Annotated in this window: 190 protein-coding genes, 10 tRNA genes, 1 other RNA gene and 4 pseudogenes (1 of these 205 cut by a window edge); 69 read left to right on the top strand and 136 right to left on the bottom strand. The window is 38.7% G+C overall.

The features are described 5' to 3' along the window. Positions 1 to 457 carry the 3' end of a phosphotransferase RcsD gene (gene rcsD, locus AACV01_RS14350; RefSeq protein ID WP_237585035.1) on the top strand. 1,796 nt of this gene lie to the left of the window's left edge, so only the last 457 of its 2,253 coding nucleotides appear in the window; its start codon lies off the left edge, out of view; it ends in the stop codon at positions 455 to 457. Positions 458 to 474: 17 nt separating this feature from the next. Continuing rightward, positions 475 to 1,131, top strand: coding sequence for a response regulator transcription factor RcsB (gene rcsB, locus AACV01_RS14345; protein WP_004243646.1), 657 nt, complete (start codon positions 475 to 477; stop codon positions 1,129 to 1,131). A 247-nt stretch (positions 1,132 to 1,378) separates the two neighbouring features. Here the strand turns inward: rcsB and rcsC are convergent, their stop codons facing one another. Beyond that, complete coding sequence (gene rcsC, locus AACV01_RS14340; RefSeq protein WP_071587361.1) at positions 1,379 to 4,207, bottom strand: two-component system sensor histidine kinase RcsC; 2,829 nt, start codon at positions 4,205 to 4,207, stop codon at positions 1,379 to 1,381. Positions 4,208 to 4,407: 200 nt separating this feature from the next. Further along, a complete protein-coding gene (gene gyrA / locus AACV01_RS14335; RefSeq protein ID WP_004248375.1) occupies positions 4,408 to 7,041 on the bottom strand; it encodes a DNA topoisomerase (ATP-hydrolyzing) subunit A in 2,634 nt (877 codons plus the stop codon). 184 nt (positions 7,042 to 7,225) lie between these two features. On the opposite strand from gyrA, the gene ubiG reads away from it, so the two are divergent. The 6 genes from ubiG (at position 7,226) to tyrP (ending at position 13,804) form a co-directional block, all read left to right on the top strand. Continuing rightward, complete coding sequence (gene ubiG, locus AACV01_RS14330) at positions 7,226 to 7,963, top strand: bifunctional 2-polyprenyl-6-hydroxyphenol methylase/3-demethylubiquinol 3-O-methyltransferase UbiG (RefSeq protein ID WP_004243650.1); 738 nt, start codon at positions 7,226 to 7,228, stop codon at positions 7,961 to 7,963. A gap of 361 nt (positions 7,964 to 8,324) precedes the next feature. Next, positions 8,325 to 10,616 carry a class 1a ribonucleoside-diphosphate reductase subunit alpha gene (gene nrdA / locus AACV01_RS14325; protein WP_161683136.1) on the top strand — a complete coding sequence of 764 codons (2,292 nt, stop codon included), beginning with the start codon at positions 8,325 to 8,327 and terminating at the stop codon, positions 10,614 to 10,616. An 11-nt stretch (positions 10,617 to 10,627) separates the two neighbouring features. Then, the gene (gene nrdB, locus AACV01_RS14320; protein ID WP_004248376.1) at positions 10,628 to 11,758 is read left to right on the top strand and encodes a class Ia ribonucleoside-diphosphate reductase subunit beta; all 1,131 of its coding nucleotides are present in this window, start codon (positions 10,628 to 10,630) and stop codon (positions 11,756 to 11,758) included. Between the two features lie 24 nt (positions 11,759 to 11,782). Further along, positions 11,783 to 12,061, top strand: a complete 279-nt coding sequence (gene yfaE, locus AACV01_RS14315; RefSeq protein ID WP_004243655.1) for a class I ribonucleotide reductase maintenance protein YfaE — start codon at positions 11,783 to 11,785, stop codon at positions 12,059 to 12,061. A 107-nt stretch (positions 12,062 to 12,168) separates the two neighbouring features. Then, positions 12,169 to 12,402: a YgdI/YgdR family lipoprotein gene (locus AACV01_RS14310; RefSeq protein WP_004243656.1), complete on the top strand. Its 234-nt coding sequence runs from the start codon at positions 12,169 to 12,171 to the stop codon at positions 12,400 to 12,402. 190 nt (positions 12,403 to 12,592) lie between these two features. After that, on the top strand, positions 12,593 to 13,804 hold the full coding sequence (tyrP, locus tag AACV01_RS14305; protein WP_004248379.1) for a tyrosine transporter TyrP: 1,212 nt from the start codon (positions 12,593 to 12,595) through the stop codon (positions 13,802 to 13,804). Between the two features lie 104 nt (positions 13,805 to 13,908). Here the strand turns inward: tyrP and AACV01_RS14300 are convergent, their stop codons facing one another. Further along, positions 13,909 to 14,451 (bottom strand): YfaZ family outer membrane protein, encoded by a 543-nt coding sequence (locus AACV01_RS14300; RefSeq protein WP_004248380.1) that lies wholly within the window; start codon positions 14,449 to 14,451, stop codon positions 13,909 to 13,911. Positions 14,452 to 14,733: 282 nt separating this feature from the next. Between AACV01_RS14300 and AACV01_RS14295 the strand changes: the two genes are divergently transcribed. Next, positions 14,734 to 16,188 (top strand): catalase, encoded by a 1,455-nt coding sequence (locus tag AACV01_RS14295; protein ID WP_004248382.1) that lies wholly within the window; start codon positions 14,734 to 14,736, stop codon positions 16,186 to 16,188. Positions 16,189 to 16,283: 95 nt separating this feature from the next. Here the strand turns inward: AACV01_RS14295 and menE are convergent, their stop codons facing one another. From menE to AACV01_RS14265, 6 genes are all read right to left on the bottom strand, one after another. Then, a complete protein-coding gene (menE, locus tag AACV01_RS14290; protein WP_161683134.1) occupies positions 16,284 to 17,708 on the bottom strand; it encodes an o-succinylbenzoate--CoA ligase in 1,425 nt (474 codons plus the stop codon). Further along, positions 17,696 to 18,667 carry an o-succinylbenzoate synthase gene (gene menC / locus AACV01_RS14285; protein ID WP_036971108.1) on the bottom strand — a complete coding sequence of 324 codons (972 nt, stop codon included), beginning with the start codon at positions 18,665 to 18,667 and terminating at the stop codon, positions 17,696 to 17,698. Before menC ends, menE begins: the two co-directional genes overlap by 13 nt. Continuing rightward, positions 18,667 to 19,524: a 1,4-dihydroxy-2-naphthoyl-CoA synthase gene (gene menB, locus AACV01_RS14280; RefSeq protein WP_004243669.1), complete on the bottom strand. Its 858-nt coding sequence runs from the start codon at positions 19,522 to 19,524 to the stop codon at positions 18,667 to 18,669. The genes menC and menB overlap by 1 nt, the downstream gene beginning before the upstream one ends. Positions 19,525 to 19,536: 12 nt before the next feature. After that, positions 19,537 to 20,304 (bottom strand): 2-succinyl-6-hydroxy-2,4-cyclohexadiene-1-carboxylate synthase, encoded by a 768-nt coding sequence (menH, locus tag AACV01_RS14275; protein ID WP_049199307.1) that lies wholly within the window; start codon positions 20,302 to 20,304, stop codon positions 19,537 to 19,539. Next, complete coding sequence (gene menD, locus AACV01_RS14270; RefSeq protein WP_049199306.1) at positions 20,288 to 21,973, bottom strand: 2-succinyl-5-enolpyruvyl-6-hydroxy-3-cyclohexene-1-carboxylic-acid synthase; 1,686 nt, start codon at positions 21,971 to 21,973, stop codon at positions 20,288 to 20,290. The genes menH and menD overlap by 17 nt, the downstream gene beginning before the upstream one ends. Positions 21,974 to 22,314: 341 nt before the next feature. Then, positions 22,315 to 23,643, bottom strand: coding sequence for an isochorismate synthase (locus AACV01_RS14265; protein ID WP_110229089.1), 1,329 nt, complete (start codon positions 23,641 to 23,643; stop codon positions 22,315 to 22,317). A 211-nt stretch (positions 23,644 to 23,854) separates the two neighbouring features. Here AACV01_RS14265 and AACV01_RS14260 point away from each other — a divergent pair, with 211 nt between their 5' ends. Together AACV01_RS14260 and AACV01_RS14255 are read left to right on the top strand one after the other, a co-directional pair. Continuing rightward, complete coding sequence (locus AACV01_RS14260; protein ID WP_020945921.1) at positions 23,855 to 25,066, top strand: alpha-xenorhabdolysin family binary toxin subunit A; 1,212 nt, start codon at positions 23,855 to 23,857, stop codon at positions 25,064 to 25,066. Between the two features lie 14 nt (positions 25,067 to 25,080). Beyond that, positions 25,081 to 26,088, top strand: a complete 1,008-nt coding sequence (locus AACV01_RS14255; protein WP_161683132.1) for an alpha-xenorhabdolysin family binary toxin subunit B — start codon at positions 25,081 to 25,083, stop codon at positions 26,086 to 26,088. 364 nt (positions 26,089 to 26,452) lie between these two features. Here the strand turns inward: AACV01_RS14255 and nuoN are convergent, their stop codons facing one another. The 14 genes from nuoN to hexA form a co-directional block, all read right to left on the bottom strand. After that, entirely contained in the window at positions 26,453 to 27,922 is a 1,470-nt protein-coding gene (gene nuoN / locus AACV01_RS14250) for an NADH-quinone oxidoreductase subunit NuoN (protein WP_004243680.1), read from the bottom strand. Between the two features lie 6 nt (positions 27,923 to 27,928). Next, positions 27,929 to 29,458, bottom strand: a complete 1,530-nt coding sequence (gene nuoM, locus AACV01_RS14245) for an NADH-quinone oxidoreductase subunit M (protein WP_004243685.1) — start codon at positions 29,456 to 29,458, stop codon at positions 27,929 to 27,931. A gap of 19 nt (positions 29,459 to 29,477) precedes the next feature. Beyond that, a complete protein-coding gene (gene nuoL / locus AACV01_RS14240) occupies positions 29,478 to 31,313 on the bottom strand; it encodes an NADH-quinone oxidoreductase subunit L (protein ID WP_004248388.1) in 1,836 nt (611 codons plus the stop codon). Then, a complete protein-coding gene (gene nuoK / locus AACV01_RS14235; protein WP_004243687.1) occupies positions 31,310 to 31,612 on the bottom strand; it encodes an NADH-quinone oxidoreductase subunit NuoK in 303 nt (100 codons plus the stop codon). Before nuoK ends, nuoL begins: the two co-directional genes overlap by 4 nt. Then, a complete protein-coding gene (nuoJ, locus tag AACV01_RS14230; RefSeq protein WP_004243688.1) occupies positions 31,609 to 32,142 on the bottom strand; it encodes an NADH-quinone oxidoreductase subunit J in 534 nt (177 codons plus the stop codon). Before nuoJ ends, nuoK begins: the two co-directional genes overlap by 4 nt. Before the next feature lie 12 nt (positions 32,143 to 32,154). Further along, positions 32,155 to 32,697, bottom strand: coding sequence for an NADH-quinone oxidoreductase subunit NuoI (nuoI, locus tag AACV01_RS14225; RefSeq protein ID WP_004243689.1), 543 nt, complete (start codon positions 32,695 to 32,697; stop codon positions 32,155 to 32,157). Between the two features lie 14 nt (positions 32,698 to 32,711). Next, complete coding sequence (gene nuoH / locus AACV01_RS14220) at positions 32,712 to 33,689, bottom strand: NADH-quinone oxidoreductase subunit NuoH (protein ID WP_004243690.1); 978 nt, start codon at positions 33,687 to 33,689, stop codon at positions 32,712 to 32,714. Continuing rightward, the gene (nuoG, locus tag AACV01_RS14215; RefSeq protein WP_196296598.1) at positions 33,689 to 36,412 is read right to left on the bottom strand and encodes an NADH-quinone oxidoreductase subunit NuoG; all 2,724 of its coding nucleotides are present in this window, start codon (positions 36,410 to 36,412) and stop codon (positions 33,689 to 33,691) included. The genes nuoH and nuoG overlap by 1 nt, the downstream gene beginning before the upstream one ends. 61 nt (positions 36,413 to 36,473) lie before the next feature. Then, positions 36,474 to 37,838: an NADH-quinone oxidoreductase subunit NuoF gene (gene nuoF / locus AACV01_RS14210; protein ID WP_004243692.1), complete on the bottom strand. Its 1,365-nt coding sequence runs from the start codon at positions 37,836 to 37,838 to the stop codon at positions 36,474 to 36,476. After that, on the bottom strand, positions 37,835 to 38,380 hold the full coding sequence (gene nuoE, locus AACV01_RS14205; protein ID WP_004243693.1) for an NADH-quinone oxidoreductase subunit NuoE: 546 nt from the start codon (positions 38,378 to 38,380) through the stop codon (positions 37,835 to 37,837). The genes nuoF and nuoE overlap by 4 nt, the downstream gene beginning before the upstream one ends. A gap of 2 nt (positions 38,381 to 38,382) precedes the next feature. Beyond that, positions 38,383 to 40,179, bottom strand: coding sequence for an NADH-quinone oxidoreductase subunit C/D (nuoC, locus tag AACV01_RS14200; protein ID WP_161683131.1), 1,797 nt, complete (start codon positions 40,177 to 40,179; stop codon positions 38,383 to 38,385). A gap of 76 nt (positions 40,180 to 40,255) precedes the next feature. Beyond that, on the bottom strand, positions 40,256 to 40,930 hold the full coding sequence (locus AACV01_RS14195) for a NuoB/complex I 20 kDa subunit family protein (protein ID WP_004243697.1): 675 nt from the start codon (positions 40,928 to 40,930) through the stop codon (positions 40,256 to 40,258). Between the two features lie 17 nt (positions 40,931 to 40,947). Beyond that, positions 40,948 to 41,400, bottom strand: coding sequence for an NADH-quinone oxidoreductase subunit A (locus AACV01_RS14190; RefSeq protein WP_004243698.1), 453 nt, complete (start codon positions 41,398 to 41,400; stop codon positions 40,948 to 40,950). Positions 41,401 to 42,195: 795 nt separating this feature from the next. Beyond that, a complete protein-coding gene (gene hexA / locus AACV01_RS14185; protein WP_004243703.1) occupies positions 42,196 to 43,113 on the bottom strand; it encodes a transcriptional regulator HexA in 918 nt (305 codons plus the stop codon). Positions 43,114 to 43,955: 842 nt separating this feature from the next. Here hexA and AACV01_RS14180 point away from each other — a divergent pair. Both AACV01_RS14180 and yfbR read left to right on the top strand, forming a co-directional pair. Continuing rightward, positions 43,956 to 45,170, top strand: a complete 1,215-nt coding sequence (locus tag AACV01_RS14180; protein ID WP_004243704.1) for a pyridoxal phosphate-dependent aminotransferase — start codon at positions 43,956 to 43,958, stop codon at positions 45,168 to 45,170. A 133-nt stretch (positions 45,171 to 45,303) separates the two neighbouring features. Continuing rightward, positions 45,304 to 45,885, top strand: a complete 582-nt coding sequence (gene yfbR, locus AACV01_RS14175; RefSeq protein ID WP_012368103.1) for a 5'-deoxynucleotidase — start codon at positions 45,304 to 45,306, stop codon at positions 45,883 to 45,885. Between the two features lie 61 nt (positions 45,886 to 45,946). Here the strand turns inward: yfbR and AACV01_RS14170 are convergent, their stop codons facing one another. The 4 genes from AACV01_RS14170 to yfbV all read right to left on the bottom strand — a co-directional run bounded on the left by AACV01_RS14170 (position 45,947) and on the right by yfbV (position 49,673). Further along, positions 45,947 to 47,776 (bottom strand): SLC13 family permease, encoded by a 1,830-nt coding sequence (locus AACV01_RS14170; protein WP_036895279.1) that lies wholly within the window; start codon positions 47,774 to 47,776, stop codon positions 45,947 to 45,949. A 109-nt stretch (positions 47,777 to 47,885) separates the two neighbouring features. Continuing rightward, positions 47,886 to 48,548: a sugar phosphatase gene (locus tag AACV01_RS14165; RefSeq protein ID WP_012368105.1), complete on the bottom strand. Its 663-nt coding sequence runs from the start codon at positions 48,546 to 48,548 to the stop codon at positions 47,886 to 47,888. A 34-nt stretch (positions 48,549 to 48,582) separates the two neighbouring features. Continuing rightward, positions 48,583 to 49,077 carry a YfbU family protein gene (locus tag AACV01_RS14160; protein ID WP_023843594.1) on the bottom strand — a complete coding sequence of 165 codons (495 nt, stop codon included), beginning with the start codon at positions 49,075 to 49,077 and terminating at the stop codon, positions 48,583 to 48,585. A 140-nt stretch (positions 49,078 to 49,217) separates the two neighbouring features. After that, a complete protein-coding gene (yfbV, locus tag AACV01_RS14155; protein ID WP_004243712.1) occupies positions 49,218 to 49,673 on the bottom strand; it encodes a terminus macrodomain insulation protein YfbV in 456 nt (151 codons plus the stop codon). Positions 49,674 to 50,064: 391 nt separating this feature from the next. Here yfbV and ackA point away from each other — a divergent pair, with 391 nt between their 5' ends. From ackA to AACV01_RS14130, 5 genes are all read left to right on the top strand, one after another. Beyond that, complete coding sequence (ackA, locus tag AACV01_RS14150) at positions 50,065 to 51,267, top strand: acetate kinase (RefSeq protein WP_004243716.1); 1,203 nt, start codon at positions 50,065 to 50,067, stop codon at positions 51,265 to 51,267. 77 nt (positions 51,268 to 51,344) lie between these two features. Then, positions 51,345 to 53,489, top strand: a complete 2,145-nt coding sequence (pta, locus tag AACV01_RS14145) for a phosphate acetyltransferase (protein ID WP_036895280.1) — start codon at positions 51,345 to 51,347, stop codon at positions 53,487 to 53,489. A gap of 338 nt (positions 53,490 to 53,827) precedes the next feature. Next, on the top strand, positions 53,828 to 53,971 hold the full coding sequence (locus AACV01_RS14140) for a Hok/Gef family protein (protein ID WP_004247166.1): 144 nt from the start codon (positions 53,828 to 53,830) through the stop codon (positions 53,969 to 53,971). A 397-nt stretch (positions 53,972 to 54,368) separates the two neighbouring features. Beyond that, on the top strand, positions 54,369 to 54,512 hold the full coding sequence (locus tag AACV01_RS14135) for a Hok/Gef family protein (protein WP_004247166.1): 144 nt from the start codon (positions 54,369 to 54,371) through the stop codon (positions 54,510 to 54,512). 237 nt (positions 54,513 to 54,749) lie between these two features. Continuing rightward, complete coding sequence (locus tag AACV01_RS14130) at positions 54,750 to 57,149, top strand: membrane-bound PQQ-dependent dehydrogenase, glucose/quinate/shikimate family (protein ID WP_049256233.1); 2,400 nt, start codon at positions 54,750 to 54,752, stop codon at positions 57,147 to 57,149. A gap of 77 nt (positions 57,150 to 57,226) precedes the next feature. Here the strand turns inward: AACV01_RS14130 and alr are convergent, their stop codons facing one another. The 4 genes from alr to AACV01_RS14110 form a co-directional block, all read right to left on the bottom strand. Beyond that, positions 57,227 to 58,450 carry an alanine racemase gene (gene alr, locus AACV01_RS14125; RefSeq protein WP_161683129.1) on the bottom strand — a complete coding sequence of 408 codons (1,224 nt, stop codon included), beginning with the start codon at positions 58,448 to 58,450 and terminating at the stop codon, positions 57,227 to 57,229. Positions 58,451 to 58,706: 256 nt separating this feature from the next. Next, complete coding sequence (locus AACV01_RS14120; RefSeq protein ID WP_004243721.1) at positions 58,707 to 59,963, bottom strand: PTS ascorbate transporter subunit IIC; 1,257 nt, start codon at positions 59,961 to 59,963, stop codon at positions 58,707 to 58,709. 10 nt (positions 59,964 to 59,973) lie between these two features. Beyond that, a complete protein-coding gene (locus tag AACV01_RS14115) occupies positions 59,974 to 60,261 on the bottom strand; it encodes a PTS sugar transporter subunit IIB (protein ID WP_012368108.1) in 288 nt (95 codons plus the stop codon). Positions 60,262 to 60,290: 29 nt separating this feature from the next. Then, positions 60,291 to 60,734 (bottom strand): PTS sugar transporter subunit IIA, encoded by a 444-nt coding sequence (locus AACV01_RS14110; RefSeq protein WP_004243724.1) that lies wholly within the window; start codon positions 60,732 to 60,734, stop codon positions 60,291 to 60,293. A gap of 226 nt (positions 60,735 to 60,960) precedes the next feature. On the opposite strand from AACV01_RS14110, the gene AACV01_RS14105 reads away from it, so the two are divergent. Then, positions 60,961 to 62,007: a LacI family DNA-binding transcriptional regulator gene (locus AACV01_RS14105; protein WP_004243725.1), complete on the top strand. Its 1,047-nt coding sequence runs from the start codon at positions 60,961 to 60,963 to the stop codon at positions 62,005 to 62,007. Here AACV01_RS14105 and yfcD read toward each other — a convergent pair. Then, positions 62,004 to 62,546: an NUDIX hydrolase YfcD gene (gene yfcD, locus AACV01_RS14100; protein WP_004243726.1), complete on the bottom strand. Its 543-nt coding sequence runs from the start codon at positions 62,544 to 62,546 to the stop codon at positions 62,004 to 62,006. The genes AACV01_RS14105 and yfcD overlap by 4 nt on opposite strands. Positions 62,547 to 62,742: 196 nt before the next feature. On the opposite strand from yfcD, the gene AACV01_RS14095 reads away from it, so the two are divergent. Both AACV01_RS14095 and AACV01_RS14090 read left to right on the top strand, forming a co-directional pair. Beyond that, entirely contained in the window at positions 62,743 to 63,357 is a 615-nt protein-coding gene (locus tag AACV01_RS14095; protein ID WP_004250689.1) for a glutathione binding-like protein, read from the top strand. Between the two features lie 64 nt (positions 63,358 to 63,421). Beyond that, complete coding sequence (locus AACV01_RS14090; RefSeq protein WP_004250688.1) at positions 63,422 to 64,327, top strand: TIGR01777 family oxidoreductase; 906 nt, start codon at positions 63,422 to 63,424, stop codon at positions 64,325 to 64,327. A 19-nt stretch (positions 64,328 to 64,346) separates the two neighbouring features. On the opposite strand, the gene AACV01_RS14085 is transcribed toward AACV01_RS14090, so the two are convergent. From AACV01_RS14085 to AACV01_RS14035, 11 genes are all read right to left on the bottom strand, one after another. Continuing rightward, a complete protein-coding gene (locus tag AACV01_RS14085) occupies positions 64,347 to 64,928 on the bottom strand; it encodes a UbiX family flavin prenyltransferase (protein ID WP_017827869.1) in 582 nt (193 codons plus the stop codon). A 121-nt stretch (positions 64,929 to 65,049) separates the two neighbouring features. Beyond that, positions 65,050 to 66,567 carry an amidophosphoribosyltransferase gene (gene purF, locus AACV01_RS14080; RefSeq protein WP_004243730.1) on the bottom strand — a complete coding sequence of 506 codons (1,518 nt, stop codon included), beginning with the start codon at positions 66,565 to 66,567 and terminating at the stop codon, positions 65,050 to 65,052. Positions 66,568 to 66,597: 30 nt separating this feature from the next. After that, positions 66,598 to 67,089 (bottom strand): colicin V production protein, encoded by a 492-nt coding sequence (gene cvpA / locus AACV01_RS14075; RefSeq protein WP_004243731.1) that lies wholly within the window; start codon positions 67,087 to 67,089, stop codon positions 66,598 to 66,600. Between the two features lie 182 nt (positions 67,090 to 67,271). Continuing rightward, positions 67,272 to 67,910, bottom strand: coding sequence for a cell division protein DedD (gene dedD / locus AACV01_RS14070; protein ID WP_004243732.1), 639 nt, complete (start codon positions 67,908 to 67,910; stop codon positions 67,272 to 67,274). Beyond that, positions 67,900 to 69,198, bottom strand: coding sequence for a bifunctional tetrahydrofolate synthase/dihydrofolate synthase (folC, locus tag AACV01_RS14065; RefSeq protein WP_036918656.1), 1,299 nt, complete (start codon positions 69,196 to 69,198; stop codon positions 67,900 to 67,902). Before folC ends, dedD begins: the two co-directional genes overlap by 11 nt. After that, complete coding sequence (accD, locus tag AACV01_RS14060) at positions 69,191 to 70,153, bottom strand: acetyl-CoA carboxylase, carboxyltransferase subunit beta (RefSeq protein ID WP_004243734.1); 963 nt, start codon at positions 70,151 to 70,153, stop codon at positions 69,191 to 69,193. The genes folC and accD overlap by 8 nt, the downstream gene beginning before the upstream one ends. A 296-nt stretch (positions 70,154 to 70,449) precedes the next feature. Beyond that, a complete protein-coding gene (locus tag AACV01_RS14055; RefSeq protein WP_004243735.1) occupies positions 70,450 to 71,151 on the bottom strand; it encodes a DedA family protein in 702 nt (233 codons plus the stop codon). 39 nt (positions 71,152 to 71,190) lie between these two features. Then, positions 71,191 to 72,060 (bottom strand): tRNA pseudouridine(38-40) synthase TruA, encoded by an 870-nt coding sequence (truA, locus tag AACV01_RS14050; protein ID WP_004248399.1) that lies wholly within the window; start codon positions 72,058 to 72,060, stop codon positions 71,191 to 71,193. Then, entirely contained in the window at positions 72,060 to 73,070 is a 1,011-nt protein-coding gene (locus AACV01_RS14045; protein ID WP_063108425.1) for an aspartate-semialdehyde dehydrogenase, read from the bottom strand. Before AACV01_RS14045 ends, truA begins: the two co-directional genes overlap by 1 nt. Positions 73,071 to 73,114: 44 nt before the next feature. Continuing rightward, a complete protein-coding gene (gene pdxB, locus AACV01_RS14040; protein ID WP_161683127.1) occupies positions 73,115 to 74,242 on the bottom strand; it encodes a 4-phosphoerythronate dehydrogenase PdxB in 1,128 nt (375 codons plus the stop codon). A 148-nt stretch (positions 74,243 to 74,390) separates the two neighbouring features. Beyond that, positions 74,391 to 75,176, bottom strand: coding sequence for an AraC family transcriptional regulator (locus AACV01_RS14035; protein WP_004248400.1), 786 nt, complete (start codon positions 75,174 to 75,176; stop codon positions 74,391 to 74,393). A gap of 121 nt (positions 75,177 to 75,297) precedes the next feature. Here AACV01_RS14035 and AACV01_RS14030 point away from each other — a divergent pair, with 121 nt between their 5' ends. Next, positions 75,298 to 76,218 (top strand): DMT family transporter, encoded by a 921-nt coding sequence (locus AACV01_RS14030; protein WP_004243742.1) that lies wholly within the window; start codon positions 75,298 to 75,300, stop codon positions 76,216 to 76,218. 569 nt (positions 76,219 to 76,787) lie between these two features. On the opposite strand, the gene fabB is transcribed toward AACV01_RS14030, so the two are convergent. Continuing rightward, positions 76,788 to 77,999, bottom strand: a complete 1,212-nt coding sequence (fabB, locus tag AACV01_RS14025) for a beta-ketoacyl-ACP synthase I (protein ID WP_004243743.1) — start codon at positions 77,997 to 77,999, stop codon at positions 76,788 to 76,790. Positions 78,000 to 78,203: 204 nt separating this feature from the next. On the opposite strand from fabB, the gene mnmC reads away from it, so the two are divergent. Continuing rightward, positions 78,204 to 80,243 carry a bifunctional tRNA (5-methylaminomethyl-2-thiouridine)(34)-methyltransferase MnmD/FAD-dependent 5-carboxymethylaminomethyl-2-thiouridine(34) oxidoreductase MnmC gene (gene mnmC / locus AACV01_RS14020; protein WP_161683125.1) on the top strand — a complete coding sequence of 680 codons (2,040 nt, stop codon included), beginning with the start codon at positions 78,204 to 78,206 and terminating at the stop codon, positions 80,241 to 80,243. Between the two features lie 87 nt (positions 80,244 to 80,330). Here mnmC and AACV01_RS14015 read toward each other — a convergent pair whose 3' ends face one another. From AACV01_RS14015 to prmB, 7 genes are all read right to left on the bottom strand, one after another. Then, positions 80,331 to 80,879 (bottom strand): GNAT family N-acetyltransferase, encoded by a 549-nt coding sequence (locus AACV01_RS14015; protein ID WP_004248403.1) that lies wholly within the window; start codon positions 80,877 to 80,879, stop codon positions 80,331 to 80,333. A 101-nt stretch (positions 80,880 to 80,980) separates the two neighbouring features. Beyond that, on the bottom strand, positions 80,981 to 81,877 hold the full coding sequence (locus AACV01_RS14010; protein WP_004243747.1) for a hypothetical protein: 897 nt from the start codon (positions 81,875 to 81,877) through the stop codon (positions 80,981 to 80,983). Positions 81,878 to 82,198: 321 nt separating this feature from the next. Further along, entirely contained in the window at positions 82,199 to 82,471 is a 273-nt protein-coding gene (locus AACV01_RS14005; protein WP_004243748.1) for a YfcL family protein, read from the bottom strand. Positions 82,472 to 82,608: 137 nt separating this feature from the next. Further along, positions 82,609 to 83,163 carry an elongation factor P hydroxylase gene (locus AACV01_RS14000; RefSeq protein WP_004243749.1) on the bottom strand — a complete coding sequence of 185 codons (555 nt, stop codon included), beginning with the start codon at positions 83,161 to 83,163 and terminating at the stop codon, positions 82,609 to 82,611. 16 nt (positions 83,164 to 83,179) lie between these two features. Then, positions 83,180 to 83,980 (bottom strand): sulfite exporter TauE/SafE family protein, encoded by an 801-nt coding sequence (locus AACV01_RS13995; protein ID WP_004243750.1) that lies wholly within the window; start codon positions 83,978 to 83,980, stop codon positions 83,180 to 83,182. A gap of 172 nt (positions 83,981 to 84,152) precedes the next feature. Continuing rightward, on the bottom strand, positions 84,153 to 85,238 hold the full coding sequence (gene aroC, locus AACV01_RS13990; protein WP_004243753.1) for a chorismate synthase: 1,086 nt from the start codon (positions 85,236 to 85,238) through the stop codon (positions 84,153 to 84,155). 88 nt (positions 85,239 to 85,326) lie between these two features. Then, positions 85,327 to 86,205: a 50S ribosomal protein L3 N(5)-glutamine methyltransferase gene (gene prmB / locus AACV01_RS13985; RefSeq protein ID WP_046334445.1), complete on the bottom strand. Its 879-nt coding sequence runs from the start codon at positions 86,203 to 86,205 to the stop codon at positions 85,327 to 85,329. 448 nt (positions 86,206 to 86,653) lie between these two features. Between prmB and AACV01_RS13980 the strand changes: the two genes are divergently transcribed. Beyond that, positions 86,654 to 87,208 (top strand): Dps family protein, encoded by a 555-nt coding sequence (locus tag AACV01_RS13980; protein ID WP_004250672.1) that lies wholly within the window; start codon positions 86,654 to 86,656, stop codon positions 87,206 to 87,208. 152 nt (positions 87,209 to 87,360) lie between these two features. After that, positions 87,361 to 87,903 carry an endonuclease SmrB gene (gene smrB / locus AACV01_RS13975; RefSeq protein WP_004243759.1) on the top strand — a complete coding sequence of 181 codons (543 nt, stop codon included), beginning with the start codon at positions 87,361 to 87,363 and terminating at the stop codon, positions 87,901 to 87,903. 42 nt (positions 87,904 to 87,945) lie between these two features. Here the strand turns inward: smrB and sixA are convergent, their stop codons facing one another. The 4 genes from sixA to AACV01_RS13955 all read right to left on the bottom strand — a co-directional run bounded on the left by sixA (position 87,946) and on the right by AACV01_RS13955 (position 92,870). After that, the gene (sixA, locus tag AACV01_RS13970; protein WP_049203530.1) at positions 87,946 to 88,431 is read right to left on the bottom strand and encodes a phosphohistidine phosphatase SixA; all 486 of its coding nucleotides are present in this window, start codon (positions 88,429 to 88,431) and stop codon (positions 87,946 to 87,948) included. Positions 88,432 to 88,864: 433 nt separating this feature from the next. After that, positions 88,865 to 91,033 carry a fatty acid oxidation complex subunit alpha FadJ gene (fadJ, locus tag AACV01_RS13965; protein WP_161683123.1) on the bottom strand — a complete coding sequence of 723 codons (2,169 nt, stop codon included), beginning with the start codon at positions 91,031 to 91,033 and terminating at the stop codon, positions 88,865 to 88,867. Continuing rightward, positions 91,033 to 92,337 carry an acetyl-CoA C-acyltransferase FadI gene (gene fadI, locus AACV01_RS13960; protein WP_004243765.1) on the bottom strand — a complete coding sequence of 435 codons (1,305 nt, stop codon included), beginning with the start codon at positions 92,335 to 92,337 and terminating at the stop codon, positions 91,033 to 91,035. Before fadI ends, fadJ begins: the two co-directional genes overlap by 1 nt. A 236-nt stretch (positions 92,338 to 92,573) precedes the next feature. Beyond that, positions 92,574 to 92,870: a YfcZ/YiiS family protein gene (locus AACV01_RS13955; protein ID WP_004243769.1), complete on the bottom strand. Its 297-nt coding sequence runs from the start codon at positions 92,868 to 92,870 to the stop codon at positions 92,574 to 92,576. 345 nt (positions 92,871 to 93,215) lie between these two features. Between AACV01_RS13955 and fadL the strand changes: the two genes are divergently transcribed. Continuing rightward, positions 93,216 to 94,580, top strand: coding sequence for a long-chain fatty acid transporter FadL (fadL, locus tag AACV01_RS13950; protein WP_104836551.1), 1,365 nt, complete (start codon positions 93,216 to 93,218; stop codon positions 94,578 to 94,580). A 75-nt stretch (positions 94,581 to 94,655) separates the two neighbouring features. Here the strand turns inward: fadL and mlaA are convergent, their stop codons facing one another. Beyond that, positions 94,656 to 95,399 (bottom strand): phospholipid-binding lipoprotein MlaA, encoded by a 744-nt coding sequence (gene mlaA / locus AACV01_RS13945; protein ID WP_004248410.1) that lies wholly within the window; start codon positions 95,397 to 95,399, stop codon positions 94,656 to 94,658. 590 nt (positions 95,400 to 95,989) lie between these two features. Here mlaA and AACV01_RS13940 point away from each other — a divergent pair. From AACV01_RS13940 to phsC, 7 genes are all read left to right on the top strand, one after another. Then, positions 95,990 to 96,676 carry a fimbrial protein gene (locus AACV01_RS13940; protein ID WP_161683121.1) on the top strand — a complete coding sequence of 229 codons (687 nt, stop codon included), beginning with the start codon at positions 95,990 to 95,992 and terminating at the stop codon, positions 96,674 to 96,676. A 401-nt stretch (positions 96,677 to 97,077) separates the two neighbouring features. Further along, positions 97,078 to 97,773 carry a hypothetical protein gene (locus AACV01_RS13935; RefSeq protein WP_060554775.1) on the top strand — a complete coding sequence of 232 codons (696 nt, stop codon included), beginning with the start codon at positions 97,078 to 97,080 and terminating at the stop codon, positions 97,771 to 97,773. Positions 97,774 to 98,099: 326 nt separating this feature from the next. Further along, a tRNA-Arg gene (locus AACV01_RS13930) sits at positions 98,100 to 98,174 on the top strand. A gap of 228 nt (positions 98,175 to 98,402) precedes the next feature. Then, the gene (locus AACV01_RS13925; protein WP_161683119.1) at positions 98,403 to 99,206 is read left to right on the top strand and encodes a sulfite exporter TauE/SafE family protein; all 804 of its coding nucleotides are present in this window, start codon (positions 98,403 to 98,405) and stop codon (positions 99,204 to 99,206) included. A 782-nt stretch (positions 99,207 to 99,988) separates the two neighbouring features. Next, positions 99,989 to 102,268 (top strand): thiosulfate reductase PhsA, encoded by a 2,280-nt coding sequence (gene phsA, locus AACV01_RS13920; RefSeq protein WP_036907778.1) that lies wholly within the window; start codon positions 99,989 to 99,991, stop codon positions 102,266 to 102,268. Between the two features lie 14 nt (positions 102,269 to 102,282). Then, entirely contained in the window at positions 102,283 to 102,861 is a 579-nt protein-coding gene (locus AACV01_RS13915) for a 4Fe-4S dicluster domain-containing protein (protein WP_004243779.1), read from the top strand. Then, positions 102,858 to 103,625 carry a thiosulfate reductase cytochrome B subunit gene (gene phsC / locus AACV01_RS13910; protein WP_004248413.1) on the top strand — a complete coding sequence of 256 codons (768 nt, stop codon included), beginning with the start codon at positions 102,858 to 102,860 and terminating at the stop codon, positions 103,623 to 103,625. Before AACV01_RS13915 ends, phsC begins: the two co-directional genes overlap by 4 nt. A gap of 574 nt (positions 103,626 to 104,199) precedes the next feature. Here phsC and AACV01_RS13905 read toward each other — a convergent pair. The 8 genes from AACV01_RS13905 to AACV01_RS13870 form a co-directional block, all read right to left on the bottom strand. Further along, positions 104,200 to 104,502: a helix-turn-helix domain-containing protein gene (locus AACV01_RS13905; RefSeq protein ID WP_004243781.1), complete on the bottom strand. Its 303-nt coding sequence runs from the start codon at positions 104,500 to 104,502 to the stop codon at positions 104,200 to 104,202. Between the two features lie 1,982 nt (positions 104,503 to 106,484). Next, positions 106,485 to 106,560: transfer RNA gene (locus tag AACV01_RS13900), tRNA-Val, on the bottom strand. Between the two features lie 14 nt (positions 106,561 to 106,574). Further along, positions 106,575 to 106,650, bottom strand: a tRNA-Lys gene (locus AACV01_RS13895). A 40-nt stretch (positions 106,651 to 106,690) separates the two neighbouring features. Beyond that, positions 106,691 to 106,766 (bottom strand) — tRNA-Lys (locus AACV01_RS13890). A gap of 38 nt (positions 106,767 to 106,804) precedes the next feature. After that, positions 106,805 to 106,880 (bottom strand) — tRNA-Lys (locus AACV01_RS13885). Positions 106,881 to 106,921: 41 nt separating this feature from the next. Beyond that, positions 106,922 to 106,997, bottom strand: a tRNA-Val gene (locus tag AACV01_RS13880). A 43-nt stretch (positions 106,998 to 107,040) separates the two neighbouring features. Further along, a tRNA-Val gene (locus AACV01_RS13875) sits at positions 107,041 to 107,116 on the bottom strand. 39 nt (positions 107,117 to 107,155) lie between these two features. Further along, positions 107,156 to 107,231, bottom strand: a tRNA-Val gene (locus AACV01_RS13870). Positions 107,232 to 107,579: 348 nt separating this feature from the next. Here AACV01_RS13870 and gltX point away from each other — a divergent pair. The 3 genes from gltX to AACV01_RS13855 all read left to right on the top strand — a co-directional run bounded on the left by gltX (position 107,580) and on the right by AACV01_RS13855 (position 109,334). Next, positions 107,580 to 108,998 (top strand): glutamate--tRNA ligase, encoded by a 1,419-nt coding sequence (gene gltX, locus AACV01_RS13865; RefSeq protein ID WP_004243784.1) that lies wholly within the window; start codon positions 107,580 to 107,582, stop codon positions 108,996 to 108,998. Positions 108,999 to 109,156: 158 nt separating this feature from the next. Beyond that, positions 109,157 to 109,232: transfer RNA gene (locus tag AACV01_RS13860), tRNA-Ala, on the top strand. A 26-nt stretch (positions 109,233 to 109,258) separates the two neighbouring features. Beyond that, a tRNA-Ala gene (locus AACV01_RS13855) sits at positions 109,259 to 109,334 on the top strand. 94 nt (positions 109,335 to 109,428) lie between these two features. Here AACV01_RS13855 and AACV01_RS13850 read toward each other — a convergent pair. Next, positions 109,429 to 110,181 carry an SDR family NAD(P)-dependent oxidoreductase gene (locus AACV01_RS13850; RefSeq protein ID WP_004248416.1) on the bottom strand — a complete coding sequence of 251 codons (753 nt, stop codon included), beginning with the start codon at positions 110,179 to 110,181 and terminating at the stop codon, positions 109,429 to 109,431. Between the two features lie 156 nt (positions 110,182 to 110,337). Between AACV01_RS13850 and AACV01_RS13845 the strand changes: the two genes are divergently transcribed. Beyond that, the gene (locus AACV01_RS13845) at positions 110,338 to 110,778 is read left to right on the top strand and encodes a MarR family winged helix-turn-helix transcriptional regulator (RefSeq protein ID WP_004248417.1); all 441 of its coding nucleotides are present in this window, start codon (positions 110,338 to 110,340) and stop codon (positions 110,776 to 110,778) included. Here the strand turns inward: AACV01_RS13845 and AACV01_RS13840 are convergent. The 4 genes from AACV01_RS13840 to zipA all read right to left on the bottom strand — a co-directional run bounded on the left by AACV01_RS13840 (position 110,775) and on the right by zipA (position 115,830). Further along, positions 110,775 to 110,996, bottom strand: coding sequence for a DUF3820 family protein (locus tag AACV01_RS13840; RefSeq protein WP_004243788.1), 222 nt, complete (start codon positions 110,994 to 110,996; stop codon positions 110,775 to 110,777). The genes AACV01_RS13845 and AACV01_RS13840 overlap by 4 nt on opposite strands. Positions 110,997 to 111,159: 163 nt before the next feature. Beyond that, on the bottom strand, positions 111,160 to 112,344 hold the full coding sequence (locus tag AACV01_RS13835; protein WP_004250649.1) for a NupC/NupG family nucleoside CNT transporter: 1,185 nt from the start codon (positions 112,342 to 112,344) through the stop codon (positions 111,160 to 111,162). Between the two features lie 228 nt (positions 112,345 to 112,572). Next, positions 112,573 to 114,600 (bottom strand): NAD-dependent DNA ligase LigA, encoded by a 2,028-nt coding sequence (ligA, locus tag AACV01_RS13830; protein WP_046334448.1) that lies wholly within the window; start codon positions 114,598 to 114,600, stop codon positions 112,573 to 112,575. A gap of 174 nt (positions 114,601 to 114,774) precedes the next feature. Further along, positions 114,775 to 115,830, bottom strand: a complete 1,056-nt coding sequence (gene zipA / locus AACV01_RS13825) for a cell division protein ZipA (protein WP_004248420.1) — start codon at positions 115,828 to 115,830, stop codon at positions 114,775 to 114,777. A 222-nt stretch (positions 115,831 to 116,052) separates the two neighbouring features. Here zipA and cysZ point away from each other — a divergent pair, with 222 nt between their 5' ends. The 5 genes from cysZ to crr all read left to right on the top strand — a co-directional run bounded on the left by cysZ (position 116,053) and on the right by crr (position 120,943). Then, positions 116,053 to 116,823 (top strand): sulfate transporter CysZ, encoded by a 771-nt coding sequence (cysZ, locus tag AACV01_RS13820; protein ID WP_004248421.1) that lies wholly within the window; start codon positions 116,053 to 116,055, stop codon positions 116,821 to 116,823. A 148-nt stretch (positions 116,824 to 116,971) separates the two neighbouring features. Further along, on the top strand, positions 116,972 to 117,925 hold the full coding sequence (gene cysK, locus AACV01_RS13815; protein ID WP_004248422.1) for a cysteine synthase A: 954 nt from the start codon (positions 116,972 to 116,974) through the stop codon (positions 117,923 to 117,925). A gap of 330 nt (positions 117,926 to 118,255) precedes the next feature. Beyond that, on the top strand, positions 118,256 to 118,513 hold the full coding sequence (gene ptsH / locus AACV01_RS13810; protein WP_004243798.1) for a phosphocarrier protein Hpr: 258 nt from the start codon (positions 118,256 to 118,258) through the stop codon (positions 118,511 to 118,513). 143 nt (positions 118,514 to 118,656) lie between these two features. Beyond that, positions 118,657 to 120,384 carry a phosphoenolpyruvate-protein phosphotransferase PtsI gene (gene ptsI, locus AACV01_RS13805; protein WP_004243799.1) on the top strand — a complete coding sequence of 576 codons (1,728 nt, stop codon included), beginning with the start codon at positions 118,657 to 118,659 and terminating at the stop codon, positions 120,382 to 120,384. A 49-nt stretch (positions 120,385 to 120,433) separates the two neighbouring features. Continuing rightward, positions 120,434 to 120,943 carry a PTS glucose transporter subunit IIA gene (crr, locus tag AACV01_RS13800; RefSeq protein ID WP_004243800.1) on the top strand — a complete coding sequence of 170 codons (510 nt, stop codon included), beginning with the start codon at positions 120,434 to 120,436 and terminating at the stop codon, positions 120,941 to 120,943. Positions 120,944 to 121,033: 90 nt separating this feature from the next. On the opposite strand, the gene cysM is transcribed toward crr, so the two are convergent. From cysM to AACV01_RS13760, 8 genes are all read right to left on the bottom strand, one after another. Further along, positions 121,034 to 121,915 (bottom strand): cysteine synthase CysM, encoded by an 882-nt coding sequence (gene cysM / locus AACV01_RS13795; protein ID WP_004243801.1) that lies wholly within the window; start codon positions 121,913 to 121,915, stop codon positions 121,034 to 121,036. Positions 121,916 to 122,120: 205 nt separating this feature from the next. Continuing rightward, positions 122,121 to 123,209 carry a sulfate/thiosulfate ABC transporter ATP-binding protein CysA gene (gene cysA, locus AACV01_RS13790; RefSeq protein ID WP_036918699.1) on the bottom strand — a complete coding sequence of 363 codons (1,089 nt, stop codon included), beginning with the start codon at positions 123,207 to 123,209 and terminating at the stop codon, positions 122,121 to 122,123. A gap of 19 nt (positions 123,210 to 123,228) precedes the next feature. Next, positions 123,229 to 124,071 carry a sulfate/thiosulfate ABC transporter permease CysW gene (cysW, locus tag AACV01_RS13785; protein WP_161683117.1) on the bottom strand — a complete coding sequence of 281 codons (843 nt, stop codon included), beginning with the start codon at positions 124,069 to 124,071 and terminating at the stop codon, positions 123,229 to 123,231. After that, positions 124,071 to 124,904: a sulfate/thiosulfate ABC transporter permease CysT gene (gene cysT / locus AACV01_RS13780; RefSeq protein WP_046334452.1), complete on the bottom strand. Its 834-nt coding sequence runs from the start codon at positions 124,902 to 124,904 to the stop codon at positions 124,071 to 124,073. The genes cysW and cysT overlap by 1 nt, the downstream gene beginning before the upstream one ends. After that, a complete protein-coding gene (gene cysP, locus AACV01_RS13775) occupies positions 124,904 to 125,935 on the bottom strand; it encodes a thiosulfate ABC transporter substrate-binding protein CysP (protein ID WP_020945946.1) in 1,032 nt (343 codons plus the stop codon). Before cysP ends, cysT begins: the two co-directional genes overlap by 1 nt. A 251-nt stretch (positions 125,936 to 126,186) precedes the next feature. Then, positions 126,187 to 127,083: a Dyp-type peroxidase gene (locus AACV01_RS13770; protein WP_004243807.1), complete on the bottom strand. Its 897-nt coding sequence runs from the start codon at positions 127,081 to 127,083 to the stop codon at positions 126,187 to 126,189. A gap of 148 nt (positions 127,084 to 127,231) precedes the next feature. After that, positions 127,232 to 127,822 carry an RpoE-regulated lipoprotein gene (locus AACV01_RS13765; RefSeq protein ID WP_004243808.1) on the bottom strand — a complete coding sequence of 197 codons (591 nt, stop codon included), beginning with the start codon at positions 127,820 to 127,822 and terminating at the stop codon, positions 127,232 to 127,234. 294 nt (positions 127,823 to 128,116) lie between these two features. Next, a complete protein-coding gene (locus AACV01_RS13760) occupies positions 128,117 to 128,554 on the bottom strand; it encodes a GNAT family acetyltransferase (protein WP_004243811.1) in 438 nt (145 codons plus the stop codon). Positions 128,555 to 128,687: 133 nt separating this feature from the next. On the opposite strand from AACV01_RS13760, the gene hemF reads away from it, so the two are divergent. Together hemF and AACV01_RS17895 are read left to right on the top strand one after the other, a co-directional pair. After that, complete coding sequence (gene hemF / locus AACV01_RS13755; RefSeq protein ID WP_017827100.1) at positions 128,688 to 129,596, top strand: oxygen-dependent coproporphyrinogen oxidase; 909 nt, start codon at positions 128,688 to 128,690, stop codon at positions 129,594 to 129,596. A gap of 113 nt (positions 129,597 to 129,709) precedes the next feature. Beyond that, positions 129,710 to 129,855: pseudogene (locus tag AACV01_RS17895) on the top strand (IS3 family transposase); the annotation flags it as partial. A gap of 917 nt (positions 129,856 to 130,772) precedes the next feature. On the opposite strand, the pseudogene AACV01_RS13750 reads toward AACV01_RS17895, so the two are convergent. After that, positions 130,773 to 131,405: pseudogene (locus tag AACV01_RS13750) on the bottom strand (transposase); the annotation flags it as partial. Between the two features lie 244 nt (positions 131,406 to 131,649). Here AACV01_RS13750 and AACV01_RS13745 point away from each other — a divergent pair. Then, a complete protein-coding gene (locus AACV01_RS13745; protein ID WP_161683115.1) occupies positions 131,650 to 133,590 on the top strand; it encodes a Dam family site-specific DNA-(adenine-N6)-methyltransferase in 1,941 nt (646 codons plus the stop codon). Here AACV01_RS13745 and AACV01_RS13740 read toward each other — a convergent pair. From AACV01_RS13740 to trmJ, 24 genes and pseudogenes are all read right to left on the bottom strand, one after another. Further along, entirely contained in the window at positions 133,574 to 135,325 is a 1,752-nt protein-coding gene (locus AACV01_RS13740) for a restriction endonuclease FokI C-terminal domain-containing protein (protein WP_161683113.1), read from the bottom strand. The two genes, AACV01_RS13745 and AACV01_RS13740, sit on opposite strands and share 17 nt — an antisense overlap. A gap of 77 nt (positions 135,326 to 135,402) precedes the next feature. Further along, a pseudogene (locus AACV01_RS17890) lies at positions 135,403 to 136,032 on the bottom strand (integrase core domain-containing protein); the annotation flags it as partial. A 436-nt stretch (positions 136,033 to 136,468) separates the two neighbouring features. Then, positions 136,469 to 137,959: a ribosome biogenesis GTPase Der gene (gene der, locus AACV01_RS13735; RefSeq protein WP_161683111.1), complete on the bottom strand. Its 1,491-nt coding sequence runs from the start codon at positions 137,957 to 137,959 to the stop codon at positions 136,469 to 136,471. Between the two features lie 119 nt (positions 137,960 to 138,078). Beyond that, complete coding sequence (gene bamB, locus AACV01_RS13730; RefSeq protein ID WP_004243816.1) at positions 138,079 to 139,251, bottom strand: outer membrane protein assembly factor BamB; 1,173 nt, start codon at positions 139,249 to 139,251, stop codon at positions 138,079 to 138,081. A gap of 14 nt (positions 139,252 to 139,265) precedes the next feature. Then, positions 139,266 to 139,886 carry a YfgM family protein gene (locus tag AACV01_RS13725; RefSeq protein ID WP_004243818.1) on the bottom strand — a complete coding sequence of 207 codons (621 nt, stop codon included), beginning with the start codon at positions 139,884 to 139,886 and terminating at the stop codon, positions 139,266 to 139,268. A gap of 10 nt (positions 139,887 to 139,896) precedes the next feature. Next, a complete protein-coding gene (gene hisS, locus AACV01_RS13720; RefSeq protein WP_004243819.1) occupies positions 139,897 to 141,180 on the bottom strand; it encodes a histidine--tRNA ligase in 1,284 nt (427 codons plus the stop codon). Between the two features lie 122 nt (positions 141,181 to 141,302). Further along, entirely contained in the window at positions 141,303 to 142,424 is a 1,122-nt protein-coding gene (gene ispG, locus AACV01_RS13715; protein ID WP_004243820.1) for a flavodoxin-dependent (E)-4-hydroxy-3-methylbut-2-enyl-diphosphate synthase, read from the bottom strand. 47 nt (positions 142,425 to 142,471) lie between these two features. Next, positions 142,472 to 143,434, bottom strand: coding sequence for a cytoskeleton protein RodZ (rodZ, locus tag AACV01_RS13710; RefSeq protein ID WP_161683109.1), 963 nt, complete (start codon positions 143,432 to 143,434; stop codon positions 142,472 to 142,474). Between the two features lie 72 nt (positions 143,435 to 143,506). Then, a complete protein-coding gene (locus tag AACV01_RS13705) occupies positions 143,507 to 143,941 on the bottom strand; it encodes a hypothetical protein (RefSeq protein ID WP_004243824.1) in 435 nt (144 codons plus the stop codon). Between the two features lie 85 nt (positions 143,942 to 144,026). Beyond that, the gene (locus AACV01_RS13700) at positions 144,027 to 145,208 is read right to left on the bottom strand and encodes a bifunctional tRNA (adenosine(37)-C2)-methyltransferase TrmG/ribosomal RNA large subunit methyltransferase RlmN (protein ID WP_004243825.1); all 1,182 of its coding nucleotides are present in this window, start codon (positions 145,206 to 145,208) and stop codon (positions 144,027 to 144,029) included. Between the two features lie 141 nt (positions 145,209 to 145,349). Further along, on the bottom strand, positions 145,350 to 145,775 hold the full coding sequence (gene ndk, locus AACV01_RS13695) for a nucleoside-diphosphate kinase (protein ID WP_004243827.1): 426 nt from the start codon (positions 145,773 to 145,775) through the stop codon (positions 145,350 to 145,352). Positions 145,776 to 146,010: 235 nt separating this feature from the next. Further along, positions 146,011 to 148,332 (bottom strand): peptidoglycan glycosyltransferase PbpC, encoded by a 2,322-nt coding sequence (gene pbpC / locus AACV01_RS13690; RefSeq protein ID WP_161683107.1) that lies wholly within the window; start codon positions 148,330 to 148,332, stop codon positions 146,011 to 146,013. A 48-nt stretch (positions 148,333 to 148,380) separates the two neighbouring features. Then, a complete protein-coding gene (locus AACV01_RS13685; RefSeq protein WP_004248434.1) occupies positions 148,381 to 153,465 on the bottom strand; it encodes an alpha-2-macroglobulin family protein in 5,085 nt (1,694 codons plus the stop codon). Between the two features lie 268 nt (positions 153,466 to 153,733). Continuing rightward, positions 153,734 to 154,159: an enhanced serine sensitivity protein SseB C-terminal domain-containing protein gene (locus AACV01_RS13680; RefSeq protein WP_004248435.1), complete on the bottom strand. Its 426-nt coding sequence runs from the start codon at positions 154,157 to 154,159 to the stop codon at positions 153,734 to 153,736. Between the two features lie 27 nt (positions 154,160 to 154,186). Continuing rightward, positions 154,187 to 155,482 carry an aminopeptidase PepB gene (gene pepB / locus AACV01_RS13675; RefSeq protein WP_004243837.1) on the bottom strand — a complete coding sequence of 432 codons (1,296 nt, stop codon included), beginning with the start codon at positions 155,480 to 155,482 and terminating at the stop codon, positions 154,187 to 154,189. Positions 155,483 to 155,762: 280 nt separating this feature from the next. Further along, on the bottom strand, positions 155,763 to 155,957 hold the full coding sequence (iscX, locus tag AACV01_RS13670) for a Fe-S cluster assembly protein IscX (RefSeq protein WP_004243841.1): 195 nt from the start codon (positions 155,955 to 155,957) through the stop codon (positions 155,763 to 155,765). A 15-nt stretch (positions 155,958 to 155,972) separates the two neighbouring features. Further along, the gene (gene fdx / locus AACV01_RS13665; RefSeq protein ID WP_004243842.1) at positions 155,973 to 156,308 is read right to left on the bottom strand and encodes an ISC system 2Fe-2S type ferredoxin; all 336 of its coding nucleotides are present in this window, start codon (positions 156,306 to 156,308) and stop codon (positions 155,973 to 155,975) included. A 2-nt stretch (positions 156,309 to 156,310) separates the two neighbouring features. Then, the gene (hscA, locus tag AACV01_RS13660; RefSeq protein ID WP_004243843.1) at positions 156,311 to 158,161 is read right to left on the bottom strand and encodes a Fe-S protein assembly chaperone HscA; all 1,851 of its coding nucleotides are present in this window, start codon (positions 158,159 to 158,161) and stop codon (positions 156,311 to 156,313) included. 11 nt (positions 158,162 to 158,172) lie between these two features. Continuing rightward, the gene (gene hscB, locus AACV01_RS13655) at positions 158,173 to 158,694 is read right to left on the bottom strand and encodes a co-chaperone HscB (RefSeq protein ID WP_004243844.1); all 522 of its coding nucleotides are present in this window, start codon (positions 158,692 to 158,694) and stop codon (positions 158,173 to 158,175) included. Positions 158,695 to 158,742: 48 nt separating this feature from the next. Then, positions 158,743 to 159,066 carry an iron-sulfur cluster assembly protein IscA gene (iscA, locus tag AACV01_RS13650; RefSeq protein ID WP_004243846.1) on the bottom strand — a complete coding sequence of 108 codons (324 nt, stop codon included), beginning with the start codon at positions 159,064 to 159,066 and terminating at the stop codon, positions 158,743 to 158,745. A gap of 90 nt (positions 159,067 to 159,156) precedes the next feature. After that, positions 159,157 to 159,543 carry a Fe-S cluster assembly scaffold IscU gene (gene iscU / locus AACV01_RS13645; RefSeq protein WP_004243847.1) on the bottom strand — a complete coding sequence of 129 codons (387 nt, stop codon included), beginning with the start codon at positions 159,541 to 159,543 and terminating at the stop codon, positions 159,157 to 159,159. 24 nt (positions 159,544 to 159,567) lie between these two features. After that, a complete protein-coding gene (locus tag AACV01_RS13640; RefSeq protein ID WP_004243849.1) occupies positions 159,568 to 160,782 on the bottom strand; it encodes an IscS subfamily cysteine desulfurase in 1,215 nt (404 codons plus the stop codon). Between the two features lie 67 nt (positions 160,783 to 160,849). Then, complete coding sequence (gene iscR / locus AACV01_RS13635; RefSeq protein ID WP_004248437.1) at positions 160,850 to 161,344, bottom strand: Fe-S cluster assembly transcriptional regulator IscR; 495 nt, start codon at positions 161,342 to 161,344, stop codon at positions 160,850 to 160,852. Positions 161,345 to 161,473: 129 nt separating this feature from the next. Next, positions 161,474 to 162,202, bottom strand: coding sequence for a tRNA (cytosine(32)/uridine(32)-2'-O)-methyltransferase TrmJ (trmJ, locus tag AACV01_RS13630; RefSeq protein WP_004243854.1), 729 nt, complete (start codon positions 162,200 to 162,202; stop codon positions 161,474 to 161,476). 124 nt (positions 162,203 to 162,326) lie between these two features. On the opposite strand from trmJ, the gene suhB reads away from it, so the two are divergent. Next, entirely contained in the window at positions 162,327 to 163,130 is an 804-nt protein-coding gene (gene suhB / locus AACV01_RS13625; RefSeq protein WP_004243855.1) for an inositol-1-monophosphatase, read from the top strand. A 92-nt stretch (positions 163,131 to 163,222) separates the two neighbouring features. On the opposite strand, the gene AACV01_RS13620 is transcribed toward suhB, so the two are convergent. The 4 genes from AACV01_RS13620 to glyA form a co-directional block, all read right to left on the bottom strand. Further along, entirely contained in the window at positions 163,223 to 163,897 is a 675-nt protein-coding gene (locus tag AACV01_RS13620; RefSeq protein ID WP_049217622.1) for a CerR family C-terminal domain-containing protein, read from the bottom strand. 25 nt (positions 163,898 to 163,922) lie between these two features. Continuing rightward, positions 163,923 to 165,191 carry a M24 family metallopeptidase gene (locus tag AACV01_RS13615; protein WP_004248442.1) on the bottom strand — a complete coding sequence of 423 codons (1,269 nt, stop codon included), beginning with the start codon at positions 165,189 to 165,191 and terminating at the stop codon, positions 163,923 to 163,925. A gap of 175 nt (positions 165,192 to 165,366) precedes the next feature. Beyond that, positions 165,367 to 166,521 carry a 3-phenylpropionate MFS transporter gene (locus AACV01_RS13610; RefSeq protein WP_012368131.1) on the bottom strand — a complete coding sequence of 385 codons (1,155 nt, stop codon included), beginning with the start codon at positions 166,519 to 166,521 and terminating at the stop codon, positions 165,367 to 165,369. A 92-nt stretch (positions 166,522 to 166,613) separates the two neighbouring features. After that, positions 166,614 to 167,867, bottom strand: coding sequence for a serine hydroxymethyltransferase (glyA, locus tag AACV01_RS13605; protein ID WP_004243862.1), 1,254 nt, complete (start codon positions 167,865 to 167,867; stop codon positions 166,614 to 166,616). 365 nt (positions 167,868 to 168,232) lie between these two features. Between glyA and hmpA the strand changes: the two genes are divergently transcribed. Further along, on the top strand, positions 168,233 to 169,423 hold the full coding sequence (gene hmpA / locus AACV01_RS13600; protein WP_020945952.1) for an NO-inducible flavohemoprotein: 1,191 nt from the start codon (positions 168,233 to 168,235) through the stop codon (positions 169,421 to 169,423). A 95-nt stretch (positions 169,424 to 169,518) separates the two neighbouring features. Here the strand turns inward: hmpA and AACV01_RS13595 are convergent, their stop codons facing one another. The 7 genes from AACV01_RS13595 to purL all read right to left on the bottom strand — a co-directional run bounded on the left by AACV01_RS13595 (position 169,519) and on the right by purL (position 180,974). Next, positions 169,519 to 170,160 (bottom strand): hypothetical protein, encoded by a 642-nt coding sequence (locus AACV01_RS13595; RefSeq protein ID WP_017627963.1) that lies wholly within the window; start codon positions 170,158 to 170,160, stop codon positions 169,519 to 169,521. A 383-nt stretch (positions 170,161 to 170,543) separates the two neighbouring features. Continuing rightward, entirely contained in the window at positions 170,544 to 170,882 is a 339-nt protein-coding gene (glnB, locus tag AACV01_RS13590) for a nitrogen regulatory protein P-II (protein ID WP_004243865.1), read from the bottom strand. 15 nt (positions 170,883 to 170,897) lie between these two features. Next, positions 170,898 to 172,514, bottom strand: a complete 1,617-nt coding sequence (locus AACV01_RS13585) for an NAD+ synthase (protein WP_004248444.1) — start codon at positions 172,512 to 172,514, stop codon at positions 170,898 to 170,900. A 74-nt stretch (positions 172,515 to 172,588) separates the two neighbouring features. Continuing rightward, on the bottom strand, positions 172,589 to 173,926 hold the full coding sequence (gene glrR / locus AACV01_RS13580) for a two-component system response regulator GlrR (RefSeq protein ID WP_004243867.1): 1,338 nt from the start codon (positions 173,924 to 173,926) through the stop codon (positions 172,589 to 172,591). 11 nt (positions 173,927 to 173,937) lie between these two features. Further along, positions 173,938 to 174,924 carry a two-component system QseEF-associated lipoprotein QseG gene (gene qseG / locus AACV01_RS13575; protein WP_265823358.1) on the bottom strand — a complete coding sequence of 329 codons (987 nt, stop codon included), beginning with the start codon at positions 174,922 to 174,924 and terminating at the stop codon, positions 173,938 to 173,940. A 23-nt stretch (positions 174,925 to 174,947) separates the two neighbouring features. Beyond that, a complete protein-coding gene (locus tag AACV01_RS13570; RefSeq protein WP_004248446.1) occupies positions 174,948 to 176,396 on the bottom strand; it encodes a sensor histidine kinase in 1,449 nt (482 codons plus the stop codon). A 687-nt stretch (positions 176,397 to 177,083) separates the two neighbouring features. Further along, positions 177,084 to 180,974: a phosphoribosylformylglycinamidine synthase gene (gene purL / locus AACV01_RS13565; RefSeq protein WP_161683105.1), complete on the bottom strand. Its 3,891-nt coding sequence runs from the start codon at positions 180,972 to 180,974 to the stop codon at positions 177,084 to 177,086. A gap of 264 nt (positions 180,975 to 181,238) precedes the next feature. On the opposite strand from purL, the gene mltF reads away from it, so the two are divergent. The 6 genes from mltF (at position 181,239) to AACV01_RS13535 (ending at position 189,198) form a co-directional block, all read left to right on the top strand. Further along, entirely contained in the window at positions 181,239 to 182,708 is a 1,470-nt protein-coding gene (gene mltF, locus AACV01_RS13560) for a membrane-bound lytic murein transglycosylase MltF (protein WP_012368135.1), read from the top strand. Between the two features lie 831 nt (positions 182,709 to 183,539). Next, the gene (locus tag AACV01_RS13555; RefSeq protein WP_004243875.1) at positions 183,540 to 184,094 is read left to right on the top strand and encodes a fimbrial protein; all 555 of its coding nucleotides are present in this window, start codon (positions 183,540 to 183,542) and stop codon (positions 184,092 to 184,094) included. A gap of 174 nt (positions 184,095 to 184,268) precedes the next feature. Beyond that, complete coding sequence (locus AACV01_RS13550; protein WP_161683103.1) at positions 184,269 to 186,755, top strand: fimbria/pilus outer membrane usher protein; 2,487 nt, start codon at positions 184,269 to 184,271, stop codon at positions 186,753 to 186,755. A gap of 31 nt (positions 186,756 to 186,786) precedes the next feature. Next, the gene (locus AACV01_RS13545; RefSeq protein ID WP_004243877.1) at positions 186,787 to 187,551 is read left to right on the top strand and encodes a fimbrial biogenesis chaperone; all 765 of its coding nucleotides are present in this window, start codon (positions 186,787 to 186,789) and stop codon (positions 187,549 to 187,551) included. 25 nt (positions 187,552 to 187,576) lie between these two features. Beyond that, on the top strand, positions 187,577 to 188,650 hold the full coding sequence (locus AACV01_RS13540; protein WP_004248451.1) for a fimbrial protein: 1,074 nt from the start codon (positions 187,577 to 187,579) through the stop codon (positions 188,648 to 188,650). Beyond that, positions 188,650 to 189,198, top strand: a complete 549-nt coding sequence (locus tag AACV01_RS13535) for a fimbrial protein (RefSeq protein WP_004243880.1) — start codon at positions 188,650 to 188,652, stop codon at positions 189,196 to 189,198. The genes AACV01_RS13540 and AACV01_RS13535 overlap by 1 nt, the downstream gene beginning before the upstream one ends. Positions 189,199 to 189,217: 19 nt before the next feature. On the opposite strand, the gene tadA is transcribed toward AACV01_RS13535, so the two are convergent. Beyond that, positions 189,218 to 189,748, bottom strand: coding sequence for a tRNA adenosine(34) deaminase TadA (gene tadA, locus AACV01_RS13530; RefSeq protein ID WP_004248453.1), 531 nt, complete (start codon positions 189,746 to 189,748; stop codon positions 189,218 to 189,220). A 312-nt stretch (positions 189,749 to 190,060) separates the two neighbouring features. Here tadA and AACV01_RS13525 point away from each other — a divergent pair, with 312 nt between their 5' ends. Continuing rightward, positions 190,061 to 190,321: a YfhL family 4Fe-4S dicluster ferredoxin gene (locus AACV01_RS13525; protein ID WP_004243886.1), complete on the top strand. Its 261-nt coding sequence runs from the start codon at positions 190,061 to 190,063 to the stop codon at positions 190,319 to 190,321. 29 nt (positions 190,322 to 190,350) lie between these two features. Here the strand turns inward: AACV01_RS13525 and acpS are convergent, their stop codons facing one another. The 12 genes from acpS to trmN all read right to left on the bottom strand — a co-directional run bounded on the left by acpS (position 190,351) and on the right by trmN (position 200,965). Further along, positions 190,351 to 190,731 carry a holo-ACP synthase gene (acpS, locus tag AACV01_RS13520; protein WP_004243887.1) on the bottom strand — a complete coding sequence of 127 codons (381 nt, stop codon included), beginning with the start codon at positions 190,729 to 190,731 and terminating at the stop codon, positions 190,351 to 190,353. Further along, positions 190,731 to 191,462: a pyridoxine 5'-phosphate synthase gene (gene pdxJ, locus AACV01_RS13515; RefSeq protein WP_004243888.1), complete on the bottom strand. Its 732-nt coding sequence runs from the start codon at positions 191,460 to 191,462 to the stop codon at positions 190,731 to 190,733. Before pdxJ ends, acpS begins: the two co-directional genes overlap by 1 nt. A 69-nt stretch (positions 191,463 to 191,531) precedes the next feature. Then, positions 191,532 to 192,272, bottom strand: a complete 741-nt coding sequence (recO, locus tag AACV01_RS13510; protein ID WP_004248456.1) for a DNA repair protein RecO — start codon at positions 192,270 to 192,272, stop codon at positions 191,532 to 191,534. A 12-nt stretch (positions 192,273 to 192,284) separates the two neighbouring features. Next, positions 192,285 to 193,193: a GTPase Era gene (gene era / locus AACV01_RS13505; protein ID WP_004243892.1), complete on the bottom strand. Its 909-nt coding sequence runs from the start codon at positions 193,191 to 193,193 to the stop codon at positions 192,285 to 192,287. Next, entirely contained in the window at positions 193,190 to 193,870 is a 681-nt protein-coding gene (gene rnc / locus AACV01_RS13500; RefSeq protein ID WP_004248457.1) for a ribonuclease III, read from the bottom strand. The genes era and rnc overlap by 4 nt, the downstream gene beginning before the upstream one ends. Positions 193,871 to 194,065: 195 nt before the next feature. Then, positions 194,066 to 195,037, bottom strand: coding sequence for a signal peptidase I (gene lepB / locus AACV01_RS13495; RefSeq protein WP_004248458.1), 972 nt, complete (start codon positions 195,035 to 195,037; stop codon positions 194,066 to 194,068). 14 nt (positions 195,038 to 195,051) lie between these two features. Next, entirely contained in the window at positions 195,052 to 196,848 is a 1,797-nt protein-coding gene (gene lepA, locus AACV01_RS13490; RefSeq protein WP_004243894.1) for a translation elongation factor 4, read from the bottom strand. Between the two features lie 321 nt (positions 196,849 to 197,169). After that, positions 197,170 to 197,634 carry a SoxR-reducing system protein RseC gene (gene rseC, locus AACV01_RS13485; RefSeq protein WP_161683101.1) on the bottom strand — a complete coding sequence of 155 codons (465 nt, stop codon included), beginning with the start codon at positions 197,632 to 197,634 and terminating at the stop codon, positions 197,170 to 197,172. Positions 197,635 to 197,646: 12 nt separating this feature from the next. Then, positions 197,647 to 198,618 (bottom strand): sigma-E factor regulatory protein RseB, encoded by a 972-nt coding sequence (rseB, locus tag AACV01_RS13480; RefSeq protein WP_161683099.1) that lies wholly within the window; start codon positions 198,616 to 198,618, stop codon positions 197,647 to 197,649. A 48-nt stretch (positions 198,619 to 198,666) separates the two neighbouring features. Further along, the gene (gene rseA / locus AACV01_RS13475; protein ID WP_012368140.1) at positions 198,667 to 199,290 is read right to left on the bottom strand and encodes an anti-sigma-E factor RseA; all 624 of its coding nucleotides are present in this window, start codon (positions 199,288 to 199,290) and stop codon (positions 198,667 to 198,669) included. 37 nt (positions 199,291 to 199,327) lie between these two features. Continuing rightward, positions 199,328 to 199,906: an RNA polymerase sigma factor RpoE gene (gene rpoE, locus AACV01_RS13470; protein ID WP_004243899.1), complete on the bottom strand. Its 579-nt coding sequence runs from the start codon at positions 199,904 to 199,906 to the stop codon at positions 199,328 to 199,330. Positions 199,907 to 200,206: 300 nt separating this feature from the next. Further along, entirely contained in the window at positions 200,207 to 200,965 is a 759-nt protein-coding gene (trmN, locus tag AACV01_RS13465) for a tRNA(1)(Val) (adenine(37)-N(6))-methyltransferase TrmN (RefSeq protein ID WP_012368142.1), read from the bottom strand. A 268-nt stretch (positions 200,966 to 201,233) separates the two neighbouring features. Between trmN and srmB the strand changes: the two genes are divergently transcribed. Beyond that, the gene (gene srmB, locus AACV01_RS13460; RefSeq protein WP_004243902.1) at positions 201,234 to 202,589 is read left to right on the top strand and encodes an ATP-dependent RNA helicase SrmB; all 1,356 of its coding nucleotides are present in this window, start codon (positions 201,234 to 201,236) and stop codon (positions 202,587 to 202,589) included. Positions 202,590 to 202,739: 150 nt separating this feature from the next. Here the strand turns inward: srmB and grcA are convergent, their stop codons facing one another. Then, complete coding sequence (gene grcA / locus AACV01_RS13455) at positions 202,740 to 203,123, bottom strand: autonomous glycyl radical cofactor GrcA (protein ID WP_004248459.1); 384 nt, start codon at positions 203,121 to 203,123, stop codon at positions 202,740 to 202,742. Between the two features lie 334 nt (positions 203,124 to 203,457). Between grcA and ung the strand changes: the two genes are divergently transcribed. After that, on the top strand, positions 203,458 to 204,138 hold the full coding sequence (ung, locus tag AACV01_RS13450) for a uracil-DNA glycosylase (RefSeq protein WP_012368143.1): 681 nt from the start codon (positions 203,458 to 203,460) through the stop codon (positions 204,136 to 204,138). Between the two features lie 91 nt (positions 204,139 to 204,229). Here ung and grpE read toward each other — a convergent pair whose 3' ends face one another. Beyond that, positions 204,230 to 204,841 (bottom strand): nucleotide exchange factor GrpE, encoded by a 612-nt coding sequence (gene grpE, locus AACV01_RS13445; RefSeq protein ID WP_004243909.1) that lies wholly within the window; start codon positions 204,839 to 204,841, stop codon positions 204,230 to 204,232. A 101-nt stretch (positions 204,842 to 204,942) separates the two neighbouring features. Between grpE and nadK the strand changes: the two genes are divergently transcribed. From nadK to bamE, 3 genes are all read left to right on the top strand, one after another. Continuing rightward, on the top strand, positions 204,943 to 205,842 hold the full coding sequence (gene nadK / locus AACV01_RS13440) for an NAD(+) kinase (protein WP_004243910.1): 900 nt from the start codon (positions 204,943 to 204,945) through the stop codon (positions 205,840 to 205,842). An 85-nt stretch (positions 205,843 to 205,927) separates the two neighbouring features. Then, on the top strand, positions 205,928 to 207,589 hold the full coding sequence (gene recN, locus AACV01_RS13435) for a DNA repair protein RecN (protein ID WP_049211185.1): 1,662 nt from the start codon (positions 205,928 to 205,930) through the stop codon (positions 207,587 to 207,589). 113 nt (positions 207,590 to 207,702) lie between these two features. After that, positions 207,703 to 208,065 (top strand): outer membrane protein assembly factor BamE, encoded by a 363-nt coding sequence (gene bamE / locus AACV01_RS13430; RefSeq protein WP_004243912.1) that lies wholly within the window; start codon positions 207,703 to 207,705, stop codon positions 208,063 to 208,065. 132 nt (positions 208,066 to 208,197) lie between these two features. Here the strand turns inward: bamE and AACV01_RS13425 are convergent, their stop codons facing one another. Together AACV01_RS13425 and AACV01_RS13420 are read right to left on the bottom strand one after the other, a co-directional pair. Next, a complete protein-coding gene (locus AACV01_RS13425) occupies positions 208,198 to 208,491 on the bottom strand; it encodes an RnfH family protein (RefSeq protein ID WP_004243913.1) in 294 nt (97 codons plus the stop codon). Then, positions 208,484 to 208,918: a type II toxin-antitoxin system RatA family toxin gene (locus AACV01_RS13420; RefSeq protein ID WP_004243914.1), complete on the bottom strand. Its 435-nt coding sequence runs from the start codon at positions 208,916 to 208,918 to the stop codon at positions 208,484 to 208,486. Before AACV01_RS13420 ends, AACV01_RS13425 begins: the two co-directional genes overlap by 8 nt. 156 nt (positions 208,919 to 209,074) lie before the next feature. Between AACV01_RS13420 and smpB the strand changes: the two genes are divergently transcribed. The 4 genes from smpB to AACV01_RS13400 all read left to right on the top strand — a co-directional run bounded on the left by smpB (position 209,075) and on the right by AACV01_RS13400 (position 212,725). After that, positions 209,075 to 209,557: an SsrA-binding protein SmpB gene (smpB, locus tag AACV01_RS13415; protein ID WP_004243915.1), complete on the top strand. Its 483-nt coding sequence runs from the start codon at positions 209,075 to 209,077 to the stop codon at positions 209,555 to 209,557. Between the two features lie 59 nt (positions 209,558 to 209,616). Beyond that, positions 209,617 to 209,983: a transfer-messenger RNA gene (gene ssrA, locus AACV01_RS13410) on the top strand. Between the two features lie 170 nt (positions 209,984 to 210,153). Next, entirely contained in the window at positions 210,154 to 211,362 is a 1,209-nt protein-coding gene (locus AACV01_RS13405; RefSeq protein WP_161683095.1) for an integrase domain-containing protein, read from the top strand. A 253-nt stretch (positions 211,363 to 211,615) separates the two neighbouring features. Further along, positions 211,616 to 212,725 carry a hypothetical protein gene (locus AACV01_RS13400; RefSeq protein WP_161683093.1) on the top strand — a complete coding sequence of 370 codons (1,110 nt, stop codon included), beginning with the start codon at positions 211,616 to 211,618 and terminating at the stop codon, positions 212,723 to 212,725. 186 nt (positions 212,726 to 212,911) lie between these two features. Here AACV01_RS13400 and AACV01_RS13395 read toward each other — a convergent pair whose 3' ends face one another. Together AACV01_RS13395 and AACV01_RS13390 are read right to left on the bottom strand one after the other, a co-directional pair. Beyond that, complete coding sequence (locus AACV01_RS13395) at positions 212,912 to 213,427, bottom strand: hypothetical protein (protein ID WP_161683091.1); 516 nt, start codon at positions 213,425 to 213,427, stop codon at positions 212,912 to 212,914. A 6-nt stretch (positions 213,428 to 213,433) separates the two neighbouring features. Then, positions 213,434 to 214,542 (bottom strand): IS3 family transposase gene (locus AACV01_RS13390; RefSeq protein ID WP_442956618.1). Its coding sequence is split into 2 segments (ribosomal slippage): positions 213,434 to 214,290 and positions 214,290 to 214,542, totalling 1,110 coding nucleotides; the frame shifts between segments, so codons are not numbered across the junction. Positions 214,543 to 214,930: 388 nt separating this feature from the next. Here AACV01_RS13390 and AACV01_RS13385 point away from each other — a divergent pair. From AACV01_RS13385 to AACV01_RS13370, 4 genes are all read left to right on the top strand, one after another. Next, positions 214,931 to 218,425, top strand: a complete 3,495-nt coding sequence (locus AACV01_RS13385) for a hypothetical protein (RefSeq protein WP_161683087.1) — start codon at positions 214,931 to 214,933, stop codon at positions 218,423 to 218,425. After that, the gene (locus AACV01_RS13380; protein ID WP_161683085.1) at positions 218,406 to 218,861 is read left to right on the top strand and encodes a response regulator; all 456 of its coding nucleotides are present in this window, start codon (positions 218,406 to 218,408) and stop codon (positions 218,859 to 218,861) included. The genes AACV01_RS13385 and AACV01_RS13380 overlap by 20 nt, the downstream gene beginning before the upstream one ends. Position 218,862: 1 nt before the next feature. Beyond that, complete coding sequence (locus AACV01_RS13375) at positions 218,863 to 220,056, top strand: phosphorylase family protein (protein ID WP_161683083.1); 1,194 nt, start codon at positions 218,863 to 218,865, stop codon at positions 220,054 to 220,056. A 451-nt stretch (positions 220,057 to 220,507) separates the two neighbouring features. Continuing rightward, positions 220,508 to 221,682 (top strand): IS3 family transposase gene (locus tag AACV01_RS13370; RefSeq protein WP_161683081.1). Its coding sequence is split into 2 segments (ribosomal slippage): positions 220,508 to 220,754 and positions 220,754 to 221,682, totalling 1,176 coding nucleotides; the frame shifts between segments, so codons are not numbered across the junction. Positions 221,683 to 221,715: 33 nt separating this feature from the next. On the opposite strand, the gene AACV01_RS13365 is transcribed toward AACV01_RS13370, so the two are convergent. From AACV01_RS13365 to AACV01_RS13350, 4 genes and pseudogenes are all read right to left on the bottom strand, one after another. Further along, positions 221,716 to 224,994: a type I restriction endonuclease subunit R gene (locus AACV01_RS13365; RefSeq protein ID WP_161683079.1), complete on the bottom strand. Its 3,279-nt coding sequence runs from the start codon at positions 224,992 to 224,994 to the stop codon at positions 221,716 to 221,718. 249 nt (positions 224,995 to 225,243) lie between these two features. Next, positions 225,244 to 226,692, bottom strand: coding sequence for a restriction endonuclease subunit S (locus tag AACV01_RS13360; protein ID WP_161683077.1), 1,449 nt, complete (start codon positions 226,690 to 226,692; stop codon positions 225,244 to 225,246). Next, positions 226,682 to 228,285, bottom strand: a pseudogene (locus AACV01_RS13355) (N-6 DNA methylase). The gene AACV01_RS13360 and the pseudogene AACV01_RS13355 overlap by 11 nt, the downstream one beginning before the upstream one ends. A gap of 174 nt (positions 228,286 to 228,459) precedes the next feature. Continuing rightward, positions 228,460 to 228,903: a hypothetical protein gene (locus tag AACV01_RS13350; protein ID WP_237585033.1), complete on the bottom strand. Its 444-nt coding sequence runs from the start codon at positions 228,901 to 228,903 to the stop codon at positions 228,460 to 228,462. Positions 228,904 to 229,197: 294 nt separating this feature from the next. Here AACV01_RS13350 and AACV01_RS13345 point away from each other — a divergent pair, with 294 nt between their 5' ends. After that, positions 229,198 to 229,578 carry a hypothetical protein gene (locus AACV01_RS13345; RefSeq protein ID WP_152994956.1) on the top strand — a complete coding sequence of 127 codons (381 nt, stop codon included), beginning with the start codon at positions 229,198 to 229,200 and terminating at the stop codon, positions 229,576 to 229,578. A gap of 379 nt (positions 229,579 to 229,957) precedes the next feature. Beyond that, positions 229,958 to 230,653, top strand: a complete 696-nt coding sequence (locus AACV01_RS13340) for a fimbrial protein (protein ID WP_046335210.1) — start codon at positions 229,958 to 229,960, stop codon at positions 230,651 to 230,653. Positions 230,654 to 230,686 lie beyond the last annotated feature (33 nt).

Here is a 230,686-nt window from a genome sequence, read left to right as displayed (position 1 = left end):
TATTACCGGATTTGAAAAAATAGCAAGAAATTTAATAAAGTGTAACTATAACTTCGGTGATCCATTAATTGAGGCTATTACTTATTTGATTGAAGAAAATGAACAACTTTCTCTCGAAACAACTCAAACGAGTATTCGTAATGAGAATAATAACCTTGATCATCACGAAGTAATTCTTAATAATTATAGGAAGAAGTTGAATGATAGTGATTATAAGGAACTATTTATCAATACTGTTCCCATTGATGTTGAAAAACTACACTTAGAAGCAACTAATAAAGACTTTCATTCTCTAGCTCAGACAGCTCATCGTCTGAAAGGGGTTTTTGCTATGTTAGATTTAGAATATCTCAGAGAGAACTGCGAATATTTAGAAGATGACATAAAAAATCATAATGAATTAGAGATAAAAGAACGTATCAATCAACTGGATAAATGGATCCGACAGTTGCTGTAGCAAGGTAACAATTAAACATGAATAACCTTAATATTATTATTGCCGATGATCATCCAATTGTTTTATTCGGCATTCGTAAATCTTTAGAACAAATTGAATGGGTTAATGTTGTTGGTGAATTTGAAGATTCCACTTCACTTATCAATAACTTATCTAAATTAAATGCAGATGCTCTTATCACCGACCTATCTATGCCTGGTGATAAATATGGTGATGGTATTACGTTGATAAAGTACATCAAAAGACATTATCCTAATTTGTCTATTATTGTACTCACTATGAACAATAACCCAGCTATCTTAAGTGCTGTTCTTGACCTTGAAATCGAAGGTATTGTATTAAAACAAGGTGCACCTGCTGATCTACCTAAAGCACTTGCAGCATTGCAAAAAGGCAAGAAATTTATGCCTGAAAGCGTGGCTAAGCTGTTAGAAAAAGTGAATGCCAATGGTTATGGTGATAAACGCTTATCTCCCAAAGAAAGTGAAGTGTTGCGCTTATTTGCCGAAGGTTTCCTTGTCACTGAGATTGCTAAAAAACTCAATCGTAGTATCAAGACTATCAGTAGTCAGAAAAAATCAGCCATGATGAAGCTCGGTGTCGACAATGATATCGCTCTGCTTAACTACCTATCATCAGTCACTATTGATAAGGAAATTAACGGAGAAAGCTAACCCGTTAACTTTTCTTCTCTATGCTGTATAGATAAAATCAGGAAGCTCATACCCATTGTGGGAGCTTCTCTGCTTTTTTATTACTTTTTATCCGCCATCACATCGTTGGCAACAAAAAAATGTTTTCCTCTCTTCCCCTATCATCCTGAGCCGGCAACCTAGCAACAATATTTATCACTGTAATATCGAAATTTTTCAATCAAATCTACCATGAAAAAACCTCGCTTTTCCGAGATTAACCGCTGGATTATGCCACATAGGTGAGTAATACGTCTTTTAATACAGTAAGAGAGACTGGCTTGGAAACACAATCATTCATTCCCGCATCAATACAACGTTGTTTTTCTTCGGCAATCGCATTTGCTGTAACGCCAATAATAGGAATAGTGCTACTCAATTCACGCACTGTTGTCGCTAATTGATAGCCATTCATATTTGGCATATTGACATCGGTTAAAATAATATCGACATGATTTTCTTGCATAAAGGCTAAAGCATCACAGCCATCTTCTGCCGTTGCGGTATTAAAACCAATTTTTTTCAGTTGATCGGTCAACAATAAACGATTGATAGGGTGATCATCAACAATGAGCACCGTCAATAATTGTAGATCGTGATCTGTCATTAACGCGTTATTTTCTGAGTCATCAGACTCTAATTTTGTTTGTGGTAATTGTAGGATAATCTTAATTAATTCATTTAATTTATATGTACTACATAACCAATTATTCTCAGAGATTTTCTTTGCTGGCTCAAAATAGTGTTCATAAATACGGATAAATTGGCAAGAGTTATCTAAACATTCATCATGATCGGTGATAATAAAATCATTCTCAGAGACCTGAGTCACTTCCGTGAATAATTGACAATGTAAGCCCACATAACTTAAATATCGTTCAACAAAGCTTTCTAGATAAAGATTTTTAATACTGATAAAGCAGCGAATAGTACTCTCTTTATAGAGATTATATTTGGTTTGTCCATCACTCGAATTTAGTGCGCCATATAAAGGGATCCGCACAGTAAAACGGCTACCTACATTTTCTTGAGAAACAACACTGATATCACCATCCATCAAGTTAATCAGTTTTTCACAAATCGCTAATCCTAATCCTGTACCTTCTGAAGCACTTTCTGTATTTTGCGAGACCTGAAAGAAGGGTTCAAAAAGCTGATGAAGCATTTTTTCATTTATCCCTCTGCCGGTATCATGAATATCGAAATAGAGATAATATTCATCTCGATACAGGTGCAAAGTAATACATCCTGTCGTAGTAAATTTAATACTATTATTTAGTAGATTAGAGATAACTTGTTGGACACGAACCGGATCGTTATTAACGATTTTAGGTACATCCGGCTCAATAAAGCAGTAAATAGCTAAATCTTTTTTAGCAATTAACGGCAAATAGTTAGAGATAACAAAAGAGACAACTTGGCGACAATTGAATGGCTTAACGTCAATTTTTAATTGTTTCGATTCTATCTTCGAGAAATCGAGGATATCGCTGATAATTTTGAGTAGCAGCGATGAAGAGTTATCCATTGTTTTTAATAATCTGGCAGTCTCTTCATTTTGCGTCAATGATTGTAATAATTCTAAGTTACCAATAATGCCATACAGTGGTGTACGCAATTCATGGCTGACTGTCGCTAAGAACATTGATTTAGCTTGGTTTGCTTGTTCTGCGGCCGTTGCCATATTTTGTAGAGAGCGTTCCATTTTAACACGAGCGCTGATATCTACTAATACGCAAATCGCCACATCTTCATTCTGATAACGTGAATTCACAAAACTAATTTGCAAATGATTATGATTATTAGTGACTACATCCACTATATTGCTACTTTTTTCAGCAATAATAGAGAGAATATTTTGTTTATCACTATGACTTAATAAGCGAAAATAATTATGGGCGAGCTCATTACTTAAAATAATCATGCCATCGCGTATTCTTAAGATACTTATTCCTACTGGGGCTGACGCGACTATTTTATGATTAAACTGCTCATGCTCCTCTAAGCGTGAAGCATTATTTTCTGCAGGTGAAAATATTTTTCGCTCAAAAATCCAAACGAAAATAAAGATAACAATCGCCGAAATGATATTTAAAATAATGGCATTAAAAATAGTAAACTTAAATTCATTTAAAATTTGTTTTAATGGTAGTGAATAAACCACACTAAAAGAAGAAGGAAGTAGCTTACGTTTTGCAACTAAGTCACTAAAATCATCATCAAAGCCAAAGTAAGGAGCGCTAACATCCGGTACATCCCTTACACTGCGATAATTATTCTCTTCAGGATAACTTAAGACTGGATTATTTTTATTGTTTAAAAGATGAATAGAGATAACGCGATCTTTCGTAGGTGAAAAATACTCCAATCGGATCGCCCTTTCGATACCAATGAGTGCAATAAATTTCCCTGACGCATAAACTGGCGACATGACATAGAGGATACCGCTATCCCCCTTGGCATCAGGTACTATCCAGTATTGATTACTCTCTTTCCCTTGAGCTCGTTGATTAATGTAATTACGTGTATTTTCATAAACCATTTTTTTCAACAGTTCAGTATCAATAGGTGATGCACGCAATGGGAAATTAATCATACACATACTATGAGAGCCAACCATAAATACTTGGTTGATACCTTGTAAAGCAGGGGTATTATCTTTCCAGTAATATAGAATACTATTAAATGATCGAAAATAATTGTTTGTTTGCCCTTTGAATAATTCACAATCGGCACTTTCACTTAATTTATGAAGTGAAAAAGGCCCTTCATAAAAAAAAGAATTATTCATCTTAGGGTTTAAATTAAGTTGCTCTTGATGCCGCTCTGCTAAATATTGCAAATCGCGGATAGTACTCGAGGTTTGGCGAAAGAAGCCCAATAAATCGGTATAGTTATTACTATATTCTTGTCGGATATCTGATTTAGTATCATTAAAGATGTTGATGAGATAAAACATGGTTAATAATGCGCCCATTGCCCACAACATGATACCCAGTGCACGAAAAAGGTAGCGGGAAATTTTTAATGACGTTTTAAATGACGAAAGATATCGCAAATAACCACCCTAATCGGTAATACAGATAATCAACTTTCTCATTCTAACAGAAGTTACTCTAGGTCTGAATGAGATGATCTTTATCATCAGGATAATTTTTTCTGATGACTGATAAAATTTATTGACTAATAAATGCTTATAATATAAAAAAGCAGGCATTCCGCCTGCTTTTTTTTCTTTAAGTTACTGAAAAATAGCTATTATTCTTCTTCACTATCCGCATCATCTGTTGGTTCAGACTCTGGAACATCAGAGATATTGTCGCTGATCATTTCATCAACTTCATCATCATCTAACGCATCATCTTCATCTTCAACACGTTGTAAGCCAACGACTAGCTCGTCTTCTGTAGTACGGATCAAGGTAACACCTTGTGTATTACGTCCCACAATGCTGACTTCTGATACTCGGGTACGCACTAACGTTCCGGCATTGGTGATCATCATAATCTGGTCAGTTTCTTCAACTTGAATAGCGCCTACCACTTTACCATTACGCTCACTCACTTTAATCGAGATAACGCCTTGTGTTGCACGGTTTTTGGTTGGGTATTCACTTTGAACGGTACGTTTACCATAACCGTTTTCAGTCACTGTTAAGATATCACCTTCGCCACGAGGAATAATCAGTGAAACCACTTTATCATCATCAACCAGTTTCATACCACGAACACCTGTCGCAGTACGACCCATTGGGCGAACACACTCTTCTGCGAAACGAACCACTTTACCATCTGCTGAGAACAGCATGGCTTCATTACTACCGTCGGTTAAATCAACACCGATAAGCTCATCGCCATCATTTAAATTAACCGCGATAATACCAGCACTACGAGGACGACTGAAGTCTTGTAATGGTGTCTTTTTAACCGTACCGCTCGCCGTTGCCATAAAGACAAATTTACCTTCTTCATACTCTCTTACTGGAAGAATAGCGGTGATCCGCTCATCTTGCTCTAGAGGTAATAAATTGATAATTGGGCGACCACGAGCACCGCGGCTCGCTTCTGGTAACTGATAAACTTTCATCCAGTACAGGCGACCACGACTTGAGAAACACAAAATAGTATCGTGTGTATTAGCCACCAGTAGGCGATCGATAAAGTCTTCTTCTTTGATCCTTGCGGCTGACTTACCTTTTCCTCCACGACGTTGCGCTTCATAATCAGTCAATGGCTGATATTTAACGTAACCTTGGTGAGATAGTGTCACAACCACATTTTCTTCATTAATCAGATCTTCGATATTAATATCAGCGGTATTTTCAGTGATTTCAGTACGACGAGGATCGTTATATTGTGTTTTAATTGCTGTTAGCTCTTCACGAATAACGTCCATTAAACGCTCAGGGCTTCTCAAAATATGCAATAACTCAGCAATTTGTAGCAGTAATTCACGATATTCATCTAGCAGTTTTTCATGCTCAAGTCCGGTCAGTTTCTGCAACCGCAAATCTAAAATGGCTTGTGCTTGTTGTTCTGTTAGATAGTATTTACCGTCATGCACACCAAATTGTGGCTCTAACCACTCAGGGCGAGCAACATTGCTATCACCAGCACGCTCTAACATCGCAGACACGCTACCGAGATCCCAAGGTTGGGCAATTAATGCCGCTTTCGCTTCTGCTGGGGTTGGTGCTTGACGAATTAATTCAATCACAGGATCGATATTGGCCAAAGCGACCGCAAGTGCTTCTAAGATATGAGCACGATCACGCGCTTTACGTAATTCAAAAATGGTACGACGAGTCACCACTTCACGACGATGGCGAATAAAGGCTGCGATAATTTCTTTTAGGTTCAATAATTTTGGTTGGCCTTGATGAAGCGCAACCATATTAATACCAAAAGAGACTTGCATTTGAGTTTGTGAAAAGAGGTGATTTAATACTACTTCACCGACTGCATCACGTTTGATCTCAACAACAATACGCATACCGTCTTTATCAGACTCGTCACGTAATCCGCTGATACCTTCAATACGTTTATCTTTTACAAGCTCCGCAATTTTTTCAATTAAACGGGCTTTATTCACCTGATAAGGAATTTCTGTCACGATAATGGTTTCGCGACCCGTTTTCTCATCAGTTTCAATATCAGCCTGAGCACGGATATAAATCTTTCCACGCCCTGTACGATAAGCATCTAATATTCCTCTGCGACCATTAATAATCGCAGCAGTCGGAAAATCAGGCCCGGTAATATATTCCATTAATTCTTCTATGGTGATGTCTTCATTATCAACATAGGCAAGACAACCGTCGATAACTTCACCGAGGTTATGCGGAGGGATATTCGTTGCCATCCCAACGGCAATACCTGAAGAGCCATTAACTAACAAGTTTGGAATACGGGTTGGCATAACAGCCGGTATATTTTCTGTTCCATCATAGTTAGGAACAAAGTCGACCGTCTCTTTTTCCAAATCCGCCAGCAGTTCATGGGCGATCTTCGCCATACGAACTTCGGTATAACGCATAGCCGCCGCGGAGTCACCATCAACTGACCCGAAGTTACCCTGACCGTCAACCAACATGTAGCGCATAGAAAAAGGCTGTGCTAAACGAACAATCGTTTCATAGACAGCACTGTCACCGTGCGGGTGATATTTACCGATTACATCCCCAACAACACGGGCTGATTTTTTATAAGGTTTATTCCAATCGTTTCCCAGTACATTCATCGCAAATAGCACTCGGCGGTGTACTGGCTTCAGTCCGTCTCGAACATCGGGTAATGCGCGTCCTACAATAACGGACATCGCATAATCCAAATATGAGCTTTTCAGCTCTTCTTCGATATTAACTGGTGTGATTTCTCTGGCAATGTCGCTCATGGAGCCACTGTCCCTCATACTACGGATTCAAAGGTGTAGAACTATACCACAAATCGCCAATTTTAGGAAAACTGAAACAATGAAATTAATCACTCTTTCGCGATTCTCTTCGATTTAGCTTCGATTTCGCTCTCTAACATTGGTAGAATCATCGGTAATATGAAAATAGGAGTAATACTTTCTGATGAATGATAAAACAACCTCTTTGCATGCTAACGTAGATCAGCATGAAATCGACAAATTTGAGAGTGTCGCATCAAGATGGTGGGATCTTGAAGGTGAATTTAAACCCCTACATCGCATCAATCCACTAAGACTTAATTATATCCAAGAACGTGCTGATGGCTTATTTGGTAAAAAAGTACTCGATGTTGGATGTGGTGGCGGTATTTTATCTGAAAGTATGGCCCGTGTTGGTGCAGAAGTAACCGGACTCGATATGGGGAAAGAGCCATTAGAAGTCGCACGTCTCCACTCACTGGAAACCGGTATTCCTGTCACCTATATACAAGATACCGTTGAAAACCATGCCGCAGAATATCCACAACGCTATGATGTGGTCACTTGTATGGAAATGTTAGAACACGTTCCAGACCCTTCCTCCATTGTAAGATCATGTGCCAAACTGGTGAAACCAGGTGGACATGTATTCTTTTCTACCATCAACCGTAATAAAAAAGCGTGGTTTATGCTGGTGGTAGGCGCGGAGTATATTCTGAATATGGTTCCTAAAGGCACCCATGATGCGAATAAATTTATTCGTCCCTCAGAGTTATTAAGCTGGGTCGATGAAACCAATTTACGTAGCAAAAATATGATTGGGTTACATTACAATCCTATTACAGACAAATTCCGATTAGCGCCAAATGTTGATGTTAATTACATGGTGCACACTCAAGCGACCGATAATTCGGATTTGTGAAATAGAGAGATTGATTTGGTTTAATAAAACATCAAACGATCACATTTTTAAAAATTGACTTTGCCTCTTTTTAGCGTCGTTTTAAGTTTCTGACTGCCTGTATTTATGCAGGGTACAGGCAGTTGTTAAAAAAATTATCCCCTATTTATCCACAGAAACATTCAGATTTGTACACTTGATCAATCCCTCAATTACCATTATCTTGTTATCACCATTTGAACAAACCCCTATATATTGTGTTTCCTTAAATTTCACACCACAAGACTCCTTGGCAATGTTTGTCATCGGGAGCGCTTTTTTGCGGTATAAAATTTCAGGTTGCCCATTTATAGGTCATTAAAGCCAGAAAGGTGCATCGCTCATGAATCACAGCCTGCTCGTCACAAAACGTGATGGTCATAAAGAACGCATTGACTTAGACAAAATTCACCGTGTTATTACTTGGGCCGCTGAAGGTCTAGAAAATGTCTCTGTTTCTCAAGTTGAGTTACGTTCTCAGATTCAGTTTTATGATGGTATCAAAACTGCCGATATCCATGAAACACTGGTTAAAGCTGCTGCAGACTTAATATCTGGTGAAACACCTGATTATCAGTATCTTGCTGCTCGTCTTGCTGTCTTTAATTTACGTAAAAAAGCCTATGGTCAATTTGAGCCACCGGCATTGTATGATCACGTTAAACATTTAGTTGAACTCGGTAAATATGACCGTCATCTTCTTGAAGATTACACCAAAGAAGAGTTCGAACAGATGGATAAGTTTATTGTTCATCAACGTGATATGAATTTCTCTTATGCAGCAGTGAAACAGCTAGAAGGTAAATATTTTGTTCAAAACCGTATTACCGGTGATATTTACGAAAGTGCACAATTTCTCTATGTGTTAGTTGCCGCTTGCCTATTTTCGCGTTATCCAAAAGAGACGCGTATGGATTATATTGAGCGCTTTTATAACGCGGTATCCACATTTAAAATCTCACTCCCAACACCTATTATGGCGGGTGTAAGAACTCCGACACGTCAATTTAGCTCCTGTGTTCTGATTGAGTGTGATGATAGCCTTGATTCTATCAATGCGACCTCAAGTGCTATTGTTAAATATGTATCTCAACGTGCAGGTATTGGAATTAATGCCGGTCGTATTCGTGCATTAGGTAGTGCTATTCGTAATGGTGAAGCATTCCACACGGGTTGTATCCCATTCTATAAGCACTTCCAAACGGCGGTAAAATCTTGTTCACAAGGTGGGGTACGTGGTGGTGCAGCAACGCTATTTTATCCTTTATGGCATTTAGAAGTTGAAAGCCTACTGGTATTAAAAAATAACCGTGGTGTTGAAGATAACCGTGTACGCCATCTCGATTATGGTGTGCAGTTAAACAAATTAATGTATGAACGTTTAATCAAAGGTCAGGATATTACATTATTTAGCCCGTCTGATGTGCCGGGCCTCTATGATGCATTCTTTGCTGATCAAGACGAATTTGAACGTTTATATGTACAATATGAGAAAGATAAGAGTATTCGCCAAAAACAAGTTAAAGCGGTTGAATTATTCTCACTCATGATGCAAGAGCGTGCCTCTACAGGTCGTATCTATATTCAAAATGTTGACCACTGTAATACACACAGTCCGTTTGATCCGGCGATTGCACCTATCCGTCAATCAAACTTATGTTTAGAAATAGCACTACCAACCAAACCATTAAATGATATTAAAGATCCAAATGGTGAAATTGCCCTATGTACACTTTCGGCCTTTAATCTTGGGGCGATTGAAAATCTAGACGATTTAGAAGAGCTAGCACGTTTAGCCGTTCGCGCGTTAGATGCTTTGTTAGATTACCAAGATTATCCAATTTTAGCAGCTAAACAAGGTGCTATGGGTCGTCGTACACTGGGTATTGGTGTGATCAACTTTGCTTATTATCTGGCTAAACACGGTGTTCGCTACTCAGATGGCAGTGCAAACAACTTAACACACCGTACCTTTGAAGCTATTCAATACTATTTATTAAAAGCATCAAATGAATTAGCAAAAGAGCAAGGGGCATGCCCATGGTTTAATGAAACCACCTATGCAGAAGGTATCTTACCTATTGATACTTATAAAAAATCATTAGATGTACTGACTAATGAACCTCTGCATTATGACTGGGAAAGCTTACGCAAAGAGATCAAACAATACGGTTTACGTAACTCAACGCTCTCAGCATTGATGCCATCAGAAACATCATCACAAATATCAAATGCAACCAATGGTATCGAGCCACCTCGTGGTTATATCAGTATTAAAGCTTCTAAAGATGGCATCTTACGTCAAGTGGTTCCAGAATATGAGCGCCTAAAAGGGGCTTATGAATTACTGTGGCAAATGCCAAGTATCGAAGGTTATTTGCAGTTAGTCGGTATTATGCAAAAGTTTGTCGACCAAGCGATTTCTGCCAACACTAACTACGATCCTACTCGTTTCCCTAGTGGTAAGGTTCCTATGAACCAGCTGCTAAAAGATTTGCTGCTCGCCTATAAATATGGTGTGAAAACACTCTATTATCACAATACCCGTGATGGTGCAGAAGATGTACAAGGTGATCTGGAAGAATTCGTTGAAACGGCAGATTCAGATTGTGAAGGCGGCGCGTGTAAAATTTAATTGAGGAAGCTATGTCTTATACCACTTTTTCACAAGTTAGAAATGATCAGCTTCAGGAGCCCATGTTTTTTGGGCAACCTGTTAACGTAGCGCGTTATGATCAGCAAAAGTACCCTATTTTTGAAAAACTAATTGAAAAGCAACTCTCTTTCTTCTGGCGTCCAGAAGAAGTTGATGTTTCTCGTGATCGTATTGACTACAATGCGCTTCCCGATCACGAAAAACACATTTTTATTAGTAATTTAAAATATCAAACTCTGCTTGATTCGATCCAAGGTAGAAGCCCTAACGTGGCATTTTTACCTTTAATTTCAATTCCAGAATTAGAAACTTGGGTAGAAACATGGTCGTTTTCTGAAACCATTCATTCACGCTCTTATACCCATATTATTCGTAATATCGTCAACGATCCGTCGGTTGTTTTTGATGATATTGTTGAAAATGAAGAGATTTTAAAACGTGCTCGTGATATCTCATCTTATTATGATGAGTTAATCAATTTAACTAACCTTTACCATATGTTTGGTGAAGGTACGCATCAAATAAAAGGTAAAACTGTTGAAGTGACTTTACGTAAGCTCAAAAAACAGCTTTACCTATGCTTAATGAGTGTTAATGCTTTAGAAGCGATTCGTTTCTATGTCAGCTTTGCCTGTTCATTTGCCTTTGCTGAGCGCGAACTGATGGAAGGTAACGCTAAAATCATTAAATTGATTGCCCGTGATGAAGCATTACACTTAACAGGCACACAGCATATGCTCAATTTACTGCGTTCAGGTCAAGATGATCCTGAAATGGCCGAAATTGCCGCAGAATGCGAACAAGAATGTTATGACCTATTTGTTGAAGCAGCAGAGCAAGAAAAAGAGTGGGCAGAATACCTATTCTCAGAAGGCTCTATGATCGGTTTAAATAAAGAGATCCTTTGCCAATATGTTGAATATATTACTAATATTCGTATGCAGGCAGTAGGACTTAAATTACCGTTTAAAGCACGTTCAAACCCTATTCCATGGATTAATGCTTGGTTAGTATCTGATAATGTGCAAGTTGCACCACAAGAAGTTGAAGTAAGCTCATATCTAGTAGGTCAAATCGACTCACAAGTAGATACTGATGATTTAAGTAACTTCGAACTGTAAAACAGAGAACTAGCGCTATACATTATGGCATCTCATAAAGTGACCCTGCACCAGCAGGGTCTATCAACCGCATTAGAATTTAGCTCTGAAACGCATCCTTCCTTGTTGGAGACGTTAGAGCGCAGCAAAATTCAAATCGAATATCAATGCCGAGAAGGTTATTGTGGCTCTTGCCGATTACGCTTAGTAAAAGGCAAAGTATGTTATCGCAATGAGCCATTGGCATTTATTCAAGCTGATGAAATTTTACCTTGTAGCTGTCACCCTGTGAGTGATATCGAAATCGAGATCTGCACAAAATAAAACCATTGACTATAATGATCACTGTTTTCTTATATTGTTCTTTTTCTAACACAAATGCGTATTTTTAACTAAAGTTAAATAACAGAGTTATAAAAAGGATCGTTACTATGAAACTAAAAACTATTTTACCGATTTGTGCCGCCTCTTTCTCTTTACTGCTATTAGCAGGTTGTTCATCTCCACAAAAAATTGAAACCGTCGATGGGCAAACTATTTTGACCACAGATAAACCTCAAGAAGATGAGTCTACCGGATTAATTATTTATAAAGATGCTGAAACCGGTGCAATCAAACAAATTAATCGTGATCAAATAAGAAGAATGGTTGAGCTTGATGATTAATTAATCTTTTTTTGTCATTCAACAACCAAAGACATGTTAAATAGCGCCAACATTTTGTTGGCGTTTTTTTATATCCCCTTTATTTTGTAAACAAAACATTACACACATCGTAATTAAAATTTGACAGAAATTTACCATTCTTATACCCTACTTTTAACTAAGTAAAATAGTTTGGAAAAACGAGGACTTTGTGAAAAATCGCACTATAGGCAGTGTATTTATTGTTGCAGGAACAACAATTGGTGCAGGAATGTTGGCAATGCCACTTGCTGCTGTGGGTATTGGTTTTAGTACCATGGTGTTATTGCTGGTGGGCTTATGGCTATTAATGAGTTACACCGCGCTTTTATTAGTGGAAGTCTATCAATACAACGATCCCCATACAGGCCTTGGCTCTATTGCGAAACGTTATCTGGGTATTGGAGGACAAGTCGTTACAGGTTTAGCTTTGCTACTTCTTATGTATGCTTTAACAACGGCTTATATCAGTGGTGCGGGTGAACTATTAGCTTCGACTTTATCTTCTTGGATTGGTCATAAGATAACCATCACACAAGGTATCATTATCTTTACAGTTATTGGTGGTGCGGTAGTCGGTATTGGTACCACTTCTGTTGATATGATTAACCGCTTACTCTTTACAGCAAAAGTTATTTTCTTAATTTTTATGCTGGTAGTCATGTTACCCCATGTGGAAAAAGTCAACTTAACCTCTATGCCTATCGCTCAGGGGCTCGTTCTTTCTGCAATCCCGGTTATTTTTACCTCTTTTGGTTTCCACGGTAGTGTACCCAGTATTGTCAGCTACATGGATGGCAATATCAAAAAACTACGCCTAATATTTATCGTAGGTAGCGCAATCCCTCTTATTGCTTATATTTTATGGCAATTAGCAACATTAGGAGCTATTCCCACCACCACCTTTATGGGGATTTTAGCCCAAGAATCTGGCTTAAATGGCCTACTCACCGCCATCCGTGATGTGGTTGCTACACCGCGAGTCAATATTGCTGTCAACCTTTTCGCAGCCCTTGCACTCGCCACCTCTTTTTTAGGCGTAGCATTAGGGTTATTTGATTATCTAGCTGATTTGTTTAAACGCAGTAATCGCGCATCTGGTCGTTTTCAATCTGGTTTATTAACCTTTGTTCCCCCGCTATTCTGTGCGTTATTTTTCCCTAACTTTGTGCAAGCCTTAGCCTATGCAGCAATTGCTTTATCTATTCTCGCACTATTATTACCAGCACTACTGGTATGGAAAGTAAGACAGCAAAAGCAGACTACAGAGCATTATAAAGTTAAAGGCGGTAAGCCAGCCTTAGCCATTGTATTTATCTGCGGGTTAGTGGTGATTGGTATTCAAATAGCGATTACCTTTAATATATTGCCACAAGTGGGTTAATCACCATTAGCTGATAAAAATCAAATAAAAAGCAGGTGTTAATTGTAACACCTGCTAAAAATAAATAACTAAACGGGAAAAACCTAATGTTCCCGTTATTGATATTAGAAACTTAAACCAGCTCCTACATAGAAACCATCAGCAAGTTTATTGTTACTGTGATTATGCGCGTTTTCAATTTCAATCACCCGATAACCCGCATTAACATGAAGTGGTTTAAATACCGTGTATTTAGCACCAACATCAGCTTCATAATAGGATTTACTTCCTGATGTTAATCCTTCCGGCGAAGCGTAAGCTTCACCATAAACACTCAGTGAAGGTAAAACACGCCAATTAAGTCCAACACCACCAGCTAATGCCGCGCCGTCATCACCATTTTTGGGGGAGAGGTAAAGTGCTTTACCACCAACGCTTGCTGAGAATGGGCCAAGAGGTAACGCAAATTTTGCACCTAAACTACCTAATTGACCATCGTGATCACTACGTGCCCAGTTACCGTTAAAAGAAAGTCCAGAATCGGCATCACCTAAACCTGCTTGTACATCGGTATAATGTTTACCCGCTTGCACATTCATCGATATGGCATTGGCATTAGCAGAAATAAGTAATGCGCTCATTGCTCCTAATAATAAAAACTTTTTCATTATGATTACCCCAGTAAATAATTTTCCCAACTTATAATTATACAGCAAATTTATTAAACAATTTTACTGAGAATTGAAAGTCAATGTTTAGATTTTTCAATCTATGTAAATAAGTTACATCTATCAATACTATCGGTCTAATGGGTTTTATTAATAATTTTAATCTTGCTAAAGTGGAATTACAGTAAAAATTAACCATAATAAATATAAGGCTGTTCGCTTCGTTTTATTCACCCATGCTATTTTTTAATGTTCACTATTCCACAAATTGGAGAAGATGTGATGGAAAAGAAAAAGCTCACAACGGCGGCTGGTGCACCAGTTGTAGATAATAATAATGTAATAACAGCAGGACCTCGTGGTCCAATGTTACTACAAGATGTCTGGTTTTTAGAAAAACTCGCCCATTTTGATCGTGAAGTTATTCCTGAAAGACGTATGCACGCAAAAGGCTCTGGTGCCTTTGGTACATTTACGGTCACTCACGATATTACGAAATATACTCGAGCTAAAATTTTCTCTGAAGTGGGTAAAAAAACAGAAATGTTTGCTCGTTTTTCAACAGTGGCGGGTGAACGTGGTGCAGCTGATGCTGAGCGCGATATTCGTGGATTTGCCTTAAAATTTTATACAGAAGAAGGTAACTGGGATATGGTGGGTAATAATACTCCTGTATTCTATCTACGTGATCCCCTTAAATTCCCTGATCTTAACCATATCGTAAAACGTGACCCTCGCACTAATATGCGTAATATGGCTTATAAATGGGATTTCTTTTCTCATTTACCAGAATCTCTACACCAATTAACTATCGATATGAGCGATCGTGGTTTACCTTTAAGCTATCGCTTTGTGCATGGTTTTGGTAGCCATACTTATAGCTTTATCAATAAAGATAATGAACGTTTCTGGGTTAAATTCCATTTCCGTTGCCAACAAGGCATCAAGAACTTAATGGATGATGAAGCGGAAGCTCTAGTAGGTAAAGATAGAGAAAGCTCTCAGCGTGATCTTTTTGAAGCCATTGAACGTGGTGATTATCCGCGTTGGAAGTTACAAATTCAGATCATGCCAGAAAAAGAGGCATCAACTGTGCCTTATAACCCATTTGATTTAACCAAAGTTTGGCCACATGCTGATTATCCGCTCATGGATGTCGGTTACTTTGAGTTAAACCGTAATCCAGATAACTACTTCTCTGATGTTGAACAAGCTGCATTTAGCCCTGCGAATATTGTTCCAGGTATTAGTTTCTCACCAGATAAGATGTTACAAGGTCGTCTATTCTCTTATGGTGATGCGCATCGTTACCGTTTAGGCGTTAATCATCATCAAATCCCTGTTAATGCACCAAAATGCCCATTCCATAATTATCATCGTGATGGTGCTATGCGTGTTGACGGTAATAGTGGTAATGGTATTACTTATGAGCCAAATAGTGGCGGTGTGTTCCAAGAGCAACCTGACTTTAAAGAGCCACCACTTTCTATTGAAGGTGCAGCCGATCACTGGAACCATCGTGAAGATGAAGATTATTTCAGCCAACCTCGTGCACTGTATGAGCTATTAAGCGATGACGAGCATCAACGTATGTTTGCGCGTATTGCGGGCGAATTATCACAAGCAAGTAAAGAAACACAACAACGTCAAATCGACTTATTTACCAAAGTTCATCCTGAATATGGCGCTGGCGTTGAAAAAGCGATTAAAGTGTTAGAAGGGAAAGACGCTAAATAGCCTGATAACAAGAAGCCCTGTGAGCAACTCGGCAAAATAATAAGGCGCCTGTAGTTTGGGCGCCTTTCTTAAAGTCGTTCGATAAAATCGCAATATCAATTTACTTGTTGCCCTTTCACCCACTGTTGCACTTGTTTACGAGAGATTTTGATCCCCCCACTCTTTAGCTGTTCTGGTAATAGTAAACAAGCGATGGGACGTTGAAAGCCTGCTAAACGCGTATGATACCATTGTGGTAATTGATTAATTGTCTCAATATCAGTATCAACAACAGCAACGGGACGTTGACCAAATTCAATATCGTCAATCGGGACAATAAATGTTTGGCGAATATTCGGGTGACTATTTAGCACCTTTTCAATATCTTCTGGCTGTATACCTTCACCCGCACTAAAAAACAGATTATCTAATCGCCCTAAAATGCACCATTCCCCCTCTTTAAAACAACCTCTATCCCGTGTTGCATACCAATCATCCTGAGTGTGTGATAACGGCTTTAATTGACCATCAAACCAATATCCTAATGCAACACTATCAGATTTGATCTGGATTTCATTATCCACTAATCTGACCGCTTTACCCTTTAATGGCGTACCAACTCCCGCTTTACCATCTGCGCGTTTTGCACAAACAGTAGAGGCCATTTCAGTCATGCCATAACCACACCAACACTGAATACCTTTACTTTCCGCACATTGGGTTAATTCAGTTGGGATCATCGCTCCCCCTAATAAAACCGCTTTTAATGTGATGGGCTGCGAACTATCCTGTTGTGTATTTTGTAATAAACGCCAAAGTTGCGTTGGCACTAAAGAAGCATGAGTACAGCCTTGCAAAGCAGCAATAAAGGGGTGCATATTACGCACTACCAAGGTAGCGCCTCGTAATAACCAACGCCAAAGAATTCCTTGCCCAGATACATGAAAGAGAGGTAAAGACAATAACCAACTGTCGCTTTTTTCAAAGGGTATCAATTCAAGAACACCTTCTGCACTACAAAGATGAGCTTGAAAAGTATGTACTGCGGCTTTAGGTAAACCTGATGATCCAGAGGTTAAGATCAGTGTTGCCATACGAGAAGATGCCCATGCAACACCTGCCATGTTATTTTTATCTTGATGTGATTTATTATTGAATTCGACACCAGAAAGATCGAGTAACCTCGCATCTAACTCAAGTGTTGATCCACTTAAATCAGCATAAAAATCGATGTTTAAATGGGGTAATAAATCATCAAGTAGAGACTTAGGGAGCTGAGGATCTAACGGTAATACTTTTGCACCGCATTGAAAAACAGCAAGTAGCGTAAAAACAACATGGATATGATTTTTACCACGTAGCAACACGGTACTTTTAGTATTAACACCCTGTTTCGCTAAATGGTTCGCCAATTGATTAATATGACAACTTAATTGTTGCCATGTTATAGGTGAATCACCGGATATGATGGCCGTTTCATTTGGGTTAAGCTGCGCCCAGTGATGCCACGGCCATTGTGTAAAATTAACTACTGTTGCCATACTGTCTTAAGCTGTTCAAGCGTGATAAGCGGAATATCTACATCTGGCCAACAACGAATAAGTTGTTGTTTGATAAGATCAACGGTATCTAAACCGGGAATAGAATCTGGCGTTAACCACTGAGCTACTCTTGCCAGTTGTGTCAATCCAAAGCTACTTTCAATACTCGAGCTAATAATCGCCTCTAGACCTAAAGCATGCGCTTGTTCAACGATAGATTGGCAACGAGCCAGACTTCCTACTAGCGTAGGCTTGATAACAATCGCCGTAACACCCTCTTGAGCTTTCACTTCAAAACCTTCATCACGCACAGTCTCATCCCAAGCAATATTGATACCTGTTGCTTGTGAAAAGGCGAGTGACTCTTCTGGGGTTTTGCATGGCTCTTCTAAAAATGCAATGCGGTCGCGCCATTGTGGGTTCACGTACTTGGCAAAACCTTCTGCTTTAGCTGGCGTCCAACTGCGATTGGCATCAAGCCTTAGTTTTAAGTCGGGGATTGCCTCTAGTAATAAGTTGACGACAATACCATCTCGTACAGCTTCATACAGACCGACCTTAACTTTAGCAACTTTCTCCCCGCTCATTTCATTAAGACTTAAAATTAAGTCATCAGGATCACCGTTGCATAAAGGTGCGGCACGATAATTGGCTTCTTCTGGTAAAGTGTCTTCAAGCTCTGCTAATGCGCAACTAATACCAAAAGCGACACTTGGCAATTCACTGTCAGTAGGATTTTCACCTAGACACCAAGCTGCTAGCCAAGATTGTGCGGCATCTTGTGCTTGTTCTAACGTTTCATGGCTAAACTCAGGAAGAGGTGAAATTTCACCCCAACCTTGTTTGCCATTTTGCTCTAAACAGACAAGAAAACCATCACGCGTTTTTAATCTTTGGTAGCGCAGAACAACACCTGCCTCCATTGGCAGGCTGAATGAATAGAGTTTGGCGTTTCGCATTATGGGTTACGTTTAAATTTAGTGAAATCAGGATGACGTTTTTCATTAAAAGCATTACGTCCTTCTTGACCTTCATCTGTCATATAAAACAGCATGGTTGCATTACCAGCCAATTCTTGCAGACCCGCTTGACCATCACAGTCAGCATTTAATGCTGCTTTCAAGCAACGTAATGCCATTGGGCTATTTTCTAGCATTTCACGACACCAACGTACCGTTTCTTTTTCAAGAGAAGCATAAGGAACAACGGTATTTACCAGTCCCATATCTAATGCTTCTTGCGCATTATATTGGCGGCATAAGAACCAGATTTCGCGAGCTTTCTTCTGCCCGACAATACGTGCCATATAAGAAGCACCCCATCCACCATCAAATGAGCCTACTTTAGGACCAGTTTGACCAAAAATGGCATTGTCTGCAGCAATGGTTAAATCACACATCATATGTAAGACATGACCACCACCAATGGAGTAGCCAGCCACCATAGCAACAACGGGTTTAGGACAAGTACGAATTTGGCGTTGGAAATCTAATACGTTCAAGTGGTGAGTGCCACTTTCATCACGGTATCCACCGTAGTCACCACGGATCTTTTGGTCACCACCGGCACAAAACGCTTTTTCGCCTGCACCAGTAAGAATAATAGTACCAATTGAGTCATCGTAACGTGCATCGGCTAATGCTTGGATCATCTCTTTCACAGTCAAAGGACGGAAAGCATTACGCACTTGCGGGCGGTTAATCGTAATTTTGGCAATGCCATCGACAGATTTGTGGTAGAGGATATCTTCAAAACCTTCAGAACAATCCTGCCATTCAATCGGTGCATATAGCTTTTCTTCGCTCGGGTAAAGCATAATTAGGTTCCTTTAACCAAAGAGGGATAATACATGGTTTATCACCGCAGCATAAGCATCAGGCTGTGCCTGATGGGCATTATGACCAGCTTGCGGGATAGTCGTTAATGGCAGCGAATATTGCTGCGCTATTGATTGAAATTTTTTATCTTGCTCACCACACAACCAAATAAAGGGTAAAGTGAGTTGTTGTAATTCTGCAACTAACCAAGGCTGATGGCCTAAAGAGAGTGTTTCTAAACTTTCCGCAATACAAAAACCTGCATTACTACTGCGTTTTTCAACTAATAACTGACGCGTTTCATCGCTTAAATCAGCAAAGACAGGCTGTTGATACCATTGCGTTAATACATCATTAATAGGTTCATTGCGAAAACGCGCGGCCCAACGTTTATCATGTGCAATACGGTTTTGTCTTTCTATTGCATCATATAAACCTGGGTTTCCCCCTTCAACAATCAATCCCATTAATCCCGATGTTTCACCAAAACATGCGTGATACATCGCAATTCTGCCACCTAAAGAGTAACCAATCAGCCAGTAATGATTAATATCGTATTCTTTTAAAGTGTCATGGAGTAATGCACTCATCTCGACAAAATTATTTACCCCAATAGAGGCAGAGTTACCATGACGGGGCAAATCAATCACGAGTGAGGGATATTCATGGCAAGCCTTAATGACGGTCTCCCACTCATGACTGTCTCCTAATAGTCCATGCAACCAAACTAACCATGGCCCTTCGTTATGCGTGTTATATTGCCTACAAGCTAAAGTCATAAGCGGTTACCTGTTTTACCAACTGATTTAAGGTTTCAGCACCCTCAGTTTCATTGACAATCAATTCAATTAATGTTGTTTTGGCTTCCCCCTGCCAACATGCAGTCACTGTAGTAAACAGATCATCCCAACAGTTTGGTGCAACATAATCTAAACCAAACATGGCAGCAGCATGTTTAAAATTTAAAGCATGGGGCATACAGTAAAAACGCTCTCGCTCTGCTATAGGCGTCGGTAACATAGAGAATATCTGCCCACCATTGTTATTGACGATAATCACCACATTTGGGGCATAGACTTGTTGATGTAGTGCCAAACTATTTAAATCATATAATGCCGATAAATCACCCAAAATAGTTAACGTCGGTTTTTGAGTGGCTCGATGAACACCTGCTGAGGTGGAAAGTAATCCATCAATGCCACTAGCACCACGATTACTCATAACAGGATAGCCCTGTGGCAATTGTGCAAAAGCATCAATTAAGCGCACAATTAAACTATTGCCAACAAAAAGCTGGCCATTGTGAGGAAGTAGATGATCTAACTGATGAGCAACTTGTGCTTCACCAAAATAGTCTGTTACTTCAGTAACATGTTGATAAGTTTGTGTAGCAATATGACTTAATGACAACGCCCAAGGTAAATTATCAATAGCAGGATGTGCCGTTAACCATTGACTCGGGGATAAGGTAAACTTCTCCCCTTGATGATGCCCCGGATCTAAACGTCCCGGAATAGCATCAATCACCCAATACATTTGCGGTGAGCAATTCGCTTGCCATTGTAATAAGCGTTTGCCTGTTAAACTGGAGCCAAATTGGATCACTATTTCTGCTTGGTTTAATTCAGCCTTCACTTGTGGATTATTTAGCCATAAGTCAGCACAAGGTAGTGGTTGTCCAGTTTGTGATAACACATCACCTAACAGAGGCCATCCCAATTGTGAAGCCCATTTGGCAACGGCAATCCCCTCTTTCGCACTGATACGTCCAGCAATAACGACCCCTTTTTTCTGACGTAGTCGATCCCATTGAGGGTGTGTAGTCACAGAGGGAGAAAGCGTTTCTTGTAACCAAGGTTTATCACTTTGCCACCACTTTCCTAATGCTTGTGTCCATGGTGTGTCATGCTCTATATCATCACCATATAATGGCTCTGCAAAAGGGCAGTTTACATGCAAAGCACCATGCACAAGATTATTCATGGCATTATCTAATGTAGAAACCAGCCAACGAGCAGGAATATCTGCTGTAGGGCGTGGTAAAGAGAGTGTTTCTGAGGGATGGCTGGCAAAAATACCTTGTTGGCGTATAGCCTGATTGGCGCCACAATTAATCAGTTCAGGCGGTCTATCTGCCGTGAGAAAGATCACCCGTTCACCAGTAAGTCCCGCTTCAATTAAAGCGGGGTATAAGTTTGCCACTGCGGTACCTGAGGTGACAATCACTGCAACAGGCTGTTGAGTGGCTTTCGCCAAACCTAATGCTAAGTGACCTAAACCACGCTCATCGAAATGCGTATGACAAATAAGTTTATGATTGGCGGCTGCCGCAAGCGTTAAAGGCGTTGAACGTGATCCGGGTGCGATACAGATATGACGTAAACCATGACGAGTCAAAGTTTCCAGTATAACTTTAGCCCATTGGCGATTAAACGAACTATTAGACATTGATCATCCCAATAACGAAAACCTGCAATGACTATTATAATATCTGTTCCTAAATACTTTTCCTTAGCCTAGTTCAATGAACAGAAGTTTTCGTTAAATAAATCGTGAAAAAGAACTCTGATAAGAGTGTATTATTTAAGCTAAAGTACTTATCTTTTTAGGCTTAATTTTTATCGTTAACAAAAAGATAGCAATAACACTAGCTAGCACAAGAATAACATTAATTTATTAACAAGATGCAGTGACGAGTTGAAAGTAGCACTAAATGGCATCCTAATCAGTACTACTTATCAACACCCAGTTTATATATTATGAGAGCCATTGGATAAACTGCAAAGAATTCAACACTCTTTTTCTAATAAAGTGCGTAAACCTGCTGCTTTATTTTCAATTTCAGCCCACTCTTGCAAAGGATCAGATCCCGCAACCACCCCTGCGCCCGCATAAAGCGTTAATGCATCATCATGCAATTCACCGCAACGTAGGCTAACCGCAAATTCGGCATGAGGCAAAGACAAATAGCCCGCAGAGCCAGCATACCAACGGCGTTCAAAAGGTTCATGTTGACGAATAAAAGTGCGCGCAATAGAGCGCGGTAAGCCACAAACAGCCGCGGTAGGTTGTAAACGCTGTAAACAATCCACATCATCAGCATGGATAAGTTTACCGTGGATATAGCGACGCAGATGTTGCACTTTACGTAAGCGGATCACATCTGCTGACGATACATCAATCCCTTCTATCCCACCTTGTAATCGCTGACAAATATCATCAACTACCACCAGATTTTCATGTTGATTTTTTTTATCGTTCATTAGCCAATCAGCAAATGCTCTGGCCTGTTGTTCATTATCAGAACTTGCCACAGTGCCCGCTAACGCTTCGGTATAAAGCACAAATTCATCGCGTTTATACAATCTTTCTGGTGATGAGCCCATAAAAGCATCAGTAGGTGAAAAAGCCAGCATATAATGATAGCAATGATGATTAACATCTCGACTTGCTTTCATAAATTGAATAGCTTTTAACGGATTATCTAAGCTTAAGCAGGTTGCCCGTGCAGGTACTACTTTTTCAAATACGCCTTGATTGATTTCATCTAAAGCAATATTAAGATAGTCAGTCCATTGCTGTTGCGTTAACGAGTGCTCTACAGATGTTACTTTGACAGATAAAGGTGCAATATTCAGTGCATTTTTAAGTGAGCGAATAAAAGCAAGCGCACTTTGCTTATCTTCTTCTGCCAATAAATTAATATGGATCGACAGTTGTTGCTGACGTCTTATCTCGATACGAGGTAAAAAAAGGTAAGCATCATCCCCCTTTTCTTTATCAATACGCCCTGGAATAATGGTATCCCACGCGTTTAATCCCCAAATACGCACATCATCAGCATGCAATGAATGCCGATGTGTTGCTAAAAATCGATGAGCATCACGGATATGATTAAAGCACTTAACTTGTCCACAAGCGGCTACTTCTTCGCTTTCATCACGATGTTGCCAATAAAATTGCGGGTAATACGTTTGTGCTGCTAGCCATGAAAGTAAGGAAAATGACACCTCTGATGGCAAGATAACTTTCAAATGTAAAAGATCATCTTGTGCTGTCAGATTTATATTTTTAACTTTTTCGTACAGTGTCGAAAACACAGGATTAACCTTTTCCACTCTAAATACCTACTACTAATGAAAAGAAAGATTATACGTCTCTATAAGAATTATCAAAGTGCTGATTAATTATAACCTTTGTCATTTATCAAACTTTTGTTGTTTTCATGTTACAAAGGAGAAGCATTGACCAGATAATCGCAAATGGAAAACAGATCACTTCTAAATTATGCCTTAATCATAACAAATAATTATACATAAGAGAGGTTATATGGATACAACCACCCTTGATCATATAGATAAAGTGATTGAACAATACCAACTTCCCGAAGTCACTCTTAGCTTAATTCTAGGTAAAAATATCGATCATGGACGTAGTGCGGGTATTTTTACACCTTATGATCTTAATAAAATCAAATCTTATATTGATAAAGTATTAAAGTTACCTTATCAAAAAGACACTATTATTGAATTATTAGGCTATGAAGATATTAACATTTCCCAAATATCGGCTGAAACTATTCAAACCCTCTTCTTAAATATGAGAACACATGCCTTTGAATGGCAAAAAATTGAATACTCAGTAAAACAGCAAGCTATTGATTTAGAGATCACCGGTAGAGAAATCACGAGTACAGGTGAGCAACTATTGGCATTTATTAATAAAATGCCAATTATAAAAAAAATAAATAGGAAAATTGAAGATATCACACCAGAAGAACTCAGTTCAATAAAATATTCAACACAAGATAAAAAAGTGTCTAAGCAACTTGTTGCCATTTTAGAAAGCATGAAAAATGATATTAATGATCAATATAATAATACCTTAAAAATAAAAAACATGATTTATGATTTTAGAATAGAAATTGTGGGAGGTGAAAATAGTAAAGGTAATATATGTCATTCAATTTATTATGATATCATTAATAAAAAGAAATATATTAATGATTTTTTTGATAATAGTGATGACTCACTAAATGAACAGAGAATTTTATTAGAAAATGAAATTGAAATATTAAAAAAAGAGTATCAACACTTCGTGAAACTCGCCTTTACGGGGTTAGCATTCGGTATTATTGGTGTGATCATTACTGGAGGGATCTTTGGCGCAAAAGCTGAAAAAATCCGTAAAAAAAGAAATGAAACAATAGAGAAACTACATAATATCAATAAAGGAATAAAACAACAATCAACTATTTCTGAGTGTTTACAACGTTTTCAAGTCGATTTAGACGAAATAGAACAATATATTGAAGATGCTGATATGTCTGTGGAGCATCTTCTTTATATGTGGCAAACAATTTTAACTGAAATTAATGCTTCATTAATTAATTTTAAAAAAATTGATAATGCAATGGAGTTAATTAGATTTAGTATTTATTTAGAAAAAATCATTGCACCTTGGTATATGGTGGTCGGTTACTCAAAGGAAATGATGGCGGTATTTGATGAAGCTTTATCCTCTTTTTATTCATCTAAATAACAAAAGGAAATGTTATGAATAGCGTAACTTCACAATTACAGGAATTTGATTGCAATCAATTTTTCCATACTATTAAATCAATTAGAAAAATAACTTCTGAACTATTTGAACATGATAATATCTTAAATCATAATCTTATTACCATATCAATAAACAATAATAAAATTTACGATGAAATAATTATTTTCTCTATTCTGCTAAAAAGCCGGCTAAACCAGAAATTGTTAACAGGGATATTTAAAAATATTAATGAAATTAATCATGCAATGGCTGATAGAGAGTTAACACAGCAATTATCAGAAAAACTACTCCAAGAGAAAATGTTTATTGAGCAGTTATTTAAAGATGAATTAACTGAATCTATAGAAATTATAGAAAAGCACATCAGTTTTATTAATGATAAAAAACAGATCTTAACAACCACCACTATTATTAGTGAAATAGATAAATTAATTAGAAATAAAGAAGAAATATCTATTGAAATCAATGAGAAAATTGCCAAACAAAAGTTATCGATTAATGAAATTAAAGAACAACTCGATATAATTACTAAAAGTGAAGATATTATTTATAATAAAAATATCCTCGATTTTTTTACCTCTCACCTGCCAAGTAAACAGACAATTTCTAAACTGCAGTTGGCTTCTTCAGAAAAAGATATTCTCTCTGTTTTTATCGATCTGCTAAAGCAATTTTTTACCCATCTGGAGAAAGGGTTTTCTTACCAAAAACTGGTAGAGACACGTCATACTCTTATTGATAACTATTTGATACAGATAAAAAATCTAACCAAACTAGAACAGAAAAAACAAGCTCTCTTATTTACCCTAAGTCGTTATTATGCAGTCACAGAAATCAATCAATATATTGATATGTTAAATCAACAATTATCGCTATTAGAGCAGTATTGGCATACATTAATAGAGCAACTGATACAATTAAAACGCAATCTTTCTGAGGCAAAAACCGTGCTCTCACCTCATCTTGTATTCCTTAATCACTTTTCACACCATTATCAATAATATTTTCACTAGCCAGACATCATAACCCCCTTAAAACAGGGGGTATGATTGGTATAGTAGATATAGAGCCGTTCAATATAATCTGGTGCATTCACTCGGTATAAGCAACAACATCATAAATAAATTCAAAGTCCATAATGGTATCGACTTTATGAATAAGGTCATCTTCAGGAACAAGTTTATCAAGGGGGATTGTTGCGAACAAAAATTGCTGGGGGAAGGTATTCTTTTAACATATCGGTTAGCTCACTATTTGTACTAACCTGAGTAGATCAAACTTCTAACTAAAAGCGAGGACTTTTCCGTAGTTTGAAGAGCCTGATAAAATATCAGGCTCTTTATCATAACAACGGGCAGATAAAAATTAATTTATCGCAGGTGCAATGATTGCAAAACGTGTCAGCTCAATTAATGGTTGTGGCCATACACCTAATACAATCACGATAATGGCGCAAACTAAAGTAATTAATGTTGCCATATTTTGTGATGTGGTCGTAACCGCTGGTGCATTATCGTTATCTGGTTTACGTAAGAAAACGATAGCTGCAGCACGTAGATAGTAGAATAAACCTATCGCACTACCTAACACTACCATGCCTGTTAACCACCACAAACTTGAATCAATACCAGCAAGAATAACATACAGTTTACCAATAAAGCCTAATGTTATTGGTACCCCTGCCAGTGATAGCATCATTAATGACATCACGATGGCAGCAACAGGACGACGCCAGAAAAGCCCACGATAATCTTCAAGAGACTCTAATTCACCTTTATTGTACGGGCTAGAAGCCACAGCAATCGCACCAAATGCACCTAAACTTGCAAAGAGATAACCTGCTAAATAAATCTCAGCGGTTTCTTGTGCCAGTATAGGGCTATATTGCAAGACAATTAATGCAACCAGTAAATAACCAAGGTGAGAGACAGAAGAGTAACCGAGTAAACGTTTTACGTTCTTCTGAGTCAGCGCCATGATATTACCAAACAGGATAGAGGCAATAGCCATAAAGCCTAAGATCATGCGTAATGTTTCGCTATCCGCCGCCGGTGCTTCAAGGAATAAGCGCATCACTACCGCAAATATACCAATCTTGCTCGCTGTCGCTAAAAATGCACCTGTTGGTGCTGGTGCACCTTGGTATACATCCGGTGTCCATAATTGGAATGGGAATAAAGAGAGCTTAAAACCAATTCCCACTAACATCATGCCTAACCCAGCAAGTACTAATGGTTTATGAATATTGCTATCACTTAAACTTTGCCCCATCGCCGTAAAAGAGAGATTTCCTGCTTCAGCATAAAGTAGTGCCATACCAAATAACAAGAAAGAAGAGGCCGCCGCAGAAAGCAGCATATATTTAATGCTCGCTTCCAGTGAAGGACGTTGTTGGAAAGCATAACCAATCAAACCAAATAACGGCAATGTTAGTAACTCAATACCAATAAACATTGACGCCAAGTGGTGCGCAGAAGAGAGTAAAATACCGCCAATGACAGCAATCGCCACCAGCATATAAAACTCTTCTTTATTATCTTGATAACCTTCCAACCAAGGATAAGCAAAAGCAACCGTGCCTAAACCAGCAATAATAGTTAATGCCGTGAAAAAGCTGGAATAACCATCTACATGGTAGAGGGTGGTCACATCAACTACGCCTAATGCATTAACGTAGTAAAGTGATCCGAGAGCGATGATAAAACCAGTTGCTGTCAAGGTGGCAATAGTAAAGTGATCGCGTCGCCACGCAATGGACAGCATCACAACCACCACCGTCAAGATGACGACTAACAGCGGTAGCATTGCGATCAATTGTTCAGGAGTTATTGTCATGGCGAATTACAGCCTTACTGTTGAAAGAGAAGCGGAATACCAAGTCTGGAGATTTTCCATTGCTGATATCGAAGTATCTAATACTGGTTGTGGGAAGAAGCCCAAAATAACCAATAAAACCACCAAGATAAACAGGATCAAAAATTCTCTCAGATTTAACCCTTTATAGGTTCTTTCTGCTGTTTTCGGTGAACCATAGTAAGCCTGTTGCATCATCCACAAAGCGTAGACAGAAGCAAAAACTAACCCAAAGACCGAAATAATAGTGATCAGCTTAAAGTGGCCATAAGTACCAAATAGGATCATAAACTCACCAACAAAGTTACCTGTTCCTGGCATACCTAAAGAGGCAACAGCAAAGAACAGTGAAAATGCTGGTAAGAAACGGATGCTTTTCCACAATCCACCCATTTGATTCATATCACGCGTACCTAAACGCTCATACAGCATGCCACACATGATAAACAGACCGGCAGCAGACAAACCATTGGTGATCATTTGAATAATCGCACCTTGGTAAGCCAAAACAGAGCCAGCATAAATCGCAATCACGATAAAGCCCATGTGAGAAATACTACTGTAAGCGGCCAGACGTTTAATATCCGTTTGACGGAATGCTAACAGTGCAGCGTAGAATACGGTGATTAAGCCTAACCACATCGCAACAGGTGCCAGTAATGCAGACGCTTCTGGGAATAACGGTAAGTTAAAACGTAATAAACCGTAAGCGGCTGTTTTTAGCAAAATACCTGATAAGTCAACAGAGCCCGCCGTTGGTGCTTCTGCATGTGCATCAGCTAGCCAGCCATGAACGGGGACAATTGGCATTTTTACTGCGAATGCAGCAAAGAAGCCAAGCATCAGAATAAATTGCAGTTCACTACCTAATAAGGTGTGCGCTTGTAGTAAGGTGTCATAATTAAACGTCCAAATACCTGTTTTGCTGTAAAAAGCGACAGCTAAACCGATAATGGCCAGCAACATTAACAGGCCACTCGCCTGTGTATAAATAAAGAACTTAGTTGCTGCACTAACATGTTTCTCATCGCTACTTCCTTTATGTCCCCAAAGAGAGATAAGGAAATACATTGGGATCAACATCATTTCCCAAAAGAAGAAGAATAAGAACAAGTCAGTCGCTAAGAATACCCCCATAACACCTGCTAAGATCCACAGCAGGTTGAAATGGAAAGCCCCTTGTGATGGTTGATTTTCGCTCCATGAAGAGAGCACCGCTAAAATACCTAAAATAGCAGTTAATACCACCATCAATAATGACATGCCATCAAGTGCAAACTGAATATTAATCCCCAAAGCAGGGATCCACGGTACAAAGTAAAACTCTGTCCAGCGAGGTGCACCATCAACACTAATCAGTTGATAGTCACCTTGCAACCACAGTTGCACAGAAATAACGAGTGTTAATCCCATCGTCAGCAACGCAACCCAGCGAGGAACTTGCGAGCCGATTCGTTCAGCCTGCCAACTTAGCAGGCCACCGATGAAGGGAATAAGTATTAGCCAGGGTAATAACATGGCGCAATGTGTCCCTTAATTAAACCAGAAGCAGCAGAGCGATAACCAGCACTGCACCTAAACCGAGAGAAGCCGCATACCAACGCGCTAATCCGTTTTCACTGAAACTCAAGCCTTTATTGGCGCCTTTAAAGAGACAGCCAAAGAGATTAAAGAATTGGTTAACAGGATCATTTTGGATAAGCCATGCCGCACCTTTATAAGGTTTGACAAACAGCACCTCATACAGTGCATCAAATCCCCATGCGTGGAACCACCATGTTGAGAAGAAACGCCCTGTTTTGGTATTTGCCACCTGAGAAACAAGTTGACGCTGTTTCAGGTATAACCATGCTGCAATGGCAACGCCTACAATCGCTACCACACCAGAAAGGATTTCTAATACATACTTACCTTCATGAGTAACGGTGCTTTCTGGGAAAACATCGCCTAACGGTTGGGTAATTAACGCCCCAATAAAGGTTGATAACAACGCTAATACCGCTAATGGGAAAGTATGAGTGAAGCCTTTAACTTGGTGTGCTTCGGTTTTGGTTTCACCATGGAATACGATGAAAATTAAACGGAAGGTATAAAGTGACGTAAAGAATGCGCCAATTAAACCTGCTAACATTAAATTGAAATGTCCGTTTGCGTACGCACCCCATAAGATTTCATCTTTACTGAAGAACCCTGCTGTTAACAGTGGTAATGCCGCTAAGGCACCTCCGCCAATTAAAAAGCATGCATAAACAAATGGGATCTTCTTACGTAACCCGCCCATCTTAAAGATATTCTGTTCATGATGGCAGGCAATAATCACTGAACCTGCAGATAAGAACAGTAATGCTTTAAAGAACGCGTGAGTCATTAAGTGGAAAATTGCGCCATCCCATGCTTGAGCACCCAACGCCAAGAACATATAACCAATTTGGCTCATGGTTGAGTAAGCAAGAATACGCTTGATATCGGTTTGTACTAAAGCTGCAAAACCCGCTAATACTAATGTCACTGCACCGACGATACCGACTAATTCTAAGATATCAGGTGCCATTAAGAATAGCGCATTACTACGAGCAACTAAGTACACACCAGCGGTAACCATGGTGGCGGCGTGGATCAACGCAGAAACAGGTGTTGGACCGGCCATCGCATCCGCTAACCAAGTTTGTAATGGTAGTTGTGCTGATTTACCTACCGCACCCCCTAAGACCATTAACATTGCCCAGTTAATGATGCTTGATCCTGCGGTCAGTTGTTCAGGAGCCAGTACCGCCATTTCGCGGAAACTTAGCGTACCTAATTGATCAAACAGGATAAACATACCGATAGCTAAGAAGACATCACCAATACGGGTAACAATAAATGCTTTCATTGCTGCCGCGCCATTAGCTGGGTTGTTATAGTAGAAACCAATTAATAAGTAACTACATAAACCAACCCCTTCCCAACCCATATACATCAGCATCATATTATCAGCCAATACTAAAACAACCATACTCGCGATAAATAAGTTGGTATAAGCAAAGAAGCGAGAATATCCTTCTTCACCACGCATATACCAAGATGCATACATATGAATAAGAAAACCAACGCCAGTGATAACACCTAGCATGGTTAATGATAGGCCATCAAGCACCAACGTAAATGGGATAGTAAAGTTCCCCGCTGACATCCAAGTCCAGAGTGTTAAGACTTCTGTTTCTTGTCCGTGAGCAAAGAAATCTATCCCTACCCAAAGTGTCACTAAAGCTGATAAACCAACAGCGCCCGTGCCAATCCATGCTGATACATTTTCAGACCAACGACCACCTGAGAATGCGAGCAGTAAAAATCCCAGCAGTGGTAGCACAAAGGTTAAATAGAGTATATTCATCCACGCATCTCACTGACTGTATCAATATTGAGGTTTTGGCGATGACGATGAAGTTGTAATAACAATGCCAAGCCAATACTTGCCTCTGCCGCTGCCAAACTGATTGCCAGAATATACATAATCTGACCATCTGTTTGACCCCAATAGCTACCACCAACCACAAAGGCTAGCGCAGCTGAATTAATCATAATTTCGAGTCCGATCAACATAAATAACAGGTTGCGGCGAAGTACTAAGCAAGTAAAACCTAACACAAATAGTACCGCAGCCAAGATCAAACCATGTTGAAGAGGTATCATTTTGGCTCCCCTACTTTTTCGTTTTCGACGAGATCGTCATGGCTCTGATCACGACCGATGTGATAAGCAACAATTAATCCTGACAATAAGAGAACGGATGCTAACTCAACAGCCAGAATATAAGGCCCAAATAAGCTAATACCGACTTCTTTCGCCCCAATAATCTCGCCACTAATCTCACCATGAGTGACACTACTAATTGCATAAACCAATACAATTAACAGTACCAGAGACAAAATCGCCGGCCCTATCCAAAATCTAGGCTGTAACCATTTTCTCTCTTGCTCAACGACCGATTTTCCTAAGTTAAGCATCATCACAACGAATACGAATAGCACCATAATCGCGCCGGCGTAAACGATGATCTCTAAAGCACCTGCAAAATAGGCACCTAACGAGAAGAACACCACTGAAAGGCCAATTAATGAAACAATCAGATACAGCAGTGCGTGTACCGGATTGGTATGCGTTATTACTCTCAAAGTGGCAAGGATTGAAATCAGTCCTGCAATATAAAATGCAAATTCCATGAATATCGCTCCTTACGGTAACAGGCTTTTGACATCGATAGGTTTCGCTTCATCATCTGCTTCACCTTTATCTTTGCCATTAATCGCCATACCTGTTTTACGGTAAAAGTTATATTCAGGATATTTACCAGGCCCTGAAATTAATAAATCGTCTTTTTCATAAACCAGATCTTGACGCTTAAATTCACCCATTTCGAAATCAGGGGTTAATTGTAGAGCCGTTGTTGGACATGCTTCTTCACATAAGCCACAAAAGATACAACGCGAAAAGTTGATACGGAAAAACTCAGGATACCAACGACCATCTTCATGTTCTGCTTTTTGTAATGAGATACAACCAACAGGGCACACCGCTGCGCACAAGTTACAAGCAACACAACGCTCTTCACCATCAGGATCACGGGTCAATACAATACGTCCACGATAACGCGGTGCAACATTGACAGGTTCTTCCGGGTACATCTGCGTTTCGCGTTTGGCAAAGGCGTGTAAGCCAATCATCCAAATGCTGCGTACCTGGGTGCCGAAACCAGTCACTAACTCTTTTAAAGTCATGGTTCAATCACCCCTTATTGAGCGTTGTAGAGGATCACTGCAGCAGTGACCAACAGATTGATTAAAGTTAACGGTAAGCAGATCTTCCAACCAAAAGCCATCACTTGGTCATAACGCGGACGCGGTAATGATGCACGGATCAGAATAAACATCATCATGAAGAATCCTGTTTTCAGTGCAAACCAAACGAATGACGGTAAGAAAGGACCTTGCCAACCACCGAAGAATAACGTCACTATTAAGCCAGAAACGGCAACGATACCGATATATTCACCGACAAAGAACAGACCGAATTTCATACCGGAATATTCAATGTGATAACCATCCGCCAACTCTTGCTCTGCTTCAGGTTGGTCAAAAGGATGACGGTGACAAACGGCAACGCCAGCAATCGCAAAGGTAATAAAGCCAAAGAATTGTGGGATAATGTTCCACATATGGGCTTGCGAATTGACAATATCCGTTAAGTTAAACGAACCCGCTTGTGCCACAACACCTAAAATAGAAAGTCCTAAGAAAACCTCATAACTAACTGTTTGTGCTGAAGCACGCATTGCACCTAATAACGAATATTTATTGTTACTTGACCAGCCAGCAAATAAAACGGCATACACCGCTAAACCCGCTACCATCAAGAAAAATAAAATACCGATGTTTAAATCAGCCACAACCCAGGTTGAGCTAACTGGCACAATAGCAAATGACAATAATAAGGAAGAAAAGGCAATCACTGGTGCTATGGTAAAGATAAAGCGATCAGCAAATTTTGGGATCCAGTCCTCTTTAAAGAACATTTTGATCATATCCGCAATTAACTGTGCTGAACCTGCATAACCTACACGGTTAGGCCCATAACGGTTTTGGAATAACCCCAGTAGACGACGCTCCCCCATACTCATAAAAGCACCACAAGTGACAACCACCAGCAAGATCACCACGGCTTTTAAAACAGTGAGTAAAATCTCTGTAACTTCAGGAGATAACCAGCTCATTATGCAATACCCCGCAGTTGACGAACCGATACACCCACCAGTGATGGCGAAATGCCAGCCATCCCTAACGGAAGGCCAATTTGACCTCGGGTTAAGTGAGCACTGATTTTCACAGGTAAGGTGAATTCACGACCTTCGTAAGTAAACATCGCTTGTTGACCTTGAGATAATGCTAATGCGACGGCATCAGATTCACTCACGGTTAAATAAGCGTTGTCCATACGTTGTTGGATCACTTGTGAACGTTGCGATAACTCTTCGCTACCAAACAGACGATAGTAAGGAGCTACAACCCATTGATTTTCAACTAGGTTAAAGGCTGGTGGAATATCAGTGAAATAACCTAATGTGTTATCACTACATTCGATTAAGCGTACACCCGGATCACCAAAACGTAAGCTTCCCCCTACTTCAGACTGGAACTTATTCCATGCTTGTGGTGAGTTCCAACCCGGTGCCCATGCAAATGGAATTTGCTGGCGAGGAGCCGTTGGGCTGTTGTTTCCTTCCATAGAGAAAGCAAATGGGCTATCGATATCTTTAGGTTGACGCTGTTCATGTACTGAAACATTTGCCAACATGGAAGTACGACCACTATAACGATGCGGTTCACGGGCTAATTTTTGACCACGAATACGGAATGATGCATTAGGTGCCGCATTCACAATACCGGCAAATTGCGGTAGACGCGTTGCACATAGCTCAATCACATGATCTAACTGCGTCCAGTCAAGATTACCTTCATGCCATTGTGAATCAACAGCACTTAGCCAGCGCCAGCTCTCATGCATCACCACTTCTTTGTTATAGAAAGAAGGTTCAAACACTTGGAAGTAACGTTGCGCTCTGCCCTCTTGACTCACCATAGTGCCATCACTTTCAGCAAAGGAGGAAGCAGGTAACACAAGGTGTGCTTTTTCCATGATCTCAGTTTGCTGATGGTCAATCACAATTAGGTGATCCACTTTGGCAATCGCGTCATCAATGACGTCGGTGGCAAAATGGCGATACAAGTCGTTTTCCATCACAATAGCGCTATCTGCTTGACCACTACGCATCACTTTCAATGCGTCATCCAGTGGTTTCGCTTTCATCATCGCCAGCCCCATGCTATTGGCATCATCTGCCACATAAGAGAGACCAACTTCGCTCCCCTTGGCTTTTAAGGCAAAAGCGATATTAGCAGCCGCTTTGATAACTTCTTCGCTACCCGCATGACTACCACTAATGATTAACGGTTTTTTCGCTTGCGATAAGGCTTGAACAATCATGTCAATCTGTTTATTCAACGCTTCATCTAAGCCATCAACCGCAGGGGCTTCACCATTAATATGATGGGCAATGGCAAAACCTAAACGCGCTTGTTCAACCACCGGCGCACGATAACTCCAAGCGGCAACATCATCCAGACGAGTTTCATCAACATGAGTGACAAACAGTGGATATTTCGCCCGTTGACCGATATTCATGATGGCGGCAATTTGCCAATCAGCCACTTTTTGTGCGGCTGCCATCTCACGTGCTTTACCTTTTACGGCTTGACGTACTGACAGTGCCATACGAGCACCTGTCTGTGTTAAGTCTTCACCTAACACCAGTACTGCGTCATAGTCTTCAATCTCACGGAGAGATGGAGTATAAACGCCACCTTTTTGTAAAATATCCAGCATTAAGGTCAAGCGAGCCTGCTCGGCAGCCGAAATACCACTATAGAAATTTTCAGCACCAACCACTTCACGTAAAGCAAAGTTGCTTTCAATACTGGCTCGTGGTGAGCCGATACCGACAACACGTTGCCCTTTCTTCAGCATTTCTGCAGCGGCTTGCGTTGCTTGTGCTGCACTGATTTCAAGCCAGTTACTGCCTAAACGTTTTTTAGGTTGACGAGGTCTACTCGCTAAATTGACATAACCGTAGCCAAAACGACCACGATCACAAAGGAAGTAACGGTTTACTGTACCGTTATAACGGTTTTCAATACGACGCAATTCACCATAGCGCTCACCTGGGCTGATATTGCAACCCATGCTACAACCTTGGCAAATACTAGGGGCAAACTGCATATCCCACTTACGGTTATAACGTGATGAGTGAGTTTTGTCAGTAAAGACACCCGTTGGACAAATCTCAACTAAGTTACCGGAGAATTCGCTCTCTAATGTGCCATCTTCAACCCGTCCAAAGAACACGTTGTTATGTGCACCAAAGACCCCCAGATCAGTGCCATCAGCATAATCTTTGTAGTAACGAACACAGCGGTAACAAGCAATACAGCGGTTCATTTCATGAGAAATAAACGGCCCTAACTCTTGGTTTCTATGTGTACGCTTAGTAAAGCGATAGCGACGCATAGTATGACCTGTCATAACGGTCATATCTTGAAGGTGGCAGTTCCCCCCTTCTTCACAAACAGGACAATCGTGAGGATGGTTAGTCATATACCATTCAACAACGCTTTCGCGGAATTTTTTCGCTTCTTCGTCATCAATGGAGATAAACGTGCCATCAGCCGCAGGTGTCATACAAGACATTACCAAACGACCGCGGGTATCCTCAGCATTTTGATACTGCTTAACCGCACACTGGCGGCAAGCGCCAACGCTTCCCAGCGCTGGGTGCCAGCAAAAATAAGGAATATCTAAGCCTAAATTAAGACAGGCTTCTAACAGGTTATCAGCCCCGTTAACTTCATATTCTTTGCCGTCTACATGAATCGTAGCCATAGTCAGCATGCTTCCCAAAGGCCTGCATTGCAGGCGTTAAACCTAGAATGTATCGTGAAAACTACCAGCGGCTTTTCAGCAAGTTAGGCTGAATACCACGGATAAGATTGGCATTGGTATAGTCTTCTTGAATAATGCCAGCCTCAAATTCTTCACGGAAATATTTGATTGCGCTTTGTAAAGGCTCTACTGCCCCCGGTGCGTGAGCACAGAATGTGTGCCCTGGGCTTAAAGAGCGGCAGAGGTGCTCAAGAGTCTCAATATCACCAGGACGACCTTGACCTTTTTCTATCGCGCGTAAGATTTCGACACTCCATGGCAAGCCATCACGACAAGGTGTACACCAGCCACAAGATTCACGCGCAAAGAACTCTTCCAAGTTACGGGTTAATGAAACCATGTTAATTTCATTATCTACCGCCATCGCCAACGCAGTACCTAAACGGCTACCAGCTTTGGCGATCGTGCCAAAATCCATAGGGAGATCGAGATGATCTTCTGTTAAGAAATCCGTTCCTGCACCACCGGGTTGCCAAGCTTTTAATTTCAGCCCATCACGCATCCCCCCCGCATAATCTTCTAAGATTTCACGAGCTGTAGTACCAAAAGGTAATTCCCATAAGCCTGGATATTTCACGCGACCAGAGAATCCCATTAATTTGGTACCTGCATCTGGACTTTTACCGGCGCTTAAACCGATATACCAATCTTTGCCATGCTCAATAATCGCGGGTACGTTACACAGCGTTTCAACGTTATTCACGCAGGTAGGTTTTCCCCAAGCACCGGAGGTTGCTGGGAATGGCGGTTTCGAGCGAGGGTTAGCACGACGACCTTCCAGTGAGTTGATCAGTGCTGTTTCTTCACCACAGATATAACGACCTGCTCCTGTGTGAACAAATAGCTCAAAATCGATACCAGAGCCGAAGATATTTTTGCCTAAAAAACCCGCTGCTTTGGCTTCTTCAATAGCATGACGCAGGTGCTTAGCCGCTTCAATATATTCACCACGTAGGAAAATATAACCACGATAAGCTTTCAGTGCATGCGCACCGATAATCATCCCTTCGATTAACAGATGTGGCAGTTCTTCCATTAACAGGCGGTCTTTATAGGTTCCCGGCTCCATTTCATCTGCATTACAAAGGATGTAACGGATATTCATACTTTCATCTTTTGGCATCAGGCTCCATTTCAAGCCTGTTGAGAATCCAGCACCACCACGTCCTTTTAAGCCTGCATCTTTAACTTCAGAGGTCACCTCATCAGGTGCCATGCTTTTTAATGCTTTTTCTGCCGCTTTATAACCGTTTTTTGCACGGTATTCATCCAGCCATACTGGCTGACGATCATCACGTAAGCGCCACGTTAGCGGATGCGTTTCTGCGCTACGAATAATCGGTTTTGCTCCTGAAATTGCTGTCATGGATACTGCTCCAGTAACGTTTCAATCTCTTCAGGTTTAACAAAACTGTGAGTATCGTCATCTACCATCATAGTAGGACCTTTGTCACAGTTACCTAAACAACAGGTTGGCAGTAAGGTAAAACGACCATCTGGTGTTGTTTGGCCAGGAAGGATATTGAGGTGCTTCTCAATAGCTGCCTGAATGCCTTGATAACCTGTAATATGGCAAACCACACTGTCACAAAAACGAATAATGTGACGGCCGACGGGTTGGCGGAAAATTTGACTATAAAAGGTTGCTACCCCTTCTACATCGCTAGCCGGTATACCAAGCACATCGGCAATAGCATAGATAGCACCGTCTTCAACCCAACCTCGATTTTTTTGCACTATTTTCAGCGCTTCAATCGATGCAGCACGGGGATCTTCATAGTGATGTTTTTCTTGTTCAATTTCAGCACGCTCTTCTTGCGTTAAAACAAACGTGTTTTTCTTTGAATGAGTTACATCAACGATTTCAATCTTCGCGGCATCCTCTTTATGGTTTAATTCATTTTGCATGATTAACGATCCACATCCGACATTACAAAATCGATACTTCCCAGATAGACAATCAAGTCAGAAACCAGACTACCGCGGATAACCGCTGGGATTTGTTGCAGGTGAGCAAAACTTGGCGTACGAATACGCGTACGATAGCTCATCGTGCTGCCATCACTGGTTAAATAATAGCTGTTGATCCCTTTAGTGGCTTCCACCATCTGGAATGATTCATTCGCAGGCATAACAGGGCCCCATGAAACCTGTAAGAAGTGGTTAATCATGGTTTCAATATGCTGTAATGTGCGCTCTTTTGGTGGCGGAGTCGTCAGTGGATGGTCGGCTTTAAATGGCCCTGCTGGCATATTTTTATAACACTGCTCGAGAATACGTAAGCTTTGACGTAATTCTTCGACTTTCAGCATGACACGATCGTAACAGTCACCATTGCTTGCTACTGGAATTTCAAACTCAAAGTTTTCATACCCTGAGTATGGACGCCATTTACGCACGTCAAACTCAACCCCTGTAGCACGAAGCCCGGCACCCGTTACCCCCCAATCTAACGCTTCTTTAGCGTTATAAGAGGCAACACCAATGGTACGGCCTTTTAAAATGCTGTTTTGCAAGGCGGCTTTAACGTAAGAATCAAGACGTTTTGGCATCCAATCTAAGAATTCACGTAGTAAGCGCTCCCACCCTTTTGGTAAATCGTGGGCAACACCACCGATACGGAACCATGCCGGATGCATACGGAAACCGGTGATTGCTTCCACAATATCGTAAACTTTTTGACGATCAGTAAAGGCAAAGAATACCGGTGTCATCGCACCAACATCTTGGATAAAGGTACTGATATACAGTAAATGGCTATTAATACGAAATAGCTCAGACAGCATGACACGAATGACTTTAACGCGCTCAGGTACTTCAATACCGGCAAGCTTTTCCACCGCCAGTACATAAGGCATTTCGTTAACACAACCACCAAGGTATTCAATTCGGTCGGTATAAGGAATATAACTATGCCATGATTGACGCTCGCCCATTTTCTCTGCACCACGATGGTGATAACCAACATCAGGTACACAGTTGACGATTTCTTCGCCATCAAGTTGCAAAATAATACGGAATGCACCGTGAGAAGATGGGTGATTAGGACCGAGGTTTAAGAACATAAAGTCCTCATTCTCAGTACCGCGTTTCATTCCCCACTCTTCTGGTTTAAAGGTCAGTGATTCCATTTCCAGATCCTCTTTCTGCTTAGTCAGCACATAAGGATCAAATTCTGTCGCACGAGCGGGATAATCTTTACGCAGTGGATGACCTTCCCAATTCGGCAACATCATAATACGGCGTAGATTAGGGTGTCCGTTAAAGACGATCCCAAACATATCCCACACTTCACGCTCATACCAATTCGAGTTCGGAAAGATAGAAGTGAGAGTCGGTAGATTAAGATCTTTTTCACTTAATGCGACTTTCAGCATGATATCTTTATTACGATCGAGTGATATCAGATGATAGAAAACGGAAAAATCAGCTGCCGGCAAGCCTTGACGATGCGTGCGTACACGCTCATCAACGCCATGCAAGTCGTACAGCATGACATATGGTTTTGGTAAAGATTTGAGGTATTGCATAACCTCAATAAGTTGTTCCCGCTTAACCCATACCACTGGCATGCTGGTACGAGTCGGCTGGAATGTAAACGCATCTGGCCCAAATTTCTGACGCAGTTCGTTAACCACCTGATCATCAATATGATCGCTGGTTTCCCACGCTGGCCGTGCGCTATTTTGCGCTATCTGATCGGTCATTTCTATTCACCACAACTTTGATCAGGGTTACTATGATCGCAACACATTGCTCTGGTTACGTCTTAGGCAAAAGCCTTTAAATTTCGTCTGGAGTACGCAGATTTTTTACTGCGATCCGCTCACCGTGTTTTCTTTCTCGTTCTGACTGCATATTGGCACGGTAAACGCCTTGGTCGCCCACCACCCAAGATAATGGGCGACGTTCTTTACCAATGGACTCTTGTAATAACATCAATGCTTGCATATAAGCTTCTGGACGAGGTGGGCATCCTGGGATATACACATCAACAGGAATGAATTTATCAACACCTTGCACTACCGAATAGATGTCATACATACCACCAGAGTTAGCGCAAGCTCCCATGGAAATAACCCACTTAGGCTCTAGCATCTGATCGTATAAACGCTGAATAACGGGCGCCATCTTTGTAAAGCAGGTTCCTGCAACCACCATAAAGTCAGCTTGACGAGGGGAAGCACGTAATACTTCAGAACCAAAACGCGCTACGTCATGGACCGCAGTAAATGACGTCACCATTTCAACGTAACAACAGGAAAGACCAAAATTATATGGCCATAAAGAGTTTTTTCTGCCCCAGTTCACAACGTCATGTAACGCATGTTCCAGTTTTCCCATATACACGCTGCGATGAACGTGAGCATCTAACGGGTCACTGACAATTTCCTGTGATTGCAGGGGATAACGGTCATTCTCACCGTTCGGATCTATGCGGGTGAGCGTATAATCCATTTTTAATGCCTCGCTTATTACTGCTGCGGATGTTTGCCGCTGGTTAATCTGACATGGCTTTTACCCGCGGTTTCACGGCGAGAGCGAACTGGTGTCCAATTTAATGCACCAATACGAACCAAATAGAATAATCCAGCTAATAAAATTGCGATAAAGACAGCTGCTTCAATAAAGCCTAACCAGCCCACTTCACGTACGGAAACGGCCCAAGCATAAAGAAACAGTGCTTCAACATCGAAAATTACGAAAAACATGGCAACTAAATAGAATTTAGCTGACATGCGCAGACGAGCGCTGCCAACGGAATCAAGGCCAGATTCATAAGGAACATGTTTAGCCCTTGCTTGTGCACGACCGCCTAAATAGCGGGCACCCAGCAACATGAGCGAACATAACCCCAATGCGCCTATTAAGAAGACAGCAAATGCCCAATAGTGGGCGATAACTTCGGTGGTCGTAGACATACTCATTGCTTACTCATCAAAGGTGGTGTCAATTAACCAACTCTTATCCGGCGGTTTACACCACATTTATTAATACGAAAAAAAAGGTAAAACAACAGACTTGCTAATTAAATAAATGATAACAATCTATTTAAACCTTTCTTCTTTTAAGGAAAACATTGTGATAACTCACTCAGTTTTCCGTCGCTTCTTAACAAATTTAACACTCATTTTTAACACCCAATTACTGGTCAATGCTAAAACGTGTCAGTCAACCTACAAATTTTCTGCTAACACGCTTAGTCTAACCGATAATTCGATTTTACTACACCAGTATCTCAGGAAAAACCTGACTCTATATAGGCAAATGTGCCTTATTTTTTTGATCAAACTCACAAAATAGTCGAAAAAATACATAATCAGTTTAAATTTTATCCAAATTTTAACAAATTAACTTTCCAATAATGTGGAGAAGGTCAAATATCCGTTTTCATTTGACTATTTATTCCCTGAAAACCTAGACAAACCTTTTATTTGTTAACAATTTCTACAAGCGTGTAACCCATCACACCTGCATACAATTTTTTAACAAAGCGACTGAGCGGGAAAAGAGAGGTGGATCACACTGTGATATACATTAATCTCTATAAATATTAAACCAATGTGACTATTTAAAAATAAAGCATAAAAAAACGGAAACAAATGCGTTTATAGCACCTGTTTCCGTTGATTGTGATATATCACTTTATTGTTTCGTTTGACTATTTTTAACCGTTAATATGGGTTATCCAAATAATCATGATAACAATATCACTCTGCGCCTTACTCTAAATCTAAAGAATGCGCTTCTTCAACTGAAGTGACAGTATAAGGCGTTTTCTTATTTTCGATGGCATTGAATACCGTTAATACAGCTTCGTTTTGCTCATCAAAATTACGATATAACCAGTACTGAGTCTCAGGCAAACGAGGTAACCCTTCACTTTCGCCTAATATACGTAAATCAGCATTTTGCATTTCTAATGGACGAGCTGTGATCCCCACTTCGGCATTTACAGCAGCACGAACCGCAGATAAAGAAGCCGCTTCATACGCAATACGCCATTGAATACCTGCGTCATCTAGCGTATTTGTTGCCAACTGACGGAATGGGTTAGTTTCGTCCATGACCACTAAAGGAATAGGTTCATTCATTTGTAATTGGAAATCAGGGGCACAATGCCACAAAACAGGCGCTGTACGTAACGCTGTGCGTGGATGATGTCCAATGCGTGCAGTGGTTAATGCTAAGTCGATTTCGTGGTTATCAAGCATAGTCTCAATAAATTGAGAACGCTTAATACGCACATCAACCGCTAAACGTGGATATACTGATGCGATACGATTTAACAAAAATGGTAGTAGTGTATCGACGGAATCATCAGATGCACCAATACGTAACTCACCTTCAGCATCACTATATGTTAATGAAGCAGTTGCATCATCATTAGCACGGAGAATTTGACGTGCATAGCCTAATAATTGTAAGCCATGCTCTGTTAACAGTTTATTACGACCATGACGGGCAAAGAGTTCTCTGCCGACTAATTGCTCTAAACGTTGCATCTGCTGACTGACTGCAGATTGAGTTCGACATACAGCGGCCGCAGCGGCTGCAAAAGTATTCAAATCTGCTACAGCAACAAACGTTCTAAGCAGATCGAGGTCGAGATTCATTATCGGACGATTTGCATTAATCATTGTTTATTCTTCACTTATTTTTGATTTTTAAATTACATATACCTGGTGTTTTTTATCAAAAGTCTAAATTGGACTTCCGATTCAGACAGTACCTTACTCTGAAAAAGAGAGCAAAGACATACTGAATACTTTACATTTGTTTGTTGTCGTTTACACCTCCTAGTTCGCAAGCAACTGCATTTTTTTGTAACAAATTAAATTTTATTATCATTCTAAGGATCTACAAGAAAGAACTGTATACCATCATTACAAGTTAGATGTAGATCATACAATGCTCTCTAGGAATACATAAATTTTAACATTTTTAAAATAATTTAAATTACCTTAACTGTGTATGCTATTTTAAGTATCCACCCTTATAAAATATATTTAAGATTTCAATTTAATTTATATAAAAACTATTTGATTGATATGAATAAAAATAGATTTAACCATATTATTTGAAAATTTAATATATTAAGTAAGATAATACAAATCCGATAAAATTATTCAATAATTGATTATGCAACATCTTATCAACGTCCCTCTCACATCTGGTTATTGTTAAAAAACGCACTAAAAACCCTCTCTTCACCAGCATAATGTTTTTGATTTTTATTCAAGATAAGAATATACCACCAGATTAAGTGATACTTTCAGTCATCAAAATAAGTTCTTTAGAATAAACTGACCTTTTACACCAAAAATTATCTAGCATCTTCAAAAGTTTGTAGTGTAAGAGTAGAGTGATAGAACAGTTAATTTGCTGGGACAGCCTTTTCATTTATATCTTCCCGAGATGTGTATGAGAAATATAAATGTCGCTATGTAGATAAAGTCATACCCGATTAGGTAAACGTGCTATGAATCAAATAAAAAAATCAAGTAAACTCGACCATGTTTGTTATGACATTCGAGGACCGGTTTTGCAAGAAGCAAAACGTCTGGAAGAAGAAGGTAATAAAGTATTAAAACTCAATATTGGTAACCCAGCACCTTTCGGTTTTGAAGCGCCAGATGAAATCTTAGTAGATGTTATTCGTAACCTACCTAGCTCTCAAGGCTATAGCGACTCTAAAGGGCTTTTTTCAGCACGTAAAGCCATCATGCAACATTACCAAGCCCGTGATATGCGTGATGTAACTGTTGAAGATATCTATATTGGTAACGGTGTTTCAGAGCTTATCGTACAAGCTATGCAAGCATTATTAAATGATGGCGATGAAATGCTAGTTCCAGCGCCTGATTACCCATTATGGACCGCTGCGGTTTCTCTTTCTGGGGGTAATGCTGTTCATTACATGTGTGATGAGCAACAAGGTTGGTTTCCTGATTTAGATGATATCCGTCGTAAAATCTCCCCCAGAACGCGCGGTATTGTGATTATAAACCCTAACAATCCAACCGGCGCGGTATATAGCAAAGAGATTTTGCTGGAAATTGTTGAAATTGCCCGTCAACACAATTTGATTATTTTTGCTGACGAAATTTATGACAAAATTCTTTATGATGATGCCCAACATCACTCTATCGCCGCAATGGCACCTGATTTATTAACTGTTACCTTTAACGGTTTATCAAAAACCTATCGCGTCGCAGGATTCCGCCAAGGTTGGATGGTACTTAATGGCCCGAAAAAACAAGCAAAAGGCTATATTGAAGGCTTAAATATGCTGGCATCTATGCGCTTATGTGCCAACGTGCCGATGCAACACGCGATCCAAACGGCATTGGGTGGCTATCAAAGTATCAGTGAATTTATTCTACCCGGAGGCCGTTTATACGAGCAACGCAACCGCGCATGGGAGCTTATCAATCAAATTCCAGGGGTTTCTTGCGTTAAACCAATGGGAGCGCTGTATATGTTCCCTAAAATAGACTTAAATCGTTATAGTATTAAAGATGACCAAAAAATGATCCTCGATTTACTATTACAAGAAAAAGTCTTATTAGTGCAAGGTACTGCATTTAACTGGCCTCACCCTGATCATTTCCGTATTGTGACACTCCCTCGTGAGAATGATTTAGAGATGGCGATTCAAAAATTTGGTCGTTTTATTGTCGGCTACCATCAATAGTTATTATTAATAAAGATAAAACGCAATATCACTGAAGTTATATTGCGTTTTTTTATTTTCTTACTGATCACCGTTTACATCTAGTGTCTATCCACTCACAATAATCTCTTCAATCACGCTATTGGGAGATATTATGAGTTACTTTTTTGCCCACCTTTCTCGTTTAAAGCTAATTACACGCTGGCCTCTGATGCGTAATATTCGCCAAGAAAATGTCTCTGAGCATAGTTTACAAGTGGCTTTTGTTGCCCATGCATTAGCGGTGATTAAAAATCGTAAATTTGATGGCAATGTCAACGCCGAGCGTATTGCACTACAAGCAATGTACCATGATGCCAGTGAGGTTATCACCGGTGATATGCCAACTCCTATTAAATACCACAATCCACAAATTGCTCATGAATATAAAAAAATAGAAAAATATGCTCAGCAAAAATTGATTGAAATGTTACCCGAAGAGTTACAAGAAGATTTTCGCCCTCTTATCGATGAGCAATTACATAGTGAGGAAGAAACTTTTATTGTCAAACAAGCTGATAGTTTATGTGCCTATTTAAAATGCCTTGAAGAGTTAGCTGCGGGTAATAGCGAATTTAATTTGGCCAAAAATCGTTTAGAAAAAACGTTAGCAGAAAGACATAGCCCTGAGATGGACTATTTTATGCAAGTGTTTGTACCAGGCTTTAGTTTATCCCTAGATGAGATCAGTGAGTAAGTAGCAAAAACGCCGTTTATAATAAATGAAACTAAACGGCGTTTTTACAAAAGATAACCGATTAAAATGGGAATAATAGCGGTATTAAGAAAACGCTAATCAACATCACAATGATGGTAAAAGGCACCCCTATTTTAATAAAATCAGCAAATTTATAACCACCAGGCTCAAGGATCAGGGTATTAACCGGGGATGATACAGGTGTCATAAACGCCGCCGATGCAGCAACACCAATAACCATTGCAAAAGGTAACGGAGAGACATTCATTTGATGAGCCGCTGCTATTGCAATCGGTGCCATTAACACCGCCGTTGCCGTATTAGAGATAAATAAACCAATAGTGGCACAAAGTACAAATAAACAGACTAACATAACCTGTGGCCCAGCATTCCCTGCTACATCCATAAGTCCATTAACGATAAGCTCGATACCCCCAGTTTTTTGCAATGCAGCCGCAAAAGGCATCATCCCGACAATCAAGATAATACTTGGCCAATGAATAGAGCGATAAGCACTTTCCATATCTATACAGCGAAATTTTCCCATCAATAAGCAAGCAATTAACGCGGCAATAAAGTTAGGTACTTCATTGGTCACCATTAATGCAACCATTAATGCTAATGAAAAAAGTGCATGTGGTGCTTGCGATGAGGCCGGTGCAACAGTATCAATTTCAGCCGCTAAATTTAATACAATAAAATTACGCGGTTTTGTCGAAAGTATACGAATTAATTTCCAATCACCAATAACCAGTAACACATCTCCCAGACGTAATGGCTCATCAACAATTTTCCCCGGTAAAGCACTCCCTTCACGGCGAATAGCCACAACGTTTAGCCCATAACGTGTACGGAATTTGATTTCTCTTAATGATTTTCCTAATAATTCTGAGTCAGGGTTCATAGAGACTTCTGCTAATCCCACATCACGAGATTGCTCAGAAAAATACTCTCCACGTAACACCATCGGCTCTAACATTTGTTCACGACAGAACTCTCGTAAATCTACCTCACTTGCTGACATATCCACTAATAGGACATCTCGCTCTCTTAATTCAGTGCCTCCCGTCGCACTGACCATGACACGCCGAAAACGCCTCCAGCGTTCAATACCGACAACGTTTGCTCCATAGCGAGAGCGTAAATGTAATTCATCTAGAGAGTGACCTATCAGTGGTGAGCCTTTACGTATGGCTAAGCGACGAGCACGCCCTGCTAATTGGTAATCACGGATAAGATCACGAAAAGTACGACGATAAACCTCTTTTTGCTTACCCCCTTCACTTGAACCTAACCAACGACGTACCACCAGCATATATAATACACCCGCAATTAATACAGCGATCCCTATTGGGGTAATAGAGAAAAACTGAAAACTGGGTAGCCCTTCCCTAACTAATTCACTATTAACCACCATATTAGGCGGTGTCGCAACTAGGGTCATTAAACCACTAATTAACCCCGCAAAGCCAAGAGGCATCATTAATCGACTGGGAGAAGTTTTCATCCGTGCCGCCACACTGAGCACCACAGGAATAAAAATAGCCACCACCCCTGTCGAGCTCATAAAAGCCCCTAAACTTGCAACACAGATCATTAATAGCACCAGCATTTTTACTTCGCTACTACCCGCAACTCGTACTAGCCAATCTCCCATTTGATATGCCACACCTGTTCTTACTAATCCTTCCCCAATAACAAAAAGGGCCGCAATCAGTAATACGTTCGGATCGCTAAATCCTACCGTGGCTTCATTTAATGAGAGTGTGCCGCTAAGAACAAAAGCGACGATGACAAGTAAAGCGACCACATCCATGCGGATTTTGTTGGTCGTAAAAAGGACAATAGCTATCAATAGCAGGCTTAAAACCCATAATAATTCGCTATTCAAAATGGCCTCGATCAGCAATAAGTGAAAACAGATTAATACGTCAATTCACTGCATTGATAAGTAGACCATTTTTACCAATATAAATCTCGTTATATGATCAAATAAATGATTAACATTTATGCTTAATAACGACTTGCTGATTTTCTTTGTCAATTTGTAAATCATTTAATGAATCAATTATTAAATCAATTTCATTACGACGAGGAAGGGAAATCGGAGCATGTACGGCAATAACCTGACACCCGGCATCTAAACCAGAATAAATACCTGCAGCAGCATCTTCAAAAACCACACACTCTTCGGGAGCCAAGCCTAATTTTTTTGCCCCTAAAAGATAAGGCTCAGGGTTGGGTTTCCCTTGAGTGATACATTCTGCCGTCACCCAATGTTTAGGCTCAGGAATACCTGTAACTGACTGACGAGTAGAGGCAATTGGTACTGTGCCTGAGGTGACAATTGCCCAAGGGATCGCTAAGTCGTTTAAGCGATTAATGAGTTCGATAGCCCCCGGAAGAGGGGCTAATCCTTCTGTTTGTGTCGCTTCTAACTTTTCTAGCCAACGAAAAGTCTCTTCAATCTGTGCTTGCGTAGCATTAGGCATAAAATGGCGAATCGACTCAATGGCCGGCTTTCCATGGATATAGTTATTAATTTCTTGTGTTGATACCCCTACTCGCTCACCAAATAGTGCCCAACAGTATTCAACAACAGGCAATGAATCCACTAATGTACCATCTAAATCAAAAAGAAAGCCTTTACAGGTGATTGTCATATTTTATGCCTACCTTATCGTGATGCGTTAATAATTACGCATTCAGTATTTGTTGGATCTCAACACTGCTTAGGTGATATTGACGTGGACAAGCTAACCAAACAGCCAGCATTCTTTGGTATTTCTCCCACATAGGCGTTTGAGAGTTAAAACCATGACTACCACTATCAAAATGCGTATATCGCCCTTCAGTATTGACCATAAAGCGTACATAGCTAAGATAACGAGATTCTGTTGCTGCATCAAAGCCCATAAATGCCACTCGACGAGCATCCGGCATTTCTGGTGATTTTAAATTTTCTCGAGAAACTTGCAATGCATGGTACATTTCCATGATGTTAATAATGGTTCGGCAGGTCTCTTCTGACATCTCATCAAAATCGCGGTCTAATTCACGTAATTGTAATCCATAACCACGTTCAATAATTGTCTGATAGCGACGATAACGTTCAGCGTTATCAGGATCCATCATAGTCATCATTTTATATTGATTAGAGAGGATCAAGCGTTGTGCGTGTGTCATTTCCATCATTAATTCTCCAAAGAAATTATTGAAGAGAGCATGGCATTAATCAAAACACTTGAGTAGTGCTAACAACACGTTTTTTGATCTAAACAGGGGTAATTTTAATCCATTAAATAACCCATGAAGAAGGTAGAACAAATGTTCTACACATCATCAAGAAAAGAGCGATCAAGTTGCTTAAAAGCACGTTTAAGCAAATGCGCTAATGAGAGATAGGTTGGCGTCTTTTCTACTGGGGCTAATGCAATACCCGCTTGCTCAAATTTTTCACGAATTTCATAAAACCAATTGAGTAACACAGCGGGTAATGGCGTTGCAGCGCGTTTTCCTAACCACCATAATCCTTGCATTGGCAGGCTACAGGCAAAAAGTGCAGTAGTGATCGCCGGCCCCAAATCGCCACCTAATGCAATTTGCCAGGTTAATGTAAAAATAGCGATAGGAGGCATATAACGTATGCCAAAACGCGTTGCTTTTATCATTCTATTTTCAGGAAAAACTGGGGCTAATTGCTTCTCAACCGGCCAGGTTTTTAGATACTCGTTCCCTAGGCGTAACTTTTTAAAGAAACCTGGGGGAGTCACTGTCGGTTCGTTCATAATGACCTCAATCAATTTTTTCTATAACTTTTAAAAAACATCTATAAAGAATAAAAATCTTTTAGTAGAATTAAGTATATTTTGTCTTTGTTGCCTTTACTCTGTATCCTGTGCTCATTCTAAAGGTTTGTGGCAATAAAGCGCTATATTTTGTTTGCCGGCGTGATTTTCAACCCTTTTCGCCGATTTTCGGGCAAAAATTTTGGGGTGAATAAAAATCGTCCAATTGATGATTGGCAACTATAATTAGCATCAAGTTTTTTACCCTAAGCATGATGCGTATCATTAATGTCATCATAGTAATGCGATAGGCTTTTATGAGTGACGTTTTATTAACCATCGTCTTTATAATATAAAAGACACTACGACAACAAGATAAATAGGTAATTCCATGTCAAGTAAGCTGGTGCTGGTACTGAACTGCGGTAGTTCTTCTCTTAAGTTTGCAATTATTAACCCAGAAAATGGTGAAGAATTCCTTTCAGGCTTGGCTGAGTGCTTCAACCTTCCTGAAGCCCGCCTGAAGTGGAAAATGGATGGTCAGAAACATGAAGCGGCTTTAGGCGCTGGTGCTGCCCACAGCGAAGCATTAAACTTTATTGTTAATACTATTCTGGCTGAAAAACCAGAACTTTCACAACAAATCGCAGCAATTGGTCATCGTATTGTTCACGGTGGCGAGAAATTTACTAAATCTGTCGTCATTACTGACGAAGTCATCAAAGGTATTGAGGCGGCTATTCCATTTGCCCCATTACATAACCCAGCTCACCTTATTGGTATTGAAGAAGCGCGTAAAGCCTTCCCTCATTTAATTAATAAAATGGTGGCAGTATTTGACACTGCATTCCACCAAACAATGCCAGAAGAAGCTTATCTGTATGCTCTGCCATACAGCTTATATAAAGATCACAGCATCCGCCGTTACGGTGCTCACGGAACTAGCCATTTCTTTGTTTCCCGTGAAGCAGCTAAAATGTTAAATAAACCTGTTGATGAACTGAACGTAATCACTTGCCATTTAGGTAATGGTGGTTCTGTTTCTGCTATTGTTAACGGTAAATGTGTTGATACTTCTATGGGTTTAACACCATTAGAAGGTTTAGTCATGGGTACTCGTAGTGGTGATATCGATCCTGCTATCGTGTTCCATTTACATGACACTTTAGGTATGAGCGTTGAAGATATTAATAAACTGCTCACTAAAGAATCTGGTTTATTAGGTTTAACGGAAGTTACTAGTGACTGCCGTTATGTTGAAGATAACTACGAAACAAAAGCTGATGCTAAACGTGCAATGGACGTTTACTGCCATCGCTTAGCGAAATACATCGGTTCTTATTGTGCACTGATGGAAGGTCGTTTAGATGCCATTATCTTCACTGGTGGTATCGGTGAAAATGCAGCAATGGTTCGTGAATTATCACTGAAAAAACTCGCTCTATTAGGTTTTGAAGTTGATCATCAGCGTAACTTAGATGCACGTTTCGGTAAATCAGGCACCATCACTACCGATAACAGCCGTCTTGCTGTTGTTATCCCAACTAACGAAGAGTTAGTTATCGCTCAGGATGCTAGCCGCCTGACCGCTTAAGTTTTTTGATGTACTGCCAGTGTTATGCTGGCAGTACTGTTTCACATAACGAGCAACCGATATTTAAAGAGGTTTCCGTGTCCCGTACAATTATGCTAGTCCCAACTGATACACGCGTAGGTTTAACCAGCGTCAGCTTGGGTGTAATCCGTTCTATGGAACAAAAAGGCGTTCGCCTTAGTGTATTCAAACCTATCGCACAGCCTCGTGTTAAAGGCGCATTAGATCAAACCACTGCGATTATCCGCTCTCACTCCACAATTCAATCCGCAGAACCTTTAAATATGGATTACGTTGAGTCATTACTCAGCTCCAATAAAAAAGACGTTCTGATGGAAGAAATTGTTGCTAGATATCACGAAAATACTGCTGATGCAGAAGTTGTACTGATAGAAGGCTTAGTGCCAATGCGTAAGCACCCTTTTGCACAATCTTTAAACTATGAGATTGCCAAAACATTAGGTGCTGAAATTGTTTTCGTTACTGCATTAGGCAACAACACCGCTGAGCAGTTAAAAGAGCGCATTGAATTTGCTCGTGCTGAATTTGGTGGTGTAAAAAATCAAAATATCACAGGTGTGATTGTTAATAAATTAAATGCCCCTGTGGATGATCAAGGTCGTACTCGCCCTGATTTATCAGAAATTTTTGATGACTCAAGCAAAGCGATTATCTCTAATATCGATTTAAATACCATCGAAAAAAATAGCCCACTTCCTTTATTGGGTTGCATTCCATGGAACTTCGATTTAATCGCTACTCGTGCTACAGATATGGCAAAACACTTAAATGCGACTATCATCAATAAGGGTGATATTGAAACTCGTCGTATTAAGTCTGTGACTTTCTGTGCTCGTAGTATTCCACATATGTTAGAGCATTTCCGCCCAGGTTCATTGCTTGTCACTTCTGCCGATCGCCCAGATGTGTTAGTTTCAGCATGTCTTGCTGCAATGAATGGCGTTGAAATCGGTGCTATCTTACTCACAGGTGGTTACCAAATCGATGCACCAATTAAACAATTGTGTGAGCGTGCATTTGAGACTGGTCTACCTATCTTTATGGTTAATTCAAACACTTGGCAGACTTCATTAAATCTGCAAAGCTTTAGTTTAGAAGTGCCAGCAGATGACCATGAGCGTATCGAAAAAATTCAGAACTATGTTGCTCAACATATCAATAACCAATGGATTGATTCACTGACAGCAAACTCTGAACGTCCTAATCGTTTATCACCACCAGCATTCCGTTATCAATTAACGGAATTAGCTCGTAAGGCGAAAAAACGCATCGTATTACCTGAAGGTGATGAACCTCGTACCGTTAAAGCCGCGTCTATTTGTGCTGAACGTGGTATCGCAACCTGTGTACTGTTAGGTGATCCTGAAGAAATTCGTCGTGTTGCTGCGGCACAAGGTGTTGAATTAGGTACAGGTATTGAACTCGTCAATCCTAAAGAAGTACGTGAAATTTATGTACCTCGCTTAGTTGAACTGCGTAAAAACAAAGGTATGACAGAAGTTGTTGCTCGTGAACAGTTAGAAGATAACGTTGTTCTCGGTACCTTAATGTTAGAAAAAGGCGTCGTTGATGGTCTTGTTTCTGGCGCTGTTCATACAACCGCTAACACTATTCGCCCACCACTACAGTTAATTAAAACTGCACCCGGTAGCTCATTAGTGTCTTCTGTGTTCTTTATGCTATTACCAGAACAAGTCTATGTTTATGGTGACTGCGCAATTAACCCAGATCCAACCGCAGAACAACTGGCTGAAATCGCTATTCAATCTGCAGACTCAGCAAAAGCGTTTGGTATCGACCCACGCGTTGCGATGATCTCTTACTCTACAGGTAACTCAGGTGCTGGCAGTGACGTTGAAAAAGTGCGAGAAGCAACTCGTTTAGCACAAGAAAAACGTCCAGATCTGATTATTGATGGTCCTTTACAATACGATGCGGCTGTAATGGCTGACGTTGCTAAATCTAAAGCACCAAACTCACCTGTTGCGGGTAAAGCAACTGTGTTTATCTTCCCTGATCTAAACACCGGTAACACTACCTATAAAGCAGTACAACGTTCAGCAGACTTGGTTTCCATTGGACCAATGTTACAAGGTATGCGTAAACCTGTTAACGACCTTTCTCGTGGCGCGTTAGTCGATGATATCGTCTACACTGTTGCATTAACTGCAATTCAAGCAAGCCAACAAGAAAATGCCTAATTATTGAATTCACTTCAATAAATTATAAAAACGCCAGTTCATATCACTGGCGTTTTTTTATAATGCTTGATAAATCAAAAAACACATTATAAACCCCACCTATAAAACAAAATAACTCATTGATTTAATAAATCTTTTTAGCTTTATTTTGGCAAAATAAACAGAGACACACGGCTATTTTCTGTTAGTATACAGGCGGGTGCTTGGATCATTTTGGTTCAAGCATTTGCAAGGACCAAAAAGACGAAAGCCCCGAATTCTATTTACATAAAATTCGAGGCAGTCTCAAGTCCCAAACAACTTGATTCTGTCTCCTTTAACAAGGAGTGTCAAGAGAAATGACTAAGCTTGCCCTTATTGGGCTGATTACTGTATGTATTACAGTTTTGTGTTTTACCCTACTGAGACATGAAAGATTATGCTCTTTTAATATCAGTAGTGGTAACACCCTAGTTCAAGCGAATTTATCTTGCGATAAATAGCTTTGTGGGGGAATTTTCCCCCACAATTTCTCGACCAACGTTGTTGCGCCTTGTGTTCACAAGCACCCTACTTTAAGTATTCATATCACTTGCGTTCAATATATATCGCAGACGTTTTTAAATAGATCATAAATCAAAAAACGCACCATAAACCCCACTTATAAAATAAAACAACCCATTGATTTAATAAATCTTTTTAGCTTTATTTTGGCAAAATAAACAGAGACACACGGCTATTTTCTGTTAGTATACAGGCGGGTGCTTGGATCATTTTGGTTCAAGCATTTGCAAGGACCAAAAAGACGAAAGCCCCGAATTCTATTTACATAAAATTCGAGGCAGTCTCAAGTCCCAAACAACTTGATTCTGTCTCCTTTAACAAGGAGTGTCAAGAGAAATGACTAAGCTTGCCCTTATTGGGCTGATTACTGTATGTATTACAGTTTTGTGTTTTACCCTACTGAGACATGAAAGATTATGCTCTTTTAATATCAGTAGTGGTAACACCCTAGTTCAAGCGAATTTATCTTGCGATAAATAGCTTTGTGGGGGAATTTTCCCCCACAATTTCTCGCCCAACGTTGTTGCGACTTGTGTTCACAAGCACCCTACTTTAAATAATCATATCACTTACATTCAATACTAATGCTAGTGTTTTATATTAAAATTTCTCATAAATGCATATTAATGCAATGGTTGTTAGAGACAAATAGGTGAGCTAATAAATTATTGTCTATTCTATTTATAAGATGGTAAGAAAGAATAGGACGATAGCATTATGAAAATATCACATTTCTATCGATGGATAGTATTCATCATACTCACAATATTGGCACTTTACTTTACTGTACTCGGAGGGTATTTAGTTTCATTAGCAGGATCGCCTTTTTATCTCTTTACCGGTGTCATGCTTCTTATTATTGCAGCTTGCTTTCTAAGTCGAAAGAAAAGCACCCTATTACTCTTTAACTTTCTATTTTTAATAACGATTGTCTGGAGTATCTGGGAGTCAGGATTTGATTTTTGGGCACTCGCTCCTCGCTTAGATATTATTTTTATTCTAGGCTTACTCCTTATTCCTTTCACACTCAATAATAATGTTTACACTTGTCGTACCAATAAAATTGGCTTATTCACACTATTAGCCACAACACTTATCATTATATTAGGTAGTTCACTAACCGATCCTCATGCCATTAATGGTCAATTTACACAACAACAGCCCACCAACTCTATATCTCCTATCGGAGTAAATGATAATGACTGGCCCGCTTATGGCAGAACGCAAGCCGGAATACGCTATTCACCATTAACTCAAATCAACAGTGATAATGTTGATAAGTTAGTTGAGAAATGGACTTTTCATACCGGTGATGAAAAAAGAGCTAATGATGCCGTTGAGATAACCAACGAAGTTACGCCTATAAAAATTGAAGATAATCTCTTTCTATGTACACCTCACCAATATTTAATTAGCTTAGATCCCGCAACAGGTAAAGAGAAGTGGCGTTTTGATTCTAAATTGCAATATAACAAAAGCTTCCAGCATATGACTTGCCGAGGGGTTGCCTATTATAATCAAAATAATAGTGCCGAATTTGCCAAAAGCCTCGACGTTCGCCAACCAAGCATATCAGATGAATGTCCTGAAAAAGTCTTTCTTCCAGTCAATGATGGCCGCCTAATCGCAGTTAATGCGCAAACGGGTAATGCATGCCGTGATTTTGGTCAGAATGGAGAAATCAATCTGTTAGCTTCTATGCCTTATGCTTATTTGGGTGGATATAACCCAACATCTCCCCCAATCGTCACCGGTAATACTATTATTATAGGTGGCTCTGTTACTGATAACTTATCAACTCAAGAGCCTTCTGGTGTGATCCGTGGCTATGATGTTAATAGCGGAAAATTAATATGGGTATTTGATACTGGCGCAGAAGATCCCAATGCGATGCCAGGTAAAGAGACTCAATTTGTTCATAACTCTCCTAATGCATGGGCGCCTTTAGCTTATGATGCACAAACGGATGTGGTCTATATTCCGACAGGAGTAGGTACACCCGATATTTGGGGAGGCGATCGTCATCCATTAAAAGAGCGTTACGCTAATTCAGTTTTAGCACTAAAAGGGTCGACAGGTGAGCTATTGTGGCATTTCCAAACCACCCATCATGATTTATGGGATATGGATGTTCCTTCGCAACCATCACTGGTTGATATCAAAACTGATAAAAATGAAACAATACCTGCCATTTATATCGTCACGAAAACAGGGAATGTGTTTGTTCTTGATAGAAGAGACGGTACACCTATTGTTCCTGTGACAGAAAAACCGGTTCCTACTAGTGTCAAATATGGTCCACAAACACAAGGTGAGCATTACTCACCCACTCAGCCTTTTTCAGCACTTAATTTAGCACCCAAAAATAAGTTGCAAGGTTCAGATATGTGGGGCGGCACAATGGCAGACCAGCTGTTATGTCGTATCGCCTTCCATCAGTTAAATTATGAGGGAATTTATACTCCACCATCAGAAAACGGTACGCTTGTTTTTCCTGGTAACCTCGGTATTTTTGAATGGGGCGGTATTTCTGTTAATCAAGATAGACAAGTCGCGGTAATGAACTTTATTACCTTGCCTTTTATCTCAAAACTTTATTTAAAAGATCCTCAAGACAGTCAAGCAATTGACGCAGGCCACGGAGAGCAAGGTTTACAACCCATGACGGGAACACCTTATAGTGTTGATATTCATCCATTCTTATCACCACTAGGATTACCTTGTAAACAACCCCCTTGGGGATTTGTTGCTGGTGTTGATTTAACAAAAAATGAGCTTGTTTGGCAACAACGATTTGGCACCATTAGGGATAGTTTGCCTAATTTAGTGGAATTACCACCATTAAAAATTGGTGTTCCTGGGCTAGGAGGCGCTATCTCAACCGCAGGTAATGTGATGTTTGTTGCTGCTTCTCAGGATAATTATATTCGAGCATTTAATGTGACGAATGGCAAAATGTTATGGGAAGCACGATTACCCGCAGGTGGACAAGCAACGCCAATGACCTACTCTATTGGAGGCAAGCAATATGTGGTCATTATGGCCGGCGGACATGGTTCATTTGGTACTAAAATGGGCGATAGCTTAGTGGCCTATGGGTTACCTGATAATTTATAGCTTTAAGTTATCAACAATATCAGGCGATTGTTATTTTCAATCGCCTTTTTATTATTTGCTAACACTCACAACCTAGCTTAATCAACTAATACCCGTTGATTGGTTGCTCCCCATAAAATTGACATTTCGGTAAACAATGCACCACTGATATATTCAATTTCTTCTGCGGTAATTTCGCTATTACCTTGTTTGCCAAAAAATACAACTTCATCACCTGGTTTGATATTGTTAAGACTGGTAATATCAACCATAACGGTATTCATTGATGTTTTTCCTAAAACAGGTACGCGTTGCCCAGCAATTAATGCATGCCCCGCATTACTAAAAACGCGACGATAACCATCTGCATAACCTACAGGAATATTGGCTAGTACTGAGTCACGTTTTAATGTGTAAGTACGATCATAGCCAACCGTATTACCTTTAGGATAATAATTGATTGAAGCAATGTTGGATTTAAAGGTCATCACACGTTTATAGTCTGTACTTGCAATGGTATCACCATAAAAAATACCTCCCACACGTACCATATCCAGCCATGACTCAGGCACGGTAATTGTCGCAAAGGTATTTGCCATATGTAATGTGACATTGTTACGCTCTAATCCCATCACCTCCAACACTTTCTGAGATTGTTGCTTAAAACGAGCCAGATCTTCCCTTACTTTATTAGCATCTTCTTCGGGATAATGAGACATAATACCAACCACTTTTAGGTTAGCTAATTGAGAAATTTGTTTTGCTTTTTCAAGCCCAGATTTATTATCGACCTCTAAACCATTACGAGACATGCCACCTGAATTTAATGCTAAATGAATAGCAATGACTTTATTTTGTTGCTTGGCAATAGCATCTAATCTTTTTGCCATATCAAGATCACCAATTAACTCTTCTACGTTATAGTTGGTAGCCTGTGCCATTTCTTGTTCTGTTGCATTACGCACTCGCATTAAACGGCCTTTAAATCCTAAATCACGTACTTCTTTTAATTCTTGGTTATTTGTTACACCAATACATTGCACATTATTTTCTATCATAATTGGGGCAACTAACGATAAATCATGCCCATAAGCATCTCCTTTTAACACTGCACAAAGAGAGGATTGCTTACCTAATAATGATTGGACTTTTTTTACATTAAAGTCGAGTGCACTTCGTGAAATTTCAATCCATGAATTATTGACAATAGCAGGCTGAACTTGAGCCACTTGAGTTGCTGGTGGATTATAATTTACAGGCTGTTGGCAAGCAGTAATAACGAAAAGTGGTAATAACGCAAGATATCGAATAGCTAAAGACATCTTCTTTCTTCCTTAGTGATTATGATGTTAAACCTATTTTTATAATTAACTAGGCACAAAAATATACACATAGTGAATATTCACTTAGGATAATAGCATTATTATTCAGATAATAAATATAAAAATTCATCTCTGCATAAATGCCAATAAGAGAGAGGATTTAAATACACTATTTCTACCAAAAAAATGCCCGACGGGTTAAAAAGTCGAGCATTTATTAAAATTCCACTAATAAGTAATATCAACGTCGGTAATATTAACGAACAATAATCCCTAATAGAATACCAATCACACCGAAGTCTGCATCACTAAATGTGGTATTGGCAATACCAATATCACCAAGTACAGGTAATAAAAATACGGGTAAGAAAGTAATCAATAAACCTTGAGCAAAAGCACCTAAAATAGCACCACGACGTCCCCCTGTGGCGTTACCAAATACGCCTGCAGTTGCCCCCACAAAGAAATGAGGTACCACCCCGGGTATAATCACAGTCCAATCTAAAGCATAAAGAATAAACATGCCAATGACACCCGCTGCAAAACTACTCAGAAAACCGACTAAAACGGCATTAGGTGCATAAGGAAATACCACGGGACAATCAAGCGCAGGTTTTGCATTGGGGACTAACTTATCAGAAATGCCTTTAAATGCAGGAACAATCTCTGCAATCACCATACGCACACCTTGTAGGATAATATAAACACCTGCCGCAAAGGTGATGGATTGCATTAAGGAGAACATAAACCAGTTTTTACCACCACTAACTTCACGAACAAAAGTGTCACCGGCAAATAAACACGTAATAATAAAAATTATGCCCATGGTGAAAGCGATCGCAACTGGCGTATCACGCAAAAAGAGTAAACTCTTAGGTACATTCATCTCTTCCGTTGAATGCGCTTTATTGCCAAATTTACTACCAATAAAACCAGATACAACATAGGAAATAGTAGAGAAATGGCCTAATGCGACATCATCAGAGCCGGTGATCTTTTTCATATAAGGATGTGCAATGGCTGGGAAAAATACCATTGATACCCCAACAACTAATGAACCTACTGCAACTAATACCGCCCCTTCTAAACCCGCTGTTGCCAAAATCACCGCGACCATCATCGACATAAATAAAGTGTGGTGACCCGTTAAGAAAATATATTTCCACGGTGTTAAGCGTGCAATTAATATATTGATTAACATGGCAAAGAACATAATCAGTGCCATCTCTTTACCAAAGCTTTTTTGTGCAATAGAGACTATGGCTTCGTTATTAGGTACAACACCTTGAATGCCAAATGCATGTTGGAAAATCGTTGAGAAATCACCAAGCGAGTTAATGACTAAACCTGCCCCCGCACCTAAAATAACAAAACCCATAATGGTTTTAACGGTGCCCTTAATACATTCTGTCGCAGGTTTTTTCTGAGCAATTAAACCAATCAATGCGATTAAACCCACTAATATAGCAGGCTCTGAAAGCACATCGCTCATTAGAAAGCGGAAAAAGTCCATACTAGGCTCCTTATAGCGCGCCTAATTCACGTAATGCAGTCGAAAGTTTCTCTTTCATCGCAACTTTATCAATCATATTATCTAAAGAAACAATTTTGCCATTAACCGCTTGAGCATTAAGTTGTTCCGCAATATCACGAGTTCCCACATAAATATCACTCGGTGTCCCTTTTGCCGAACCTAAATCGACATGATCAACATCAGCATTGACGGCCAGATCTTTTAAAATACTTTTGATGCTCATTTCCATCATTAAGCTACTGCCTAAACCATTTCCACATACAACGGTAATTTTCATCATATTCCCCTTGGTTATTTAAAATTGAATTAATAGTGATTAATAACAGCCAATACTTCTGCCTTACTTTTTGCTTGCAACAAAGTGTCTATATCATCTTGGTTATCAAAAAGTTCAGCTAATTTCACAATGGCATTAATATGGCTATCGTTATCTGTTGCCGCTAAAACAATTAAAAGTTTCACCGGATCATTTTCATCAGCACCAAACTCCACCCCTTTTTCGATGATAGTTAATGCTAAAGAGAGCTGATTAACCCCTTCTTCAGGACGTGCATGAGGCATAGCAATACCTGGCCCTAATACATAATAAGGGCCTATTTGCTCGTGTGATTTATAAATCGCATCAACATAACGAGGCTCAATACAACCTTTGTCAATTAATGGCTGACAGGCGATTTTAATTGCTTCACGCCAATCTTTGACTTGTGGGATCACTTGTACCACATCCGGTGTTAATAATGTTTTAAGCATATTTATAACCTCAGTAAGGTGCTTTTTTGATCTCTGTATTAAGGATAATAATCACTAATGGTAGCGCTATCTAGATAGATTATGTGTAATTGTGATAGCGCTATCATTTTGATGAAATGTTAATTGCGAACAAGTGCAACAATTGACACTGTATTGTTTCTGCAGAGTGAGAAAATTTCAGGTAGGATCTGCGAATTAAAAATAAAGCCGAATAAATCTGATCACGATGATAAAAACACGTAAACGCCGAAATACAGGTCGCGTCACTTTACAAGAAGTTGCTAAACATGCCGGAGTCGGTTCAATGACCGTATCTCGCGCATTGCGTACGCCTGAATTAGTGTCGGATAAATTAAGAGAAAAAGTTAACCAAGCAGTGGCAGAGTTGGGATATATCCCCAATGCCTCAGCAGGGGCCTTAGCTTCCGCTCAAAGCCATATTATTGCTGTACTACTGCCCTCTTTTACTGATAAAGCTAGTGCTGATTTTATGCAATCATTGCAGCAGATCCTCAGCCGTCATCATTATCAAATATTAGTGGGATGTTATGAATATCAGCTCCATAAAGCAACTGATGTAATTAATATGCTATTACAGAGTAACCCTGCCGCATTAGTTGCCTTTGGCTCCCAATTAAGTGATGTACAGTTCTTACATATCAGTAATGCCAATGTGCCTGTTGTCAGTGTCGCGAGTCAATCTAATGAGCAATCAGCAATAAGTATTGATTGCGGTTATGAAAAAGCGGCATTTGATTTAACCCATTATTTAATTCAGCAAGGTAAACGTTGTGTCGGCTATGTTGGTGCGCTACAAGGACAACGTTTACACCACCAGCAAATTACCGGCTGGTCGCGTGCTTTATTAAAAAATTATTTAAATGCTGAGCAAAGTGTTACTACGCCCGACCCCGCTTCTATGGCATATGGTCGACAAGCATTAACAGAGATCTTATTACGTCAGCCCGAGCTAGATGCCGTTATTTGTAGCCATGAGAGTATTGCTTTGGGAATGATGTTTGAGTGCCAACGAAGATTAATTAAAATTCCCCAAGATCTCGCTATCGCCTGCTTAGAAGGCTCTGAAAATAGCGCCCAAATAGCACCTTCCCTGACATCTATACATTTTAATTACCATAAAATAGGTAAAGAGGCAGGTAAGCACCTAATTGCACTATTACAACATTTACGTGATGAGGTTGATAACGCTATGTTTGAAAATACCGTTATCAACTATGCTTATCGTTTAGAACTCGGACAAAGTACCCCTTAGTCAGTGGTTTCTTTTGTGTCCAAGCGAGTACTATTATTTCGCGTTAACCATAGAGAGAGTGCTTTAAGTGAATCAGGAGTAAATTCATCACAACGTTCCGTGATTTCTAAGGGAGTAAGCCAGCATACTTCCTCGATTTCTTCTGGCTGTAATGCAAATGGTCCATGTGATACACAACTAAATAAGCTTCCCCAAACGCGGCAACTCTCATCGTCATAATAGAATTGTCCATGTTCGGCAAAAGGAACCCCGGCAATACCTAGCTCTTCTTCTGCTTCACGACGTGCACTTTCGAGTGCATTTTCACCTTGTTGTACTACACCACCCGCGGTTGCATCTAACCAACCTGGATAGAAATCTTTTGTTTCAGTACGGCGTTGTGCCAAAATTTTTCCCATGCCATCGTGCACGACAATATAAGTTGCTCGGTGACGTAGGTTTTCTGCTCGCATTTGTTGACGTGTTGCTTGTGCAACAACTTCATTTTTTTCATCAACAATATCAACCCACTCGACCACTGCCGTATTTTCTTGTTCCATCCTCAACAAACCTTTTTTAATCGATGCTAAACGATCGTAATTTTTATCCTGAATATACCAAAATCACCATATTTCACCACTATAATAATCATAGGTAATTTGCTTTATTCATCTTGCGATTTTTTGCTTTTTATGATGTTACTAGGCAGACTGTAAAATATACGCTATTGAATATCACCTTATTGCGGAGGTTTTTATGATCGATCTTTATTATGCAAACACCCCGAATGGCCAAAAAATTACGCTTTTCCTCGAAGAAGTCGCCATGCCTTATACTTTGCATCATGTTGATATTGGCAAAGGTGATCAATTTAAACCCGAATTTTTAGCTATTTCACCCAATAATAAAATTCCTGCTATTGTCGATAATGCTCCCGCTGACGGTGGTGAGCCACTCTCTATTTTTGAATCAGGTGCTATTCTTATCTATTTAGCAGAAAAAAGTGGCAAATTACTTAGCCATGATCTGCGAGAAAAAATGACCCAACTGCAGTGGCTATTTTGGCAAGTGGGGGGATTTGGTCCTATGCTTGGACAAAATCATCACTTTACGCGTTACGCCCCTGAAAAAGTACCTTACGCAATTAATCGTTATACAAAAGAGACCGAGCGTTTATATCAGGTGTTAGAGAGCCGACTCGCTCAATCTCCTTATCTTGGTGGAAACGATTATAGCATTGCTGATATAGCCACCTATACTTGGGCTCGTTACCATGACACACACCATATTGATCTAGCAGATTATCCTGCGGTAGAAAAATGGCTAAATACAATAAGCCAACGTCCAGCAGCCAAAAAACTGTTTGGTTAGTGACTAATCTCACCTATCAGGATGATACAACCTTAATTAGGATAGAGTAATCAGGAGGATGGTGATGAATATACTTATCACAGGTGGAACCGGATTAATTGGCAGAGCACTTATCTGCCAACTCGCATTAGATAAACATAATATTACCGTACTTTCCCGTTCACCACAGAAAGTCTACTCTCATTTCTGTAATGAAATGGCGTGTTGGACGCATTTAGATGATAAAGAAAACTTAAACCAATTTGATGCAGTGATTAATCTTGCTGGAGAACCAATTGCAGACAAACGCTGGACACCGGAGCAAAAACAAACGTTAGTTAATAGTCGATGCAAATTAACCCAAAAGCTGGTGGATTTAATAAAAGCCAGCGACTCTCCCCCTAGTGTTTTAATTTCTGGCTCTGCGGTGGGTTTTTATGGTGATCAAGGTGAAAATAATGTCACTGAAGAGACGCCACCTAAGGATGAATTTACTCATCAACTCTGTGCCAAATGGGAAAATATTGCACTCGATGCACAAACGCCATTAACACGGGTGTGTTTGCTACGTACTGGTATTGTACTCTCTACAAAAGGAGGGGCATTACCTAAAATGAGCCCGCCTTTTAAATTAGGTTTAGGGGGAAAATTAGGTAATGGTAAGCAATATATGCCATGGATACATATTGATGATATGGTCAATGCCATCGTATTTTTACTTAATAATAACAATACCCAAGGCGCCTTTAATCTGACAGCCCCTCATCCAGTACAAAATAAGGCATTTACCACGACTTTAGCTCATGTACTGAAACGCCCTGCATTTATGACGGTTCCTGCCACAATATTAAAATTAATGATGGGAGAAAGTGCCACATTAGTTTTAGGTGGGCAACAAGCGTTTCCTAAGAAACTGCTCGATGCAGGATTCAGCTTTCGTTACCCACAACTGGAAGGCGCTTTAGAAGATATTATTCGCCATAAAAAATAGTCACTCGTCACACAGGGGATCAACGGGCAGGTTTATCCCCTTGCCAACGCTGAAAAAGATCATCCGGCAAGTCAATGTCAAATTGATCAAGCACTCGATTTACTGTCTGATTAACAATGTCATCGATCGTTTTAGGCTGAAAATAAAATGCAGGTACTGGTGGCATAATGATGGCACCAAGCTCAGCAGCTTGAGTCATTAAACGTAAGTGCCCTAAATGTAACGGTGTTTCGCGTACACATAGCACTAATTTACGTCCTTCTTTTAACACGACATCAGCGGCACGTGTCACTAACGTATCAGTATAGCTATGTACAATACCGGAGAGGCTTTTAATCGAACAAGGTAAAATAACCATACCATTGACCCGAAACGAGCCTGAAGAGATAGTCGCCCCTATATCTCGATCGTCATAAATAATATCAGCTAAAGCATGAATATCTTTGAGAGAATAATCCGTTTCTAATGAAATGGTACGACGCGCCGCTTGACTGATCACCAAGTGAGTTTCTACGGATGGCACGGATTTAAGTATTTCTAATAAACGAATACCATAAATTGCACCACTGGCACCTGTTAGCCCGACAATCAGCTTTTTCATTATAATCCTCAGAATATATATCTTTGTTAATCATTATGATGATTACCCCTCAAAAAACAAGCGCCGATGTAGTGTTACGCTAGCATCGACGCTTGATAAAGGTGGCTATTTTAACGGAAAATTAGCCTTCGTTATAGATTTCTAAGTTCTCAGCTTCATGTTGATCACGAATTTTATGTTCATCATCACGACGTAAATTTTCAAGGTAATCTAAATAGCCTTGATCAATATCTTTTGTGATATAGACACCATCAAATACAGAGCATTCGAATTGGTTGATATCTGGATTTTCTTCTTGAACAGCGGCAATTAAATCAGAGAGATCTTGAAAAATAAGTCCATCAGCACCAATCAGTTTACGTATTTCATCCACTTCACGCCCATGAGCAATTAATTCATTAGCATTAGGCATATCAATACCATAAACATTAGGGAAACGCACTTCTGGAGCGGCTGAGGCAAAATAAACTTTTTTAGCCCCCGCTTCTCTCGCTAACTCAACAATTTGCTCTGATGTTGTGCCACGTACGATAGAGTCATCGATAAGTAACACATTTTTATCGCGAAATTCTGCACGGTTGGCATTTAGTTTACGACGTACTGATTTGCGACGCTCTTGCTGGCCGGGCATAATAAAAGTACGTCCAACATAACGATTCTTCACAAAACCTTGTCGATAAGGTTTATTTAAGATGTGGGCAATTTCTAATGCAATATCACAAGAAGTTTCAGGAATAGGGATCACCACATCTATTTGTAAATCTTCCCACTCTTTAGCAATTTTAGCGCCGAGCTTTTGCCCCATACGTAGACGGGCGTTATATACGGAAATTTTATCAATAAAAGAGTCTGGACGCGCAAAATAAACATACTCAAATAGACAAGGTACTAATTGCGGATTTTCAGCACATTGACGAGTAAACAGTTGTCCTTGCTCTGTGATATAAACAGCCTCACCGGGTGCTACATCACGCAAGAATTCAAATCCTAGTGTATCTAGAGCGACACTTTCAGACGCAACCATATACTCACTGCGTCCATCTTCTAAAGTACGTTTGCCTAACACTAAAGGACGAATGCCATAAGGATCACGAAAAGCTAATAAGCCGTGGCCGATGATCAAAGCAACGCAAGCATAAGCGCCACGTAATTTTTTATGCATAGCCGCAACAGCGGTAAAAATATTATCTGGCTCTAGCGGAAAATGATCGAAGCGATCTAATTCATACGCTAGCACATTGAGTAAAATTTCGGAGTCTGAGGTGGTATTGATATGTCGACGAGCAGTTTCAAATAATTGACGACGCAACAAATGCGCATTAGTTAAATTACCATTATGTGCAAGTGTGATCCCAAAAGGTGAGTTAACATAAAAAGGTTGCGCTTCTGATGCACTCGAACTGCCCGCGGTTGGATAACGTACATGTCCTATTCCGATAGTTCCTTTTAAACGCAACATATGACGCGTTTCAAAGACATCTTTCACCAGCCCATTTGCTTTGCGTAGACGAAAACCGTTATTCTCATCAATTGTTGCAATGCCTGCTGCATCTTGACCTCGGTGTTGTAACACCGTTAACGCATCATAAATCGATTGGTTTACTGGATTAACTCCAGCGATACCGACAATACCGCACATGAAAAGATCCTCATCAGCCAGACGGAGAGGTTACATTTTCTCCGACACGAAACTTGACGCATTTTGTAGGTAGTCAAAAAACCACCTAATAATATGGTTGAATTGAGGAATAAGCTCAGAACGTTGCCAATCGGCACTGTCTGCCATAGGAGTAAAAGCACCCAAGACAAAAAGTAACGCTGATACAATCAGCACACCTCTTAAAGCCCCGAAACAGATCCCCAACACACGATCTGTACCTGATAACCCTGTGCGTTGAACAAGAGAGCTAATCACATAATTAATCACCGCACCGACAATTAGCGTTGCAATAAACAGTGTGACAATCGCAATCCCGTTACGAACCAGCTCATCTTCAAACCGAGTAAAATAGACGGCTAGATAAGGATAAAACTGACTTGCAACAAAAAAACCACAACCCCAGGTGATAAGTGATAATGCTTCACGAACAAAGCCACGGATCAGGCTAACTAATGCAGAAAAACCGATAATGGCAATAATGGCGTAATCTATCCAGACCATAAATCTCTATCCAATAACGATGCCCCGCATTAATACGGTAGCATTCTAACAGAAAACGAAAACGTTTGCGTAACCCTAATTTTCGATAATTTTAAAATAATTTACGGCGACATGAAAAATCATAATCGCCGCAATAAGTTAACACCTTGTTACTTCACCCATCTGATGTCTCATCAACATAGTTATGGTTTATAGGCTCTTACTTCACCTTGCAAGCCTGTTAGCTCTTTAAGGCGAGGTAACATCGCCTGTAACTCTGCTTTTGAGGCATTAGGCCCAATATAAATACGTGTCACTTTTCCTGAAACAGGGCGAGCAGGCACGGTATATACTGGATAACCGGAGAGATGCATTTTTGCAATAATTTCTTCAACCTTCGCCGCATTTTTCAAGGCACCTAACTGCACAACCCAAGCTTCACCTTTCGGCGCGGTTGTTTCTGATACCGCCGGTGGCGGGGTAGTTGGTGGCTCTACAGGCGGATTAACCACTTTAGGTGGCTCAACAACCGGTGTTGATGGCGCTACTTGAGGCTCTGATACTTCAGGAGTAGAAACTTGAGGCTGTTCAACCCCCGTCACCGCTTCAGAGATCATCGCCTCAGAAGCACCCTCTGATGGCGTTGACGGTGTCGTGGTTTGCTCAATCGGCGCTATTGATTCAATATCTTGCTCATCACCAGGTTTGGGGACTAAAGGAATAGAGGCAAATTGGTCTTCGTTATATTTCTTATCGCCGTCAAATAATGTAGGAAGAAAAATAACCCCTACCGCCACAAGAACAACGGCTCCGACTAAGCGATTTTGAAATTTACTTGCCACTCGCACTCTCCTTTTCCAATAGTTCCATTACATGAGCAACGGTATGGAATGATCCACATACAACCACAATATCATTTTTTTGCGCCTCAGATATTGCTTGTTGCCATGCTTGCTCGACACTATCAAATACTGCCGGATAGTCGAGGTGCTGAGCTAATACCTGGGCTGATGCGCCACGAAACTCATTCAATGGTGCAACATACCACTGATCAGCTTGAGGGGATAAACACGCTAATGTACCCGCAATATCTTTATCACCCAGCATACCAACAACAATGCGCACTTTGGTATCAGAATAACGCGGTAATTGCGCCAGTTTTTCGGCTAAATATCCAGCAGCATGCGGATTATGAGCAACATCAAAAATAACTAATGGATGCTGCGAAATTATCTGAAAACGTCCCGGCAACTGAGCTTTACTCATTCCCTCAACGATACTTTGATGGGTGATCCCTTGACTCACTTTATCATCGGTTTTCAATAAGCAGCGTATTACTGCCATTGCCGTACCTGCGTTGGCTAAGGGAATATTAGGGATGGGAAGTTTTTCAAACTGCTTATCTGCACTACGCCAATGCCAGTGATCACCATCAATAGAAAATGACCAATCAACACCACGACGAAATAATTTAGCCTGTTTCTGTTGCGCGACTTGTGCAATAGACAGTGGCATATCTGGCTCGCCTACAACAGCATAGTGATTTTTACGGAAGATACCGGCTTTTTCATGACCAATATGCTCTCTATCAGCCCCTAGCCAATCGGTATGATCAAGGGCAATACTGGTGATAGCTGCAATATCGGCATCAACAATATTGGTCGCGTCTAAACGCCCCCCTAACCCAACTTCAAGAATAACCACATCAAGCTGAGCTTGTTGAAATAGTTTCAATGCCGCGAGTGTGCCGTATTCAAAAAAAGTCAGCGAAATATCGCCTCTGGTTTGCTCTATCTCAGCAAATACTTGACAAAAATCAGCTGGTGAAAGCTCTTTACCTTGAATGCGAACACGCTCGGTATAACGGACAAGATGAGGTGAACTATAAACCCCCACTTTCAATCCTGAAGCCATCAAAATTGACTCGAGCATATGGCAAGTGGTTCCTTTACCATTAGTACCCGATACAGTGATAACTTTAGGGGCTGGACGTAATACATTCAGTAATTGACCTACCTTGCCCACGCGCTCAAGTCCCATATCAATAGCACTTGAGTGTAAGTGTTCAAGATAAGAAAGCCACACCGACAAAGGCGATGTGGCTTGAGGAGCAGTTATGATATTAGACATCTTCTTTTTTATTCGTTTCGATGTTAATTTCTGGCTCATTGTCAGAAGATTCGATGTCATCAGCGATCATTTCTTCGCCTAGCAGTTCATCTTCGTCTTTCGCTAAATCATACTGAGTCAGCTTAGCCAGTAATTCAGCTAGCTCATCACGCATTTCAGGACGGCGAACTATCATATCTATCGCCCCTTTTTCTAGCAGGAATTCACTACGTTGGAAACCCGCGGGTAATTTCTCACGTACAGTTTGTTCAATAACACGTGGACCAGCAAAACCAATCAAGGCTTTCGGCTCAGCAACATTAATATCACCTAACATTGCTAAACTTGCAGAAACCCCACCCATAGTAGGATCGGTCATCACTGAGATATAAGGTAAACCACGCTCTTGCATTTTAGCTAATGCGGCACTGGTTTTTGCCATTTGCATTAATGACATCAATGCTTCTTGCATACGTGCACCACCACTTGCAGAGAAGCAAATCAGTGGACAATTATCTTCTAATGCTTGTTCAACCGCACGAACAAAACGCGCACCCACAACAGACGCCATAGAGCCGCCCATAAATGCAAATTCAAAAGATGCGGCCACAACAGGCATTTCTTTTAACGTACCTTTCATCACCACTAGGGCATCTTTTTCATGGGTTTGTTTCTGAGCCGCAGCAATTCTGTCTTTATATTTTTTAGAGTCGCGGAATTTCAGAATATCTTTAGGCTCTAACTCACTGCCCAGCTCAGTCGTGCTTCCTGTATCAAGAAAAGTTTCTAAGCGACGGCGTGCTGAAATACGCATGTGATGATCACATTTGGGGCACACTTCTAAATTACGCTCTAATTCTGCGCGGTAAAGTACTTGCCCACAGCTATCACATTTTGTCCAAACCCCTTCTGGGATATTGGCTTTACGTGAACTCGTGATATTGCTTTTATTAAGAATTTTTTCAATCCAGCTCATTAACGGACCTTTTCGTCTGAATCTGACCTTCGCCAGTTTATACTCGTTATATTTTAAGTTGCAGCATGTTGACTGCGTTTAATTGCACAAGACACCTACTTTGTCGGTGTGCTTTTCGTGCTGCATTCACTTATCGCCTAGCTACAACCCTAATTATTTAGAGCAGATTATTGTGAACATGTTAACTCACAATATACTGGCTATGTGGTTAGCAAAGTTTATGATGATACCGCTTACTGAATTTCAGCGCATCTCTTTATTATTGCTATTCTACGGCAAAAGCTAATGATAACTGCTCAAACCTCTTGGTTATCACTCTCTTTTTTGGCCTTTGCACTCGCTCTACGATGGCGTATCACTTCGATAACACCAGGTAAAATAGAAATAACAATAATGGCAACAATTAGCAATTTTAAGTTCTTTTGAACAATATCTAAGTCACCAAAAAAGTATCCAGCATAAGTAAATAGCAGTACCCATGCAATAGCACCCGTTACATTATAAAAAGCAAAATGACGATATGACATTTTGCCCATTCCTGCAACGAATGGCGCGAAAGTTCGGACAATCGGCACAAATCTTGCCAAAATTATCGCTTTACCACCATGTTTTTCATAGAAAGCATGGGTTTTATCTAAGTATTCTCGTTTAAAGATACGTGAATTGGGGTTACTAAAGAGTTTTTCACCAAAAATGCGCCCAATAGAATAGTTAACCGCATCACCTAAAATCGCAGCGAAAAGCAGTAAGAGAACCATTAGGTGAACATTAACATCATTGGTATCTAACGCAGATAAAGCCCCCGCAACAAACAGTAACGAATCGCCCGGTAAGAATGGCGTGACAACAAGCCCCGTTTCACAAAAAATAATTAAAAATAGAATGGCATATACCCATGTACCATATTGAGCGACTAACTCGGCTAAATGGACATCAATGTGTAAAATAAAATCAATTAGAAATTTTATTAAATCAGCAAATTGCGTTAATAATTCCATAAATCCTCAGAAAACGGGGTAATTTTATGTTTAAAGTATTTAAAATGGGTTATCTGCTAAAAATAGCGGCCCCATTGCAGGTTTAGGAAGTTCGAAACGTTCAGGGTAATCAACCGAAACAAGATATAAACCATTTGCTTTTGCAGTTGCTGCTGCTTTAGTCCTATCTTTTAAGGCTAATAATTCAGCCATCCAAGTAATAGCCTGATTACCACAGCCAATTTCCAATAGACTCCCCACAATATTTCTTACCATATGATGGACAAAAGCATTGGCTTTTATATCTACCACCACATAATCACCATAGCGTGAAACATTCACATGCATCACATTACGCCAAGGTGTTCTAGATTGGCATTGTACGGCTCTAAACGAGGTAAAATCATTCTCGCCCAATAAACATTGGGCAGCTTGATGCATTCGTTGTGCATCTAGAGGGTAATGGAAATGCGTTACCCCTGAGGATAAAATTGCAGGACGATAGCGATGATTAAAAATCACATAACGATAACGTCTTGCGGTTGCGCTAAATCGAGCATGAAAATCATTCGCTACCGTTTTTACCCAACGAACGGCAATATCTTGTGGTAAATGGGTATTAACCCCCATCGTCCATGCCGCATCTTTACGATGAGCCGTTGTCTCAAAGTGCACAACCTGCCCGGTTGCATGAACTCCGGCATCAGTTCTGCCGGCACAAAAAACAGAGATAGGCTCATTTGCTACTTGAGATAACGCTTTTTCTAACCTTTCTTGGACACTACGAACCTCATTTTGACGTTGCCAGCCATAATAGTGGCTACCGTCATATTCAATGCCTAGCGCTATCTTTAATGGTGTGCTTTCTGTCGCAATCGCAGGCTCACTGATTGACTGCGCTATCACATCAGCACTCTCTTGGTCGTTCATCAGTAAAACTGCTCCTGCACTAATTTTTCAGCCACTTCTACAGCCATTAATGCTCCGCCAAAACGCACGTTATCTGCAACAGACCAAAATTGTAACGCTTCAGGCACACCATAATCATTACGTAAGCAACCTAAGTTCAAGCTAACATTACCGGAGGCATCGGTGACTTGAGTTGGAAAATCATTTTCATCACTAATATTGAGGGAGTCATGATCTTGCAATGTTTCCCGCGCTTCTTCACTTCCCATTGGGCGTGATGTTTCCAACTGTACAGATTGTGCATGACCATAGAAAACAGGCGCTTGTAATGTGGTCACTGAGATAGGTAGTCCATCGTCTTGCAAGATTTTACGGATCTGATCAACCATTTGGCGCTCTTCTTGAATAGAGCCTTCATTATCAACTAACAATGGTAAAATATTAAATGCCAGTTGTTTATTAAAGCGACCAAGCTCTGGAGGAACACCGTTCAGTAAACGCGCACTTTGCCCCGCTAATTCATCAACAGCTTGTTTACCAAAACGAGATACTGACATCAAATTTGTCACATTCAAGCGAGTTAAGCCTGCGGCTTCGGTTAATGGATAGATAGCGCGTAACAGTTGGCTTACCATGCTATCAGCAATAGCGATAATATTGCGGTTACGATACTCTGCCAGCATAGATGTATTCACCCCTGGTACAACTAAAGGTACATCCCACTCCATCGCAAATAAACCACTGCAATCAATAACAATACAACCTGAATCTGCTGCAAGTTGTGCGTATTGCGCACTAATCTCAACCGGCGCGGCAAAAAAAGCGAGTTGAATATCCGCCCATTCGATATTATGAATACCTTGTACTGCAACACTTTTACCCTTTACACGGATAGTTTTGCCAATACTGTCTTCACTGGCGATCGCCGTTAATTCGCCAATAGGAAAATCACGCTCTTGCAGAAGCTCTAAAATAGCTTCACCCACAGCACCTGTTGCGCCCACAAGCGCAATATTCCAACCCTCTCCCATAAAATATCCTCCAATACAGTAAAATGTTTAAATAATGTCACGTCTTATTTATGTGTTGCATTAAACCCAATAGCATTGAGTAAGCTCGCCGTTGTCGGGTTATCACATACCACCTGTAATGAAGACCATTCACGACGGACAGGATAAAACTTACGTAGCTTATCAAACTCCCCTTTGATACCAGCAACTTTGCGCAATGGTGCATCATCACGACGTACATCATAGACAAGATGAATAAGCTGTTTGAGTAATGTTTGAGTTAATTCACCTTGTACAGAAATTGTGGAGATCAACGGTTTTGGTAACAGTGTTGATAATTCAACGTGTTGAGGTTGACCAATAAAATCACAATAAGCTTCATAAACCTGCGTTGTTCCTCTCGCCTTCCCTTCTAAGGTATAGCCGGCAATATGTGGTGTTGCGATATCAACTTTATTTAATAACTCAAGAGAAAGATCGGGTTCTGGCTCCCAAACATCTAGAACAACGCGTAACTTTTTACCTTGGTTTAAGGCTGATAATAATGCAGCATTATCAATAACCTCGCCACGGCTTGCATTAATTAAAATACGACCTTCAGGTAAAATATCGAGGTTGCTCTCATTAATTAAATGGTAACTGTTATAACGACCCGATTTATTTAGCGGTGTATGGAAAGTCAGGATATCCGCCTGCTTTAATAGCGTTTCTAAAGAATGAAATTGTTCATCATCCCCTCTATCAGCTCTAGGCGGATCACAAAGTAGTACATTCACACCTAATGCGCGTAAGCGTTTTGCCAGTCTCCCTCCAACATTGCCAACGCCAACAATGCCAACGGTTTTATCTGTTAATTGAAATCCTTCTTGCTCAGCAAACACCATCAACGCAGAGAAGACATATTCAACAACAGCGATCGCATTACAACCTGGCGCAGATGAAAACGCTATTTTTTGTTGCTCTAGCCATGCTGTATCAACATGATCAAAACCTGCCGTTGCGGTGCCGACAAATTTTACCGATTTGCCCGCTAATAGTGATGCATTGACTTTAGTAATCGATCTCACCATCAATGCATCAGTATCATCAAGCTCTTCAATAGGTAAAGGGCGACCCGGTACAGCTTTTACTTCACCTAATTGGCAAAAAAGCTGCTGCGCATAAGGCATGTTTTCATCAACCAGAATTTTCACGGTGTTATCTCACTGATTTGTTTTTTATGTGTGTAAACAAAGGATCAAAAATAAAATTAAGCGGTCTATTTTGCCACTTATTCCAAGTAAAGCCTATTATTGACGATAAAAACTGACGCTATTTTAAGTAAATATATGAAAAGAAACCTTAACCATTGGGTAAGCGACGAAATCTTTCTGGTGTTGTTCCAGCAAATTGCTGAAACATGGCAATAAATGAGGAGGATGAGCTATATCCAACATCAAAGGCCACATCATTAACACTTTTTCCTTGTTCTAACAAAGAGATAGCATGTAAAAAACGTAATCGCTTACGCCATTCACTAAAAGACATGCCTAACTCTTGCTGACAACGACGTGATAAGGTTCTTTCTGAGGTATAACGTTTTTTTGCCCATAATTCTAATGAGGTATTATCAGCAGGATTTTGCTCTAATGCTGCCAAAACAGGTGCTAACAGCTTATCTTTTGAGGAAGGTAAATAGGTATGATGAATAGGAGATACTTTTAGTTGGTCTATTAACACTTGAGATAAACGTAGATCTTCTTTTGTTTGCGGTTTACAAACACCACGACGGAAGAAATCGGCAAAAATCGTCGAAAAAATAGGACTTAGTTGAATAAGACAGGGTTTATCCAATAAACCTTCACACCAACTGGGTGCAATATCTAGCACCTTAAAAGATAAGGTTTTTTTATTGTAGCTTGCGTGCCCTACTTTTTCAGGGATCCATACACTAAATTCAGGTGGCGCTAAAAAACGCTGCCCGCCAGCTTCTAGATCCATTACTCCAGAGATCACATAAAGCAATTGACCAAACTCATGTTGATGATAACGAAATTCAGTTTCTGCAAGCAATTGCTCATCACGAAAACGGACCGTATCTGGATCAGAGAGTAACCACTGCATCTCTTTTTGTTGTTCAATTGTCATCTTAATGTTGCTCTTTTATCGTTTTGTCTTTATTGGTCTATCGGTTGTCTGCTTTTCATTATATATATCTAATCAGACAGACTTACAATAGCCATCTGGTTTAAAAATAGATGTGAGAATAATGAAAAGTATAATCTTCCCGCTGTTAGCGGTACTTATTTGGTCAATTAATGCGGTTGTCAATAAAGCGGCAACATCTGTGATAGATCCAGCCGCTATCTCATTTTATCGCTGGTTCTTAGCATTTTTACTGATGACGCCGTTTCTGTTAGTCCCTGTTTGGCATCATCGTAAAACCGTAAAACAATATTGGTGGAAATTATTTATTCTCGGCGCATTAGGTATGGGGTTATATCAAAGTTTAGCTTACTATGCGGCTTATTATGTGACAGCAACCTTTATGGGAATATTGAATTCACTTATTCCATTATTAACCGTTATTATTAGTATTTTTGTACTGCGTGTCGTGCCTACTGTAGGGATTGCACTCGGAACTATTTTATCTATTAGTGGGCTTGTCTGGTTAGTCAGCCACGGTGATCCTTCACAACTCCTTTCTCAAGGTTTAGGACGTGGTGAATTAATGATGTTTATCGCATCAACTGCCTATGCATTTTACGGAGTACTTACCAAACGTTGGTCAATTCCTTTACCTAATTGGCAGTCTCTATATGTACAAATAGGTTTTGGTGTTTTATTACTAATACCTAATTTTCTTACCGCAGAAAGTATTGCATTAACAAAAGATAATGTTGGATTAGTTATTTTTGCAGGGGTTGGCGCCTCTATTTTAGCGCCTTATCTGTGGATCTTAGGTGTAATGAAATTAGGTGCAAATACAACCTCTATCTTTATGAATTTAATTCCTCTATTTACCGCAATGATCGCTGTAGCGGTGCTAGGTGAAGAGATGCACAGTTATCATTTTATTGGCGGAGGCGTTATTTTATTGGGAATATTCTTAGTACAAAAACTAAGAGCACCACTGAATTTCCGTCGTCAATCTGTCACAAAAAAAGCAGATTGTCAGCAGGAGATGTGAGTCAATGTCAGCTAGACTATAAATAAAAAAAATACCGGCTAAGCAATTAGCCGGTCACTTTGCTCCCCTAGTTTTTATAAATAAAAACCAAGGCAAGAAAATCAAAGTATAAAATATAAAGTAATACAAGTATCCGTTGCAAACATTACCAACTTTTATATTAAATATCTCCTGCTTATTTAATATAAAATAATCCAGATCAATTTTTCCCCTCACCTTTTTAATGCTATCGATATTTTCATTAAGTTAACTATTTATAAAATAAAGGATTTAATCTATAAAATTAGTTTTTAATTAAATGATTGATTTAAAACTATAGTGAAAACAACTAATTTTAAACAATTAGATAGTTATTTTATCTATTGGTTCTGTATGATAAAAAAATGACAATCAATAAGATTGTGCTTTAATAATATTTACAGCATTTTTTTAACATAGTTTTCTATAAAACCAAAAGGATCTTTATTTATTTTGCAGAACAAATTTATTTATACAAAAAATAAAAAAGCAGTCACTTATTATAAGTAACTGCCTTTATCATTTATACAAGGAAAACTAAGTATAACTAACTATTTCTTATACTTACTCATCACAAGTGAAGCATTAGTGCCACCGAAACCAAAGCTATTTGACATCACTGTATCTAGTTTTTGCTCTGTTGGTTTGGTAATGATATTCATACCATCCGCTTTATCATCAAGCTCTTCAATATTAATACTTGGTGCGATAAAACCATGCTCTAACATCAATAGACTGTAAATGGCTTCATGAACACCTGCAGCCCCTAATGAGTGACCTGTCATTGCCTTAGTTGCAGAAATAGCCGGTGTTTTAGTTCCAAAAACTTCAGCAATCGCTTCAAGCTCTTTTAAATCACCCACAGGCGTTGATGTGCCATGAGTATTGATATAATCGACATGATCAATACCTTGCATTGCCATTTGCATACAACGTACGGCACCTTCTCCCGATGGAGCAACCATGTCAGCACCATCAGATGTTGCACCATAGCCGACAATTTCAGCGTAGATATGCGCACCACGTGCTAATGCGTGCTCTAATTCTTCAACAACCACAATACCGCCACCACCAGCGATAACGAAACCATCACGGTTTTTATCATAGGTACGAGAAGCTTTGGCTGGTGTATCATTATATTTTGTTGAAAGTGCCCCCATAGCATCAAACTCACAGGTCATCTCCCAACTTAGCTCTTCACCACCACCGGCGAAAACCACATCTTGTTTACCTAATTGAATTAATTCAACCGCATGACCAATACAGTGTGCTGATGTTGAGCAAGCTGAACTAATTGAATAGTTAACACCTTTAATTTTAAACGGTGTAGCTAAACAAGCTGATACACCAGACGCCATTGCACGAGTTACCATATAAGGACCTACACCGCGTAGACCTTTAGCTCTCATGCCGTCCGAACCTTGTACTTGGTTACGAGGAGAACCACCACCGGAGCCGACAACTAAACCAGAACGAATGTTAGAAACTTGATCTTCTGTTAGACCTGAATCTTCAATCGCTTGTTGCATAGATAAATAGGCATAAACCGATGCATCACTCATAAAACGGCGGATTTTACGGTCAATAAGACCTTCAGTATCAAGCTTAACATTACCCCAAATGTGGCTACGTAGCCCCATCTCTTTAAATTCTTCTGAGAAAGTTATCCCGGAACGGCCTTCTTTTAAAGAGTCCAGCACTTCTTGCTGGTTATTACCAATGCTCGAAACAATACCCAGACCCGTGATCACTGCGCGCTTCATTTATACCTCTTTACAATAATAGTTGTAGCTGCGGGATTTCTGAATAGCACTTTAGCGTACACTTGTACGCTGAACAAGTCCGATCAGGATCTTTTTTACAAAAATGCAGATAATATGAAAAATCTCTGCGTACTCAAAAGGTGGAAGATGCTTAAGAACAGCGTTAAGATAGCCCATTATTTTTGGTAAAATACAGGTAGTTCCGTGAATAACACTGCTATAAATACCGCCTCTTTAAGTTGGAATGAACTTGGTACTCCGATTTCAAAACAGTTTGATGACATCTATTTTTCCAACCAAGATGGTCTTGAAGAAACTCGACATGTATTCCTACATGGAAATCATTTTCCATCTCGTTTTGGTACACATGTACGCTCTGAGTGTGTTATAGCAGAAACCGGATTTGGCACAGGATTAAACTTTTTAACACTGTGGCAAGCCTTCGAGCAATTTCGTCATCACTCACCTGATGCGTCATTAAAGCGTTTACATTATGTCAGTTTTGAAAAATTTCCTCTGACTAAAGCTGATTTGCAAACAGCCCATAGCCATTGGCCAGAACTAGCACAATATTCAACAGCGCTTTGTGCACAGTGGCCTTTACCTATTGCCGGTTGTCATCGTCTTATTCTTGCTAATGGCGCGATAACGCTTGATTTATGGTTCGGTGATATCAATACATTACTGCCACAAACTCGCCAAGCTTTACATAATAAAGTTGATGCGTGGTTTCTTGACGGCTTTGCACCAAGTAAAAACCCACAAATGTGGAGTGAAACATTATTTCAAGCAATGGCAGACTCGATGCGTGAAAATGGCACTTTTGCCACCTTTACCGCAGCTGGGATAGTAAAACGAGGATTGCAACATGTTGGTTTTGAAATAAAGAAAATAAAAGGCTTTGGTCAAAAAAGAGAAATGTTAACAGGGGTATTTCCCCATCCTCCTGCCAATGCATTTGTTCCCTACTATGCCAGACCTTGTGCTACACAAACAAAAGATATCGCCATTATCGGTGGGGGGATCGCCAGTGCATTAACTGCACTCGCCTGCTTAAAAAGAGGCGCCAAAGTCACGCTCTATTGTGAAGATACACATCCTGCAGCAAATGCCTCAGGCAATCGGCAAGGTGTGTTATATCCATTACTTAATGGTAAATCTGATGAGTTAGAACACTTTTTCACTAACGCTTTTTTATATGCCCGCCGTTATTATGATGAGTTAAACCATAAAGGCGTAAACTTTTCACATCAATGGTCTGGTGTTGCCCAAGTTATCTATAATGAAAAAGTACGCAAAAAAATAGCGCGAATAATCGAGCATTCCACACCTTTTTCTCAACTCGCTCATTATGTTCATCAAGATGAAATGAATTCACTTTGTGGATTAGCTATCAACCAAGATGGTCTTTTTTATCCTCAAGCAGGTTGGCTTTCTCCCACAGAGTTAACCACCAATGCATTAAAATACGCACAACAACAAGGTCTCAAGCTACTCTTTGAACATCAAGTCACTCAATTAACCTCACAACAACAACATTGGCTGTTAGAGGTGACTCACCAAGCAACAACGTATAAAACACAACATGATTGCGTTATTTTAGCTAATGGGCACCGTATTACTGATTTTATACAAAGTGAAAAACTGCCTATCAGTGCAGTAAGGGGTCAAGTTAGCCATATTTCAACGACACCTGATATCGCACAATTAAAAGCGGTGCTCTGCTATGATGGCTATTTTACGCCGGTTGATCCTCAAGATAATCTGCATTGTGTTGGGGCAAGCTTTCGTCGTGATCGACTAGATTTAAATGTTTCAATTGAAGAGCAACAAAATAATCAATGGCACCTCACGCACTGTTTAGCACAATCACCTTGGGCACAGCAGGTAGATTTTAGTGATAACGATGCGCGTGTCGGGATCCGCTGTACAATAAGAGATCACCTTCCTTTATTAGGTGAAGTACCCGATTTTGAAAAATTAGTTGTCGCCTATACGCATTTAGATCGATTTAAGCGTAGAAAGCAAACACCTATTTTGGCACCGAGTTATCATCAGCTTTATATTATTAGTGCATTAGGTTCACGTGGTTTATGCTCTGCACCTTTATCTGCTGAGATCTTAGCAAGCCAAATCTTTGATGAGCCATTTCCTGTAGAAGATAGTGTGTTAAATGCCTTACATCCAAATCGTTTCTGGGTAAGACCATTACTACGCGGAAAAGCTATTGAATTAAAATCATAGGATCAGTCACTGAAATTACGGTTGATATTTAAGTAACTATTGTTTATTGGTTACTTAAATATCTTTATAGTATTTAAATTATAGTATTTAAATTTCACACTTCATCGCACAACGCATTTCTCTCGCAAATCCCCCATGCTCTACTTCATTATCTAAAATTTGTTGTAAAGAATAGGGTATTTGATGCTCAAGTAAGATATGGAAACCTAAACGCTGATAATAGGGAGCATTCCAAGGGACATCGCGGAAAGTCGTTAACGTTACCGCATTAAATTGCTGTAATTTAGCTTCATTTTTTACAGTCTGGATCAGCAATTTACCAATCCCTTTATTTTGCCAATCTTTACTTACCGATAATTCATGAATAAATACACTTTCAGGTAATTGTTGCGTCATGATAAAACCAACGGGATGATTGTCATGATTAACAGCAACCCAGTGAGCATGTTGATGGATAAATTGAATATGCGCCTCAACACTTTGTACACCACTTTCGCTGATCCAACTTAATTCTTTTATGCTGCTAAATAACTCTCCTGCCGATTGTTCAATCTTCGGTAGTTGGTTGGCATCAGCCAATTGAGTTGGCCGAATAGTGATCTCGTGAGTGGCGATTTTATTTGATGCGTTGGTCATAAATAATCTCTTTTATAACTTGCTATTTGCTTATTAAGAGTATCAATTACCTATAAAAAAACCATCCATAAGGATGGCTTTTTATCCGTTCTACCAAAAATTTAATCTCTAGGTAAGATCCCATAAGATTGATATTGGCTCGCTTGGTGAATAAAAGAATTATAGTATTTATTATCTTCAACAGAGTTTTTTACTGCTCTTTCACTATCGGCTTTTGATAACTTATTTATTGCTTCATGTAATGGTGTTTTAAGCTGTTTATGGATATTAGGATCATTACTTTCTTTAATTTGATCAAGCAATGCAACCCAATTTTCTGCCTCTGCTTGAATATCAGGATCAGTAAATTGTGGTTGAGGTAAACTGTAGTCTAACGCTAGATTAACAGTATCGTTATACTCATCTTGAGGGGAAAGCGGTTTTAGATCTTGACCATAATCAGTCATAATATATTGAATTAATTCAGGTTTATCAAAACATTTGGTTTTGATATTCCCCATTTCGTTTTTATTATGGCTTTTAATTTCACTAGGGAAAGGTTCACCTAACGTATAAGTACATTTAAATACATTACCATCAATCAAGGTAGCATTCGTGCTTTGTAATGGCATTTCTAACTGATAGCCATTAATAACCACTTTATATTCTGTTGGTTTAAAGCGATCTCCCTTACCTTGTACAGCATAGACTTCAGATAAACGGTAATACATAAAATTATCAGGATTTAAAATTCCACCATTGTTGTTTTCATACACCATAAAAGTGGATTTATTACCTGCACTATCTTGTAAACTATGTTCGCCCGGTGAGAGTGTTAAATAACCACTTTTACCCGGCTCAACCTGATATGTTTTATCATCAACAACAAAGCTCATGCTTTTTTCACTGGGATTACTGTAATAAAACTTATCTTTTTTATTATCTAAATCAAGTTGATCACAGGCAGATAAAACCAATACCGTGCTAGCAATAAGGCTTATTTTAAAGAAATTTTTCATCGTATTGTTATCCTTATCATAAATATTTTATGCAAATCATTTGCATCCCGAGAAACATTCCTAAAAAACATTTAAAAGTAATTTGGCAGAAATGGCAAGGAGTAACAAAAGATAGCACTATTATGCTTTAATCAATGAAAGAGACATCGACTTTGAAAAATCAAATAAAAACAATTGATAAATAGTAAGGAGAATTTTTGTATAAAATCCTTTCTTTTTCAAGCTCAACTGTCTTAAACAAGGTTTTCGATGTGGTTAATCGTTAGCAATAAAAGAAAAACAACCGATAGTATCGGTTGTTCTCAATATAGGTTATTTATACTAATTAATCGAGTTAACTAAATCATGCCACGTCGATAAAACCAATATTTGATCAGGAGGAGAAAGCTCTCCTGCTTTGATAGCTTTTTGAATGCTCTCTTCTACACGGGATTTTAATGCTGATAATTGCGTATTGTTTTCTTGTTCAAGCTCCGCAATCGCTAAAGTGATGTGGCCTTGTAAATATCCACCAGCAAATAATTCATCATCCGTAGCATGTTCAACACGGCTATCAATTTTATCTAATAAGTACGTTTCATACTCAGAAAGCATTATTTATCCTCAATATATAATGTTGCTATCAGATTTAAGTCACTCGATGTTTCAATAGCAACCTTATTTACCTCAGGCTTTATTGGTTTACTAAAACCTGCGCAGTGGATAGACGAGGATAGTTTATCTCGTCATCCTTAATTAACGAGGGGATTTTCCTGATAAGGAAATTGCTCCGGCGTTAACTCAGGTGTATTGTAAAACAAATGTAACGCATTAATAAATAGCTGTGCACGTGGCGGGATATTTTTATCGCGCAAATAAGCTAATACTTGCTCTCTCACCTTGTTTCTAAACTGGTAACGGTCTGGCTCAAAATCCCCGTCTAAATTATCGCAACTCACGTTAAATGGATAATTGGCTGCTTGGCAGAATAACCAGTCAAGAGCTTGAGGCTTGATTTCAACTCGTTCAAACTGCTCTTGAGTCACTTGATCTCGCCCATCAGGACAATACCAATAACCATAATCAACCTGCTGACGACGCGCATCCCCAGCAATACACCAATGCGATATTTCATGTAATGCACTCGCGTAAAATCCATGTGCGAAAATGATTTGGTGATAAGGTATCTCTTCACTCTTAGGCAAATAAATTGGCTCGTTATCACCTTTAACTAAACGTGTTTGGTAACTATCGCTAAAACATTGATTAAAAATATCAATTAACTGCTGATAATGATGTGCTGACATTTAAAAATTATCTTTCCTAATTAAAAAGTGCAGAAAACCAAAGTGCAATAGTATCACCATGATTGTCATGAATGAGTTTGATGCTCATCAAAAAGGAGATAATGACCAGCATTGGTCTAATTAATTTTTGTCCTTTGGTTAACACCAACCCTGCACCTAAGCGAGCACCAATAAACTGCCCGCATAACATAACTAAACCTATGGTCCAAATTACCTGTCCACCAAGAATAAAAAATAGCAAAGAGCCAAAATTAGAGGTGAAATTGAGTAATTTAGCATGTGCCGTCGCCTTTGAGAGATTATAACCAAGTAACATGACATAACCTAAAGCGAAAAAAGATCCTGTTCCAGGACCAAAAACACCATCATAAAAGCCAATACCACCGCCAATAATAACCCCGAAAGTATAATAGCCAAGACGTTGCTTACTATCCTTAGCTCCGATAGATGGTGTTAATAAAAAATAGAGACCGATTGCGATAGTAAGAACAGGTAGCGCTTGTTTTAGTAATTCAGGATTAATAAATTGTACTAACATCGCACCAGAAACAGCACCAATAAAAGTCATAAAAATGGCAAAGCGCTGTGCTTTTAAATCAATGACGCGACGACGAATAAAATAGAGTGTGGCTGAAAAAGAACCGCCCACTGATTGAAGCTTATTTGTTGCCAACGCTTGTACGGGTGATATTCCCGCAGAGAGCAAGGCAGGAATAGTGATCAACCCACCACCGCCAGCAATAGAGTCAATAAAGCCTGCTAATACAGCAACAAAAAAGAGTAGAAGGTAGATGCCATCTGAAAATAGCCAATCCATTTATCTATCCGAATTATCAGAAATGAGGGGGCGTGTGTTACTGCTTTATTTGATTATTTTAAATAAAAACAGTAACACTATCTGAGCATAGAATAATAAGGCGCTCACACCTTTAAAATCTCATAGCAAACTTACTACAGATTATTCGCTGTATTATTGATGTAAGCTAAGATCACCATTGCATTAATGGAGGAATAACATCACCACATTGACCCCGTTGACGTAACGCATGATCAAGTAACACAATAGCCATCATAGCTTCTGCAATAGGAACAGCTCGGATACCGACACACGGATCATGTCGCCCTTTGGTGATCATATCGACTTCTTCACCCTGTCGATTAAGCGTCTTACCAGCAATAGTAATACTTGAAGTTGGCTTTAAAGCAATGTGTGCAATAATAGGTTGACCACTACTAATGCCACCTAATACCCCTCCCGCGTGATTACTGCTAAAACCTTCTTTGGTAATTTCATCGCGGTTTTCAGTCCCTTTTAAGGTCACCACATCAAAACCATCTCCGATTTCAACGCCTTTTACTGCGTTGATGCTCATTAACGCATGAGCCAAATCGGCATCAAGTCTATCAAAAACGGGTTCGCCTAATCCTGCAGGTACACCTTCTGCAACCACGGTAACTTTGGCACCTATAGAATTACCCTCTTTTTTTAGCGCTCGCATATATTCATCGAGGGCATCTAGGCGAGAAGGATCTGGGCAAAAGAATGGGTTGGTTTCTACAATTGACCAATCAACTAACTCACAACTAATCGGCCCTAATTGAGATAAGTAACCTTTTACTTCAATACCAAATTTTTGTTTAAGGTATTTTTTGGCAATAGCACCCGCTGCGACACGCATGGCGGTTTCTCGAGCAGAAGAGCGTCCCCCGCCACGATAATCACGTAAACCATATTTCTGTTCATAGGTGTAGTCTGCATGCCCTGGGCGGAATACATCTTTAATTTCGCTATAATCTTGAGAGCGCTGATCCGTATTTTCTATTAATAAACCAATACTGGTTCCCGTTGTTACACCATTAAAAACACCCGATAAAATACGCACTTGATCAGGCTCTCTACGTTGTGTGGTATAACGTGAAGTTCCCGGTTTACGTCTATCTAAATCAACTTGTAGATCCGCTTGCGTTAAAGGTAGTCCGGGAGGAACACCATCCACAATGCAACCTAACGCTGTGCCATGAGACTCACCAAAAGTGGTTACTCTAAATAATTGCCCGATACTGTTTCCCGCCATCCCTCAATTCCTATCTTATGACTGACTGTGTGATGTTATTAATATGTTATTTGCAACCATAACAATCTACCGTTTCATCACATTGACATCAACGTTTATCGCTAGCAAAGCTATCTGAAAATTCGACAAGTTGCTCACGCGTTAACATAAAGACGCCAATGCCTCCCTTTTCAAACTCAAGCCAAGTAAAAGGAACTTCAGGAAATTGTTCGATAAGATGCACCATGCTATTACCGACTTCACAGACAAGAATGCCTTTTTCGCTTAAATAATCAGGCGCTTTTAGTAAAATTTGTCTGGTGATATCTAAGCCATCCACACCAGAAGCCAATGCGAGTTCGGGTTCGATATGGTATTCATCAGGCAAGTCCCCCATATCTTCAGCATCAACGTAAGGTGGATTCGTCACGATAATATCGTATGGTGTAGGAACAATTGCCTCAAAGAGATCAGATTGCATTGGATAAACACGATGAATTAAACCATGATTTTCAATATTAAACTCGGCAACTTCTAATGCATCAGCTGAAATATCGACTGCATCGACTTCTGCTTCTTGAAATTCATGGGCGCAAGCAATAGCGATACATCCACTGCCAGTACATAAATCAAGGATACGGGTTGGCTCTTGCCCAATCAGTCCAGCAAAATGGTTATTAATCAATTCACCAATGGGAGAACGAGGGATCAAAACTCGTTCATCAACATAAAATTCATGTCCACAAAACCACGCTCGATGCGTTAAATAAGGCACAGGAATTTTTTGTTCAATACGAACCTCAATAAGTTGAATGATTTCCATTTTTTCAGAGGTTGTAAGTTTGGTTGATAAAAGAGCATCAGGAATATCTAAAGGAAGAGCCAGTGTAGGTAGAACAAGCTGTAACGCTTCATCCCATGCGTTATCCGTACCATGACCATAATAAATATCTGATGAATTAAACTGACTCATAGCCCAACGTAACATATCTAAGATCGTGCTTAAATCAGCTACGGCTTCTTCTTTTGCTGTGATATCCAAAACTGTTGTCCTCTGACGGATCTGACGAAATAGAAAGTCTGTAGTTTGCCATGAAGATCGTGATAAATCAGCGTTAGATAATAAAAAAAGACAATATTATTAAATTCATCTCGTTTTATCTTTATGACGAAACAAATTCAATATTAGCCAGATAAACCAAATCAATCACACAATAGCCATATAATCAACTAACAACAGACAAAAAACCAGAATAAATAATTATATTTATCACTTTAACTAGTAATTATAAGAAATCGATCCATACTTATTTACATGTGATTTATTATTGAACTGAACAGTCAGTAATATCAATAACATCTTGTTCTGCAATTGGTTGTTCTGTTTACGATGTTGTTCTCTCAATAATACTTTTTCGATTTATTAGGAGATGAAAATGAGCAGTAAAAAACTAACCCCTGCTGAAGTTAATGATGCACATAAACTCCAAACCCGTCCTCTATCTACCCCTACAGATTTAGCACCTAAAGCAACAAAAGAAGTTAGTGCAGCGATGAATGCTATTCTTGCGGATGTGTTTGCTTTATATCTAAAAACAAAGAACTTCCACTGGCATGTGAGCGGTCCTCATTTTCGTGACTATCATCTAATGTTAGATGAACAAGGTGATCAGCTCTTTGCCATGACAGATCCTATTGCCGAGCGTGTACGTAAAATTGGTGGCATGACATTACGCTCTATAGGGCAGATCTCAAAAATGCAACGTATTAAAGATAATGATGCTGAATTTGTTGAGCCTTTAGATATGTTAGCTGAGCTATGTCAAGATAATCAATTACTTGCAGCAGAACTGAGAAAAGCACATGTTGTCTGTGATGAAAATAACGATATCTCTACCGCAAGCTTAATTGAAAATTGGATCGATGAAACAGAGCGTCGTACTTGGTTCTTATTTGAAGCTTGTCGACGTGCAGAAACATCAGGGCACTAATTAATCTATTTGCTAGCTATGTGACTATTTTGGCAGGGATCCCCCCTGCCTTTTTTGTTTCATCTATTTAACAATAGTTTTTTATCTCCCCTTATATTTAAGGTACTATTATTCATAGATATAGATGATAGCAATGATGAAGAACGCTAAAAATGAACAAAAAATTCATATTACCTCCTTCAGAAATAGAATTATTTCAGGAGATGATAAAAGGCACCAAAAAGCTCCCACAAGATAAAATACGCCACCAAACACCGCGAAAAAAAGTGACTCATTATCCAACAGAGCGATTACAGCAAGAGCAAATAGATGCTTCTTACTATTTCTCCGATGAGTTTCAACCTAACTTGGCAACAGAAGGCCCGATGCGTTATTTAAGAGAAGGGGCAAATGCGTACGAGCTAAAAAAATTGCGTCGTGGTGATTATGTACCAGAGTTTTTTTTAGATTTACATGGATTAACACAATTAATCGCCAAACAAGAAATTGGTGCCTTAATCGCGGCCTGTAGAAGAGAGCATGTGTATTGTGCCTGTATTATGCATGGGCATGGTAAACATATTTTAAAACAGCAAACCCCTCTTTGGTTAGCTCAACACCCTGATATTATTGCTTTTCATCAAGCACCAAAAGAGTGGGGAGGTGATGCTGCACTATTGCTGTTAGTCGAAAATGATGATATTGCGCGTCGTTAACATCACCGAATAAATCAGAACAATATAAATAACATATAGACTTTATTCGGTAATTTGTTTTAAGTTTGCTGGGGAGACTTGCCACAGCAATTTCCCCGAGCCTGTTGATAAATCAAAATCAACACAAGCAATCGTTGAGGTAGAAAACATCGGAGCACTCACTGTTGGACAAAGCTCTGCCACGACATACCCCACTAAAGGTAGATGTGATATAACTAGAATATTGTGATATCCCACTTCCCCTAATGCCCTTAAATAATGTGCAATATGATCAGGATTACCCCCAGGAATAAGCCCTTCATCGGTTTCTATCTTAGCGGGTAATACTAAGCCTTGTTGCACAACATTAAGTGTTTGTTGTGCCCGCAAATAAGGACTAACTAAAACATAATCAATACTATGCTCTTGCTGTGTCATCCAATTCGCCATGGTTAATGATTCATATTCACCACGCTCTGTTAAAGATCGTAGTGCATCACTGGGCGCATCAAAAGTAGCCTCACCGTGGCGCATAATAAAAATTTGCATAATCAATATAAACCTATTTTGTTGTTATCATTTCTAAGGGGATCAATACATAAAGCAAGTAAGAATAACAAATATCTAGTTTTGACCAAAAACCCCCAACAAATAATACGCTATTTTATCCAGTAAATTTGCTCTATTTGGTATATTTTAACACCAAAAAATTATATTTAATCTCTTATTAAAACAAACTGTCTTTAGAATATCCCATTGGCGTTTATTATCCCCCAAAAACACTTTTCACTCAGCTATCATTAACATTTATGAGCCGATTTTTCATTAATGATAAAACCTTGTTTAATCAGAGCTTAATTTAGCGAAAAACGCCGTAAACCCTCGCCCAATGTGTGAACTGCACATCAATTATACAGATACAAAAAAAGGCGCATAAGCGCCTTAATCATCCTTTCTACTCATTGCATTATAGAATAGATAGCTAGCTATAGAATCGTTCATTTAACTTGGCCATTGCCGCTAATCGCTCACATGGCTGGAACTTTTCACCGTATTTTTCAGTTAATTGATTAAGCTTATCGACTATTTTTGTTGTTCCCATACTATCTATATACCGGAATGGTCCACCAAAGAAGGGAGGAAAACCAATACCGAAAACAGCACCAATATCACCATCCCTAGGTTGTTGAATAATGTTTTCATCTAAACAACGAACTGCTTCATTAAGCATAAGCAATAAACAACGTTCAGTTATTTCTGAAGCCGATAACTGATTTTTAGGTTTAACCTGTAATAAGCGATAAATCATCGGATCTGCACGCTTTTTATTTTTTCCTAAAGAGAAAGGTAAGGCATGCTGATTATAGAGATAAAAACCACGACCGTTTTTACGCCCTTTTCTGTCATCCGCAATAATCGCATCCACCGCGGGAGGAGATGCAAAACGCTCACCAAACTCATTAACTAAAATAGGCGTTATTTTAGTACCAATATCAATTCCCACTTCATCTAAAAGTTGAATGGGGCCGACTGGAAAGCCAAATTGAACTAATGCTTTGTCAATATTCTCTATCGTTTCCCCTTCAACCAAACAGGTTAAGGCTTCACTAATATAAGGGGCGAGAATTCGATTGACATAAAAACCGGGTTTATCTCCTACCACAATGGCAACTTTGCCTTGTTTTTTAGCAAAAGCAACGGTTGTGGCGATTGTCTTAGCATCCGTTTTTTCATGAGGGATCACTTCAACTAAGGGCATTTTTTCAACGGGACTAAAATAGTGCAGCCCAATTATTTTTTCTGGATATTGTGCTTTTTCAGCAATTTTATGGATAGGAAGAGAAGAAGTATTTGAAGCAAAGATGATCTTGCCTTCACCTAAGGCTTCAATATCAGCCACCATTTTTTGCTTTAAAGCCAAATCTTCAAAAACAGCTTCGACAATAAGGTCAGTTTGATGGAAACCGCTATAATCCAATGTCCCTGATAATAACCCCATTTGTCTTTGGCGTTCACGAGCAGGGAGCCGTTTTTTCTTGACCTTAGTTGATAACGCTTTCCAACTATAGTTAAGTGCCTGCGCAATACCTTTATCACTAATATCTTTAATTCTAACGGGTAAATTACCTTTTGTTGCTGTCACAAAAGCAATACCGCCCCCCATTAACCCCCCACCTAAAATACCTATATGGTGTAAGTTATCTGGCTTTGCAGATGATCCTGTTTCATTTTTCAATGCTGTTGAGGCAAAAAAGAGATGCCGTAATGCAGATGAAACCGGGGTCATGGCTAATTCACCAAACGCATTAGCTTCTTCTTTAAAACCTGTTTGAATATCTTTCTCTAAGCCTCGTTCAATAACGTGAAGAATACGCTCTGCCGCTGGGTAATGACCTTTGGTTTTAGCTAAAGTGCGCTTTTTAGCTTGATCAAAGAGGATATTTCTTCCTAATGTGGTATTTGCCCAAAAACGCTCCATAATAGTCTGTTTTTTAGCAGCTTTTTTAGCTGTTAAAATCCATTGGGCTGCAACATCTAATAAAATAGCTTGTGGTACAACGTCATCAACTAAGCCAAGCTTGAAAGCCCGTTTGGCATTAATTTGTCGTCCAGTTAAGATCATATCTAAAGCGATCGTAACCCCTATTAAACGTGGTAATCTTTGGGTTCCCCCCGAACCTGGTAGTAATCCTAATTGAACTTCCGGAAGGCCTAAACGTGTTTTACTGTTATCGGAGCAAATTCGCCCATGGCAGGCTAATGCTAGTTCTAATCCCCCACCTAAACAGGCGCCATTGATGGCTGCGACGACAGGCAAAGGATAATTTTCTAATTGAGTAAAAAGATCTTGTCCTGCTTTCGCTAATGCGGTGGCCTCTTCTTTGGTTTTGCAATCTGCAATCATTGATATATCAGCACCAGCAATAAAATTATCAGGTTTACCTGAGGTGATAATTAATCCTTTTACACCTGAATGTTGCTGAGCCTGTTTTAATACATTTTGAAACTGTTCAACAAAAGCAGCTTTCAGTGTATTGACCTTTTCATCTACAACATTAATGGTGATAATTCCGACCTTATCGGGACGCACTGAAAACTGGAATACCGGTGATTTCTCTGATGAGGTTTGTATCCTTTGTTGAGTCGCCATTATTCCACCTCCAAAATCATCGCTGCACCCAATCCACCCGCAGCACAAGCTGTTGTTAAACCAAAGCCACCACCTCGGCGTTTCAGTTCATGTAATGTTTGAGTCACCATTCTCGCCCCTGTTGCAGCAAAGGGGTGTCCATAAGCAATAGAGCCACCAAGAACATTGAATTTATCCATATCAACTTCGCCTATTGCTTTTGACAGTCCAAGTTGCTCTTGAGCAAATTTATCACTTGCAAATAAGGTTAAGTTACTCAACGTTTGAGCCGCGAAAGCTTCATGCATATCTATTAGTGTTAAATCACTCAAAGTAAGACCGGCTCTTGATAGTGCTAACGGAGTCGCATAAGAAGGCCCCAGCAACATATCTTTCCAGACATCAATGGCGGTAAAAGCATAACTACGTAGATAACCTAAAGGTTGATAGCCTAAACTTTTGGCAACGGACTCTTTCATCATTAGCACAGCAGCAGCACCATCCGTAAGGGGCGTACTATTAGCCGCTGTCACACTACCGTGGCGCCTATCAAAGGCAGGCTTCAGTTTTGCGTAAGAATCAAGTACAGAATTTTTGCGGATATTATTATCTTGATGAAAACCTGATTTATAGGGTGGGAAAAATGCCGTCATAACTTCGTCATTTAATTTTCCCATTTCCCACGCTTTGGCAGCTAATTGATGAGAGCGATGTGCTAATTCATCTTGCGCAACTCTTGAAATATGATAAGTCTTAGCCATCTGCTCAGCAGTATCCCCCATACGCAATCCTGTGGAATACTCAGCCACTGCGGGTGCAACGGGTAGCAGATCACCAAAACGTAGTTGACTTAAATAACTAAGCCGTTGCCCTAATGTTTTCGCTTTACTTAAACTGAGTAAAACATCGGCTAATTTTTTACTCACGCCAATCGGTAATACAGAAGATGAATCTGCGCCACCAGCAATACCCACTGAAACATGACCTGCCAACATACTTTCAGCCACATTAGCAATAGCCTGAAAACTCGTTGCACAAGCACGGGTTACACTATAAGCATCTGTTTTTACACTTAGCCCTGCGCCAAGTACAATTTCGCGGGCAATATTCGGTGCGGCAGGCATTTGTACTACTTGACCAAACACCAGTTGATCAATAATTTCAGGAGGAATTTCATTACGGATCACTAATTCTTGTACAACCGAGCGCCCCAGCTCAACCGCAGGGATCCCCCGATAAGCGGTTGCTTGTTTAGCAAATGGGAGACGCAATCCACTGACAATCGCAACACGATCTTTTATGGTACTGCTCGCTGATGACTTCATAACGACTCCTGACAAAATGAATTCCTAACACCAAAGAGGTCTGACCTGATTAATAGAGTTAACAAAATTTTCACTTATCAGAAACATCATTTTATAAGAAGTGGGAGTTAGCGCTCATTATTTCATTCAATTAGCTGTAACTCGAAGAAAACAATAAAAGGAAGGAATAAATAATGATAAAAAATAAAAAAGGCTACTGAATTTCAATAGCCTTGAAGAAGTTTAATTTCAAAGGATTAACGTAATCCTAATTGGAAGATCAGATTTTCTGCTTCACAAGAGAAAGTAAAATCAGCGGTTAATTGAACGCCACCTTCAACATCAGCAAATTGATGTTTAATTTGGCAAGGTTCAGATGCAGTGGCATTAGCTTTAGCTGTTAGCTCATTTAACATCGCTTCAGCTTGAGCCTTATCGGCAAAAACGTGCTGATAAGATGCGGTACAATTTTTGTTGTCGATAATAGTACCAACATCAACACAACAACAAGCAGCTGTTTCTTCTGCATTACAACGATTAATTGCGTCTGCCATTTTAGTCTCCCAACAAAAGAAGTGTTAATTATCTATCATAATAGCAAAAAAATAAAATAACCTGCGTTAGCTCAAATTAACCTACAATTTTACAAAAAAAATTGATTTCACTATTCATTTAATAAGCAAAACCATCTTTATTGGCATTTAATGTAAAATTAATGTTAACCAAATCCCAAATTTTAAATCAAAATGGAAATATATATAAAACAAACTTGCAACATCACCACTATTCATCTTTATACTTAAGCAACTGGTCTGATTTGTCATAACGACAACCGCACCTAAAATCCAGCGCTTCTAATCAGAAGTTACTTATTTAAAAAAATTATGAGGGTTTAGGTCATGAACCGTAAAAACCTGTTTACTCGCACAGCTCTCGCTGCCATTGTAGGAACACTTTCCTCTTATGCAAGCGCTGCCGGTTTTCAGTTAAATGAATATTCAACTTCAGCACTAGGTCGTGCTTTTTCAGGAGAAGGCGTTATTGCAGATGATGCGAGTGTAGGTAGTCGAAACCCTGCCGCATTGACCATGTTTGATCGTCCTGAGTTTTCCGTTGGTGCTATCCATATTAATCCCAGTGTTGATATTAAAGGTAAATCCCCTTTAGGTAATCATGCCAGCACTAATGCTGGCGATATCGCCCCAAGTGCTTTAGTTCCCAATATTCACTTTGTTGCGCCTATCAACGATAAATGGGCAATTGGTGCATCAGGTACCACTAACTTTGGTTTAGCTACCGACTTTAAAAAAGATTACCCAGCTGGTTTAATTGGCGGTAAAACTGATTTAAAAACCATGAACTTAAATTTAAGTGCAGGTTATCGAGTTAATAAACAATTTAGTGTCGGTTTAGGCTTAAATGCGCTCTATGCTGATGCTGAAATTACCCGCCATGTAGGTGAAGCAGGTAAGCTATTGGGTGGTACCTTATCTCAACATCCAGATCCTAACTATCAGGGATTAGGCCGTTATTTATCAAGCTTATCGCCAAGTGATCGCTTTGCACAATTAAAAGGGGATGCTTGGGGCTTTGGCTGGAACGCCGGTTTATTATATGAGTTTGATGAAGATAACCGTATCAGCTTCACTTATCGCTCTAAAGTAAAAGTGAAATTTAAAGATGGTGAGTACCAAAGTGATATCCGCTCATTACCCGCACTAGAAGGAATGGGAGTGATTGGTACTAATGGAGACACCATCAAAGGTAAACTTGATCTTAACCTACCGGAGATTTGGGAATTTGCCGCTTACCACCGTGTCGCCCCTAAATGGGCTGTCCATTATAATTTAGCTTATACCAGTTGGAGTGAGTTTAAAGAGTTAAGAGCAACACGTAAAAGTGATGGCCAGCAACTCTTCAACAAAGAAGAAGGCTTCCGTGATGCATGGCGTATTGCATTAGGAACCACTTATTACCATGATGATAATTGGACATTCCGCACCGGTATTGCCTTTGATGATAGTCCTGTTCCTGCTGATAAGCGCTCTATCTCGATCCCTGACCAAGATCGCTTCTGGTTAAGTGCGGGGGCAACCTACGCATTTAATAAAGATATGTCTGTGGATGTTGGTTTAGCCTATATGCACGGTAAGAAAGTGACAATTAAAGAGAAGCTATCTGAAAGCTTACCATTGCCGGCTTATGAATTTGAATCATCAGGTAAAGCATGGTTATACGGTATGAACTTTAACTATCGCTTCTAAGCTGATTTGCTACTTTAAATACAAAAAATGGTCTTAAAAAAGACCATTTTTTATTTAAACAACCAGATAAACAGATTAATCGATAGAATCTAAATCATCTTCAATCGCTTTTGCGTTTGGATTTTCACCTGTTTTCCCGCCATTAGCATCGAAATCATTTTTTTGGAAATAGGCTTCACGCATCATTAAATATGGATCAGATGAGTTTTGTAAAATTGCATCTGAATCTAATAATTGAGCTCGCGTTTCAATACCTTCAAGGGCCCATTTACCCGCAGACATCCAGAAAGTGAGGTAACTCAGTACTGGATAGGTGGCATCAGCCCAATCGCCCCCCTCTTCTCGTACTGTAAAGCTGCCATAGCCCGGTAATACCACATAAGGGCCATATCCCACACCATAATGCCCTAACGTACTACCAAACCTTACAGGAACTTCTTTTTCCATTGACTCTCTAGACATTCCTGCAACATCGATTAAACCACCAATACCAAATACGGTATTGATCCAAAAACGTCCGAAATGCTTAGCCCCTTTTTCAAAATCTCCACGTAAGATGCTATTTAGCATACTTGCTGGCTCTTCAAGGTTACCTAAGAAATTCGATAGTCCATTACGTGCTGGTGGTGGAACATAATCACGCCATACTACGGCTACAGGTCGTAATACGTAAGGATCTAAAACATAATAGTTAAAATTAAACATCTGGCGGTTAAACCCTTCCAAGGGATCAGAACGACTGTCACCATTGTTAGGTGTGCTTGCACATCCTGAAAGTAAAGCTACTAAAAGAGCAACACCGCACAGGCGATACTTCATAATGTTCTCCGCTAACTGTCCTATGATAATCAGAGCATAGGTCACTATTCATCATCTTTACATATAATACTGTCAATAGGCGATAAGTGATACTGTTATTCGTTTTTAATCTTATAAGAACATTCGGGATTTATTTTTACCCAATAGAGCTAACTATGCCCTATTAATAAAAATATTTTTGGTCACTTTTCGTACAGAGTCAGCTATAGTTACGCAATCAAAAGAGGAAGTAAATAGCAATAATCAAGCTAAGAATTCTCTTACCTTAAAGTGTCTATCTCTATAACAAATACACAATGTTATTTATTACTTTAATTCACTTTATATCAAAATATAAAAAACATAAAAATGCGTATACACACTTCTCTATTAAAATAAAACATAAAAATCATTTATCTAGATTTTAATAATTATGATAATCAAAATTAGAATTAATTAAAAAATAATTAATTAAAGATAATCATAAATAGATAAAAATAGAAATAATAGCTATAAAAATTAATTAGCTTATTAAATTATAGTTAAATAATGCTATCATGACTAGACTATCAATATTTAAATTATCATTTTCCATATTAGGATAGAATATAATGAAGAAAAAATTTCTCTATTTGGCCTTACTGACCATCGTATCATCATCAAGTTTTGCGGCGATACCTTCAGCTAAGTTACAAATTAATGGAGATATCAAGCCACCAACATGCGCCATCAATGGGGGTAATCAGGAGATCCTTTTTGATTATGGAAATATATCTCCATCAATTATTCCTGAAAATGCTAAATATGCTTTAGGCTCTCAACGTAGAGATATTAAAATAATCTGCGATGTAGATACTTTTTTAACATTTACAGTTTCAGATTTATTTACAGCAAATAAAGCCGGCACATGGAAAAGCGGTACTTTTGGGTTAGTGAATGCAAAAAATAATCAACAAGAAGTTGGGGGCTTTTTAATTAGGGCCTATAATATTGAAATTGATGGTAAAAAAACTTTCTTCGGAAGAGTAAAGGAACAAGAAAAATGGAAGTCTAACATTATCGTTAAAGATGCTATAATGGGTTGGACAAATGCAACACAATTTGTCATTCATAAAGATTATTTAGACCTAGCGTCAGGAAAAGTTTTTAGTACAACTTTAGAGACAGGAGGAACAGAAAGCAATCCAGATTATGGATATATCTTGTCTAAACAAGAACTTGCTAAAGAAGATATCGATATTTCTGAAGGTTTAGATTATATAGGTCAAGCTACTATTACATTTAATTTTGGCGTTTAACATTTAAACAAAATGAGTAATAAATATAACATTATAAGTAAGCCATTATTAATAATCTCTTTTTGATACCCCACTAAATATAAAATCAAAAAACGTTAAAAAATTTATTGCTCATTATTAAAATATACAGAAATAAAAACATCCCCATTAACGAAATGATTATACTTTTTATAACAATATTTTTAACAATCACTCTACGCTTTACTTAAAAGTAAACATTTTATGATTGCTTTAATTAGACACTATTTAATAAATATACTTCAATCGCATCATTATTTGATCAAATAGACTAAAATAAAAGAAAATATTTAATTTTAAAACTTAAATAATAATTTAAAAGGGATATCATGTAATCCTCTAACTTAATAATTCATTACTCACTCTCGGAAAGGAAGCGTAAAATGAAAAAGAATTTTCTCTATTTTACCTTATTTACGGCTATATCAACATCAGCGCTAGCTGTAACACCTTCAGCTCAATTACAGATCAATGGGGATATAAAACCGCCAACTTGTACAATCAATAGTTCTAACAATACAGAAGTTGTCTTTGACTATGGCCGCATATCACCAAGCTTGATACCACAATCTTCAAACTATCAATATGTGGATATGAAACCAGAAACAAGCATCAGTATTGAATGTGATGCTAAAACTTATTTGACTTTTATACCTACTGACACATATGGTGATGTAGATCTTGATTATAATACTAGTTATGATAGTGCTTGGTTTCGCTTAGTTGATAAAGCCAACCCAGATAAAGCTGTTGGGGCTTCATTTTTTAATTGGAAAGATGCAACTGTTGACGGAAAAACGGCTTTTATAAGCCGAGCAACACCTAAAACAGCTGAAGTAGGGGAATCTGTCTTAGTTAAAAATAATATTCATGGGTGGACATCAGAGCAACAAGAGGATGTATCAGCCGCATCTCTTAAATTGGTCTCAGGTGAAATTTTTACCACAAAATTTATGCCAGGGAAAACATCTCATACATTTATTCTTTCTCGTGATGAGTTGGCTAAAAAAGCGATAGATATTAGTAATGGACTCGATTTTATTGGTGAGGCCGTATTAACATTCTCTTTCGGTGTTTAAAAAGTTTAACAAAAGCACTCTCACTATATTAACAAGCTATTAGCTTGTATACATTAAACGGGTAGGAGCCTTCTTTATTTTATTTCCCTCCCGTTTATTGCTTTAATTTTTTATGACTCATTCAATTAACCTACTAATTTTATATTTATCATTTTTATTACGATCTACTGTGACAATATAAAAATATAGAAATAGCTATTAAGACAGTATTATCATTGAGTACAAAATAAACCTTGCTAACTCAATGACTAAATACCTTGATCCCTCCACCACAAAAACGGTACTATACGGACACTGAGAAACAGTTAAGCACCCTCTCGCAAAATGTTCCCTTAGTTAAATGGATATAACGAGCCCCTCCTAAGGGCTAGTTACAGGTTCGATTCCTGTAGGGAACGCCAGTTATAACAACCTATCATTTTACCCACTGTTTATTCTCGCTATAAAGAATAGGTTATTTATTAACAACACCCAATGAGAGTTTGGTGATTTAATAAAGCCTTATCAAAAATAATAACCTTTATTGTCGATAAATTGGCCTAAATTCCTATTTCACTGTCTGCACCACAGAAGTAAATCAAATCTATATTCGGTAGCTTATATCACCTGTTATGGACAGGAGAATTTAAATGATACTTTGGCTGATCTCTTTTGGCTTAATTTCAGGTATTACTACATGGTTATTTGGTTTTGGCGGTGGTTTTGTTACTGTGCCCCTACTCTATACTCTGATTCTTACACTTTGGGCTGGTGATAGTTTAGCGGGTGAACATGCTATGCAAATTGCTGTGGCTACCTCTGCGCTCATTATGCTGTTTTCCGCCATTATTACGACACTGAAACACCATAAGGCTAAAAAAATAGATTGGAAATTAATTATGATCTTATTTTGGGGGATTGCATTCGGTGGGATCTTCGGAGCCTTACTTGCCTCAATCGTCCAAGGTGAATGGATCCGATGGATTTTTATTGGCTATCTATTTATTACTATCTTAGATTGCTATTTTCGCCCCGGATTTATGGCACCACGCAAAGCAATACAAAAAGTAACCAACAAAAAAGAAGCGTTAACTGGCACTATTATTGGCATTATTGCAGCTTTTTTAGGTGTAGGTGGCAGTGTTATGACCGTACCTTTATTACGCCGTAGAGGTATGTCAATGACTCAATCGGCTGCCATGGCAAACACATTGACATTCCCTTTAGCATTAACGGCAACACTCACTTATATCTTATTGTCTTTCACTACCCCGTTAGAGGATAGCGCTGGATTTGTTGGCTATATTTGGATAAAAGCAGCCGTTATTCTAATCTGTAGTACATGGATAGGATTAAAAATAGCTGAACGTTTTTTATCACGTATACCGGATAAATGGCATGCGAGAGTTTATCCGCTGTTATTGATATTGGTGTTAGTCGTTATGCTGAACTAACCCGCTAACATACCTCTGAACAAGGCAATTCTTATCTATCTGTATTGCCTTTAATATTTCACACAAAAGTGAAATTGTTACATTTACTCGACTTAATAGTAGCGTATTTTGACACCCTAGATACAATCCAATAACCATTAATATAATTAATTAAAAATTATACATAATGAATAATATATTATAATTTATCTTATCTTTTTTATGATGGCATAATTATCTACCTCTTAGATAAATTAAATCTTAATTGACATTTAATTCTATCTTTTATAGATATTTCATTATTAAAATAAGACATTATAGCAAATATAATAAAATAACTTCTTTAGCTTAAGAAAATTAAAAAACTTGTTTAGTCTTTATTTCAATAACAATTTAATTACAATTAAACCTTTCACCGATATATATAAAAATATATATCGATTGGAAATTATATCAATATTTTTTCTTACCTTAATAATATATTATAGATACACTTTAAAAGAATAAATCATTCCTATAACCATATGAATATTAAAGGCATGGTTGTTTTTTTTATAAAACTCTTAATTCATTTCCTTTAACAATAACCAGCCCCTAACTAATGCCTTAGAAGAAAATAATTATCATTTTATTTTGTCTCTATTTGTTAAATTATTTTGTGATATTTATTAACTTCTTTGTTGCTATTATTTATTATTTCCAACTAACTCATCACTTATTAATGAATAAATTGAAGACACCATCAAATATTTATTTAACCAACTGTATATAATATTTAGCTATAAGAAGAAACTGGAGGTTATATGAGTATTAGTCGTCGTTCTTTTATTAAGGGGATGGGTATAGGATGTGTTGGTTGTACGGTGGGAAGTTTACCACCAGGGGCCCTCGCACTTAATCCAGTAACATCTCTTAAGGGTCAGTCTAAATTAACACCAAGTTTGTGTGAGATGTGTTCTTACCGTTGTCCTATAGAAGCTCAGGTTGTTAATAACAAAACTGTCTTTATCCAAGGTAACCGAAATTCACCACATCAAAAAACTCGAGTCTGTGCGAGAGGAGGCAGTGGTGTTAGCCTTATTTATGATCCGAAACGCATTGTAAAGCCCATGAAACGCAAAGGCCCTAGAGGTGCCGGAGAATGGGAAGTTATTAGCTGGGAACAGGCTTATACAGAAATTGCCGAAAAGATGGCAAGCATCAAACAACATTATGGTGCTGAAAGTATCTTTTTCTCATCAAAATCAGGCTCTCTCTCCTCTCATTTATTTCATTTAGCGGCGGCATTTGGGTCACCAAACACCTTTACGCATGCATCAACTTGTCCTGCGGGCAAAGCCATTGCTGCATCGGTAATGATGGGGGGTGATTTAAAAATGGATCTCGCAAATTCTAAATATATTCTTTCTTTTGGTCATAATCTTTATGAAGGAATTGAAGTTGCAGAAACCTATGAATTAATGACGGCACAAGAGCGTGGTGCAAAATTAGTCAGTTTTGATCCTCGATTGTCTGTTGTTTCCAGTAAAGCAAATGAGTGGTTTGCTATCCGACCAGGAGGCGACTTACCTGTTCTAATGGCCATGTGTCATATTATGGTAAAAGAAAATCTTTATGATAAAGATTTTATAGAAAAATTTACTGTCGGTTTCCCTCAATTAGTGGAAGTATTACAAGATACCACGCCTGAATGGGCACAAGCTCACTCTGATGTTCCCGCAAAAGATATTATTCGCATAACACGCGAAATTGCAGCTAAAGCTCCTCACGCATTAGTCATGCCAGGCCATCGCGCAACCTTTAATAAAGATGAAATTAATATGCGCAGAATGATCTTCACCTTCAACGCCCTACTGGGAAATATTGAACGTGAAGGTGGCATGTATCAAAAGAAAGCTGCTGCAAAATATAATAAATTAGCGGGTATCGACGTTGCCCCTGAATTAGCTAAACCAACCGTTAAAGGCATGCCTAAAATTACGGCAAAACGCGTCGATGCTACAGCGCCTCAATTTAAATATATCAATAAAGGCGGCGGTATTGTTCAATCTATCATTGACTCCACACTCCATGGTGTACCTTACCAAACCAAAGCTTGGATTATGTCACGCCATAATCCATTTCAAACAGTAAGTTGCCGACCTGATCTAGAAAAAACAGCCCAAAAACTCGACTTAATTGTCAGTTGTGATGTGTATTTAAGTGAAAGTGCATCTTATGCAGATTATCTGTTACCAGAAAGCACTTATTTAGAAAGAGATGAAGAGATTTCTGATGTCTCTGGTTTAAATCCTGCTTATGCATTAAGACAACAAGTTGTCGAACCTATTGGTGATACCAAACCAAGTTGGTTAATTTGGATGGAATTAGGAAAAAAACTGGGATTAGCGAGTTATTTTCCTTGGGAAAACATGGGAGTTCGTCAACTTTACCAAGTTAAAGGGGATGAAAATCTCTATAAAGAGATCCACCAAAAAGGCTATTTATCTTATGGTATTCCGCTACTTTTACGTGAACCATCCTATGTAAAAGCCTTTGTTGCACAATACCCAGATGCTATCAAACATGTTGATAGTAACAATATGATGGAAAAATCTCTTTCTTTTAAATCACCAAGTGGTCTTATTGAGATCTATTCGCAAGAGTTAGAAAGTCTATTAGAGAATTATGGTATTCCTCGTTTCCATAACTTCCCATTAAAACAAAAAGATGAACTCTATTTTATCCAAGGAAAAGTCGCAGTACATACCAATGGTGCGACTCAATATGTACCTTTATTAGCAGAGCTAATGTGGAAAAATCCTGTCTGGTTACATCCTGATACCGCAAAAAGTCATGGAATTAAGCATGGTGATGAGATCATTTTAGAAAATAGCGTAGGCAAAGAAAAAGCCCATGCCTTAATTACCACAGGTATTCGTCCTGACACTGTGTTTGTCTATATGGGTTCAGGCTCTAAGACCGGCGAAAAAACGCCAGCAACCACAAATGGGATCCACTGCAGTAGTTTATTACCTCATGAAATTAGCCCTGTTTCAGGCACTGATGTACATACTTCAGGCGTCAAAATTAGTCTGGCTTAAGGAAAAAAATAACGATGAATAGCAACTCTAAACAATTTGTCATGCTACACGATGAAAAACGTTGCATTGGCTGCCAAGCTTGTACCGTAGCATGTAAAGTCATCAATGATATTCCTGAAGGATACAGCCGACTACAAGTACAAATTCAAGGCCCTCATAATGATGAGGCAGGAGATCCACATTACCAATTTTTCCGAGTTTCCTGTCAACATTGTGAAGATGCGCCTTGCGTTTCTGTCTGCCCTACAGGTGCTTCATTTATTGATGAAAATGGCATTGTACAGGTTAAAAAAGAGCTCTGTATTGGCTGTGATTACTGTGTTGGTGCTTGTCCTTATCACGTTCGATATATCAATCCATTAACACACATTGCCGATAAATGTAATTTCTGTGCTGATACTCGACTAACAGAAGGTGAGTTACCCGCTTGTGTAACGGTATGTCCAACTGATGCATTGGCATTTGGTCGCATTGACTCACCCGAGATCCAAGCTTGGATCAAACAGAAATCCGTTTATCAATACCAATTAGATAATGTCGGAAAACCAAATTTATTCCGCCGTAAAGAGATCCATCAGGGAGATAAAGCATGACAAGTATCTGGGGAGCCGAACTCTATTATACGCCAGATTACTGGCCTGTATGGTTAATTGCAGCAGGTTTGATCATTGTCGCCATGATAGCCATATTGGTGCTACATGGTTTTTTACGTTATGCACTGGCACCTAAGCAAAGTGGTCACTATGAAGAAGAGCGTGTTTACTTATACTCTAAAGCCATTCGTTTTTGGCATTGGGGTAATGCCTTACTGTTCATTCTTCTATTAATCAGTGGATTGTTAGGCCATTTTTCTATCGGTAATGTTCCATCGATGGTACTACTACATAAAATCTGTGGTTTTATTCTCATCGCTTTTTGGATAGGTTTTGTTGTAATTAACCTAACCACAAATAATGGTGTACATTACAAAGTCAGACCACAAGGATTAATTGGACGCTGTATCAAGCAAGCTCGCTTTTATCTTTATGGTATTATGAAAGGTGAACCACATCCTTTTGCCGCGACTGCAACAGATAAATTTAACCCTCTCCAACAACTTGCTTACTTAGGTGTTATGTTTGGGTTAGTTCCACTACTTCTTATCACAGGCGTACTATGCTTATACCCTGAAGTCCTAGGTTATGGCTATTGGATGTTAAAAGTACACTTTATATTAGGCATCGTTGCACTCATGTTTATTTGTGCACACTTCTACTTATGTACTTTAGGCGATACCTTTACACAAACATTCCACAGCATGATTGATGGGCATCATCGACATCAAAAACATGGTGAAAGCACAACAACAAAAAATTGATTATCCCTTGTTGATAATTATTAATATCCTCATGCCTGCTTATCGAGCAGGCATTTTTACGTATTGGTATTTTTAGCTAAGATCACTGATACGTAAAAATACAGATTATTCTCCTATTCACTACGATTTTTTTATTTATTATTAACAGAACAAAATTGATATAGCTTAATTTTCTAAAAATGAATCTTTTTATGATGATATTCTACTAAATTAGTGTTTTTTTGAACTAGCCAGTTTTAATTTTATTTTTACTGAAATTTTTTATATATTAAAAAATATAATTAACCAATCTTTTATATAAAAAATTTTAGTCATAAATAACAGTAGAAATAGCAACAAAAAAGATATGTTATAGGTAACAGTCAATATTATTATACTAATGGAATAATTTAGATATTCTTATTACTGTTAAAAAATAAAAATGCCCATTAAGGGCATTTTATTTAGATTCAAGGCGTAAATTAATAATAAGATAATTCTTATTATTAAATAATTAGATTAACACTCTCATAAGAATCATCTTATTTATCTAATTATTTGTATACTAGCTAACTTTCTAATTAAAAGCTTGCAATCAGAAAATAGAAAGAGCCTTATTGTCGAAATGAGCTGGGATATGTTGTTCATTATTCTCAGGAACATCAACCATACCCCCCATAACATCTTCAAAGAAGTTACCTATATTAATGCCTAACACATCAAGGACTTTAACTAAGCAATCAATGTCGATACGATTAACTCCACGTTCGTAGCGAAATAATTGCTGTTCACTAATATCGATTTCTTTTGCTAACTGAAATACGGTATAACCTTGAGATTTTCTTAATGATTTTATTTTTTGTCCAACAGCGTAAGCAACTGGATACTTGTTACTCATAATATGTTCTCGCTTTTCACTTTGATTGATATCTAATTTATAATAGTGCGGGCCATCATTAATAATATATGAAAAAATATAATATCATGGGCACCTTTTTTAATTTTATTAAAATAATATTTTGACTTGATAAGAGTATTACAATTCATAACAACACTTATCATATGTAAATAATATACTACGCATTTAAACACTTTCAACCAGTCAAAAAATGACAATAATAACTTACACCTTTACTCTCACTAGTTATTAATACCTAGGAGAAGTCACAAATCCAATATTAATCAATAGGTTATAATATATTAAATATAAATATAGTCTTTTTTTATCTTTAGAATTACTCATGCATTAGATTTATATTCTATCAATGCAATAATTTACGAATAAATATATCAAATTGACAAAAAAATAATCAATAAATTTCAGTCTAATTTATTTAAATTTGTGAATTAACCTCGTTAATAGAACATTTTTTACATTTTTACAAAAAATATTGAGCAATCTCAATAAATTCTAATTAATACAAAATGACACAGATTAAAACTAATAGAAACAATTAGTTACATGATTTTCATAAAGTAATAGAACTCGATCTAATTTTAAACATTTGTTAATTAATTTATATAAGCATAAACACTTAGCGTTAGAGTACTTATTAAATTTAAATAAATTTCCAATTATTATTTACTATAATTTGAATTATAATTTCAGTTATGGATTATTATTTATTTATATTTTTTCTTGTTCTCTTATTAAAGAGAATCCAAATAGAAAAAGACCATAAAAAGAAGAACAAATGATAAAAACTATTTTATATCATATGGTTATAATATATTTCTTAATTTATAGAACATCTGATGTTCTACTAAAAATATGCCAGCATAGCTTTTTACCACCTTCCGCAAACCACATATTTAAACAAAAGAACTTCTTATCAGTTATTGTAACTTAGGGTAAATATTTGCTATATTAAGCTGTTAAATGACCATTTAACAATGATCTCATTTTGTTAAAAATTCAAAATTAGATAATCCTTTAATCCTAAGTGTAAATACTTATTTCTTATAAAACGTATTTTTGCCTCTCTGCAAACATTAATATTTTTATATAATTTATCTTTCTGCTATATACACAATTTTCTCTTTTTTCGTGTAAAAAAGGAATTTCCCCCTTTAAGACAACATCTAAACAAATGAAAATGTCGTTTATTGGCATAGATCATTTTCTTTTGAATTCATAAAGATAGCGATTTGATAAAAATCAATAATTAAAATAAACTTTTAAAATCAACAAATTAATATAAAAATTTTGTTCAAAAAATAGCACCAAAAAAACGATATTTCAGAAAAAACACATAATAATTTTTAATTAAAAAGATAATTTGGTTACTAACCACTTAAAAATATTAAGGGTGTTTACTGTAAAGGATAATTTTGAATTATTTTTATTTTAACCCATATAAAAACCATAATACGTATAATTAACTAACAATAAAAAAATACTTTTTTTTAAAATTAATTTAAAAATCTTATCTATATCAAGGCGATAAAAAACGAATATCCTTGACGTTGCTATTTTTAAACTATCTTATAAGCAATTAAATAACCTATGTACACTCAATAAAAGTATCATCTTAGCTATTTCTCTCAGTAATTTTGCTAATCCTTTAAAATAATCATTTCATCATCAATCTTTTTAACACTACTAGTAGGGTAAATAAGTCGGTAATCAACCCCTGATAGCACAAAAATAATTCAGACCGATAAATAGGAGAACAGAACAGGGATCACAGCTCGATATAAAACCACCAAGTAGACAGACAGACAGATAGATAGATAAGATAGATAGGTCGATGTAGTCTAGTAACAGACCTGAATACAAAATGAGTGCTATGGATAAGGATAAGGATAAGGATAAGGATAAGGATAAGGATAAGGATAAGGAATAATAAAGGAATTTTTATCGAATGATATAAAAAGAAGTGGTGGGCGGTATTGGGCTCGAACCAACGACCTCCTCCTTGTAAGGGAGATGCTCTACCAACTGAGCTAACCGCCCGCTTAATTATTAAATGGTGGGTCGTGGGCGACTCGAACGCCCGACCAATTGATTAAAAGTCAACTGCTCTACCGACTGAGCTAACGACCCATTTAATAATTTTACGTAAAACTTGAGGTAGTATTGTGAATGGTGGGTCGTGGGCGACTCGAACGCCCGACCAATTGATTAAAAGTCAACTGCTCTACCGACTGAGCTAACGACCCGTCACAATGTTCACTACTCTTTGTTGTATATTTAGGAATGGTGGGTCGTGGGCGACTCGAACGCCCGACCAATTGATTAAAAGTCAACTGCTCTACCGACTGAGCTAACGACCCATACCTAACTGTGTGATATTGCGTAAAATAACCGGATGAAGTGGTGGGCGGTATTGGGCTCGAACCAACGACCTCCTCCTTGTAAGGGAGATGCTCTACCAACTGAGCTAACCGCCCACTTCATAATGACTAAATTCTCATTACCACGCTTTAATGTAATTGGTGGGCGGTATTGGGCTCGAACCAACGACCTCCTCCTTGTAAGGGAGATGCTCTACCAACTGAGCTAACCGCCCAATTACATTAAATAATACAACTATCACAACGAATAATAATGGTGGGCGGTATTGGGCTCGAACCAACGACCTCCTCCTTGTAAGGGAGATGCTCTACCAACTGAGCTAACCGCCCGTCGTGATGGGGTGCATTATAGGGATACTGCGCTATGAGTCAACGATTTTTATCGGTTTTTTATCGTAAAAATGATCGTTCGTTTTATTTTTAGTCAAGATGCTTTTTTTAGCACCATAACTGACACAGCAATTAACCAAAATAATCCGTTGTTGTTACTTCGTCAAACAAAAAATAACCTATTTGAAATTTTTCTGCAGGTTAAAAGCTTAATGCCATTGAGGAATTAGCATCCAGTGATAAAATAAAGCAACAATTTCGTTTTTTTGATAATCACGGTTACTTATCTTCTATTTTTGGCTCCTTATATAAGAAAGAATATAAGTAAAACGTACTAAGGCAATCTCAATGAGTAAAATAAAAACCCGTTTTGCACCAAGTCCTACAGGCTATCTACATGTTGGTGGTGCTCGTACTGCACTGTATTCCTGGTTATTTAGCCGTCACAACAAGGGTGAGTTTGTACTGCGTATTGAAGACACCGATTTAGAACGTTCAACTCAACCTGCCATTGATGCAATTATGGACGGTATGAATTGGTTAAATCTAAACTGGGATGAAGGTCCTTACTATCAAACCAAACGCTTTGATCGTTATAATCAAGTTATCGATCAAATGTTAGCAGCTGGTACTGCTTATCGTTGTTATTGTTCTAAAGAACGTTTAGAGAAACTACGTGAAGATCAAATGGCGAAAGGTGAGAAACCTCGCTACGATGGTTGTTGCCGTCACGGTGATCACAACCATACCCCAGATGAACCTCATGTAGTTCGTTTTTTAAATCCTCAAGAAGGATCTGTGATTTTTGATGACAAAATTCGTGGCCCGATTGAGTTTAGTAACCAAGAGCTTGATGACTTAATTATCCGTCGTACTGATGGTTCACCTACCTATAATTTCTGTGTAGTGATTGATGACTGGGATATGGAAATTACACACGTTATTCGTGGTGAAGATCATATCAACAATACCCCACGTCAGATCAATATATTAAAAGCACTTGGTGCTCCAGTACCTGAATATGCACACGTATCCATGATCTTAGGTGATGATGGTAAAAAATTATCTAAACGCTATAACGCAGTAAGTGTAATGCAATATCGTGATGACGGTTATTTACCAGAAGCGTTATTAAACTACTTAGTACGTTTAGGTTGGTCTCATGGCGACCAAGAGATCTTTAGCATCGATGAAATGATTAAAGATTTCACTTTAGAAGCTATTAGTAAATCAGCAAGTGCGTTTAATACTGACAAATTACTTTGGTTAAACCATCACTATATTAATACCTTACCTGCTGAACAAGTAGCCGTACACCTAGATTGGCATATCAAACAACAAAATATTGATACTAGTAATGGCCCATCACTGGTTGAATTGATTAAATTACTCGGCGAGCGTTGCAAAACATTAAAAGAGATGGCGGAAAGTTGTCACTACTTTTATGTCGACTTTGATAGTTTCGAAGAAACCGCGGCGAAAAAACACTTACGTCCTGTCGCTCGTCAACCATTAGAAGTAGTTCGTGATAAATTATCAGCAATTACTGATTGGACAGCGGAAAATGTACATAAAGCAATCCAAGAAACCGCTGAAGAATTAGAAGTTGGTATGGGTAAAGTCGGTATGCCTCTACGTGTTGCTGTCACAGGTGCGGGCCAATCTCCTGCACTAGATGTTACTGTTCATGCTATTGGTAAAGCTCGTAGCATCGCTCGTATTAATAAAGCATTAGATTTTATTACTGACAGAGAAAATCAAGCTTAATTGAGCTGATTATCTTATTTCACAACGAAGAGTCGTCACTTATTTTTAAGCGGCGACTCTTTTTTTGTATTCTTTTTCATCAATCAATAAATAATGTGAGATTAAGTGATTGACAGCATTGTGCTTGTTGCCTATTATCAAGCCCGTTCCAGTATGTTGGGGCTATAGCTCAGCTGGGAGAGCGCTTGCATGGCATGCAAGAGGTCAGCGGTTCGATCCCGCTTAGCTCCACCAATATACTTTTGAACAATCCATTATGTGGGGTTATAGCTCAGTTGGGAGAGCGCTTGCATGGCATGCAAGAGGTCAGCGGTTCGATCCCGCTTAGCTCCACCAGAATCTTAAGATCCTGAAGAGAAATCTTCAGGATTTTTTATTTTCACCAATGTATTCACTTAATTAGTGATTCACACTACCCGCAAAGATAAAACTACTGCGCAGTATATCCCCCATCTACCGCATAAAAAGCGCCTGTTGAAAAACTACTCTCATCTGAAAGTAAAAAGGCCACCATATTAGCCACTTCTTTTCGCGTTGCCATTCGCTTCATGGGATGTGTTGATGCCATCCATTGACGGACTTCATTCGGTAACTGTTGCATTCGCGGTGTGTCTACATACCCAGGCCCTATTGCATTCACACGTATACCTTGCTGTGCAAATTCCAAGGCGGCTGAACGGGTGATCCCTAACACAGCATGTTTGGCTGCAGTATAAGCAGAAATTCCGGCAATACCGACAATACCATTTGTCGAAGATAAATTAACGATACTCCCTCCACCACTTCTTAGTAAGGCCGGAATACCATATTTCAATCCGTAAAATACGCCGTTAATATCGGTATCCATAACCGCTTTCCAATCATCAATATTATAATCAACAATCGATGTATTATGCGGACCTGTAATACCTGCATTATTCACTAATCCATGTAATGCGCCTGTTTGTGCTAATATTGTTTCAAACATGCTTTTAACTTGCTCAGGTGATGTCATATCTGCTTGTAATGCTATGACTTTTTCACCTGTAGGATCGATTGTGTAAGCGGTTTTTTTAACCTGTTCTAATTGTCGCCCACTTATAAAGACTGTTGCACCCGCTTGATATAATCGTTGGGCAACGCCTTCCCCTACTCCTGTTGCAGCCCCAGTCACTAACACCGTTTTGCCTTCAAAATAGCTCATATTCACCTCAGTTCACTTAGTTTAAGTAATTAACTTTAGTTAATCATGTTAAATAGGATATTTGATTAACTAAAGTTAATCAATATAAATTTTCTTCAGCTAAAATGAGCTGTTATTATTAACTTCAATTAATTTGATAGAAAAATGTAGGTACTAATGGAGCAACTTGAGCTAGAAAATGCCCTATCGCTTTTACAGTGTACTCTGGTTGCACAACGCACCCGTTATACACCAGAGCAAGTAACTTGGGGACAATATGATATTTTAGAATTATTGCGTTTACGCGGTGATTTAACGCCATCTCAACTTTGTGAAATTTTAGCTATCTCACGCCAAAATTTATCTAAGTTTATGCGAGGATTAAAATCATTAGGTTTTATTGCTCAGGATCGTTCTAAGAAAGATAAACGTGAATTAATTACGCATTTAACAGATGAAGGTAAAGCTTTTTTAGCAAGAGCCGCTTTAGGCCGAAAACAGAACGCACAGAAGCTACAAGCGCAATTAACACCTGCAGAACAAGCTATGTTTATTGAATTGAGTCATAAAGTTATTAACGCACTAATAGCGGATAAGTTACCTACAGAGCCTGATTAACGCGACTGCTTTAATGGTTTTAGTAACCCTTCTAAGCCATCAATTTTAATTGCTAGGGTCATTTCCATTAGTTGCCCTAGCTTTCCTTCAGGGAAGGTGCCTTTCTTGGCAAACCACAATAAATACTCTTCAGGTAAATCCACCAGCATTCGCCCTTTATATTTACCAAATGGCATTTGTGTGTTGGCTATATCAATAAGATGCTGTTTTTCTAGCATGATCTCTATCGCTTTATCGAGAAGGAATGATAAGGATTATAAGGTAATTTAACGATAAAAAAAGCAGTACCGACGGGTACTGCTTGATTTATGTTACATGATAACTAAGTTATCCATCTTACATTGTTATTTATTTCACATGCTATCTGTCTTATCTCAATGATTAAACAAACAGGCCTGTGATAGCAGCAGATAAGAAGCTAACTAGCGTAGAACCAAATAGTAATTTAAGACCAAAACGAGAAACCACATTACCTTGCATTTCGTTCAGACCTTTAATAGCCCCTGCAACAATACCGATAGAAGAGAAGTTAGCAAATGAGACTAAGAAGACAGATAAGATCCCAACAGAGCGTGGTGTTAATTCAGCAGCCAGATCTTGCAAGCTTCCCATCGCGACGAATTCATTAGAGACTAATTTAGTTGCCATCACACTACCTACACGTAATGCATCTTGCTCAGGTACACCAATCACCCATGCTAATGGATAGAACACATAACCTAAGCAATCTTGGAAACTAATACCGAAAATCATACTAAAGATAGCGTTTACCGCAGCAATTAATGCGATAAAACCAATCAACATTGCCGCAACGATTAAAGCAACTTTGAAACCAGCTAAGATATATTCACCTAACATTTCGAAGAAGCTTTGACCTTCATGCAGATTCCCCATCTGGATATCTTCTTCATTTTCAACAGAATATGGGTTAATCACTGATAGGATAACGAAAGTACTGAACATATTCAGAACCAGTGCAGCAACAACGTATTTAGGATCAAGCATAGTCATATAAGCACCAACAATTGACATTGATACCGTAGACATCGCTGTCGCCGCCATAGTGTACATACGGCGCTGAGACATTTTGCCCAATACATCTTTATAAGCGATAAAGTTCTCAGATTGGCCAAGTACTAAGGAGCTAACCGCATTAAACGATTCTAGTTTCCCCATACCGTTCACTTTGGACAGCACTGTACCGATAATGCGGATCACGAAAGGCAATACTTTGATATGTTGCAAAATACCAATTAATGCAGAAATAAAGATGATAGGACATAATACATTCAAGAAGAAGAATGCTAGACCACCTTTCATCATACCACCGAAGACAAACTCAGTACCTTGTGCGGCATAACCTAATAAGTGATCAAATAGCCCAGCGAAACCACGGACAAAGCCTTCACCAATATCAGAATTGAGGAAGAACCATGCCAATGCGATTTCAATAATTAATAACTGCACAATATAACGCAGACGGATCCCTTTGCGGTTATTACTTGCAATAAATGCTAATGCACCAATAACTGCGAGAGCCAAAACAAAGTGAATGATAGAAGACATGCATGCTCCAAAAATAAAAATAAATCTTGGAGAGCATTTTATGTAACGCGTAACATTACGATGTGATTATTGTCACAATACAGTGAAACCATATACACACTATTTATTAAATAAGATAGGTTGATCACACTTTAGGAGTAACTTAAGTAACACAAAATGTGAATTTAGCTTAAGTTAAAGATGCTACTGAGAACTGCTCTCAATAGCATCTAAGATTATTGTAAACGATTATTTAGATTGATCAAGCAAGCGGATCATTTCGTCTTCATCAATAACAGTAATACCTAATTCATTTGCTTTGGCTAATTTAGAACCCGCCGCTTCACCAGCAATGACCATATCTGTCTTTTTCGAAACGCTACCACTCACTTTTGCACCAAGTGCAACTAATCTATCTTTTGCTTCATCTCGCGTTAATTGAGAAAGAGAGCCTGTCAGCACGACTGTTTTACCAGCAAAAGGATTATCACCTGCTTCATGAGTAGCCACAACCGGTGCCGGCCAAGTAATGCCAATGTCATTAACAAGTTGATCAATCACATTTTTATTATGTTCTTCTTGGAAAAAATTAACCACATGCTTTGCAACAATATCACCCACATCAGGAACTGCCTTTAAGGCTTCAATATTTGCTTCACGTAATGCCTCTAATGAAACAAAATGAGCGGTTAATCCATTGGCCGTTGCTTCTCCTACTTCACGAATACCAAGGGCATAGATAAAACGGGCAAAAGTGGTTGATTTTGCTTTTTCTAATGCATTAAGCAGTTTTTTGGCTGATTTCTCCCCCATACGTTCTAAACCAGATAAGATCTTTTCATCTAAACGGAATAAATCAGCCGGTGTTTTGACATACTCTTTTTCAACCAATTGGTCGATAATTTTATCTCCCATGCCGTCAACATCCATCGCACGACGAGAAACGAAATGTTTAAGCGCCTCTTTACGTTGCGCTGCGCAAATTAATCCCCCCGTGCAGCGGGCAACAGCCTCACCTTCTATACGCTCAATATCAGATTGACAAATAGGGCATTGGGTTGGAAAAACAATTTCTTGTGCATTCTCAGGGCGTTTTTCTTCAATCACACTCACAACCTGAGGAATAACATCGCCTGCACGGCGAATAACCACCGTATCACCAATACGTAATCCTAAACGTTCAATTTCATCAGCATTATGAAGTGTGGCATTACTGACTATTACCCCTGCCACTTGTACGGGATCTAAACGAGCGACAGGTGTAATCGCCCCTGTACGCCCCACTTGAAATTCAACATCTTTAATCACCGTCATCTGCTCTTGGGCTTGGAATTTGTAAGCAATCGCCCAACGGGGAGCACGAGACACAAATCCCAACTCTTCTTGTAGAGCTATATCATCTACTTTGATAACCACACCATCAATATCAAAGCCTAGATTAGGGCGAATTTCTGCTACATGATGGTAAAAATCAAGTACAGCTTTAGTTCCTGTACATAATTTAATAGCATCACTAACAGGTAATCCCCATTTTTTAAATTGCTGTAAACGTGCATAATGGCTTGTCGGTAATTCACCGCCTTCAAGCACGCCAACACCATAACAGAAGAAAGTCAAAGGGCGCTTGGCTGTAATACGAGGATCTAACTGACGTAATGAACCCGCTGCTGCATTACGAGGATTAGCAAATACTTTTCCTCCCGTGCGTCGAGCTTCTTCATTTAAATGCTCAAACCCTTTTTCAGTCATAAAGACTTCTCCACGAATTTCAATTCGTGCGGGGATATTATCGCCATATAAACGCAAAGGAATGGCTTTAATGGTTCTGACATTCTCAGTAATATTTTCTCCAGTGGTACCATCACCACGGGTTGCAGCTTGTACTAAGCGGCCATTTTCATATAGTAGACTTACCGCAAGTCCATCTAATTTTAATTCACAACAAAAAGTGATCTCTTCATTATTTTTCAGACGGTCACGTAAACGTTTATCAAATGCTAAATAGGTTGTTTCATCAAAAGCATTATCTAAAGAGAGCATTGGAATTTCATGCCTAACTTGCTCAAAAGCCGTTAAAGGTAATGCCCCTACCCGTTGAGTAGGAGAATCTGGGGTAATGAGTTCAGGATGTTCGGCTTCTAATGCTTTTAGCTTATTCATTAAGCGATCGTATTCAGCATCAGGAATTTCAGGTGCGTCCATGACATGATAGAGATATTCATGGTGACGTAGTGTAACGCGAAGTTCATCAATTTGTTGTTGAATATTTTGATTCATGAGGTATCACCAAAGAAAGAAAAGCCCCCGCAAGCGGGGGCTGAGGTTGTTGGCAATGTGAGAAAAACCAAATTTCCCCACTTTGTATTATCAGCCGAAAATCAAGTCATTAATTTTCCTGATTTCTTTAAATCTATCCAACCTAGCACCGCAAGCGAGCTTTTGATAAAAAGACTATTGATGTAAATCTAGTGTTCTACGAATTCTAGATTTATAAAGTTCAATTTTTTGTGGTGTTAACAGTTTGCGCTCTTCATCAAGCACAACACCGCCCACATCAGAGGCAATACGCTGAGCTGCTTGCAACATCAATTTAAAGTTTTGATTAGCATCACCATAAGATGGCACCATCATAAACATGGATACGCCAGGCGTGGTTAATTCAGCCATCGTATCAATATTGAAAGTACCCGGTTTTACCATATTGGCAAGACTAAACAATACAGGGCCATTACCCGTCGGGTTAAGATGTCGATGGAAAATATTCATCGCACCAAACTGGAAACCCGCTTGAATAATGCTCTGCATTAACACCTCACCGTCAAGCATTTGACCATGATGAGCGCTGACATTTAATACTAATACCAGCTCTTCTTCTGCTTTTGGCTCTTCTGTTCCGGATAAAGCTTGCTCAGCTTGTTTCACATCAGATGAGGTTTCAGCATCCAATGGCCTATCTGTATCAGTGGTATGTATTTCATCACTAGCAACAGAGTTCGACGATACTGGCACTGGCTCTACATCGGCAAGTTTTGTCTCACTAATATCACCTTCTTTTACATCAGCATGGTTTACCTCTACTTCGGGTATCGGTTCTTTTTGCTGAGGCGCAGAGTCATTATTTTGTTCAATAACATCAAAAACACCAAGACTAGGCTCTCGTTGTAATGAAGTATCGTTAGAATGTCCCTGTGCTGGTGTTCCAGACATAAGTGGATCTTTATCTGCAACTGAGGATTGTGGCGCAAGTGTTGGCTCCGATTTAACCGGTGGCACACTTTGAGCCTCCTGCGTTGAAGTTAAAGACGACATCTGATGATTTGCCTCAGTATACTGGGGTTCATCATCGTTCTCATCTGACTGATAATTCTGTTTCTGACGTTTTACTGGGCGATTACGGAAAAGCTTAGAACGCTCTTTTCGACCAATCCATAAGCCGTGTAATAACAAAGCTATGATTAAAATCGCACCAACAACGATTAATATCAGACGCAAATTTTGCTGCATCATTTCTATCTCTGTTGTCTTGAGGTTTAATAGCCACAATGGCGAATATTACTTTTACTAAGAGTATTTGCCAATGCTTATAAGTGCAAGCCAATACTTAATTTTCTTGTCACAAAGATACACTCTTCAACACCTTATGCGCATTTTTTAGACAATTTATCACTAGTAAGGCTGATTATCTCTCTATATGATACTAGCTTGCCCTTATAGGAGAGAATAGGAAGTATGACAAATTTGACAGAATCGACCAAAAATTTAAATGGATTTCACTATTTTGCACTTGGGTGGCGATTAATTACTCGCCCGGGTCTAAAACGTTTTGTTATTTTACCCTTACTTGCCAATATTATTATTCTCGGTAGTGCCTTTTGGTGGTTATATGGCCAGATTGGTGAAATGGTCAATTGGATGATGGAAAAAGTCCCTGATTGGCTACAGTGGTTAAGCTATGTTATCTGGCCACTGTCAGTTATTTTTATTTTGCTGGTCTTTACCTATTTCTTTAGCACCATAGCCAATATTATCGCTTCGCCTTTTAATGGATTATTAGCTGAAAAATTAGAAGGTCAAATAACGGGTATTAATCCTCCGGATACCGGCTTATTAGGTATTACAAAAGATATTCCACGTATTTTAAAACGAGAAATCATCAAGGTCGTTTATTATTTGCCAAGAGCCATTGTATTGTTATTGCTCTATTTTGTTCCCGTTGTTGGACAAACTGTCGCCCCAATTCTTTGGTTTATATTTGGCGCTTGGATGATGGCAATCCAATATAACGACTTTCCATTCGATAACCATAAAGTCTCTTTCGCCAATATGAAATCAACGCTGAAAAAAGACAAATGGAACAATTTACAATTTGGTATGGTAATTAATATCTTCACTATGATCCCAATCTTAAACCTAGTCATTATGCCGGTTGCAATTTGTGGTGCCACTGCCATGTGGTGTGATCGATATCGTCATCAACATGTACAAGCAGGCCAGTGGTAATACCACTGGTTTCATTGTGATTAGAATCTTTTGGAATAAAAAGTAAAAAAAGTTATAAGGATATTCATAAAGCTTATTTCCATCTTTTGCTTGATGGCGTATGGTAATTTCATCTGACCTTATAAAAAATCATGTACCGAGGATAAAAATGAGCAAAATTTTCGAAGATAACTCGCAAACTATTGGCCATACCCCCCTAGTTCGTTTAAAACATTTCGGTAATGGCAATATCTTAGCTAAAGTAGAATCTCGTAATCCAAGCTTTAGTGTAAAATGCCGTATCGGTGCAAATATGATTTGGGATGCAGAAAAAAAAGGTATCCTGAAACCCGGCGTAGAGCTAGTTGAGCCAACCAGTGGTAATACTGGGATTGCCTTGGCTTATGTAGCTGCTGCTCGTGGCTATAAGCTGACACTGACTATGCCTGATACCATGAGTATTGAGCGCCGTAAATTATTAAAAGCATTAGGTGCTAACCTTGTGTTAACTGAAGGCGCTAAAGGTATGAAGGGAGCGATTGATAAAGCGAACGAAATTCGTGATAGCGATCCTAGCCGTTACCTTCTACTACAACAATTTAGTAATCCAGCAAACCCAGAAATTCATGAGAAAACCACAGGCCCTGAAATTTGGAATGACACTGATGGCAAAGTTGATGTAGTTATCGCAGGTGTCGGAACGGGTGGTACTATCACAGGTATTGGTCGCTATTTGAAAAATACCCAAGGTAAAGCTGTCACTATGGTTGCGGTAGAACCTAAAGATTCTCCTGTTATTAGCCAAGCATTAGCAGGTGAAGAAATTAAGCCTGGTCCACATAAAATCCAAGGTATTGGTGCAGGTTTTATCCCTGAAAACTTAGAGTTATCACTATTAGATCGCGTGATCCAAATTACTAACGAAGAAGCATTTGAAACAGCTCGTGACGTTATGACCAAAGAAGGTATTTTAGCGGGTATTTCATCCGGTGCGGCAATTGCGGCTGCAGTGAAATTAGCTAAAGAGCCAGAATTTGCTAATAAAGAAATCGTAGTGATTTTACCTTCTTCAGGTGAACGTTATCTCAGCACCCCACTTTTTGCTGATATCTCTGACAGCTAAATCGCGTCACCTAAAATGTAAAATATTTATTAAAAAAGCACCTTCAGGGTGCTTTTTTTGTGGTAGAGATCAAACTTTGTTATCCAGATAGGTGATTTATTCTGTCGAGTTTAGTATTTAATCAAGTAATTATTTCGAAGGTCGAAATTAATCAGAAAATAGGCAAGTGATAAAAACAGCACTGCTTTCAATTTCTGGGGACTATTTTTATCGGATAACGTAACATGGCTTATATTATCTGATATTGCTACGCAAAGCAGGACAATTTCATCTACACTTACTAAGTCCTGACTTAATGTGAATAATTGAGTTATAAAAGGAAAAAATCCTATGTACCAGCAAGAAGTTACTATTACAGCACCAAACGGCTTACATACTCGTCCTGCAGCACAGTTAGTAAAAGAGGCTAAAACTTTCTCTTCTGATATTAGTCTTATTTCTGGTGGTAAATCAGCCAGCGCGAAGAGCTTATTCAAATTACAAACTTTAGGATTAACCCAAGGTACTGTAGTCACTATTTCTGCTGAAGGCGAAGATGAAAAACAAGCAGTAGAACATTTAGTTAAGTTAATGGCTGAGTTAGAGTAATCCAGTTACCTTTCGCTATTCATTAACGTCCTATTTTCCCCTGAAAATCGCTCAGGGGAATTTATAACTCGATGATTTTAAAACAGCAGTGTCTCTTGATCCTATTTTTTTAAAATTATCACCAGCAAGTCGTAGGATAAATTATGATTTCAGGAATTTTAGCTTCACCGGGTATCGCATTTGGTCAAGCTCTTCTACTTAAAGAAGAACCTATTATTATTAGCCAACGTAAAATCCAAAGTGACGAAGTTGACACCCAAATCGAACGTTTTAAAGATGGTCGTAATAAATCAGCGCAACAACTAGAAATCATTAAAGCCCGTGCTGAAAAAAATCTTGGTGCCGATAAAGCTGAGATTTTTGAAGGCCATATTATGTTATTAGAAGATGAGGAACTCGAACAAGAGATCATATCCCTCATCAAAAGTGACAAGAAAACCGCAGAAGCAGCGGTTCAATCTGTTATTGAAGATCAGGCAACCGCATTAGAAGCCTTAGATGATGAGTACTTAAAAGAGCGTGCGGCTGATGTTCGTGATATTGGTAAGCGCTTAATGCGTAATATCTTAGAGATGCCAATTATCGATTTAAGTGCTATTTCTGAAAAAGTGATTTTAGTTGCTACAGATTTAACGCCATCAGAAACAGCGCAGCTTAGCTTAGACAATGTGTTAGGCTTTATCACTGACTTAGGGGGTAGAACATCACACACCTCTATCATGGCGCGCTCTTTAGAGATCCCAGCGATTGTTGGCACATCTAATGCAACAGAGACCATTAAAAAAGAAGATTATCTGGTTCTTGATGCGATTAACAATAAAATCATTATTAATCCTTCTGATGAAGAGCTCGAAGCATTAAAGGCTATCAAAGAAGAGTACCTACATGAAAAAGAAGAGCTGGCAAAACTAAAAGATTTACCAGCAATTACCCTTGATGGGCATCAAGTTGAAGTTTGCGCTAATATAGGTACTGTACGTGATGTCGCAGGTGCTGAGCGTAATGGTGCGGAAGGTGTTGGACTCTATCGTACTGAATTCCTATTTATGGATAGAGATTCCTTACCAACAGAAGAAGAGCAATTCCAAGCTTATAAAGCTGTGGCTGAAGCGGTAGGCAGTCCTGCGGTCATTATCCGTACTATGGATATTGGTGGCGATAAAGACTTACCTTACATGAATTTACCGAAAGAAGAGAATCCATTCTTAGGTTGGCGTGCAATTCGTATTTGTCTTGACCGCAAAGAGATCCTTCATCCACAATTACGTGCTATCTTAAGAGCATCTGCTTTTGGTAAACTACGTATTATGTTTCCAATGATTATCTCTGTTGAAGAGATCCGAGCATTGAAAGCGGAACTTGAAATACTGAAAAGCCAGCTTCGTGAAGAAAATAAGCCTTTTGATGAATCTATCGAAGTCGGTGTTATGGTTGAAACACCAGCAGCGGCTGTTATGGCTCGCCATATGGCAAAAGAAGTTGACTTTTTCAGTATTGGGACTAACGATCTAACACAATATACTCTGGCTGTAGACCGTGGAAATGAGCTGATATCTCATCTATATAATCCAATGTCACCTGCTGTACTTAATCTGATTAAACAGGTGATTGATGCATCACACGCTGAAGGTAAATGGACTGGAATGTGTGGTGAGCTTGCCGGGGATGAACGGGCAACAATGTTGCTTCTGGGCATGGGATTAGATGAGTTTAGTATGAGTGCTATATCAATTCCTCGCATCAAAAAAATTATTCGTAACGCCAATTTTGATGATGCAAAAGCACTGGCAGAGCAAGCACTTGCTCAGCCGACTGCAAAGGAATTAATGGACTTAGTAGAAACTTTTACTAAAGAAAAAACACTGTGCTAATAACGTTAGCCAGAGCCCGGTCCCAACTAAAATAATTAGGAGAAGATTCATGGGTCTGTTTGATAAATTAAAATCACTGGTTTCAGAGGAAAAGAAAGGCAGTGGCACGATTGATATTGTTGCACCACTTTCTGGTGAAATCGTCAATATCGAAGATGTTCCTGATGTTGTTTTCGCTGAAAAAATTGTAGGTGACGGTATTGCTATCAAACCTGCTGGTCATAAAATTGTTGCACCAGTTGATGGTACTATCGGTAAAATTTTCGAGACTAACCATGCTTTCTCTATTGAGTCTGACAACGGTATCGAATTATTTGTCCACTTCGGTATCGACACAGTTGAACTAAAAGGTGAAGGATTTAAACGTATCGCTGAAGAAGGTCAACAAGTTAAAGTCGGTGATACTGTTTTAGAATTTGATTTAGCGGTATTAGAAGAAAAAGCAAAATCGGTATTAACACCGGTTGTGATTTCTAATATGGATGAAATCCAAGGTTTAACTAAAATGACAGGCCCAGTAACTGTTGGTGAAACCGTTGTAATGCAGATCAAAAAATAATTTTTAATCTGTTCTCACTTTTAAACCGCCACATTTCCTCTGTGGCGGTTTTTATATGCAAGCGAATGAGCTTTAACGAGCGCAGAAAACTCAACCAAACACCCCAGTTGATAAATAGCGATCGCCTCTATCACAAATAATCGCCACAATCACAGCCCCTGGGTTCTCTTTAGCAACGCGTATTGCACCTGCTACGGCTCCCCCAGAACTAACGCCACAGAATATACCTTCTTTACTCGCTAATAGGCGCATAGTTTGTTCTGCTTCTGTTTGGGACATATCTATAACACTATCAACCAACTCTTTTCGAAAAATACCGGGTAAATAGGCTGGAGACCAACGACGAATACCCGGAATTTGACTTTTTTCTTCCGGTTGTAACCCGACAATTTTTACTGTGTCCGATTGCGTTTTTAGGTAACTCCCCACCCCAGTTATCGTACCTGTTGTCCCCATGCTAGAAACAAAATGGGTAATACGCCCTTGAGTCTGTTGCCAAATTTCAGGGCCAGTTGAAGTAAAATGCGCTCGAGGGTTATCGGGGTTATTAAACTGATCTAATACCTTCCCTTCACCTTTACGCTCCATTTCTTGCGCTAAATCTCTCGCCCCTTCCATACCAATTTCGCGGCTAACCAAAATAAGCTCGGCGCCATACGCTTGCATGGATGCTTGACGCTCTTTACTCATATTTTCCGGCATTAATAATTTTAGTCGATAACCTTTTACTGCCGCTATCATCGCTAAAGCAATCCCTGTATTACCACTGGTTGCCTCAATTAATGTATCGCCAGGTTTAATTTCACCGCGTAATTCAGCTTGCTCAATCATCGATAACGCGGCTCTATCTTTCACAGAACCCGCCGGATTATTGCCTTCAAGCTTAACCCATATTTCTGCATCTAATCCTTGTGAAAGTCGTTGTAATTTGACCAATGGTGTATTACCAATAAATTGTTCTAAGCCTGCCACAATAAATCCCTGATCATTTATTTGTTTGTATTAATGAAGAAATCATATTTAACTTATTAACGCAATAAAATTAACATTTTTTGATAGATTTTATTCTTTTTCGTGTTATAGCCTGTATAGTCAGTTTTACTCAATAGCCAAAATACCCATGCAAAAAAATCTGCATGGGCAATCATTAACTGTAATAAAAGAATAATGCTATTTTTTAAGCTGTGTATGCCAGTGAAACTGTTGTTAAGGGACGATCTTGTGCATATAACCGCGCTTTTGCACCGCCCATATAGTAAATATCACCTTTATGGGGTATTGATGTCATATCATTCCATACCGCGCTAATTGGCGTATTTCCCCACTCAATAGGCTGTAAAACCAATTGCCAATAGTGTCCTTTAGGAGTCACTTCTATTACTTTGACGGGAAGTTTACATAAGCTATCACTATGCGGGTTAAGTGAAATTTCCCAAGGGCGCAAAAAAACATCAACTTTGCCTTGATAGAGCGGCGTAACCGATAAAGGTAAGTGATAGCCAGCAATTTGTAATTGCGCACCATTAATTTCACCTTGGAGATGATTAACATCTCCGAGAAATTCTAAAACAAAGCGACTTTCAGGCGTGTGCCAAACTTGTTGCGGTGTACCCACTTGTTCGATTTTGCCATTTCCCATAATAACGATGCGATCAGCGACTTCCATTGCTTCTTGTTGATCATGGGTGACAAAAACACTGGTAAATTTAAGCTCACTATGTAACTCCCGTAACCAACTGCGTAATTCAGTTCTCACTTTGGCATCTAACGCACCGAAAGGCTCATCGAGTAATAAAATTTGTGGCTCTACAGCCAATGCTCTCGCTAAAGCTACGCGCTGTTTTTGCCCCCCTGAAAGTTGTGCGGGATAACGCTGTGCTAAATGAGGCAGTTGGATCATCTCTAATAATTGCGTGACTTTTTTATCAATCACGGCTTTGTTAGGACGTTCGCGACGTGGTAATACGCTTAAGCCAAAGGCAATATTTTCAAATACCGTCATATGGCGAAACAGCGCATAGTGTTGGAAAACAAACCCAACTTTGCGCTCGCGGGCATGTAAGCGACTGACATCTTGCCCTGCAAAACAGATTTTACCTTCCGTTTGATGCTCAAGTCCTGCAATGATACGTAATAGAGTAGTTTTACCTGAGCCTGATGGCCCCAATAGCGCCATCATCTCACCGGAATTGACCGTTAAATTCACGTCATGCAACACTTCAGTGCGATCAAAATATTTTGTGACATGATTAATTTCAATACTCATATTTTGCCCCTGTTTTGCGTTATTGCTGACGTTCTAAATGCCATTGCAACGCACTTTTAACCATTAATGTAATAATTGCCATCATGGCAAGTAATGCTGCTGCCGTAAAAGCCCCCACAGTGTTGTAGTCTTGGTACAAAAGTTCGACCTGTAAAGGCAGTGAATAGGTTTCTCCACGAATAGCCCCCGAGACAACAGAGACGGCACCAAATTCCCCTATAGCACGTGCATTTGTTAAAACCACACCGTAGAGCAATGCCCAACGAATATTAGGTAATGTCACTCGCCAAAACATTTTCCAACTACTGGCACCTAATAACACAGCAGCTTCATCCTCTTGGCTTCCTTGGCTCATCATCACTGGGACAAGCTCTCTCACGACAAAAGGACAAGTGACAAATACCGTCACTAATACCATACCGGGCCAAGAGAACATTAACTGAATATCGAATTGTTCCAACCACTGCCCTGCCCAACCATTGCTACCATAAAAAAGCAGATAGAGCAGTCCCGCAACGACAGGAGATACCGCAAATGGGATATCAATCAGCGTCATTAACCACTGACGCCCCGGAAAACGAAAACGCGTAACAAGCCATGCCATACTAATACCAAACAACATATTTATCGGTACAGTAATTAAAGCGATAAGTAGCGTAAGCCAAACAGCATGTAACATATCGCTATCTAGCAAGTTGTCGGTAAATATTTCTATGCCTTTTGAAAACGCAGTCATAAAGATCCACGCAATAGGCACCACTAAAAATAAAATGGATAACACAACGCCTGTAAGGATCAATCCCCATTTTACCCAATCAATTTGGCGACGATAAAGAGAGCGTTGTTGCGCTATATCCGACATTAATGCCCCCTTAATCGCTTGCCAAAGCGGCTTTGTAATCCATTAATTGAAAACAGTAAGACTAATGAAACCAATAAAATAACAGAAGCGACCGCGCTGGCTGCAGGATAATCAAACTCCTGTAATCGAATAAATATCATCAAAGAAACCACTTCGGTCTGCCATGCAATATTGCCAGCAATAAAAATAACAGCACCAAATTCCCCTAAACTACGCGTAAAAGAGAGCGCCGTACCGGCTAATAACGCCGGAGACAATTCAGGTAACACAACTTTACGGAACGTTTGCCAACGGTTTGCCCCTAATGTTTCAGCCGCCTCTTCATATTCAGGGCCTAACTCTTCTAAAACAGGTTGCACCGTTCTGACCACAAACGGCAAACTAGTAAAAGACATCGCCACAGCAATACCAATCCATGTATTGATCACCTTGATATCAAACTTATCTAACACCAAGCCATACCATCCTTGAGTAGAAAATAACGTTGCTAAGGTTAATCCCGCTACCGCTGTAGGTAAGGCAAAAGGTAAATCCATTAATCCATCAAGAAATTTTCTGCCGGGGAAACGATAGCGCGTAATGATCCACGCTAATAACATGCCAAAAATAGCATTAAAAATACTTGCAACACCGGCTGACAACAAAGTGACTTTATACGCTGCCACAATTTGAGGGTGGGTTATCACCGCCCAATATTGTGCCCAACTCATTTCAGATAATTGCACAACCAGCGCACTCATAGGTAGTAATAAGATCAAACAAGTATAAAAAAGCGTACTACCTAAACTAAGCCCAAATCCGGGTAATACTCGCTTGCTGGTTGTGGCAAACATTATTGGCGTCCTTCTAATAATAATTTATCTAGCGTGCCATCTGTAGCAAAATGCGTTTTCATCACTTGGTTCCAATCACCAAACACATCTTCAATGGTAAATAATGAAGTGGCTGGAAATTGATCTGCTTTTTTCGCCATCACCGCTTTATCATTTACGCGATAGTTAAATTGTGTGATGATCTCCTGCGCTCTCGGGCTATATAAATAATTTAGGTAAGCTTTGGCGAGAGTTTCTGTTTTATTGCGTTGCACATTTTTATCAATCCATGCCACAGGAAACTCCGCTAAAATATCTACAGAAGGGACAATAACTTGATAATCATCTTCACCATATTGCTGGCGAATATTATTTACTTCAGACTCAAAACTAATTAAAACATCACCAAGTCCACGTTCAATAAATGAGGTCGTTGCCCCCCGTCCCCCGGTATCAAATACCGCAACATTTTTGAGTAACTTTGTCATAGCATCTCGGGTTTGCGCTTCATTTCCATAAGCTTTTTCAAACGCTCCCCATGCGGCTAAATAGGTATAACGACCGTTACCTGATGTTTTTGGGTTAGGGAAAACCACTTTGACATCTTCACGGGTCAAATCTTGCCAAGAAGTGATATTTTTAGGATTTCCTTTACGAACCAAATAGGCCATTGTGGAATAATAAGGTGAGCTATTATTAGGTAGACGTTGTTGCCAATCAGCAGGAATAAGCTTGCCTTTATCATGCAAAATTTGTACATCCGTCACCTGGTTATAAGTGACAACATCCGCAGGTAAACCTTGTAATATGGCTAATGCTTGCTTAGAAGAGCCAGCATGGGACTGTTTGATAGTGACTTTGTCATCAGGATGTTGAGCATCCCATTGAGTTTTAAAATCACTATTAAGCTGTGTAAATAACTCGCGAGCAATATCGTAAGAGCTATTAAGTAATTGAGCTGCATTTGCATAACTACTCGCAACCAAAGACAATGCAACGGTTGCCTGTAATGCAAAAGTTCGGATTGTTTTGTTCTTCATTATAGTACCCATCAGCGTAAGTCTTATTCTAATGGTTACTCTATCGGCTTTATTTATAACAGTGTAGTTAGCTTTTGTTATTTGATATAACTAATAGCTATTATAAATGGATAAAGAGTGAGATTGCCCAAATAAATAAGCATCATAATGATTTAACTGAAAATAATTCAACATTGAGATATCGAGAAACGACCTCGTCAAAATAAAAACGCCAGCATAGTAAATGATACTGGCGTGGCAAAATAGTAGTGTAACGCTAAGACTTACAGAGCGGCTAATACTTCATAAGAAGGAGCGAAATAGTAGCTACCTGTCACAGGTTTACTCATACGCAGTAAATCATCGTATTTACCATCAACTTCACCAAACATACTGAGTAATTGCTGTTCAATATTATATAAACGACCACAGTAAGCTAAGAAATAGAGGCCATGTTTACCACTAGCAGTTCCATAAGGTAAGCTATGACGCAAAATCGCTAACTCTTCACCATTTTCTTCAATAGCAACACGGGATACATGAGAGGTAATATTGCGTTCTGATTCATCCAACTCAATGCTCTCTTTTTTAGTACGACCAATCATTTTTTCTTGATCTGATTCACTAAAACGCGCCCATTTTTTTAGGTTATGCTCATAGCGTTGAACTAAAACATAGCTACCACCAGCATCAATACCTTCATTAATTAAAGCAACACCATAGCGCTCGTCACCAACTGGATTTTCTGAGCCGTCAATAAAACCACTAAGATCACGCTCTTCTATCCAGCGGAAACCGTGGATCTCTTCTTCTATTTGGAGCACGTTACCAAAAGCAGCTATTGCAGCTTGCGCTAATGAGAAATTCACATCATGACGCATGGATTGGATATGGATAAGCATATCGCGCTGAGTCGCAGGAGCTAACCCTTTGCCTAATGGACGAAATGGCTTTAACTCTGGCGCACTATTATTATCTGATAATTTTTTCCAAAGATCTGAACCAAAAGCTACTACGGCACCTAATGAAGCATCAGGATACTGTTTTTGTAATTCGCTAAGGGATTGCATAAATTGTTGGCAGCCTTGACGTAGTTGATCAATTTCCCCCACCACCATTGCTTCAATAAATAGACCGAATTTACTATGTGCGACTAAAATACCGCTTTGTGCATGAGACATATTGCTTCCCTAATAAATAATAAAAAACATATAAATTAATGTGGTTTATTATATCCAACATTTATTTTTAGGCTTTGCTATTTAACAAATTTTTGTTAGCAGAAAAGGTAAATATAAAATTATTTTATTAATAACACTTAAAAATAACCTATTTTTGCCAAACAATTTGTGTTACCTGCCAATTTGCTAATGTTTCATCGGGTGGCATTAGACCATCAGGGCCATCCCATTGCCCAGCAAAAACATAGCTCACTGATTTTGCTTGTTCTGATTGGCATTGAATGGTTTTTTGTTTATCGACTTTCGGCCCGTTACTGCACATACCAAATGCTTTTTTATAAATATCTTTAAATGGTGTACCTATTGTCGTTCCCCACGCTGTTTTCGCATTAGGATCAGATACCGTGATTTTATCTACTGTGCCCTTTTCTTTGCCATAAAAAGCCACTTGCACTTTTTCATCTTCAAGTGCTTGCACAATAACTATAATATTGCCTTGTTGCATTTCCATTCCTTGTCGGTAATGGAAACGGCTACCCAACTCTTTTTCGATCGCTTGCTCCGTCACTGCCGTTGAAGCAGTGATATTACCTAATCCATTTGCAGAAACCGTTAACGTCTCATTTGAGAACCAATTCATTGGATTAAGTGCAGAAAAAGACATTCCCCCCATGGATGAACAGCCACTTAATAGCAAGACACTTGTGCTTAAGCACAAGGGTAACCAAAATTTAGGCATTATAAATACTCCATTTCACTTTTTCGTTATAAATTCAATTGATGCTAAGGCAACAAGTTTTTACTCGCATAAAACTAAAATAACTGAATACTTCAGACTAGTTACGACCATAACTCAGCCAAGTTTGTTCCCTTAAATCGACAATATCAGATTTTATCCAGTAAATAAGCAAGGTTAAGTTCTTTTTTATCGAGGCAACATCATGATAGGAAAGAAAGTACAAAAAAAGAAAATCCTCTCTATTAACCGATTAAAATTATCTTAACAGTCAATAAAAGAGGATTTAGCGAAGAATTAAAGATCGAAGTCCTGATCGATAATTAGGCGTTTAGTGTAAGCCGTATTCTCTTGATTTTGATCTTCATAGAGAAGCTTTTCAAACATACAAATAGTGGCATCGTTCTCTTCGGGGATCATTAAAGTAATTTGTGGACACCCTTTTGCAATGAGTTTTTTCTCTAGCCGAGAGATTAGTGCATTGGCAATTCCTCTACCGCGAAACTCAGGATGAACGCCCAAATAGTAAAGCGAGCCACGATGACCATCATAGCCTCCCATTACACTACCGACTATTTCGCCAGCAACCTCTGCGATTAAAAAGAGATCGGGGGAGTGGTTAATCTTTCGTTCAATATCAATTTCAGGATCATTTTCTGGTGAGATCAAGTCGCAACGTTCCCAAAGTGTAATGATTGCCTCAAAATCATCTTGACGGAATACACGTATTTCCATTGTTTTGCCTGTTATCTTTCACAAGTTACTAAATTTATTATCCCTTGTTTACTTTATCAATCAACTTCAAAATGAGAGCATAGGTCATATCGCGTTCCATTTTTAATAAATATGATAAAAACTGTAGGTTATTATGAGTTTACCTGATATTCATCGTGTGCAATCATTTTTTTTGTCGTTGCAAGATAGTATTTGCCATGCTATTGAAAATATAGACCAAAAAGCAACCTTTCAGCAAGATAATTGGCAAAGAGAAGCTGGCGGTGGTGGTCGTACTCGAGTGCTCACCCAAGGTGCTATTTTTGAACAAGCGGGTGTTAATTTTTCCCATGTTTATGGAGATGCCTTGCCTGCATCAGCCACGGCTCATCGCCCTGAATTAAGCGGTCGTCGTTTTCAAGCAATGGGCGTTTCATTAGTTATTCACCCTCTTAATCCCTATATTCCTACTTCACATGCAAATGTTCGTTTTTTTATTGCTGAAAAAGAGGGAGAAGCTCCTGTATGGTGGTTTGGTGGAGGCTTTGACTTAACGCCTTATTATGGATTTGAAGAAGATGTTATCCATTGGCATAAAGTGGCTAAATCTGTGTGTGATCCCTTTAGCCAAGATTATTATGCTCGATATAAAAAATGGTGTGATGACTATTTTTATTTAAAACATCGTAACGAACCGCGTGGTGTTGGTGGTCTATTTTTTGATGACTTAAATACTCCTGATTTCGATCACTGTTTTGAATTTGTACAACGTGTCGGGCAGGGCTACCTGGATGCCTACTTGCCGATTGTCGAAAAACGCAAATCTATACCCTGGGGAGAACGTGAACGCCAATTCCAACTTTATCGCCGTGGCCGTTATGTCGAGTTTAATTTGGTTTGGGATAGAGGCACGCTATTTGGTTTACAAAGTGGCGGACGTACTGAATCCATTTTAATGTCAATGCCACCATTAGTTCGCTTTGCATATGATTATCGCCCTGAACCTAATACTCCCGAAGCTAAGCTGTATACTGATTTTTTAATTCACAAAGAGTGGGTATAGCAGTTACTGATGTATTAAAACTAAAGCCATTTATTTATTATAATTGGCTTTAGTTAATACCGTGCTTGTCCTAAATAAAGTTGACACTTTTCTAATTCCAAATTGGATAAGTAATGAAACAAGTAAGTAAACGAACTCAAGGTTATTATTCCCTTGCCTTTAAATTAGTTATCATTGACCAATGTAGAAAAAGATGAACTTACTTATATATCAATATTGTACACAGAGACGTTCAACCGTTTTGGTTTGGCTTCGTAAACTGGTAGATTAGATTGACCGAAAAGCACACCAAATATTCTTATAAAGGTGCTACTATGAACCAAATCTCTAAGCAATAAACACCTGAACCATGTATTAAAAATGCAGGGAAAAGAGCTTGAAAAGATATAATTTAAGACTGATTTTTGAAACTGTTGTTAAAGTCATGGATAGAGATTTTGAAGTTCGTCGATCATAAAAGCGCAAAGCCGAGTTATTAGGAAAAAACGGTTGAAAAATTCACCGTAACCAAAGCTTGCCGTTTTATGAAAATTACTCGATAAGACTATTACAAACATAAAGATATGTCTGATAAAAGAAAAAATTAGGTACGATTGTTGTTTGTGTGGTGAAATTTGAACGGACAGTTCACCCTAGTCTGAAGTGAGAAAATTACACTTTATTTTGAAGCAAAAACAATTAATTATTGAGTTTTGACTGCTTACTTTCTTTATTGAAAAAGCATCAATTATTAGTGCCTAATCAACGGTTTTATCGTCGAGCAATGCTCAGCCACCATCGTTTTCATCACCCCCCTAATTTAATTAAATTAGGGTTTATTCTGACACAACCTGAACAACTATGACGGATATTACCTATTTTAAGGTTACTTACAAATGCTTATTCACGAAATAAGTAGGTTATTATCTTGATAACAACGAGAAAACAAAGATGATTAAAAAGACGACGTTAAAAAATACCATTATTCCATAAATCTGTCTGATAGAAATCTACAATATTGTTCACCGGAATACCAGGATATTATTCATAAATATATAATATTCTATGATATAATGGCTACTATTGCTATCAAAATACCTTAGCAAAAAGCATTGATGTAATATTAAAAATAGAGTATCTGTTGATGTCTATTCCCCATTAATTGGGATACTTCAAATTAGAGTTTTCTAACTGTTTTCGTTTACTGCAATATAAACTGTTATGCATAAAGTCTAGGGCCATTGAATGTTTGGTGTTTCTATCAACATATAATGGTCTTTCTCATATGTAGGTAGCACTTTTCTAACGCGGCGTTTCAAGTTTAATCCTAAGCGACAATAAACGCAATAAATTCGTTTATGATTAAAAGGATACCCTTAAAATCTTAACCAAAATAGCATTTTCAAAATCCTAATTGTGGCGATTTAGCTAAGGCTGATTACACTGCATCAATCACAGCACGATCTCTTTCACGTCAATTTAGCTGTCGACGATAAAATGTTGCCCGAAATAATAATGTTAATTTACAAGGTTTAATGACTGATAAACCAGCTTCTTTTAAATCCTCAGTACAGAATTTCTTCTCCGCCACTACCAACCCTTTTTGCGAAAAATTTCTTCATAGCATGATTTTCATGACTAACTGCTACAAACACTTTTTTAAGCTTGACATTTTCCTCTTCAAGCTCTTTTAATCAGTTAACATCATTAACTTCCAGGAATACCGTACTTTGATCTCTTGTTATAGTAAGTAGTGTTGCTAATCCCATTTTGCCGATAAATATTTTCTACTTTCATACCTGAATCATCGCGTCTTAAGATATTAACGATTTTAGTTTCGGTAAAACTAGTTTTTTCATCATAACCCCTGTAATTTTTAAGGCAGGAAGTCTAATGATACCTATCTCATTTAGTGAAAATAGACAATCCCTTACAACAGTTTAAAAAAAATAAATAAAGAATTAGAAGTTTAAGTTATTTGTGAGTTTTTATATTTCACTTTTAGGCATTTACTTGCGAAACTAAATTGATATTGCTAAACTAGTAAAATAAGGATGTTATCGGATGTTAAATAATGCGCTACATTGGTTCTAAAAAATTATTGTTACAACATATCAAAAATATGTTAGATAAACATACTAATGGTACAGAAAAAACCTTTTTGGATTTATTCGCCGGCACAAATAGTGTTGGATTATTTTTCAAACCTCACTACACCATTTATAGCAATGACCTATTGTATTTTAGTTACGTTAACGCGAAAGCTTTAATTGAAGCAAATATCCGCCCTAATTTTGAACAACTAAAAAAATTAGGAATTCATAATCCACTATCCTACTTAATGGATACTCCAGTAAATCATTTACCTAGCGAATACTACGAATTAAGCTACTCACCTACAGGCGATGCCATGTATCTTACGGTAGAAAATGCCAAAAGAGTCGATTTCATTCACAATACGTTAGACTGTTGGAAAAAAAATAATAACATTAACCAACACGAATATTTATATCTATTAAATTCACTTATTGAAGCTCTACCTTTCATTAGTAATATTACGGGCACTTATGGCGCTTATTTAAAACATTGGGATAAAAGAGCTTTAAATGAATTAAATTTGATCTTTCCATCAGTTATCGATAATGGCTGCCGTAACAAAGCATTTAATGAAAATGCTAATACACTCATTAGAAAAATAAGCGTTGATATTGCTTATATTGATACCCCTTACAATAATCGACAATATGCTTCCAATTACCATTTATTAGAAAATATCGCTAGACATACAAAACCTCCTTTAAAAGGTAAAACTAAGATTTTTAATTGGAGTGAACTAAAAAGTGATTTTTCGACAAGTAAAGCTGCTCGGAATGTGATGGAAGATTTAATTGCGCATATTGATGCTACACATGTTCTGCTTAGCTATAATACAGAAGGAATAATTTCTGAGAATGAGTTAATTGAGTTATTAAAAAAATATTCATTAAATGGTTATGTTGATATACAGCGTATACCCTATCGCAAATATCAATCCAAACAAAGATCCGTAAAAACCGAGTTATGCGAACTGTTGTTTTATATTCAAAAGAAACCATTTAAATCAAAAACCATAATCAATAATAAAGAGACTAGATTGAAACCAACTGATGCCCCACAAAAAAAATGGGTTAAAAGTCCATTAAATTATATTGGAGGTAAGTATCGATTATTAAAGCAAATTCTACCTTTTTTTCCGAGTAATATTAGAACATTCGTTGATTTATTTAGTGGTGGAGCTAATGTTGGTATTAATGTTACTGCTGAGAAACACATCTTTAATGATATGAATTATCGAATCAATGAAATGTTTAGATTTTTTCAAAAGACACCTATAGAATCTATAATTCAATTAATTGAGAGTAGAATTGCTCAATATGGACTAAGCAAAACTAATGAAGAAGGCTTCCTAAAATTTAGAGAAGATTACAATCGCAACCCTAACCCATTAGATTTATATGTTTTATCGTCATTTAGCTACAACTACCAATTCCGATTCAATAATAATATGAAATTTAATAATCCTTTTGGACGAGATAGAAGTAGTTTCAATGAAAGGATGAAAGATAATTTAAAATGTTTCACTCAACGTTTAAAAGCGCTTAATGCAATATTTACGGATTACTTTATTCAAGATTTTGATATAAGTAAATTAAATAAACAGGATTTCGTTTATTTGGACCCTCCATATCTCATAACTACTGGCAGTTATAATGATGGAAATAGAGGGTTTCAGAATTGGGGGAAAAAGCAAGAACTAGAGATGTATCAACTTATCCTTCAGTTAAATGAAAAAAATATACGCTTTGCTTTAAGTAATGTATTAGAACATAAAGGTCAAAGTCATGACATGTTAAAAAATTTTATTTCAGAGAATAATTTCCAAGTCCACTATCTTAACTTTCATTATAGCAATGCTTCGTATAATACCTCTAAACAAGGTAGTGTAGAGGTATTAATTACTAATTATTCAATATAGATGGTACAAAATAAATTTCCTGATTTTTAAAAGAGTCAACAACTTTTCTTATTGTTAACTTATTTTTAAGTATTGCATCAGCTCCCAGCAGTAGCTGTTCCACATTTAGTGCTGCGCCTACTGTTTGGGTTTCTTGTGCCGTATAATTAAGTTGTTCAGGAAACTTATTAACGAAAGAGCTTGATATCCATAAAAAATAAAATTTATTTTCAGGAATTGTTTGTGGAAAAATTTCCCACCATTTCGTTGGATTTCTATTAGAATCTCTACGTTTATTGTCTTCGATATAGCGAATCATCTCATCTGCTTGAGCGATATTTTTCGAGTATCCATCTGCATAGGCTTTCGTATCTACAATCACACCAAAATCAGACATATGTAATAAGCCATCAGGTTTACGAGAGCCCCCCAATACCGTAGAATTTATTTTGTATATATCCCTAAATAGCCCCATTGTAATAATTTCAAAATCTCTACTGCGATTACCATCTCGTGCAATTTCGAGTAATTCTATATATTCTATTGGCAGTTTTGTCTTTTGCAAAAATATAGCTTTTTGCTGTTCTATCAACTCATCACGCAACTCAGTGGTAAGATTTAGTTGAGGAATAGAAAAATCTGAGACTTTATCTAATAGTTTAAATTTATTATTTTGATGATTTATACGCAAACCAAATAATTTTAATCCCTCAATATCTGACTGAAATATTTCTTTGGAATCATGAAACCCTTTATTTCTCATTTCAGAAACTAACTTATTCAATGAAATGGGTGAGTGTAGCAATTTTACAATAAATGCACGCCGAGTTCGTACATAATCTCTATTATGTCCATCTGTAGCGAAAAATTCCCACATTACAAATTTTTCAATACGTTTATTACTAGAATATCCTTTAGAACGGTGTAAAGCTGCAATTCCTCTAGCAGTAATTTTGTACCCCTGAAACCCTTCATTTCTCCCATTTGAGAAGGTTCTTTTTACTTGTTTAGTTTCAATAAAACCAACATTTTTCAACCAATTACAAATGCCTCGAGCATACTTATCACTGGTTCCCTCAATATTAGACTTAATTTTCCGTTTCTCTTCTGGAGTAGCTGATGACAACCAATTATACATTATATCTTCATTATATGAAGTAAACCCTTTTTCACCTCGAAAACCTAGTTTAGAGCCTAGGTAATACTTAGTACAGTAAGTTTCACTTTTTTCTAATAGAGATAAAATTTGAGTTGCTGGAGGATATGCCAACAGAGCTGCTCTTAGTATTTCAAGTTCCTGTTCTTCATCTTTTGCTTGTGAAAATGCTAAACCTTTTTCTGTGATACTAAAAGTATCGGTTTTTCTATTCACTTTAACAAAATTAAAGCTAACTGCCCATCTAAGAAAACCATCTGCAGTCCAGTTATCTGTCCATGTTTTACCAGTTGCTCCCATTTGTTGAGGTTCAATACTTATTTGAATTAGCGCATCGGCAACCGCAGTTTTTCTTGATTTAGCTGCCTTACCTTCTTTATTTTTAGAAGTTCCGACCAATTCCAGGTAATTAAACTTATCTATATTATTCAGTAGCTTACCTTTAAGTTCGGATTTAACATTTTCATTATAAATAGTCTCAATTAAGTTATCCTTTAAATTTTGATAATGTAATGAATTAACATCAAATATTTGCACTACTTTCTTTAATGATTGAAACGATGATGGATTTTGAATCCAACCATAAGTTCTAATTTTCATAATATCCTCTTATAAAAAATTTACTTGATATTCTACATTAAGTAATCAAAGAAGATCGAGATGTTGCACTCTTGCCATTAATTAAGACACGTTAAATTAGAATTTTCTAACCGTTTTTCGATATGTCTCCTGTGGGAAATTATTAAAACTTTCATGAGTCCGATTTTGATTATAATTTTACAGCCAAACCACACTAATTCTTGAATTTAAATTAACGATTCAAATAAATAAGCATTTAAAAACTTTCGGCGAAATAACTCATTAAAACTCTCAATAACCCCATTTTGTTGCGGTTTACCCTATTGAATATAGCAATAGCGAAAATTAGCTATCTTTATAATAATTCAATAAGTTGACTGAAAAAATTCAGGACTCTTATTGACTCGAATCTGTTTTTGGCAATCCTCTTCCATTTTTAATCATTCAAGCTTCCTTATAATACGCTCTGAGAGTGATTACATATCAACCTCAATTGCTGAACATTCACGCGTTCCTTCATCTATAATCTTGCGTATTCTAAACACACTTACCACAATATAAACTATCGTGCATGAAATCTAACGTTCATAGAATATTCAGTGTTTTCTCAATTATTAATGGTCTTTTTTCTCGAACAGGAAGAGCTTTTTAATCCGGCGCTTTAGATTTAATCCTTATCGGCAATAAACACGTTTATGACTAAACAAATAGCCTCGATACCGCAACCGAAGTGAGGCAATAATATCAGTTGGTAAGTAGGCTGACATAAATATGTCTCTTTTAATGACTCAATGCAGGATGCTTTCAGTTATTCCTTTTTTATAAAGAATTCTTTCATGACACGATTTTCAAGATTATTTTCTGCAAACATCGACTTAATGACCTCCGGCTGAAAATATAATTATAGCTGTTTTATTTTAGGTAAAGTGGACAAGATTGAATATCCTTCGATTATTTCCACACCTTTATACTTACAAAGATCTTAACTATGCTTGAACGGGCGTTATTAAACATCACTTTTCATCTATACTTCGGCTAAAGACGACATAGTATTTATACAACCACTTTATATGCTCTGGGCTTTGCGCTTTCATGCTCATCATAAAAAACTGAGTCCAGTGAAACGAACTCAGTTTTTATTCTATATTTAACTGGCTATTTAATTTATTTTGATTTCTTTAAATGAGCCATTAAGCGCTTACGCTTACGTATTTGCGAAGCTGTTAATTTATTTTTCTTATCCGCATAAGGGTTTTCCCCTTCTTTAAATTGAATACGGATAGGAGTTCCCATCACTTGTAGTGTGCGACGGAAATAATTCATTAAATAGCGTTTATAGCTATCAGGTAAATCAGACACTTGGTTACCATGAATAACCACGACAGGTGGGTTATATCCCCCAGCATGGGCATATTTCATTTTTACACGGCGTCCACGAATAAGAGGGGGTTGGTGATCATCCTCTGCCATCTTCATTATGCGCGTCAACATTGATGTACCAACACGACGTGTCGCGCAAGTATAGGCTTCTTGAATCGACTCAAACAGATTACCAACACCACTACCATGTAATGCCGAGATAAAATGAACGCGGGCAAAATCAACAAAACCTAATTTGAGATCAAGCATATCTTTAACTTGTTCGCGATCTTCTTGGGTCATACCATCCCATTTATTGACAGCAATAACTAAAGAGCGTCCAGAATTAAGAATATAACCTAATAAAGAGAGGTCTTGATCTGAAATCCCCTCACGAGCATCAATAACAAGTAGTGCAACATTACAATCTTCAATCGCTTGTAATGTTTTGATCACTGAGAATTTTTCTACCGTTTCTTTTACTTTTCCGCGTTTACGAACGCCAGCGGTATCAATAAGGATATACTCCTTACCATCACGCTCCATCGGTATGTAAATACTATCACGGGTAGTGCCTGGCATATCGTAAACTACAACACGCTCTTCACCTAACATACGGTTAGTCAGAGTTGATTTACCTACATTAGGGCGGCCTACAATAGCTAATTTAACAGGAAGTGTTGTCGGATCGAAATCATCCTCTTCTTCCTCTTTTTCTTGCTCTTTCTGCTCTGCTTCTAAAGCAGCCCAATAAGCGGCATTCTCTTCTTCTTCTGTTAATTCTTTCTCTTCTTCGACGACTTTACCCACAATAGGTAACAACGCTTGCTCAATCAGTTGAGAAACACCACGACCATGTGAAGCAGCAATAGGGAATATTTCCCCTAATCCTAAAGAGTAGAAATCAGCCAAGGCGGTATCAATATCGATACCATCTGTTTTATTCGCCACTAAATAGGTTTTTTTCTCAACACCACGCAAGTGTTTAGCAATACCTTGGTCGGCTGGCATTAATCCTGCTCGCGCATCGACTAAAAATAGCACAATATCGGCTTCTTGAATGGCTTGCAGTGATTGTGATGCCATATGGGTTTCTACACCCTCTTCTGCACCATCAATACCACCAGTATCAATGATAATAAATTCTTCACCGTCTAATTCTGCACGACCATATTTACGGTCACGGGTAAGTCCAGGAAAATCCGCAACTAATGCGTCTCTTGTGCGTGTCAGTCGGTTAAATAATGTGGATTTTCCCACATTAGGGCGCCCTACTAAGGCAATAACGGGTATCATTTTTTGATGCCTCATAAAAATACAATCATAAATCTGATGGTATTTTACATGTAAATACTAAAAAGACGAAACGGCTCCTTTAAAGGAGCCGTAAAATAATTATATTTGTCAGTGCTTAATTACCGACGATATAGATAAAGTTTACCGTCACGTGCTTGGATCATCAGTTTATCTTGAACAGCCTGTGGACGGCTTAATAAACCTGAGCTATTGACTTTATTTTGAGCAATAAATTTGCCTGTACTGGTATCAATCCAATGGAGATAGCCTTCTGCATCTCCCACCACTAAATAACCATCAACGATAGCCGGGGCGGTTAAATTACGGTGCAGTAGATCTTCTTGTGTCCATAATGTCACACCATCAGATTTGCGCACAGCTAAAACTCGGTCATTTTGGTCGACAAGGTATAGATTGTCACCCAAAAGTACCATGTCATTAACTGAACCTAAATCACGTTTCCAGATGATCTGCCCTGAACGCATATCTAGACTGACTAAATTACCGTTGTAAGCCATGGCATAAACAGTATTTTCATCAATAATTGGCGTAATATCGACATCATTTAAGCGGCTGATCTCAGTAGAGCCTTTCACTTGTGAAATATTTTGCTGCCAAACTAATTGCCCTTGAGATAACACCACCGCACTAACACGGCCATTATCAGCGCCCACAATCGCTGCACCATAAGCAACAGCTGGTGCTGATTCACCACGTACGGATAATGATGGTGTATCTAAGTTGACCGTCCATGATACTTCACCTGTCAGCAAATCAAGCCCTTGCAACATACCGTTACTGGTATGAATAAGCACTAAACCATCACTAACAACAGGTTTGGAAATCGCTTCTCCGGCAACATCTGTCTCCCAATCAATAGAGCCATCATCTGTATTTAAAGCATACACTTTTGCTTTTTCTGTGCCGACAAAAACACGAGTACCAGAGACGGTTAAACCACCGGAAAGTAATGCTGATTCATTAGAGGAGAAGAAACCTTTTTTAGTTGAGAGATCTTGAGACCAAATCTCTTTACCCGTTTCTAATTCTAATGCTTTAACTACCCCATGGCGATCAGCGACATACACAACTGAACCATCCCATGCTGGTGACAAGTGGGAATAGTATTTTCCAATACCATTGCCAACCGATTTGTCCCACACCACATAAGGGGTAAATTGGCTCTGCACCTCAGGCAATGGAGACATTGTCACATTATCCTGCTCACTAGAACACCCAGCTAATAATGCTGATGCTAGTAGACCGATCAGGAGAGTTTTACGCAGTTGCATGTCTGAAGATCCCTTTAATTGGATAAATTATTGAGTTTAAGTTCAACCAATGAACGAATAGCGCCTGCATTTTCATCATTCAATGCATTACGATAAGCGGCGGCTGCACCTGCGTTATCGCCTTTTTTCGCTAATACATCACCACGGATATAATTTTTCATTCCATCCCATGCTTTACTTTTCACTTGCTCTAATGAAATTAACGCAGCATCAGTTTTATCTAATGCCAGTTGCACACGTGCTAAGCGAAGGTTAAGCATATCTGCAAATGCTTCATTCTTTACCATAGATATTGCTTTAGTAAGGTGTGTTTCACCTTTGGCTAAATCGTTGGCATCAATCGCTAATTGAGCTAACTCTAAAGAGGCTAAAGCACCATAAATATCGTTAGTTTCAGAAACAAATTTTTCGGCTAATGCGATATTTTCAGGCGTTGGTTTAGTTAATGCTTCATTTATTGTTGCAAATTCACCCGCACTCTCTTGTAGACGGTTGGCTTGATGTGATTGCCAATATTTCCAACCCCAAATTCCACCCACGCCAATGACAATAGCGAGAATGATCGTTAAACCATAATTTTTTAAAAACTGTTTAATTGCATCAACTTGTTCGTTTTCGGTGCTATAAACTTCCACAAGTCTCTCCTTAACCTAATAACAGCGTCAATTGTTGGGCCAGTTCGCTACGCGATACAATGGTCTGTTCACCTGAACGTAAATCTTTCACGGCTACTGTGCCAGCGTTAATTTCATCTTCACCTAAAATTAACGCGATTTTAGCACCATGTTTATCAGCACGTCCTAATTGCTTTTTAAAATTGCCTTTACCGTGATTGGTCATTAAGCGCAATGTAGGTAATTGATCACGGATTTCTTCTGCCAGCATTAATGCTGCACTTTGGCTATTATCACCAAAAGACGCAAGGTAAACATCAGCGACATGAGTATCAGCAACAAACTCAGGATTAACCGCTTGAACTAATAAGATCATGCGCTCCATCCCCATGGCAAAACCGACCGCAGGCGTTGGGTGTCCACCTAATTGTTTCACTAATCCATCATAGCGACCACCCGCACATACCGTTCCTTGTGAACCTAATGCACTGGTTACCCATTCAAAAACAGTACGGTTATAATAATCTAAGCCTCGGACTAAACGCTGATTAACACGATAAGTAATACCTACAGCATCAAGTAATGCACATAAACCATCAAAGTGTTCTCTTGATTCGTCATCAAGATAATCGAAAAGTTCAGGCGCATCATTCAATAAAGTCTGAATTTCAGGATTTTTAGAGTCTAAAACACGTAATGGGTTAGAATACATACGACGTTTGCAATCTTCATCTAATTGATCAACGTGTTGCTCTAAAAATGCGACTAATGCTTCACGGTATTTTGCCCGCGCTTCGAGTGAACCAATAGAGTTCAGTTCTAAAGTCACGTGCTCTGCAATACCTAAAGCCTTCCACCAGCGTGCCGTTAACATAATCAGTTCAGCATCAATATCGGGGCCTTGTAGGCCAAATACTTCTGCACCTAATTGGTGAAATTGGCGATAACGACCTTTTTGAGGGCGTTCATAACGGAACATTGGCCCTAAATACCATAAGCGTTGCTCTTGGTTATAAAGTAAACCATGTTCAATTCCTGCGCGGACACAACCTGCGGTATTTTCAGGACGTAAGGTTAAGCTTTGTGCGTCTTCACCTCGATCGGTAAAAGTATACATTTCTTTTTCAACAACATCGGTCACTTCACCAATTGCTCGCTGAAATAGAGGGGTATGCTCTACGATAGGTGTTCTAATTTCACTAAAACCATAACCGGCTAAAATTTGTTTTAGCGTATTTTCGATTTTCTGCCATACCCGCGTATCAGCAGGTAGGTAGTCATTCATACCACGAATGGCTTGGATTTTTTGTGCCACTTTTTTTCTCTAATAGTTATTAATTGATCAATAAACTGATTATAGAAGCGAAAACAATCAGTATTCAATGTGAAATCAATAGTAATACAGGCTCATTAGTTAATGAGCCTGTTAATTGCGTGTTATTTATCCAATTGATTTATATTAATTCGGAGGTTGCCGTCAAGCATTGCCGCTTTTGTACGGATTTTCGCCTCTAATAAATCAATCATATTACTATTATCAAGACGCTCTTTTTGTCTTACACCGTCTTCATAAAAACCACTGCGTGTTTTAGCTCCGGTTACACCTAGTGTAGAAACTTCGGCTTCACCAGGACCATTAACCACACAGCCAATAATAGAAACATCCATTGGTGTAATGATATCTTCAAGACGTTGTTCTAATTCATTAACTGTACCAATAACATCAAACTCTTGACGAGAGCATGTTGGGCAAGCAATAAAATTGATACCACGAGAGCGAATACGTAATGATTTTAAGATATCAAAGCCAACTTTTACTTCTTCAACCGGATCTGCGGCTAAAGAGATACGTAAAGTATCACCGATACCTTCTGATAGAAGGATCCCAAGGCCTATAGCTGATTTCACTGATCCGGCTCTTGCACCACCAGCTTCGGTGATCCCTAAATGTAAAGGCTGATCAATTTTTTTCGCTAATAAACGATAAGAATCAACAGCAAGGAAAACGTCAGAAGCTTTTACACTAACTTTAAACTGATCGAAGTTCAATTTATCTAAGATATCAACGTGGCGCATAGCCGATTCAACTAGCGCTTCAGGGGTTGGCTCACCATACTTTTCTTGAATATCTTTCTCTAGTGACCCCCCATTCACACCAATACGAATGGGAATATTGCGATCCCGGGCACAATCGACAACTTGACGAATACGCTCTTCATTACCAATATTACCAGGATTAATACGTAAACAATCGACACCATATTCAGCAACTTTAAGTGCAATACGATAATCAAAATGAATATCAGCGACCAAAGGTACTTTCACTTGTTGCTTAATTAGTTTGAATGCTTCAGCCGCATCCATAGTTGGTACAGAAACACGTACAATATCCACCCCAACACGTTCCAGAGACTTAATCTGGTTTACAGTCGCTTCAACGTCTGTTGTTCGTGTGTTCGTCATCGACTGTACCGCGATAGGAGCCCCATCGCCAATAGGTACATTACCAACATAAATTCGCGTCGATTTACGACGAATAATAGGTGATTCTTTATGCATTGATTAATTCTCCCATGCTTCCATGCTTGCTCAAATGTATAGTCAGATTAAGCGCTCGGTACTGTTATTTTTGCTATTTTTCCAGTAAAACGGCTTAAGTCAACAGCTTCACCATTAAACTGTAAACGAGTAACAGAAGGTGCGCCTATTTTTAGTTTATAAGGTTGCTCACCATTAAATTCCAAACGGTCACCGGCTTTCTTAATACCATTAAATAAAACTTTATTTTGAGCATTACGAATTTCTAACCAGCATTCACCATCAAACATCAAGACCAGTTGATTTTCCACAATTGGTGCGGGTGTTGAATTGCCTTCAGCAGAATCAGCACGAGAAGTCGTTGATGTGGTTAATGGTGACACCGGTAATGGAACTGTTTTAACTTCTGCCTCAGGTGTGGCATCTGTTACTGATGGCTCGGCAACCTCATTAGCCTGATTATCTACTAATGGAGAAGCAGGCACTTGTACATTTTCACCCTCAGATGATGGGCTATTATTATCTAAGGTTGATAAAGGAGATTCTATCGTATTGGTGTTTTCTTGCGGACTATTTTGTCCTATGTCTTGCGAAGCCATAGAGACTAATTCTTGTTGATCGGCTTGATGCCCCTGCCACCACCATAAACCGACTAAAGCTATCATTGCTATTACAATAACCCAAGTCAATTTCATCAACCAGCCTTCACGCTTTTTATGACGCTTACCCAATGAGTAATTTTGTGTTGTTGTTACTTTGACTTGTTTTATTGGGGCTTGTTGATCAATTAGACCTAGAATTGCGCTTTCAGGAACACCGACAAGTTTTGCATAAGAGCGCATATAACCACGTAAAAATGTCGGTGCAATACCAGAAGAGATAGTATCAGCTTCAATTTCACATACTGTTGTTAACTTCAAACAAAGTCGATCAGCAACAGTCTGCTGAGTTAGCCCCGCTTTTTCACGTGCCTGACGTAAAAGTTGACCCGCTGTTAATTTCACTTCTTCGGTTTTGTTTTCAGTATTCATTAGCAATCTAGGCACTGTGGCTATTGGATGTTTAACATTGATGAACACGAGAAAATACAGTTTTTAACGTCCTCATCGCGAATTTGGTGATTTTTGGTATTCAGCATGCTGACAAACCAAATAATCTGACGGTATATCCTCAATTAACACATTATTGTTGTTTAATAAATTTTGTTCACAAAGGAAATTACCATAAAACCTTAATACATTAACATTTACTGGCTTCGACTTCATCGCTAATTTGTAATAATCTAGCGCCTGAATAGGATTTCCCAATAACTGGGATGTTAATGCCATTCCTAAATTTGCTTCAGGATGCTCAGGCATCACTGACAGCACTTTTTGAAAATGATATTGGGCTATCTGATATTGTTGCTCAGCCAGATAAGCTTCCCCTAATTGAAGACGAAGAGGCACTGCAACATGTTTTTTATTTGCTGTTGATTGGCAGCCTATTGTCAATAACACCAAGCAGATAGCAACAACCTTTGATGACATCCTTATCATCGTTATCTTCCTTAAATTAATCCATTCTTGCAACTCTCTACTTTGTTTTAAAAACACAGCACAAAGCGAGAGTTACCCACCTCTATCAGACTGCTTTTACTGAAATTGGTTCACCTTGCAGACGTTTTTTCAGAGTACGCTTAGTTCGGTCAATCACATCACCAGCAAGTTGACCACAGGCAGCGTCAATATCATCACCACGAGTTTTACGTACAATAGTGGTGAAACCATATTCCATTAACACTTTAGAGAAACGATCAATGCGACTATTAGAACTACGTCCATAAGGTGCGCCTGGGAACGGGTTCCATGGAATTAAGTTGATTTTACAAGGTGTATCTTTTAAGCACTCTGCTAATTGATGTGCTTGTTCAGTGCTGTCATTAATATGATCAAGCATGACATACTCAACAGTAACTCGACCTTGGTTTGCATTAGATTTAGCAATATAACGACGCACGCCATCAAGAAACATTTCAATATTATATTTCTTGTTAATAGGAACAATTTCATCACGAATATCATCTGTTGGTGCATGCAATGAAATCGCTAAAGCAACATCAACCGCATCAGCTAATTTATCTAATGCAGGTACGACACCGGATGTAGACACGGTGACTCGACGTTTAGATAAACCAAAGCCAAAGTCATCCATCATAATTTCAAGAGCCGGAATAACATTGTTAAGGTTAAGTAATGGTTCACCCATTCCCATCATAACAACATTAGTGATTGGACGACGGCCTGTCTCTTTTAAAGCACCAATAATTTTAGCAGCACGCCACACTTGGCCGATAATTTCAGAAACTTTAAGGTTACGGTTAAAACCTTGTTGTGCCGTTGAACAGAATTTACACTCTAACGCGCAACCCACTTGTGATGAAACACATAACGTCGCACGATCATCTTCAGGAATATAGACTGTTTCAACTTGTTGAGAGCCTACTTTAATCGCCCACTTAATAGTGCCATCCGCAGAGCGTTGTTCTTCAGACACTTCAGGTGCCTTGATTTCGGCAATCTCTTTTAACTTCGCACGCAGCACTTTGTTGATATCTGTCATCTGATCAAAATCATCATAGCAATAATGGTATATCCATTTCATGATTTGATCAGCGCGGAAAGGCTTTTCGCCCATAGAGACAAAAAGCTCACGCATCTGTTTACGATTTAAATCTAACAGATTGATTTTTGTTTTTTGATTCACAGTATTTTCTTTAGAAACAGCGACAGAAGCGCTTGGCGCTGGAGTGGTAGATTGGGTCATGACATTGCCTCGTTGTTACACTATGCGGCCTACGTTAATAAAATCTATTAACGGGATACTTATTAATTAATAAAAAGACGCCCCATTAAAGATTAACAGGGCGTCGCATTGTACATTTTTTCGTATACAGATGCTAATAAATTAGCGTGGGCAAATTTCGTTTTCAGTAAAGAAATAAGCAATTTCACGCGCAGCTGAAGCTTCTGAATCTGAACCATGCACTGCATTTTCTGTAAAGCTATCCGCGTAATCAGCACGTAAAGTACCCGCTAAAGCGTTATCAGGATTAGTTGCACCCATTAAGTCACGATGACGTTGGATAGCATTTTCGCCTTCTAATACTTGTACCATGATAGGGCCAGAAGTCATAAACTCAACTAAACCATCAAAGAAAGGACGGCCTTTATGCTCTTCATAAAAACCTTCTGCTTGTTCACGAGTTAAATGCAACATTTTTGCTGCTACGATGCTGAAACCCGCACTTTCAAAGCGGTTATAGATTGCACCAATAACATTTTTTTTCACTGCGTTTGGTTTGATAATAGAAAAAGTGCGCTGAATAGCCATGTATTACCTCAAAATATTGTATTAATAACAACTTATGTTGCCTGTTTTTATCGCAGATCATGGAAAAACAGCTCAAAACCGTATCCCCTGCAAAAATAAGGGATTGATTATAGGGGGATAACAATAAATTGCACAGATGAAATCCCGCTTTTTTTTAAAAAACTGTGGCAAAAAAGTTATAATTTATCGATTTAATCACATTTTTGGCCTTCATTTGATTAAACTCTGCACTTATTTAACGAAAACTGAAATTCACCATATCCGTTTGACCGCTAAGATCAAGCACCGAAAGTTGGTATTTGCCACGTTTTTCTAATAAATAAGAGAACGTTGCCCCATTTTCAGTTTTACCGATTTGTTCACCATTTAAAAACCACCATTGCATACCACTTCCCCCTTGTGTAGAAACCGTTATTTCAAGCTGAGTTTCACCAGGCAATGGACGCAATAAATCCCCTTTTCTTATCCCAGAGATATACAATGGGATCATATCTTCTTTAATCGGTGGACATGTTAATGAAATTGGTGGTAATCGTTTTGCTCTACGCTCTTTTTCAGGCAACCAAGCATCTAATGCTATCGGCCATAAAGCAATATCCTTTAATTGAGCACCAGGACAATTAGGCCCTGTACGTTTTCCTTCTTTATCTATCCATACTTTTTCATTGATGCCTAAAATGCCCTCTTGGCTTTCATTCAATAGTGTTGGGGGAATAGTATTATCAAGGATCCAGCTTCGTCGGCTGACTCGACAGTTACTATCTTCTTTAGGCAAAGCTTTTCCCGTTGGCCAACAAATAGCTGCGGCTGAGACACTATTTGGCCTAGGATCAACAGGAGGCCGCTGTTTATTTTGATAAAAATAACTTGTCAATAAATTATTAACTTGATTCATTATCGGTACAGCAGTTGCAAATCCAAACTGCCCCGCAACAGGTGTGCCATCAGGTCTCCCCACCCAAACACCAATGGTATAACGCGCATTAACACCTATCGACCATGCATCACGATAACCATAACTTGTGCCTGTTTTCCAAGCCAAAGGAACAACCGCTGAAATAGCACTATCAGGACGAGGCCGTGCCTCTCCCGCTAAAATTCGCCGAATGATCCACGCAGCACCGGGTGACATTAACATACGTTCATTGATGGTTTGCTCTGGCGTAAAACGTAACGGCGCGGTCTTTCCATGCCTTGCAAGCGCACTAAAAGTCGCCACTAATTGATCCATTCGTGTTGCTGTTCCTCCTAAAATAAGCGCTAAATTAGGTTCAGAGCCATAAGGAAAACGCATTTCAAGGTGATTATGTCGCAACTTAGCTGCAAATTTTTTTGCGCCGTAAGCTTCTATTAATTGAACGGCAGGTAAATTTAATGAACGACTAAGGGCTTCACTCGCACTCACGGCACCGTTAAATCCAGTATCAAAATTACCAGGACGGTAATCTTCAAAACGGCGCGGAACATCTTGTAATAGTGATTCTGCATGGATCAATCCTTCATCCAAAGCAAGACCATAAATAAAAGGCTTTAAAGTTGATCCCGGTGAACGCCATGCACTTATCATATCAACATGCCCAAAGCGTTGATTATCATTAAAGTCTGCCGATCCAACATAGCCTTTAACACTCATATCCGTGTGATCGACCACAAGTATTGCCAGAGAAGTTTTATCGGCTAGCTGATATTTCCACTGTTTGGCTAGCTCTTCTAGTTGTCGTTGAAGATTAATATCAATCGTGGTTGTGATCACCGGCGCTTTTTGCTCGTTATACATACGCCGAGCCAATAATGGCGCGAGTTGTGGCGTTTGTCTTGGTGCAAGTAGCACTTGCTCTTGCTTTATTTCAGCCACTTTCTCTTTGGGCCAAATTTGATATTCCGCTAATCTATCTAATACTTTATCCCGTGCAGCTTGAGCACGCTCTGGATACCGGTCTGGCCTTAAACGACTGGGTGCTTGAGGTAATACCGCCATTAATGTTGCTTCACCTGCTGATAAATCAGCGGGAGATTTACCTAAATAGGCCCAACTTGCAGCGCCAATCCCTTCTAAAGTGCCACCAAAAGGTGCACGGTTAAGATAAATTTCTAAAATCTCATCTTTTGAGTAATACCATTCGAGCTGTAATGTCCGCCATAATTGTTTTAATTTTCCCCCTAAAGTCCGTGAGTGGGGGTCAATCAAACGTGCAACTTGCATTGAAAGCGTACTGCCTCCAGAAACAATTTTTCCCGAGCTTAAGTCTTGCCATGCGGCACGTAAAATAGCTATAGGGTTAACACCGGGGTGCTGATAAAACCAGCAATCTTCATAAGCTATCAACGCCTGCAAATATTCAGGGGAAACATCAGAAAGGGTAACGTGATAACGCCATATTCCTTCTTTATCAGCAAAACGCCAAAGTGGTGTTCCATCTTCAGCCGTTACTATGGTGGCGATTTGAGGCTCGGGATCTGGCAGTGGCCAGATCTTATCTGCTATCCATAGCAATAATGGTGTTACTAATAGAAAAATAACGCTCGCGGCGATTAACCGCTTATATCCTAGTTTCATTCAATCACTCAAAGGAAAAAGCCCTTTCCGAAGAAAGGGCTGTCTAGCTTAAGGCACAACATCAATTTTATTTTTTGTTGCCCCTACGGCACGCCAATAAGGCACATACATTGACTCAACTTGCGGTGGCGGTACTTGATAACTCCCCGGAGTTACCGCTCTTGCTAAGTAAAGTAATGTCGTAGGACGATATTTATCAACCGCTATTGCAGCAACAAAACGATCATCACGATATTCAAGATGTTTTATATTGGCTTGTCCCATATCATCAATAAACTCCTGCAAATCAGCAGCGCTATCGCTTAAGCTTGCGCTACTTGATGCTAAGTTTTGATTTTCAATTTCAAGCCCCGCAGGTAATAGATCAACCACTAAGGCATCAGGTACATCTCTATTAGCTGAAACCTCTAATTTTACCACCAGCATTTCACCACTTTGTAAGCGATTAGGATCGACTCGATTGCCTTTTAGATCGTAATAACTACGATTGATCTTCAATACATTGCTATAAGGCGCTGGGGCAACTTTTGGATATCCGACAACATTCATTCGAGAGTAAATAGTTGTACCACCTTGGTTGTTTAGCTCTAAACCTTCTTGCAATTGTGTTGCTGTCAATGCTTCATTAACTGCGCGATCACTACTCATTGCTGGCACTTGACGATTAATGGTTACTTCCCAAGGCTTCTCTGCCATATCAATAAAGAAACGCCCAGCAAGGTATAGTGAGTTACTCTCTTGTGTAGAGAACCATTCACGCCCTGTTAAGTTATCAGATAATGTAATAACACTGGCATCACGAGTTTGAGTTTCCAAATTGTTTTCACTGAGTAGCGCAATAATCAACGCTTGGTCACGAATAGTACTGCCGTAATCACCTAAACCGTAATTATATTTACGTGGCATGGTGACACCTTCAGCAATTAGGCTTTCAGCACGAGAGTTATCTCCCATCAATTTCAAAGCAACACCTAACTGCACAAGCGCTAAACCACTACCCGCTTGATTACGTTCTAGATATAAACGGCGCAATTCTCCCAAAGGGGCTTTTTGCTGATTAGCCAGAACTAAAGCTGCATATGCTCTTGCTGAGAATCGAGCCGCATCTTGGTTAACCACATACTCTTCATTAACAATGTTTTTATCTTGTAAATAACGTAGTAGACGATCATTTGCCCGTTTTAATGCCTCAGTAGGAACTTCATAACCTTGTTGAGACGCTCTAAATAAGAAATCTGTTGCATACGCCGTTAACCAAAACTCTTCACGCCCACCTTGAGCCCACAAGGCAAATCCTCCTTCGGATTTTTGCATTGTTAAGATATGAGCAATCCCTTTTTCTATGGCTTCTTTTCTTTGCATATCTGTTTGTGTTTTGATCCCCAATTGCTTCAACTCTTTCTCTGTTGAATACAAGGATGGATATAATCCACTAACAGTTTGCTCAAGACATCCATAAGGATATGCAAATAACTCTCTAACATAACGCGCTACCTGTAACGGAGGGCGACTGGTAAGTAATAATTCCCCCTCAAGCGTTGAGCGATTAAATTGATTTAATGCTTCGTTTGGTAGGCGCCAAGACTCACCATCTGCTAATGTATTGGCGTAATGTATTGTCTCAGCAGGATACGCAGGGCGTACACCTATTTTCCAAGTATTTTGATAAGGTTTTATCTCTTCATTAGGTACTTTAATACCATAAATAGACAGGGAAAATTCTCCTTGACCAAATCCATGTTTTGCCGTAATAGGGATTTGAACTTGAGTTCGTTCACCTTTCGATAATGAAACGGTTTTACTATCGACACCCGCTAAATCAACTAATCCTGATGCCGTATAATTTAACGTAATAGATTGTGGTGCATCCGTTAAGTTAGTTAAATCTAATGACAGTAACGCATCATCTCCCCCAGCCATAAAGCGTGGTAATGAGAGTTGAGTAACTAATGGCGCGGCAACAACAACTTTACCTTCTTGGCTACCAAATTTATCCGCAGTCCATGCTTGAGCCATAAGGCGGACTTCACCATTAAACTCAGGTATAGGTAAAGAAACCTCACCTTCACCTTGTGCATTTAATTTTACAGGTGTTGCTTGTTGAGCAATGATTTGCACATCTGTTAATGGCTTTTTACCACCACGAGATAATGCGCTTTCTTCGCTTCCATCACCACCAAAACGTAGGTTGGCTAAACGCCCTTCACCTTCAATTAACTGACCATAAACATCGTATTGATCAACGCTATAACGCTTACGACCAAAGAAAGCTTCGTACGGATCAGGCGTTTTATAGTCGGTAATATTTAAGACACCTGTATCAACTGCAGACACTAATACATTGATGTTTTCCGGCAATGGCTGGCCTGCAACGGGCTTAGCTTTAATCCGAATTTTTAGATCTTGATTTGGACGAATTTTTTCAGGTGCATCCAGTGCAATATCTATACGGCGATTGTTATCTTGTAGTGGTAAATGCAAAATACCTACGGCACGTTTTACCGTCGCTTGTTTGGAGGTATCCCCCGGTCTTACCACCACCGAAGTCAAATATAAATCGTGTCTTGCCCACTCTTTATTAATAGGTACTTCAACATCAAGCCCTTTTTCAGGTACATCAATCTCTTGCCACCATAGCGGCCCATCACTCGATTCTAATAGCACATAACCTTTACCAGGATGAGGGGCTGCAATATTGAGTTTGACTTTTTCACCCGGTAAGTAACTCTCTTTATCTAATTTTAATTTAACTTGATCAGGTCTTACTGCCCCGGTTCCGCCAGTATTATCCATCCAAGAATAGCCCGCCCAAAAACGTAAGCTACTGACAAGTTCTGTTTTAGGATCGACCACTTCTATACGATAAGAACCCCATTCAACAGGGAAAGCCACTTTTGCGGTACCATCTTTAGCTATTTTGATAGTCTGCTCATCCATTTGCAGATCTTTTTGATTGTAGCCAGACTCCCAACCATTTGAATTAGACCAACGCCAATAATAATCATAACGTTCGTAAATAAATCTTACTTTTAGGTCATCAGCAGGTAATTTTTTACCCTCTTGATCGGTATAAACGATTTCAAACTCCGCCATTGAGTTTTCATCAACACTATAGCCTGATTTATATTTATCATTACGGTAGTCATACACCTCTTTTTTAGCAAAAACAGGGCGAATTCCCGCAAGATGTGTCGCTGGCCATACCGCTTGTTGATAACGGCGAGTAACAGGACGCCCTCCGGCTTCAAGTAAGCTTGCTTGTAAGATAATATTAATCGGTGATTTCACTTCAGCATAACGGTCTTTATCAACCGTTAATGCCCCTTCACCATCCGTATCAAGAGTAAGTTCAAATTCATCTAATAAACGACTTAAATTTTCATCTTTTACGGCACCAAATTCATAACCCGGCAGTTGACTGACTGCTTCTCGCGAAGCTTTTAAGAAAACCTGCCCTTGTAAGCGATTATCTGCTGCCGGTGCACCATAAAGATAACGACCTTTAATATCAAAATAAGCATTATTACCACTGAGTAAAATGCCTTTTTTACCGGTGATCTCTAATGCCATACGCTCAGGCATAAAATCTTCAACTTGGAATTGGTAGAAGCGTGGCGTGCCATCGCCTAAATCAAAACGTAATTTCCGAATACCTGTACTCTCATTTTCAGGGATCATCAGTTTCAACTGATAAAAACCATTTTCAGGTTGCCAAACAAAACTACGGGAAACCTGACCATCCGTTTTTAATAAGTCAACTTTAACAGGTTGCTCTTTAATCGGGTTTCCATCACCATCTCGCAATAAACCATTAACGATTAAGGTTTCGCCGGGGCGGTACAGATCGCGTGGACCAAAGACAAAAAATTGTTTGCTATAACCTTGTGGCCCGCCGATATCAAACTCGGATAAATCAAGAGCTGGTTTACGCAAATCAATCATACTGGTTTGCCCATTACGAATAGCGAGTAATAAACGTGCTTTATCACTCTTTTCTAATGTGGCATGCCCTTGATTATCAGTTTTTGTTTTAGATATTAAATTACCTTTTTCATCTAAAAGACGAATTTCAATATTGTCTAATGCTGCGCCATTTTTCAGGGATTGAGTAAAAATATCTAGCGTATTAAGGTAGCTATGTACTGATAAACCGATATCACTAAAAGTAAATACCGTTGCCGGCATGGTATAGGAGTATTTACCTGCCTGCTGCATTACGGCGATATAGACGCCCTCTTTTTTCAGGGCTTCAATAGATTTGAGTGGTAATAAGACATTTTCACGGGTGTTTTTTTCTGTATCAAGTTCAAAGCGCCCGCTATACACCAAATCCGCTTGTGACAGAAAATCGTCTGATTCCCAATAGTTAATATTAGAGCGGCTTTCCCATTGAGTTAAAAATTGTGTTAACCGATCATCTTTAACTCGAAAAAAGTTAACATCGACTTGTTCGACATTTAATGCGCTAATTGGCAAACCTTCCGTTGCTTCTAACGGTAATAATGAGCCTTTACTGGTAAAGCCGACCGATGGAAAAATCTCTTCTGTAGTAAATTTTTGGCTAAATGGCTCTACTAATTTACGTTCGTTAATTCCTTTAATTTGAGCATCAATAGTCAGGTTTAACTCTGTTGAAGGTGGCAAATGGCGGAATCGTAACTCCATCAGATTATCAGATAGCTCCCAAGCCCCCTCTAATTTACCTTTTTTAGTATCAACAAGACGGATAACATCATCAAACTTCTGATCAGGATCGAGTGGTACTGAAAAAGTCACTACCATCGTACTTGCGCCATCGCGTTGTAATTCAGAGGCATCTAGTACAGTCACCTCTTTACCTGCATAACGACGAGCAAGTTCATTGCGCACTTCTTGGCTAGTTAATGCAGTTTGATTATTCGTTTTGGTTGTAACTGCGGTTTTATCACCAAGTTGTGTTGTCGTTTGTTGCGATGTGCTTTTTTGTTCCGCAACTTGTGTTGGTTGTGAGTTATCACTCGTCGAAGATTGCTCATCTTCTGTTTTGTTATCATCACAGCCTGTTAAAGCTAATGCTGAAGCCAGTACCACTGCAAGTGTACACCAACGGTACCCTCTTTTTTCCGTGTACTGTCTAAATTGATCTCGATTCATATCCATTTCCTTTAATTCAACCCCTGAATTATATGATGTTTTATGCAGGCTATAATAATATACAACGTATTAAGTAAATTAATTATCTAATACTACAGCCTTATTTAGGCTTTACTAATTATTTGTTTGTGCGTTTTTAAGCAAAATAATAGTAAAACAAAGAGTTACATATAAATGCAAACCATTTGCTATTTTAATCATTTTCTTATTATAGGGTAAAAAAAAGCGATATCTGATGAGATATCGCCTAAACTGCAAAAAAACTAGGTTAGGTATTCAAATTAACGATTGGAATACCCTTACGAAGAAAGCCCCCTAATTTGCGTTGATAAAAAGGGGTTACATGGTGAGTCATAAAATGACTTACACCTTGCTCATCTTTATTCACAAAACAGAAATCAAGAGATTGTCCTTCTTCTAGGTGCTCAAAAGCGGCTTCAGCAGCTTGTGGGAGTATCTGAGCAATAATATTTTCTTCTCCAGTGATTTCTAGCCCAATCAAATAAAATGACTCATCATCACCTTGCTCCAAAGCATTAACAATAAATGCACGACGAATAGGCTTATGTTGACCAAAAAATTCGCTCAATGCTTGTGTTAATTTTTCAGGCTGTGGCTCAAGCACACTCAGTTGTAGAGAAGAACCTTCAACAGCAACAATTTCTTGTACTTCAAATTGTTCAGATACATCCATTACAAACTCCAAATCACATAATGTTTATTATTTTGCTTTTGTTAATAATAAATTAGCGATAGAACGAACACCATATCCTGTTGCCCCAGCAGCCCATTGTTCTACAGATGATTTTCTGTAAGTTGCTGAACAATCGATATGTACCCAGCCTTTTTTATAATCTTTCACAAAGTGAGAAAGGAAAGCGGCTGCTGTACTTGCGCCTGCGGTATGTGAAGGTGCGGCAATATTATTGAGATCAGCAAAACTTGATGGTAACTGGCTACGATGGAAATCAGCTAATGGTAAGCGCCAGAACAGTTCATTTTCTTGATCTGCACTTGCTAATAATTCATTCGCTAATTTATCATCAAAACTTAATACAGAGTGATAATCATTGCCTACGGCCACTTTAGCAGCACCTGTCAATGTTGCCGCATCGATAATCAATTCAGGGGCAAAGTTGCTAGCATCAATTAAACCATCTGCTAAAACTAAACGACCTTCTGCATCCGTATTCATGATTTCAACGGATTTACCATTACGATAACGGATAATATCTCCCAACTTAAAGGCATTGCCGCTAACCATATTATCAGCAATACAGAGCAATAGTTTTACGCGTTTATTTAAACCTCGTGTAATAGCTAAAGCCAAAGCACCAGCTAAGGTTGCAGCACCGCCCATATCCGCTTTCATAGAATTCATGGAAGAAGAAGGTTTGATGCTATATCCGCCTGAATCAAAGGTGATCCCTTTACCAACAAGACAGGCAAAGATAGGGGCTTCGGCATCTTTAGTTGGATTAAAATCTAATGCTAAATAGACGGGATCACGTGAAGAGCCTCGACCTACAGTATAAATTCCCGCATAGTTCTGATCACGGAGATCAGCCCCTTTGGTGATTTTATAGCTGATATCTTCTTTATCTAAACCACAAAACAGATCAACAGTACGCTGTGCCAGTTGTTCTGGCCCTAACTCTTCTGCTGGGGTGTTTATTGTGTCACGCACCCAATCAACAATGCGGATACGCGACTCTAATTCTTTTTTGTCCGCTTCACTTAATTGTGGCCATTCGATTGAACGTGCGCCTTTAGGTGCTCTAAAACCTAACCAAAACGCCCAACTACGTTCTAAATCCCAGCCGTCACCAACTAGAGCAACATTACGAATACCTTGACCATCAATTTTGCGTCCACCACGCTGAATGGCCCCTAAGCGGTTTTCTTCCGTTAAGTGAACGGTCATGCCAGTTTCGTTAGTGCTAATTAGTGCTTTTTCTCCCCAACATGCTGCTGCAGGTTCATTAGACAGCATGATAGGCATAATTTGTTTATTCATTTATTATCTCACTTATTATTACTGATGGCAGTTAACCTATTCAGACTACCAGATATTTACCTTTTAGCGTGATCAATTTACTGCAAAAAATCAGTCACGACCATTCTCATTAAAGCCTTTTAGCTAATTGCATGTTACTTTACGAGCAATATCCCATAAACAAACGCTGGTTACTCAGTCTTTTGAGGTATTTATTCCTCTTTTAAGGTTAAATCATACTGAGCAATAAAAACAAAAAGACTGGCAATTAACCAGTCTTTCGCATTAATCATTTACTCGATTATTCAAATTCATCAAGCCAAACTAATAAAATTGCTTCAAGAATTTTTTCATTCGATTTTTGTGGATCATCATCAAAATCGTCTAATTGGCAAATCCACTGATGCATATCGGTAAAACGAACGGTTTTTGGATCTGTATCGGGGTAGAGATCATAAAGCGCTTCCCCTATTTCACGTGTATCACTCCATTTCATTTTAAACTCCTAAAATCAGTGTTCTCTCGCATGGTTGATAGAATATTTAGGTATTTCAACAACTAAATCTTCATCAGTTACCTTCGCTTGGCAACTTAAACGACTTTCTGGCTCTAATCCCCACGCTTTATCTAACATATCGTCTTCCAGCTCTGTACTTTCATCAAGAGAGTCAAAACCTTCACGAACGATACAGTGACAAGTGGTACACGCACACGACATTTCACACGCATGTTCAATCTCAATGCCATTACGTAATGCAACATCAAGAATAGACTCACCTTCAGTGGCATCAACAACAGCACCTTCCGGGCAAAGTGTGCTATGGGGTAAAAATACAATTTTAGGCATAGTTATATCTCATCCACAGAATGACCTGCCAACGCTTGACGAATGGAAGTATCCATACGACGCGCAGCAAATTCCTGAGTTTGCTTATCCAGTTGTTTAATGGCGTTTTCAATGGCAACAGGATCTGTTCCCTCAACGCTTTCTATTAAAGTATCTACAACATTATCGATAGCCGTTTTCTCATCTTCAGTTAAGAGATGAGCATCTTCTTGTAATGCTGCGGTTAAACTTTCTAACACGCGAGCGGCTTCGACTTTTTGCTCGGCAAGACGACGAGCTTGTAAATCTTCTTTGGCATTTTCCATTGAAGATTGGATCATATTAGCGATTTCTGTATCACTAAGACCATAAGAAGGTTTTACCTGTACTGAGGCTTCAACACCAGTGGATTTTTCCATCGCACTAACGCTTAATAAACCATCAGCATCCACTTGGAAGGTAACACGTATATGTGCTCCCCCCGCCGCCATTGGCGGAATACCCCGCAAAGTAAAACGGGCTAATGAGCGACAATCACTCACCATTTCACGTTCACCCTGTACCACATGAACACTCATGGCAGTTTGACCATCTTTAAAAGTGGTAAATTCTTGTGCTCTCGCAACAGGGATAGTGGTATTTCGTGGGATCACTTTTTCAACTAGCCCACCCATGGTTTCTAAACCTAATGAAAGCGGAATAACATCCAACAAGAGCATTTCGCTATCAGGTTTATTACCCACCAGAATATCTGCTTGAATAGAGGCACCAATAGCGACAACTTTATCAGGGTCAATCGAAGTTAATGGTTCACGTTTAAAATAATCGCCTACCATTTGGCGCACCAGTGGCACGCGTGTTGATCCACCCACCATAACCACTTCGAGCACCTCATCCACGTCAACATCAGCATCTTTTAATGCTCGACGAACGGATAACAACGTACGTTTAACTAAAGGTTGAATTAATGATTCAAATTCAGCGCGGGTAATTTCCCCTTTCCAACCATTGATGTTGATATCAGCCACATCATTATCACTTAAAGCGATTTTAGTTTCTGAGGCAATATCAAGTAATTGACGTTGTAAAATAACATCATTTTGATAGCCAAATCCCGCACGCTCTCTGATCCAGTCGGCTAACATCATATCAAAGTCATCACCGCCTAACGCAGTATCACCACCAGTTGCTAAGACTTCAAACACCCCTTTAGTTAAACGTAAGACAGAGATATCAAAAGTTCCGCCCCCTAAGTCGTAAACGACAATAGTGCCTTCTTTTCCGGAATCTAATCCATAAGCAATCGCGGCAGCAGTAGGTTCATTTAATAAACGTAATACATGTAAACCTGCACGACGTGCTGCTTCTTTAGTGCCTTGACGCTGTGCATCATCAAAATAAGCAGGTACAGTGACAACCACACCATCAAGTTCACCACCTAATGATTGTATTGCACGCTCCGCTAAGGCTTTTAAAATATCCGCAGAAACTTGAATAGGATCGACAATGCCAGCAGGTGTTTTAATTAATGGCAGTCCACTATCATTGTCATGAAAATGGTAAGGGAGGTTAGGATAACGACTGGTTATATCATTTAGCGAGCGCCCCAGCATTCGTTTTATTGAGCTGATAGTATTGGCGGGATCTTTTTCGGCTTCTTGTTTCGCCTGCCAGCCAACATTAATATTATCAACTTGATACTGCACAACAGATGGCAATAAATAGCGACCTTCACTATCTGAAAGCGCTTCGGCTTGCCCACTACGTACAGTGGCAACAAGTGAGTGTGTTGTTCCTAAGTCAATACCCGCAGCTAATCGACGCTGATGTGGCGCAGGTGTTTGTCCTGGCTCGCTAATTTGTAATAATGACATAACAATTTTCCTTAAAAACCATCAAACAAGCGTTCTTCAAGATGCTCGACTTGCTCTTTTAATTTCGCGAGAAAACGTAATTTTCTCACATTGTCTGCGGCAATGTCCCAAGTCTGACTGTCCAGTGTTTTCACCATTTCATCATAGCGTACAGTGTACATTTTCTCTAAGCGCGCAGAAAAATCAGCCAGTAAATTTTCAGCATCAGTACTATGCTCTATATCATCCAGCTCTTCACGAAGCGTAAGCTGCTCCATAAGAAAAGCCGTATCGTGCATCGTTTGTTGCTCATTAGCAATATCGATGCCCTGTAAAGAGAGCATATATTCAGCTCTTGAAAGTGGATTTTTTAAGGTTTGATAAGCCTGATTGATAGTCGAAGCAAACGAAATTGCTTGTACTTGCTCTTTGTCAGATTTACCCGCAAAACGATCGGGGTGATATTGACGTTGCATCTCTTGATAACGAGAAGCAAGCTGTTGTTTATCAATATCAAAACGATTAGGCATGCCTAATAGGGTGAAATAGTCCATACTTCTGCTCTTGGATTAATTGATATTAATACCGTGTATAAATATTGATTACACGGTAAAGCTTTCTCCACAACCACATTCGTTAGCCACGTTTGGGTTGTTAAACTTAAAGCCCTCGTTTAATCCTTCTTTAACGAAATCAAGCTCTGTTCCATCTAAATAGACCATGCTTTTACCGTCAATAATAACTTTCACACCTTTATCTTCAAAAACGGTATCTTCGTCATTGATGACATCAGCAAACTCAAGAACATAAGCCATCCCAGAACAGCCTGATGTTCTTACGCCTAAACGCAAACCTTCGCCTTTGCCACGATTAGCAAGAAAAGAGCGAACACGGTTAGCAGCGGCTTCTGTAAGGGAAATTGACATGGCACACCTCACTCATAAAGAACGAAAGCGGACACTGAAACATAACCTTCAGCATCCGCCAATATTTTATTTTTTTATTATAACAGGCAATTATTTGCCTTGGCGTTTGCTTTTATAGTCTGCAATCGCGGCTTTTATTGCATCTTCAGCCAGAATTGAACAGTGAATTTTCACTGGTGGTAATTCTAACTCTTCAGCAATTGCGGTATTTTTAATCGCTTCTGCTTCATCTAAGGTTTTACCTTTCATCCATTCGGTAACCAAAGAGCTTGATGCAATCGCTGAGCCACAACCATAAGTTTTAAAACGTGCATCTTCAATTACACCGTTATCATCAACTTTGATTTGTAGCTTCATGACGTCACCACAAGCTGGTGCACCTACCATACCGCTCCCTACTGTAGGGTCGTTGTTATCAAATGAACCCACATTACGAGGATTTTCATAATGATCAATTACTTTATCGCTATAAGCCATGATTTAACTCCTGAAAACGTCTGATTAATGGTGAGACCATTCGATACTGTTGATATCAACGCCTTGTTTATGCATTTCCCAAAGTGGAGAAAGATCACGTAAGCGACCAATTGCACTGTGAATTTGTTCAATTGCATAATCGATTTCTTCTTCAGTGGTGAAACGACCTAAAGAGAAACGAATAGAACTATGTGCTAATTCATCGGTTAATCCTAAAGCACGTAGTACATAAGAAGGCTCTAAACTTGCTGATGTACAGGCTGAACCTGAAGATACAGCAAGATCTTTCAGTGCCATCATTAATGATTCACCTTCAACATAGTTGAAGCTGACATTAAGAATATTTGGCGCTGTATGTTCTAAAGAACCATTGATATACACTTCTTCAATATCTTTGATGCCATTCCATAAACGTAAACGTAATTCATTTAAACGTTTAGTTTCATCAGCCATTTCTTCTTTCAATATACGGTAAGCTTCACCCATACCCACAATTTGGTGAACGGCTAATGTACCTGAACGCATACCACGCTCATGCCCACCACCATGCATTTGTGCCTCTAAGCGAATGCGTGGTTTACGGCGAACATAAAGCGCACCAATACCCATAGGTCCGTAAACTTTATGTGCAGAAAGAGAAAGTAAATCGACTTTTAATTTGGAGAGATCGATTGGTAATTTACCGACGCTTTGCGTTGCGTCAACGTGGTAAATAATGCCTTTGCTACGGCATAACTCACCAATAGCAGCAATATCTTGCACCACACCAATTTCATTATTCACGTGCATGATAGAAACTAAAATAGTGTCATCACGCATAGCGGCTTCGAGTTCTTTCAAATCAATTAAGCCATCGCTTTTTGGTGCTAAGTAGGTCACTTCAAAACCTTCACGCTCAAGCTGACGACAAGTATCTAAAATCGCTTTATGCTCAGTTTTTGATGTGATGATGTGCTTACCTTTTTTCTGATAAAAGTTTGCAACACCTTTTAGTGCCAAGTTATCTGCTTCAGTTGCCCCTGAGGTGAAAACAATTTCACGAGGATCAGCACCAATAAGATCAGCAATCTGATTACGAGCGATATCGATCGCTTCTTCAGCTTGCCATCCAAAACGGTGCGAACGAGAGGCTGGGTTACCAAAAATGCCGTCAATAGTCAGGCATTGCATCATTTTTTCAGCAACTCGAGGATCAACGGGTGTGGTTGCTGAATAATCTAGATAAATGGGTAATTTCATTGCTCACTAACTCCAAAGACGACAGATCTTCTTTAATAATTTTGTTTTGTTTGCCTAGAGATCGCCGTTAAACTCGCATATTAACAATGGTTTCTTGTAAACGACCATTGATAGCATGACGTTTTTCATTGTCTTGACGATCAGCGACATCCATAACCTCTTCGTTATTAACTAACTCTTCAAGGCTAATGCTGCTAAGGAAACTGGTAATACGATCACTTAAATCACGCCACAAAGTATGAGTCAGGCAACGATCGCCACCTTGACATCCTTCTTTATTACCCTGACAACGGGTAGCATCAACAGATTCATCAACTGCTGAAATGACTTGAGCAACAAAAATTTGCCCCGCTTCACGACCGAGTAAATAACCACCACCCGGGCCACGCACACTTGCGACTAATTCATTTTTACGTAAACGTGAAAAAAGCTGCTCAAGGTAAGAAAGGGAAATCCCTTGACGCTCAGAAATATCAGCGAGGGGGACAGGGCCTTGCTGCGAATGCAATGCAACATCAAGCATAGCAGTAACTGCATAACGCCCTTTTGATGTCAGTCTCATAACAAATACTCCGTGGTGAACAATAGTCAAATTGTGTCATTCCTGAGTAATTTAGTCAACTATTTATCTGAGTGTTTTAGTCAGGTATTAAGCTCAGCAACAATGACGCATGTTAATCAACTTAATCCTTTATTTCTTAGCCCATTTTTCAACGGATGTTAAAATACCACGTAAGATATGAAGCTCTTGTGTTTCTGGACGTGCGCGCGTAAACAAGCGGCGTAAACGACTCATCACTTGTCCTGGATGTTTAGGACGAATAAAACCAGACTCATTAAGTACCTGCTCTAAGTGAACATAAAAGCGTTCAATATCTTCAGCGGGTGGATAATCAATCTCTGATGAAGCATTTTCCTCTTGTTTTTCCTGTTGAGCAAGTGCAGCCATGCGAATTTCATAACAAACAAGTTGCACCGCCATCGCTAAGTTTAAAGAGCCATATTCAGGGTTGGTAGGAATATAGAGGTGGTAATCACATTTTTGTAATTCTTCATTAGTTAAGCCTGTGCGTTCACGGCCAAAGATCACCGCAACGGGCTTATTTGCTGCCTCTTTTACGCAACGTTCACCACATTCACGAGGTGCTAGCATTGGCCAAGAGAGCGTACGATTACGCGCACTTGTTCCAATCACTAACCCACAGCCTTCAATGGCATCATCAATAGTATCAACAATATGAGCATTGCCAATAACATCGCTTGCCCCTGCTGATAAGGCTATAGAGTGAGAGTCGGGTTTTTCTTTAGGATTAACAAAATAAAGATTCGTTAATCCCATGGTTTTCATAGCACGAGCTGTCGAGCCCATATTGCCTGTATGTGAAGTTTCGACAAGGATAATGCGAATATTTTCTAACATTGATTTCTAACTAATTGTTTTATGATCCATCTATTTTATCACAAATGTAGCCAAAAACGCGAACGCCTGTTATACTTCGCCTCGTTTTTTATCCCCGTTCTTTAACATCTTGTGGAAGATAACCATGCATCCGATGCTGAATATTGCCATACGTGCTGCACGTAAGGCTGGTAATTTAATCGCCAAAAATTACGAAAATCCTGAATCTGTAGAAACGAGCCAGAAAGGTAGCAATGATTTTGTCACTAATGTTGATCGCGAAGCGGAACAGGCAATCATTGAAATCATTCGTAAATCTTATCCAAAACACACCATTATTACGGAAGAAAGTGGCGAGTTACTCGGTGAAGATCACGATATCCAATGGGTTATAGATCCACTTGATGGCACCACTAACTTTATTAAACGCCTACCACATTTTTCTGTTTCTATCGCTGTACGTATCAAAGGTCGCACAGAAGTTGCTGTGGTTTACGATCCTATGCGTAACGAACTTTTCTCAGCTGTTCGTGGTCAAGGTGCACAATTAAATGGTTACCGCCTCCGTGGCTCTAATGCACGTGATTTAGATGGTGCTGTTTTAGCAACTGGTTTCCCATTCAAAGCAAAACAACATTCAGCAGCTTATATGAATATGCTGACTAAACTGTTTGTACCATGCGCTGATTTTCGTCGCACAGGTTCAGCAGCATTAGATTTAGCTTATGTTGCCGCGGGTCGTGTGGATGGCTTCTTTGAAATTGGTTTAAAACCTTGGGATTTCTTAGCAGGTGAACTTATTGCTCGTGAAGCGGGTGCAATTGTATCTGACTTTACTGGTAATCACGGCTATCTACAAACTGGTAATATTGTTGCGGGTAATCCTCGAGTTGTCCGAGCATTATTGGCAGAAATTCGTAGCGAATTAACTGATGCTTTAAAACGTTAATTGATACGAATAACAATAAAATATAAAAAAACTATCTTATAAAATGATCCCCAGTAGTTGGACAGCCAATTACTGGGGGTCTTTTTTATTGCCTATGCGTTTTCAATTAAAAGGGCATTTACTGAAAGTTGGCTAATTTCTTGTACAATCTTATCTAATAGTTGTGATGTTATCTCTTGCTTATTAACACGTAATAGAAAAGCTTTTCTTGCAATGACAAACCCTAATATCTGACCAATAAGAGCATGAGCGCGAATAGTGATTGTTACTTCATCACTCTTTGTATCCATTAACCCAACTAAGCGAGAAAGGCGAAGATGAAAAGGTTCAATCAAATTACTATAAATAAGATCGTAATTTTCCGTCGGTTCTAACTGTTCACGTAGGATCAACTGACTGTAATAATGGCGTTTTGGTGATAATAACGCACGAGTTAAACCTGTGACTAGTAATAGAACTAATTCAGCCACTTTTTCATTTTTATAAGGTCGGTTTTCTTTCAATAAAAACTGAAGCTTATTATCAAATTGGTCAAACTGAATTTCAGAGGCTAATTCTGTAGCAATATATCGGATCACTGCTGTATAAACCCCTAATTTTCCGCCAAAGTGGTAAGGTATTGCTGATTGATTAACACCAGCATCTTGCGCAAGTTGTCGCGTTCTCAATCCACTGATCCCATATAGTGCAAAAAGCCTAATACCTTCTTGCACTAATTTCTCTTGAGTTTGTTCTGTACTTACTGCAGTTTTACTGGTGTTTTTCATTATAATCAACTGGTTACTATTAGGACTATATATCTGCCCGCATTAATTGTGTTGAGTTAGAATTTAACTCAATCCCTTTGCTTTTGCCAACCACAACAGTGCCACCTAAATTACATAAGTGGTGGCCGAAGCCACAATTAGGCTCAAAAGCAAATGTCATGCCTTCTTGTAATACCAATTCTCTCCCTGGATTAGGTAATCGCTCAATTTGTTTATAACGATGAGCAAGAGGTAATGATTCAATACCTGGCGCTGTGCCAAAGCCGATTGGGCCATAAGGATTAATACTGTGAATAAGTGGATGAACATGCCATCCCCCTGATTCTAATAGTGGTTTTTCCATTAAATCAACGACTTCACCAAAGGTTATCCCTGCTTTTAAATGTTCAACGCCAATTTCATAGCATTCACGTGCAACTAATGCTGCTTTTTCTAAGTTTTCGTGAATTTTACCTACAGCAACCGCCGCTTGATGTTGCGTTTCATACATTCCATATAAAGCAAAAATCTCTGATAATATAATATCACCCATTTGAATTTCACGAGGTGCTTGTGAGCGATATTGCCAAGCAGGAGGCCCCCAACCGATATACTCAGATCCTGATCCCATTAAAATTTCAGCGGTAAATCCTCCCCTTGATAAACAAGTGGCAGTAATTGCGGCCGCAAGCTCCGCCTCTGTTGCACCAGGCCTTGCTGTCACTCGCATTGCCTCGCTCATTGCTTCACCAATGGCGGCAGCATATCTTACATGAGCGAGCTCTTCTTCACTTTTAACTGATGCCCGTCTAAAGAAATCACGATATACACTGCTAAATTTTGCATAAGGAAATGCTTCTTTAATACCATTTAGAGTATTAAATGGCATTGCACCATCAAAATAAAATGGGGGATAAGGTTCTAAGCCAATAATACCAATATGTGCATTTTGTTGTACTCCCATCTCTTTTAGAAAATGAGCAATACTACGCCCTGTTTTTCCTACAACAAGATTATCTTCATCAATCCACTGCAAATCACCACGTAGTTTTGCCTGCATATGATCAGCTATCATCATTGGTGCAAAAGTAACTATCAATGGTTTCTTATCTTCATGAAAAATAACAACCGATCCTAATCTGTCATTTGTAAAATAGTGGTCAATACAAAACGGTGCAGGTGCTGCCGATTCTCTATCACCATAAATAATTAATGTATCTAATTGGTTATCTCTCATAATGTCTCTAGCTAACTGCCAGCGTCGGTCTCTTTCTTGTAAAGAAAAACTAGCTGGGATCACTGATTTACTTTTCATAGTAATACCTTTTTCTATTCATTCATTTGAATGAATTAAATTTAGCTTTAATATTTAAAATGATCAATCGTTTGGTTGATCAAAAAATGCGCTTTAAAAAATAAAAAGAAAAAAACCTGTAATATCAAAAGGTATTACAGGCTTAGACGTTTATGAAAAATAGGAAATAAAAGGATTAAGTATTTTGCGGTTGTACTTTCGGTCTAATAAACATTGCAGGAATAGTTAATGCCGCCATCAACCAGAAAATAAGGTATTCTTGGTTAGGAAGTTTTTCATATAACCATCCCGATACAATCGTCATAATAGCGATACTTCCCCCCATTGCTAGAGCAGAATAAACCGCTTGTAAACGAATAATTTCATGCTCTTGACGTGCAGTAATAAAACGCATTGCCGCTAAATGGCATACGGTAAATGTGCCACTATGCAAAATTTGTACAATAATAAGTGCCGGTAATGCTGTAAAACTGCCCATCATCCCCCAGCGCAATAGCCCTGCAAATGCTGAAAGTAATAATAAGTTTCGAGCACTCCAACGGCGGAATAAACGACGGCTAAACATAAAGACAACCACTTCAGCAACTACGCCTAAGGACCAAAGATAACCAATCGTTGCTGTATCATAGCCTGCTTTTTCCCAATAGAGTGCGCTAAAACCGTAATAAGCAGCATGAGCACCTTGTAGTAAAGAAACACATAATAGAAAACGCCAGACTGGGCCATCTGAAATCAGTTTCATAAATGAAACATGATGGTGTTCCGCTTTTTTGACCTTACCTTGGGGCATGATTTTCGGACGTAACATTGAGGTAAGGAATAATGCAAGAGTACTGGCAATCAATCCATAAAGAATAATCGGGTGTCCAAAAGCATCAATCAATATCCCCAATAATGAGGAACTAATAATAAATGCAATAGACCCCCAAACCCGAATTTTTCCATAATCTAAAGGAAATTGTTTTTGCCATGTTCCCGCAAGTGAATCTCCCAAAGGCACCATGGGTGCAAAAAAAACGTTAAATCCGGTCATTACCAAAAAGAGCCAAGCCCAATGAGTGCCCAACATAAATGCAACGGTAAATAGGAGAGATAAAAAAGCAAAAAGTCGTAGTGCAGTAATGAGCTTTGATGGATCTTTTACAGCCGGCGTTAAAATCAAGCTTCCTACAAAACGAGCGGTTAAGCCCACCCCAAGTAGTAAGCCTATCATCGCAGGATCAACCCCCTCGCCTTTTAACCAGATAGACCAAAAAGGCAAGAAAATACCATATGAGAAAAAATACGTAAAATAATCTAAGGCAAGCCACAGTGTTGATGGAATAACCATCCAACCCCCCATTTTTAACATGCAAAAAAACCCGCCAAGAACATGTTCTCGAAGCGGGCTTGTATAACGGGTTTTATTATATCGTTACAAACTTATGCGTAAACTGGAAATTTAGCGCAGATATCCAAGACTTTTTGTTTCACTTTTTCAATGTTCGCTTCATCATTGATATTATCAAGGACATCACACATCCAACCGGCTAAATCTTTTGCTTCCGCTTCTTTAAAACCACGACGTGTAATCGCTGGAGAACCAATACGAATACCAGATGTAACAAATGGACTGCGAGGATCATTTGGCACACTATTTTTGTTCACAGTGATATTAGCACGACCCAGTGCAGCATCAGCATCTTTACCTGTAATATCTTTATCAACTAAGTCTAATAAAAACAGGTGGTTCTCTGTGCCACCAGATACTACTTTATAACCGCGCGCTAAGAAAACGTCTACCATTGCTTTCGCATTTTTTGCAACTTGTTGCTGGTAAACTTTAAACTCAGGTTCCATTGCTTCTTTTAATGCAACGGCTTTACCCGCGATCACATGCATTAAAGGACCACCTTGAGAGCCAGGGAATACGGCAGAGTTTAATTTCTTATAAAACTCTTCATCGCCACCCTTAGCAAGGATAAGACCACCACGAGGACCCGCTAATGTTTTGTGTGTTGTTGTAGTCACAACGTGAGCATGTGGTACTGGGTTTGGATAGACACCCGCTGCAATCATACCTGCAACGTGAGCCATATCGACAAATAAGTAAGCCCCTACGCTATCTGCGATTTCACGCATTTTAGCCCAATCAACCAAACCTGAATAAGCTGAAAAACCACCAATGATCATTTTTGGTTTATGCTTTTTAGCTTGCTCAGCGATATCTTGGTAATCAATTTTACCGGCTTCATCAATACCATAAGGAACGATATTGTAGAGTTTACCAGAGAAGTTAACCGGAGAGCCGTGAGTTAAGTGACCACCTTGGGCCAAATTCATCCCTAATACTGTATCGCCCGGTTTAAGTAATGCCATATACACAGCCGCATTCGCTTGTGAACCAGAGTGAGGTTGTACGTTTGCATAATCAGCACCAAATAGTGCTTTGGCACGATCAATGGCTAATTGTTCAACAACATCAACGTATTCACAACCACCGTAGTAGCGTTTACCTGGATAACCTTCTGCATATTTGTTGGTCAGCTGAGATCCCTGCGCCTGCATAACACGAGGACTAGTATAGTTTTCAGAAGCAATTAATTCGATGTGCTCTTCTTGACGAGTCACTTCACCTTCCATTGCATTCCATAATTCCGGATCGTAATCAGCAATATTCATTTCACGTTTTAACATTCACATCTCCTGACTCAGCTAACTTCACTAAAGGCGAACTCCCTTACGGGAGTAAGAATGACATACAGTGTAAACTCTTTTTCCTCATTGAGATAGTCCCAAAAGAAAAAATACGCAATCGTTTGCTAAGCCACTATAACACAGTTCTATTACTTTTTGATAACCTCATTTTATCTGCTGTTTTTGTTCTTTTTGAGGCACATCTCGCTAATTTATGTAAACCCTCAACATCATTCTCTAAGATTTCCCCATTTTCCTAAAAAAAATAAAAACTCAGATTTACAAATAAAGCAAAAAGATATAAGTTGTATTAAAAATACATGTTATAAAAATCATATTAAACTGAATATTTTTCAGGAGCAATTATGTTAGATGCACAAACTATCGCGACAATTAAATCCACTATTCCTCTTATTGCTAAAACAGGCCCCGCGTTAACGGCGCATTTTTACGACAGAATGTTCTCTCGCCATCCTGAGTTAAAAGATATTTTTACCATGAGCCACCAAAGCAGTGGCGCACAACGTGAAGCGTTATTTAATGCGATATGTGCTTATGCAACGCACCTTGAGGATTTACCTGCTATTTTGCCGGCGGTAGAAAAAATTGCACAAAAACATGCCAGTTTGAATATTCTTCCTGAACATTATCCTATTGTTGGAGAAAACTTATTAGCCACCATTGATGAAATGTTTAACCCGGGCAAAGAAGTGCTTGATGCTTGGGGAGCCGCTTACCAAGTTTTGGCTGATGTCTTTATTAATCGGGAAGAGCAAATTTATCAACAAAAAGAACAAGCATCTGGAGGCTGGCGAGGATTACGTCACTTTAAAGTTAAGCATAAAGTAAAACAAAGTGAGGTTATTACCAGCTTTGAATTAGAGCCTGAAGATGGACAAGCGGTTACACCTTACCGTGCAGGCCAATATTTAAGTATTTATATTCGTGATGAGAAACTTGCAAATCAAGAAATTCGTCAATATTCCTTAACGCAATCGGCAAACAATAAAACCTATCGTATTGCGGTGAAACGTGAAGACAAGGGAATTTTATCTAATTTTCTTCATGACCATATCCAAGAAGGAGACATTTTACAAGTTGCCGCACCAGGGGGCGATTTTTATTTAGATATCTCATCAACAACGCCTGTCACATTAATTTCAGCAGGTGTAGGCTTAACTCCTATGTTAGCGATGTTGCACACCCTCTCTTCTCACCAAGCACAAGTCAATTGGTTACATGCAGCAGAGCATGGTGGCGTACATGCTTTTAAGGAAGAAATCACACAAGCAGGAAAGCAAATTAAACAATATCAACAAGCAGTATGGTATCGTCTCCCTCGTACTGAAGATATAATCAATAAAGACTATCAATTTGAAGGATTGATGGATTTAACCAAGATACATGAATGGCTATCAATACCTAATATGCAGTTCTATTTCTGTGGACCATTACCTTTTATGCAATCTGTCGCTAAACAACTTATTGCTCTCGGTATTGAAAGCGATAAACTTCATTATGAGTGCTTTGGCCCTCATGCTGTTATTAGCCAATAACAGCCAGAATAGGTAAGAGAATAAATTAAATAATAAGGAAAAAGCGCTGATTATTTTACTATTCAGCGCTTTTTATATTGGAAACAACGAACTATTTAATAAGTAACTTTTATTGATGTCGGTATAACATGATATTTAGACGAATAGCGATACCAAATAACACTAATTAAACAGAGTGTATAGCCGAACAACTCGCTACCTTCTTCCACCATATTTTTTACCGTGCGGTTATAGTCTTCACCTAACAATTTCTCCCACAAAATCCCCATACCAAATAAGCGAGAGAATAGTAAAACACTGAGTAAACCCGCCATAAGCATTCCTTGACTAGAATGCGTTATAAAATGGGTTAAGCCATATAATGTTTTTTTCCCTTCTCTGATAGCGATCGCTATACAGACAAATGTTACCGTTAATGCAAACCAAACCCATGAACCATGTGCTAATTGGTCAAAAACACCATCTAACTCACGAATTAAGATACACAAGAAAAAGCCCATAATCAGTGTGTATCCCCCTCTCATTTCTGGCTGTTTATAAGCAGGTATAAAGAAAAGAAAACATATTATAGCCACAATAAGTTCTTGCCCCAGTTCGGTTGCTGAGGTTTCAGAAATACCATTATTCAGCACCAAAATATCGAGGAAAATAAACCCTGTTGTTATTGCCACAATCATGGCGGAAAACAAAAATAAAGCAAAACGCTTTAATAAATAGCTAAGCACGATATTACCCATAGAATAATAAATATTTAAGTTGATGATAATAACTGTCTACAAAAGTTATTGAATAACATTTTGTGCCTTAAAAGGTGAGAATTTTAGTAAAATAAATTGTTTATTATCATCAATAGACTTGTATAAGATATAAATAGCACAATAGGTGAAACATAAAAAAACATTTTATGAACAAAGAAAGGTAATTATTAATATTACTTATTTAATGAGTATAATTATCAGCAATACAAATCATTTATTATCACTTATAAATTTATAAAAGATAATCAGTAAATAAATAAACTTATTGAGATAATATAAAAAAGAATTAATTAATAAAGATAAAAAAACCCGATAATTAAACTAATAATCATCAGGTTTCATAAACAACGCTTATTTATTTTTTAAATAGCTTCTTCGTCTTGCTCTCCAGTACGAATACGGATAACTCGATTCACATCAAAAACAAAAATTTTACCGTCGCCAATCTTCCCCGTTTGAGCGGTAGTCATTATAGTATCGACACAAGTTTCAGCTATTTCATCAGCAACAACGATCTCAATTTTTACTTTAGGTAAAAAATCGACCATATACTCTGCACCACGATAAAGTTCGGTATGCCCTTTCTGACGACCAAAGCCTTTTACCTCTGTTACCGTCATACCCGTGATACCAACTTCGGCTAATGCTTCTCTTACATCATCTAATTTAAACGGCTTAATTATCGCTTCAATTTTTTTCATCGGATTATCCTGCTATTACCAGTTATGGCGACCAAAACCGCTTGTGATCGGATAGCGACGATCTTTACCAAAATTACGACTGGTAATACGCGGTCCTACCGGTGCTTGACGACGCTTATATTCATTAATATCGACTAATTTTACCACTTTACGAACAATGGCTTCATCAAATCCAGCCGCAACCAAGTCAGAAACAGATTTATCTTGCTCAACATAGCCTTCAAGAAGGGCATCTAAAATATCATAAGGTGGTAGATTATCTTGATCTGTTTGTCCTGGTGCTAATTCTGCTGAAGGGGGCCTATCAATCACACGTTGTGGAATAGCGGGTGAAAGAGTATTACGATATTTAGCCAGTTCAAACACCAGTGTTTTAGGAACATCTTTTAAAACATCAAAGCCCCCCGCCATATCACCATATAAGGTCGAGTAGCCTACGGCAGATTCACTTTTATTACTCGTGGTGAGCACTAACCGACGACGTTTATTGGACATCGCCATTAAAATAACAGCACGACAACGCGCTTGTAGGTTTTCTTCTGTGGTATCGACAGCGCTACCTTTAAACATAGGCGAAAGTTGATCCATAAAAGCATCAAACATCGGCTCAATAGAGACAGTATCAAACTCAACACCTAATAAATCAGCTTGCTCTTTCGCATCGTGAATACTCATTTCTGAGGTATAGCGAAATGGCATCATTACCGCTTGAACGCTCTCTTTACCTAATGCATCAACGGCAATTGCAACCGTTAAACCTGAGTCGATGCCCCCTGATAATCCTAATATAGCGCCTTTAAAACCATTTTTTGTCACATAATCACGCGTTGCCAGCACTAGTGCTTGATAAACTTGCGCTAAAGGAGAAAGCTCTGGTGCCGCATCTTGCATTGGTACGATAGTTAACTCATCAAACTCCACCACGGCCACTTGCTCATCAAAAGCCGCTAAACGATGGGTGATTGTTCCTCGTTCATCAAAGACTTTAGAACATCCATCAAAAACCAATTCATCTTGACCACCAATTTGGTTGAGATACACCACAGGCAGATGCGTTCTTTGGCAATGTTCTTTAATTAATTGGGTACGAATATGCGGCTTTTCACGACTATAAGGTGAAGCATTAATAGAAAGAACCAGATCAGCACCCGCTTGTTTTAGTGCATCAATAGGCTCGTTGATCCAAATATCTTCACAAATTAATAATCCTAAATGATAGCCTTTAAAAGGCACAACACAACGTTCATTTCCTTGCTGGAAATAACGTTTTTCATCAAATACACCATAATTAGGTAGCTGTTGTTTGAAGTAACGCGCCTGTAACTCACCTTGATAGAAAAATGACAGTGCATTATAGATAGTACCGTTTTGCCACCAAGGATGCCCAACCACAATGGCCGTTTTCTTACTTGCTTGTTCTAAACGAACCAGTTGCTCTTCACAACGTTGTTGGAAATCAGGGCGAAATAGTAGATCTTCAGGAGAGTAACCGCATAACGCAAGCTCAGAAAACAAAACCAGATCGGCATCTTCTTGCGCTTTTACGGTGGCTAACATGCGTTCACAGTTGCCTTCAATATCGCCAACAACCCAGTTTAACTGAGCAAGTGCGAGTTTTAATTTACGACTCATAAAAATTAGTCTCTCCAGCTATCTTTGCTATCTAAAGAAAGCAAGTTTAAAAAAATTTTTGTTATCTACAAAGATCATTCTTTGAAATCATTGGCATCAAGTCCATGACGTGACAACAATTTATAAAATTCTGTTCGATTTCGCCCTGCCATCCTTGCAGCCTGAGTGACATTGCCCTTTGTCATCTGCAATAACTTCCTTAAATAGGTCATCTCAAAATGGCCTCTTGCTTCAGCAAAAGTAGGTAATGCGGTATTTTCCCCTTGCAATGCTTGTGTGACAAGGGCTTCGCTAATCACAGGTGCAGTCGTTAAAGCCACACATTGCTCGATGACGTTAACTAACTGACGCACATTTCCCGGCCAACTTGCTGTCATTAGACATTTCATCGCATCCGTTGAGAAGCTACGCACAAAAGGTTTATGCCGTTTTGCTGATTCGCGCAATAAATGGTTAGCAAGAACAGGGATATCCTCGGCTCTTTCGCTCAACGTGGGGATACGTAAATTCACCACATTTAAACGATAGTATAAATCTTCTCGAAATTCATTACGCTCCATCGCTTTTGGCAAGTCACGGTGGGTTGCAGAAAGAATACGCACATCAATATCAATATCACGATTACTGCCTAATGGCCGCACTTTACGCTCTTGTAATACACGCAATAATTTCACTTGCAATGCCATTGGCATATCACCAATTTCATCCAAAAATAGAGTGCCTCCTTCTGCCGCTTGGAAAAGCCCTTCACGACTACTTACCGCGCCAGTAAAAGCACCTTTAGCATGCCCAAATAGTTCAGATTCTAATAATTGTTCAGGTAAAGCACCGCAGTTAATAGCAATAAAGGGTTTTTTAGCTCGTGGGCTGGCGCGGTGGATTGCTTGAGCAAGGACTTCTTTACCTGTACCGCTTTGCCCATTAATCAGTACGCTAACATCGGATTGTGCAACTAACTTGGCTTGCTCTAATAAACGTAACATTTGGGGGCTACGGGTCACGATATCTTTTGACCACTCTTCATCAGATACCGTCGTCACTAATTCTAATGCTTCATCGATAGCTTTATAAAGCGCATCTCTATCAACAGGTTTAGTCAAGAAACTAAACACCCCCTGTTGAGTTGCCGCGACAGCATCAGGAATGGATCCATGTGCAGTTAAAATAATCACAGGCATTCCGGGTTGTTGGCGCTGTATTTCTGCAAATAGCGCCATACCATCCATTTCATCCATACGTAAATCGCTGATCACCAGATCGATTTTTTCTTTTAATAATAGTTTAAGTGCTTCTTGCCCACTTTCAGCGGTAACGATATGAAACCCTTCACTTGTTAATCGCATACCCAGTAGCTTTAATAATCCCGGATCATCATCGACAAGTAAAAGATTCGCTGATTTATGGCCAGCCATGCACATTCTCCTTATTTAGATCCTGTTTCAGTAGGTTTAACCGTTGCGCTATTCTCTTTTTCTGTCGAGGTATTTTTCGCATCAGGTTTTACTTGTTCTGCTTTTGGTGGTTCAGGTTTAACTGCTGATACCGAAGGTTGTGAAACCTCATTATTTTCTTTGGTTATCGATTGCTCACTTGCCGTTGACGTATTAGATTGCTCCGCTGTCGGTTTATCAGCTGGTTTTTCTGTATTACTCGCATCTGAAGATTGAACATCAGATAGTGCTTCTTCTTGAGAAATAGCATCCACAGAAGCCCCTTGTTTTCGGCTCGATAATTGACGTTCAATTTGTGTGAGACTTTCGAGTTTTTTACGTGTGGTATTTAACTCATGCTCTAATGCATTATTTTGTTTTTTCAGCAAATCCATTTTATTTTCCGTTTCTGTAACAAAACGGCGATTACGATTTTTCTCATCAGCGAGAGCAAGCGTAAGCGTTTGATTCTCAATCCAAGTAGATAATAGAACACGCATAGAGCTTGGAAATTGTAATTGATAGCTTTCTAATAAAACCAACTGTGAACGACGTTCAGCAACCGTCATTCCGGCTCGCTCTAATAAAATACTTTTATAAAAGGCGCCATCCCATCCGGCAACGATAACACTACTGGCTTGACGTTGTGCTTCTGTAGACATAATACGCTGTGTGCACTCAATGGTACGTAACCAAAATAGCGGATTATTGAGCCCTTCATGATAAAAAGCAGCTAAAGTTTTACATTCTGCCCAACGATAATCGATAGTTTTTTGTTTAACAACGGGGGTTTCAGGCTCAATATTAGCGGTTTCGGTCAGCGATTTTTGTGCACATCCAGCAAGAAACATAGGCAACATTATCCAACACAGATACTGTTTCCAGTGTGAAGCGATCCTCTTAATTGATGCAGGGGCCATAGATAATTGCTCATTAGCCAGTGTCTTTCGCTTTAATTTTTTATACTGATGAAAAGACACCTGTTTTTGTGACCTGATATGCATTATTTATTCTCAGAAAGTAGCGGTAGTTCAATACGAAAACAGACATCAGCATAGTCAGAATGAACAATATTTAACTCGCCATCCATTCTTTTGATACAGTCATGAGCAATACTTAACCCCAAACCACTCCCTTTTACAGCCCCTTTACGTAATAGAGAACCTTGAAAAAAGGGCTCAAAAATCATTTTTTGTTCTGATTCAGGGATCGGTGTGCCTTTATTGGCTATATCAATAACTATTTTCTGTTCAATTTGATAACTAGAGATCCAGATATTACCCGATTCAGCGCCATAGTGCACCGCATTCGAGTAGAGATTATCAATAACTCTTGATAATAACGTCGTTTCTGCTCGACATTTTTTCAGATCAAGTGAAATTATCGTCTTAATGCCTTTCGCTCGGGCGGGTAAACTATGCGCTAACACCACATCATTCACTAATGTGGTTAAATCAACTTCCTCAATTTGCTGAGGTACTTCGGAAAGTTTACGATTATAATCAAGTAGTTGCTCAATTAATAATTGAAGTTGTTTACTACTATTATCAAGAATAGCTACGACTTCTTTTTGATCTAAGGTTAAAGGCCCTGCTACTTCATCCGCTAATAATTCTGTTCCTTCGCGCATACTGGCTAACGGTGTTTTTAACTCATGAGAAATATGACGTAAAAACTCATGGCGTTGCGATTCTAGCCATGCAAGGCGTTCACTTAACCAAATAATACGTTGAGCTAAAGAGCGTAATTCACGGGGTCCCTGAAACGAATTCAAGTTATTATTTAATGTACGTCCTTCCCCCAATCGGTTAATCATTTTTTCTATACCTTTAACCGGACCGATGATCATACGGGTAAATAAGGCAATTAAAATCAGGCTAAAAACAAAAACAATTAAACTTTGCCAACCAAAATAACGCCCTTTTTCAGCAATAGCCATTTGTAGTTGCTCGCCACGACTAAAAATAATCTCTTTGGTTAACACGACAATGCGGTTATTGGCATAAGAAAATTGCTCTAATGCTTGTTGCATTTGAGAAGTGGGTTCACTATTTTTGCATTGAATTGATTTAAGCGTTTTCAAAGAAGTATTCAAGGCTTGTGCTTCTTTAGACTCAGAAAGAGGGATGATGGTCTGCTGCAAGGTAGAGAACATTTTGCTGTATTGTTGATAACGCTGTTGATACATTTCTTCATCAGTTTTATCACGCAATACACAATATCGTCGATAATTTCCTTCCATTTCAATAGCTAAATTACGCATCACCTCGCTACGCTCGGTATCCGCTAACGCATTTTTATTGGTAATAGCGGCTTGGTTACTAAGCTGATCCAAACTTTGATAAGCCTGATAGGCAAGGACGAGAAGCGGTAACAGCACCATCCAAAATGCCATGATAACCAATTGTCTTAAAGATCGGGGGAAAATACGCCACTTTTTCAATGAAATCATCTCAACACCTATTAGAGTAATGCGATGCTACATGACTTAATAACAAGAAAAAAGTCCGACATTGAAATTCAGATAGGAAAACGAACACAAGCGAGAACACGCAACAGGCTCTAGAAATGGGAGAGCGGAATATCTTACTGAGATATTCCGCTCGTCAATATTCATCTCTTTTCTCTCTAAAAGAGAATGAAGGTGGTGCCTCACTCCACGTGTCGCCCTGTGTTTGATAAGGCCCGAAGGCGAGTATCATGATGTTGGACGGTAGGCACCTTACTCTGGCGTCATTCTTGGCTTATGTGGTATGTTCCCACCCATATTGTGGACCGACATAAAAAGTTGAATGAGCAACTGATTAATATAATGCACAAGGCGTGCCAACTTTTCGATTAAAATCATAAGATATTAATTTTAAACGAAAAAGTATTTTTATCTTACTAAAATAAAAAACAGCCCCAATTTTTGATAGCGAAAAAATCAACAAGCTGTCTCCATTTCCAGACACCGTTAATTAAAAAATATTAAATCATTAAAATTCAACAAGTTAAATGTCACCTTTTGACGACAATGAAAAAATGATGTGTCGCCGATTTTATACATTGTTAATTTTTCCCTTTTATATCAACAAAATAAAGCCCCTCTAACTTGAGGGGCTTTGGGGTATAACACTGACTCTTTTTTATTACATCATTAGTCAAATTGCTTTCTGGCATTACGGAATAAGCGCATCCAAGGGCTATCTTCTCCCCAATTTTCTGGATGCCAAGAATGGCTCACTGTTCTAAAAACGCGCTCAGGGTGAGGCATCATGATTGTTGAGCGGCCATCTGTTGTGGTAACAGCGGTGATCCCTTTTACTGATCCGTTAGGGTTTAATGGGTATTGCTCTGTTGGTTGACCATAGTGATCAACAAAACGCAGTCCTACTAAATTTTGTGCTTCTAACTGCGCTAATTGTGCAGCGTCACGAAATTCAGCAAAACCTTCACCATGAGATACCGCAATTGGCATCTGTGAACCCGCCATACCTTGTAATAATAGCGATGGGCTATCAGTTACTTTTACTAAGCTAAAGCGGGCTTCAAAACGCTCTGAGCGATTGCGTACAAAGCGCGGCCATAAATCTGCCCCCGGAATAAGCTCGGCCAACGTTGACATCATTTGGCAACCATTACAAACCCCAAGTGATAACGTATCTTGACGTGCAAAGAATTGGGCAAACTCATCACGTAAACGATGATTAAATAAAATAGATTTAGCCCATCCCTCACCCGCACCGAGTACATCACCATAAGAGAAACCACCACAAGCAACCAGTACATCAAAATCACTTAATGAGCGTTGTGCCGTATGTAAATCGCTCATATGAACATCAATAGCATCAAATCCAGCGCGATCAAAAGCTGCTGCCATTTCCACATGAGAGTTAACACCTTGCTCTCTTAATACCGCAATACGAGGACGACTGCCTGTAGCAATATAAGGCGCCGCAATATCCTCTGCGGGATCAAAGGTTAAGTGAACATTTAATCCCGGATCGTGACTATCTTGTTTGGCACGATGTTCTTCATCTGCACATTCAGGATTATCACGTAAACGTTGCATTTGCCATGTCGTTTCAGCCCACCAGACACGTAATGTACTACGCTTTTCATGGTAAACTTCCGTTTCACGGCTTTGAATAATAATGTCATCACTTGGTGTTGCTTGCCCTAAGTAATGTAAACAATCTGCTAAACCATGTTCAGTAAACAGTGTTTCAACGCTTTCTTGATGCTCCCCTTTAATTTGGAACACCGCACCTAGCTCTTCATTAAATAGACCTGCTAAAATATCTTCGTCATAAGCACTGATATCAACATTAAGGCCACAATGTCCCGCAAACGCCATTTCGGCCAAAGTCACAAATAAGCCACCATCAGAGCGGTCATGATAAGCCAGTAATTTACCGTCGCTCACCAATTGTTGAATGACATTAAAAAACTGTTTTAACTGCTCTACATCACGTAAATCAGCCGCTTTTTGTCCTAGCTGACGATAAACTTGAGCTAATGCTGTTGCCCCTAATGCATTATGACCATTACCTAAATCGATTAGATATAAACGGTTTCCTTCTTGGGTAGAAAGCTCAGGGGTGACAGTTTTACGTACATCTTCAACACGGGAAAATGCGGTGATAACTAAAGAGAGAGGGGAAATAACTTCTTTCGTTTTTCCTTGTTCATCTTGCCAACGCGTTTTCATGGACATTGAGTCCTTACCCACCGGAATAGTAATACCTAATTGTGGGCATAGCTCTTCACCAATGGCTTTTACTGCATCATATAATCCCGCATCTTCACCAGGGTGACCCGCCGCAGCCATCCAGTTTGCGGAAAGTTTTATACGATTAAGTGACTGTACATCGCAACCCGCCATATTGGTTAAGGCTTCACCTACCGCCATTCGCGCTGATGCGGCAAAATCTAATAGTGCAATAGGGGCTCTTTCCCCTATTGACATCGCCTCGCCGTAATAGCTATCTAATGTGGCCGTTGTTACCGCACAGTTAGCCACCGGAATTTGCCAAGGTCCAACCATTTGGTCACGCGCAACCATTCCCGTAACACTACGATCACCAATAGTAATTAAGAACGTCTTCTCAGCAACGGCGGGTAAATGAAGTACGCGATAAACCGCTTCTTTTAAATCGATATCTTTACGATCGAGATATTCACCTGCTGTTTTATGTGATGTGACATCACGCAACATTTTCGGCGCTTTACCCAACAAGATATCTAAAGGCATATCTATTGGTTTATTATCAAAATGTGTATCATTTAACACTAATTCACGCTCTTGTGTTGCCTCGCCAATGACCGCATAAGGGGCTCTTTCTCGTTGGCATAGCGCATCAAATAGTGGCATTTTTTCTGGGGATACCGCTAATACATAACGCTCTTGCGACTCATTACACCAGATCTCTAGAGGACTCATACCCGGTTCATCATTTAAAACGTTACGTAACTCAAAACGACCTCCACGCCCGCCATCATTGACAAGCTCAGGCATGGCATTAGAAAGCCCCCCCGCTCCGACATCATGAATAAATAAAATCGGGTTATCATCACCTAATTGCCAACAGCGATCGATAACCTCTTGGCAACGACGCTCCATTTCTGGGTTATCTCGTTGCACAGAAGCAAAATCTAAATCAGCATCTGACTGGCCGGAAGTCATAGAAGAAGCCGCACCACCTCCTAGGCCGATATTCATCGATGGGCCACCAAGTACAATTAACTTAGTACCCACGGAGATCTCACCTTTTTGCACGTGATCTTCGCGAATATTACCAATACCACCAGCCAACATAATAGGTTTATGGTAGCCTCGAATTTCAACACCATTATGACTATTAACCTGCTCTTCATAGGTTCTGAAATAACCTAATAAGGCGGGGCGACCAAATTCATTATTAAATGCGGCTCCACCTAAAGGGCCTTCTGTCATAATGTCCAGTGCACTGACAATACGTTCTGGTCTGCCAAAATCTTCTTCCCAAGGTTGTTCAAACCCCGGAATACGTAAGTTAGAAACGGAAAAACCGACTAAACCCGCTTTAGGTTTTGCCCCACGGCCTGTCGCCCCTTCATCACGAATTTCGCCGCCAGAGCCAGTTGCTGCACCAGGCCACGGGGAAATTGCCGTTGGGTGATTGTGCGTTTCCACTTTCATTAAGATATGGACAGGCTCTTGATGATAACGGTAATGCCCTTTTTCCGTATCGGGATAAAAACGCCCAGCAACGGAGCCTTCCATTACTGCGGCATTATCTTTATAAGCCGACAAGACATAATCAGGAGTTTGCTCAAAAGTATTTTTAATCATTTTAAATAATGATTTGTCTTGCGCTTTACCGTCGATTATCCAATCTGCATTAAAAATTTTATGACGGCAATGCTCTGAGTTTGCTTGAGCGAACATATAAAGTTCTACATCAGTTGGATTACGTTGCAAACGTTTAAAAGCATCTACTAGATAATCAACTTCATCATCAGCCAGCGCTAACCCCATTTCAATATTGGCAGCAACTAGCGCATCTTTACCGTGAGCAAGAACATCAATTGTTTTTAATGGGGTGGGTGTCTGTTCAGCAAATAGCGCATTAACTTGTTGATAATCGGTAAAAATTGTTTCCATCATACGATCATAAATAAAACCGTATAACAACTGCCACTGTTCTTCGGCCATCGTATCGCTATCTATATAATAAGCAATACCACGTTCAATTCTAACCACTTGTGCTAAACCACAATTATGGGCAATATCTGTCGCTTTAGTCGACCATGGCGAAATGGTTCCCGGTCGTGGTACAACAATACGCATCTCTCCAACAAGCTCATGCTCTGTTAATGAAGGGCCATAGTGCAGTAACTTGCTTAATTTAGCTTGTTCATCTTCAGATAGCTGTCCATCCACTTTTACAAAATGGATAAACTCCGCATAAATACCACGGACAGGAAGTTGGTTTTCCTGACATAAAGTTAATAGTTTATTAATACGAAAAGCGGATAAAGCGGGGGAGCCACGCAGGATTTCCATAATATTGAGTTCTCTCTTTTAGCAGCTAGCCTGATCAATCATTCAGGGGAAACGCGCCTAGTATAATAGAATAACTGCTCAGACGAAACCGTTTGCGTGAACAAAATAACAGCATTTAACTTAGCGTGTTTTCATCATTAATTGGTGTAATCAAGTTGCGTCTTAGCAAAATGTTGAGCAAAATGGTCGATTACTGGAAATTTATCCATGTTTAAATGACTACTTTACACACAATAAAAAACAACGTTAACGAGAACCAACCTATTGAACAATATAAGGATTAACTATTTCGTTATCGTTATCATAGCGCTATTTTCAGCCGCGATTATTGCACTGAATATTACTTGGCCTGACAGGCAAAAAGCGCAGATAAATAAGATTTTATCTCGTGGTGAGCTTAGAGTGAGTACTATCCCTTCACCACTGATAACGATAAATGATAAAAAGGACCCCGTAGGTTTCGATTATGAATTAGTGAAACGCTTTGCTGATTATCTTGGCGTGAAACTTGTCGTTAATATGCGGACGAATATCAACCAACTCTTTGATGATCTGGAGAATAATAAAGCAGACTTTATTGCCGCTGGATTAATTTATAATAAAGAAAGGCTAGATACGACACGAAGTGGACCAGCCTATTTCTCAGTTTCTCAACAACTGATCTATCGTAAAGGCACATTGAGGCCTCGTCGTTTTGATGAGCTCAATGGGCGCCTTGTCGTCGCAGCCGGTTCAGCTCATGCCAGCTTATTAAAAACATTAAAAGAAACGCAATATCCTGAACTCGAATGGGAAGAGTCAGAAACTAAAACGACTTCACAGCTACTTGAAGAGTTATCTGAAGGTAAAATAACTTATGTACTAGCCGATTCAATCAGCGTCGCGGTACAACAACGCATTCACCCTAATGTTGCAGTCGCTTTTGAGGTGACGGAAAGTCGTCCATTAACGTGGTATTTACCAAATCAAGATGATAATAGTCTGTATGCAGCCATGTTGGATTACTTCAATCAACTTTCCCAAGACGATGTGCTCGCAAGGCTAGAAGAGAAGTATTTTGGTCATGTTGGTTCATTTGACTACTTTGATACACTCTCTTTTATTACCGCCATTGACTCAATATTACCGAATTATCAACCTCTGTTTGAAAAATATGCCGAGACTTTTGATTGGCGTTTATTAGCAGCAATGGCTTGGCAAGAATCACATTGGGATCCCCATGCCACGTCACCGACAGGTGTAAGAGGCTTAATGATGCTAACACGTCCAACTGCGTCAAGTATGGGTATAACAGATAGGTTAGATCCTGAAGAAAGTATCAAAGGAGGTGCACAATATTTAAAACATCTTCTTTCTCGCCTACCAGATACTATCCCTGATGATGAAAAAATCTGGTTTGCACTTGCCGCTTATAACATGGGATATGGTCATATGTTAGATGCAAGAAAGCTAACCGAACAGCAAGGCGCCAATCCTAATAGCTGGTTAGATGTAAAAGCGCGGTTACCTTTGCTCAGCCAAAAGAAATACTATTTAGATCTTCCCTATGGTTATGCGAGAGGACATGAAGCTTATCGTTATGTTGAAAATATTCGTCGCTATCAACTCAGTTTAGAGGGATACCTACAAGCAAAAGAGAGTAAAAATAAGATCCTATCGAAAGACGAAAAAGATGATTCAGCCAATACTGCTTTATTACCGCCTCGCTCCGTAGGCTCCCCCCCTTCATCTTAGTTGTCAATTATATAGCCTCTTTTTAGGGGCTTACTACCCTCGTTTTTTATTCATCTAACCACAATTTTAGCAGCATAATCCTCTCTATACCGTGCCATAACTTGGTATCCTCCCCCCTTGAAGGACGGGTTTTACTGCGAACTTGATAAAAAATGTTACTATTTTAATACTTTTTTTATTAAAAATAGTTAAATTACTCATGTTAAAAAAAATAACAAATTAATCTAAAACCACTCACAGAATGAGTAATTTGACTTAAAAACAACCAATAAGGCTATTTTTAGTACATTGGAATAGGTTATATATAAGAAAATATTAATATAAATACTTAATCATTATCTCACTATTTACTATTCATTTTGTTATTAATTTCTTACAAAAATCTTATTTATCTATGAAAATTAACTTTATTGTTACAAACAAAGCTTATAAATAACTGAAAAATATACTTTATTATATTTTATTATTAGTTTTATTAATTTTTTTAAAGTTATGTTAATAACAGCATAGTTTATAACGTTAATATAATGTTAATCATCATATCTATTAAATTTCTCTGCCATATAAACTTTTTTACCCATATTAGGAGTAATAAAGAGAATATTTCTATATAAAAAACTATCAAAAAGGAATTTATAGATTAAAATATGAAAATTGCACAAACTAACAAAATCTTATATCACTGATAGTATTTTTACTGATATCATATAAACCAGTCATTATCCGACTTGATGAAAAATGTAATGTACATCAATTTTTACATTTGGACATCAATACTATTTTTATTTTTAGTCAATAATAATACGTACTACCTTCAAGGGATCATCTATAATGAAACTGAGTAAAATTGCTTTGGCTGCGGCTTTAGTATTTGGTATTAATTCTGTTGCTACAGCTGAAAATGAAACGCCTGCACCAAAAGTAAGTTCAACTAAAGGCGAAATTCAATTAAAAGGTGAAATTGTTAATTCAGCATGTGGATTAGCAGCATCTTCAAGCCCTGTAATTGTTGATTTCAGTGAAATTCCAACTTCTGCATTAGCAAATCTGCAAAAAGCAGGAAATATCAAAAAAGATATTGAATTACAAGACTGTGATACAACTGTAGCGAAAACTGCCACAGTTAGCTATACACCAAGTGTTGTTAACGCTGTAAATAAAGATTTAGCCTCTTTTGTTTCTGGTAACGCATCTGGCGCAGGTATTGGCTTAATGGATGCAGGTAGTAAAGCAGTTAAATGGAATACTGCAACTACACCAGTACAATTAATTAACGGTGTATCTAAAATCCCATTCGTTGCTTATGTTCAAGCTGAATCAGCTGACGCTAAAGTAACGCCAGGTGAATTCCAAGCCGTTATCAACTTCCAAGTTGATTATCAGTAATCATATTGATTTAAATATCTAAATTAATAAATAAGTAATTACTGCGAAAACGCAGAGGATTTCCTCTGCGTTAAATTCAATAAAACACTTCAATTTAATAAAAATGAAAAGTAATTAAATAAATATTTATTATTTAATTACTTTTTATTTAATATAATAATTAGGCGTTTATTCATGTTAATTCCTTATTCACCCCACACAATATGGAAGACCATTTGTGCGACTTTGCTATTAAGCTTGGCGTTTTTCTCACAAGCAGAGCAGGACGATTCTGTGGAATTTAACATTCATATGCTAGACGCGGAAGATCGCGATAATGTCGACCTTTCACGTTTTTCTACCTCAAATTATATCATTCCGGGTATGTACTATTTAGATATTCGTCTAAATGGTCGCGACTTTCCTCGCCAAAATATTAATTATATTGAAGTAGCAGATAATCATTCCGTGGCTTGTATCGACCCTACTCTTTTAAAAAAGTTAACAATCAACCAAGAAAACCAAAAATATATCAAACAAATATCACCAGATTGTTTTGATATTAGCCAATTACCCGGTATCTCGATTAAAAATGATGGTGGTGTACTTGATATCACGTTACCGCGCTCATTAATGAAATATGAAGAATCTGATTGGACACCTCCGGAGCTTTGGGATAGCGGGGTCTCTGGGCTTATTTTTGATTATACACTAACAGGAACGTCAACTCGCCCTAATAAAGGCAATAATAACAATACGTTAACTGGTTATGGTCAAGCGGGATTAAACTTGGGTGAATGGCGTTTACGAGCTGAATATCAAGGCAATTATTCTTCTGAATATTCGTCTAACAATCGTTTTGATTGGAACCAAATTTATGCCTATAAGCCATTACCTGATCTCGCAGCCAAATTAACGGTTGGGGAAACTTATTTAAACTCTCAAATTTTTGATAGTTTCCGTTTTACAGGAGCCAATTTACAAAGCGATGAGAGAATGTTACCCCCTTCTCTCCAAGGCTATGCACCTGAAATTCATGGCATCGCCAATACCAATGCAAAAGTGACGGTAACCCAAAATGGACGTTTAATTTATGAGACAACCGTACCTGCTGGCCCTTTCGTAATTAACCATCTACAAAATACCGTACAGGGTCAACTCGATGTTAGAGTTGAAGAGCAAAATGGTAAGATTAACGAATTTCAAGTGCAAACCGCTAATTTGCCTTATATGACTCGCCCAGGATCTGTGCGTTTTAATACCTCACTGGGACAGTCATCCGTGAACAACCATAAAATGCAAGGCCCTCTTTTCTATCAAGGGGATTTTTCATGGGGGATGAATAATACATGGTCTCTCTATGGTGGTGCTTTACTTACCGCTAAAGATTATAACGCATGGTCTTTAGGTATCGGCCATGATATGGGACGTTTTGGTACCCTTTCTGGTGATATTACACAGTCTTATAGCAAAACCTATGATAATGAAAAAATCAATGGGATGTCTTTTAAACTAAACTATGCAAAAACTTTTGATGAGTACCACAGTACCATTACTTTTGCAGGTTATCGTTTCTCAGAAAAAACATTTCGCTCTTTTTCTCAGTATATTGATGAGCGTTATAACGGCATCAATAATAATGGCTATGAAAAAGAAATGTACACCATTACCGGTAATAAAACTTTTTGGGCTGATGATGCAGAGAAATCGACCACCCTATATCTCTCTTATCGCCACCAAAATTATTGGGATAAAAATACTCAAGAGCAGTATGGTGTCACAGTAAGTCGTAATTTTTCCATTATGGGGATTGAGCAAATCAATACCAACTTGTCAGCATTTCGTACCCAATATAAAGGGAATACTGACGATACGCTCTCTTTTAATATTTCACTACCATTAGGAAGTGGTCGCAATATTGGTTATAACTTGCAAGATAACAATGGCAAAGTGACACAAATGGCCTCTTATGCTGATAATCGTGATTATAATAATTTATGGCGCATAAGAGCAGGCTTAAGTTCTGATAAGAAAGCCAATACCGATGGTTATTATCAACATCGTTCTCAGTATGCAGAAATCAATGCCAATGCAAGCTATCAACAAGATAATTACTTAGCCGTGGGCGCAACGATAAAAGGCGGTTTTACTGCTACTCGTTATGGCGCTGCATTACACAGTAGCAGTATGACCTCTAGCACCGCAAGAATAATGGTGGATACTGATGGTGTTGCAGGGGTGCCCTTTAATGGTCAAAGCACGACTACGAACCGCTTCGGCATTGGCGTACTAACCGACTTAACAAGTTATAACAATGTTGATGCACGTATTGACGTCGATAAGATGGATCAAGATATTGAAACGCGTAAAGCCATTGCTTCAACAACCTTAACAGAAGGTGCCATTGGTTATTACCAATTTCCGGTTCGTCAAGGTGAACGCTTAATGGCTGTCTTACAGACAACTGATAATAAATACCCTCCTTTTGGTGCAGAAGTCACCAATCAAAAAGGGGAAAGTATTGGTATGGTGATGGAAGAAGGCCTTGTTTATATTGCGGGTGTTAACCTTAATGAATCATTAAATGTAATTTGGAACGGTAAAACACAATGTTCAATTACCATTCCCTCGGAAATAACAGATCCCTTAAAACATCAATCGCTCGTTTGTCAGGATCGTTAACAAATAAAATTAATAATGAGAGATAATTAACATGAACTCATTCAGCACACTAAAAACACTATTTTGTGGCTCTTTGCTGGCACTGAGTCTAGTGAATACAACGCAAGCGGGTGTTTCACTGGATAGAACTCGTATTGTATTAACGGGCAATGAAAACTCAGCCAGTGTTAATTTAAAAAATACCAGCCCTGATATTCCTTTTTTAGCGCAATCTTGGGTTGAAAATGAAAATGGGCAGAAGATCTCTTCACCCTTAGTGGCACTTCCACCGTTACAACGCCTTGATGGTGCTCAAAAAGGCGTAGTTCGCATTACAAAAACAGCTGAAGTTGGGCTATTACCTCAAGATAGAGAATCACTGTTTTATTTAAATGTGCGTGAAATTCCACCCGCACCAAAACAAGCCAACGTATTACAGATGGCGATGCAGTCACGCATTAAATTATTCTATCGCCCTAGTGCCATAGTACCTGAAAAACCGGGAATGGTTTGGCAAGATCAACTGGTGTTTAAAAAACAAGGTAATAAATTTATTGTTAATAATCCAACCCCTTATTACATCACGATTATCTCACTTTCTAATAAATTAAATGGTGAGGATAGCGATAAATTAACTACCTTCCCAGGATTAATGGTTGCGCCAAAAGCTTCACTGGATATACCAGTAAAAACCAGTAACGTTAATCAGTTTTATATGATGTATGTAAATGATTACGGTGGACACCCAGAGCTCAAATTTGTATGTCAGCAAGATAGCTGCAAAGTAGCCCCTAAAGATCAACAACCTAAATATTAATAAACTTGATGCCGGTAGGAATAAAATGATCCTCAATAAAAAAAACATTCATTCCAAATCAGTAATGCTATTTTGTGCCGGCATTGTTTCTTTAATGCCGTTGCACGCAATTGCTTATTTACAAGGTGAAGTGAGAACCAATGGTGGCCCTAATATTTTCTATGCAGTATTAGATCACACCACCTTTCCTAATAACAAAGCAGGAGAATTAGCAACAGTAAACTTTTCGTTGCCTGATCGCTATGATGGGACAGTATATTGTCCTAACTCACGTATCTATGATCGTGCATTAACCTATTTTAAAGCAACGACTGATTTACCCCCTGTTGGTAATAATTTTTATCAATTAAATGAGTATGTTGATATCAAAATTAATTTTGAAATTTGGGGGCCTAATCCTTTACCCACGGTGCCCTTTTCTGACATACCTAATAATAGAAATAACCAACAAGGTTGCAGAGTCCCCTCTTCGCCTAAACCGCATATTTCCTCAGGAAGTAGCGGTCAACTCACCTTCCGTTTAAGAAAACCCATTATTAATGGTGTCAGTCTTAATGGGCAATCTCTTGCACAAATGTATGCCATGGTAAGTCACAGCGGTGCGCCAAAAACCTATGGTTCAGAGCCCATTTCTAAATTAGTGATCACCTCGGGGATCATTACCACTAAAGATAAATGTATTTTTAATAATGGTTCACCAATTACCTTTGACTTTGGTAATGTAGGAAATACCTCTGATTATCTCAATGGACAAAACTACAAAATTACTCGCAACATCCCCATCAAATGCGAAGGGGGAAGTTTTACCGATCCTAATAGCAGAATAATGTTTAAAGTTCAGACTGGTAGCTCAGGTATTGCGAGTTTTGATTCTAACTACCTTGGTACAACAGGCTCTGTAGATAGAAGTAACTTAGGTATCGTCTTAAGAGATAAGTCAGGTACGATTATCCCACCTAACCAATATTTCTCGGTTGGCAAACTCAATAATTTCAACGGAAATTGGGAAGTAAGTGCAGCCCCCATCGCCAAAGCGGGCAGTAAAATTACCGAAGGTGAATTTTCAGCTCATGCGACACTCATTGCGGAGTTTATGTAATGAAAAACAGCATAATAAAGTCAGCTATAACTTGCTTGTTATTGCTCTCTCCGAACACTTTTGCTGCCACTGATATTATTGGTGGAGAGATGGAATTTAAAGGTGTTGTTGTTGCACATGGTTGTACGATTGTTGCGGGAGATGAAAATAAAGTTATTGATTTCAAACAAATATCTGCAAAAGATCTCTATTCACTACAAAAAAGCAACCCCGTTGCTTTTAGTATCAGTTTAGAAAATTGTAGCCAAGATATTTATAAAAGTGTCACTATCACATTAGATGGTCAAGCGCATTCAACAATGCCCAATCATATAGCCGTTACTGGGAGTGGCTCAGAAGATCCGAAAAGTATTGGCATCGCTTTTACCGACAAGGCACATAATATTATTGAATTAAAAAAACCAAGTGCTCCTCAACAGCTTAATAATAAACGAGTACAATTTGATTTTATGGCCTATGTTGAAGCAACATCATCAGCTATTCAAAATCAAACGATACTCACAGGACCATTTCAAGCACAAGCAACCTATACACTCAATTACCAATAACAATTAAGCCAAATAGATGCTATTTGGCTTTCTCTTGTATGATTAAGCCTTGAGTAATTAAACGTTGCTGTTGTTTCAGTTGTTTTTTCTCTGCCCTTCTCATCTTAAAAAACTGGCTCAAGAGTTGTGCGCACTCCTCACCTAAAACACCCGATGTTATTTCAACTTTATGGTTCATTCCGGGATGTTGCAAAATATCAATAAATGAGCCTGCGGCACCTGTTTTTAGATCAGATGCACCATAGACCACTCTTTTTACACGACTATGCACAATTGCTCCAGCGCACATAACGCAAGGCTCTAACGTGATATATAATGTGGCGTCAAGTAGGCGATAATTCTGTAGATGTTTCCCACCTTTACGCAATGCCATAATTTCCGCATGTGCAGTAGGATCATTATCAATAATGGAGTGATTCCAACCTTTAGCAATGATTTTATTATCAGCGACTAACACGGCTCCTACAGGAATTTCACCGAGTTGTTGTGCTTTATGTGCCTGCTCAATCGCTTTATGCATCCAATAAATATCATCTTTAATTTTATTCACAAGAACATCTCTTCATTATTATACAGCGCGGTATTGTAGCCTGTTTTAGATTGATAACTAAAGATATTAGCGTGTGAAATGTTATAAAAGATATTCCCCTCTGCAACATCAATATATTTAGAATCTTTCACGTATATGATAATCTCACACTCTTTTGTATATAATTGTGTATTTATTTTGTGTGGCAGTGCTCTATTATTTGTAGTAACACTGTCAATTTGCAGTAAAAATACAACCAATAAACTAAAAGTAACATATAAGTGCAAGATATAAGTTACTGTAATTTAATAATTTATATATTAAGTGACTGATATGGCTTTACTAATTACGAAGAAATGCATCAACTGCGATATGTGCGAACCCGAATGTCCTAACGATGCCATTTCAATGGGGAATGATATTTATGAAATCAATCCTGATCTTTGCACTGAATGTGTAGGACATTATGATAAACCGACTTGTCAGTCGGTATGCCCTATCACGAATACAATTATCATCGATCCTGCTCATACTGAATCGCAAGATGAATTATGGGAAAAGTTTGTACTGATCCACCACGCTGACAAAATCTAAGCAAACGCAATCGGGAATAAATTTAAGCGTTATTTTTCTAAAATAACGGTTGCACAGGCGTAACGTTGCTCATCAGCCAGTGTCACGTGAATAGCATTTATTCCCGCTTTTTGCGCCATCTCTTTTGCCACAGCTAAAAAGTGCAATGTTGGTTTACCTAATTCATCATTAGCGACTTCAAAATGGTTAAATGCCAATCCTAAGCGAATGCCTGTACCTAATGCTTTGGCTGCGGCTTCTTTTACCGCAAATCGTTTAGCTAAAAAACGAACAGGTTGTTTATGTGATTGATATATAATCCATTCATTATCAGTAAGAATACGTCGCGCGAGGCGTTCTCCTGAACGCCCTATTATCTCTTCAATACGTGATATCTCAACGATATCCATACCTATACCAACAATAGCCATTAGCGACGCGCTTCTCTCATTAGGCGTTTCATTTCTTCAACGGCTGGTGCAAGCCCACTAAATACCGCTCGACCAATAATCGCATGACCAATATTGAGTTCATAAAGTTCAGGTAATGCAGCAATACGTTGTACATTATGATAATGCAAACCATGACCTGCATTGACTTTTAAACCTTTAGACGCTGCATAGGTTACCGCATCACGAATGCGAACAAACTCCTTCTCTTGAGCCTGTTCATCTTCAGCGTCAGCATAAGCACCGGTATGAATTTCAATAAAAGGTGCGCCGACACGATCTGCTGCATTAATTTGCTCATGGTCAGGATCAATAAATAAAGAGACTTTAATCCCCGCTAATGATAAACGTTTAATCGCATCAGCCACTTTCTCTTCATTACCAACCACGTCTAAACCACCTTCTGTGGTCACTTCTTGGCGTTTTTCAGGCACTAAACAACAAAAGTCAGGTTGAGTTTGGCAAGCAATCTCAATCATCTCTTCTGTTACCGCCATTTCTAAATTTAATCTTGTTTGAACCGTTTGGCTGATCAGCATTAAATCACGATCGGTAATATGACGTCTGTCTTCACGTAAATGAATAGTGATCCCATCAGCACCCGCTTGTTCCGCAATAAATGCCGCTTGAACCGGATCGGGATAAGTTGTACCACGGGCATTACGTAGGGTTGCAATATGGTCAATATTAACGCCAAGTAGAATATCAGACATGCTCTTCTCCTGAAAAATAACGTTGTATTACCTTAGTTTACACATTCCATAGAGAAGAAAAAGACAATATTATTTATCCTCTATCAATACGCTTTTTTTCGCACACTTTTTAATAGCAAATTGCCGAAACAGCTCTCTACTTTTTAATGGTTTTCCACCTAAATAAGGTTTCAATGCCATTCGTGTAAACCTTTTTGCTGCTTTCAATGTGCCAGCCGTAGGAAATTCTCGTTTTGCCAGCGATTTTAATTCCAATCCAGTAAAACTATAGTGATCAACCACCAAACTGGCAATAAAGCCTTTTTCTTCTCGGTATCGATAAGTCATGGTATCAGAAACTGGTTCACCACTTCCTGCACAATGCAAAAAGTCTAGGCCATAACCCAATTGCGTTAATAACGCTAATTCAAAGCGTCTTAGAGCAGCTTCTGGAGTGGTTTCACTGGCAGCAAGGATTTGCAAACAAGATAAGTATTCGAAAAAAAGCGTGCTATATGATGTGCCATTTTCCAAAACACGAGAAAGTAATTCATTGAGATACAGACCACTGTAAAGTACTGTGCCTGTTAATGGTAATGCTAAAGAGATAGGCTCAGCATCACGGAGAGTTTTTATCTCACCTCGCCCACTCCAACGAATGAGCAAGGGAGTAAAAGGTTGAAGAGCTCCTTTTAAAGGAGAGCGACGGCCGCGCGCACCTTTTGACAATATGCGCACTCGCCCTTCATTCTCAGTGAAAAAATCGAGCAATAAACTCGTTTCACTGTAAGGCCGAGCATGGATAACAAATGCACGTTGCCAGCCTTCCACTTCAGTAACCTACTATTTTAAATCGTCCACATAGCCAAGGCTACGTAAAGCACGTTCATCATCCGCCCAACCCGCTTTTACTTTCACCCAAAGTTCAAGATGAACTTTGTTTTCAAATAAATCTTCCATATCCATGCGGGCTTCCGTACCGATTTTTTTGATTTTAGCGCCTTTATTACCAATCACCATTTTCTTCTGGCCTTCACGTTCAACCAGAATCAAACCGTGAATATCATATCCACCGCGATCGTTAGTAACAAATTGTTCAATTTCAACCGTCACAGAATAAGGTAATTCTTCACCTAAAAAGCGCATCAATTTTTCACGAATAATTTCTGACGCCATAAAACGTTGAGAGCGATCAGTAATATAATCTTCTGGGAAATGATGAATGGCTTCAGGTAAACAGTTACGCACTATTTTAGCAATAGTATCGACATTCATGCCTTTTTCAGCACTAATCGGCACTACATCTAGAAAATCCATTTGTTGACTTAAAAAACCAATATGTGGCAGTAACTTGGTTTTATCTGTAACGTTATCAACTTTATTAATCGCTAATAGCACAGGACAACGTAGTGATTTTAATTTGTTTAATACCATTTCGTCATCAGGCGTCCAATTGGTTCCTTCGACAACGAAAATAACCAGTTCAACATCACCAATAGAGCTACTTGCTGCACGGTTCATTAAACGGTTAATGGCTCGCTTTTCTTCAATATGCAAGCCTGGGGTATCCACGTAAATAGCCTGATATGCACCATCAGTATCAATACCCATGATACGGTGACGGGTGGTTTGTGGCTTACGTGAAGTAATAGAAACTTTCTGCCCCAATAATTGGTTCAGTAATGTTGATTTCCCTACATTAGGGCGACCGACTATCGCAATAAATCCGCAATAGGTTTGTTCTTCGCTCATTCAAGCTCCAATTGTATTAATGCCTGTTCAGCAGCGGCTTGTTCAGCTTTACGACGGCTTGTACCCATCCCTTTAACAGGTTGGTCGATACCGCTTATCTGACAATGGATCGTAAACTCTTGGTCATGAGCTTCACCACGTACTTGTACAACAACATAAGAAGGTAGTGGTAAATGACGCCCTTGCAAATATTCTTGCAAGCGAGTTTTAGGATCTTTTTGCTTATCACCCGGACTGATTTCAGCCAAGCGATTCTCATACCATTTTAAGATGATATTTTCGATATTTTGAATATCACTATCAAGAAAAATAGCACCAATTAACGCTTCTACTGTGTCGGCCAAAATAGATTCGCGACGAAAACCACCGCTTTTTAATTCTCCCGGCCCTAACCGTAAACATTCACCGAGTTCAAATTCACGTGCTAGTTCAGCGAGGGTATTACCTCGCACTAAGGTTGCACGCATCCGGCTCATATCCCCTTCATCGACACGAGGGAAACGATGGTAAAGCGCATTAGCAATGACATAACTTAGAATTGAATCACCTAAAAATTCTAAGCGTTCATTATGTTTACTACTTGCACTACGGTGAGTAAGTGCCTGTAAAAGTAATTCGTTTTGTTTAAAAGTATAACCCAGTTTTTTTTGTAACTGGTTAACTAATAGAGTATTCATGTGCGATCAATTTCCATTACTTAATTTGAAGCACACGCAACAAACCTGTTTAAAAACAACGAGATATTATCGGGTTGAATAACAGAACTGTTGCGTTTGCACTGGCTCCTGTTTATACAGGAGCCAATCATGTTTAAAGAAGTGGCATATTCTACACTGAGATAGAAAGGAATGCTGTAGCTATTTTGTTAAAAATTACTTAATGCCACCAATACGGCTGAAACGAACACCTGTCGGCCATTCATTTTCTTGTTTCTCGAAGCTCATCCAAATCGTTGTCGCTTTACCGACTAAGTTTTGCTCAGGCACAAAACCCCAGAAACGACTATCTGAACTACCATCACGGTTATCACCCATCATAAAATACTGACCTTCAGGGACAATCCACGTACCTTGAGGTAATCCCGGTTGAATAAATTCAGGTACAGTAACATCTCCCGGAATAGTCATAATACGATGAGAGACATCACCAATCGTTTCAATTCTCTCTTCTTGGCGAAATTGCGTAGCTGTAGAAATTGGCTCTTCAATCGGAATCGATTTCATACCGCTAATACGTTGACCACCAGGTACACTTTGTAACAGTAATGTCCATTCACTAGGATACGCTGTACCATAGGTTACCGCTATTTCATCATCACATATTGCTTTATTACAATTTGGGTAAATGTGTAATTTCTTCGACGTCATGTCATACACAATTTTATCCCCCGGTAGACCAATCACCCGTTTAATAAAGTCAGTTGATGGATCACGTGGGTATTTAAATACCGCAATATCACCACGTTTAGGTTTACCCGTACTAATCAAGGTTGTTTGTGTAATAGGATCTTTTAATCCATAAGCAAATTTTTCAACCAAGATGAAATCACCGACTAATAAAGTCGGCATCATCGAACGAGATGGGATCTGAAACGGCTCATACACAAAGGAACGCAAAATCAATACAATCGCCAATACAGGAAACAGAGAGCCTAATGTCTCTGCCCAGCTTGGTTTATTAATCGATTTTGCTAACTCTTGCTGATCCTCACTTCCCTGCGTTAACTCTTGTAAACGTTTTAACTTCGCTTTACGGGCTGGCTTTAATTTAAAACGATCTATACACCAAAAAATACCCGTAATTAGCGTTGCCAACGTTAGGATCAAGGCAAACGTGCTAGCCATATTTTCTCCTTAAATTATTTATCTTTACCAACATGCAGTATGGCTAAAAACGCTTCTTGTGGTAACTCGACATTACCAATTTGCTTCATACGTTTTTTACCTTCTTTCTGTTTCTGCAACAGTTTTTTCTTACGGCTAACGTCACCACCATAACATTTAGCTAATACGTTTTTACGTAACTGTTTAACAGTTGAACGAGCAATAATATGATTGCCAATTGCAGCTTGGATCGCAATATCAAACTGTTGACGTGGAATGAATTCTTTCATTTTTTCCACCAACTCACGGCCACGATACGGTGCGTTATCATTATGGGTGATTAATGCAAGTGCATCGACTCTCTCACCATTAATTAAGACATCAACACGTACCATGTTGGAGCCTTGGAAACGCAGGAAGTTATAATCTAACGAAGCATAACCGCGAGAGGTTGATTTTAAACGGTCAAAGAAATCTAATACCACCTCAGCCATCGGAATTTCATAAGTTAATGAAACCTGATTACCATGATAGACCATATTAGTTTGAACGCCGCGTTTTTCGACACATAAAGTAATCACATTACCTAAGTATTCTTGCGGTAGTAACATATGACATTCCGCAATAGGCTCTCTGATCTCTTCAATATTGTTCAGTGCTGGTAGTTTGGATGGGCTATCAACCATGATGATATCACCATTGGTCATTTCCACTTCATAAACTACTGTTGGCGCTGTGGTGATCAGGTCAAGATCATATTCACGCTCTAAGCGCTCTTGGATAATCTCCATATGGAGAAGGCCTAAGAAACCACAACGGAAACCAAATCCTAATGCGGATGAACTTTCCGGCTCATAAAAGAGTGACGCATCATTTAAGCTTAATTTTCCTAATGCATCACGGAATGATTCATAATCGTCAGAACTGACCGGGAATAACCCCGCATAAACCTGTGGTTTGACTTTTTTAAAGCCCGGTAATGGTTTGTCTGCAGGCTTCTGTGCGGCTGTTAATGTATCCCCAACAGGGGCACCAAGAATATCTTTAATACCGCAAACTACCCAGCCTACTTCACCGCAACTTAGCGATGTTGTATCAACTTGTTTAGGCGTAAAAATACCAATACGGTCGATATTATAAACTTGCCCTGTACTCATCACTTTGATTTTATCGCCTTTGTTGACTTTACCGTTTTTGATCCGGATAAGTGAGACAACACCAAGGTAATTATCAAACCAAGAGTCAATAATAAGTGCTTGTAGAGGCGCGTCAGGATCGCCTTCTGGCGCAGGTATTTCTTTCACCAGACGTTCAATCACTTCTTTTACACCCACGCCGGTTTTAGCAGAACAACGCACTGCATCGGTCGCATCAATACCGACAATATCTTCAATCTCTTCAGCGACACGCTCAGGCTCTGCGGCAGGTAAATCAATTTTATTCAATACCGGAACGACAGTAAGATCCATATCTATCGCCGTATAACAGTTTGCTAATGTTTGGGCTTCAACCCCTTGCCCTGCATCGACAACCAGTAAAGCACCTTCACAAGCGGCAAGAGAGCGAGAAACTTCATAAGAGAAGTCAACGTGTCCTGGCGTATCGATAAAGTTAAGCTGATAAACTTCACCGTCATCAGCGGTATAATTGAGTGTTACGCTTTGTGCTTTGATGGTGATACCACGCTCACGCTCAAGATCCATAGAATCAAGAACCTGCGCAGCCATTTCACGATCTGTTAAGCCACCACAAATTTGAATAATTCGATCTGATAGCGTCGATTTACCGTGGTCAATATGTGCGATAATGGAAAAGTTACGTATGTTTTTCATTCTGAAATTATTTTTCTCTATTGCTTTGCTCTATAAATCTGGCTTTAGCGTCGTTCATGGACACAAAGCGAAAACTCTATATTGCAGGAGTTATGATTGATGACGCATTCTACACACTAGAGACATTATACTCAAAGAAACGTTCATCAAACACAAACATTTATGATAAAGCTTACCTTTATTTATGCATCGTAACTGCACTTTCACTAGATAGAAATTTGATTTTTATCTATCAATAAAAAAGATCAGAACCATAAAATAAGTTTAATAACAAAAAAATGGAGCCTATGCCCCATTTTTTATCATATTCATTCTTTATCATTATTCTTGATATTGTACTTGCAATTCATTAGGTGGAAGTCCTATTTGTAAAATAATAGGTTCAAATCCTTCATCTTTACTCCACCAGTGGGCAATATTTTTAGCTAATAAAAAGCCTAACACTCCCCCCACTAAACCACTACAAAAAATAGCCAACTCACTAGAAAGCCACAGGCTGGCTATCCCTGCAACGATAAATAATCCCAGCAAAGGAGTAAGATAAACCAACATAGCGGAGCGAAGTAAACTATTTTCTGGGATACCAACTTCCACTTTTTGCCCCACCACTAAAGGTTGCTCAACAGGAAGTTCTAACTGATGAACAGTTTCAGGACCTATTTTATTTAATAAATAAGAGCCACAAGCTGCTCGAGCTTGGCAACTCCCGCAACCGGACGATGAGCCATAACGTAGTAAAGCCCTCCCTTGTTGCCAATGTACGACTGTTGCCCACTCTTTAACCATAACTTATACCTTTTACTTTTTGGTAAACACCACACTGTTGACGATTTTCTGTGCTGTTATAAATGGCAATTGTCCAATAAAGGTAATTTCATTGCCATCTTTATCATAGGTATAAATTGTATTACGACCATATCTCAATGCCTTATCACGTTCGGGGGAATTTAATTGCTGACCACTTTTGTTAACATAAATAGAGAAATCGAATAAGCCGTCACTATATAAAATAGATTGACTAAATTCATTTTCAGCAATTTGATGATTGCTACGTTTTACCTCTTTAAATCCTTCTGGTAACGTTGTCACACGCCAATTGTAATTCAGTGCTTGAGTGGCTTTGGGGATCAACAATAGCGGGGGCATATTCACTTTATTGAGTGAATCTAACTCACTGATGATTTCTTTATTTTGATTAGCGGTGATCACCCGAAATTGTTCAATAACGTCATTATTTTTATCAAGCAGATCGACCCTTAATGGCAAATATCTCTCTTCATCAATAAATAAGACATATTCATAACGGTCATTATTTTTTGATAGCACACGAACAACACGACTTGGAATGTCACCGATATGCGTTCTTCCCGCATCAATAAAATTGTAATACTCAGCGAGTTCAGAAAAATTTTGATAAATGATTGCAGGGAGATAATCAACGATATGTTCATTACGCAAACTAAACGCATCTAAACCTGGTTCAAAATAACTGATTTCATTCCCTCGTTGCACGATTTCTCGACGAGTGCTATCCATCTGCATTAATTGTGCTACAGGTTTACCATCGACAAGTGCATGACGATAACGAATAGGAACAATACCTTGAGAATTGATATTAATAAAAGATAATTCGTAAGTAGCGGTTTGCGTTGTATCACCCATCTTTTGCAACAAAGCCTCGGCATTTCCTATTTGAGGTTGTGCCAAGGCTTGTGTTGGTATTGATAGGTAACCCGCTAAAAGTAAAGCGGATAACCATGATTTTTTCATTACGACTCTATTGTTCCTACACGTAATTATAAATTGATACCACAATGATTACTGAGCCTGTTGCTGAGTTGTGTTTTGCGATGCTACAGGCACTTCATCTTGTGGTGCATTGTAGATACGGCGATCTAACTCATACTGTTGCAACATAAGTCCAAGGCGTTGATTACGCTCTTGTAGACGTGTTTGTTGATTTTGGCCTAAATTATCACTTTGTAAATTTAAGCTGACTGGTGCCCCATTCCCCATAATAGGTTGAGTATTAAACACCGGCGTATCAACTTGGAAATCCTCAGCGCTATTGTTGCCATTATATTGCTGAACACCCACAATGACAGCTAATGACACACAGGCAGCAACACCAATTTGTGTTAACTGGCTAGCCCAAGGACGTAATTTTTGTAAGAAAGAGTGCTGACGCCATTGAGAAGGCGCAGGTTGCTGCTCTTGCTGTTGTTCAGGACTTATGCGGACTGGCTCATTTTCTAAAGCGAGTGCTACGCGACTTGCGATATCAAAGTGGATAACCTCTCCTACATCACCACGCATTGCATCACGAACTAAGTGGTAACGTTGCCATGTTTCTTTCATAGATTCATCACGGGCAATCGATCCCATTAATTCTTTATCAAGAACTTCGCCATCCATAAATGCAGAAAGTTTCTCTTTTTGCATGTAAAAGTACCCTTCAGTGAATGAGGGTTCAGCCATCTTATAACTCTTGTATTAATGGTTGAACCTTATTATCAATAGCTTCTCGCGCCCTAAAAATACGTGAACGAACTGTACCTACAGGGCAATCCATAATAACGGCTATCTCTTCATAGCTTAAGCCGTCAAGTTCCCGAAGTGTAATAGCAACCCTTAAATCTTCGGGTAACGACTCTATGGTTTGAAAAACTACTCTCCGTAACTCTTCAGACAACATTAAATTCTCAGGGTTCGAAATTTCTTTTAATGCGTTTGATGTTTCAAAATTTTCAACATCACTCGCATCTAAGTCATTTGAAGGCGGACGCCGCCCTTGTGCTACCAGATAATTTTTAGCTGTATTCACAGCGATGCGATAAAGCCACGTATAAAATGCGCTATCACCACGGAATGATCCAATAGCTCGATAGGCTTTTATAAAGGCTTCTTGTGCAACATCTGGCACATCACCCTGAGGTACATAACGGGAAATCAGACTTGCTACCTTGTGCTGATAGCGGATAACTAGCAAGTTAAACGCTTTCTGGTCACCCAGTTGTACCTTCTCGACCAACATTTGGTCCGTTAACTGCTCGCTCATTAGAGATGGACTCTCCCGAAGTCAAGCCTCAAACTATTTTTCAATGACTCCGTCATATTACTCTCGTTATTCCTTCTCGTTTTTATGAGCTACTTACGTTAGAGCATTAAAATAGAATGAAGTTCAATTCAATTATAATAATAAGAGATGAATCACAAAAAACTGTCGTTGTAATCACCAACCAATCTGCAATTTGCCAAGAAAAAAGCGATAACACAATGTGATAATTTAAATATATACCTTTATTTACAACAATATATACAATCTTAAACAATGTAATATTAACGGCAACATTAGTCTTTAATAATATAAATAAAAATCTGTGACCCAAGATTGGAACTGGGTTGTGTAATGACCGTCATTATTGCGGATAATCAGCTCTTCAATATTACATGGTTTAGTTTCGCCTTGATACTGTCTTTGAAAGGCTAGCAATATGCGATGGTAAGGCTTATCTGCACTATCTTTAATATTAACTCGCTGTACGACATTCCACCCTTTTCTTTGTGAGATTTCAATAAACTGTTCACCGATTAAATAGGGTAACACCACACAAAATAGGCCTTCATCTGTAATAAGTTGTTGTGCACTGTCAAGCAAACCTTCATGGGTCAATGTTTTCGTATAACGGGCTTGCTCGCGCTCTTGGTTACGGCATGCAACCGCTGGCTCAAAATAGGGTGGATTACTCACAATAAGATCATAGCGAGTTGGCGCTTGTTGCGCATATTGATAAATATCATGATGATAAATATGGATTAACGAACTCCACTGTGATTGTTGCGCATTTTCACTCGCCTGTAATGCGGCATCTTCATCAAGTTCAATACCATCAATACGCTCAACCTGCGGGGCACGTTGCGCTAACATCAAGGCAATTAATCCACTTCCCGTACCAATATCAAGCACCGTTTTTGCTTTAGTGATAGGCGCCCAAGCACCTAATAAAACGCCATCAGTACCCACTTTCATTTCACACTTATCATGAGCGACAAAAAATTGTTTAAATGTAAACCCGCCTTTGCGTAAACCTGCTTTCTTTACTTTCTTTTGCTTCATTGAATCGCTCTAATGATTTGTATAACTCTTTCTATTCTTAGAATGAACGCAATCCATATAATAGAAAAAGCGATATATGGTAAGATAACTTTTTTGCTACCTCTATCTTAACATTAAACGCTTTATATTCGATGCTTGCTTATTGACTTTAAGCCTAAAAAACAACACATAGCTGAAACAATCGATGATATATAATGTGATAGCGGTAAATCCTCTGGCTTTTAACAGAGGATAATGTCAAAATCCGCGCCCTAAATAGAGGTATACAATGACAGCCACGACATTTTCCAGTCTTGAACTTGATGAAAGTTTATTGACCGCATTAGAAGAAAAAGGATATCAACGTCCTACTGCTATCCAAGCAGAAGCTATCCCTGCCGCAATGGAAGGACGTGATATATTAGGCTCTGCACCAACGGGTACAGGGAAAACAGCGGCATTCTTACTTCCTGCTATTCAACATTTACTTGATTATCCACGAAAAAAATCAGGGCCACCTCGTGTTCTGATCTTAACCCCTACCCGTGAACTTGCTATGCAAGTCGCTGATCAAGCAAAAGAATTATGCGCTCATACCCATCTAGACATCGCCACTATCACCGGCGGTGTTGCTTATATGAATCACGCAGAAGTTTTTAGTGAGAACCAAGATATTGTTGTTGCTACAACAGGTCGCTTATTGCAGTACATCAAAGAAGAGAACTTTGACTGTCGTGCTGTTGAAATGCTGATCCTCGATGAAGCTGATCGTATGTTAGATATGGGTTTTGCTAACGATATTGAAACTATTGCTGGGGAAACTCGTTGGCGTAAACAAACATTACTCTTTTCAGCCACATTAGAAGGCAATGCTGTGATTGATTTTGCACAGCGAATTCTTAATGAACCGGTTGAACTGAACGCTGACCCTTCTCGTCGTGAGCGTAAAAAAATTCAACAATTTTACTATCATGCAGATAATCTTGACCATAAAACTGCCTTACTTGCACATTTACTCAAACAAGAAGAAGTTAAAAAATCGATTGTTTTTGTACGTAAAAGAGAGCGAGTCAGAGAGTTAGCCGCAGCATTAGAAAAACAAGGTATCAAAGCCAGCTACCTTGAAGGCGAAATGGCTCAAACACAACGTAACGAAGCGATTAAACGTGTAGAGTCTGGCAAAATGCATGTGCTGATTGCGACAGATGTGGCGTCTCGAGGTCTTGATTTAGAAGATATTACCCACGTCTTTAACTTTGACTTACCGCGCACAGCTGATGTTTATTTGCACCGTATTGGCCGTACAGGTCGAGCGGGTCGTAAAGGGACTGCCATTTCATTAGTTGAAGCACACGATTATCCGCTACTTGGTAAAATTAGCCGTTATATCCAAGAGCCGATTAAATATCGTGTTGTAGCCCAATTACGTCCAGTGACTAAAGCCCCTAGTCAAAAAGCATCATTTAAGCCTTCTAAAAAAGTATTAGCAAAACGCAAAGCGAAAAAAGTAGAAGAGAAAAAAAACGTAAAAGAGAAAGTACGCGCACGCGATCGTAAAAATATTGGTAAACGCCGTAAAACCGCTACTGATAAAACCACCATCACTGCGGAAAAAACTAATCATATAAAAACAGAGCAACAATAATCTGTCTTCTTTACGTTACTTTGAACCATAATAAAAAACCGTCGTTATTAAATAACGGCGGTTTTTTATATTATCTTCTTTATTGATAAACAAAAAAACCTGATATAAACATACCAGGTTCTATCATTACTTAATGATTTTTAGTGAAAATTACAGGCTTTCAGTGAAAGTACGAGTAATTACATCACGTTGTTGTTCTGGTGTCAGTGAGTTAAAACGCACTGCATAGCCGGATACACGAATAGTCAATTGAGGATATTTCTCAGGATTGTTAACGGCATCTTCTAATGTCTCACGGCTTAATACGTTAACGTTTAGGTGTTGACCACCTTCTACACGTACTACCGGTTTAGATTCTACCGGTACTTCACGGTACTCGATGTTGCCTAATGCATCACGGCTAACAACTTGGCCTTCTTCAAAGCCTTTTTTCGCACAAATGCAACGTGCTTCGCCGTTTTCATCATCTAACAACCAAAAAGAATGTAATAAATCGTCGTTATCAGCTTTAGTAATTTGGATACCAGTAATCATTTCGATCTCCAATGTGGGCACAAAATCAAATTCTAATGGCATATCAGAATTTGGGTATTTGGTCTAACCAATGTTTCTGTTTACTTATATACCAGTATAAATGGCGTCATTCTTTGATAAATATCAATAAAATTGATAAGGACATAACGGGTGATGGTGCAAAGTCTTGTTTTAAATCAATAATCACAACCCATGCAATTGCAATTTTTTTTGTAAATTTTCAAAAAAAATTTTAAATAACAATTAATTCGATTTTTTCGAGACGGAACATTTTCTTTCCATGGGTGAAATCGGTAAGCTTAGCCCCATAAGATATCAACAAGGATTTTATGTTATGACTACACCATTAACTTGGCATGATGTAATAGGTGCTGAAAAAGAAAAACCCTATTTTCAGCAAATTTTGTCTCAAGTCGCACAACAAAGACAAGCAGGCAAAATAATTTATCCTCCGCAAGAAGATGTATTTAACGCTTTTCGCTTCACTCCCTTTGAAAATGTTAATGTTGTGATTTTAGGTCAAGATCCTTACCACGGCCCCAATCAAGCCCATGGGCTTTCCTTTTCTGTACGTCCCGGCGTTCCAGCTCCCCCTTCATTAGTTAATATGTATAAAGAGCTTGAACAAGAATACCCTGACTTCAAACGACCTAATCATGGTTATCTTGAGAGTTGGGCTCAACAAGGGGTATTACTACTTAATACCGTTCTTACAGTAGAGAAAGGCCAAGCTCACTCTCATGCTAACTATGGTTGGGAAGTTTTTACTGACGCGGTTATCGAACAAATTAATCAACGTCGTGAAGGCGTTATTTTCCTACTTTGGGGCGCTCATGCTCAGAAAAAAGGTCGTTTTATTGATACTAATAAACACTTTATCTTAAAAGCCCCTCACCCTTCACCACTCTCTGCACATCGTGGTTTTTTAGGCTGTGGTCATTTTAAACAAACCAATAATCTATTAGCGCAACAAGGACGCACGCCCATTAATTGGCAGCTTGATCCTATTGAATAAGCTAGTGATAAAAACACAAAACCGCACAAAAGTGCGGTTTACTTATCCTACGCCCTGACTTATTGGCGTATTGATATAAGAATTATGGCTCTTATTTCGATACCACTACCATTGCTGGACGTAATAGACGACCATTTAAGGTATAGCCTTTTTGCATCACATCAACGACATGGTTTGCTTCATGCTCAGGGCTATCAATTAATGTCATCGCTTGGTGTACTTCAGGATTGAAGGCGACATTTTTTTCTTCAACGACTTCAATACCAAACTTACGCACCGCATCTAAGAATGATTTCAGGGTTAACTCTAAACCTTCAATCATCGGTTTCATTTGTTCATTTTCATGATCAGCGGCAGATAAAGCACGCTCTAAATTATCCAATACAGGTAGTAGCTCATTAGAAAATTTCTCAAGCGCAAATTTATGTGCTTTTTCAACATCCTGTTGAGTACGACGGCGAATATTCTCAATTTCGGCTTGAGCACGGATCATCGCTTCACGTTCCGTTTTTTGTGATTGCTGCAACTGTTTTTCCAGCTCATCAACGCGTGCAAGCGCTTGAACTAACTCAGCTTGTGCATCAAACTCCGCCTGAGCGTCTTCGCTTTTCACTTGCTCTTGAGATTCATTCATTACCGATTCCATTCCTTCTTTTTCTTTTGAGACTTGCTCTTCATGTACGTTTTGTTCTTTACTACTCATGAATATCTCCGCGTAGTTTTAGTATTCATCTTCATATTTAGTTTATTATGGGGATCAATAAACGGGTTTCAAGGAATAGGCGCTAAACGAGGGTAAAAAAAATGCCAGATAATACCGTAACGGAAGAAAAACAATTTAAATGCATTGGCATCGTCGGTCATCCCCGCCATCCTGAAGCACTTTCGACACATGAAATGCTCTATTATTGGCTCCTTGATAAAGGATATGACGTCATTATCGATACCCAAGTTGCTGAAGAATTAAAACTCACCGATGCACAAACGGGCGATTTAACACAAGTCGGCAAACTCGCTGATCTAGTTATTGTTGTCGGGGGTGATGGCAATATGTTAGGCGCCGCCCGTGTTTTATCGCGCTATAATATCAAAGTGATTGGTGTAAACCGCGGTAACTTAGGTTTTCTGACCGATCTTGATCCTGATAACGCATTACAACAATTAACTAATGTATTAGCAGGCCATTATCGTGAAGAAAAACGCTTCTTACTTGAAGCTCGTGTCTGTGCTGAAGGACAAAGAACACGGATTGGCACCGCCATTAATGAAGTCGTGCTTCACCCCGGCAAAGTGGCGCATATGATTGAGTTTGAAGTCTATATTGATGATCGTTTTGCATTTTCACAACGTTCTGATGGTCTAATTATTACCACACCAACCGGATCGACGGCGTATTCACTCTCTGCAGGTGGCCCTATTCTTACACCTAATCTTGATGCGATTGCGCTGGTTCCGATGTTTCCCCATACGCTCTCTTCACGCCCTTTAGTCATTAGTAGCGACAGTCAAATTCGCTTAAAATTCTCACAAACCAATATTGATTATGAAGTCAGTTGTGATAGTCAGCTTGTATTACCTATCAAAGAAGGGGATGAGGTAATCATTAAGCGGAGTCGACAAAAACTTAACTTAGTCCACCCAACTGACTACAACTATTTTAATACACTCAGCTCAAAATTAGGTTGGTCAAAAAAAATGTTCTGATTTTTGTGCCTCGCTACTTTACTGTATAAAAAACCAGTTTATACTGTATGTAATTACAGATATGTTTTTATACAGGAGAGGCACTATGCTGACTCAATTAACTATTAGTCATTTTGCCATAGTCCGTGAACTTGAAATCGACTTTTCTGGTGGCATGACCACAATTACCGGTGAAACGGGCGCAGGTAAATCTATTGCGATTGACGCATTAGGCTTGTGTTTAGGAAACCGTGGTGATGCTAATATGGTTCGCCCTGGTGCCACTAGAGCGGATTTATGCGCACGATTTTCACTCTCTGATACCCCTTCCGCCCAGCGTTGGTTAGAAGAACATCATCTTGACGATCATAACGAATGCCTATTAAGAAGAACCATTGCAGCAGATGGCCGCTCTCGTGGTTTTATTAATGGTACTTCTGTCCCTTTGTCTCAACTAAGAGAGCTTGGCTCATTGCTGATCCAAATTCATGGGCAACATGCTCATCAACAACTATTAGAGCCTCGCTACCAAAAACATTTACTTGATATCTATGCTAATGAACCTGCTTTATTAAAAAAGATGAAAGCGGCTTATCAAACCTGGCATCAGAGTTGCCAAACCTTAGCGACTTTTCAACAACAATCTTTAGAAAGAGAAGCAAGGCAACAACTGATTGATTATCACTTAAAAGAGCTTAACGAGTTCCAACCTGTTGCGGGGGAATACCCTGAATTAGATCAAGAATATAAAAGGTTATCTAATTGTGGTCAATTTCTGACCTTGAGCCAAAATAGTTTGCAGATCTTAAGTGATAACGAAGAACAAAATATTTTAAGTATGCTGAATGTGGCCAAACATGAAATCAGCGAACTTTCCACAATGGAGAGCCAATTTAATTCACTGTTAGATATGCTGGAAGAAGCAAGTATTCAAATTAGCGAAGTGAGTGATGAACTACGCCACTACAGTGATCGTTTAGAAATGGATCCTAACCGTTTATTCGAACTAGAAAAACGTATTTCGAAATATATTAGTCTATCTCGTAAACATCGCGTCACCCCTGAAGAGCTATATGAACTGCATCAACAACTAATTGAAGAAAAAGAGGCACTATTACGCCAAAATGATGACTGTGATGCATTAATGGAACAAGTTAAAATTGATCATGCAGCTGCATTGAACGTAGCAAAACAACTTCATCAAATTCGTCAACAGTATGCACACGAATTAAGCCAGTTGATTACTAATAGCATGCATCAATTATCAATGCCTCATGGCTATCTTACTGTAGATACATTGTTTGATGAAAATGTCTTACAAATTGATGGTGCGACAAAAGTTGAGTTCAATGTCACCACCAACCCGGGGCAACCTCATCAAGCACTCTCTAAAGTTGCGTCTGGCGGTGAGCTATCACGTATCGCTCTTGCTATCCAAGTGATCACCGCAAAAAAAATGGATACACCCGCGCTGATTTTTGATGAAGTGGATGTTGGTATTAGTGGACCAACAGCAGCTATTGTTGGTAAGTTATTACGTGAATTAGGCGAATCGACACAAGTTATGTGTGTTACTCACCTACCGCAAGTAGCAGGTTGTGGTCATCAACACTATTTTGTTAATAAAGAGACTAATGGTGAAGAGACAGAAACCACCATGAAGCTGTTAACTAAAAAAGAGCGTTTACAGGAGTTAGCCCGCTTATTAGCAGGAAGTGAAGTGACTAAAAACACCCTTGCTAACGCAAAAGATCTGCTGGCAGCCTAACGATTAACAAACTTTTATCGATATTTAGGGTCTTAGGCAGAGTGTGAAAGGTTTTCAATTGCTGCATTGTCGATTATCATCGTCACTATGACCCTAAAAGGAATGTAATAGCCATGCGTTTTAAACTGTTAAAAGTTGCCGCCTTATCTTTAGTCGTAATGACTTCAGGTTGCTCGATGTTCGAAAGACTGGTTTATCACCCAGATATCAATCAGGGTAATTATTTAACACCAGCCGAAGTCGCCAAAGTTCAACAAGGAATGACACAGCAGCAAGTTCAATTTGCCCTCGGAACACCTATGCTGAAAGATCCTTTCGGAACTCAAACTTGGTATTATGTTTTCCGTGAACAGCCAGGCCATCAAAAAGTGCGTCAAGAAACTCTGACACTGACATTTGATAATAATGGCATACTGACTAAGATTGACAAACAAGGTGATATGCCGAGTTTTTCTAATCAAACCAGTAAAGACTAATCTCACTATACGATTGGCAAAAACGAAATTGCACCCCATTTGTAATTCAACAATGGGGTGTGTTTTATGACCAACATATCGGCGCAATCAATGAGATACAATGATTTGATTATGACGTAGTGAAAATGTTAACTATTCAGTTTTCTGGCGTGCTTTTTCAGCGCGTTTACGGCGCATCTCTTTAGGATCAGCGATTAACGGTCGATAGATTTCAACGCGATCGCCATCACGCACATTATCACTCAATTTTGCTGGCCGACTATAGATACCCACTTTATTTTTAGTTAAATCGATATCATTACAAATCGTTAAAATATTTGAGGCAATAATTGCTTGTTCAACAGTATCCCCCAGTGTTAACTCCACAGGGATAACATATTGTTTATCTGGTAACGCGTAGGCTACCTCAACCCATATTTTAGTCACGATAAATCTCTTTCGCTCTTTGAGTAAACGCCTGCACCATATTATTTGTTAAGTCTTTAAAAATACGGCCAAAAGCTAACTCAATTAATTTATTGGTGAACTCAAAGTCTAGCTGAAACTCAACCTTACATGCATTATCATCTAATGCGGTAAATACCCAGCCTCCGGTTAGTTTACGAAAAGGGCCATCCACAAGACGCATATCAACACGTTCATTGGTTTTTAAAAAATTATGGGTAGTAAATGTTTTACTGATCCCTGCTTTAGAAACCTGAACAGATGCAATCATTTCTTCTGGAGTGCTTTTGATCAGTTTACTTCCAACGCATCCTGGTAGAAAATCAGGATAAGTAAGAACATCATTCACTAGTTTAAACATTTGCTCTGCACTAAAAGGAACTAGAGCAGATCGACTAATCTGAGGCATAGTTATTCCTGTACGACAACACTGTGTGCGATCATATCATTGAACAGTGATTAAATAAAAATCTAATGGAATATAGCTTAAGTTTTACGCAATTGAAAAGAAAACAGACGCTTAAATGATTTCTTTCTATTGCTCATACAGTATAATGTGGAAATTATGACAAAGAAAAAATCACACAAACCCGGCTCTGCCACTATTGCACTCAATAAACGTGCTCGCCATGAATATTTCATTGAAGATGAAATCGAAGCGGGACTGTCGTTACAGGGCTGGGAAGTTAAATCACTGCGTGCGGGTAAAGCCAATATCAGTGATAGCTATGTAATCATGCGTGATGGTGAGGCGTACCTGTTTGGTGCCACCATTACACCGTTAAACGTTGCCTCTACTCATGTTGTTTGTGATCCGACACGTACGCGTAAGCTGTTATTAAAACAACGTGAATTAGCTAATCTCTATGGCCAAATAAACCGTGATGGTTACACCGTGGTTGCCCTTTCCTTATATTGGAAAAATGCATGGTGTAAAATCAAAATTGGCGTAGCTAAAGGTAAAAAAGATCACGATAAGCGTGACACCATAAAAGATCGTGAGTGGAAATTAGACAAAGCACGGATCATGAAAAATGCTAACCGCTAAATTGCGTTAACTACTAGCAATAGCAGGTATTTTTCTGATATACTCACTTTCAACAACTTGGGGCTGATTCTGGATTCGACGGGATTTGCGAAACCCAAGGTGCATGCCGAGGGGCGGTTGGCCTCGTAAAAAGCCGCAAAAAGATAGTCGCAAACGACAATCAATATAAAGCACTAGCAGCTTAATAACCTGCCTAGAGCCTTCTCTCCCTAGCTTCCGCTCTTAAGACGGGGATAAAGAGGAGTCAAACCCAAAAGAGATCGCGTGGATGCCTAGCTTGGGGTTGAAGCGTTAAATTTAATCAAGCTAGCTTATTTGTGGCGTGTCTGTCCGCAGCAAGTAAGTGAATTTAAAGACTAGACTAAGCATGTAGTGCCGCGGATGTAGAAATTTCGGACGGGGGTTCAAATCCCCCCAGCTCCACCAAATACAGTATCATTGATGTTCAGTGATGATTAAAAAAGCCTTCAATTTCATAGTTGAAGGCTTTTTTTATATGTATTAATGGTCAGTTATGCTCAGTGACAAGCAAAATTTTTAGTTATATCATTAGTTATATCCCTTATGTATAACTAAAAGGCGTATAACTATATGGCATGGCGCGTACAACAGTTCCACTCAGTGATACCAAGCTTAAATCAGCAAAACCCAAAGATAAAGATTATACGCTGCAAGATGGAAATGGCTTATATCTGCTAATCAAAACAACTGGCTCAAAAATATGGCGCTTTAACTACTACCGCCCTATACCCAAAAAACGAGCACTTATTAGCTTTGGTAGCTATCCTACAGTTAGCCTTTTAGATGCTCGGCTTAAACGTGAAAACGCACGAGAACTTCTAGCTAAAAATATAGGCCCACAAGAATACAAAAAAGCTGAAGAACAACGCCTATTTGAAGAGAAAAATAATACTTTTGAAAAAATAGCTCAGCAGTGGTTCGAAATCAAAAGTAAATCTAGCTTGCAAGAATCAACCTTGAAAGACATTTGGCGTTCTCTTGAGTTACATGTCATCCCTCATGTTGGAGATATAGCAATAGCTGATTTAAAAGCCCGCCACTTTATTAACGCATTAGAACCTTTAAAAGCACAAGGCAAGCTAGAATCAGTTAAACGAGTAGCGCAACGCATTAATGAAGTGATGTTTTATGCTGTGAATGTGGGTTATCTTGATGCTAATCCTGCTGCAAAAATTACCGCTGCTTTTGAAAATCCAGTTGTAAAAAACTTACCTGCATTAAAACCTGATCAGCTTCCTGAATTGATGGCTGCAATCCAAGGAGTCAACATTGAGCGACAAACTTATTGTTTACTGCAATGGCAATTATTAACTATGACTCGCCCAGCCGAAGCAGCAGAAGCTGCATGGTGTGAGATCGATCTTGATAATAAGCTTTGGACTATCCCACCAGCAAGAATGGAGATGAAAAGAGAACATATCATTCCTCTCTCTCCTCAAGCATTGGCAATATTAGAAACTATGAAACCTATAAGCAGTCATAGGGAACACATTTTTCCTAGTATGAAATCACCACACACTAAACCAATGAATAGCCAAACAGTTAATGCGGCTATCAAGCGTGTTGGCTTTGCAGGTCGCCTTGTAGCACACGGATTCCGTTCAATTGCATCAACAGCATTAAATGAACATGGATTTCAACCTGATGTGATTGAAGCAGCTTTAGCCCATATCGATAGTAATGAGGTGCGACGCGCATATAACCGAGCTATTTATCTTGAACAAAGGCGCGAAATGATGGACTGGTGGGGAGAGTTTGTTAATAACGCAATCAATAAACATTAGTGTACAATTAAATTTAATTGTCTGTTTTGTGTCAGAAACGGAAGTGACCTGCACCACATTGAGTCACCACTGGAGGCTGACCAGTTGATATAATCCCTCTCAGGACTCGATAATCGAGCGAATGATGGTCAATCGATTTATTTCATAAACATCAGATTGGTTTCAGTCTGATAAAAAGTAGACTAACTTATATTTCTCATAAATTTGTATACTAATATGTTGATAAATCAATACAAAAAATAGAGAGCACGCGATGAATAATGAAGGACGCATTTTGAATATAGCAGCAAAATTTATAGCTAGGGATGATCTCGGCAACCTAATCATCACATTGGTCGATGATAAAGAAATAGTGATTCATGATTTTTCTGTCATGCCAAACGACTATCATTCTCTACGTGAAATGATGGAGACGGGGACTGCTGACATCAGATTGTACAATGTTCGTGCAATTGGTGTGCAAGAGCCTTTCAGATTAGAGCTGAAAATTACGTATCTAAGCGAGCAGGACACGTTTCTGATAGTAGATGGGGGATGGATACCGTTATCACTTATCAACAGAAAAGCGCTCCTGCTTGCTGACAGAAATGTAATATCAACAATCCAATACCGTTATAGCCTAGGGATTTTAAAGAAGGATGTTCCTCCTAATGATTTTGATGCTGTTTTTTTACAGCCTGCTGGAATAGAGATTGATATCTCTCTTTTTTCTATAGAATCAAATCAGAGCAAAATTCCCGACAGGGGAACTATGGATGAGCAAATCAACATAGCTAAAGACATTCTCCGATATTCTCTCCCTGAACTGAAAAGAGCGATATACCCTAATGCAGATAACTACTTTTTTGACCTTTTCGAAATGCTTAAGCCAGGATTAATTAACAGGACTAATTTTTTCATGGATATTGCTGCTGGTTTAAATCGTGAGTTCACACCAAACAAGAGGAATGAATATGTACCCTTTATATTCTCTAAGGCAAAGGATAATGGTTTGAAGAACACCGATATTGCGGTGTTACTCGCGTTCTTGCGTATCACGATGTTAGGAAAAAAAACTGCGGCAACACAGGTAATTAAAGAATCACAAACTTTCAGTGCGAAGGATGGTTATAATGTGGCCTGTGACCTTATGGCACTGGAAGTTCTAATGAATTACATTTCCTTTCACAAAAAAAATAAGTCTACTTACATCCCGTGTTTTATCACTAAAGATAAGGGGTTAGCCCTGATCGCGGCGTTAATGATGAATATTAAATCTCATACCTCTGATGGTGAGAAGGCCTCCATCACGGTAACCCTCCCTTTGGACATATTCTCAGATGAACGAGAAGTGCAGAAAATGGTTATGCAGTACCTTCAGTGAACTGATCCCTGTTGATTCACTCAGAACGCTGTTAGCAATGCCTGCATTTCGCTCATAGCAGACTACTACCCTATTAAATTTGACGCAGATATAATCAATATCACTCAAATAGCCTAAAGCCAGTGTAATAAAGGCCTTCCAGAAATAACTAGAAGGCCTTTCATATGATATTTACTAGTTGAACAGTTAACTCACAACATCTACTTTCAAACAATAGCGACGACTTAATTTCACGTCATTAACCTTGCACTGGCGAGTGCTTTTGCCTTGGGCATCAGTAAGTAACTTTCCTTCTGAGACCAACTGGCGAATCACGGTTTTTTTATTCCCAATAATATTATCATCAAAAAATGATGACTTTACTGTGATATAATGTTCTCCCTTGATTTTTAAAGCAATAACATCTAAGTTATTTAGCTCGTCCTTGTCTACTAGACTCTTTTTCGGTTTACAGGGATTTTTCAATGTATCTAATAGCTTTTGATTGAAAACAACCTTTTTAATAGGGTTTTGATCTATAGCTTTCAGATAACAATGTGTAACTCCATCAAAAACCTCCTTCTCAGTAAAGGGGAGAACCTTAGTTTTAATACCGAGTATCCCACTTGCGTATGCTAAGGCAAAACGAGTAGCTATACGTTTTTCTAATCCATTAGAACCTACATCATTCTTCTCTAAGAATTCGGCAATATAATTGTCCACTCCCCATTAATTGAGACACGTTAAATTAGAGTTTTCTAACTGTTTTCTGTATGCCTCCGGCGGGAGGTGATTTAAACTTTCATGAGTACGGTTCTGATTATAATCTTGCTGCCAAAACCACACCATTTCTCGCACCTGACTTAATGATTCAAATAAATAGGCATTTAAAAATTCACGGCGAAATGAGCCATTAAATCGTTCAATAAAGCCATTTTGCTGTGGCTTGCCGGGTTGAATATGGCAAAGCTCAACGTGGTGAGTTTTGCAGTAATTCAATAAATTAATCGAGATTAGCTCAGGCCCATTATCGACTCGGATCTGTTTTGGTAATCCTCTTTCCATTCTTAATCGTTCTAGCACCCTTATAACACGCTCTGCAGGAAGTGATGTATCAACCTCAATTGCCAAACATTCACGTGTCCCTTCATCAATAATGTTGAGTGTTCTGAAACGTTTACCACAATATAAACTATCGTGAATGAAATCTAATGCCCATTGAATATTCGGGACATTTTCAATTTTTAAGGGTCTTTTTTCACGCTTTGAAAGCACTTTTTTAACCCGTCGCTTCAAGTTCAGTCCTAGTCGACAGTAAACGCGATAAACTCGTTTATGATTAAACAGATAGCCTTGAAAGCGTAGCCGGAAATAGCATTTCCAGAAACCGGCTTGAGGTGATTTAGCTAATACAGTTTGGATAGCATCAATAACGATTTTATCCTTCTCGCGCCAATTTTGAGTCTTCCGATAAAACGTGGATCGAGGCAATGACGTGAGCAGACAAGCCTTAATGACTGATAACCCTGCCTCGTTTAAAGCCTGAGCACAGGACTTTTTCTCAGCCATCACCAACCCTTTTTTGCGAAAAGCTCCTTCATGGCATGATTTTCAAGGCTGACTTCTGCAAATAGCTTTTTCAGTTTAGCATTTTCATCTTCAAGTTCTTTTAATCGTTTAATATCATTAGCTTCCATACCACCATACTTTGATTTCCAATTATAATAAGTGGCATTACTGATCCCATTCTGGCGACAAATATCTTCCACTTTCATACCAGAATCAGCGAGTTTTAAAATATTAACGATTTGAGTTTCAGTAAAACGGGCTTTTTTCATGATGACCTCTACAAATTAAAGGGCAGAAAATCTAATTATAGCTGTCTTATTTTAGGGGAAGTGGATACATGAAACCTTTGATGCATGGGCTGCAAGAGGATGGAGAAGATTATTTGCGTTATTTGATTTATTGGAAAAGATTGAATACTAGAAAATTATTATGAATTGGCATTGCTTAGTCCGAAAAAGCGCCTCTTACAACATAAAATTACGCCGAAACTCTAATGATTATTCGGCAACCAATTGTTTTTTTGAATTAATTTATCAAGATAATAATTTAAGATGAAAAAATAACACAGCATAGTAAAATGATTAATAGTAATGATGTGTAGCTTATATTTATACATATTAAAAATAGCTATAAAGATACTATAAGGTTAATCATTTTATGTCAAAAAAGCAGTCTAAAAAAAGAAAAGAGCAAACTAAATTATCAAAAATACTCTCTTCATCTAGCGAAAAAAGAATTGTTATGTCAAATTTTTTTCATAAGCTAAATGAAAATGAAATTAGGTTATCAGTACCAAACTTACTACAACACCGACATTTTAAGAAATCCTTATTTATAGGGAATTTTGGATTTGACTCGATATACAATATTTCCAGCCCCAAAGCAAGTTTATATAAAAATATTCATTGGTGTTTAGGCATTATTGCCGCACATAAAAATATAATAGATACCTTTTTGTATAAAAAAGAAGCTATTTTGCAATTAATTTTAAAAAATGATTTTAATCAAGCACTAAATCACTTAGATGACTTAGATGCGGCTTGTGGGGACTCAATTTGGTCAATCAGTATTAGAGGGACATTATTAACGTTAGAAAAAAGCATCGAAGAAAAAAATGATTACCTCAATACTCTTAATACAAAATCCAAAAAAAATAAATTTCTTAAAGCGACTGTGTCATTAGTGGCTAATAGGCATAGTGATAATTCAACATTGCCTGCTTTTAATGATTTTGCAGAACAAAAAATTAGACGAAGCTTTACTGGGGAGTTACAACATTTTTTAATGTATAAAATCGTACCTTACTCGTATAGTTTTGATTATGATTTTGAACATATTCTAAATATCGAAAAAAACACACCTCCTATTGATATATATTGTGTACTTTTAGATATGGTTAGATACTCATTACTAACATCTAATCAGCATAATTTTTATAATGAATCTAAAATAACAATCAAAAATTTATATAAGCTATTCCCTGTAGATGAAATCATGAGCCTTGCAAATGGTTATGGTATATTAACTCCATTTTCATTTCAGAATGAAGAAATATATATTTTAGACCTATACACTTCCGGTAGATATCAAGATGTTTGTGATTTTTTTGAACAAAATGAAAATAGAAACATTAAATTTTCAATGTTCGAAATATGGGTAAAATCAGCATGTAGAACAAAAACATATCCAAACGGATTTCTTGGGGATTTAATACAAAATTTAGTATCTGTTATTAATCGAGACGCAAAGTATGAAGAATCACTTTCACAAATATATTTAATGTGTCAAGCATTGCAGCCTTTTTCTTGGTTTAAAGAATTACATATTTTTATTACAAAAGAGACCAGATTTATTTCTAAAGAAATAAACTCTCGCTTGAATACAGCATCCAAAATTATTTCCACTTTAAACTCCCCTCTTCGGGGAAAAGCATTACCCTCAAGTGTTTCAATTAAATATATAAATGAGTTAAATCAAAAATACCCAAGTTCATTATCAGTCAACCTCTTTAAAGAGCGCATAGAATTTGATAGTAACTCATTAGCTTCCAATATATTGAGTACTGACCCATTTAGACATAGTAAATACAAAGCTGAAATGCTAATCAAAGAGAAAAAATATGATGATGCTATTATTGAATTAAAGAACCTTACCGAATGCTCTGATATTACAATAAAAAATGATGCAATTAAACTACTTGTTTCAACGTATATATTAGCAGATAAAATAGAACTCGCAATTTCATTTTATATCGACATTGTTATGGATAACTTTAGTTTCTTACAAGTTTTCGATAGTCAATTGCTATGTGAACATGCAGTCCATATTATTAAAGACTCAAATGATATCTCCATACCTATAGCATTATCATTGCACTCTATTAATGTTAATAGTAATTTTGACCCTGCATTAAAGTATTCTTTTGAGCAATTTTTGATTAATAATAATTGTCAGTCCCCTCTTGACTTACTTGAAATAGAAGAAAAATTTGATAAACGAGATTTATATTATTTTTTAAAAAATGTCTGTACTCCTGAAAATATGAAGCTTTATTTTTATTTTGATAACCCAAATCAAATTGAAGAGTGTAGAATAAAAATATGTAGAAAATTGATTGAAAGAGGTCAATCTCAAGAGGTTTTAGTTTTTGAAGTCAAAGAAAGAACTAAACGACAAGTAATACTAAAAGCAGCAAAACAAGTTGATAATAGCAGAATCCATGCGGATATCAGTACATTGATTAATTCATCAAATTTTAAAAAATTGTATGATGCATACATTACATTAAGTGCAAAGGATTATTCTAATTCACATGATGAAATTAACATTAATACACTATTAGTAAAATTAGAAAAGATAAAAGAAGATGAAGGTTTGGAGTGTTTTGAACAAACATTATATATGGTGCATATTCAAGATATTGTTTTAAATGAAAAAAACACCATATTTATGAAGTTAATGAAGCTTGTAAGAGATGAGTTTGCTTTTGGTATAAAAGGATTAAATGGTCATTTAAGCACACGTATTAGGCATGGGCACTTACCAAATACAATAAGAAATTGTTTTTCAGAGCAAGACCTTATCTCAACAAAAATAAGTGCAACCGGAGGATTTAAAATAAATAACACTTGGCAGGATAATTTTTCTTATTTAAATAAATCAAAATTAGTATCAGTTGATAAAGAGTTTATTGATTTCTCTTCAAGGTTACTGGAGATAATTAATGAAATCAATGACAAATGGCTTCAGATTATTATATATGATCAAGATATTGCTGGACTGGAAAATAACATACCCGATAGAACAGCTCAATTCAATTATTCTACGACCTATACTGAATGTATATATCTTCAACGTAGCCTTACATCTCACTTTAATTATAGCGATTTTGTTAAGGTAATCATAGCATGGCTATGGAAAAGAACTGAGATAAATTTAAAAAACATTAGAACCGAAATAGAAACAAGTCTAAAATCTAAACTATTCAATCTATTAAATACACTGGAAAGTAATATATTTAATATAGTTGGAGATACCGATGGATTAACAAACTTCACTGATGCCATAGCAACATCAAGGCGAAAAATAAATACTAATATTGACACTATAATTGGATGGTTCAATCGAGCAAAAGGATTATCCATTCCTTATTTTGATTCAGATGTTGCAGTTTCTATAACTAAATGGTCCGCTGGAATCGAAATTAATAATATTGATAACACTAAATTAAAATTTCAAGGTTGGTCTTTAACCTATTTTGTTGATGCTCTTTATGTATTGATAGATAATTGCTTAACAAAATCTAATATTACGAAAAATAATCTTACCATAAATACATTATGGAATTTGACATCTAATGGATTAGAGCTATCAGTAACTAATAACTGTATGAAAATTAATTCTCTAGAGGACTCTAACTCTAGATTAAATTTTTATAGAGAAGCATATGGGAAAGAAGATATATCTATTAAAGCATCCCAAGAAGAAGGTAATAGCGGTTTTTTCAAAATATGGAAGAGCATAGCAAAAGATTTAGATATGTTACATAGTATTTCTTTTGGATATTGTGATGATGAGCATTTCAACGTAACTATTAACATTCCTAAACTAGAATTAGATAAGGTTATATATAATGCGCATAATAATTATTGAAGATGAGCATGACAAACGCAAGAATATAAAAACTGAAGTTGTTCGCATAGTTGGTGATTCAGCTGATATTCTTGAAGAGGAGTCTCTTCGAGGAGGTCTGAAAACTATACTTACTACAATAAAAATTGATCTTATATTGTTAGATATGAGTATGCCTAGTTTTGACATAACTAATGAAACAAGCAGTGAAGATCCTGAGAGCTTTGCTGGCTATGAGATAATGGCTCAAATGAAGCTCCGCAATATACATATTCCCGTTTTAATTATAACTCAATATAAATCATTCGAAAAAGGAAGTGTAAGTGTCGAAGAGCTAATTGAAAAAATGAAATTTAATTATAGCGATTTTTTTAAAGGTACTATTTATTATAATTCTTCATTAGAAGAATGGAAAAAACAACTTTTTGACTATATGAAATTATTAGGAATAATATAAAGTGAAAACTCTAATTGTTGATGACCAATATGAAAATAAAGGTAAAGTTATTGCCGGACTTTTAAATAAAATTGGATCATCAAAAATTGAACTTGTTGTTGATTCAAAAAGTGCAACAAAAAAAATGATGGAAACCAAATATGATTTATTAATTATAGATCTACAAATACCCGAGATTTTAGGAGAAGATGTTTTACCAAATGGAGGCACTCAATTATTAGAATATATTGAACTTAATGATTCAATTCACAAACCAACTATGGTTTTAGGAATTACGTCACATCAAGACTCGTTCAACCATAGCTTATCTTTTTTTCAAAAAAGAGGATGGTCTTTAATACTTGGTGTAGAAGATGAAGAATATATTCAATCAGTACTCACTACAATGAGCGCACATGTGTCTAATTTAAATAATACTTTTGATATAGCTTTTATTACAGCCTTACCACATATCGAATATGAAGCCTTAATGTCATTACCATTAAAATGGGAACTGCATCATGAAATAAATGATGATAATGTTTATCATAAATCTATATTAACACAATCAGATGGAAGCGAACGAACCGTTATTGCTACTTGCTTATCACACATGGGTATAGCAACAGCTGCTGCTGCAACTGCAAGTATATGTGTAAAGTTTTCCCCTAAGCTAATAGTGATGACTGGAATCTGTGCAGGTATTGAAGGTAGAGTCAATTTAGGTGATATATTAATTGCGGATCCATCTTGGGACTGGGGGAGTGGTAAATTAACTTTTGTTGATGGAAAGGCAAAATTTTTAAGCCAACCCACTCAGATAGCTATAGAACCATCAATTAGGAGAAAAATTCAACATATCTCTTCCTCAAACATCTATATGAATGACATATATTCAAATTGGAATGAAACTAGGCCATCTTACAATCCCAAAGTTCACATAGGTCCGATCGCTACTGGAGCTGTAGTCCTAGAAGATCCTCATACAGTGGAATTAATTAAGTCTCAGAATCGTTCAACTAACGGCATCGAGATGGAGGCTTTTGGTGTTATGACGGCGGCTTTCAATGCAGGTCCAAATAGGCCTAATGTATTAATAGCAAAATCTGTATGTGATTTTGCTAATCCTGAAAAGAATGATGATTGGCAAAAATATGCAGCATATACAAGCTCAACTTTTGCATATAAATTTATAGTAAATGACTACAAATTTTAATTTTTTTTAAAACAGAGTGATGCCAAAATATTATTGATATGTTTAGCATCACTTTGTATGTATTATTTATAGCTATACGTTTAGTTATACATGATTTAAACAAAAAGAAAATAAATTTAAAAATCAATTAATTGGATGTCAAATTCAACTTACGCCAGCAGGGTTACGTGAAAACGTAGCCCCTTAATTTTTAGAATGTCCACATTACGTCCACACAGAAAAAGATTAGCTATTTAATCAATACTATTCATCTTATCGCTTCAATACATACTGTTTAATTTTTCTTATAATACTTTAAGAAGGTAATATTCAGTGAATACAAATGAAAAACCACCTAAATATCGTGATATATCAATACAACTCCCTGATGATCTAAAGTGAAGTGGCATAGTTAATTTGGCCACCTGACTAGAGGTGATATTCTTACCTCAATAACATCACAGGTGAGCACATGGTTAAACAATATTCAGCAGAGTTTAAACTCGAAGCCACTAAAATGGTGGTTGACCATCATTACTCCGTGGCTAAAGCCGCTAAGGCAATGGACGTGAGTCTTGCCGCACTTAATCGATGGGTTAAAAAACTGCGATTAGAGCGGCAAGGTAAAACACCGACGGGACTTCCGCTTACACCCGAGCAGATTGAACTTCGTGAGATGAAAAAAAAGATACAATGCCTTGAAATGGAAAACGAAATCCTAAAAAAGGCTACGGCGCTCTTAATGTCGGACTCACTGAAGGATTCGCGATAATCGACAAACTAAGAGCGCATTACCCCGTCACAACGCTCTGCCAACTTTTTGAACGTCATCGCAGCAGCTATCGTCATTGGCATCATCGAATTAAAAATGCCGTACCTGATGGCGTGCGAACGATTAAACGGAGCTTGGTTAAAGAGGCTTGGAACTTAAGTGGCGGCTCTGCGGGCGCAAGGACTATTGCCACGATAGTCACGACTCAGTACAGGGTGAAGATGAGCCGTTATCTTGCCAGTAAGTTAATGAAAGAACTCAAGATTGCAAGTTACCAGCACGTAAAACATCGTTATAAACGCGGAAGTAAAGAACATGTCGACATCCCTAATTTACTCGACCGCCAATTTGCCGTCACGGCGCCTAATCAAGTCTGGTGTGGTGATGTGACCTATGTTTGGACAGGAAAACGGTGGGCTTATCTTGCCGTCGTGTTAGACCTTTTTGCGCGGAAACCCGTTGGTTGGGCACTCTCCACGTCCCCCGATACCACGTTGACATTAAAAGCCCTGCAAATGGCTTGGGAAATGCGCGGTCAGCCAAAAGGATTGATGTTTCATAGCGATCAGGGCTGCCATTATACCAGCCTTGAGTATCGTCAACGGTTATGGCGTCATCAAATCGTCCAAAGCCTGAGTCGACGAGGTAACTGTTGGGATAATAGTCCAATGGAGCGATTTTTTAGAAGTTTAAAACATGAATGGATGGCTTCAACGGGTTATGAAAGTCTGAAAGAAGCTGAACACAGAATTATTCATTACATCACAGGCTATTACAGCGGGATCAGGCCTCACTGGTATAACGGAGGTCTAACCCCGAATGAATCAGAGAGGCTGTTTTACAAACAGTCTAATGGCGTGGCCAATATTAGTTGACCACTTCACCTTCGATATTTCAGCAATTACCAATCACCCCAATTGATATTTCTTAAAGTTCTCGGCTTGTTCCAGCACACTTTTATATACTTCATCATTGGCCACTGGCGGAAAACCATAACGATGTAATAACAAAATCAAGTCAACTTTCAGCTTCGCTTTAATATCTTCCCGGTTGCTCCAGTCAGGGTATTGTGTGCTGTCATCGACAATAAGTTTCATGTCCTTAGCAAGTGCCAGCATTTTGTCGTCATCGTAGGTGAAATCGTATTTCTGGCACATATGCTGCAAAATATCGAGGAAGGCTTTCTCCTCCATATCGATGCCGATATCCTCAAACGACATCATTTCTGCCTTGATGTCATAAATCATATCCGCCATTTGTGCAGTGAAATCGTCGAACTCCTCGCCATTGAGCACATCATTTTCTTTGCGTTGGTTATACTGCTCAACCAATGCTTGGAATCGCTTGGAGAAATTAATCCCTTGCAGCTGATTGACCTTTTGGAAATCACTAATGGCCTTTTGGAGCATCTTTTGCAACAGTTGCATTTTGGTATTCGGCAACTTAATTTTATTGATGCGAGCCATGTATTCATCATCAAAAATATCGATATTTTCAGCTTTTTCGTCCCCTAAAGTGAAGATCTCTTCCACGCCTTCGGCTTTGAGGGCTTCCGCTATCATCTCACGTACTTTTTGATTCATCTGCGCCGTATCAGGGGCATCACCTTTGGTTAATTTATAGACTATAGAGCGTACTGCCAAATAAAAATGGATATGTTCACGTTCATCTTGGGTGATATCTTCACTGCCCACGCAAATATCATAAGCGGCTTTCAACCGCTTTACTAAGCCCATAAAGCGCAGTTCAATTTTCTTGGTTTGCAGGACAAACTCAGCCGCCCGATTAAGGCAGTCTAATTGCCGTGTTGGCGAGCCTGAAAAGTAATCGCGACTATCGAATTGATGAAATACCTGTGAAAGCAAATTGAGGTGATTACGGACTTCTACAATGGATTGCTGAACATCTTCAAAGTTAGATTTATCGGCTTTAGAATACATCGCCAGCGCCATATTCATACGGCTTTTAATCCCGATATAGTCAACAACCAACCCCTTCTCTTTCCCCTCAAAACGACGATTCACTCGAGAAATGGTTTGAATAAGGTTATGCTTTTGTAGCGGCTTGTCGATATAGATGGTATCTAGCTCAGGCACATCAAAGCCCGTCAGCCACATATCCACCACAATGGCGATTTTAAAGTTGGATTTCGGGTTCTTAAACTGTTTATCTAACTCTCTGCGGTAGTCTTTTGTTCCCAGTAAGTTGTACATCGCCTCATGATCATCTTTCCCACGAGTCATCACCATATTGACCATTGGTAAAGACATTAACTCGCTTTTCTCTTGTTCGGTGAGTTCCACACCGTCAATTGCTTGTTTCGCTTCAAACCACTCTGGCCGTTGTAATTTTAGGCTCTGATAAAACGCATAAGCAATGTCACGGCTGGCACAAACCACCATCGCTTTCCCTTTGATGGTTGAGCCTTCTTCTACTCGTTTTTCATAATGTTGCGCAAAATCTTTCGCTAGCGCATCAATACGATCAGGATCACCCAAAATAGAGTTCATGTTCGCCATGGCTTTTTTGCTTTCTTCTATCTGATATTCGCTAGTGCCTTGGGCTTCACATTCTTGATAATAACGTTCGATCTCTTCTAGTTTGCTGTTATCAAGGGCAATTTTAGCCGCACGCCCTTCGTACACAATGCGCACGGTGATTTCATCATTCACTGATTCGGTCATGGTGTAGCTATCGATAGTTTCCCCGAAGACATCTAGGGTGGCGTCGATAGGCGTTCCGGTAAAACCGACGTAAGTAGCATTCGGCAGTGAATCATGTAGATATTTAGCAAAGCCGTAGGTCTTTTTAACCGTACCGTCTTCTTGGTTGATGATAATTTTTTGGTCGAGATTGATTTGGCTACGGTGAGCTTCATCTGAAATACAGATAATATTACTGCGCTCAGAAAGCAGTTGGATATCTTCAGTAAATTTATGAATGGTGGTGAGGAATACCCCGCCACTAGCACGCCCTGCTAGCTTATCACGTAAATCTTGGCGACTGGTGACGGGCACAATAATTTCATCGCCAATAAAGGCTTTTGCATTGCAAAACTGTTTTGCCAACTGTTCATCAAGATCGGTACGATCAGTGATTAAAATAATCGTTGGGCTGGCAAAATCGACGCTTTTCATCAATAGACGCGCTAAAAACTGCATGGTGTAGCTTTTACCACACCCTGTGGCGCCAAAGTAGGTGCCCCCTTTACCACTACCACCGATATTTTCACCATCCGCAGTGATCTGTTTACGCTCTTTCTCAATGTTGTAATAGAGCTTACGAGCCGCGTAATACTGTGGGTAGCGGCAGCACACTTTCACTTCATGCTTACTGGTATCTGGGAAGAAAACAAAGTTTTTTAGTACGTCCAATAAACGAGCAGGATGGAATAACCCTTCAATTAAGGTGTACAGGCCGTTGATGCCCTGCTTTTCCGTTGATTCGTTGCCGTTAATTTTACGCCATGCGTAGTAGAATTCATAAGGAGCAAACAGGTTACCCATCTTGTTATTCACGCCATCGCTAAGAATACACAAGGCGTTATAGACAAATAACTTGGGAATATCGCGACGATAACGGACACAAAGCTGTGTCCATGCATCAAATAGCGTTGCCTCTTCCTCACGCACTGCCGATTTGAATTCAAAGACCACCAGCGGTAGCCCATTGACGTATAAAATCGCATCAGGGATGCGCAGTTGCACCCCGCCGTCTCGCGCCTGACCTTCTATTTCTAACTGATTAACTAGCCGATAGCGATTATTATCTGCCACGGATAGCACTTCTTCCCCTGCAAATAATTTTACTAATTGGTCGGGCAAGGTTTGAGTATCGATAAGTTCGATATATAGGTCTTTTTGGTTGCGATCTTCACGCTTGAGTAAAAAGCCATTACTGAGCCAATGGCAGAAGGTTTTGTTGCTTTGGTAGAGATCACTCGCAGGGAGAGATTGCAACTGCTGTACAATCCTGGTGATTTCACCGTCGGTGATGCCATCTGCTTGATACTGTTTAGCAAGATACTGGCGCAAATCATCCACTATCAATACTTCACTGTTGTTTTTGCGAGGAATAGTAATGCCGAGATAATGCGGATAGCAGGTTTGCCCAGCATTGTTTGTATGTTGTCCTAACAGTTCTATTATCGCCTGTTCCAATTTGGCTTCAGTGAAGATATGGCTCATATCAGTGGCTTCTTTTTGTTTTTAGCGAATTCGTTCTTATACTCTAAATCATTCGAGTTGCCGCTAGGCGACAAGGGAAATAATCCCGATGAGCTTACTGGAGTAAGTGATTCGGGTTATTGAGCGTAGCCAACAACGCTGCAACTTGAAGGATAACGAGTATATCGAGTTGTTTTAATTAAGATAGTTTAATTGATTCGATAACAAAAACCGCCTCACAATAAGAAAAATGTGAAGCGGTCGAATAAATTAGATGAGTGTTTCTTCTGGAATGTCTATTTTTATATCACTCAGAGACAACTCGCCGGAGATAAGTTTTGGGAGCAGTGTGTCTCGGAGATGCTCAAGAATAATATTTTGCTTTCTCATCTGAATGATTTTTTGAAAACTATCATTTACTTTGTCATTGAATAGTTCCCTTATAGATTGTGGAGCAGTAATTAATGGCATTGCAAGAATATCTTTTGCACTTATATTCGGCTGGGCACTTCCTTGCGCTGTATTAACAATATAAGACTCGGTAATCTTTCTATTTAGAATACAATATAAATAAGCAGTACTTTCATCAATAGCCTCAAACTTTGCAACGCGTTGGTTTAAATAATACGGTTCTTGATTTTCAGTAACAAGAAAACCAAATTTACCAACGGTTGCACCAGTCATAGCCATTAATAAATCTCCATCTTTAAGGCTAAAACGTTTAGCTTTCTCAGCTAATGAAATATCAATTCGTTGAATGTCACATATATCGACACTTTTATCATTACCAATATTTTTAATTTTTATGACACCAAACCCAGAATTTTGGAACTCGTTACTCTTAAAAGCAAAACCACTCAAAATATTAGTTACATCACTCAAATTACCGAGTTCCCATCCACTTGGCACCCACCCCCCAAGTCCCAATGCAGGCTCTGCACATTCTTCAAAAGCATTAGGAAATAACCGCCGAATATCTTCTGCTAACGGTTTAAAATTATCACTTTTACGCACTGCTTTGCGCACTTCAACTCTATGCAGTAATTCTTCAGAGAAGCCTAAATCCTGCTCAAAAAAACCGGCATCTAGTGCGTTATCAACCACAGGATCAAAATCTACAAACCATGATTTAAATAGAGTTTGCGCCATTTGCTCTAGGGTTTTGTTGATTTGGCGATTGAGGGTAATTTTACTCGTAATATTAACGACAATACTCTCTAACTTATTACGCTCTTCTATCGGTGGAAGAGGAATAGGAATATCCTTTACATCTTTTAAATTTAAAGTCTTCTGTACAGTAGTGTTTGCTCTAACATCAAGAAAGTGCTTAGTATAAGGGGATTGTAAGCATATATTTAACCATTCAGCAGTGATGTCTTTAGACGGACGGATAACCGCAACCGCTCTCGGTACATTCCATCCGATTAGTTCTTTAGGCACTATTGCAGTCTGGCCTGTGCTACCAACTAAAGTAAGTAATAGTTCCCCTCCAGTTAATCTTGTTTTCATAAATTTAGATTCAATACTTGGAGAAACTTTTAGAACATCTTTAGTATTCAATTCGCCATTTTCAAAATTGTTGACACGTATTATTCCGATACCATTTTCATCATGTTGACCTGGTTGAACTATTCCATAGGAAATATTCTTACTTAAAGTACAATCAACAAGAGATTTACAATCCCAACCGCATGGAATATTTAATACATCACTCCCCATAACCTAACGCCCCCATATTTTTACGGATCGCCTTATCTAACTCTGCCGCTTCATCCATCTGGCGATAAAGGGTTTGGGTCAGTTCCTGCATCTTGGTTTCAAATGCCACACCATCATCTTTAACCTCCGCAGCGCCCACATAACGCCCCGGTGTTAATACAAAATCATTGGCCTTAATATCATCAAGGGTAGCAACTTTGCAAAAGCCTGCCTTATCTTGATACTGCTCAATACCGATTTCTTTGGCAACAATACGACGTTTCAATTCGCTTTCGCTACTGCGCCACGCATGGAAAGTATCGGCGATAGTGGCGATATCCTCTGCGGTAAGCTCTTTTTGGGTACGGCTGATCATAGTGCCGAGGTGACGGGCATCGATAAACAAGGTTTCCCCTTGGCGATCACGATAACCATATTTGGCGCTGGCTTGTTTACTTTTACTAATAAACCATAAGCAAACAGGGATTTGCGTGGTAAAAAAGAGCTGACCGGGTAGTGCAATCATGCACTCAATACGATCATCTTCGATGAGTTTTTGGCGAATTTCACCCTCACCGCTGGTATTCGACTCATCGAACCATTAGCTAACACAAACCCCGCAACACCGTCCTCACTGAGCTTAGACAGCATATGTAAGATCCACGCATAGTTAGCGTTGCCCGTCGGTGGCGTACGGAAGCCAGCAAAACGCGGGTCATTAGTCAGTTCGGCTTCATTACGCCAATCTTTTAAGTTAAACGGCGGATTCGCCATAATAAAATCGGCTTTTAGATCAGGGTGTTGGTCGGCAAAAAAGGTATCCGCAGGGCGCTCCCCTAAATTGCCTGTTAGCCCCCTTACCGCCAAGTTCATTTTCGCCAGTTTATAGGTGGTGCTAGTCAGTTCCTGCCCGTAAATTGCAATATCTTTGCTTTTCCCTTGGTGGCTTTCGACAAACTTTAGTGACTGCACAAACATACCGCCGGAGCCGCAGCACGGATCATATACTTTGCCTTGATAAGGTTCGAGCATTTCAGCAAGTAATGTAACAACCGATTTCGGCGTATAGAACTCGCCCCCACCTTTACCTTCGCTGGCGGCAAAACGCCCTAAGAAATATTCATAAACGCGCCCAACTAGATCTTCTTCCCCTACCCCACATTCCGTGGCGAGGGTATTGATGTTTTCAATGCTGTCGATAAGTGAAGCGAGCTTTTTCGGCTCTAGCCCTTGGCGGGAAAAGTAGTTATCGGGTAATGCACCCGTCAATGATGCGTTACTTTTTTCGATGGTGGATAATGCAGTGTCAATAATCACCGCGATATCGTCTTGTTTCGCACGCTCTTGGACGTAAGACCAACGGGATACTTGTGGCAAAAAGAAAACGTTATCTTGTTGATAGAAAACATCCATATCAACAAAAGCTTCCTGACCATTTTTGATTAATTGGCTGCGTTTGGCTTCGAATTTATCACTGATAAATTTCAGGAACACCAAACTGAGTACCACATGCTTATACTCAGAAGATTCAACACTGCCACGCAGTTGATTAGCAGTATCCCAAAGGGTCTCTTCAAAGCCTTTGGTTGTTTTCTTCGCGGGTGATTTAGCCATGTCGATAGATTCTCTTTTTTATCAGTTATTATCGGCAAGCGCTAAGTTAGCGTCGGTTATTTTTACGCTAACTGCCGATAATATATACAAAATAGGTTTGGTTAAGATTATCTCATAAAATCAGGTTGGTTTGGGTGATAAAAGCTAAATTATATCAACCTAGATACCCCATATTTATTGCTGAGCGTTAGGAGGGTAAAACTGATAATCAACAATATCTGCACCAATAGGCCCTGTTTTTGCTGTAACCCATACGGTTCCCGTATTTTCCTTGGTTTTCGATTTTGGATCTCTAATACACCAAAAAACCCATTCCCCGGTATAAATTTCTTTTATCCGTATACCATATTCACATTGAGGGGCTTTAAGACGTTCAGGCCCTGGCGAGACGATATGATATTGTGTTTGGTAGTGAATTGTTTGGTCTAATGATAAATAAGCAAGCACATTAAAAGTTGGAATAATTATCATAAGGCCAAGAAAAGCCCCCCCAATAATAATCACTGATAACATACTTTGATGGGCGAAAGAAAGGGTGCCATATTCCTCCAATAATCCCTGTAAAAATAGCAAAAATAATAATAATCGTCCATTTAGGAAACCATTCAAATAATACAATGCTATCGCCTAAATAAAACGACAAAAATAGATAAGCTAACCAAGAGCAGTACAGGATAACAAAGATGTAAGAAGGTAATGATTTTTTCTTGCTGCCTTTACTATATGATTTGAATTGGTATTCCATAAAAACCTTAATTTATTTCCCTAAATTAATTATTTATAGTTCAAACTATCGACCTATTTATTGCCATAACCTTTCGTGAAAACAATAAGAACTATTATTTCAAACTCTAAAATGGCATCGATTTACTGATTAATTACATAACCAATACTGGAAAGTTTGGTTTATCAATGTCAGATAAAGTAAAAAGTGTGTTGCTGAACGCTAAAAACTATAATAAATCAGATGAAGAAATTCTACATCTACTTGTTCGAGAACTACAGTATGTTGGCGGTAGAACATTAGCGAATACGATCCCTCGTAACGGTATTAAATACGCCGAAATTGTAGATGATGTAGCCAAAAAATTTAAGATTAAATGCCCCAAATGGTTATATATTTATATCTATTTAGCTAAATCTTTTAATGCAAACAGACCTTGTTCTGCTACTGTAGCTGTTTTATCGGATGCCAGCAATTGTGCTAGTTTAAACGAATCATCCCCAATATTTTCTAACTGCTTGGCTAGTAATCTAGAACTGGCTAAGATGTCGGTGGCTAGGGAAAGATAATAATTTTTAGACATCTATCGAAACCATCGAATAATTGGACTCGACTAACTCCCCCAGCAATTGGAGTGAAGCGTTTTAATGCGTTTATTATCTTATCGTTTTTATATTGAAATACAAAACACTCCAAATAAGAGTATCGCATTATGAACTTAAACCATTAAATATAAACATTACATATCTATTAAAAATAAAAATTAAAACTCCATTTAAAATTATCTTTTTTAGATAATATCTAATATTAAAATAAACTCACTTTAAGAAAGTCTAAATTAGATATATTAAAAATATATTCAATTATCATTAAATAAATAAACAAAAGGTGTAATATATAATATTGCTTTGTTATTTATCCTCTAAAAAAGAATAAAGGAATAATGATATGAAAAAAGTATTACTCAGTCTTGCTATGCTGAGTGTAATATCAACGCCGGTATTGGCTAAAGCTCCTGTAGCTAACTTAAAAATCAATGGTGATATTAAGCCACCAACTTGTACTATTAATGGGGCGACACAAAGTGATATGATTTTTGATTACCAAGTCATAAGCCCAACGCTTATCCCTCAATCGAAAAACTACGAATATCCTAACGGTATAGTCCAAAATACAGTTACGATTGAATGTGATGCTAAAACATATTTAACCTTTGTTGCATCTGACACTTATGACAGTGCGGAATTAGCTAATAATACGCTAGCACAGTTTCATTTAGTTGATAAAGAAAATCCTGAAACCGCAGTTGGAGCAGCCTCTTTTTTGTGGGAGGATGTGACTGTTGATAGTAAACCAGCGTACATTTCACGAGCAAATGATGTTACTATCACAGAGACAAATTACTATAACGTTCTATACAAAGGCGCAACCAATGGTTGGACATCAGAACAACAAAAAGGCAATGTTAGTAAAGAATCTCTGGCACTAATTCCAGGTGAAGTTTTCCAAGCAGTTTTTAAAGATGTATATAAAATTCCTTCTTTTCTTTTATCCAAAGATGCATTAAATAAAAAAGGAATAGATTTATCTAATGGCTTAGATTTTATGGGTGAAGCTGTTCTCACTTTTAACTTTGGTGTCTAATTTTAAAGTAATTGATAATCACAATATAATTAA

Origin of the sequence: Proteus sp. G2609, from assembly GCF_963896135.1 — a bacterium.
Lineage (GTDB): Bacteria > Pseudomonadota > Gammaproteobacteria > Enterobacterales > Enterobacteriaceae > Proteus > Proteus mirabilis.
This window is presented reverse-complemented; position numbering and strand designations above follow the sequence as displayed.

Bases quoted from the DNA above. Each gene is read 5' to 3' on its own strand.
- rnc (WP_004248457.1), bottom strand. From the start codon at position 193,870: ATGAATACTCTATTAGTTAACCAGTTACAAAAAAAACTGGGTTATACT.
- AACV01_RS14085 (WP_017827869.1), bottom strand. From the start codon at position 64,928: ATGAAAAAGCTGATTGTCGGGCTAACAGGTGCCAGTGGTGCAATTTAT.
- AACV01_RS14300 (WP_004248380.1), bottom strand. From the start codon at position 14,451: ATGAAAAAGTTTTTATTATTAGGAGCAATGAGCGCATTACTTATTTCT.
- AACV01_RS13685 (WP_004248434.1), bottom strand. From the start codon at position 153,465: ATGAATCGAGATCAATTTAGACAGTACACGGAAAAAAGAGGGTACCGT.
- nuoC (WP_161683131.1), bottom strand. From the start codon at position 40,179: ATGACCGATCAGATAGCGCAAAATAGCGCACGGCCAGCGTGGGAAACC.
- AACV01_RS13770 (WP_004243807.1), bottom strand. From the start codon at position 127,083: ATGTCTCATGCACAAAGCGGTATTTTAGTCGCACATAGTAAATTCGGT.
- folC (WP_036918656.1), bottom strand. From the start codon at position 69,198: ATGTCTAATATCATAACTGCTCCTCAAGCCACATCGCCTTTGTCGGTG.
- AACV01_RS14015 (WP_004248403.1), bottom strand. From the start codon at position 80,879: ATGACCAACGCATCAAATAAAATCGCCACTCACGAGATCACTATTCGG.
- AACV01_RS13905 (WP_004243781.1), bottom strand. From the start codon at position 104,502: ATGAGTAACAAGTATCCAGTTGCTTACGCTGTTGGACAAAAAATAAAA.
- AACV01_RS13980 (WP_004250672.1), top strand. From the start codon at position 86,654: ATGAGCAGTAAAAAACTAACCCCTGCTGAAGTTAATGATGCACATAAA.
- smpB (WP_004243915.1), top strand. From the start codon at position 209,075: ATGACAAAGAAAAAATCACACAAACCCGGCTCTGCCACTATTGCACTC.
- nuoL (WP_004248388.1), bottom strand. From the start codon at position 31,313: ATGAATATACTCTATTTAACCTTTGTGCTACCACTGCTGGGATTTTTA.
- era (WP_004243892.1), bottom strand. From the start codon at position 193,193: ATGAGCGAAGAACAAACCTATTGCGGATTTATTGCGATAGTCGGTCGC.
- AACV01_RS13835 (WP_004250649.1), bottom strand. From the start codon at position 112,344: ATGTCTTCTATCATTCACTTTGTTTTGGCTCTCGCAGTTATTGGTGCA.
- trmJ (WP_004243854.1), bottom strand. From the start codon at position 162,202: ATGTTAGAAAATATTCGCATTATCCTTGTCGAAACTTCACATACAGGC.
- AACV01_RS13845 (WP_004248417.1), top strand. From the start codon at position 110,338: ATGGAGCAACTTGAGCTAGAAAATGCCCTATCGCTTTTACAGTGTACT.
- AACV01_RS13915 (WP_004243779.1), top strand. From the start codon at position 102,283: ATGAATAGCAACTCTAAACAATTTGTCATGCTACACGATGAAAAACGT.
- AACV01_RS13640 (WP_004243849.1), bottom strand. From the start codon at position 160,782: ATGAAATTACCCATTTATCTAGATTATTCAGCAACCACACCCGTTGAT.
- nrdA (WP_161683136.1), top strand. From the start codon at position 8,325: ATGAATCACAGCCTGCTCGTCACAAAACGTGATGGTCATAAAGAACGC.
- menB (WP_004243669.1), bottom strand. From the start codon at position 19,524: ATGCTTTACCCGAGCGAAGAAAAGCTATATGCACCGATTGAATGGCAG.
- fabB (WP_004243743.1), bottom strand. From the start codon at position 77,999: ATGAAGCGCGCAGTGATCACGGGTCTGGGTATTGTTTCGAGCATTGGT.
- AACV01_RS14135 (WP_004247166.1), top strand. From the start codon at position 54,369: ATGACTAAGCTTGCCCTTATTGGGCTGATTACTGTATGTATTACAGTT.
- fadI (WP_004243765.1), bottom strand. From the start codon at position 92,337: ATGAAGTCATCAGCGAGCAGTACCATAAAAGATCGTGTTGCGATTGTC.
- purL (WP_161683105.1), bottom strand. From the start codon at position 180,974: ATGGAAATCCTGCGTGGCTCCCCCGCTTTATCCGCTTTTCGTATTAAT.
- fadJ (WP_161683123.1), bottom strand. From the start codon at position 91,033: ATGGCGACTCAACAAAGGATACAAACCTCATCAGAGAAATCACCGGTA.
- glyA (WP_004243862.1), bottom strand. From the start codon at position 167,867: ATGTTAAAACGTGAAATGAATATTGCTGATTACGATCCGGAATTATGG.
- AACV01_RS13610 (WP_012368131.1), bottom strand. From the start codon at position 166,521: ATGGTTATTCCATCAACACTGTGGCTTGCCTTAGATTATTTTACGTAT.
- glnB (WP_004243865.1), bottom strand. From the start codon at position 170,882: ATGAAAAAAATTGAAGCGATAATTAAGCCGTTTAAATTAGATGATGTA.
- AACV01_RS13850 (WP_004248416.1), bottom strand. From the start codon at position 110,181: ATGAGCTATTTTGAAGGCAAAACGGTGTTAGTGACTGGGGCTGCAACA.
- suhB (WP_004243855.1), top strand. From the start codon at position 162,327: ATGCATCCGATGCTGAATATTGCCATACGTGCTGCACGTAAGGCTGGT.
- nadK (WP_004243910.1), top strand. From the start codon at position 204,943: ATGCCAGATAATACCGTAACGGAAGAAAAACAATTTAAATGCATTGGC.
- aroC (WP_004243753.1), bottom strand. From the start codon at position 85,238: ATGGCGGGAAACAGTATCGGGCAATTATTTAGAGTAACCACTTTTGGT.
- AACV01_RS13620 (WP_049217622.1), bottom strand. From the start codon at position 163,897: ATGAAAAACACCAGTAAAACTGCAGTAAGTACAGAACAAACTCAAGAG.
- iscR (WP_004248437.1), bottom strand. From the start codon at position 161,344: ATGAGACTGACATCAAAAGGGCGTTATGCAGTTACTGCTATGCTTGAT.
- AACV01_RS14120 (WP_004243721.1), bottom strand. From the start codon at position 59,963: ATGGACTTTTTCCGCTTTCTAATGAGCGATGTGCTTTCAGAGCCTGCT.
- nuoM (WP_004243685.1), bottom strand. From the start codon at position 29,458: ATGTTATTACCCTGGCTAATACTTATTCCCTTCATCGGTGGCCTGCTA.
- yfbV (WP_004243712.1), bottom strand. From the start codon at position 49,673: ATGAACGAACCGACAGTGACTCCCCCAGGTTTCTTTAAAAAGTTACGC.
- nuoN (WP_004243680.1), bottom strand. From the start codon at position 27,922: ATGACAATAACTCCTGAACAATTGATCGCAATGCTACCGCTGTTAGTC.
- gltX (WP_004243784.1), top strand. From the start codon at position 107,580: ATGAGTAAAATAAAAACCCGTTTTGCACCAAGTCCTACAGGCTATCTA.
- AACV01_RS13385 (WP_161683087.1), top strand. From the start codon at position 214,931: ATGTCAAAAAAGCAGTCTAAAAAAAGAAAAGAGCAAACTAAATTATCA.
- yfbR (WP_012368103.1), top strand. From the start codon at position 45,304: ATGAGTTACTTTTTTGCCCACCTTTCTCGTTTAAAGCTAATTACACGC.
- hscA (WP_004243843.1), bottom strand. From the start codon at position 158,161: ATGTCATTATTACAAATTAGCGAGCCAGGACAAACACCTGCGCCACAT.
- AACV01_RS13555 (WP_004243875.1), top strand. From the start codon at position 183,540: ATGAAACTGAGTAAAATTGCTTTGGCTGCGGCTTTAGTATTTGGTATT.
- grpE (WP_004243909.1), bottom strand. From the start codon at position 204,841: ATGAGTAGTAAAGAACAAAACGTACATGAAGAGCAAGTCTCAAAAGAA.
- alr (WP_161683129.1), bottom strand. From the start codon at position 58,450: ATGTCTTTAGCTATTCGATATCTTGCGTTATTACCACTTTTCGTTATT.
- trmN (WP_012368142.1), bottom strand. From the start codon at position 200,965: ATGAAGCAAAAGAAAGTAAAGAAAGCAGGTTTACGCAAAGGCGGGTTT.
- AACV01_RS13765 (WP_004243808.1), bottom strand. From the start codon at position 127,822: ATGCCTAAATTTTGGTTACCCTTGTGCTTAAGCACAAGTGTCTTGCTA.
- AACV01_RS14110 (WP_004243724.1), bottom strand. From the start codon at position 60,734: ATGCTTAAAACATTATTAACACCGGATGTGGTACAAGTGATCCCACAA.
- nrdB (WP_004248376.1), top strand. From the start codon at position 10,628: ATGTCTTATACCACTTTTTCACAAGTTAGAAATGATCAGCTTCAGGAG.
- AACV01_RS14010 (WP_004243747.1), bottom strand. From the start codon at position 81,877: ATGAAAAATTTCTTTAAAATAAGCCTTATTGCTAGCACGGTATTGGTT.
- crr (WP_004243800.1), top strand. From the start codon at position 120,434: ATGGGTCTGTTTGATAAATTAAAATCACTGGTTTCAGAGGAAAAGAAA.
- truA (WP_004248399.1), bottom strand. From the start codon at position 72,060: ATGAACGACCAAGAGAGTGCTGATGTGATAGCGCAGTCAATCAGTGAG.
- ubiG (WP_004243650.1), top strand. From the start codon at position 7,226: ATGAATGATAAAACAACCTCTTTGCATGCTAACGTAGATCAGCATGAA.
- hscB (WP_004243844.1), bottom strand. From the start codon at position 158,694: ATGGACTATTTCACCCTATTAGGCATGCCTAATCGTTTTGATATTGAT.
- fdx (WP_004243842.1), bottom strand. From the start codon at position 156,308: ATGCCTAAAATTGTATTTTTACCCCATAGCACACTTTGCCCGGAAGGT.
- pdxJ (WP_004243888.1), bottom strand. From the start codon at position 191,462: ATGTCTGATATTCTACTTGGCGTTAATATTGACCATATTGCAACCCTA.
- nuoK (WP_004243687.1), bottom strand. From the start codon at position 31,612: ATGATACCTCTTCAACATGGTTTGATCTTGGCTGCGGTACTATTTGTG.
- ndk (WP_004243827.1), bottom strand. From the start codon at position 145,775: ATGGCTATTCAGCGCACTTTTTCTATTATCAAACCAAACGCAGTGAAA.
- AACV01_RS14310 (WP_004243656.1), top strand. From the start codon at position 12,169: ATGAAACTAAAAACTATTTTACCGATTTGTGCCGCCTCTTTCTCTTTA.
- menC (WP_036971108.1), bottom strand. From the start codon at position 18,667: ATGCGAAACGCCAAACTCTATTCATTCAGCCTGCCAATGGAGGCAGGT.
- lepA (WP_004243894.1), bottom strand. From the start codon at position 196,848: ATGAAAAACATACGTAACTTTTCCATTATCGCACATATTGACCACGGT.
- AACV01_RS14195 (WP_004243697.1), bottom strand. From the start codon at position 40,930: ATGGATTATACGCTCACCCGCATAGATCCGAACGGTGAGAATGACCGT.
- AACV01_RS14295 (WP_004248382.1), top strand. From the start codon at position 14,734: ATGGAAAAGAAAAAGCTCACAACGGCGGCTGGTGCACCAGTTGTAGAT.
- AACV01_RS14190 (WP_004243698.1), bottom strand. From the start codon at position 41,400: ATGAGTATGTCTACGACCACCGAAGTTATCGCCCACTATTGGGCATTT.
- AACV01_RS14055 (WP_004243735.1), bottom strand. From the start codon at position 71,151: ATGGAATTATTAACGCAATTTGCTGATTTAATAAAATTTCTAATTGAT.
- AACV01_RS13525 (WP_004243886.1), top strand. From the start codon at position 190,061: ATGGCTTTACTAATTACGAAGAAATGCATCAACTGCGATATGTGCGAA.
- AACV01_RS13925 (WP_161683119.1), top strand. From the start codon at position 98,403: ATGATACTTTGGCTGATCTCTTTTGGCTTAATTTCAGGTATTACTACA.
- AACV01_RS13345 (WP_152994956.1), top strand. From the start codon at position 229,198: ATGTCAGATAAAGTAAAAAGTGTGTTGCTGAACGCTAAAAACTATAAT.
- pbpC (WP_161683107.1), bottom strand. From the start codon at position 148,332: ATGAAACTAGGATATAAGCGGTTAATCGCCGCGAGCGTTATTTTTCTA.
- cysW (WP_161683117.1), bottom strand. From the start codon at position 124,071: ATGTCGGATATAGCGCAACAACGCTCTCTTTATCGTCGCCAAATTGAT.
- AACV01_RS14045 (WP_063108425.1), bottom strand. From the start codon at position 73,070: ATGGGAGAGGGTTGGAATATTGCGCTTGTGGGCGCAACAGGTGCTGTG.
- AACV01_RS13760 (WP_004243811.1), bottom strand. From the start codon at position 128,554: ATGGAAATACGTGTATTCCGTCAAGATGATTTTGAGGCAATCATTACA.
- ung (WP_012368143.1), top strand. From the start codon at position 203,458: ATGACTACACCATTAACTTGGCATGATGTAATAGGTGCTGAAAAAGAA.
- ptsI (WP_004243799.1), top strand. From the start codon at position 118,657: ATGATTTCAGGAATTTTAGCTTCACCGGGTATCGCATTTGGTCAAGCT.
- nuoI (WP_004243689.1), bottom strand. From the start codon at position 32,697: ATGACTTTAAAAGAGTTAGTGACTGGTTTCGGCACCCAGGTACGCAGC.
- cysP (WP_020945946.1), bottom strand. From the start codon at position 125,935: ATGGGTACTATAATGAAGAACAAAACAATCCGAACTTTTGCATTACAG.
- bamE (WP_004243912.1), top strand. From the start codon at position 207,703: ATGCGTTTTAAACTGTTAAAAGTTGCCGCCTTATCTTTAGTCGTAATG.
- rodZ (WP_161683109.1), bottom strand. From the start codon at position 143,434: ATGAATACTGAAAACAAAACCGAAGAAGTGAAATTAACAGCGGGTCAA.
- gyrA (WP_004248375.1), bottom strand. From the start codon at position 7,041: ATGAGCGACATTGCCAGAGAAATCACACCAGTTAATATCGAAGAAGAG.
- ackA (WP_004243716.1), top strand. From the start codon at position 50,065: ATGTCAAGTAAGCTGGTGCTGGTACTGAACTGCGGTAGTTCTTCTCTT.
- AACV01_RS13420 (WP_004243914.1), bottom strand. From the start codon at position 208,918: ATGCCTCAGATTAGTCGATCTGCTCTAGTTCCTTTTAGTGCAGAGCAA.
- AACV01_RS13360 (WP_161683077.1), bottom strand. From the start codon at position 226,692: ATGGGGAGTGATGTATTAAATATTCCATGCGGTTGGGATTGTAAATCT.
- AACV01_RS13535 (WP_004243880.1), top strand. From the start codon at position 188,650: ATGAAAAACAGCATAATAAAGTCAGCTATAACTTGCTTGTTATTGCTC.
- AACV01_RS13995 (WP_004243750.1), bottom strand. From the start codon at position 83,980: ATGGATTGGCTATTTTCAGATGGCATCTACCTTCTACTCTTTTTTGTT.
- menH (WP_049199307.1), bottom strand. From the start codon at position 20,304: ATGACTTTAGCTTGTAGGCAATATAACACGCATAACGAAGGGCCATGG.
- cvpA (WP_004243731.1), bottom strand. From the start codon at position 67,089: ATGGTCTGGATAGATTACGCCATTATTGCCATTATCGGTTTTTCTGCA.
- AACV01_RS13585 (WP_004248444.1), bottom strand. From the start codon at position 172,514: ATGAGTCGTAAATTAAAACTCGCACTTGCTCAGTTAAACTGGGTTGTT.
- AACV01_RS14165 (WP_012368105.1), bottom strand. From the start codon at position 48,548: ATGACAATCACCTGTAAAGGCTTTCTTTTTGATTTAGATGGTACATTA.
- AACV01_RS14255 (WP_161683132.1), top strand. From the start codon at position 25,081: ATGAATAGCGTAACTTCACAATTACAGGAATTTGATTGCAATCAATTT.
- zipA (WP_004248420.1), bottom strand. From the start codon at position 115,830: ATGATGCAGCAAAATTTGCGTCTGATATTAATCGTTGTTGGTGCGATT.
- AACV01_RS13540 (WP_004248451.1), top strand. From the start codon at position 187,577: ATGATCCTCAATAAAAAAAACATTCATTCCAAATCAGTAATGCTATTT.
- AACV01_RS13570 (WP_004248446.1), bottom strand. From the start codon at position 176,396: ATGATTTCATTGAAAAAGTGGCGTATTTTCCCCCGATCTTTAAGACAA.
- AACV01_RS13680 (WP_004248435.1), bottom strand. From the start codon at position 154,159: ATGGATGTATCTGAACAATTTGAAGTACAAGAAATTGTTGCTGTTGAA.
- AACV01_RS14115 (WP_012368108.1), bottom strand. From the start codon at position 60,261: ATGAAAATTACCGTTGTATGTGGAAATGGTTTAGGCAGTAGCTTAATG.
- rseB (WP_161683099.1), bottom strand. From the start codon at position 198,618: ATGAAAAAATCATGGTTATCCGCTTTACTTTTAGCGGGTTACCTATCA.
- smrB (WP_004243759.1), top strand. From the start codon at position 87,361: ATGAACAAAAAATTCATATTACCTCCTTCAGAAATAGAATTATTTCAG.
- rpoE (WP_004243899.1), bottom strand. From the start codon at position 199,906: ATGAGCGAGCAGTTAACGGACCAAATGTTGGTCGAGAAGGTACAACTG.
- ispG (WP_004243820.1), bottom strand. From the start codon at position 142,424: ATGCATAAAGAATCACCTATTATTCGTCGTAAATCGACGCGAATTTAT.
- AACV01_RS13545 (WP_004243877.1), top strand. From the start codon at position 186,787: ATGAACTCATTCAGCACACTAAAAACACTATTTTGTGGCTCTTTGCTG.
- bamB (WP_004243816.1), bottom strand. From the start codon at position 139,251: ATGCAACTGCGTAAAACTCTCCTGATCGGTCTACTAGCATCAGCATTA.
- der (WP_161683111.1), bottom strand. From the start codon at position 137,959: ATGATACCCGTTATTGCCTTAGTAGGGCGCCCTAATGTGGGAAAATCC.
- phsC (WP_004248413.1), top strand. From the start codon at position 102,858: ATGACAAGTATCTGGGGAGCCGAACTCTATTATACGCCAGATTACTGG.
- purF (WP_004243730.1), bottom strand. From the start codon at position 66,567: ATGTGCGGTATTGTCGGTATCGCTGGAGTTAATCCAGTAAACCAATCG.
- AACV01_RS13700 (WP_004243825.1), bottom strand. From the start codon at position 145,208: ATGACCCAATCTACCACTCCAGCGCCAAGCGCTTCTGTCGCTGTTTCT.
- mlaA (WP_004248410.1), bottom strand. From the start codon at position 95,399: ATGAAGTATCGCCTGTGCGGTGTTGCTCTTTTAGTAGCTTTACTTTCA.
- menD (WP_049199306.1), bottom strand. From the start codon at position 21,973: ATGTCTAATAGTTCGTTTAATCGCCAATGGGCTAAAGTTATACTGGAA.
- AACV01_RS13380 (WP_161683085.1), top strand. From the start codon at position 218,406: ATGCGCATAATAATTATTGAAGATGAGCATGACAAACGCAAGAATATA.
- AACV01_RS13550 (WP_161683103.1), top strand. From the start codon at position 184,269: ATGTTAATTCCTTATTCACCCCACACAATATGGAAGACCATTTGTGCG.
- AACV01_RS14095 (WP_004250689.1), top strand. From the start codon at position 62,743: ATGATCGATCTTTATTATGCAAACACCCCGAATGGCCAAAAAATTACG.
- AACV01_RS13935 (WP_060554775.1), top strand. From the start codon at position 97,078: ATGAAAAAGAATTTTCTCTATTTTACCTTATTTACGGCTATATCAACA.
- AACV01_RS14140 (WP_004247166.1), top strand. From the start codon at position 53,828: ATGACTAAGCTTGCCCTTATTGGGCTGATTACTGTATGTATTACAGTT.
- sixA (WP_049203530.1), bottom strand. From the start codon at position 88,431: ATGCAAATTTTTATTATGCGCCACGGTGAGGCTACTTTTGATGCGCCC.
- AACV01_RS14000 (WP_004243749.1), bottom strand. From the start codon at position 83,163: ATGTCAGCACATCATTATCAGCAGTTAATTGATATTTTTAATCAATGT.
- srmB (WP_004243902.1), top strand. From the start codon at position 201,234: ATGACAGCCACGACATTTTCCAGTCTTGAACTTGATGAAAGTTTATTG.
- AACV01_RS14160 (WP_023843594.1), bottom strand. From the start codon at position 49,077: ATGGAAATGACACACGCACAACGCTTGATCCTCTCTAATCAATATAAA.
- cysZ (WP_004248421.1), top strand. From the start codon at position 116,053: ATGACAAATTTGACAGAATCGACCAAAAATTTAAATGGATTTCACTAT.
- grcA (WP_004248459.1), bottom strand. From the start codon at position 203,123: ATGATTACTGGTATCCAAATTACTAAAGCTGATAACGACGATTTATTA.
- AACV01_RS13940 (WP_161683121.1), top strand. From the start codon at position 95,990: ATGAAGAAAAAATTTCTCTATTTGGCCTTACTGACCATCGTATCATCA.
- rcsB (WP_004243646.1), top strand. From the start codon at position 475: ATGAATAACCTTAATATTATTATTGCCGATGATCATCCAATTGTTTTA.
- AACV01_RS13705 (WP_004243824.1), bottom strand. From the start codon at position 143,941: ATGATAAGGATGTCATCAAAGGTTGTTGCTATCTGCTTGGTGTTATTG.
- rseA (WP_012368140.1), bottom strand. From the start codon at position 199,290: ATGCAAAAAGAGAAACTTTCTGCATTTATGGATGGCGAAGTTCTTGAT.
- accD (WP_004243734.1), bottom strand. From the start codon at position 70,153: ATGAGCTGGATTGAAAAAATTCTTAATAAAAGCAATATCACGAGTTCA.
- cysA (WP_036918699.1), bottom strand. From the start codon at position 123,209: ATGAGTATTGAAATTAATCATGTCACAAAATATTTTGATCGCACTGAA.
- AACV01_RS14180 (WP_004243704.1), top strand. From the start codon at position 43,956: ATGAATCAAATAAAAAAATCAAGTAAACTCGACCATGTTTGTTATGAC.
- AACV01_RS13955 (WP_004243769.1), bottom strand. From the start codon at position 92,870: ATGGCAGACGCAATTAATCGTTGTAATGCAGAAGAAACAGCTGCTTGT.
- AACV01_RS13740 (WP_161683113.1), bottom strand. From the start codon at position 135,325: ATGAAAATTAGAACTTATGGTTGGATTCAAAATCCATCATCGTTTCAA.
- hemF (WP_017827100.1), top strand. From the start codon at position 128,688: ATGAGTTTACCTGATATTCATCGTGTGCAATCATTTTTTTTGTCGTTG.
- fadL (WP_104836551.1), top strand. From the start codon at position 93,216: ATGAACCGTAAAAACCTGTTTACTCGCACAGCTCTCGCTGCCATTGTA.
- ptsH (WP_004243798.1), top strand. From the start codon at position 118,256: ATGTACCAGCAAGAAGTTACTATTACAGCACCAAACGGCTTACATACT.
- AACV01_RS14005 (WP_004243748.1), bottom strand. From the start codon at position 82,471: ATGCTTTCTGAGTATGAAACGTACTTATTAGATAAAATTGATAGCCGT.
- pepB (WP_004243837.1), bottom strand. From the start codon at position 155,482: ATGAATAAACAAATTATGCCTATCATGCTGTCTAATGAACCTGCAGCA.
- iscX (WP_004243841.1), bottom strand. From the start codon at position 155,957: ATGAAATGGAGTGATACACGTGAAATAGGGGAAGCGCTTTATGATCTC.
- hmpA (WP_020945952.1), top strand. From the start codon at position 168,233: ATGTTAGATGCACAAACTATCGCGACAATTAAATCCACTATTCCTCTT.
- iscA (WP_004243846.1), bottom strand. From the start codon at position 159,066: ATGTCAATTTCCCTTACAGAAGCCGCTGCTAACCGTGTTCGCTCTTTT.
- hexA (WP_004243703.1), bottom strand. From the start codon at position 43,113: ATGATTAATGCAAATCGTCCGATAATGAATCTCGACCTCGATCTGCTT.
- acpS (WP_004243887.1), bottom strand. From the start codon at position 190,731: ATGGCTATTGTTGGTATAGGTATGGATATCGTTGAGATATCACGTATT.
- cysT (WP_046334452.1), bottom strand. From the start codon at position 124,904: ATGTTTGCCACAACCAGCAAGCGAGTATTACCCGGATTTGGGCTTAGT.
- glrR (WP_004243867.1), bottom strand. From the start codon at position 173,926: ATGGCTGGCCATAAATCAGCGAATCTTTTACTTGTCGATGATGATCCG.
- AACV01_RS14260 (WP_020945921.1), top strand. From the start codon at position 23,855: ATGGATACAACCACCCTTGATCATATAGATAAAGTGATTGAACAATAC.
- rseC (WP_161683101.1), bottom strand. From the start codon at position 197,634: ATGGTTAAAGAGTGGGCAACAGTCGTACATTGGCAACAAGGGAGGGCT.
- nuoH (WP_004243690.1), bottom strand. From the start codon at position 33,689: ATGAGCTGGTTATCTCCTGAAGTTACAGAGATTTTACTCACTGTTTTA.
- ligA (WP_046334448.1), bottom strand. From the start codon at position 114,600: ATGAATCAAAATATTCAACAACAAATTGATGAACTTCGCGTTACACTA.
- AACV01_RS13840 (WP_004243788.1), bottom strand. From the start codon at position 110,996: ATGCTAGAAAAACAGCATCTTATTGATATAGCCAACACACAAATGCCA.
- AACV01_RS14130 (WP_049256233.1), top strand. From the start codon at position 54,750: ATGAAAATATCACATTTCTATCGATGGATAGTATTCATCATACTCACA.
- AACV01_RS14035 (WP_004248400.1), bottom strand. From the start codon at position 75,176: ATGACAATTGAACAACAAAAAGAGATGCAGTGGTTACTCTCTGATCCA.
- AACV01_RS13615 (WP_004248442.1), bottom strand. From the start codon at position 165,191: ATGAAAAGTAAATCAGTGATCCCAGCTAGTTTTTCTTTACAAGAAAGA.
- nuoG (WP_196296598.1), bottom strand. From the start codon at position 36,412: ATGGCTACGATTCATGTAGACGGCAAAGAATATGAAGTTAACGGGGCT.
- lepB (WP_004248458.1), bottom strand. From the start codon at position 195,037: ATGGCTAGCACGTTTGCCTTGATCCTAACGTTGGCAACGCTAATTACG.
- AACV01_RS14090 (WP_004250688.1), top strand. From the start codon at position 63,422: ATGAATATACTTATCACAGGTGGAACCGGATTAATTGGCAGAGCACTT.
- phsA (WP_036907778.1), top strand. From the start codon at position 99,989: ATGAGTATTAGTCGTCGTTCTTTTATTAAGGGGATGGGTATAGGATGT.
- AACV01_RS13745 (WP_161683115.1), top strand. From the start codon at position 131,650: ATGCGCTACATTGGTTCTAAAAAATTATTGTTACAACATATCAAAAAT.
- nuoE (WP_004243693.1), bottom strand. From the start codon at position 38,380: ATGCAAAATGAATTAAACCATAAAGAGGATGCCGCGAAGATTGAAATC.
- AACV01_RS13595 (WP_017627963.1), bottom strand. From the start codon at position 170,160: ATGGGTAATATCGTGCTTAGCTATTTATTAAAGCGTTTTGCTTTATTT.
- AACV01_RS13405 (WP_161683095.1), top strand. From the start codon at position 210,154: ATGGCGCGTACAACAGTTCCACTCAGTGATACCAAGCTTAAATCAGCA.
- recN (WP_049211185.1), top strand. From the start codon at position 205,928: ATGCTGACTCAATTAACTATTAGTCATTTTGCCATAGTCCGTGAACTT.
- prmB (WP_046334445.1), bottom strand. From the start codon at position 86,205: ATGTTACGTTGGGCTATGAGTCAGTTTAATTCATCAGATATTTATTAT.
- yfcD (WP_004243726.1), bottom strand. From the start codon at position 62,546: ATGGAACAAGAAAATACGGCAGTGGTCGAGTGGGTTGATATTGTTGAT.
- AACV01_RS14030 (WP_004243742.1), top strand. From the start codon at position 75,298: ATGAAAAGTATAATCTTCCCGCTGTTAGCGGTACTTATTTGGTCAATT.
- yfaE (WP_004243655.1), top strand. From the start codon at position 11,783: ATGGCATCTCATAAAGTGACCCTGCACCAGCAGGGTCTATCAACCGCA.
- AACV01_RS13340 (WP_046335210.1), top strand. From the start codon at position 229,958: ATGAAAAAAGTATTACTCAGTCTTGCTATGCTGAGTGTAATATCAACG.
- AACV01_RS13400 (WP_161683093.1), top strand. From the start codon at position 211,616: ATGAATAATGAAGGACGCATTTTGAATATAGCAGCAAAATTTATAGCT.
- menE (WP_161683134.1), bottom strand. From the start codon at position 17,708: ATGGCAACAGTAGTTAATTTTACACAATGGCCGTGGCATCACTGGGCG.
- cysK (WP_004248422.1), top strand. From the start codon at position 116,972: ATGAGCAAAATTTTCGAAGATAACTCGCAAACTATTGGCCATACCCCC.
- nuoF (WP_004243692.1), bottom strand. From the start codon at position 37,838: ATGACAGCAATTTCAGGAGCAAAACCGATTATTCGTAGCGCAGAAACG.
- nuoJ (WP_004243688.1), bottom strand. From the start codon at position 32,142: ATGGAATTTGCATTTTATATTGCAGGACTGATTTCAATCCTTGCCACT.
- iscU (WP_004243847.1), bottom strand. From the start codon at position 159,543: ATGGCTTATAGCGATAAAGTAATTGATCATTATGAAAATCCTCGTAAT.
- AACV01_RS14105 (WP_004243725.1), top strand. From the start codon at position 60,961: ATGATAAAAACACGTAAACGCCGAAATACAGGTCGCGTCACTTTACAA.
- AACV01_RS13365 (WP_161683079.1), bottom strand. From the start codon at position 224,994: ATGAGCCATATCTTCACTGAAGCCAAATTGGAACAGGCGATAATAGAA.